223 protein-coding genes, 5 tRNA genes, 7 pseudogenes and 1 riboswitch (1 of these 236 cut by a window edge) are annotated in these 222,293 nt (G+C 65.2%); of the genes and pseudogenes, 155 read left to right on the forward strand and 80 right to left on the reverse strand.

The features are described from left to right. The first annotated feature begins 228 nt into the window (after positions 1-228). Positions 229-1,551: a serine hydroxymethyltransferase gene (glyA, locus tag RMR04_RS10590; RefSeq protein WP_311914626.1), complete on the forward strand. Its 1,323-nt coding sequence runs from the start codon at positions 229-231 to the stop codon at positions 1,549-1,551. An 83-nt stretch (positions 1,552-1,634) separates the two neighbouring features. On the opposite strand, the gene RMR04_RS10595 is transcribed toward glyA, so the two are convergent. Next, the gene (locus RMR04_RS10595; RefSeq protein ID WP_311914627.1) at positions 1,635-2,147 is read right to left on the reverse strand and encodes a hypothetical protein; all 513 of its coding nucleotides are present in this window, start codon (positions 2,145-2,147) and stop codon (positions 1,635-1,637) included. A 579-nt stretch (positions 2,148-2,726) separates the two neighbouring features. Beyond that, positions 2,727-2,906 (reverse strand): hypothetical protein, encoded by a 180-nt coding sequence (locus RMR04_RS10600; RefSeq protein WP_311914628.1) that lies wholly within the window; start codon positions 2,904-2,906, stop codon positions 2,727-2,729. A gap of 94 nt (positions 2,907-3,000) precedes the next feature. Then, a riboswitch (TPP riboswitch) is annotated at positions 3,001-3,132 on the forward strand. A 59-nt stretch (positions 3,133-3,191) separates the two neighbouring features. On the opposite strand from RMR04_RS10600, the gene thiO reads away from it, so the two are divergent. The 3 genes from thiO to RMR04_RS10615 are packed head-to-tail and all read left to right on the forward strand — an operon-like array spanning position 3,192 to position 5,363. Further along, positions 3,192-4,376 (forward strand): glycine oxidase ThiO, encoded by a 1,185-nt coding sequence (gene thiO / locus RMR04_RS10605; RefSeq protein WP_311914629.1) that lies wholly within the window; start codon positions 3,192-3,194, stop codon positions 4,374-4,376. Then, positions 4,373-4,585, forward strand: coding sequence for a sulfur carrier protein ThiS (gene thiS / locus RMR04_RS10610; protein ID WP_103717318.1), 213 nt, complete (start codon positions 4,373-4,375; stop codon positions 4,583-4,585). Before thiO ends, thiS begins: the two co-directional genes overlap by 4 nt. A gap of 1 nt (position 4,586) precedes the next feature. After that, entirely contained in the window at positions 4,587-5,363 is a 777-nt protein-coding gene (locus RMR04_RS10615; protein ID WP_311914630.1) for a thiazole synthase, read from the forward strand. A 40-nt stretch (positions 5,364-5,403) separates the two neighbouring features. On the opposite strand, the gene RMR04_RS10620 is transcribed toward RMR04_RS10615, so the two are convergent. Continuing rightward, a complete protein-coding gene (locus tag RMR04_RS10620; protein WP_311914631.1) occupies positions 5,404-6,777 on the reverse strand; it encodes a serine hydrolase domain-containing protein in 1,374 nt (457 codons plus the stop codon). Positions 6,778-6,990: 213 nt separating this feature from the next. Here RMR04_RS10620 and RMR04_RS10625 point away from each other — a divergent pair, with 213 nt between their 5' ends. Further along, positions 6,991-7,203 carry a DUF3126 family protein gene (locus RMR04_RS10625; protein ID WP_069692221.1) on the forward strand — a complete coding sequence of 71 codons (213 nt, stop codon included), beginning with the start codon at positions 6,991-6,993 and terminating at the stop codon, positions 7,201-7,203. 162 nt (positions 7,204-7,365) lie between these two features. Here the strand turns inward: RMR04_RS10625 and RMR04_RS10630 are convergent, their stop codons facing one another. After that, positions 7,366-8,097, reverse strand: coding sequence for a hypothetical protein (locus RMR04_RS10630; RefSeq protein WP_311914632.1), 732 nt, complete (start codon positions 8,095-8,097; stop codon positions 7,366-7,368). Between the two features lie 267 nt (positions 8,098-8,364). Here RMR04_RS10630 and RMR04_RS10635 point away from each other — a divergent pair, with 267 nt between their 5' ends. Together RMR04_RS10635 and RMR04_RS10640 are read left to right on the forward strand one after the other, a co-directional pair. Beyond that, positions 8,365-8,694, forward strand: coding sequence for a DUF6949 family protein (locus tag RMR04_RS10635; RefSeq protein WP_311914633.1), 330 nt, complete (start codon positions 8,365-8,367; stop codon positions 8,692-8,694). A 108-nt stretch (positions 8,695-8,802) separates the two neighbouring features. Further along, on the forward strand, positions 8,803-9,333 hold the full coding sequence (locus RMR04_RS10640) for a gamma carbonic anhydrase family protein (RefSeq protein WP_311914634.1): 531 nt from the start codon (positions 8,803-8,805) through the stop codon (positions 9,331-9,333). A 296-nt stretch (positions 9,334-9,629) separates the two neighbouring features. Here RMR04_RS10640 and RMR04_RS10645 read toward each other — a convergent pair whose 3' ends face one another. The 4 genes from RMR04_RS10645 to RMR04_RS10660 form a co-directional block, all read right to left on the reverse strand. Beyond that, positions 9,630-10,262 (reverse strand): transglutaminase-like cysteine peptidase, encoded by a 633-nt coding sequence (locus RMR04_RS10645; protein WP_311914635.1) that lies wholly within the window; start codon positions 10,260-10,262, stop codon positions 9,630-9,632. A gap of 286 nt (positions 10,263-10,548) precedes the next feature. Further along, on the reverse strand, positions 10,549-11,205 hold the full coding sequence (locus tag RMR04_RS10650) for an HAD hydrolase-like protein (protein ID WP_311914636.1): 657 nt from the start codon (positions 11,203-11,205) through the stop codon (positions 10,549-10,551). Between the two features lie 190 nt (positions 11,206-11,395). Continuing rightward, positions 11,396-12,010 carry a PilZ domain-containing protein gene (locus RMR04_RS10655; protein WP_410492227.1) on the reverse strand — a complete coding sequence of 205 codons (615 nt, stop codon included), beginning with the start codon at positions 12,008-12,010 and terminating at the stop codon, positions 11,396-11,398. A 61-nt stretch (positions 12,011-12,071) separates the two neighbouring features. Further along, positions 12,072-12,644: a PAS domain-containing protein gene (locus RMR04_RS10660; protein WP_311914638.1), complete on the reverse strand. Its 573-nt coding sequence runs from the start codon at positions 12,642-12,644 to the stop codon at positions 12,072-12,074. 392 nt (positions 12,645-13,036) lie between these two features. Between RMR04_RS10660 and RMR04_RS10665 the strand changes: the two genes are divergently transcribed. Next, positions 13,037-13,858, forward strand: a complete 822-nt coding sequence (locus RMR04_RS10665) for a rhomboid family intramembrane serine protease (RefSeq protein ID WP_311914639.1) — start codon at positions 13,037-13,039, stop codon at positions 13,856-13,858. Positions 13,859-14,092: 234 nt separating this feature from the next. Further along, on the forward strand, positions 14,093-14,524 hold the full coding sequence (locus RMR04_RS10670; protein WP_311914640.1) for a CBS domain-containing protein: 432 nt from the start codon (positions 14,093-14,095) through the stop codon (positions 14,522-14,524). Between the two features lie 144 nt (positions 14,525-14,668). Here the strand turns inward: RMR04_RS10670 and RMR04_RS10675 are convergent, their stop codons facing one another. The 3 genes from RMR04_RS10675 to folE form a co-directional block, all read right to left on the reverse strand. Then, complete coding sequence (locus RMR04_RS10675; RefSeq protein ID WP_311914641.1) at positions 14,669-15,637, reverse strand: patatin-like phospholipase family protein; 969 nt, start codon at positions 15,635-15,637, stop codon at positions 14,669-14,671. Between the two features lie 301 nt (positions 15,638-15,938). Then, positions 15,939-16,364: a phosphoribosyl-AMP cyclohydrolase gene (hisI, locus tag RMR04_RS10680; RefSeq protein ID WP_311914642.1), complete on the reverse strand. Its 426-nt coding sequence runs from the start codon at positions 16,362-16,364 to the stop codon at positions 15,939-15,941. 89 nt (positions 16,365-16,453) lie between these two features. Beyond that, positions 16,454-17,095: a GTP cyclohydrolase I FolE gene (folE, locus tag RMR04_RS10685; RefSeq protein WP_311914643.1), complete on the reverse strand. Its 642-nt coding sequence runs from the start codon at positions 17,093-17,095 to the stop codon at positions 16,454-16,456. Between the two features lie 181 nt (positions 17,096-17,276). Between folE and RMR04_RS10690 the strand changes: the two genes are divergently transcribed. Further along, positions 17,277-17,723, forward strand: coding sequence for an iron-sulfur cluster assembly scaffold protein (locus tag RMR04_RS10690; protein ID WP_311914644.1), 447 nt, complete (start codon positions 17,277-17,279; stop codon positions 17,721-17,723). Between the two features lie 60 nt (positions 17,724-17,783). Here RMR04_RS10690 and RMR04_RS10695 read toward each other — a convergent pair whose 3' ends face one another. Next, entirely contained in the window at positions 17,784-18,515 is a 732-nt protein-coding gene (locus RMR04_RS10695) for a phosphatase PAP2 family protein (protein ID WP_311914645.1), read from the reverse strand. Between the two features lie 119 nt (positions 18,516-18,634). Between RMR04_RS10695 and yidD the strand changes: the two genes are divergently transcribed. Further along, on the forward strand, positions 18,635-18,937 hold the full coding sequence (gene yidD / locus RMR04_RS10700) for a membrane protein insertion efficiency factor YidD (RefSeq protein ID WP_311914646.1): 303 nt from the start codon (positions 18,635-18,637) through the stop codon (positions 18,935-18,937). Here yidD and RMR04_RS10705 read toward each other — a convergent pair. After that, positions 18,918-21,419 carry a hypothetical protein gene (locus tag RMR04_RS10705; protein WP_311914647.1) on the reverse strand — a complete coding sequence of 834 codons (2,502 nt, stop codon included), beginning with the start codon at positions 21,417-21,419 and terminating at the stop codon, positions 18,918-18,920. The two genes, yidD and RMR04_RS10705, sit on opposite strands and share 20 nt — an antisense overlap. Before the next feature lie 244 nt (positions 21,420-21,663). Here RMR04_RS10705 and thrS point away from each other — a divergent pair, with 244 nt between their 5' ends. The 5 genes from thrS to RMR04_RS10730 all read left to right on the forward strand — a co-directional run bounded on the left by thrS (position 21,664) and on the right by RMR04_RS10730 (position 27,854). Beyond that, positions 21,664-23,664: a threonine--tRNA ligase gene (gene thrS, locus RMR04_RS10710; protein WP_311914648.1), complete on the forward strand. Its 2,001-nt coding sequence runs from the start codon at positions 21,664-21,666 to the stop codon at positions 23,662-23,664. A 101-nt stretch (positions 23,665-23,765) separates the two neighbouring features. Next, positions 23,766-25,049, forward strand: a complete 1,284-nt coding sequence (locus RMR04_RS10715; RefSeq protein WP_311914649.1) for a DUF2157 domain-containing protein — start codon at positions 23,766-23,768, stop codon at positions 25,047-25,049. Then, positions 25,049-25,669, forward strand: a complete 621-nt coding sequence (locus RMR04_RS10720; protein WP_311914650.1) for a GDYXXLXY domain-containing protein — start codon at positions 25,049-25,051, stop codon at positions 25,667-25,669. Before RMR04_RS10715 ends, RMR04_RS10720 begins: the two co-directional genes overlap by 1 nt. A gap of 209 nt (positions 25,670-25,878) precedes the next feature. Continuing rightward, positions 25,879-27,087 (forward strand): OpgC family protein, encoded by a 1,209-nt coding sequence (locus RMR04_RS10725; protein WP_311914651.1) that lies wholly within the window; start codon positions 25,879-25,881, stop codon positions 27,085-27,087. Positions 27,088-27,092: 5 nt separating this feature from the next. After that, a complete protein-coding gene (locus tag RMR04_RS10730; protein WP_311914652.1) occupies positions 27,093-27,854 on the forward strand; it encodes an SGNH/GDSL hydrolase family protein in 762 nt (253 codons plus the stop codon). Between the two features lie 2 nt (positions 27,855-27,856). Here the strand turns inward: RMR04_RS10730 and RMR04_RS10735 are convergent, their stop codons facing one another. Beyond that, on the reverse strand, positions 27,857-28,711 hold the full coding sequence (locus tag RMR04_RS10735) for a hypothetical protein (RefSeq protein WP_311915795.1): 855 nt from the start codon (positions 28,709-28,711) through the stop codon (positions 27,857-27,859). Between the two features lie 183 nt (positions 28,712-28,894). On the opposite strand from RMR04_RS10735, the gene RMR04_RS10740 reads away from it, so the two are divergent. The 3 genes from RMR04_RS10740 to RMR04_RS10750 all read left to right on the forward strand — a co-directional run bounded on the left by RMR04_RS10740 (position 28,895) and on the right by RMR04_RS10750 (position 30,394). Beyond that, positions 28,895-29,464 (forward strand): nitroreductase family protein, encoded by a 570-nt coding sequence (locus RMR04_RS10740; protein WP_311914653.1) that lies wholly within the window; start codon positions 28,895-28,897, stop codon positions 29,462-29,464. Positions 29,465-29,470: 6 nt separating this feature from the next. Next, positions 29,471-30,076, forward strand: coding sequence for a flavin reductase family protein (locus RMR04_RS10745; RefSeq protein ID WP_311914654.1), 606 nt, complete (start codon positions 29,471-29,473; stop codon positions 30,074-30,076). A 135-nt stretch (positions 30,077-30,211) separates the two neighbouring features. Further along, the gene (locus RMR04_RS10750; RefSeq protein ID WP_069692200.1) at positions 30,212-30,394 is read left to right on the forward strand and encodes a hypothetical protein; all 183 of its coding nucleotides are present in this window, start codon (positions 30,212-30,214) and stop codon (positions 30,392-30,394) included. 58 nt (positions 30,395-30,452) lie between these two features. Here RMR04_RS10750 and RMR04_RS10755 read toward each other — a convergent pair whose 3' ends face one another. The 4 genes from RMR04_RS10755 to RMR04_RS10770 all read right to left on the reverse strand — a co-directional run bounded on the left by RMR04_RS10755 (position 30,453) and on the right by RMR04_RS10770 (position 32,586). Beyond that, complete coding sequence (locus RMR04_RS10755) at positions 30,453-30,854, reverse strand: type II toxin-antitoxin system VapC family toxin (protein WP_311914655.1); 402 nt, start codon at positions 30,852-30,854, stop codon at positions 30,453-30,455. Beyond that, the gene (locus RMR04_RS10760) at positions 30,851-31,102 is read right to left on the reverse strand and encodes an AbrB/MazE/SpoVT family DNA-binding domain-containing protein (RefSeq protein ID WP_311914656.1); all 252 of its coding nucleotides are present in this window, start codon (positions 31,100-31,102) and stop codon (positions 30,851-30,853) included. The genes RMR04_RS10755 and RMR04_RS10760 overlap by 4 nt, the downstream gene beginning before the upstream one ends. A gap of 103 nt (positions 31,103-31,205) precedes the next feature. Next, on the reverse strand, positions 31,206-32,084 hold the full coding sequence (locus tag RMR04_RS10765; protein WP_311914657.1) for an HpcH/HpaI aldolase/citrate lyase family protein: 879 nt from the start codon (positions 32,082-32,084) through the stop codon (positions 31,206-31,208). A gap of 4 nt (positions 32,085-32,088) precedes the next feature. Further along, entirely contained in the window at positions 32,089-32,586 is a 498-nt protein-coding gene (locus RMR04_RS10770; RefSeq protein WP_310156402.1) for a MaoC family dehydratase, read from the reverse strand. A 152-nt stretch (positions 32,587-32,738) separates the two neighbouring features. Here RMR04_RS10770 and RMR04_RS10775 point away from each other — a divergent pair, with 152 nt between their 5' ends. Together RMR04_RS10775 and RMR04_RS10780 are read left to right on the forward strand one after the other, a co-directional pair. Beyond that, positions 32,739-33,860, forward strand: a complete 1,122-nt coding sequence (locus RMR04_RS10775) for a transglycosylase SLT domain-containing protein (protein WP_311914658.1) — start codon at positions 32,739-32,741, stop codon at positions 33,858-33,860. Then, on the forward strand, positions 33,857-35,071 hold the full coding sequence (locus RMR04_RS10780; protein WP_311914659.1) for a DUF2336 domain-containing protein: 1,215 nt from the start codon (positions 33,857-33,859) through the stop codon (positions 35,069-35,071). The genes RMR04_RS10775 and RMR04_RS10780 overlap by 4 nt, the downstream gene beginning before the upstream one ends. A 36-nt stretch (positions 35,072-35,107) precedes the next feature. Here the strand turns inward: RMR04_RS10780 and RMR04_RS10785 are convergent, their stop codons facing one another. Next, entirely contained in the window at positions 35,108-36,034 is a 927-nt protein-coding gene (locus RMR04_RS10785; RefSeq protein ID WP_311914660.1) for a LysR family transcriptional regulator, read from the reverse strand. A gap of 171 nt (positions 36,035-36,205) precedes the next feature. Between RMR04_RS10785 and RMR04_RS10790 the strand changes: the two genes are divergently transcribed. Next, positions 36,206-37,756 (forward strand): MFS transporter, encoded by a 1,551-nt coding sequence (locus RMR04_RS10790; RefSeq protein WP_311914661.1) that lies wholly within the window; start codon positions 36,206-36,208, stop codon positions 37,754-37,756. A gap of 9 nt (positions 37,757-37,765) precedes the next feature. Here the strand turns inward: RMR04_RS10790 and RMR04_RS10795 are convergent, their stop codons facing one another. From RMR04_RS10795 to rlmB, 6 genes are all read right to left on the reverse strand, one after another. Beyond that, positions 37,766-38,539 (reverse strand): NAD kinase, encoded by a 774-nt coding sequence (locus tag RMR04_RS10795; protein ID WP_311914662.1) that lies wholly within the window; start codon positions 38,537-38,539, stop codon positions 37,766-37,768. Between the two features lie 259 nt (positions 38,540-38,798). Then, positions 38,799-39,785 (reverse strand): MBL fold metallo-hydrolase, encoded by a 987-nt coding sequence (locus RMR04_RS10800; protein ID WP_311914663.1) that lies wholly within the window; start codon positions 39,783-39,785, stop codon positions 38,799-38,801. A 244-nt stretch (positions 39,786-40,029) separates the two neighbouring features. Then, entirely contained in the window at positions 40,030-40,458 is a 429-nt protein-coding gene (locus RMR04_RS10805) for a hypothetical protein (protein ID WP_311914664.1), read from the reverse strand. A gap of 141 nt (positions 40,459-40,599) precedes the next feature. Continuing rightward, positions 40,600-40,674, reverse strand: a tRNA-Thr gene (locus tag RMR04_RS10810). A gap of 231 nt (positions 40,675-40,905) precedes the next feature. Continuing rightward, positions 40,906-42,564, reverse strand: coding sequence for an MFS transporter (locus RMR04_RS10815; protein WP_311914665.1), 1,659 nt, complete (start codon positions 42,562-42,564; stop codon positions 40,906-40,908). A gap of 311 nt (positions 42,565-42,875) precedes the next feature. Further along, positions 42,876-43,688: a 23S rRNA (guanosine(2251)-2'-O)-methyltransferase RlmB gene (gene rlmB, locus RMR04_RS10820; RefSeq protein ID WP_410492228.1), complete on the reverse strand. Its 813-nt coding sequence runs from the start codon at positions 43,686-43,688 to the stop codon at positions 42,876-42,878. 209 nt (positions 43,689-43,897) lie between these two features. Between rlmB and RMR04_RS10825 the strand changes: the two genes are divergently transcribed. The 3 genes from RMR04_RS10825 to RMR04_RS10835 all read left to right on the forward strand — a co-directional run bounded on the left by RMR04_RS10825 (position 43,898) and on the right by RMR04_RS10835 (position 44,460). Then, a complete protein-coding gene (locus RMR04_RS10825; protein WP_311915796.1) occupies positions 43,898-44,062 on the forward strand; it encodes a hypothetical protein in 165 nt (54 codons plus the stop codon). 106 nt (positions 44,063-44,168) lie between these two features. Beyond that, positions 44,169-44,253, forward strand: a tRNA-Tyr gene (locus RMR04_RS10830). 133 nt (positions 44,254-44,386) lie between these two features. Then, positions 44,387-44,460, forward strand: a tRNA-Gly gene (locus RMR04_RS10835). Positions 44,461-44,728: 268 nt separating this feature from the next. Here RMR04_RS10835 and RMR04_RS10840 read toward each other — a convergent pair. The 9 genes from RMR04_RS10840 to RMR04_RS10880 form a co-directional block, all read right to left on the reverse strand. Further along, positions 44,729-45,853, reverse strand: a complete 1,125-nt coding sequence (locus tag RMR04_RS10840; protein ID WP_311914667.1) for an alpha/beta hydrolase — start codon at positions 45,851-45,853, stop codon at positions 44,729-44,731. Further along, positions 45,840-46,541 carry an ABC transporter ATP-binding protein gene (locus RMR04_RS10845; RefSeq protein WP_311914668.1) on the reverse strand — a complete coding sequence of 234 codons (702 nt, stop codon included), beginning with the start codon at positions 46,539-46,541 and terminating at the stop codon, positions 45,840-45,842. The genes RMR04_RS10840 and RMR04_RS10845 overlap by 14 nt, the downstream gene beginning before the upstream one ends. Beyond that, the gene (locus tag RMR04_RS10850) at positions 46,541-47,293 is read right to left on the reverse strand and encodes an ABC transporter ATP-binding protein (RefSeq protein ID WP_311914669.1); all 753 of its coding nucleotides are present in this window, start codon (positions 47,291-47,293) and stop codon (positions 46,541-46,543) included. The genes RMR04_RS10845 and RMR04_RS10850 overlap by 1 nt, the downstream gene beginning before the upstream one ends. Next, a complete protein-coding gene (locus RMR04_RS10855; protein ID WP_311915797.1) occupies positions 47,290-48,273 on the reverse strand; it encodes a branched-chain amino acid ABC transporter permease in 984 nt (327 codons plus the stop codon). The genes RMR04_RS10850 and RMR04_RS10855 overlap by 4 nt, the downstream gene beginning before the upstream one ends. Before the next feature lie 25 nt (positions 48,274-48,298). Further along, on the reverse strand, positions 48,299-49,213 hold the full coding sequence (locus RMR04_RS10860) for a branched-chain amino acid ABC transporter permease (RefSeq protein ID WP_311914670.1): 915 nt from the start codon (positions 49,211-49,213) through the stop codon (positions 48,299-48,301). Positions 49,214-49,229: 16 nt separating this feature from the next. Continuing rightward, positions 49,230-50,396 (reverse strand): ABC transporter substrate-binding protein, encoded by a 1,167-nt coding sequence (locus RMR04_RS10865; protein WP_311914671.1) that lies wholly within the window; start codon positions 50,394-50,396, stop codon positions 49,230-49,232. Between the two features lie 117 nt (positions 50,397-50,513). Continuing rightward, positions 50,514-51,065 (reverse strand): 3-hydroxyanthranilate 3,4-dioxygenase, encoded by a 552-nt coding sequence (locus RMR04_RS10870; protein WP_311914672.1) that lies wholly within the window; start codon positions 51,063-51,065, stop codon positions 50,514-50,516. Between the two features lie 33 nt (positions 51,066-51,098). After that, a complete protein-coding gene (locus RMR04_RS10875; protein ID WP_311914673.1) occupies positions 51,099-52,085 on the reverse strand; it encodes a dihydrodipicolinate synthase family protein in 987 nt (328 codons plus the stop codon). A gap of 41 nt (positions 52,086-52,126) precedes the next feature. Further along, positions 52,127-53,560 carry an NAD-dependent succinate-semialdehyde dehydrogenase gene (locus tag RMR04_RS10880; RefSeq protein ID WP_311914674.1) on the reverse strand — a complete coding sequence of 478 codons (1,434 nt, stop codon included), beginning with the start codon at positions 53,558-53,560 and terminating at the stop codon, positions 52,127-52,129. 312 nt (positions 53,561-53,872) lie between these two features. Between RMR04_RS10880 and RMR04_RS10885 the strand changes: the two genes are divergently transcribed. The 5 genes and pseudogenes from RMR04_RS10885 to RMR04_RS10905 all read left to right on the forward strand — a co-directional run bounded on the left by RMR04_RS10885 (position 53,873) and on the right by RMR04_RS10905 (position 60,289). Next, on the forward strand, positions 53,873-54,817 hold the full coding sequence (locus tag RMR04_RS10885) for a LysR family transcriptional regulator (RefSeq protein WP_311914675.1): 945 nt from the start codon (positions 53,873-53,875) through the stop codon (positions 54,815-54,817). Positions 54,818-54,958: 141 nt separating this feature from the next. Further along, positions 54,959-55,072, forward strand: a pseudogene (locus tag RMR04_RS10890) (IS5/IS1182 family transposase); the annotation flags it as partial. 664 nt (positions 55,073-55,736) lie between these two features. Beyond that, positions 55,737-56,963 (forward strand): dipeptidase, encoded by a 1,227-nt coding sequence (locus RMR04_RS10895; RefSeq protein ID WP_311914676.1) that lies wholly within the window; start codon positions 55,737-55,739, stop codon positions 56,961-56,963. Between the two features lie 471 nt (positions 56,964-57,434). Next, complete coding sequence (locus RMR04_RS10900; protein ID WP_311914677.1) at positions 57,435-59,303, forward strand: TRAP transporter large permease; 1,869 nt, start codon at positions 57,435-57,437, stop codon at positions 59,301-59,303. Continuing rightward, positions 59,303-60,289 (forward strand): TRAP transporter substrate-binding protein, encoded by a 987-nt coding sequence (locus RMR04_RS10905; protein WP_311914678.1) that lies wholly within the window; start codon positions 59,303-59,305, stop codon positions 60,287-60,289. Before RMR04_RS10900 ends, RMR04_RS10905 begins: the two co-directional genes overlap by 1 nt. A 72-nt stretch (positions 60,290-60,361) precedes the next feature. Here the strand turns inward: RMR04_RS10905 and RMR04_RS10910 are convergent, their stop codons facing one another. Then, positions 60,362-60,655 carry an Rdx family protein gene (locus RMR04_RS10910; RefSeq protein WP_310156362.1) on the reverse strand — a complete coding sequence of 98 codons (294 nt, stop codon included), beginning with the start codon at positions 60,653-60,655 and terminating at the stop codon, positions 60,362-60,364. A gap of 227 nt (positions 60,656-60,882) precedes the next feature. Here RMR04_RS10910 and RMR04_RS10915 point away from each other — a divergent pair, with 227 nt between their 5' ends. From RMR04_RS10915 to RMR04_RS10930, 4 genes are all read left to right on the forward strand, one after another. After that, positions 60,883-62,025 (forward strand): alpha-D-ribose 1-methylphosphonate 5-triphosphate diphosphatase, encoded by a 1,143-nt coding sequence (locus RMR04_RS10915; RefSeq protein ID WP_311914679.1) that lies wholly within the window; start codon positions 60,883-60,885, stop codon positions 62,023-62,025. A 106-nt stretch (positions 62,026-62,131) separates the two neighbouring features. After that, a complete protein-coding gene (locus tag RMR04_RS10920; protein WP_069692178.1) occupies positions 62,132-62,449 on the forward strand; it encodes an ArsR/SmtB family transcription factor in 318 nt (105 codons plus the stop codon). Positions 62,450-62,496: 47 nt separating this feature from the next. Beyond that, a complete protein-coding gene (locus RMR04_RS10925; RefSeq protein ID WP_311914680.1) occupies positions 62,497-63,906 on the forward strand; it encodes an NAD(P)-binding domain-containing protein in 1,410 nt (469 codons plus the stop codon). Next, complete coding sequence (locus RMR04_RS10930; RefSeq protein WP_311914681.1) at positions 63,906-65,129, forward strand: MFS transporter; 1,224 nt, start codon at positions 63,906-63,908, stop codon at positions 65,127-65,129. Before RMR04_RS10925 ends, RMR04_RS10930 begins: the two co-directional genes overlap by 1 nt. A gap of 24 nt (positions 65,130-65,153) precedes the next feature. Here the strand turns inward: RMR04_RS10930 and glpD are convergent, their stop codons facing one another. From glpD to RMR04_RS10950, 4 genes are all read right to left on the reverse strand, one after another. After that, the gene (gene glpD, locus RMR04_RS10935; protein ID WP_311914682.1) at positions 65,154-66,680 is read right to left on the reverse strand and encodes a glycerol-3-phosphate dehydrogenase; all 1,527 of its coding nucleotides are present in this window, start codon (positions 66,678-66,680) and stop codon (positions 65,154-65,156) included. 7 nt (positions 66,681-66,687) lie between these two features. Further along, positions 66,688-68,034, reverse strand: a complete 1,347-nt coding sequence (locus RMR04_RS10940; RefSeq protein WP_410492229.1) for a nucleotide sugar dehydrogenase — start codon at positions 68,032-68,034, stop codon at positions 66,688-66,690. Between the two features lie 126 nt (positions 68,035-68,160). Then, positions 68,161-69,195 (reverse strand): transketolase family protein, encoded by a 1,035-nt coding sequence (locus RMR04_RS10945; RefSeq protein ID WP_311914683.1) that lies wholly within the window; start codon positions 69,193-69,195, stop codon positions 68,161-68,163. Beyond that, positions 69,192-70,058, reverse strand: a complete 867-nt coding sequence (locus RMR04_RS10950; protein WP_311914684.1) for a transketolase — start codon at positions 70,056-70,058, stop codon at positions 69,192-69,194. The genes RMR04_RS10945 and RMR04_RS10950 overlap by 4 nt, the downstream gene beginning before the upstream one ends. Positions 70,059-70,287: 229 nt before the next feature. On the opposite strand from RMR04_RS10950, the gene pncB reads away from it, so the two are divergent. The 50 genes and pseudogenes from pncB to RMR04_RS11200 all read left to right on the forward strand — a co-directional run bounded on the left by pncB (position 70,288) and on the right by RMR04_RS11200 (position 113,856). Further along, a complete protein-coding gene (pncB, locus tag RMR04_RS10955) occupies positions 70,288-71,562 on the forward strand; it encodes a nicotinate phosphoribosyltransferase (protein WP_311914685.1) in 1,275 nt (424 codons plus the stop codon). A gap of 162 nt (positions 71,563-71,724) precedes the next feature. Continuing rightward, positions 71,725-71,958: a hypothetical protein gene (locus RMR04_RS10960; protein WP_311914686.1), complete on the forward strand. Its 234-nt coding sequence runs from the start codon at positions 71,725-71,727 to the stop codon at positions 71,956-71,958. A 452-nt stretch (positions 71,959-72,410) separates the two neighbouring features. After that, the gene (locus RMR04_RS10965; RefSeq protein ID WP_311914687.1) at positions 72,411-74,399 is read left to right on the forward strand and encodes a M15 family metallopeptidase; all 1,989 of its coding nucleotides are present in this window, start codon (positions 72,411-72,413) and stop codon (positions 74,397-74,399) included. 417 nt (positions 74,400-74,816) lie between these two features. Continuing rightward, positions 74,817-76,007: an elongation factor Tu gene (gene tuf / locus RMR04_RS10970; protein WP_069692156.1), complete on the forward strand. Its 1,191-nt coding sequence runs from the start codon at positions 74,817-74,819 to the stop codon at positions 76,005-76,007. Positions 76,008-76,187: 180 nt separating this feature from the next. After that, entirely contained in the window at positions 76,188-77,090 is a 903-nt protein-coding gene (locus RMR04_RS10975; protein WP_311914688.1) for a dihydrodipicolinate synthase family protein, read from the forward strand. A gap of 61 nt (positions 77,091-77,151) precedes the next feature. After that, a tRNA-Trp gene (locus RMR04_RS10980) sits at positions 77,152-77,227 on the forward strand. Between the two features lie 49 nt (positions 77,228-77,276). After that, positions 77,277-78,008 (forward strand): class I SAM-dependent methyltransferase, encoded by a 732-nt coding sequence (locus tag RMR04_RS10985; RefSeq protein ID WP_311914689.1) that lies wholly within the window; start codon positions 77,277-77,279, stop codon positions 78,006-78,008. Positions 78,009-78,188: 180 nt separating this feature from the next. After that, the gene (gene secE, locus RMR04_RS10990; protein ID WP_069692168.1) at positions 78,189-78,383 is read left to right on the forward strand and encodes a preprotein translocase subunit SecE; all 195 of its coding nucleotides are present in this window, start codon (positions 78,189-78,191) and stop codon (positions 78,381-78,383) included. A 14-nt stretch (positions 78,384-78,397) separates the two neighbouring features. Continuing rightward, positions 78,398-78,931 (forward strand): transcription termination/antitermination protein NusG, encoded by a 534-nt coding sequence (gene nusG / locus RMR04_RS10995; protein WP_069692167.1) that lies wholly within the window; start codon positions 78,398-78,400, stop codon positions 78,929-78,931. A 110-nt stretch (positions 78,932-79,041) separates the two neighbouring features. Next, positions 79,042-80,652, forward strand: a complete 1,611-nt coding sequence (locus RMR04_RS11000; RefSeq protein WP_311914690.1) for a methyl-accepting chemotaxis protein — start codon at positions 79,042-79,044, stop codon at positions 80,650-80,652. Next, complete coding sequence (locus RMR04_RS11005) at positions 80,649-81,266, forward strand: cytochrome b (RefSeq protein WP_311914691.1); 618 nt, start codon at positions 80,649-80,651, stop codon at positions 81,264-81,266. Before RMR04_RS11000 ends, RMR04_RS11005 begins: the two co-directional genes overlap by 4 nt. Positions 81,267-81,423: 157 nt before the next feature. After that, complete coding sequence (gene rplK, locus RMR04_RS11010; RefSeq protein WP_311914692.1) at positions 81,424-81,855, forward strand: 50S ribosomal protein L11; 432 nt, start codon at positions 81,424-81,426, stop codon at positions 81,853-81,855. A 13-nt stretch (positions 81,856-81,868) separates the two neighbouring features. Further along, complete coding sequence (rplA, locus tag RMR04_RS11015) at positions 81,869-82,567, forward strand: 50S ribosomal protein L1 (protein ID WP_069692165.1); 699 nt, start codon at positions 81,869-81,871, stop codon at positions 82,565-82,567. Between the two features lie 505 nt (positions 82,568-83,072). Beyond that, complete coding sequence (rplJ, locus tag RMR04_RS11020) at positions 83,073-83,588, forward strand: 50S ribosomal protein L10 (RefSeq protein WP_311914693.1); 516 nt, start codon at positions 83,073-83,075, stop codon at positions 83,586-83,588. A 54-nt stretch (positions 83,589-83,642) separates the two neighbouring features. Continuing rightward, positions 83,643-84,017 (forward strand): 50S ribosomal protein L7/L12, encoded by a 375-nt coding sequence (rplL, locus tag RMR04_RS11025; RefSeq protein ID WP_069692163.1) that lies wholly within the window; start codon positions 83,643-83,645, stop codon positions 84,015-84,017. A 258-nt stretch (positions 84,018-84,275) separates the two neighbouring features. Continuing rightward, positions 84,276-88,397, forward strand: a complete 4,122-nt coding sequence (rpoB, locus tag RMR04_RS11030; protein WP_311914694.1) for a DNA-directed RNA polymerase subunit beta — start codon at positions 84,276-84,278, stop codon at positions 88,395-88,397. 127 nt (positions 88,398-88,524) lie between these two features. Then, positions 88,525-92,742, forward strand: a complete 4,218-nt coding sequence (gene rpoC, locus RMR04_RS11035) for a DNA-directed RNA polymerase subunit beta' (protein ID WP_311914695.1) — start codon at positions 88,525-88,527, stop codon at positions 92,740-92,742. Between the two features lie 436 nt (positions 92,743-93,178). Then, complete coding sequence (rpsL, locus tag RMR04_RS11040) at positions 93,179-93,550, forward strand: 30S ribosomal protein S12 (protein ID WP_038358286.1); 372 nt, start codon at positions 93,179-93,181, stop codon at positions 93,548-93,550. Positions 93,551-93,622: 72 nt separating this feature from the next. After that, positions 93,623-94,093 (forward strand): 30S ribosomal protein S7, encoded by a 471-nt coding sequence (rpsG, locus tag RMR04_RS11045; protein WP_069692158.1) that lies wholly within the window; start codon positions 93,623-93,625, stop codon positions 94,091-94,093. Positions 94,094-94,127: 34 nt separating this feature from the next. Beyond that, positions 94,128-96,203, forward strand: coding sequence for an elongation factor G (gene fusA, locus RMR04_RS11050; RefSeq protein WP_311914696.1), 2,076 nt, complete (start codon positions 94,128-94,130; stop codon positions 96,201-96,203). Positions 96,204-96,257: 54 nt separating this feature from the next. Then, positions 96,258-97,448, forward strand: coding sequence for an elongation factor Tu (tuf, locus tag RMR04_RS11055; protein WP_069692156.1), 1,191 nt, complete (start codon positions 96,258-96,260; stop codon positions 97,446-97,448). Positions 97,449-97,515: 67 nt separating this feature from the next. After that, positions 97,516-97,824, forward strand: a complete 309-nt coding sequence (gene rpsJ / locus RMR04_RS11060) for a 30S ribosomal protein S10 (protein ID WP_043237115.1) — start codon at positions 97,516-97,518, stop codon at positions 97,822-97,824. A gap of 125 nt (positions 97,825-97,949) precedes the next feature. Beyond that, positions 97,950-98,675 (forward strand): 50S ribosomal protein L3, encoded by a 726-nt coding sequence (gene rplC / locus RMR04_RS11065; RefSeq protein ID WP_311914697.1) that lies wholly within the window; start codon positions 97,950-97,952, stop codon positions 98,673-98,675. Continuing rightward, positions 98,675-99,295 carry a 50S ribosomal protein L4 gene (gene rplD, locus RMR04_RS11070; RefSeq protein WP_092177816.1) on the forward strand — a complete coding sequence of 207 codons (621 nt, stop codon included), beginning with the start codon at positions 98,675-98,677 and terminating at the stop codon, positions 99,293-99,295. Before rplC ends, rplD begins: the two co-directional genes overlap by 1 nt. Beyond that, a complete protein-coding gene (locus RMR04_RS11075; protein WP_092177814.1) occupies positions 99,292-99,603 on the forward strand; it encodes a 50S ribosomal protein L23 in 312 nt (103 codons plus the stop codon). The genes rplD and RMR04_RS11075 overlap by 4 nt, the downstream gene beginning before the upstream one ends. A gap of 16 nt (positions 99,604-99,619) precedes the next feature. Continuing rightward, positions 99,620-100,462, forward strand: coding sequence for a 50S ribosomal protein L2 (gene rplB / locus RMR04_RS11080; protein WP_069692152.1), 843 nt, complete (start codon positions 99,620-99,622; stop codon positions 100,460-100,462). Positions 100,463-100,470: 8 nt separating this feature from the next. Further along, on the forward strand, positions 100,471-100,749 hold the full coding sequence (gene rpsS / locus RMR04_RS11085) for a 30S ribosomal protein S19 (RefSeq protein ID WP_069692151.1): 279 nt from the start codon (positions 100,471-100,473) through the stop codon (positions 100,747-100,749). A gap of 3 nt (positions 100,750-100,752) precedes the next feature. After that, a complete protein-coding gene (gene rplV / locus RMR04_RS11090) occupies positions 100,753-101,136 on the forward strand; it encodes a 50S ribosomal protein L22 (RefSeq protein WP_069692150.1) in 384 nt (127 codons plus the stop codon). 10 nt (positions 101,137-101,146) lie between these two features. Then, the gene (gene rpsC, locus RMR04_RS11095; protein WP_092177810.1) at positions 101,147-101,857 is read left to right on the forward strand and encodes a 30S ribosomal protein S3; all 711 of its coding nucleotides are present in this window, start codon (positions 101,147-101,149) and stop codon (positions 101,855-101,857) included. 18 nt (positions 101,858-101,875) lie between these two features. Then, on the forward strand, positions 101,876-102,289 hold the full coding sequence (gene rplP, locus RMR04_RS11100; protein WP_069692148.1) for a 50S ribosomal protein L16: 414 nt from the start codon (positions 101,876-101,878) through the stop codon (positions 102,287-102,289). A gap of 11 nt (positions 102,290-102,300) precedes the next feature. Continuing rightward, entirely contained in the window at positions 102,301-102,513 is a 213-nt protein-coding gene (rpmC, locus tag RMR04_RS11105) for a 50S ribosomal protein L29 (protein WP_311914698.1), read from the forward strand. A gap of 12 nt (positions 102,514-102,525) precedes the next feature. Next, positions 102,526-102,768, forward strand: coding sequence for a 30S ribosomal protein S17 (gene rpsQ, locus RMR04_RS11110; RefSeq protein ID WP_092177808.1), 243 nt, complete (start codon positions 102,526-102,528; stop codon positions 102,766-102,768). A gap of 106 nt (positions 102,769-102,874) precedes the next feature. Next, on the forward strand, positions 102,875-103,243 hold the full coding sequence (gene rplN / locus RMR04_RS11115; RefSeq protein WP_054144259.1) for a 50S ribosomal protein L14: 369 nt from the start codon (positions 102,875-102,877) through the stop codon (positions 103,241-103,243). Beyond that, positions 103,243-103,560: a 50S ribosomal protein L24 gene (gene rplX / locus RMR04_RS11120; RefSeq protein WP_069692144.1), complete on the forward strand. Its 318-nt coding sequence runs from the start codon at positions 103,243-103,245 to the stop codon at positions 103,558-103,560. The genes rplN and rplX overlap by 1 nt, the downstream gene beginning before the upstream one ends. Continuing rightward, on the forward strand, positions 103,553-104,119 hold the full coding sequence (rplE, locus tag RMR04_RS11125) for a 50S ribosomal protein L5 (RefSeq protein ID WP_069692143.1): 567 nt from the start codon (positions 103,553-103,555) through the stop codon (positions 104,117-104,119). Before rplX ends, rplE begins: the two co-directional genes overlap by 8 nt. A 36-nt stretch (positions 104,120-104,155) precedes the next feature. After that, a complete protein-coding gene (gene rpsN / locus RMR04_RS11130; protein ID WP_066612317.1) occupies positions 104,156-104,461 on the forward strand; it encodes a 30S ribosomal protein S14 in 306 nt (101 codons plus the stop codon). Between the two features lie 12 nt (positions 104,462-104,473). Then, the gene (rpsH, locus tag RMR04_RS11135; RefSeq protein ID WP_083269633.1) at positions 104,474-104,869 is read left to right on the forward strand and encodes a 30S ribosomal protein S8; all 396 of its coding nucleotides are present in this window, start codon (positions 104,474-104,476) and stop codon (positions 104,867-104,869) included. Between the two features lie 33 nt (positions 104,870-104,902). Further along, positions 104,903-105,436, forward strand: a complete 534-nt coding sequence (gene rplF, locus RMR04_RS11140) for a 50S ribosomal protein L6 (protein ID WP_311914699.1) — start codon at positions 104,903-104,905, stop codon at positions 105,434-105,436. A gap of 5 nt (positions 105,437-105,441) precedes the next feature. Next, positions 105,442-105,807: a 50S ribosomal protein L18 gene (gene rplR, locus RMR04_RS11145; RefSeq protein WP_311914700.1), complete on the forward strand. Its 366-nt coding sequence runs from the start codon at positions 105,442-105,444 to the stop codon at positions 105,805-105,807. A 172-nt stretch (positions 105,808-105,979) separates the two neighbouring features. Then, positions 105,980-106,540, forward strand: a complete 561-nt coding sequence (gene rpsE / locus RMR04_RS11150; protein WP_069692139.1) for a 30S ribosomal protein S5 — start codon at positions 105,980-105,982, stop codon at positions 106,538-106,540. Between the two features lie 10 nt (positions 106,541-106,550). Further along, the gene (gene rpmD, locus RMR04_RS11155; RefSeq protein WP_311914701.1) at positions 106,551-106,745 is read left to right on the forward strand and encodes a 50S ribosomal protein L30; all 195 of its coding nucleotides are present in this window, start codon (positions 106,551-106,553) and stop codon (positions 106,743-106,745) included. A 13-nt stretch (positions 106,746-106,758) separates the two neighbouring features. Then, the gene (gene rplO, locus RMR04_RS11160) at positions 106,759-107,256 is read left to right on the forward strand and encodes a 50S ribosomal protein L15 (protein WP_311914702.1); all 498 of its coding nucleotides are present in this window, start codon (positions 106,759-106,761) and stop codon (positions 107,254-107,256) included. 94 nt (positions 107,257-107,350) lie between these two features. Continuing rightward, complete coding sequence (gene secY / locus RMR04_RS11165) at positions 107,351-108,688, forward strand: preprotein translocase subunit SecY (protein ID WP_311914703.1); 1,338 nt, start codon at positions 107,351-107,353, stop codon at positions 108,686-108,688. Continuing rightward, positions 108,688-109,266 (forward strand): adenylate kinase, encoded by a 579-nt coding sequence (locus tag RMR04_RS11170; RefSeq protein ID WP_311914704.1) that lies wholly within the window; start codon positions 108,688-108,690, stop codon positions 109,264-109,266. Before secY ends, RMR04_RS11170 begins: the two co-directional genes overlap by 1 nt. A gap of 240 nt (positions 109,267-109,506) precedes the next feature. Then, positions 109,507-109,874: pseudogene (gene rpsM, locus RMR04_RS11175) on the forward strand (30S ribosomal protein S13). A 121-nt stretch (positions 109,875-109,995) separates the two neighbouring features. Then, positions 109,996-110,385: a 30S ribosomal protein S11 gene (rpsK, locus tag RMR04_RS11180; protein WP_043237079.1), complete on the forward strand. Its 390-nt coding sequence runs from the start codon at positions 109,996-109,998 to the stop codon at positions 110,383-110,385. A 146-nt stretch (positions 110,386-110,531) separates the two neighbouring features. Beyond that, positions 110,532-111,548, forward strand: a complete 1,017-nt coding sequence (locus RMR04_RS11185) for a DNA-directed RNA polymerase subunit alpha (protein WP_311914705.1) — start codon at positions 110,532-110,534, stop codon at positions 111,546-111,548. A gap of 144 nt (positions 111,549-111,692) precedes the next feature. Then, on the forward strand, positions 111,693-112,109 hold the full coding sequence (rplQ, locus tag RMR04_RS11190; protein WP_056714466.1) for a 50S ribosomal protein L17: 417 nt from the start codon (positions 111,693-111,695) through the stop codon (positions 112,107-112,109). A gap of 114 nt (positions 112,110-112,223) precedes the next feature. Continuing rightward, the gene (locus RMR04_RS11195) at positions 112,224-112,775 is read left to right on the forward strand and encodes a sugar O-acetyltransferase (RefSeq protein WP_311914706.1); all 552 of its coding nucleotides are present in this window, start codon (positions 112,224-112,226) and stop codon (positions 112,773-112,775) included. 115 nt (positions 112,776-112,890) lie between these two features. Beyond that, positions 112,891-113,856: a tripartite tricarboxylate transporter substrate-binding protein gene (locus RMR04_RS11200; protein WP_311914707.1), complete on the forward strand. Its 966-nt coding sequence runs from the start codon at positions 112,891-112,893 to the stop codon at positions 113,854-113,856. Positions 113,857-113,877: 21 nt separating this feature from the next. Here RMR04_RS11200 and RMR04_RS11205 read toward each other — a convergent pair whose 3' ends face one another. Beyond that, the gene (locus RMR04_RS11205; RefSeq protein WP_311914708.1) at positions 113,878-114,696 is read right to left on the reverse strand and encodes a LysR substrate-binding domain-containing protein; all 819 of its coding nucleotides are present in this window, start codon (positions 114,694-114,696) and stop codon (positions 113,878-113,880) included. 287 nt (positions 114,697-114,983) lie between these two features. Between RMR04_RS11205 and RMR04_RS11210 the strand changes: the two genes are divergently transcribed. The 13 genes and pseudogenes from RMR04_RS11210 to RMR04_RS11270 all read left to right on the forward strand — a co-directional run bounded on the left by RMR04_RS11210 (position 114,984) and on the right by RMR04_RS11270 (position 128,475). Next, on the forward strand, positions 114,984-115,757 hold the full coding sequence (locus tag RMR04_RS11210) for a class I SAM-dependent methyltransferase (RefSeq protein ID WP_311914709.1): 774 nt from the start codon (positions 114,984-114,986) through the stop codon (positions 115,755-115,757). A gap of 80 nt (positions 115,758-115,837) precedes the next feature. Next, positions 115,838-117,253: a Do family serine endopeptidase gene (locus RMR04_RS11215; protein ID WP_311914710.1), complete on the forward strand. Its 1,416-nt coding sequence runs from the start codon at positions 115,838-115,840 to the stop codon at positions 117,251-117,253. After that, positions 117,250-118,551 (forward strand): annotated as a pseudogene (locus RMR04_RS11220) (replication-associated recombination protein A); the annotation flags it as partial. The gene RMR04_RS11215 and the pseudogene RMR04_RS11220, both read left to right, overlap by 4 nt. Before the next feature lie 218 nt (positions 118,552-118,769). Beyond that, the gene (gene crcB / locus RMR04_RS11225) at positions 118,770-119,153 is read left to right on the forward strand and encodes a fluoride efflux transporter CrcB (RefSeq protein WP_311914711.1); all 384 of its coding nucleotides are present in this window, start codon (positions 118,770-118,772) and stop codon (positions 119,151-119,153) included. Continuing rightward, on the forward strand, positions 119,150-120,490 hold the full coding sequence (locus tag RMR04_RS11230) for an RluA family pseudouridine synthase (protein WP_311914712.1): 1,341 nt from the start codon (positions 119,150-119,152) through the stop codon (positions 120,488-120,490). The genes crcB and RMR04_RS11230 overlap by 4 nt, the downstream gene beginning before the upstream one ends. Before the next feature lie 113 nt (positions 120,491-120,603). Beyond that, entirely contained in the window at positions 120,604-121,134 is a 531-nt protein-coding gene (locus tag RMR04_RS11235; protein WP_311914713.1) for a hypothetical protein, read from the forward strand. 351 nt (positions 121,135-121,485) lie between these two features. Then, positions 121,486-122,166 (forward strand): HAD-IA family hydrolase, encoded by a 681-nt coding sequence (locus RMR04_RS11240; protein WP_311914714.1) that lies wholly within the window; start codon positions 121,486-121,488, stop codon positions 122,164-122,166. A 59-nt stretch (positions 122,167-122,225) separates the two neighbouring features. After that, positions 122,226-123,365 (forward strand): Tle-like phospholipase domain-containing protein, encoded by a 1,140-nt coding sequence (locus RMR04_RS11245; RefSeq protein ID WP_311914715.1) that lies wholly within the window; start codon positions 122,226-122,228, stop codon positions 123,363-123,365. 165 nt (positions 123,366-123,530) lie between these two features. Further along, on the forward strand, positions 123,531-123,968 hold the full coding sequence (locus RMR04_RS11250; protein ID WP_311914716.1) for a hypothetical protein: 438 nt from the start codon (positions 123,531-123,533) through the stop codon (positions 123,966-123,968). A gap of 119 nt (positions 123,969-124,087) precedes the next feature. After that, the gene (locus RMR04_RS11255) at positions 124,088-126,118 is read left to right on the forward strand and encodes an acetyl-CoA carboxylase biotin carboxylase subunit (RefSeq protein WP_311914717.1); all 2,031 of its coding nucleotides are present in this window, start codon (positions 124,088-124,090) and stop codon (positions 126,116-126,118) included. Positions 126,119-126,204: 86 nt separating this feature from the next. Continuing rightward, positions 126,205-126,825, forward strand: coding sequence for a glutathione S-transferase family protein (locus RMR04_RS11260; RefSeq protein WP_311914718.1), 621 nt, complete (start codon positions 126,205-126,207; stop codon positions 126,823-126,825). A 259-nt stretch (positions 126,826-127,084) separates the two neighbouring features. Further along, positions 127,085-127,609 (forward strand): hypothetical protein, encoded by a 525-nt coding sequence (locus RMR04_RS11265; protein ID WP_311914719.1) that lies wholly within the window; start codon positions 127,085-127,087, stop codon positions 127,607-127,609. A 77-nt stretch (positions 127,610-127,686) separates the two neighbouring features. Next, positions 127,687-128,475, forward strand: a complete 789-nt coding sequence (locus RMR04_RS11270; RefSeq protein ID WP_311914720.1) for a YdcF family protein — start codon at positions 127,687-127,689, stop codon at positions 128,473-128,475. A gap of 54 nt (positions 128,476-128,529) precedes the next feature. Here the strand turns inward: RMR04_RS11270 and RMR04_RS11275 are convergent, their stop codons facing one another. Beyond that, positions 128,530-128,805, reverse strand: a complete 276-nt coding sequence (locus tag RMR04_RS11275; protein ID WP_311914721.1) for a DUF3253 domain-containing protein — start codon at positions 128,803-128,805, stop codon at positions 128,530-128,532. Continuing rightward, on the reverse strand, positions 128,798-129,526 hold the full coding sequence (locus RMR04_RS11280) for a DUF599 domain-containing protein (RefSeq protein ID WP_311914722.1): 729 nt from the start codon (positions 129,524-129,526) through the stop codon (positions 128,798-128,800). The genes RMR04_RS11275 and RMR04_RS11280 overlap by 8 nt, the downstream gene beginning before the upstream one ends. Positions 129,527-129,762: 236 nt before the next feature. On the opposite strand from RMR04_RS11280, the gene RMR04_RS11285 reads away from it, so the two are divergent. From RMR04_RS11285 to RMR04_RS11305, 5 genes are all read left to right on the forward strand, one after another. After that, positions 129,763-130,185 carry a rhodanese-like domain-containing protein gene (locus RMR04_RS11285; RefSeq protein ID WP_311914723.1) on the forward strand — a complete coding sequence of 141 codons (423 nt, stop codon included), beginning with the start codon at positions 129,763-129,765 and terminating at the stop codon, positions 130,183-130,185. Between the two features lie 9 nt (positions 130,186-130,194). After that, positions 130,195-130,368, forward strand: a complete 174-nt coding sequence (locus RMR04_RS11290; protein ID WP_311914724.1) for a hypothetical protein — start codon at positions 130,195-130,197, stop codon at positions 130,366-130,368. Positions 130,369-130,398: 30 nt separating this feature from the next. Next, positions 130,399-131,049 (forward strand): hypothetical protein, encoded by a 651-nt coding sequence (locus RMR04_RS11295; RefSeq protein WP_311914725.1) that lies wholly within the window; start codon positions 130,399-130,401, stop codon positions 131,047-131,049. Between the two features lie 15 nt (positions 131,050-131,064). Further along, a complete protein-coding gene (locus RMR04_RS11300) occupies positions 131,065-131,406 on the forward strand; it encodes a hypothetical protein (RefSeq protein WP_311914726.1) in 342 nt (113 codons plus the stop codon). A 387-nt stretch (positions 131,407-131,793) separates the two neighbouring features. Further along, positions 131,794-133,590: an ABC transporter ATP-binding protein gene (locus RMR04_RS11305; protein ID WP_311914727.1), complete on the forward strand. Its 1,797-nt coding sequence runs from the start codon at positions 131,794-131,796 to the stop codon at positions 133,588-133,590. A 162-nt stretch (positions 133,591-133,752) separates the two neighbouring features. Here RMR04_RS11305 and RMR04_RS11310 read toward each other — a convergent pair whose 3' ends face one another. The 3 genes from RMR04_RS11310 to RMR04_RS11320 form a co-directional block, all read right to left on the reverse strand. Continuing rightward, positions 133,753-134,271 (reverse strand): gamma-glutamylcyclotransferase family protein, encoded by a 519-nt coding sequence (locus RMR04_RS11310; protein ID WP_410492230.1) that lies wholly within the window; start codon positions 134,269-134,271, stop codon positions 133,753-133,755. 257 nt (positions 134,272-134,528) lie between these two features. Then, complete coding sequence (locus tag RMR04_RS11315; protein ID WP_311914728.1) at positions 134,529-135,701, reverse strand: isovaleryl-CoA dehydrogenase; 1,173 nt, start codon at positions 135,699-135,701, stop codon at positions 134,529-134,531. 239 nt (positions 135,702-135,940) lie between these two features. Next, the gene (locus RMR04_RS11320; RefSeq protein WP_311914729.1) at positions 135,941-136,753 is read right to left on the reverse strand and encodes an enoyl-CoA hydratase; all 813 of its coding nucleotides are present in this window, start codon (positions 136,751-136,753) and stop codon (positions 135,941-135,943) included. Positions 136,754-136,815: 62 nt separating this feature from the next. On the opposite strand from RMR04_RS11320, the gene RMR04_RS11325 reads away from it, so the two are divergent. Continuing rightward, positions 136,816-137,274, forward strand: coding sequence for a PaaI family thioesterase (locus RMR04_RS11325; protein ID WP_410492231.1), 459 nt, complete (start codon positions 136,816-136,818; stop codon positions 137,272-137,274). 213 nt (positions 137,275-137,487) lie between these two features. Here RMR04_RS11325 and RMR04_RS11330 read toward each other — a convergent pair whose 3' ends face one another. The 3 genes from RMR04_RS11330 to RMR04_RS11340 all read right to left on the reverse strand — a co-directional run bounded on the left by RMR04_RS11330 (position 137,488) and on the right by RMR04_RS11340 (position 139,328). Beyond that, positions 137,488-137,904, reverse strand: coding sequence for a carboxymuconolactone decarboxylase family protein (locus RMR04_RS11330; RefSeq protein WP_311914730.1), 417 nt, complete (start codon positions 137,902-137,904; stop codon positions 137,488-137,490). Beyond that, the gene (locus tag RMR04_RS11335; RefSeq protein ID WP_311914731.1) at positions 137,837-138,268 is read right to left on the reverse strand and encodes a MerR family transcriptional regulator; all 432 of its coding nucleotides are present in this window, start codon (positions 138,266-138,268) and stop codon (positions 137,837-137,839) included. The genes RMR04_RS11330 and RMR04_RS11335 overlap by 68 nt, the downstream gene beginning before the upstream one ends. Before the next feature lie 271 nt (positions 138,269-138,539). Next, a complete protein-coding gene (locus RMR04_RS11340) occupies positions 138,540-139,328 on the reverse strand; it encodes a substrate-binding domain-containing protein (protein ID WP_311914732.1) in 789 nt (262 codons plus the stop codon). A gap of 241 nt (positions 139,329-139,569) precedes the next feature. Between RMR04_RS11340 and rplM the strand changes: the two are divergent. The 3 genes and pseudogenes from rplM (at position 139,570) to RMR04_RS11355 (ending at position 141,512) form a co-directional block, all read left to right on the forward strand. Then, positions 139,570-140,030: pseudogene (rplM, locus tag RMR04_RS11345) on the forward strand (50S ribosomal protein L13). A gap of 2 nt (positions 140,031-140,032) precedes the next feature. Then, positions 140,033-140,512, forward strand: coding sequence for a 30S ribosomal protein S9 (gene rpsI / locus RMR04_RS11350; RefSeq protein ID WP_069692103.1), 480 nt, complete (start codon positions 140,033-140,035; stop codon positions 140,510-140,512). A 247-nt stretch (positions 140,513-140,759) separates the two neighbouring features. Further along, a complete protein-coding gene (locus RMR04_RS11355; protein ID WP_311914733.1) occupies positions 140,760-141,512 on the forward strand; it encodes an SDR family oxidoreductase in 753 nt (250 codons plus the stop codon). Between the two features lie 12 nt (positions 141,513-141,524). Here RMR04_RS11355 and RMR04_RS11360 read toward each other — a convergent pair whose 3' ends face one another. The 3 genes from RMR04_RS11360 to RMR04_RS11370 all read right to left on the reverse strand — a co-directional run bounded on the left by RMR04_RS11360 (position 141,525) and on the right by RMR04_RS11370 (position 145,306). Continuing rightward, positions 141,525-142,538, reverse strand: a complete 1,014-nt coding sequence (locus tag RMR04_RS11360; RefSeq protein ID WP_311914734.1) for a CorA family divalent cation transporter — start codon at positions 142,536-142,538, stop codon at positions 141,525-141,527. 83 nt (positions 142,539-142,621) lie between these two features. Continuing rightward, entirely contained in the window at positions 142,622-144,250 is a 1,629-nt protein-coding gene (locus RMR04_RS11365) for an inorganic phosphate transporter (protein WP_410492232.1), read from the reverse strand. A gap of 90 nt (positions 144,251-144,340) precedes the next feature. Continuing rightward, the gene (locus tag RMR04_RS11370; protein ID WP_311914735.1) at positions 144,341-145,306 is read right to left on the reverse strand and encodes a glycoside hydrolase family 25 protein; all 966 of its coding nucleotides are present in this window, start codon (positions 145,304-145,306) and stop codon (positions 144,341-144,343) included. A gap of 221 nt (positions 145,307-145,527) precedes the next feature. Between RMR04_RS11370 and RMR04_RS11375 the strand changes: the two genes are divergently transcribed. Next, the gene (locus RMR04_RS11375; protein WP_311914736.1) at positions 145,528-146,262 is read left to right on the forward strand and encodes a CDP-alcohol phosphatidyltransferase family protein; all 735 of its coding nucleotides are present in this window, start codon (positions 145,528-145,530) and stop codon (positions 146,260-146,262) included. Positions 146,263-146,496: 234 nt separating this feature from the next. Here RMR04_RS11375 and RMR04_RS11380 read toward each other — a convergent pair. Continuing rightward, a pseudogene (locus tag RMR04_RS11380) lies at positions 146,497-147,273 on the reverse strand (GH25 family lysozyme); the annotation flags it as partial. Positions 147,274-147,547: 274 nt separating this feature from the next. After that, positions 147,548-148,273, reverse strand: a complete 726-nt coding sequence (locus RMR04_RS11385; RefSeq protein WP_311914737.1) for a helix-turn-helix transcriptional regulator — start codon at positions 148,271-148,273, stop codon at positions 147,548-147,550. Between the two features lie 73 nt (positions 148,274-148,346). On the opposite strand from RMR04_RS11385, the gene RMR04_RS11390 reads away from it, so the two are divergent. Continuing rightward, positions 148,347-148,715, forward strand: a complete 369-nt coding sequence (locus RMR04_RS11390; protein WP_311914738.1) for a VOC family protein — start codon at positions 148,347-148,349, stop codon at positions 148,713-148,715. A gap of 64 nt (positions 148,716-148,779) precedes the next feature. On the opposite strand, the gene RMR04_RS11395 is transcribed toward RMR04_RS11390, so the two are convergent. The 4 genes from RMR04_RS11395 to RMR04_RS11410 form a co-directional block, all read right to left on the reverse strand. After that, positions 148,780-149,531 (reverse strand): IS5 family transposase gene (locus RMR04_RS11395; RefSeq protein ID WP_311912176.1). Its coding sequence is split into 2 segments (ribosomal slippage): positions 148,780-149,201 and positions 149,201-149,531, totalling 753 coding nucleotides; the frame shifts between segments, so codons are not numbered across the junction. A 47-nt stretch (positions 149,532-149,578) separates the two neighbouring features. Further along, positions 149,579-150,985 (reverse strand): magnesium transporter, encoded by a 1,407-nt coding sequence (gene mgtE / locus RMR04_RS11400; protein ID WP_311914739.1) that lies wholly within the window; start codon positions 150,983-150,985, stop codon positions 149,579-149,581. A 180-nt stretch (positions 150,986-151,165) separates the two neighbouring features. Next, positions 151,166-151,250, reverse strand: a tRNA-Leu gene (locus tag RMR04_RS11405). Positions 151,251-151,516: 266 nt separating this feature from the next. Then, on the reverse strand, positions 151,517-151,786 hold the full coding sequence (locus RMR04_RS11410; protein ID WP_311914740.1) for a FliM/FliN family flagellar motor switch protein: 270 nt from the start codon (positions 151,784-151,786) through the stop codon (positions 151,517-151,519). Between the two features lie 137 nt (positions 151,787-151,923). On the opposite strand from RMR04_RS11410, the gene lipB reads away from it, so the two are divergent. Then, complete coding sequence (lipB, locus tag RMR04_RS11415; protein ID WP_311914741.1) at positions 151,924-152,625, forward strand: lipoyl(octanoyl) transferase LipB; 702 nt, start codon at positions 151,924-151,926, stop codon at positions 152,623-152,625. A 68-nt stretch (positions 152,626-152,693) separates the two neighbouring features. Continuing rightward, positions 152,694-154,301, forward strand: a complete 1,608-nt coding sequence (locus RMR04_RS11420) for a carboxyl transferase domain-containing protein (RefSeq protein WP_311914742.1) — start codon at positions 152,694-152,696, stop codon at positions 154,299-154,301. A 414-nt stretch (positions 154,302-154,715) separates the two neighbouring features. Here the strand turns inward: RMR04_RS11420 and RMR04_RS11425 are convergent, their stop codons facing one another. The 3 genes from RMR04_RS11425 to RMR04_RS11435 all read right to left on the reverse strand — a co-directional run bounded on the left by RMR04_RS11425 (position 154,716) and on the right by RMR04_RS11435 (position 157,087). Continuing rightward, positions 154,716-155,639 (reverse strand): IS5 family transposase, encoded by a 924-nt coding sequence (locus RMR04_RS11425; RefSeq protein ID WP_311909523.1) that lies wholly within the window; start codon positions 155,637-155,639, stop codon positions 154,716-154,718. 303 nt (positions 155,640-155,942) lie between these two features. Next, on the reverse strand, positions 155,943-156,563 hold the full coding sequence (locus RMR04_RS11430) for an LbetaH domain-containing protein (protein ID WP_311914743.1): 621 nt from the start codon (positions 156,561-156,563) through the stop codon (positions 155,943-155,945). A gap of 131 nt (positions 156,564-156,694) precedes the next feature. Continuing rightward, entirely contained in the window at positions 156,695-157,087 is a 393-nt protein-coding gene (locus RMR04_RS11435) for a hypothetical protein (RefSeq protein ID WP_311914744.1), read from the reverse strand. Between the two features lie 433 nt (positions 157,088-157,520). On the opposite strand from RMR04_RS11435, the gene RMR04_RS11440 reads away from it, so the two are divergent. The 3 genes from RMR04_RS11440 to RMR04_RS11450 all read left to right on the forward strand — a co-directional run bounded on the left by RMR04_RS11440 (position 157,521) and on the right by RMR04_RS11450 (position 161,144). After that, positions 157,521-158,282, forward strand: coding sequence for an SDR family oxidoreductase (locus RMR04_RS11440; RefSeq protein WP_311914745.1), 762 nt, complete (start codon positions 157,521-157,523; stop codon positions 158,280-158,282). A 215-nt stretch (positions 158,283-158,497) separates the two neighbouring features. Further along, the gene (locus RMR04_RS11445; protein ID WP_311914746.1) at positions 158,498-159,130 is read left to right on the forward strand and encodes a cation efflux transmembrane domain-containing protein; all 633 of its coding nucleotides are present in this window, start codon (positions 158,498-158,500) and stop codon (positions 159,128-159,130) included. 28 nt (positions 159,131-159,158) lie between these two features. Continuing rightward, positions 159,159-161,144, forward strand: a complete 1,986-nt coding sequence (locus tag RMR04_RS11450; RefSeq protein WP_311914747.1) for an acetyl/propionyl/methylcrotonyl-CoA carboxylase subunit alpha — start codon at positions 159,159-159,161, stop codon at positions 161,142-161,144. Between the two features lie 31 nt (positions 161,145-161,175). Here the strand turns inward: RMR04_RS11450 and RMR04_RS11455 are convergent, their stop codons facing one another. Continuing rightward, positions 161,176-162,144: an SDR family oxidoreductase gene (locus tag RMR04_RS11455; protein WP_311914748.1), complete on the reverse strand. Its 969-nt coding sequence runs from the start codon at positions 162,142-162,144 to the stop codon at positions 161,176-161,178. Positions 162,145-162,271: 127 nt separating this feature from the next. Beyond that, complete coding sequence (locus RMR04_RS11460) at positions 162,272-162,853, reverse strand: helix-turn-helix domain-containing protein (RefSeq protein ID WP_311914749.1); 582 nt, start codon at positions 162,851-162,853, stop codon at positions 162,272-162,274. A gap of 108 nt (positions 162,854-162,961) precedes the next feature. On the opposite strand from RMR04_RS11460, the pseudogene RMR04_RS11465 reads away from it, so the two are divergent. Continuing rightward, positions 162,962-163,971: pseudogene (locus tag RMR04_RS11465) on the forward strand (threonine/serine dehydratase). Positions 163,972-164,352: 381 nt separating this feature from the next. Here RMR04_RS11465 and RMR04_RS11470 read toward each other — a convergent pair. From RMR04_RS11470 to RMR04_RS11480, 3 genes are all read right to left on the reverse strand, one after another. Further along, a complete protein-coding gene (locus RMR04_RS11470; protein WP_311914750.1) occupies positions 164,353-165,369 on the reverse strand; it encodes a chemotaxis protein CheB in 1,017 nt (338 codons plus the stop codon). Positions 165,370-165,814: 445 nt separating this feature from the next. Then, on the reverse strand, positions 165,815-166,462 hold the full coding sequence (locus RMR04_RS11475; protein ID WP_311914751.1) for a LysE family translocator: 648 nt from the start codon (positions 166,460-166,462) through the stop codon (positions 165,815-165,817). A gap of 63 nt (positions 166,463-166,525) precedes the next feature. Then, on the reverse strand, positions 166,526-167,149 hold the full coding sequence (locus RMR04_RS11480) for an FMN-binding negative transcriptional regulator (protein ID WP_311914752.1): 624 nt from the start codon (positions 167,147-167,149) through the stop codon (positions 166,526-166,528). A 76-nt stretch (positions 167,150-167,225) separates the two neighbouring features. Here RMR04_RS11480 and RMR04_RS11485 point away from each other — a divergent pair, with 76 nt between their 5' ends. Continuing rightward, positions 167,226-168,647 carry a MocR-like pyridoxine biosynthesis transcription factor PdxR gene (locus tag RMR04_RS11485; RefSeq protein ID WP_311914753.1) on the forward strand — a complete coding sequence of 474 codons (1,422 nt, stop codon included), beginning with the start codon at positions 167,226-167,228 and terminating at the stop codon, positions 168,645-168,647. 185 nt (positions 168,648-168,832) lie between these two features. Continuing rightward, entirely contained in the window at positions 168,833-169,735 is a 903-nt protein-coding gene (gene pyrF, locus RMR04_RS11490; protein ID WP_311914754.1) for an orotidine-5'-phosphate decarboxylase, read from the forward strand. A gap of 118 nt (positions 169,736-169,853) precedes the next feature. Here the strand turns inward: pyrF and RMR04_RS11495 are convergent, their stop codons facing one another. The 4 genes from RMR04_RS11495 to RMR04_RS11510 form a co-directional block, all read right to left on the reverse strand. Then, complete coding sequence (locus RMR04_RS11495) at positions 169,854-170,408, reverse strand: GNAT family N-acetyltransferase (RefSeq protein WP_311914755.1); 555 nt, start codon at positions 170,406-170,408, stop codon at positions 169,854-169,856. 222 nt (positions 170,409-170,630) lie between these two features. Beyond that, complete coding sequence (locus RMR04_RS11500) at positions 170,631-171,035, reverse strand: hypothetical protein (RefSeq protein ID WP_311914756.1); 405 nt, start codon at positions 171,033-171,035, stop codon at positions 170,631-170,633. A 283-nt stretch (positions 171,036-171,318) separates the two neighbouring features. Next, positions 171,319-172,164, reverse strand: coding sequence for an aminoglycoside phosphotransferase family protein (locus tag RMR04_RS11505; protein WP_311914757.1), 846 nt, complete (start codon positions 172,162-172,164; stop codon positions 171,319-171,321). 3 nt (positions 172,165-172,167) lie between these two features. Next, the gene (locus RMR04_RS11510) at positions 172,168-172,935 is read right to left on the reverse strand and encodes an SDR family NAD(P)-dependent oxidoreductase (protein ID WP_311914758.1); all 768 of its coding nucleotides are present in this window, start codon (positions 172,933-172,935) and stop codon (positions 172,168-172,170) included. Positions 172,936-173,096: 161 nt separating this feature from the next. Here RMR04_RS11510 and RMR04_RS11515 point away from each other — a divergent pair, with 161 nt between their 5' ends. From RMR04_RS11515 to RMR04_RS11525, 3 genes are read left to right on the forward strand one after another with little or no spacing between them, the layout of a single operon-like run. Continuing rightward, a complete protein-coding gene (locus RMR04_RS11515) occupies positions 173,097-173,480 on the forward strand; it encodes a peptidoglycan-binding domain-containing protein (protein ID WP_311914759.1) in 384 nt (127 codons plus the stop codon). 5 nt (positions 173,481-173,485) lie between these two features. Further along, complete coding sequence (locus RMR04_RS11520) at positions 173,486-174,388, forward strand: hypothetical protein (protein ID WP_311914760.1); 903 nt, start codon at positions 173,486-173,488, stop codon at positions 174,386-174,388. 47 nt (positions 174,389-174,435) lie between these two features. Continuing rightward, entirely contained in the window at positions 174,436-174,873 is a 438-nt protein-coding gene (locus RMR04_RS11525) for a DUF1489 family protein (protein WP_311915800.1), read from the forward strand. Positions 174,874-175,152: 279 nt separating this feature from the next. Here RMR04_RS11525 and panC read toward each other — a convergent pair whose 3' ends face one another. Continuing rightward, positions 175,153-175,965 (reverse strand): pantoate--beta-alanine ligase, encoded by an 813-nt coding sequence (gene panC, locus RMR04_RS11530; RefSeq protein WP_311915801.1) that lies wholly within the window; start codon positions 175,963-175,965, stop codon positions 175,153-175,155. Between the two features lie 135 nt (positions 175,966-176,100). Here panC and RMR04_RS11535 point away from each other — a divergent pair, with 135 nt between their 5' ends. Both RMR04_RS11535 and RMR04_RS11540 read left to right on the forward strand, forming a co-directional pair. Further along, complete coding sequence (locus RMR04_RS11535; protein WP_311914761.1) at positions 176,101-176,847, forward strand: VWA domain-containing protein; 747 nt, start codon at positions 176,101-176,103, stop codon at positions 176,845-176,847. Next, a complete protein-coding gene (locus RMR04_RS11540) occupies positions 176,844-177,563 on the forward strand; it encodes a DnaJ domain-containing protein (RefSeq protein WP_311914762.1) in 720 nt (239 codons plus the stop codon). The genes RMR04_RS11535 and RMR04_RS11540 overlap by 4 nt, the downstream gene beginning before the upstream one ends. A 60-nt stretch (positions 177,564-177,623) precedes the next feature. Here RMR04_RS11540 and RMR04_RS11545 read toward each other — a convergent pair whose 3' ends face one another. Next, complete coding sequence (locus RMR04_RS11545) at positions 177,624-179,267, reverse strand: serine hydrolase (protein WP_311914763.1); 1,644 nt, start codon at positions 179,265-179,267, stop codon at positions 177,624-177,626. 386 nt (positions 179,268-179,653) lie between these two features. Between RMR04_RS11545 and RMR04_RS11550 the strand changes: the two genes are divergently transcribed. Further along, the gene (locus RMR04_RS11550; RefSeq protein ID WP_069692005.1) at positions 179,654-179,995 is read left to right on the forward strand and encodes a phasin family protein; all 342 of its coding nucleotides are present in this window, start codon (positions 179,654-179,656) and stop codon (positions 179,993-179,995) included. A gap of 96 nt (positions 179,996-180,091) precedes the next feature. Here RMR04_RS11550 and RMR04_RS11555 read toward each other — a convergent pair whose 3' ends face one another. Beyond that, positions 180,092-180,973: an aldo/keto reductase family oxidoreductase gene (locus RMR04_RS11555; protein ID WP_311914764.1), complete on the reverse strand. Its 882-nt coding sequence runs from the start codon at positions 180,971-180,973 to the stop codon at positions 180,092-180,094. Between the two features lie 94 nt (positions 180,974-181,067). Here RMR04_RS11555 and RMR04_RS11560 point away from each other — a divergent pair, with 94 nt between their 5' ends. From RMR04_RS11560 to RMR04_RS11570, 3 genes are all read left to right on the forward strand, one after another. After that, positions 181,068-181,973, forward strand: a complete 906-nt coding sequence (locus RMR04_RS11560; protein ID WP_311914765.1) for a LysR family transcriptional regulator — start codon at positions 181,068-181,070, stop codon at positions 181,971-181,973. 114 nt (positions 181,974-182,087) lie between these two features. Further along, positions 182,088-183,617 (forward strand): UxaA family hydrolase, encoded by a 1,530-nt coding sequence (locus RMR04_RS11565; protein WP_311914766.1) that lies wholly within the window; start codon positions 182,088-182,090, stop codon positions 183,615-183,617. Between the two features lie 246 nt (positions 183,618-183,863). After that, positions 183,864-184,256, forward strand: coding sequence for a hypothetical protein (locus RMR04_RS11570; protein WP_311914767.1), 393 nt, complete (start codon positions 183,864-183,866; stop codon positions 184,254-184,256). A 149-nt stretch (positions 184,257-184,405) separates the two neighbouring features. On the opposite strand, the gene RMR04_RS11575 is transcribed toward RMR04_RS11570, so the two are convergent. After that, the gene (locus tag RMR04_RS11575; RefSeq protein ID WP_311914768.1) at positions 184,406-185,590 is read right to left on the reverse strand and encodes an aminotransferase; all 1,185 of its coding nucleotides are present in this window, start codon (positions 185,588-185,590) and stop codon (positions 184,406-184,408) included. 96 nt (positions 185,591-185,686) lie between these two features. On the opposite strand from RMR04_RS11575, the gene RMR04_RS11580 reads away from it, so the two are divergent. The 6 genes from RMR04_RS11580 to RMR04_RS11605 all read left to right on the forward strand — a co-directional run bounded on the left by RMR04_RS11580 (position 185,687) and on the right by RMR04_RS11605 (position 190,344). Next, positions 185,687-186,442: an SIR2 family NAD-dependent protein deacylase gene (locus RMR04_RS11580; RefSeq protein WP_311914769.1), complete on the forward strand. Its 756-nt coding sequence runs from the start codon at positions 185,687-185,689 to the stop codon at positions 186,440-186,442. A gap of 71 nt (positions 186,443-186,513) precedes the next feature. After that, the gene (locus tag RMR04_RS11585; RefSeq protein ID WP_311914770.1) at positions 186,514-187,224 is read left to right on the forward strand and encodes a methyltransferase family protein; all 711 of its coding nucleotides are present in this window, start codon (positions 186,514-186,516) and stop codon (positions 187,222-187,224) included. 185 nt (positions 187,225-187,409) lie between these two features. Further along, positions 187,410-188,675, forward strand: coding sequence for an alkyl sulfatase dimerization domain-containing protein (locus tag RMR04_RS11590; RefSeq protein ID WP_311914771.1), 1,266 nt, complete (start codon positions 187,410-187,412; stop codon positions 188,673-188,675). Between the two features lie 96 nt (positions 188,676-188,771). Continuing rightward, positions 188,772-189,164 carry a GFA family protein gene (locus RMR04_RS11595; protein ID WP_311914772.1) on the forward strand — a complete coding sequence of 131 codons (393 nt, stop codon included), beginning with the start codon at positions 188,772-188,774 and terminating at the stop codon, positions 189,162-189,164. Positions 189,165-189,272: 108 nt separating this feature from the next. Further along, positions 189,273-189,899 (forward strand): hypothetical protein, encoded by a 627-nt coding sequence (locus RMR04_RS11600; protein ID WP_311914773.1) that lies wholly within the window; start codon positions 189,273-189,275, stop codon positions 189,897-189,899. A 97-nt stretch (positions 189,900-189,996) separates the two neighbouring features. Continuing rightward, positions 189,997-190,344 (forward strand): hypothetical protein, encoded by a 348-nt coding sequence (locus tag RMR04_RS11605; protein ID WP_311914774.1) that lies wholly within the window; start codon positions 189,997-189,999, stop codon positions 190,342-190,344. A 151-nt stretch (positions 190,345-190,495) separates the two neighbouring features. Here RMR04_RS11605 and RMR04_RS11610 read toward each other — a convergent pair. Then, positions 190,496-191,378 (reverse strand): annotated as a pseudogene (locus RMR04_RS11610) (SDR family oxidoreductase). A 102-nt stretch (positions 191,379-191,480) separates the two neighbouring features. Between RMR04_RS11610 and RMR04_RS11615 the strand changes: the two are divergent. Then, positions 191,481-192,311, forward strand: a complete 831-nt coding sequence (locus tag RMR04_RS11615) for a helix-turn-helix transcriptional regulator (protein WP_311914775.1) — start codon at positions 191,481-191,483, stop codon at positions 192,309-192,311. A gap of 16 nt (positions 192,312-192,327) precedes the next feature. Here the strand turns inward: RMR04_RS11615 and RMR04_RS11620 are convergent, their stop codons facing one another. Next, entirely contained in the window at positions 192,328-192,960 is a 633-nt protein-coding gene (locus RMR04_RS11620; protein ID WP_311914776.1) for a LysE family translocator, read from the reverse strand. 187 nt (positions 192,961-193,147) lie between these two features. Here RMR04_RS11620 and RMR04_RS11625 point away from each other — a divergent pair, with 187 nt between their 5' ends. Both RMR04_RS11625 and RMR04_RS11630 read left to right on the forward strand, forming a co-directional pair. After that, positions 193,148-193,762 (forward strand): cold-shock protein, encoded by a 615-nt coding sequence (locus tag RMR04_RS11625; protein ID WP_410492233.1) that lies wholly within the window; start codon positions 193,148-193,150, stop codon positions 193,760-193,762. Between the two features lie 22 nt (positions 193,763-193,784). Further along, positions 193,785-194,258, forward strand: coding sequence for a hypothetical protein (locus tag RMR04_RS11630; protein WP_311914777.1), 474 nt, complete (start codon positions 193,785-193,787; stop codon positions 194,256-194,258). Between the two features lie 16 nt (positions 194,259-194,274). Here the strand turns inward: RMR04_RS11630 and RMR04_RS11635 are convergent, their stop codons facing one another. Continuing rightward, a complete protein-coding gene (locus tag RMR04_RS11635) occupies positions 194,275-194,625 on the reverse strand; it encodes a HesB/IscA family protein (RefSeq protein WP_311914778.1) in 351 nt (116 codons plus the stop codon). Positions 194,626-194,723: 98 nt separating this feature from the next. Here RMR04_RS11635 and RMR04_RS11640 point away from each other — a divergent pair, with 98 nt between their 5' ends. The 15 genes from RMR04_RS11640 (at position 194,724) to RMR04_RS11710 (ending at position 212,056) form a co-directional block, all read left to right on the forward strand. Further along, on the forward strand, positions 194,724-195,953 hold the full coding sequence (locus tag RMR04_RS11640) for a deoxyguanosinetriphosphate triphosphohydrolase (RefSeq protein WP_311914779.1): 1,230 nt from the start codon (positions 194,724-194,726) through the stop codon (positions 195,951-195,953). 62 nt (positions 195,954-196,015) lie between these two features. Continuing rightward, positions 196,016-197,782, forward strand: a complete 1,767-nt coding sequence (gene argS, locus RMR04_RS11645; RefSeq protein ID WP_311914780.1) for an arginine--tRNA ligase — start codon at positions 196,016-196,018, stop codon at positions 197,780-197,782. A gap of 96 nt (positions 197,783-197,878) precedes the next feature. After that, a complete protein-coding gene (locus tag RMR04_RS11650; RefSeq protein ID WP_311914781.1) occupies positions 197,879-199,546 on the forward strand; it encodes an SPOR domain-containing protein in 1,668 nt (555 codons plus the stop codon). Between the two features lie 248 nt (positions 199,547-199,794). Continuing rightward, entirely contained in the window at positions 199,795-200,892 is a 1,098-nt protein-coding gene (locus tag RMR04_RS11655) for a TRAP transporter substrate-binding protein (protein WP_311914782.1), read from the forward strand. A gap of 175 nt (positions 200,893-201,067) precedes the next feature. Then, entirely contained in the window at positions 201,068-202,078 is a 1,011-nt protein-coding gene (gene nagZ, locus RMR04_RS11660) for a beta-N-acetylhexosaminidase (RefSeq protein WP_311914783.1), read from the forward strand. A gap of 140 nt (positions 202,079-202,218) precedes the next feature. Continuing rightward, positions 202,219-203,031: a segregation and condensation protein A gene (locus RMR04_RS11665; protein ID WP_311915804.1), complete on the forward strand. Its 813-nt coding sequence runs from the start codon at positions 202,219-202,221 to the stop codon at positions 203,029-203,031. A 19-nt stretch (positions 203,032-203,050) separates the two neighbouring features. Then, on the forward strand, positions 203,051-203,746 hold the full coding sequence (gene scpB / locus RMR04_RS11670; protein ID WP_311914784.1) for an SMC-Scp complex subunit ScpB: 696 nt from the start codon (positions 203,051-203,053) through the stop codon (positions 203,744-203,746). Between the two features lie 212 nt (positions 203,747-203,958). Beyond that, positions 203,959-205,071: an ABC transporter ATP-binding protein gene (locus RMR04_RS11675; RefSeq protein WP_311914785.1), complete on the forward strand. Its 1,113-nt coding sequence runs from the start codon at positions 203,959-203,961 to the stop codon at positions 205,069-205,071. Positions 205,072-205,136: 65 nt separating this feature from the next. Beyond that, positions 205,137-205,379 carry a twin-arginine translocase TatA/TatE family subunit gene (locus RMR04_RS11680; RefSeq protein WP_092177643.1) on the forward strand — a complete coding sequence of 81 codons (243 nt, stop codon included), beginning with the start codon at positions 205,137-205,139 and terminating at the stop codon, positions 205,377-205,379. Positions 205,380-205,427: 48 nt separating this feature from the next. Next, entirely contained in the window at positions 205,428-205,955 is a 528-nt protein-coding gene (tatB, locus tag RMR04_RS11685; RefSeq protein ID WP_311914786.1) for a Sec-independent protein translocase protein TatB, read from the forward strand. After that, entirely contained in the window at positions 205,952-206,767 is an 816-nt protein-coding gene (tatC, locus tag RMR04_RS11690) for a twin-arginine translocase subunit TatC (RefSeq protein WP_311914787.1), read from the forward strand. Before tatB ends, tatC begins: the two co-directional genes overlap by 4 nt. Before the next feature lie 270 nt (positions 206,768-207,037). After that, positions 207,038-208,456 carry a serine--tRNA ligase gene (gene serS, locus RMR04_RS11695; protein ID WP_311914788.1) on the forward strand — a complete coding sequence of 473 codons (1,419 nt, stop codon included), beginning with the start codon at positions 207,038-207,040 and terminating at the stop codon, positions 208,454-208,456. 341 nt (positions 208,457-208,797) lie between these two features. Beyond that, a complete protein-coding gene (surE, locus tag RMR04_RS11700; protein ID WP_311914789.1) occupies positions 208,798-209,559 on the forward strand; it encodes a 5'/3'-nucleotidase SurE in 762 nt (253 codons plus the stop codon). Between the two features lie 145 nt (positions 209,560-209,704). Next, the gene (locus RMR04_RS11705; protein WP_311914790.1) at positions 209,705-210,382 is read left to right on the forward strand and encodes a protein-L-isoaspartate O-methyltransferase family protein; all 678 of its coding nucleotides are present in this window, start codon (positions 209,705-209,707) and stop codon (positions 210,380-210,382) included. 429 nt (positions 210,383-210,811) lie between these two features. Then, positions 210,812-212,056: a peptidoglycan DD-metalloendopeptidase family protein gene (locus tag RMR04_RS11710; protein WP_311914791.1), complete on the forward strand. Its 1,245-nt coding sequence runs from the start codon at positions 210,812-210,814 to the stop codon at positions 212,054-212,056. A gap of 257 nt (positions 212,057-212,313) precedes the next feature. On the opposite strand, the gene RMR04_RS11715 is transcribed toward RMR04_RS11710, so the two are convergent. Further along, positions 212,314-213,192 (reverse strand): ATP-binding protein, encoded by an 879-nt coding sequence (locus RMR04_RS11715; protein WP_311914792.1) that lies wholly within the window; start codon positions 213,190-213,192, stop codon positions 212,314-212,316. A 332-nt stretch (positions 213,193-213,524) separates the two neighbouring features. Between RMR04_RS11715 and yajC the strand changes: the two genes are divergently transcribed. The 5 genes from yajC to RMR04_RS11740 all read left to right on the forward strand — a co-directional run bounded on the left by yajC (position 213,525) and on the right by RMR04_RS11740 (position 217,945). Next, complete coding sequence (gene yajC / locus RMR04_RS11720; protein ID WP_311915805.1) at positions 213,525-213,794, forward strand: preprotein translocase subunit YajC; 270 nt, start codon at positions 213,525-213,527, stop codon at positions 213,792-213,794. A gap of 55 nt (positions 213,795-213,849) precedes the next feature. Next, complete coding sequence (secD, locus tag RMR04_RS11725; RefSeq protein WP_311914793.1) at positions 213,850-215,457, forward strand: protein translocase subunit SecD; 1,608 nt, start codon at positions 213,850-213,852, stop codon at positions 215,455-215,457. Between the two features lie 29 nt (positions 215,458-215,486). After that, positions 215,487-216,440 carry a protein translocase subunit SecF gene (gene secF, locus RMR04_RS11730; protein WP_311914794.1) on the forward strand — a complete coding sequence of 318 codons (954 nt, stop codon included), beginning with the start codon at positions 215,487-215,489 and terminating at the stop codon, positions 216,438-216,440. A gap of 86 nt (positions 216,441-216,526) precedes the next feature. Continuing rightward, positions 216,527-216,904, forward strand: a complete 378-nt coding sequence (locus tag RMR04_RS11735; RefSeq protein ID WP_311914795.1) for an Mth938-like domain-containing protein — start codon at positions 216,527-216,529, stop codon at positions 216,902-216,904. Positions 216,905-217,006: 102 nt separating this feature from the next. Beyond that, a complete protein-coding gene (locus RMR04_RS11740; RefSeq protein WP_311914796.1) occupies positions 217,007-217,945 on the forward strand; it encodes a phytoene/squalene synthase family protein in 939 nt (312 codons plus the stop codon). A gap of 71 nt (positions 217,946-218,016) precedes the next feature. On the opposite strand, the gene RMR04_RS11745 is transcribed toward RMR04_RS11740, so the two are convergent. The 3 genes from RMR04_RS11745 to RMR04_RS11755 form a co-directional block, all read right to left on the reverse strand. Next, positions 218,017-219,330: an MFS transporter gene (locus RMR04_RS11745; RefSeq protein ID WP_311914797.1), complete on the reverse strand. Its 1,314-nt coding sequence runs from the start codon at positions 219,328-219,330 to the stop codon at positions 218,017-218,019. Positions 219,331-219,583: 253 nt separating this feature from the next. Then, positions 219,584-220,993 (reverse strand): methylenetetrahydrofolate--tRNA-(uracil(54)-C(5))-methyltransferase (FADH(2)-oxidizing) TrmFO, encoded by a 1,410-nt coding sequence (trmFO, locus tag RMR04_RS11750; RefSeq protein ID WP_311914798.1) that lies wholly within the window; start codon positions 220,991-220,993, stop codon positions 219,584-219,586. 224 nt (positions 220,994-221,217) lie between these two features. After that, entirely contained in the window at positions 221,218-221,373 is a 156-nt protein-coding gene (locus RMR04_RS11755; RefSeq protein ID WP_082358930.1) for a DUF1127 domain-containing protein, read from the reverse strand. A 504-nt stretch (positions 221,374-221,877) separates the two neighbouring features. On the opposite strand from RMR04_RS11755, the gene RMR04_RS11760 reads away from it, so the two are divergent. Further along, positions 221,878-222,293 carry the 5' end (the start) of a dienelactone hydrolase family protein gene (locus tag RMR04_RS11760; RefSeq protein ID WP_311914799.1) on the forward strand. 496 nt of this gene lie beyond the right edge of the window, so only the first 416 of its 912 coding nucleotides appear in the window; the start codon lies at positions 221,878-221,880; its stop codon lies off the right edge, out of view.

A 222,293-nucleotide genomic window follows, 5' to 3' on the forward strand; every position in this document is an offset into this window, starting at 1 on the left:
GCGTCTCGAAGGATGCTCCAGATGGTTCCAGAGCCTCCTGGACCATCCTTCGAGACGCCGCTTCGCGGCTCCTCAGGATGAGGGCTGATTGATGGATCGGAGCAACGGCTGAGGATTCGAACTCTTGCCTTCTAGGCTGAGATTTTCTCTGCCTGAGAGCGAGGATTACTCGTTTGCGCAGCGCGGCGCAAACCGGTCATATCCTTTGCATTCTGGGAGGATCGATCGATGACGGCTCTGGGCAGGCGCGACTGGGTTCCGCAAGCGAGCGAGGATTATGTGCTCGGCATCGCCGCTGAGACGGCCGGCCAGTCGCTCGACGCGGTCGAGGCGCGGATCGCGGCGCTGACGGTCGAGAACCGCAACATCCATGAGCGCGACTGCATCAACCTCAATCCCGCGACCAATGTGATGAACCCCAAGGCCGAGGCCGTGCTTGCGGCGGGGCTTGGTGCTCGGCCCTCGCTCGGCTATCCCGGCGACAAATACGAGATGGGGCTGGAGGCGATCGAAAAGATCGAGATCATCGCCGCCGAACTCGCCGCCGAGGTCTTTGGCGCGACATACGCCGAGATCCGCGTGCCCTCGGGCGCCATCGCCAATCTCTATGCCTTCATGGTCGCGGCCAAGCCCGGCGATTGCATCATCGCGCCGCCGGGCGCGATCGGCGGCCATGTCACCCATCATGGCGCGGGCGCGGCCGGCCTCTACGGCATCGTTACCCATCCCGCTCCGGTCGATCCGGTGAACTACACCGTCGACCTTGCGCGCCTGCGCGAGGATGCCTTGCGGTTGAAGCCCAAGCTGATCTCGATCGGCGGCAGCCTCAACCTCTTCGCCCATCCGATCCGCGAGATCCGCGCCATTGCCGACGAAATCGGCGCGATCGTGCTGTTCGACGCCGCGCATATGTCGGGCATGATCGCCGGCCATGGCTGGCAGCAGCCGCTGGAGGAGGGTGCTCATCTGATGACGATGAGCACCTATAAGAGCCTGGGCGGGCCGCCCTCTGGCCTGATCGTCACCAACGACGCCGAGATCGCCAAACGCCTCGACGCGATTGCCTATCCCGGCCTGACCGCGAATTTCGATGCGGCGAAATCGGCCTCGCTGGCGATCACCCTGCTCGACTGGAAGGCGCATGGCCGTGCTTACGCGCAGATGATGGCTGAGACGGCGAAGGCGCTGGGCGAGGCGCTGGTCGAGCGGCAGGTGCCGGTTTTCGCGCGCGATCGCGGCCTGACGACCTCGCATCAATTCGCCATCGAGGCTCACGGCTATGGCGGCGGCCAGGCGGCGGCCAAGACTTTGCGCGCCATCAACATCCTGAGCTGCGGCATCGGCTTGCCCCTGCCGGAGGTCGCAGGCGACGTGAACGGGCTCAGGCTCGGCACGCCCGAGATCGTGCGCTTCGGCATGACGCCCGCCGACATGCCGGAACTCGCCGGCTATATCGCCGAGGGGCTGAACGGTTCGCGGCCAGCCGAGGCCGTGGCCAGGGATGTGACGGCGTTCCGTGGGCGCTTCCGCGAGTTGCACTTCATGCGGTGAGGAGGCGGAGGCTTCCGTTCCGTCTCGAATAGAAGTGCTCATGATTCTGCTCTATTCTAGTATCGGTGTTGTGGGCGCCTATTTTATTTTGTTTCCTTAACCGCCCACCGGGCGAGAAGCTCTAGCGTTGCGTGATAAATTGGCATCGTATTGGTGATTCTTTCGCGTAAAAAATTGATCGTGAATGAGAGTTTCTTTTCAGGTAGATCAATTTTAAGATCGCATCCATAAATAAGATGTGACGATATCGTATATTTTGGTTTGACCGTTGGTTTATTGCAATACATGTATATCATTTTGTTTTCTTCGATCAAAAACCATTGCTCTGAATCGTTTTCTTCTTTTTGATTGCTCTCCTCTGGAAAGCGATGCAATCCAGTTGCTGTATCGAAAATTGCAGAAGTATTGAATCTTTTTTCGTCTCTTTTTATGTTTTGAATGAGCTGCTCTCGCGTTATCGAGATGTCGCCGACGTTGACACGGACCAGATACTCGTCCGAACCTCCTTCTGGCCGGCCTGGCTCTCGGCGACGAAATTTATCGATTCTCGGCCAGTCGATGTAAATTCCTGGATGTGATGGGTCCAGATTTGGCATCCAATAAATCAACAAAAATCCTGTTGAATCGGGAGGGCAATTGACGCGAGATATAACGTCTCTCGTATATTGCCATGGTATTTTGTATTCATTCTCACCATATTTCCTCAAAACTCTGTAGTCTGTCGAGGATTGATTTATTACTCGTTCAATTTCGTCAGGTTTCGGTTGATTGTCACTACAAATAAAATTCTCAATTGTATCTTTTGTCTGCGCGATCGACGATTTAGGAAAACACATCGATATGGTGAACGCGACGATCGCCAGTAGAAAGGCGCGATTTCGACACGACATCGACTGTCTATAGCCAATTGCGGTCGAATGAGTATCGATCGAATTTGTAGACACCATTGCTCCTCGTTTTACATGCGATCTTAGATCGCACGGCCTATCTGACGAGTTTCGACAGTTGCGTTACCGTCGTATAAAAATGCGAGCCACCTCCAGATAGATGTCCACTCCCTAATAATCGCTCCCTTTTCGGGCGAAATTTGCGCTTAAGCATCATCCTCGTTCTCCGTGCCGGCCGGCCATCTCTGCCTTCAGTGAGCCTTCCGAGACGACATGCGCTCCGCTGAGTCAGACCGACTCGAAGTGGCCCGCGTCGTCGCGCACCAGCCGCGCGGTCTCGCCGGGGCTGTTGAAGGAGGAGGACTTGACGATGCGGCCGCGATCGGGAGCCTCTATCGCGATCTTGCTGGCGTCGAGTAAGGGCTCGAACGGCTTGCGGCCGGCAGACGCGATTGCGAAGGACGTCACGGCCTTCCGAGAGCTGCATTTCATGCGCTGAGGGGCAGGGAGCTTGGCTGCGCTCGGGCCCACTTGACCATCGGCCGCCGAGCTTTCACAGTCTCGTCATTCCAGGGAGATCCCCGGCAAGGGGCTGAGACACCGCTGGCAGACCGGGGCAACCCGGACAAGCGCGCGGAAATCCTTCGAACCTGATCCGGTTCATACCGGCGGAGGGATGGATTTCCCGGCTTAAAGCCGGCGGCCCGCAAGGCCGCAGATATCCTCGCCCCCCGTCGCGGCGAGGAGTTTGCGATGAGAGGCCCGCCCGACACGAGTTTGCGCCGCCAACAGGCCGGCCCGCCCGATGCTCCGGCACCGCCGGCTTTGACGGATGTCGCCATCATCGGCGGCGGGGTGATCGGCCTGATGACCGGCTGGCGGCTTCTGCGCGCCGGCCTGCGGGTCGCCCTCTTCGAGCGTGGCACGGTCGGCCAAGGGGCGAGCCTCGCCGCCACCGGGATGCTGGCGGCGGCCGCCGAGTTCGAGCCCGGCGGCGAGGAGCATGTCGCGCTCGCCCTGGAGAGCCAGCGCCTCTGGCCCGGCTTTGCTGCCGAATTATCGGCCGATGGCGGGTTCGATATCGACTATCGCAGGGATGGCGTGCTCCTCGTCGCCACGACGCGCGACGAGGTGGCGCGGCTGCGCTTCCGCCACGAGATGCAGCGGCAGGCCGGGCTCGCGACGCAGTGGCTGGATGGGGCTGCGTGCCGAGGCTTTGAGCCCGGCCTGCGGCCTTCCGTCGTGGCCGGCATCCATTGTCCCGATGATCATCAGGTCGACCCGGCCAGGGTGATAGCGGCCCTGCGGCAGGCCTTCATCGAACGCGGCGGCATCCTGCTCGAAGGCCTGGCGGCAACGCCCTGGCTGCAAGCCGGGCGCGCCGTGGGCGTCACGACGCCGCGGGGGGCGGTGAAGGCCGGAATCGTCGTCGCGGCCGGTGGAGCCTGGACCGAGATTGGGGGGCTCTCCCTGCCATTGCGGCCGCTCAAGGGGCAGTCGCTGGCGCTGACATGCCCGTCGCACCGGCCGGTTCTCTCGCGCATGGTCTGGACCGACCAGGTCCATCTCGCGCCCAAGAGTGACGGCACGCTGATCGTCGGCGCGACCATGGAGGAGTGCGGCTTCGACGATGCCGTGACCGCCGGCGGCGTCTATGCGCTGCTCGAAGGCGCGCGGCGCGTCCTGCCCGGCATCGAGGACCTGCCGATCGCGGCGATCTGGTCGGGCTTCCGTCCCACCACTGCCGATGACGCGCCGATTCTCGGCGAGACCCGGATTCCAGGCCTGCTCCTCGCCACCGGACATCATCGCAACGGCTATCTGCTGGCCCCCGTCACCGCTGTGGCGATCACGCAACTCGCCACCGAGGGGCGGATTACAGGGCCGGCCTCATCCTTTGGGCCGGAGCGCTTTGCAGCACAGGAGGCAGTGGCATGAAGCTCATCGTCAATGGACGCGATCACGACAGCGCGGCCGAGGATCTGCTGGCGCTATGGCGGGAGCGTACGGCCGAGCTCGATCTGCCGGGCCCCCAGGGCTTCGCCATCGCGCTGAACGGGATGGTTGTGAAGCAGTCGCAATGGCAGGTCACGCGTCTGGCGTCTGGTGACCGCGTCGAAATCATTCGCGCCTTTCAAGGAGGTTGAGATGAGTGTCGCGGAACAGAGTTTCACGATCGCCGGAACCCCGCTTGCCTCCCGCCTGCTGATCGGGACGGCCGGCTATCCGAACCAGCGCATCATGGTGGAAGCGGTCGCCGCCAGCGGCGCGGAGATCGTGACCCTGTCGCTGCGCCGGATCTCGCTGGCGGGCCATGGCTCCGATACGGCGCAGCTCTTGTCCGGCTACCGCTTCCTGCCCAACACCGCCGGCTGCGAGACGGCGCGCGACGCCATCCTGACGGCGGAGCTCGCTCGCGAGGCGCTTGGGACCAACTGGATCAAGCTCGAGGTCTTCGGCGATCGCGAGACGCTCTATCCCGATGTCGGGGAGCTGCTCGAGGCGACGCGCCAGCTCGTCGAGATGGGCTTCGTCGTGCTGCCCTATTGCAATGACGATCCGGTCGTCTGCGCGCGCCTCGCCGATCTCGGAGCCGCTGCCGTGATGCCAATGGGCTCGCTGATCGGCTCCGGCATGGGCGTCGCCAACCCGGCCAATCTCGAATTGATCTGCGCGCGCTCGTCCGTTCCCGTGATCGTCGATGCCGGGCTTGGCACGGCGTCGGACGCCACTATTGCGATGGAATGCGGCGCGAGCGCCGTGCTGCTCAACACCGCGATCGCCAAGGCGAACGATCCGGTCCGGATGGCGCGCGCCATGCGCCACGCCGTCGAGGCCGGTTGGGATGCACGCGGGGCTGGGCGCATTCCGCGCCGTGGCCGTGCCGAAGCGTCGAGCCCCCAGCTCGGGCTCGTCGGTTCGTGACTTCTCTGGAGGCCGGCCCGAGCCAAGGTGGCAAAAAGCGCTAGGCGTTGCCGCTCTGATAGCGCGCAAGCAGCTCCGCCTTCAGCGCTGCCTCCGAGACGACATGCGCGCCGCCGAGCCAGACCGACTCGACGCGGCCTGCATCGTCGCGCACCAGCCGCGCCGTTTCGCCGGGGCTGTTGAAGGAGGAGGCCTTGACGATGCGGCCGCGATCTTGCGCTTCGATCGCGATCTCGCCGGCATCGAGGAACGGGCTGAACAGGGTCGGGTTGGCAACCAGCACCTTGTCGGCGAAGGGCACGAGGTCGCCAGGGTTCCAGATCGTCCACCAGCGCCCGGCCCAATCCTTGGTCGCGGCCGAGGGGGCGCCCAGCTCCTGGAAGCGCTTGAGGATCTGGACGACGCCGTCGAGCCAGGGATGGGCGAGGCCGTCGATGGCGTTGGTCAGCACCGAGATCGTCAGATCCTGCTCCGGCAGGACGGCAGTGCGGGTGATGAAGCCCTGGAAACCGCCGGAATGGCCGAACCAGGCCCAGTCGCCCTCGCCGCCGGAGATGGTGCCGAGGCCGTAATGGCGGCCTAGGCTGCTTTCCTCGTCGGTCCAGAGCCGGCGGCTCATCTCGCGGCGATTGAGGGGCGAGAGGATGCTGCGCTCTGCCTTCGGCGAGAGCTGCGCGAAATAGCGCGCGACATCGGCGGCCGTGGCGACGAAGCCGGCGGCAGATATCATCGCCTGGCAAGGATTGTCGCCGGGCACGACGACGCGATGTCCGAGCGGCCATTTCGGGCTGTGGCCCCGAGCCATCGGGCCGGTCCAGAGGCCGATATCGGGTTTGGTTTCGGCAAGTCCGACTGCGCTCACGACCTCCCTGGCGATCCACTCCGCATAGGGCTCGCCCGTCACCGCCTCGATCACCAGGCCGAGCAGGCCGAAGCCGTGATTGGAGTATTTGAGGCGCTGCGAGGCGGGCAGGACGGGCGGTGAGGCCAGGTCGGCGAGCAGTTCGGCCTTGTCGCAATAGGGCTTGCGGTCGAAGAACTGGCCGTTGTCGGGGCCGTCGCGCGTCAGGCCGGCGCTGTTGGAGAGGAGCTGCGCCAGCGTCACGGTCGCGACCTCGGGATGGAGGCCAGGCACGAAGCTGCCCGCCTTGTCGTCGAGACGAAGGCGGCCGGCCTCGACCAGGCGCAGGATGCCGGCTGAGGTGAAGCTCTTCGAATGCGAGGCGATGCGGAAGCCATGGCGCGGCGTCAGCGCCTCGCCGGTCGCGATGTCGGCCTTGCCGAAGGCGGCTTCCAGAACGATTTCCCGCCCGCTCGCGATTGCGATGGAGCATCCCGGCTGGTCGTGATGGCGGAGCTGGAACGCGAGCCAGTTGGAGACATAGGCGAGGGCGGCAGGCAGCCACGGCGTCATGGGGCGATCCATCATGAGCGAAGGGAGCGCCCACTATTGCAGATCGCGCCGGCGCATGCAGGCGCGCCAGGCGGCTACCGCCATGCGGGAATGGGAGGGCGGCGCTCGCGATGACGAGCATGGGAACCGTCGATTGGCGGCGCGACAGCCTTCCGGCTTGCCCTTCCGGCCCCGCCATGGCATCCGTCCCGGCAACCGATAAGGACCGATACCGTGGACAAGACAGAACTCGCCAAGCTCGAAGGCTACCTGCGCCGCACCTTCGCCAACCATGCGATCAGCGTGCGGGCGCGCATGAAGAAGAACGATTCGGCCGAGGTTTATCTGGCCGACGAGTTCATCGGCATCATCCATGTCGATGACGAGGACGGCGACCGCTCGTTCAACTTCACCATGGCGATCCTCGACGTCGATCTCGAGGACTGAGCCGCCGGCCTCGAAGCGCTACTCCGGAGGCCGTCTGACGCGGCTTTCTGCGCTTCCGGTGCTCACGGACGAAAAGTCCGCTCCGCTCCGGTTCTCGAAAGCCGCGCCAGCCGACCCACCGGAGCGCACCTCGGGACCGGCTTGCGGCGTGGCTGAAAATGCTCAGCGCAGCATGCCGTCGATGGTGCGGCGGACACCGCCGATCATCAGCTCCCAATCGGCGATGATCCGGCGCGGGAAGCGGATGTTGACGTCGATGCCGCGGTGGCGAAACGTCACCCGGCAGAGCTCGTCGAGCGCGGCGCCTGCCGCGGTGTCGAGCGGGCAGCGTGCCGCGAAGCCGCGCCCGTCGGGCACGGAGACATAGAGCTCGTCGCCCTCATAGGGCGAGCCTTTGCGGAAGCCGCGCACCACCAGACCGCCGGGATTGGACCAGACCGTCGGCGTCAGGAAACGGGCATAGACGGCAAGCTGCGTCGCCGGCTCGTTGACCTTGTCGGGCGGGCTCAGCGTCACCAGCAGGCGGTTGCGGTTCTGGGCCGGGCCGAGATCCGGCCAGCCCAGCCTGAGGCGCACCATGCCGACGAGGCGGCTCGAATCGTCGGCCTCGGCACCGGTCAGGTCCTGCGGCACCATCAGCACGTTGTTGCCGATGCGGGCGGGCTGGAGCGTCGTCTCCGTCTCGCGGCCCTTATGCGTGGCGTAGAGGCCAAGGCCGGTCGCGGCCGCACCAAGCAGCATGATCGCGAAGGCCGCCTTCACAAGAGCAGAGTCGGCGCGCGGCAGCGGTGGCGGTGGCCGCCTCAGGCGCGAGCGGACCAAAGTCGCGAGGTCGGAGGCCAATTGGGCGGAATGCTCTTGCGACAGGGAGTTTTGGGACAAGGACGCGGTCACGTGCGGGGGCCTCTGAGCCTGACGCCGAAAAGCAAAGACAGGTTTCCGGACGACATCGTGCTCTCCATGACGGGAGACGGATGGATCGATGACATCCAGTGAAGCAGAGGCCGCTTAAGGGAGCGTAAACCATGATCGCGCGGGCTGTGGCGCGTTGCCGGGGCGTGGGCGAAGCGCTGGCGGCCGGTTAACCATTGCTTATGAGTTTTCTTCACAGTTCGTAAACCATGCGGCAAGGTGGAAAGGTCCGGTTTGGAGTGCCCGCCCTTGTCGATCGAGCCCGCTGCCTATGATGCGCTGCAGGCGCTGTTCATCGGCTTCGCCTTTGCCGGTTTGCTTGCCAGCGCGTTCGAGTTGTTCACGACGCAGCGCGCCGATTTCCGCTTGCTGCAGGCTGGCGGGCTGGCGGCGGTGGCGAGCGTTCCCGTCGTCGTCTTCAGCGCGCCCTTCCTGATCCTGCGCAACACCGTGCGCGGCCGGCGCATCGAGGGGCGGCCCTTCGTCTTCGTCATGCTGGCGAGCATGATCGCCTCGCTCTGGAGCATGGCCTCGGGGCGGGTGGTGCTCGATCTGCTGCATCTCCTCGGCAGCGCTTGACGGAAGACCGGCCGGGCCTGCAATCCTGCATTCAGATCCTGCCTGCATGCAGATCCTGCCTGCATGCAGATCCTGCCTGCATGACAGATCCTGGAAGGATATTGGCCTATGCCGCTCTACTCGCTTGACGGAACCGCCCCGGAAACCCCGCCCGAAGGCAGCTGGTGGCTTGCGCCCGAGGCGCATCTGATCGGCCGGGTCAGGATCGGCGCCGAGGTCGGCATCTGGTTCGGCGCGGTTCTGCGCGGTGACAATGAATGGATCGAGATCGGCGCGGGCAGCAACATCCAGGAAGGCTGCGTGCTGCACACCGATATGGGCTTTCCGCTGCGCGTCGGCGCAGGCTGCACGATTGGCCACCGCGCCATCCTGCATGGCTGCATCATCGGCGAGAACAGCCTGGTGGGCATGGGCGCGACGGTGCTGAACGGCGCCAGGATCGGTGCCAACTGCCTCGTCGGCGCCAATGCGCTGGTGACGGAAGGCAAGGAGTTTCCCGACAATTCGCTGATCGTCGGCTCGCCGGCGCGGGCCGTGCGCACGCTCGATGCGGCGGCCGCGGCCGGCATCACCGCCTCGGCGCGGGGCTATGTTGCGCGCTGGAAGCAGTTTGCCACTGGGCTGCAGCGCCTTGGGTAGTGCCGGATGATTCCATCAGACATCTGAAGCCGTCTCTCATCCAGGAGTGAGAGCAGGATCAGTGCGAAAAACCGGTGCCCGCTTTTTCGCATCCTGCTCTGGCCCAAAAATGGATCGGGCCGGTTCCTCGGGGAAGAGGAACCGGCCCTATGGCGAAACCCAGTCTTGGGGGACGGGTGGGGACGTGACCGAGCCTCGCCGTCAGATGGGAGACCAACTGCGGTGTAAAGCCGCGAGCGGGTCTCCAAGAGGATGTCGGAGCGCCCGCAACGGGGCGCTCGCGCAATGAGCGGGCGTCAGCGCACCGAGGCGACGGTCGGCGTCTGAGCGCCGCCGAGCGAAGTCCAGCCCGTCTGGTACTGGGATTCGCGCTTCACATAGACATAGCCCGTCTGGTTCCAGGGCAGGATCGCGTTGCGCTTGTTGTCGAGGATGAAGTCGCCGCGATCGGTGCGGATCATCAGCACGGCATGGCCGGCGTTCTCCTCGTCGATCACGACCGTCATCAGCATGGCGCGGCGCGGAATGCCGGCCTCTGCCAGACGCTTGCGCTTCAGCAGCGCATAATCCTCGCAGTCGCCCTTGCCGTCATCGGGAATGTCCCAATGGTCGACGACGCCCCAATGTTCCATGTCGGTCACCGGCTCGATCTCGCGATTGATCTTGCCGTTGACCGCAACGACGGTCTTCCACAGCTTCGCGGTCATCTCGACGCGCTCTGGCTCGCTGATATTGACCCGGCATTCCGACGGCATGCGCTTGCAGAAGTCGCTCCAGGCATAGGGCGCACGCGCCTCGCCCGAGGCGGTGATCGGCAAACTCGCGACAGGAACGCCGCCGGGCGACTGGGCCTGAACCTGCGTTGCGCCGGTTCCGATGATCAAAGCGACCAGCGCGGATCCGATAAAATTGCGGTGAATTGAAAGCATGGTGTCCCCTTTCCTTGTCCCGGGGATGACCATGCTCAGTGCGGATGGATTTCGATTGAAATGAATACAAGCAAATTTATGTATTTTGCCATTCCGGCTCTGGTATGAAAGTCAGTATAAATCAACGCGGAACGAGAAGGTAAGAAATATGAGCGCTAGCTTTAGTGCGCATTAACTATGAGATGCCGGCTAGCGCGTCCAGGTTTGATTAACTTTAGCGAAGTGTGTCGAAGATGCGTCGTTCCGCCATGGCGCTTGCCTGCTGAGCTGGAACGGATGTCGCGGATCAGCGCGCTTCTGCACCCGGAGCGATGCAGAGACCGGCGACGATCTCGTCGAGGTGCCTGAACAGGGAGGCCGGCCGCTGCGCCTGCAGCGCGTCGGGGTTGGTGAAGCCCCAGGCGACTGCGCCGAAGGCCATGCCGGCCTCGCGGGCGGCCTCGGCATCCCTGATTTCATCGCCGATGCAGATGCATTGCCGATGCGGGATGTGAGCCTCCTTCGCCAGCCGCCTGAACTTCGTCGCCTTGCCGTACAAACCCGCCCCGCAGGCATAATGCGCGATCAAGGCCGCGGTCTCGGGTCCCAGCGTGCGCCGGATATTGCGCTCGGAGTTGGAGCTCGCGATGGCGAGGACGTAGCCCTCCTGCTTCAGCCTGAGCAGCATGGCGTGAATGCCGTCGAAGAGTGGGATCTGCTCGCTGTCGCGGGCGGCGAGGCCGCGGATGTGGCGGGCGATGAAGGGCAGCTTCCAGCTCGCCACGCCGAGATGGGCAATGACCTGCCGCGCGCTCTGGCCTCTCAGCGTATCGACCTCATGCTCCGCGACGCGGCGAAAGCGGTAGCGGTCGGCGACGCCGTTCATCACCCCCACGAACCAGGGGTAGGTGTCGGCGAGGGTTCCGTCGAAGTCGAAGATGACGAGTCGATAGGCGGTGACCAAGGCGTCGCGGCGTCCCAGTGATACGGGCCACTGCTTTGGTCGTAGTCTGCGCGTCGCGCAAGAGCCGGCTATGCAGTTTGCCGCCGCGTGGCCCTGGATCACGTCGCATTCGGACGGAATCGTCCGAATGCGAAAATGTGATCGATTCCTGGAGTTGAGAGCATTGCTCTTCGGGCAGGAAGCCGCGCGTCTAGAGCTCGAGATTCTCGTCGAGCAGGTCCGCCGAGAGCGGGAAGCGGAATTCGGCGGCAAAACCGCCGTCGAAGCGGCGCACGATCTTGGCGGGCGTCGAGCCGATCTTCACCGGCATGCCCATGGGCAAATCGAGATCGGTCGAGAATGCGGTGCCCGATAGCGAGATGTCGATGATGCGCACGACATGCTCGATGCCATCCTCCATCGTCAGGACCGAGCGCGGATTGCGCGGCACGATGCGCTCGTGGCGGCGATCTTCGGGCAGGCCCAATTCGTCGCGGTTGGCGAGCCAGGTGAGCTGGGCGGTGAATTTCTCGCGTTTGCGGCTGGTCGCGGTGATGGTCATCGCGAAGCCCTCCATCGTGGTGCGTACGGCGACGCCTTCGATGCGACCGAGATGTTCCAGATAGACGATGACGCGATCACCCGGCGCTGCCTTGGCAGGCGCGGCGAGATGCAGGCCTCCGGGCGAGATGTCGACGGATTGGCAGGGGTATTCCATGCGGTTGGGCAGCATGTAGCGGCCCAGCAGAACGACCTTCATACGATAGTGCCGCCTGCGCTCAGCAGCACGGGAGACCGTACGGGGCGTTTGCAATGCGCTCAACATCAATGACCAGCCTGATTTCAGCTGATCCTAGTCGCGCTTGGGTTAACGCTTGGTTAGGCTTTCAGAGTCTTCCGCCGGGAAGGACCATCAATTTTGGCGGCCCGGCGCGCATCGGCGGCTCCGGGGCACGCTGGGACGAAACGGGCGGCCAGAGCATGCGCAGCGAGATCATGCGCATCGCGGCCAATGTGTCGAGGCCGAGCCAGGTCGGCGTGACCGCCGGCGACAGCGCGCCGAGCACGCGCGCATGAGTCCGGCCGCGATAGCGCAGTGGCAGCAGCAAAAGTTCAAGATAGACCGGCGCGCCGGTCTTCGTCTCGCCGGAGAGTCCGGCGACGGCGCCTGCCGTCTCGTCCATCACGGTCTGGACGAGGCGGCGCATCTCGCCTTGCGATTCGACATCGGGCCACAGCGCGGTGAAGGCGCGACCGCGCAGTTCATTGCCGATGAGGGCGCAGAGCCGCGTCCCCGCCAGCCGGAAAACCGGGCCGATCGGCTCGTTTTCCAGCACGAAGGTATCAGCCAGCGCATGTCGCAGCGCGCCGGGTTCGATCTCGCCACGTTCGGGGGCGGCGCGGTCGCCGCGCAACGCGTCCCAATATTCGTGGACCAGTCGGGTGCTCGTATTCTTCATTGCGCGTCCAATGCTGCCTGTCGTCCCTCTCCGGCACGGCTTGCGTGCCGCGATGGGCCACAAGCGTCAGGAGGAAGGACAATCGGGTCCTCACGGGAATCGAGGACGCAGTCGGCATGCCGTCTTGCCATGCCGGGGGCGGGGCGGCCTGCGCAGGGGTCGGTTAAGGTTAATGAAAGCTTAGGATTGTGGATAACTCGTTAGAATGTATCATAAATTTTAGAGGTTCCGCGGGGGCGGAGGGGAAGTGACCCCGGCGCAGGTCTTAACGGCCCGCGCCGGTCGCAGCCTGGAGGAGGGAGAGCCGCGAGGCTCTCCCTTTTTTCTGTCTCCGGGCGTTCGCGTTTGAGCAGGCTTGCGTCGGCCTGTTCCATCGGCAAGGGTTGGCCTGCATGTCGGACACATCCTCCGGTCCTGGCGCTCCTTCCGGGCGCGAGCCGATCCTGAACCTTCCCGCCGTCATTATCTGGCTGGTGGCGCTGCTGGCGCTGATCCAGGCCGGGCGCGGCCTGCTGTCCGACTATGACGACTACATGGTGATGTCCTGGTTCGCCTTCGTGCCGGCGCGATTGACCATCTGGTTTGCGCCCGAGCGGCTGGAGGAGGTGCTGAGCGCGCTGGCGCAGTCGCTGCAGGGGCAGGATCTCGCCGACCGGCTCGGCCTCGCCCGGCTGCTCCTGGCCGATGGCGGCCCCAGGCTCTGGACGCTGCTCAGCTATGGTCTGCTGCACGGCTCCTGGGTGCATCTGATCTCGAACGTCGTCTGGCTCGCGGCTTTCGGCAGCCCGGTCGCGCGCCGACTCGGTACGGGGCGCTTCCTCAATCTGATGGGCCTGTCGACCATCGGCGGCGCGCTGCTGCATTGGTGGTCGCGCGATCTCGACGTGCTGCCGCTGGTGGGCGCCTCGGCCGGCGTCGCGGGCGCTACCGCGGCGGCCGCGCGCTTCGTCTTCGCGCCTGGCTTGCGCTTTGGTGCGCTCGGAGATGATGCGGTCGTCAAGGCAATTCCCGCTGAGCGCATCGGCCAGATCTGGCGCAATTCGCGGGCGCTCCTGTTCATCGGGATCTGGTTCGTCACCAACATCCTGTTCGGTTCCGGGCTCGTACCGATCTTCGGCGAGGAGACCAGCATCGCCTGGGAGGCCCATATCGGCGGCTTCCTCGTCGGCCTGTTGCTATTTCCGCTTCTGGACAAGGGCGCGGTCAAAACCTAACGCGGCAGGGCTTTGGTTCTGCATCGGCTTGTCCCGAAAACCGGTTCCCACTTTTCGGGCCGATGCTTGAAGGCCAGAGGAGCCTTGCCTGCGCCCCGGTCTTCCCTCACACTCACGTCATTGCGAAGGACCTGGAACTGCCTTCTTGGCGAGTCGATCCGTCAGCGGCCGGACTCCAGTCCCGCTGAACGCGTGCCGGTCAACGGCGCCACCTGAAAAAGGAGGATCGTTTCCATGAACGTCGCTCAACTTCTCGGTGACAAGGGCCATGATGTGATCTCGGTGCTACCGCACCGCACATTGGCCGAAGCCGTGCGTACCCTCAGCGAAAAGCGCATCGGCGCAGTGGTGGTGACGGGCGCGGACGGCGCACTCGTCGGCATCCTGTCGGAGCGCGACATCATCCGCGCGCTCGGCGCGAACGGTGCGGCGGCGCTGGATATGCCGGTCTCGCGGGCGATGACCGCCAAGGTCGTGACCTGCCGGCCACAGACCAGCATGGACGAATTGATGGAGATGATGACGTCGGGCCGGTTCCGGCATGTCCCGATCGTCGACAACGGCAGGATTGCCGGCATCGTCTCGATTGGCGACGTCGTGAAGCACCGCGTCGCCGAGATCGAGGCGGAGAGCCGGGCGATGCGCGACTATATCGCGATGGCCTGAAGGCTAGAGCCGGATGATTTCAGGCGGGGTCACAAAGTGACTCCGTCTGAAATCTGAATCCGTCTCTCATCAAGGAGTTAGAGCAGGATTAGTGCGAAAAACCGGTTCCCACTTTTTCGCATCCTGCTCTAGGCTTCGGCCAGCTCAGTCGACGCTGACTGTACGGCTGCCGACCATGGCCTCGATCTCGTCCATGACGCGCTGGGTGGCCTGGCGGCCGAGTTCGAAGGCCTCGTCGGCGCGGTGGAAATCGAACAGCCCGATGCGGCCGAGCTTTGGGCCGATCATCACATCGGGCGGATCGCCGGCGAGGCGTGAGCGCGAGATCCGGTCCTGCGTGATATTGAAGGCGTCGATCATGACGCCGGCGAGCCCCGGCCGGTCGCTGCTGGGGCGGCCGACCATGCCGCGCACGCGCTTGGCCGCACCGGTGATGCCGCCGAACCAGCGCGATGTCGGCGGTGCATCGAGCTCAGGCTCGGGATCGGGTTCGGCCGCGTGGCTCTGGATGGTAGTGCCGCGCCCGGTAAGATCGCTGTTGAGATTGACGCAGATGACGACGTCGGCGCCCATCGCGCGCGCGGCCGAAACCGGCACCGGGTTGACCAGCGCGCCGTCCATCAGCCAGCGCCCGCCGAGCTTCACGGGGTCGAAGACACCGGGCAGGGCGTAGGAGGCGCGTAGCGCCTCGACCAGCGGGCCATGCGTCAGCCAGATCTCGTGGCCGGAGCCGAGTTCGGTCGCAATCGCGACGAAACGCACCGGCAGTGCCTCGATGCGGGTGTTGGTGAGGTCGCGCTCCAGGAGTCGCTTGAGCCGCCCGCCGGCGATGAGACCGGCTCCGCCGATATGGAAATCCATCAGCCCGACGACGCGGCGCTTGGTCAGGCTGATCGCGAAATCCGACAGCTCCGTGAGCTTGCCGGCGGCAAAACAGCCGCCGACGACGGCGCCGATCGAGGTTCCCGCGATCACGTCGGGACGATAGCCGGCTTCCGTCAGCGCCTGAATCACGCCGATATGGGCCCAGCCGCGCGCCGCTCCGCCACCGAGCGCAAGCCCGATCCGGGGCCTGCCGCGTCGCGGCGGCGCCTCGATGGTCATGTCGTTCATCGTGGCTCCACCTCCGCCTAACCCAAAGGCATGCTTGGCGATGTCATCCCACAACATGGACCCGATCCTCCGCGGGAGGAGCAGAGTCGCAGGCGAGGGTGAGGGAATCGTGAATCAGGCAGGCCGATCCTTGCGAATACCGGTGGCTTTTGTCGAAAACATGAAGGTTTGGTGAAAGGATCGCCAACGCCGTGGCGCATCCTGCGGGCCCCCGTTCAGGCGAATGCGAGAGCAGGATGCGAAGAGCGGGAACCGGTTTTTTCGCAGTCATCCTGCTCTCATTCTTAGATCAAAGCAGGATTCAGATGTCAGATGGCTCCAGCGGCCGGAAGCCGGTATTCGGCTCGGCGTCGCGACCCAGTGGCTGGCGCCTGTAGAAACAGGAATGCCGCCCGGTATGGCAGCAGCCGCCATCGCCGGCGACGTTGACCTTGAGCCAGACCGCGTCCTGGTCGCAATCGACGCGCATCTCGACGATCGTCTGAATCTGCCCCGAAGTCGCGCCTTTATGCCAGAGTTCCTTGCGCGAGCGCGACCAATACCAGGCCTCGCCGGTCTCGATGCTGCGCTGCAAGGCCTCGGCGTTCATATGCGCGACCATCAGCAACTCGCCCGTCGCCGCGTCTGTCGTGACGCAGGTGACGAGGCCGTTTGCGTCGAAGCGGGGGCTGAGCGCATCGCCCTCCTCGAGGGCTTGCTTGTCCGTGGCTACCGGGAAGAGGCTCATGGGGGCTCCGGAAGGGCAAAGGGCGCGTCGACTTGACGCGCCCTTGTAGGGATGCAGGCAACCGCTGCCAATCGGCCTTCTGCCCGGGGCTATAGACCGGGCGACTTGACCATGGTGAAGAAGCGGACCTGCTCGGCGGGGTCCTTGAAGACGCCGCTATATTGCGTCGTCATGGTCGAGGAGCCCTGCTTCTGCACGCCGCGCATCGACATGCACATGTGCTCGGCCTCGATCAGCACGGCCACGCCGCGGGGCTTCAGCACCTTGTCGATGACCTGAGCGATCTGCGCTGTCATCGTCTCCTGCGTCTGCAGGCGGCGCGCATAGACGTCGACGATACGGGCGAGCTTGGACAGCCCGACCACGCCCTTGGACGGGTAGTAGCCGATATGCGCCTTGCCGACGAAGGGCACCATGTGGTGCTCGCAATGCGAATAAAACGGGATGTCGCGCACCAGGACCATGTCCTTATAGCCCTCGACCTCCTCGAAGACGCGTTCGAGAACCTCGTGCGCATCCTCGTGATAGCCCTTGTAGAATTCCCTATAGGCCTTGGTGACGCGGCGCGGCGTATCGGTGAGGCCTTCGCGCGAGGGATCGTCACCGGCCCAGAGGATCAGCGTGCGCACCGCTTCCTCGGCCTGTTCCTGCGTCGGCTTCTTGATCAGAAACTTGTCTGCAGAGGGGCTGAGCACCCGCTCGACGGACAAGGACTTAACCACAGGGTTCATGTGGTGCCTCCCGTTTACGATGACATGTCCCGCGGCGGGGCCGGCCAAAGACCGGTGCACGGGGCTGCGACAAGTTTCACTCCTGTGACAGGGTGCGCTTGCACGCACTCCCGCCCGCTGACGATCCACCCTATATTGGGTGGGCGCCCCGGTCACTCCAGACCCCGGTGGAGACCGAGATATGCTGAGCGACGTCTATAACAAGCGGATCCTCGAACTTGCCGGCAATATTCCGCTGCTGGAAAGGCTGCCGGCTCCCGATGCCACCGCCAAGGCGCATTCCAAGCTATGCGGCTCGACGGTGACAGTCGATGTCAGCATGGAGGGCGATGTCGTCACAGCCTTCGGCCATGAGGTGAAGGCCTGTGCGCTCGGACAGGCCTCGTCCTCGATCATGGCGCGTCATGTCGTGGGCTCGACGGCCGACGAACTGCGCCGCGTCCGCGAGCAGGCGCGGGCCATCCTGAAGGAGAATGCCGAGCCGCCGGACGGGAAATGGAGTGATCTGTCCGTGCTCGTGCCGGTGCGTGACTACAAGGCGCGCCACGCCTCGACCATGCTGACCTTCGATGCGGTGGTGGACGCGATCGGCCAGATCGAAGCGCGGCGGCAGCAGGCAGCCGAATAAGCTTTCATGTCCGGCGCGTTTTCTTCACGCGAACCGGTCCCCACTTCGCATGAAGGCGCTTCAAGTCAGGCCGAACGCCTTCCTGATCTCGGGGCGCGTCTCGTCGAAGCGGGTGCGGAAGGCACGCTCGGCCAGGAGCGCCTTGGCGATGGCGCGCCCGGCCTTGTCGCCAGCGGTGAGATCGGAGGGATAATGGAAGCCGCAGACGAGGCGGCTCTCGTCATAGCTCTTGACCCGCTCCTCGAATTTCGCGGCGAGCTCGGGCGCGGCCTCGGACAGCAATTCGGCGTAGAGCGCCGCGGTGGCGGCATGGCCGGAAGGAAAGGAAGTGCCGTCGGGACGGCCGCCGGGGCAGGGCTTGATCCTGACCTTGTTCCAGACGGTGAAGGGCCTTTGCCGGCTGGTCAGGCGACGGACGCTGAGGAGCACGATGCTGGCCTCGACCTGCGCCTCCTTGAACAGGAGCCGCATCTCGCGATGCGTCGCGTCGACATAGCTCTGGTCGATGCCGTCGAGGAAGCGGTTGAGGGTCTGGTACTGATCGGCGATCGCGGCCTTCTCGCGCTCGGGTGTCCGGGTCGAGGAGATTTGCAACACGCGGTCGAACTCGGCCTTGTTCTCGGGCGAGTTCTGGGCCGGCGGCAGGCCAATGATCTTGGCGAGGTCGATCTTTCCCGGTTCGAGCCAGATCAGATAGGAACGCTGCTGGGCGGCAGCGGGCATGGCAAGACCAAGCCCCAGGGACAGGCCGAGGCCGGCGATGGCGTAACGAAAGCGCTGAGCGTGATTCATGTGTCGTCGTTTTGAGAAAAGCGGACCAAGTGACGGACTACCGGAAACAGTCGACGGAGCCAAATTCGCACGAGCCTACTGAACAAAGGCTTTCAGCCGGCCGGTCGTCCGCCGCCCGGATGGTCGCGCGCGCGCCGCGCCGTGTCGCGCATGGGCTGATCCGGGGCTACCAGCTTAGCCTGTCCTTGCTGGTCGGGCGGCATTGCCGGCACTGGCCAAGCTGTTCGGCCTATACCGACGAGGCGATCCAGCGCCACGGGCTGTGGTGTGGTGGCTGGATCGGCTTTGCCCGGATCTGCCGCTGCAATCCTTACGGTACCAGCGGCATCGATCTCGTCTGCGAGGAATTGCCGCCCGACGCGGCCTGGTACCGGCCATGGCGCTATGGCCGCTGGCGCGGCGTCAACGATCCGGGGCCTTGATGGGAGCGGCAGTGGGAGCCGTCTTGGCGGCGGCGGGATCTGCGACCATCTTCTCTTCGAGCCAGTGCCGCACCCGCAGCAGGCCATCGCAATTGCGCCGGACATAGGTCTGCCGGTCGAGATATTCCTGAACCGGCTTCGACAGCCACCAGCTCATCGAGACCTGCTTGAGCGCCGATGTCGCTCCGCTCACATCCTTGGCGGCGCGCTCGAAGCATTCGTGCTTGAGCGGGCTCTGCGAGATGGAGCGGAAGCCGCTCACGCCCTCGACCTGCGGCATCGCGCCCTTGGCATCGACCTTCGGCTCGCCATAGACGAGGAAATCGACGAAATTCTCGGCGCGAACCGTGCCTCGCAGCGCCGCGAGCGCATAGGCGCCTCGCGCCTCGCGGGTGGCAAGCACGGTGTCGAGCGGCGTGGTGAGGAGCGCCAACCATGAATCCTTGCGCAGTAAGGGATGCTTGTCGCGTTCCGGATCGGCGATCTGGTCGATCGGCTCGTTGGCGATATGGAGCACGACGGGGGTGAGGCCGGCATTGCGTAGCGCGATCGCGATCTCATTGGCGGTCGTTGCGCCGTCATTCTCGAAATAACCGCCATCGACGACGCGCAGGCCCGTCAGGCAATCCGGCGAGAAGTGCCCGGCGGGAGAGACGATCGGGAAGCGGGCGCTGAGCAGCGCCGCGCTCGCGACGGTCAGGTCATGTCCGTTGAAACGTGCGACGGGGCAGGCCGGCGCAGGGTCGGCAGGTTGGGATCGGAGGAATTGATCGACCTCGAAGGCATCGACAAAGAGGTGTCCGGTGCCGAGCTCCCCGTTGAGCTGACTGGCGAGAACGCGCTTGCCGCTGTCCTGCGAGGTGGCGTTGAGCAGCAAGAGCGGCAGCCAGGATTTGCCGTCTCGTTTGGCTCGGCCGAGTTCGCTGAAGGGGCCGCCGAGCCCGGCATCCGTTGCGGCTGCTCCCTGCGGATCGTTCAGGGCCGCCCGATAGGCGTCGATCCAAGTTTGTTCGAGGATCGCGGCACGGTCGAGGAAATAGCCGCGGCGCCATAGCCGACCGATCAATGGTTCCAGCGCCAGGAAGGGCTCGCTCGTCACCAAGGCGAGGACGGTCTTGGACAGGAAGTCGCCGCTCGCCAGGGTTTGCAGGCAGTCGCGCCAGCTCTCGGGGTTGGGCGTCTTGAAATATTGATACGGTTCCTTGACGCGGCAGGGCGGGGCGGGGCGTTGCTGCGGGCCGGTGATAGCGTCGTTCATCGCCGCCAGTGCCTGCACGGCGCCGAGCGAGCCTCCCGACACCCCCGAGATCGCGAAGATGCGCTGGCCGAGAAGCGGGGTGGTCGCGCCCGGCGGCTCGCAGTCGCGTCCAGGTTCGAGGCAAGGATTGTCGATGAGCTCACCGAGCACGGTGGCGGCGAAGAATGCGGCGCGCGAGGCTCCGCCGGCGATCGTCACCAGGATGGGGCGCGGGCAGGCATCCGGGCCGCGGCAGTTTGCGTTCTTCCAGGCCGCGACCGCGGTATCGAAGCCCATCCCGGCACGCGGTTCGGCCTCGGCGCGCATCACCCGGTTCGAATGACCCCAATGGTTTGCCGCGAAGAGCCACAGCGCGAGGATTAGCAGCGTGAAGGGGAAGCGCGTGCGCTGGCTGAGCGTGCCGATCTTGGAGAACAGCGGAATCCAGGCGCCGAGCAGGATCGGGACGAGATAGACGCCGGAAACGGCCTGTACGACGCTGCCGCCCCAGATCGCCGCGAGTGCGAGAAAGAGGAGGCCCAGCCCGAGCCAGGCATTGGCATGGAGATGGACAGCGCGCCGTTCCAAGGCGTCGCTGGGCGGGTGCCCGGCGACGCGAAACCCCGGATGCATCTCGCCCTGCTGGATCTCGCCGAGATTGCGCCGCCACAGAAGGGCGTGCATGGCGATGCCGCAAGCCAGAGCCAGATAGAAGCCGAGCGAGCCGCTGCGAATGATAGCGGCCGATTTGGAGAGCGAGCCGCCTGTCGCGCTCGGCAGGTCGGTCAAGGCGAGGTGATAACCCCAGGCGACGAGCACGAAGGTGGACAAAGCGAGCAGATAGGGCAGGGCGATGACGATCCAGCGGAAGCGCCGATCATAGATCTCCATATCGAGGGCGGTGAGCTTGCGCGCCGGGCCGATCAGCCAGGCGTTGCTGCCGAGCAGATCCTCGGCGGAGGCCTGTACCATCGCGCTCCAGGCTAGGACGTGGATGATGAAATAGAAGAACCAGCGCAGGAACATCTCGAAATTGCGGGAATAATCCGCACCTTCGGCGATGGCCGAGCCGCTGAAGACGAGGAACAGATCGCGCGCCTGCGGCACCCGTGTCAGCAGCAGGAAGCCGAGCGCGACGCCGATCACGGCCACCCGGCAGGCATAGATGACGCGCAGCAGATCACCGACCCAGGTGAAGGGCCACGGGCCGACATCGCGTAGGATCGGGGCTTGAGGCTCGACCATGATGGGGACCGTGATCGCGGCAGGCGAGTGACGCTAGGTTAACATCTGCAGGGTTGCAAGGGGCGGTTGCAAGAGGGGCTCGCCAATGGCGCGTCGCGTGCATTGCGGACGCCGGGTTCATTGTATAGGCAGGCGGCGCGATGGTCCGGCTTGGAACGGCATCGCGCGGCCGTCCCCTCCGGCGGGTCCGCAGCCCATCTTCGCTTACGGGGTTCGTATCCCCGAGTGAGCAGGAGTCCGATCGATGACGATTTCCCTGACATTTCCTGATGGCGCCAAGCGCGAATTTCCTTCCGGCATCACCGGAAAGGCGATCGCCGGTGGCATTTCTCCCTCCCTGCTGAAGCGCACTGTCGCGATGGCGCTCGATGGCGTGGTCGTCGATCTCGGCGACCCGATCGAGAAGGACTCGAAGATCGAGTTCCTGACCCGCGAGGATCCGCGCGCGCTCGAGCTCATCCGCCATGACTGCGCCCACGTCCTGGCAGAGGCCGTGCAGGCGCTCTATCCCGGCACGCAGGTGACGATCGGCCCGGTGATCGAGGGCGGCTTCTTCTACGATTTCGCCCGCAACGAACCCTTCACGCCGGAGGATTTCGAACCGATCGAGAAGAAGATGCGCGAGATCATCGCGCGCGACGCTTCCTTCACCAAGGAAGAGTGGAGCCGCGACAAGGCCAAGGCCTTCTTCAAGGAGAAGGGCGAGGCCTACAAGGTCGAGCTGGTCGATGCGATTCCGGCTGACCAGACGCTGAAGATGTACGCGCAAGGCGACTGGATCGACCTCTGCCGCGGCCCGCACATGACCTCGGTCGGCAAGGTCGGCAATGCCTTCAAGCTGATGAAGGTCGCCGGCGCCTATTGGCGCGGCGACAGCAACAACGCCATGCTGACGCGCATCTACGGCACCGCCTTCGCCAAGCAGGAGGAGCTCGACGCCCATCTCAAGCAGATCGAGGAGGCGGAGAAGCGCGACCACCGCAAGCTCGGCCGCGAGATGAACCTGTTCCACTTCCAGGAGGAGGGGCCGGGCGTCGTCTTCTGGCACTCCAAGGGCTGGCGGCTGTTCCAGGAAATCCTGACCTATATGCGCCGGCGGCTTGCTGCCGACTATGAAGAGGTCAACGCGCCGCAGATCCTCGACAAGTCGCTCTGGGAGACGTCTGGCCATTGGGGCTGGTACCAGGACAACATGTTCGCGGTGAAATCGGCGAGCGCGTTCGAGAACCCCAACGACCCGACGCGCGACCAGAAGGTCTTCGCGCTGAAGCCGATGAACTGCCCGGGCCATGTCCAGATCTTCAAGCATGGGCTGAAGAGCTATCGCGATCTGCCGATCCGGCTTGCCGAATTCGGGGCGGTGCATCGCTATGAGCCGTCGGGCGCCTTGCACGGGCTGATGCGCGTGCGCGGCTTCACCCAGGACGACGCGCATATCTTCTGCTCGGAAGACCACCTCGCGGCGGAGTGCCTGAAAATCAACGAGCTGATCCTCTCGGTTTATGCCGATTTCGGCTTCACCGACGATCTCGTCATCAAGCTCTCGACGCGGCCCGACAAGCGCGTCGGGACGGATGCGATGTGGGACCATGCCGAGGACGTGATGAACCGCGTTCTGGTGGAGATCGCGGCGCAGTCCGGCAACCGGATCAAGACCGAGATCAATCCTGGCGAGGGCGCTTTCTACGGGCCGAAATTCGAATATGTCCTGCGCGACGCCATCGGCCGCGACTGGCAATGCGGCACCACGCAGGTCGACTTCAACCTGCCGGAGCGCTTCGGGGCCTTCTATATCGGCTCCGATGGCGAGAAGAAGACGCCGAGCATGGTCCACCGCGCCATTTGCGGCTCGCTGGAGCGCTTCGCCGGTATCCTGATCGAGCATCATGCCGGGCATTTCCCGCTCTGGCTCGCGCCCGAGCAGATTCTCGTCTGCCCGATCACCTCGGAGGCCGATGCCTATGCCGAGCAGGTCACGATCGCCTGCATGAATGCGGGCCTCAGGGCGCGCGCCGATCTTCGCAACGAGAAGATCAGCTACAAGGTGCGCGAGCATTCGCTGGCCAAGGTCCCGGTGATCCTGGCAGTCGGCAAGCGTGAGGCGGAGGAGAAGACCGTGACGATCCGCCGTCTCGGCAGCCAGGCGCAAAACGTGATGACGCTCGACGCGATGCTGGAGGCGCTGACCGACGAGGCGACGCCGCCGGACCTGAAGCGGCTCAAGGCTCAGAGGGCCGCCGCCTAATCAAGGAAGCCGCCTCTCAGCCCTCAGGATGAGGGCTGAGAGGCGGGATGACGGTTGGTCGGCTCTCGCCAAGGTGAAAACCGCATGCCAGATTGCCGGCCATGTTGACTGGCTCCTATCGCAAACGACTCGATGCCGATCTGATCCGTTGGGTCGGAGAGGGACTTCTCCCGGCCGAGAGCGCGACCTCCATCCGCCAATCGCTTGCCCGCGAGGGTGGCTTCAAGCTGCCGGCGCTGCTTGGCATGTTCGGCGGGCTCCTGATCGCTTCCAGCGTCGTGGCCTTTGTGGCGGCGAACTGGGAGGAGATGCCGCGGCTGGTGAAGCTCGGCATGATCCTGGTCAGCCTCGCGGCCGCGCTCGGCATTAGTGCAAGGCTGCAGGCGGGCGGCTCGACGCTGGGCGCCGATGCGGCCTCGACCTGCGGCACGCTGATCTTCGGCGCCGGCATCGCGCTGATCGGCCAGATGTACCATCTTCCGGCCGATTGGCCCGCGGGTGCATCCCTGGTCGCGATCGGGGCGCTGCTCGTCGCGCTGCTGCTGCGTTCCAACGGCGCGCTGATCATCGCCTTCGTCGCGATGGCGGCGTGGAGTTGCGGACGTTGGGAGGAGAGTCGCGGCGCGCTGCACCTGCCCTTCTTCCTGCTCTATCTGCCGGCGCTCTGGCTTGCCTTCGGCCGTACAAATCGCTTCGTCCACCATGCTGCCGTGCTGGCGCTGGCGCTGTGGCTCGCGCTGTTGCCGGGCGACTGGCTCTATGGCCGCTTCGACTATGGCCTGCTCGCCTATGCGCTCGGGCTCGCGGCCGTCTATGTCGTGCTCGGGGCAGTCGCGCTCGATCGCGGCGGGCCGGCGCTGCTGACCTGCTGCCTGCCCTGGGGGCTGCTCGCCTTGATGGCCGTGCTCAGCGTCGAGCTGATCCGCATTCTCGACGCGTCTGAGTCGCGGGCCGGCAGCGCGGTCTGGTTGAACTATCTCGCCTATGGTCTTGCCGTTCCGGCGATCGCGGCGCTTCTGGCGCTGGCGCGCGAGAGGCGCTTTGCCCTGCCGCTGGCAACCGCGCTGCTGACCGCGCTGATCGTGCCGCTGGTGTTCTGGAGCGGGCGCGTCGTCGGGCTGCCGGGCAAGGCCGTCGTCGCGGGGCTGATCCTCGTCGCCGCGATCGGCTTCGTGGTCGCCGGCGTCTCGGGTGGGGTCCGGCGGATCATGCTGGCAGGCTCGGCCCTGTTCGGCCTCGCCATCCTGATCCTGCTCGGCCAGACCATCGGCACGCTGCTCGACCAGTCCGTGTTCTTCCTGGTCGCGGGCGGCTTGCTGCTCGCCCTGGCGGGCGGCGCACGCAAGCTGTTCGCGCGGCTGAGTCCCCCGGCGGAGGCGCGCTGATGCGTATCGCAAGCGCCGACCGCCTCATTGCCCGCGTGCCGCTGCTCTGGCGCGCGCTTCTGGCCATTCTCGCTCTGTGCGGCGTGCTGCTTGCGCTCGTCGAGAGCCGCGCCACCATCCTGCGCTCTGGAACCGAGGTTCGGCTGCGGACGGTGCCGGTCGATCCGCGCGACCTGTTCCGCGGCGACTATGTCGTGCTCGGCTACGAGATCAGCACGCTCGACCCGGCAAAGCTCGGCGGCGAGAGCGACTTCCGGCGCGGCGAGACCGTCCATGTCCGGCTTGCGCCGGGGCCGGACGGTTTTGCGCGCGCCGTCGCCCTCTCCAGAAGCCGGCCGGCGAGCACGGCGGCGGAGCCGGTGATTGCAGGGCGCGTCGTCGGCACCAATGCCTGCGGGACCAATGACAGCGGCGCTACTGATTGCTCGCAGGAGCGGCGCGGTTTGCGCGTTGCCTATGGGCTCGAAAGCTATTTCGTGCCGCAAGGCTCGGGTCTGGCGATCGAACGCACCGAGCGCCAGCGCATCGAGGTCGTGGCGGCGGTGTCGCCCTCCGGCGAAGCCGCGATCAAGCGCCTGCTGATCGACGGCAAGCTCGTCCACGCCGAGCCGCCTTACTGAGCCGACTGCTGCGCTCAGCCTGCGGCGAGCGCTCGTAATCCTCCAGTCCCGTTCCGGCCACACCGCTGACACGCGGATGTGATCTCGTGTTTGGTGACCCGTGGAGGCTTTGTCTTTATATGAACACGAGATGAACACCATGAGCAGGTAACGTTCATGTTGCGGCGGGGGAGCCAACCTCTGCCGTCAATGGCCTGGAGGAGCATCAGGTGTCGCAAGCGTTGATCTTCGGGCGCTTTCTGGCCTTTGGGCGGCACGCCGCGACCGCAGGGCTGCAGCCTGGGCGCGATGCGCGCATCGACATCATCCGCGGCCTGGCGCTGCTGGTCATCTTCATCAACCACATGCCCGGTAACGTCCTTGCGGGCTACACGCCGCATAATTTCGGCTTCTCGGATGCGGCCGACGCCTTCGTGCTGTTGGCAGGCGTCTCGGCCGCCCTGGCCTATGGGCCGTTGATCGACCGGCATGGGCTAACCTTCGGCACCCGCAGGATCGCGCGGCGGCTGCGGACGCTCTACATCGCCCATATCGCGGTTTTCCTGATCGTCTGCGGCGTCGTCGCGGCGGCGGTCACGCGCACGCAAAACCCGCTCTATATCGAGACGATCAACATCCAGCCCTTTTTCAGCGACACGCCGACGGCCTTGCTCCACGCGCTGACGCTGCAATATCAGCCGAACTATCTCGATATCCTGCCGCTCTATATCGCGCTCTTGGCGCTGTTCCCGCTGATCCATCTCGGCGTCCGCCTCAGCCCGGCCCTGACGCTCATTCTTTCGGCCGGGCTCTGGCAGGGTGCGGTCTTCCTCGAGCTGAACCTGCCCAATACGGGCTCCGCCGGCTGGTTCTTCAACCCCTTTGCCTGGCAGTTCCTCTTCACCATGGGCGTGGTGATCGGCCGGAGCCGGCAGCTCGGCTTGGTGGCCCCGCATCTGAGGCCGCTGGATGTCGCGGCGGCGGGCTATCTCGTCTTCGCCGTGATCGTCAAAACCGCTTCGGGCAACCCGTTCGGTATCGCCGCGATGAATGATTGGATCGATACCGTGCAGCTCGGAATGGACAAGACCAATCTCGGCTGGGAGCGCGTGCTCCATGTCGCGGCGCTGGCCTGGCTGGTGATCCGCTTCGTGCCGGTCGGCTCCGCCATGCTGAGCTCGTCTGCTGCCCGCCTTCTCGCCGGGCTCGGCCGGCACTCGCTCGAAGTCTTCTGCGCCGGCATCGTGCTCGCAATCATCGGCCAGGTCATCCTGGCGGAAACCGCCTTCGCTCTGGGCGTTCAGTTGCTGGTTTGCGCCATCGGCGTTACGATGTTGATCGGATTAGGGGTTTTCCTCTCTTGGCATCATTCGGCATCGTCTCGCAATGCGCCCGCCAAACCGTCCCTCACGCTCGGCGCGTCGGGGCCGCAACGCTGATAGCGTTGCTGTTCGCCGGTCCGACCCTCGCCGGGCCGATGCCGGCGGGCACGATCACCGATTTGCGTTGCCGGCACGGCGCGGCGCAGCAGTCGTTCCTGCCGGAGCTGCCGGCGGCCAGGAAGGTGCTGCAGGAGACCGGCTCGGTGACGATCGTCGCGCTCGGCTCGTCGGCGACGGCGGGTTCCGGCGCCAGCGCCACCGATAAGAGCTACCCCGCGGTGCTGGAAGCGGAGCTGAAGCGGCGCCTTCCCAATGCCGAGGTCAAGGTCATCAACAAGGGCGTCGGCGGCCAGTCGGCCTACGACATGCTGTTGCGCATGGATGCCGACGTGATCGAGGAGAAGCCCTCGATCGTCATCTGGCAGACGGTGGTCAACGACGTGGTCCGCGATGTCGGCGAGGAGAAGCTCGCCAAGATCCTGCGCAAGGGCATCAGGAAGGTCCACGAGGCCGGCATCGACATGGTCGTGATGGACCTGCAATGGCTGCCGCGCGAGGACCGCTATCCGAAATATGAGGATTACCGCGCCGTCCTGGCCAAGACCGCGCTGGAACACGCGGTCTCGATCTTTCCGCGCTATGCAATGATGCGGAATTGGGCGAGGTCGAAGCAGTTCTCCTCGGAGGAGCTGGTCGGCATGGACGGCCTGCACATGGTCGATTCCAGCTATCGCTGCCTGGCGATCCGCATGGCCGACGGCCTCGTCAGCGGATTGACCGGGGAGAAGTCCGACTTCCCGGACAAGCCTCGTTCGACCAATTGATCTTAGCGCGAGAGCACTTCGATATCGCGGTCGAGGCCCGTCTCCACCTTGAAGTCGCGCGAATGGACCTGGCCTTCCTGCCTGGCGATCAGCACATAATCGCCTTCCGCCAGGACGACCTGCGGAAAGGCGCCGATCGCTTCGCGGATGACGTCGCCGCCGGGTGTCAGCACGCTGAAGGCGGTGCCGGCGAAAGCCTCGCCGCCGGGCGATGCGACCAGCTTCAGCGTCACCCGAGCGGCGCGGTGGTGCAAGGTGGCGTCCGTGACTTTACCCGACTCGACCTTCACGTCGGCGCGCTGGATCGCGTTCGAATCGCCATAGGTCGAAACGACGTGATAGGTGCCCTCCGGCAAGCGGATGAGTTCGCCGGCTTTGGCGTTGGAGACGACGAGGCGCCCTTCCGAATTACCCTGGAGCGGGACGAAGACCGAGAAGTTGAGCTGGTTTGCGGCAATCGGATTGTCGCCGATCGAGCCCGCCAGCGACAATCCGCCGGCACTGATCGAGACCTGGTCGCGCAGGCCCTGTGGGCCGAGCGTGATGCGCTTGGTGCCGCTGGCGAAACCATAGGCGGCGTGCAGCAGATAGGTGCCGGGTTCGAGCATGAAGACGGGCTGGGCATCGTTCGAGCGCGCGACGATGCGCGGCGGCGAACCGTCGGCAGTCTCGCTCAGGACGCGCCAGACCAGGCCGGAGCGGATCGGCTTGCGGTCGCCGGAGAATTGCGCGCCGAGCGTCAGCGAAGCAGGGGCCGTGGCGACGCCGACACCGGTATCGCCGGGCGCGAACGGAGCGATCTGCGGCGATTGCGCGAAGGCAGGGTTCGCGGACAAGGCCAACGTCAGAGCGAGCATGCGCCCGGCCAGCCGCGCGCTTGTCTGGAACCCCTCGAATTGAAACATGCTCATGGCCCTCGGCACCCCTGCATGCGTGTCTGAGCAGGTTTGCTTGTCCTCATCATGGCGAACCACTAGTTCAGGAGACCTCGCGCTGCCGGCTCTCCGTTCCGGTGGCCTCAACTCGCGCCCGGATGCTTCATGACCGATACGCTCGCCCTGCTCAAGCTGCGCCGCTCGGTGCCGCCGCAATTCCTGACCGCGCCCGGGCCCGACGAGAGCCAGCTTGGCGATATCCTGACCATCGGCGCGCGCGTGCCCGACCATGGCAAACTCGCGCCGTGGCGCTTCATCGTCTTTTCCGGCGCGGGGCGCGACAAGGCGGCCGAGATCGTGGCGCAGGCCTTCAAGGCGAAGTATCCGGAGGCCGATGCCGATAAGGTCGCCTTCGAGCGCAACCGCCTGCTGCAGGCGCCGGTGATTGTCGCCGTCGTCTCCACCGCCAAGCCGCATGTGAAGATTCCGGAATGGGAGCAGGAGCTCTCGGCCGGCGCTGTCTGCATGAACATGCTGGTCGCTGCCCATGCGATGGGATTCGGCGCATCCTGGCTGACCAACTGGTTCTCGTTCGACCGCGCCGTGCTGACCGCGCTCGGGCTCGGCACTGACGAGCGCATCGCCGGCTTCATCCATATCGGCACGCCAACCGCAGCGCCGGCCGATCGCGAGCGGCCGGTACTCACCGACATCGTCAGCCATTATGGGGCATGATGCGTCATGATCTATTCGACCGCGTTGCAGGATCACGGGCTGCCGCATGATCCGTTCAAGGCGATCGTCACTCCGCGGCCGATCGGCTGGATCACGGCGCTGAACGCCAAGGGCGAGGTCAATCTCTCGCCCTACAGCTTCTTCAACGCGGTCTCGTCACGACCGCACATCGTGATGTTCGGCTCCGAAGACAAGAAGGACGCCGTTTCCTTCGTCGAGGAGACCGGCGAATTCACCTGCTCGCTCGTCACCAAGGCGTTGGCGCAGCAGATGAACCTGACCTCGGCGCCGCTGCCGGCGGGCCAGAGCGAATACGCCCATGCCGGGCTGGAGATGGCCACTTCCAGATTCGTCAAACCGCCGCGTGTGGCCGGCAGCCCGGCAGCACTGGAATGCAAGCTGCTTTCGGTGCAGCAGCTCGTCGACCTCGATGGCAAGCTGGTCCCGCGCTGGATGGTGCTGGGGCAGGTCGTCGGCATCTTCATGGACGACGCCTATGTCCGCGATGGCCGCTTCGACACGGCTGCCGCCAACCCGATCGCGCGTTGCGGCTATGCCGATTATGCTGAGGTCGACCACCTGTTCTCGATCATCCGCCCGGCTGGCGGTTAGAGCAGGATACGAAAGAGCATTGTGCAAAAAAACTGGGCGCCAGTTTTTCGCGTAAGCAATGCTCTCAGTTTTTAGAATCGATTACGTCGCGTTCGGACGGAATCATCCGGAACCGACGTGATCCAAGGAGGGGCCTTGCCGCAGCCGAGCGAACCGGATGACGACTGGAAGACCACGGTGAACCTGCTCGGGATCATCGTTATCCTGCTCGTGCTCGGCGCCGGGGTCTGGCTGATCTTCGAGCTCGACCGCGCGCGCAAGGCGCAGGATTGCCTGTCCTCGACGATGCGGGCCTGCCGGCGCATCGAGACGCAGTGAGCGGAAGCGATCCCGGAATAAACTGAGTCATTGGAATCGCCTGTGGCGATTTATTCGATCAGTTCGAGAGCAGGCGGGCGGCTTCTCCTTGCGCCTGCATCCGCTTCACCGCCTTCTTGTCGAAGGAGACGAAGCTGTCGGCGCCGAGCCAACGCCCTTCATAGGCGATGACGCCATCAGCAAAGTCGCCGCCGGCCATCAACTGGCTCAAGCCGGCCTCCGCGGCTGGGCGGTTCACAATAACATTTGCGCTATCCAGCAGGCGCCCGATTGCTTCCGCGATATCGGCAGCCGGAATCTTGTAGCCTTGCGACAATACCCAAACCAGTTCGCACAGGGCCGGCAAGGCCAGCGCCACCAACTCCGCCTGAGCCAGCTCGCTCTGGGCGATCTTGCTTTGCAGCGCATCGTCGCCTGTCAGCGCCCGGACGAGAACATTGGTGTCGGCTGTGATCTTCATCTCTTGCTGGCCCAGCCCTGCGCGGCGATCTCATGCATCTCCTCGATCGACAGCGAAGGACCATTCTCACGCTTCAAAAGATCGAAGACATCCGAGATTGCGCCGGCGGGCCTGGCGGCTTTCACTGCGACCCGCCCATCGGGCAGCTTGTCCACGGTGAGCTTGTCGCCGGGATGCACGCCAAGATGCTGAAGCAGGTCCTTGCGCAAGGTAACCTGGCCTTTGGCGGTGACGGTGAGCGTGGCCATGGGGTACTCTCGCATTGATGGCTCTAATGTAAGGCCGAAATGCCTTACCGGCAAGGCCGCGCGCAACGCGTGGCGCCGCCTTCCTGGCCGCGACATTCCCGCGTCAGGCGGTGAGCCTGTCAGCGCGCGCCTTCAATCGCTGGGCTCTGACGAGATGGGGTCGGTCGAGCATTTCGCCGTCGAGCCCGATCACGCCGAGGCCGGGATTGGCGGCGAACAGCGCGATGATCGCCTCTGCCTTGGCGAGTTCAGCGGGGGCGGGCGAGAAGACCTCGTTGGCGGCGGCGACCTGCGCCGGGTGGATCGCCATCTTGCCGGTGAAACCGTCGCGCCGCGCCGCGATGCACTCGGCGCGGAAGCCGGCATCGTCGCGGAAATTGGTAAAGACGGTGTCGATCGCATCGACCTGCGCGGCGGCGGCTGCAAACAAGGTGAGCGAACGGGCGAGGCGATACGGGTCGGCATAGGAGCCGTCGCTCAGGCGATTGGCTTCGGCCCCGAGATCGGCCGAGAGATCCTCCGCTCCCCAGGTCAGGCCGTTGAGGCGGTGGCTCGCGCCGGCATAGCTGCCCAGGCCGAAGATACCCTTGCCGGTCTCGGTGGCGATCGGGATGATCTTGGTCGCGCCGTCGGGCAGGTCGTTTTCTGCCTCGCGCACCGCGATGCGGGCAGCGAGATGGCCGACATCGATGCCACCCTCGGATTTGGGCAGCATGATCGCGTCGGGCGCGCCTTGCATCACGACGTCGAGATCGGCCTGGGTCAGCCCGGTCGACAGCGCGTTGACCCGCACGATCAGGCGCGGGCGCCTGGGCAAAGCGTGGGCGGCTTTCAGGAAGGCCAGTGTGATCTCGCGGGCCTGCGGCTTGGCTTCGAGCGCGACGGAATCCTCAAGGTCGAGGATCAGCGCGTCCGCGCCGCTCTCCAGACCCTTCTGCTGCTTCTTCGGGCTGTCGCCCGGCACGAACAGGAGTGAGCGCATAAGCTCAGACCGCGATCGTGGCGGGCGCGGGCCGCCGGCGCATGAAGGCCTGGCGGCGGCATTGCGCGACCAGCGTGCCGTCCTGCTTGTAGGCCTTGTGCTGGAACTCGACGATGCCGGCATCGGGCCGCGAGCGCGACTCGCGCTTGGCCACGATCTCCGTGGTGCAGTTGATGGTGTCACCCTCGAAGAGCGGGGCGGGGAAGGTCACGTCGGTCATGCCGAGATTGCCGATCGTGGTGCCGACCGTGGTGTCGTTGACCGAGATGCCGATCATCAGCCCGAGCGTGAAGAGCGAGTTCATCAGCGGCTTGCCCCATTCGGTCTCGGTCGCGCAGAAATGTGCATCGATATGAAGCGGTTGCGGGTTCAACGTCATGTTGGAGAACAGCATGTTGTCCATTTGCGTCACGGTCCGGGTCAGGCCGTGCTCGATGACCGAGCCGACATGGAAGTCCTCGAAATAGATCCCGCCGCGCTTGTGACGTTTGACCTCGGTCATCGACGCTTCTCCACGAGCTCGAATCGCACCGGTGAGCCGGCTCCGCGATTCCTCACTTTAACGGTTCGCTTACCATAATCGGTCCAGTCTCCACAGGCGCTCGGCGATATCGCGAGGGCACCTTGGCGGCAGGCTCGCGCCCGAGATACCCAATGTTCCTGTTCAGCACGCCGCAGACCAGCGAAGCTCCAGCCGCCAACCCGGTCGTCAACGCCATTCGCGAGGGCGCGCAGAAGACGGGTGCAGGCTTCGACTACCTCCTCAAGACGGCCCAGCGCGAATCGTCGCTGGAGCCCGACGCCAAGGCCAAGACCTCGAGCGCGACCGGGCTGTTCCAGTTCATCGAGCAGACCTGGTTGTCCATGGTCAAGCAGGAGGGGCCAAAGCAGGGGCTCTCGGGCTATGCCAGCGCCATCAGCGAAGGCAGCGACGGCCGCCTGACGGTGGCGGACCCCGCAGCGCGCGAAAAGATCTTGCAGCTCCGCAACGACCCCCAGGTCGCCGCCGTGATGGCCGGCGCGTTGACGCAGAAGAACAGCGACCAGCTCGCTTCGGTGCTCGGCCGGCAGCCGCAGGCCGGGGAGCTCTACATCGCCCATGTGCTCGGCGCGCGCGGTGCCTCCGACCTGATCAAGGCCGCCGCCAGCGACCCGACGCGCACTGCCGCCAAGGATTTCCCCGATGCCGCCGCGGCCAATCGCGGCCTGTTCTACGACAAGACCGGGCGGGCACGCTCGGTGCAGGAGGTTTATGGCGTGCTCTCGGCGAGCCATGCCAGCACGCAGCTCGCCGCCTCGACGGCTGCTGCCGCTGCGGCCTCTGGCACTGCGGCGGGGGCTGCGGGGCAGGGCGTCGACCAGCCCGCGCCGATCGCGGCTGCACTCGCGCCCGGGCGCGCCAAGGGACTGATCGGGCTGTTCTCGACTGAAGGCTCACGCGAGCCGGTCTCGAAAGCCGTCGCCAATCTCTGGACCACGCCCAGGATGGACGCCACGACGCGCCTGGCTTCGCTCGATCCGGCCGATCGTTATTTCCCGCGCCAGACCCAGACCCAGACGCAGACGCAGAGCGATACCGCGTCTGCTCCGGCAGCCGCGGCACAGGCTACGACCAATGCGCCGTCCGCGCCGGTGCGAGCGGTCAATGCTCCCTTGCCACCGTCGCGACCTGTCGAGCTGACGCAACCGGCGGCCGCCCAGGCCAAGCCCGTCTCCAGGCAAAGGCGCGCGCCGCTCGACCTGTCCTCCTTCATGCTTCCGCGAGCGCGCTCGTGATCGTCCGTCGCTTCCTGCTCTGGGCCCGCACGGCCAATGCCGAGGCGCGGGCTTCCGGCGCGGCGGCACTGGCTGGCGCCTATCTGCGCTCAGGCATGGCCGATGAGGACCGGCGCGAGGCTGAGACGGCGCTGATTTCGCTGGTCGACGATCCGTCGCCGCTGGTGCGGCGCGCCATCGCCGAGGAGATGGCTGCTTCGCCGCAGGCGCCGCGCACGCTGGTGCTGAGCCTGATCGCCGACCAGAGTGATGTCGCGGCCCTGATGCTCGCCCATTCGCCGGTGCTGACGGAGGCCGATCTGGTCGATGCGGCGGCGGTCGGCGACGATCTGGCCCAGCGTGCCATCGCGCTCAGACCCAATCTCGCAGCCTCCGTCGCTGCGGCGCTCGCCGAGGTCGGCGGAGATGAGGCGCTGGTGACGCTTGCCGGAAATCCGACGGCCGACATTCCCGATTTCTCGCTGGAACGCATGGTCGAGCGCGCTGGCGCCTGCGGGCCGTTGCGCGAGGCGCTGCTCGCCCGCGGCGACTTGCCGGGGGGCCTCAGGCAGGTCATCGCGACGATGGTGTCCGACACCTTGATGAGTTTCGTGACCGGTTGCGGCTGGCTGACGCCTGAGCGCAGCGCACGGCTCACCCGCGAGGCGACGGAGCGCGTTGCGGTTGCGCTTGCGGCGGGCGGTGAAGCCAGCGATGCGCCGGCGATCGCCGAGGTGCTGCGCGCCGATGGCAGGTTGACGCCGGGACTGATGCTGCGCTCGCTCCTGAGCGGCGAGCCGGCGCTGGCCGAGGCCGCTTTCGTCATGCTCTCGGAGTTGCCGCAGCCGCGTGTGGCGGCATTGCTGCGCGACCGGCGCGGCACGGGCCTCAAGGCGCTTTATCGCAAGGCCGGCTTGCCGCGCGCGCTGCAGCCTGCCTTCACCGCCGCGATCACCGCACTGAACCTGCGCGGCTTCGATGCGGGCGGCAATGGGCGCGGCATCGACCGGGTGATCCTGCGCGAGGTGCTGATCGCCTGCGAGACGCTGGAGGGGCCTGACACCGACGCGCTGATGGGGCTGCTGCGGCGGATGGATTCCGAAGCGGCGCGCGAGGAAGCCCGCACCATGGCCGATGCGCTTGCCGACGATGCGGCGCTGGCGCTGTTCGTCGAGGCAGATCCTGCGCTGCTGGTCGAACTCGAAATCGGCGATCTGCGCGACGCGGCTTGAGAGCTTGATCCGTGCGAGCTCTCGATCGATCCGGCGCTAGAATTCGCGATAAGCCTCTGTCGGGGTCTCGCAACGTGTCGCGAAAAGCCTGTCGCCGACGAAGTCGACGAAGACCCGGACCTTCGGCGAAAGGTTGCGGTTCGAAGGCCAGATCAGGCTGAACTGGCCGGGACCGTCGATCCGGTCGTCGAGCAGGGTCCGCAACGTGCCGTTCGCCAGCGGCTCGCGCGCCAGAAAATCCGGCATGCAGCCGATGCCGAGGCCGGCGATGGTGGCGCCGCGCAGCGCCTCCATATTGTTGCAGGTCAGGACCGTGCGCGTGCGCAGTTCCGGCTCTCCGGCAGGCAGGGTCAGCGGCCAGGGCTGAACCTTGCCGCTGTTGGGATAGCGGAAGCGGACACCGAGATGCCGGTCGAGATCGTGTGGGCATTCCGGTGTGCCGTGGCGTTCCAGATAGGCCGGCGCGGCGCAGAGCAGCATCTGGAAGGGGCGCAAGCTGCGCGCCATCAGGCGCGAATCCGGCAGGACGCCACTGCGGATCGCGACATCGACGCCCTCATCGATCAGCTCGACGATGCGGTCGTTGAAATCGAGATCGACCTCGATCTCGGGATAGCGCGTCATGAACTCAGGCAGCACCGGCAGCAGCAGATGATAGCTGACGATCGGCGTGCTGACGCGCAGCCGACCGCGCGGCGCCTCGATCGTGCGGGCGAGCATCGCGCGGGCGTCGTCGAGATCGTCGAGAATGCGCCGGCAGCGCTCGTGGAAGGCGCGTCCTTCCTCGGTCAGCCGCAGGCTGCGCGTCGAGCGCTGGAACAGCCGGATTGCGAGCTGCTGCTCGAGCTTGGTCACGGCCTTGCCGACAGCCGAAGCCGAAAGCCCGAGCACGCGGCCAGCCGCGACGAAGCTGCCAAGATCGGCCGTGCGGACGAAGGCCATCAGGCCGGTCAATGAATCCATGCTTGGCCCTCTTGGAACGTATGGTCATTCGAGCGTTCTGTTCCGCTGATATCGGATCAGATGGCTCTTTGGCTGCCATTACCTCGAGATTATCCTGTTTCGACCGGAAAGCGAGCCTCGGCCGCTGCAAGCCGGCCATCCCGCCGGACGCCGAACAGGACAATCATAGCCATGACGCAAACCAACCCACGGCCGAACATGGCCCAACCAGCGCTCGTGCTTTTCTCCGTCTGCCTTGCCGCCGCGGCGATGCCGCTGACCTTCACCGGGCCGGCTGTGGCGCTGCCTGCCATCGGTCGGGCGCTCGGCGGCAGCCCGATAGCGCTCAACTGGGTCACCAATGCCTTCATGCTGACCTTCGGATCGAGCCTGATGGTGGCAGGCGCGCTCGCCGATGCCTATGGCCGCAAGCGCCTCTTCCTCATCGGCGTGGGCGCATTCGCCGTGCTCTCGATGGCGCTCGCCGCTGCGCCCGATATCCTCTGGTTCGATCTGGGGCGCGCGGCTCAGGGCCTGGCGGCGGCAGCCGCATTTTCGAGCGGCATGGCGGCACTTGCCCAGGAATTCGACGGGTCGGCACGCATCCGCGCCTTCAGCATCGTCGGCACCAGTTTTGGCGTCGGCCTCGCCTTCGGGCCGATTGCGTCGGGCCTGATGATCGAGGCCTTCGGCTGGCGCAGCATCTTTGGGCTCGTCGTCGCGCTGGCGGTGCTGGCCTTCGCGCTCGGCATGCGCGCTCTGCGGGAATCGCGTGATCCGCAAGCCGGCGGACTGGATTGGCCGGGCGCAATCAGCTTCACCCTGGGGCTCGCGCTCTTCACCTATGGCGTGCTGCTGGCGCCCGAGCGCGGCTGGACCGAGCCGACCGTGATGGGCCTGCTGGCCGGTGCCGTTGCGCTGTTCGTCGCCTTCGGCGTGATCGAGCGGAGCGTCGCCCGACCGATGCTGGACCTGGCCCTGTTCCGCTATCCGCGCTTCGTCGGCGTGCAGTTGCTGGCGGCGGCACCAGCCTATGCCTTCGTGGTGCTGTTGATCCTGCTGCCGGTGCGCTTCATCGGCATCGAGGGCCTGAGCGAGATCGCTGCCGGCCGCCTGATGATCGCCTTGTCGGCGCCGCTGCTCGTGCTTCCGATCGCAGCTGGCCTGCTGACGCGCTGGTTCTCACCGGCGACTATTTGCGGCGTCGGGCTTCTGATCGCGGCTCTCGGCTTGTTCTGGCTGAGCCGGATCTCGGTCGGTGGCGAGATCATGGGCGTCGTCCTGCCGATGGCGCTGATCGGCATCGGCATCAGCCTGCCCTGGGGGCTGATGGACGGGCTTGCCGTCAGCGTCGTGCCCAAGGAGCGCGCGGGCATGGCGACCGGCATCTTCAGCACCACCCGCGTCGCTGGCGAGGGCGTGGCGCTCGCTGTGGTCAGCGCCGTGCTCTCGGCCCTGACAGCGGGGCATCTGGGGGCGGGCGGTGCGGCTGCGAATGCCGGCCCGGCCGCGCAACGTCTCGTCACCGGCGATCTGGTGGGCGCAACGGCCGCTTTGCCGCAGATTGGTCATGCGATGTTGCTTCAGGGCTATGGCGCCGCCTTCGCCACGCTCCTCCTGATGCTCTGCGCCATCACCGTCGTCACCGCTATCGTCGTCTTCGTCTTTCTCGGGCGTGGGACTGAGCAGGTTACCGAGCCGGCGGACAAGACCGAAGCGCGCCTCTGCACCTCGCAAGCCTGAGCTCGCTCCTCAATACCCGAACTGCTCGCGCAGGATCCGCTCGTCCAGACTGTGGCCGGGGTCATGCAGCATGACGAGGTCGACGCTGCGGTCGATCTCGATCTCGACCAGGACGACGTTCTCGATCTGGGTATGGTCGGCGACGGCACTGACCGGCCGCTTGGCGGCCTCCAGCACCTCGATCGTGACCTTGGCATGGTCGGGCAAAAGCGCGCCGCGCCAGCGCCTGGGCCGGAAGGCCGAGATCGGGGTCAAGGCGAGCAGCGGCGCGTCGAGCGGCAGGATCGGGCCGTTGGCCGAGAGATTATAGGCGGTCGAGCCCGCCGGTGTCGCCAGCAGCACGCCGTCGGCGACAAGCTCGCTCAGCCGGACCTGGCCATCGACCGAAAGGCGCAGCTTCGCCGCCTGATAGGAGCGGCGCAGCAGCGAGACCTCGTTGATCGCCTTGGCCTGGACCACATCGCCGTTCTGGTCGACGGCGCGCATCGAGAGCGGGTGGACGACGCTGCGCTGCGCGGCCTCCAGTTTCTTGGTCAGCCCCCGTTCCCGGAACTCGTTCATCAGGAAGCCGACGGAGCCGCGATTCATGCCGTAGATCGGCTTGCCGGTGCCGAGGAAGCGATGCAGCGTCTGCAGCATCAGCCCGTCGCCGCCGAGCGCGACGATGACATCGGCCGTCGCCGGATCGGCATTGCCGTAGCGATCGGCGAGCTTGAGCAAGGCGGCTTCCGCCTCCGGCGTCTCGCTGGCGACGAAGGAGATGGTTCCGAAGTGCTCGGTCATCACGGATCCTGAAAAGCGACGCGCGCCTGGGAGCGGTGTCGTGGCCTGGATCACGTTTTTCGTATTCGGACATGTCCGCCCGAATACGAAAAACGTGATCGATGCTAAAAGTTTAGAGCATTGCCTATGCGAAAAATCGGTACCCACTTTTGCGCGCAATGCTCTAGCACGGCCCGGGCGAAAGCCGCGAGATGCCGCCGCGACAAAAAAAGGCCGGGGTTGCCCCCGGCCTCGCAGCGCCTTCGAGCGGCGCGAACGGTCAGATCGCCGCGCTCCACTGCACCGGCACCATCTCGAAGCCGTTGCCGGCCTTGGCGATGTAGCCCGTGGCGGGGAAGGGGGCGTGGTAGAACGCGACCTGCATCTTGTCGGCCGAGACCATGTCGAGCAGCTTGCGGCGCGTCGCTGCGGCCTGCGGCCCGTCCATGTCGAACACGGCCGACCAGTCCGGATTACGCACGAACAGCGCCGGGTGATTGGTGGTGTCGGACATGATCATCATCCTGCCCGAGCCGGAGCTCAGCGCGAAGGTGGTGTGTCCCGGCGTATGGCCAGGCGCGGCGATCGCGGTCAGGCCCGGCAGGATCTCCTTGCCGCTCTCGAATTGCTTCACATCCTTGGCGATGGGCGAAAAGACGCGGCGGACGCCGGCGAAGGCGCCCTTCAGGCCATCGGGCGCGGCGCTCATCTTGGCGTCGTCCATCCAGAAGGCCCATTCGGCGGCCGGCACCATCACCTCGGCATTCGGGAAGACGGTGCTGCCGTCCTTCAGGCGGAAGCCGTTGATGTGGTCGCCGTGGAAATGGCTGAAGACCACGGTCGAGACGTTCTTGGGATCGAAGCCGGCGGCCTTGAAATTGGCCATCCAGGTGCCCGATGTGGGTGCGCCGGAATCACCGTTGCCAGTGTCGATCAGGGTCAGCTTGCCGGCGTTCTCGATGGCGAGCGTGGTGAAGGTGATGTTCAGCGCGTCGGCGGGCAGGAAGGCCTGCTCCATCGCCTTCTTGACGTCGGCGAGTTCGGCGTTCTTGACGAAGCCTTCGAGCGGCCGCTTGCCGAAGCCGTCATTGATGGCGGTCAGCGTGACGTCGCCGATCTTGTAACGATAGAATCCGGGGGCCTGGTTCACGGGGGCTCCTTGCGCCTGGGCCGGGCTGGGGCCGGCGGGCAGGTTGAAAGTCGTGGCGGCGGCGAGGGCGCCTGCGCTGGCGAGAACGGCGCGGCGCGATGGCTCGAATTTCATCATGGATGTTTCTCCCCCGAGATCACGTCGCATTCGGACGGCATCGTCCGAATGCGACGTGATCTGTGCTAAAAGTTGAGAGCATTGCTCATGCGAAAAACCGGTACCCATTTTTTCGCGCAATGCTCTTGGCTCGGTTCAGCCTCGCTGGACCCTAAAGACCGGCGTGGCAGGTTCAACAGCGCCGTGGCTGCGCGGGGTCAAGTTTCCGTGAGCGCAACGCGTCGCCCGAAGGTACGGCTTGCGTTCAGGGCTTCGAGGCGGGGCGCGGCCGGGGCGCGTGGTCGTCCTGCCGCGCGAAGGCGCGCAGCATCGCCGCGCACAGCGCCAGCGACCCGATCACGCCGTTGCCGGCGCATTCGGCGACCAGCGCCTGGAAGGCTGCTGTGTTCTCGCCGGTCATGCATTGCAGGCTCCAGCCCCATTCCGGGGCCTTCTGGCGCAACAATCCGACTGCGACCTCGATGTCGCCGGAGACGGTGCCCAGCGTCTTCCACAGCGAGCCCTGCTGGTAGATGCCGCCCGCAGGCGCGCGCCGGCTGACCAGATTGGTGGGCTTGCGCCGGACGGTATAGCCCAGCGCCTCGTAGATCTCGGCGTCGAGCATGCGGTCGGGCTTGCTCGCCTCCTCGCAGCGTTCGGCCAGCGCCAGCAGATGTTCCGGTCGAGTGTCCATCATCCTCGTCCAGGCGGTTCCTTACGATGCGTGCCGCCGGCAGCAGCCTTGCTTCGGCTCCCGGCATCGGCTTCCTGTGTCGTCTTCTTGCGCCGTCACCAGCAAAATGCAGGCCGCCTGCATCGAGGCCCCGATTGTGACTGGTGCCGGTTGAGGGGATTGAACCCCCGACCTTCGGTTTACAAAACCGCTGCTCTACCGCTGAGCTAAACCGGCGTCCGATCACAGGGCATGCGGTTACCAGTCGATCGCTCCGAGAGCAAGATCGGGCGGTCCGCGCCAAAAGAAAAGCCCCGCCACATGGGCGGGGCTTCGCGTCAGAGCATTGCGCGAAAAAGTGGGTACCGGTTTTTCGCAAGAGCAATGCTCTTAACTTTAGACTCGATCACGTCGCATTCGGACGCTTCGGTCCGAATGCGACGTGATCTATGGCCGTTGCAGGCGATTTTACGACTTGTAGATGTCGCGATCCTTGGTCTCCGGCAGCAGCAGGAGGCCAATCACGAAGGTCATCATCGCGACGATGATCGGATACCACAGGCCTGAGAAGATGTTGCCGCTGGCCGCCACGATGGCGAAGGCCGTCGGAGGCAGGAAGCCGCCGAACCAGCCATTGCCGATATGGTAGGGCAGCGACATGCCGGTGTAGCGGATGCGGGTCGGGAACAGCTCGACCAGCAGGGCTGCGATCGGCCCGTAGACCATCGTCACGAAGATGACGAGGATGAACAGGATACCGGCGGCCTGCATTGCGCGGGCGCTGCTGAACATCTCGCCGATCGACGGCGTCTTCAGGATCGTCGGATCGCCGGGCTTGGGATAACCCGCCGCTTGCGCCGCCGTGACCAGATCAGCGGCTGCCGACGGCGCCGCCGTACCGTTGATCGTCGTCGCCAAAGCCGAGCCGGCGGGACCGTTGACGAGGTCGTAGTGGATCGAGTTGGTCGCAAGCGTCCGGCGCACGGTGTCGCAGGGCTCGGTGAAGGTGCGCACGCCGACCGGGTCGAACAGCGAGCCGCACTTGGCCGGATCGGCGGTGATCACGAGCTTCACCGTCTCGGTCGCGTTGATCAGCTTGGGATTTGCGGTCTTGGCCAGCATCGTGAACAGCGGGAAGTAGCTGATCGCGGCGATCAGGCAGCCCGCCAGCAGGATCGGCTTGCGGCCGATCTTGTCCGAGAGCCAGCCGAAGAAGATGAAGAACGGCGTGCCCAAGAGCAGCGAGAGTGCGATCAGGAGGTTGGCGGTGGTGCCGTCGATCTTCAGCGTCTGGGTCATGAAGAACAGGGCGTAGAACTGTCCCGTGTACCAGACAACGGCCTGGCCGGCGGTGCCGCCAAAGAGCGCGATCAGACCGATCTTGGCGTTGGACCAGGTGCCGAAAGCCTCGCTGAGGGGGGCCTTCGAGCCGGTGCCCTCTTCCTTCATCTTCACGAAGGCCGGTGATTCGGCGAGCTGGAGGCGAATCCAGATCGAGACGCCCAGCAGCAGGATCGAGACCAGGAACGGAACGCGCCAGCCCCAGGCCGCGAAGGCCTCAGGCGACATGCTGAGTCGCAGGACCAGGATGACGATCAGCGACAGCATCAGGCCGACGGTCGCGGTCGTCTGGATCCAGGAGGTGTAGAAGCCGCGCCGGCCTTGCGGGGCGTGCTCGGCGACATAGGTCGCGGCGCCGCCATATTCGCCGCCGAGCGCCAGGCCCTGGAGCAGGCGGCAGACGATGAAGGCGGCTGGCGCGAGATAGCCAATCGATTCGTAGCTTGGCAGCAGGCCGACGACGAAGGTCGCCAGACCCATGACGGTCATGGTGACGAGGAAGGTGTATTTGCGGCCGATCAGATCGCCGAGACGACCGAAGAACAGCGCACCGAAGGGACGCACGGCGAAGCCGGCGGCGAAACCGAAGAGGACGAAGATGAACTTCGCCGTGTCGTTGGTGCCGGGAACGAAAGTCTGCGCGATGTTGGCGGCGAGCGAGCCGGCCAGATAGAAATCATACCATTCGAAGACCGTGCCGGCCGACGAGGCGATGATGACCTTGCGTTCTTCCTTGGTCATCGGGCGCGGCGTCGCGGCCCCCGATGTCTGTGCTGCCATGCTCATGGCGTTCTCCCCTGCTCGTTGCCCGACAGTCGGAAAATCCGGACTGCCCGATTGCACGCGGCTCGTTTTCTTGCGAAGCGTAGCCCCATGTCGCCGGACCGAGGCCAAAGGCCCCCCATTTCCGGTCTGACCGAAGCAATGCGCGCACGAATTACGCAGTGCAATCAGGCAGATGGTCTTGCATCTTTAGGCTTAAGACCTTTGGCTGGGGGGGGCTCCAGTTGGCCATCGGCACGATCATGTCCATGCCGAGACGGGCGCGCTGCTGCTGACGCTTCAGGCTCTCGCGTGCCGGTCGAGCTGGGGCCGCCTCAGCGCCGCCGGCTGGCGGCGTAGAGCGCGATCGCGGTCGCGTTCGAGACGTTGAGGCTGGTGATCGTGCCCGGCACCTCGAGCCGCGCGACATGATCGCAGAGATCGCGGCTGCGTTGGCGCAGGCCCTTGCCCTCTGCGCCCATCACCATGACGAGCGGGCGACGGAGTTCGACATCGTCGAAGGCGACTTCGCCATCCGAATCAAAACCGATGCGCAGGAAACCGCGCTTGCCGAGTTCGTCGAGCGCATCGCCGAGATTGCGCACGGCGATCAGCGGCACATGTTCGAGCGCGCCCGAGGCCGATTTCGCCAGCACGCCGGTCGCGGCCGGGGAATGGCGGATGGTGACGATCACCGCGGCTGCCGCGAAGGCGGCGGCCGAGCGCAGGATCGCGCCGACATTGTGCGGGTCGGTGATCTGGTCGAGCGCCAGCACGACCGCATCGTCGGGCAGGCTGTCGAGATCGGGCGAGGGCAGGGGATCGCAGACGAGATAAAGCCCCTGATGCACCGAATCGGGCGTCAGCAGCCGGTCGATCTCGGACGGCCGGACGAGCTCGGCCTGCAGCGGCAACTCGCCGATCTCCTCGGTCAACCGCTTCAGCGCGTTCTCGGTGGCGAGCAGGCGGCGATGGCGGCGCTTGGGATTGCGCAAGGCCTCGATGACGGGATGGACGCCATAGAGCACGGCCTCGTCGATATCGCCGGGGCGATGCGGCGGTGGCCCGTCGGCGTGGTGCGGCCGGCGGCCGCCGGCATGGTGGCCAGCGGGTCTTCCCGGCTTGGGGCGGAACGGCGCAGGCATCATCGGTCTCCAGGGGGCGGATCTGTGCCGTGCCATGACACGCGCCGCTTGACCAGTGCCGAGGAGCCACGGCGGCGCGATCCGAACGAAACTCGCTGCAAGAAGGAGGCGCTATCGATGATGGATGCAAGATCGATGATGGAAGCGAGCGCCTGATCATCGTCACCGGCGGCCCGGGTTCAGGCAAGACGACGCTGCTGGCGGCACGCGGCATCGCGACCTCGCCCGAGGCCGGGCGCGCGATCTCCGCCACCAGGTCGCGATCGATGGCGCCGGCCTGCCCTGGGCTGACGGCGCTTCCCTTGGGGAGCGTCGAGGAGCGCGCGGACATGGTCGCTGCACGGATCGGTGCAATGCGACATTCGGTGTGCGACTGAGGGTTGACACGCCGAAGCCCGGTCACCATAAGTCCGGCCGCGCCTGTCGCCCGTCACGCAAGTGACACAGGCGGTCGCCTGCGGTTCAGCCGCAACAGGCGCGGGCGGGGGAATGTCCCGAGCGGCAAAGGGGGCGGACTGTAAATCCGCTGGCTATGCCTTCGCAGGTTCGAGTCCTGCTTCCCCCACCATCCTTTCCTGCCCGGCAGCGGCGAGACGAAGCGGTTACGGCTCGCCTTGGGCCGCCGGGAGCCGGCCGGTTTCCGACACCGCGCCCCGGCATCTTGACATCGCTTCATTCATCGTCGATTCCGGTCCGGCGATGCGGGTGTAGCTCAATGGTAGAGCAGCAGCCTTCCAAGCTGAATACGAGGGTTCGATTCCCTCCACCCGCTCCATCGCCTCAGCCAAATATTTCAGCGACTTGAATCTGGCTTTTGCAGCAGATTTTTGCCCTGTCTTGGAAGCGATGCCGCCGCCGCGGGATACTCCCTCCGAGGTGGACTCGGTTCGCATCAAAAACTTGGGGACGATTCTGCTGCGGTTATTCCGGGAACGACCAGCCGAGAAATGGGTGCTGGATGAGCAGTTCGGCAACATGGCGGCTGATCGCGCCCCAGTCGATCAGGCCGACGCGAAGTGGCTTGCTGCTCGAAGATGACATGATCAGGCGGCCGCGGTCCTGAGGGCGAGATCGAGCAGGGGACCTCCGTTCAGCCCGTCGAGCAGGCTGAAATGATGGCCTGGGCAGATCAGGGGCGAGGATGCCAACCAGGCCGAGGCCAGAGCCACTGACTGGGCCTTGAATGCGTCGCTCTCGGCGTCGCCGACGGCCAGGGCCAACCGCGTTCTGGCCGGACGGGGAAGGCGGAGGGGGCTGAGCCTTTCGGCGCGGGCCGTGTCGTCGAGGCCGAGCAGGCGGCCGAGCGGCAGATGGCCGAGCGGCTTCAGGTCGTAGAGCCCCGACAGCAGCAGGGCGGAAGCGATCGGCGGCGCGTCGGAATCCACCAGCGCCATCGCGGCAAGATGGCCGCCGGCGGAGTGCCCGGACAGGTGCAGTCGCGAGGCGTCGATGCCGAGCGCTTCGGCCTCGCCAACCAGGAAATTCAGCACTGCTACGATCTGTGCCGTACTCTGCTCCAGCGCGACCTGTGGGGAGAGGCCATAATTCGGCATGGCGACGGCGAAGCCGGCATCGAGCATGCCTTGCGCGAATTGGGCGTGCTGAACCTTGTCGGAGGCCTGCCAGTAGCCGCCATGGACGAAGACCCAGACCGGCGGGCGCGGCACGCCTTGCGGGATATAGAGATCGAGCGTCTCGAAGCGCGCCGGGCCATAGGCGAGATCGGTTCCGCGATGCAGCGCGCGGAACGCCTCGCCGTCGCGGCTCCATTGCCGGAACAGCGCCTTCATGTCGGCCTGAAGCCGCGGGCTGTACTGGCGGCCGAGCTCGCGCAGCGTGTAGCCATCGACGCGAAGATCCGGCGGCGGCGCTGGCGCGGCGTGGTGAGCCCGGATCGTCAGTCCAGGCGCTGATCCCGGCAGCAGGCGGATCGGCGGCCGGAAGCCCGCGAAGACCTCGCGATAGGCGAGCTCGACCGCGTGGCGCGAGAGATGGAAGGCCGCAGGCTCGCCGGCTTCCCATGTCATCGAGAGCAGATGGTGGGGACCGCAGCCGGCCGCTATCAGCCCGTCGAGGATAGCCGATAACGCATCGCGCAACGCCTCGACCGGATCGGTCTGGGATGTCGTGGCGACGATCTCCGTCGCAGCTGTTTCAGACGCCGACATAACGATGCACCAACTCTGCGTTTGCGGCCAGATCGGCGCTGTCGCCCGACCAGACGGTACGGCCCTTTTCGAGGATGTAGTGCCGGTCGGCGATACGCTTGAGGACATTGATGTTCTTGTCGATCAGCAGGATCGATTGTCCCTGCGATTTCAACGTCTCGATGCAGGACCAGATCTCGGCGCGGATCACGGGGGCAAGCCCTTCCGTCGCCTCGTCGAGAATGAGGAGCCTGGGATTGGTCATCAGCGCCCGGCCCACGGCCAGCATCTGCTGCTCGCCGCCGGACAGGGTGCGGGCCGATTGGCCGGCGCGCTCCTGAAGCCGTGGGAACAGGCCGTAGACCCGCTCAAGCGTCCATGGCGACGAACGCTTGAGCCGGTTCGACGCTGTGGCAACGAGGTTCTCGCGCACGGTCAGAGTGGGGAAGACCAGACGGCCTTCCGGCACAAGGCCGATGCCGCAGCGGGCGATCTTCTCCGGGGCGATGCCTTGCACCATGCGGCCGTCGAAGCGCACTTCACCGGCTTTCGGCGAGAGCAGGCCCATGATCGAGCGGATCGTCGTAGTCTTGCCCATGCCGTTGCGGCCGAGCAGCGTCACGACCTCGCCCTCTTCGATGTCGAGCGCGACGTCGAAGAGAACCTGGCTCGCACCATAGGCCGATTGCAGGTTGCGGACGCTGAGCATCAGGCGTCTCCCTCGCCGAGATAGGCGACGCGGACATCCGGGTTGTCGCGGATCTCGTCGGCCGTGCCGGTGGCGATAATGCGGCCATAGACCAGGACCGAAATCCGGTCCGCGAGCGCGAAGACGGCATCCATGTCGTGCTCGACCAAGAGCATGGTGACGTGCCCCTTCAGGCTCGACAGCATCGCGACCATCTCCTCGCTTTCGGCGTGACCGAGACCGGCCATCGGCTCGTCGAGCAGGAGCAGGCGCGGCTCACGGGCGAGGGCTACTGCCAATTCGAGCTGCTTCTGCTCGCCATGGGAGAGATCGGCGACCTTGACCTCGGCGCGGGCCGCCAGACCTGCTGCCGCCAGATGCTCCCGGGCACGGGCGCGCAGGCCCTCGTCTCCTCGGGCATCGGCGAAGAACCGGAAGCTGTGCCCTTCATGTGTCTGCACGGCGAGCGCAACATTCTCGAGCATCGAGAAGTCCGGCAGCAACTGGGTGATCTGGAAGGTGCGCGCAAGACCGCGACGGACGCGCTGTGGTGTCGTCAGGCGGCCTATATCCTCGCCGTCGAGCCGGATTTCGCCCTCGTCCTGGGAGAGTTCGCCGAAGAGCTGCGTGATCAGCGTGGTCTTGCCGGCGCCATTGGGGCCGATCAGCGCGTGAATCTCGCCTTCGACGACGTCGAGATCGACCGCGTCGGTCGCGACCAGTCCACCGAAGCGTTTGCGCAGGTTGCGGATGGAGAGCAGGACCCGCGTCATCGTCCCGGCCTCCGCAGGCGGCCGATCAGCGCGTTGAGTCCGCCTTGGGTGAACAGCACGATCATCAGCAAGATCGGGCCAAGGACAAGCTGCCAATGCTCGGTCCAGGCGGTGAGTACGGTTTCCAGGACGACGAGCGCGGCGGCCCCAAGCAGCGGCCCCAGCAGCGTGCCGACTCCGCCGAGGATGACCATGATCATCAGTTCGCCGGACTTGGTCCAATGCAGCATGTCGGGGCTGACGAAGCGCAGGTAGTTCGCCATCAACGCGCCGGCAAGCCCGGAGCCCATCCCGGACATGACGAAGGCCATGAGCTTGTGGGAGTAGGGCGCGATGCCGATCGCCGCCATACGCCGCTCGTTCTGGCGGATACCGGCGAGAACCATACCGAAGCGCGAGCCGACGATGCGCCACAGCAGCCCAAAGGTGGCTGCCGTCGCCACGAGGCAGATGTAATAGAAGGTCGTGTCGTTGCGGGTGTCGAGGTCGAACAGGACATTGCGGCGGCGGATGATCAGGCCGTCATCGCCGCCATAGGCCTTCAGCGAGACGAAGAAGAAGAACAGCATCTGCGCAAAGGCGAGCGTGATCATGATGAACTGCACGCCACTGGTGCGCAGCGAGAGCGCGCCGATGATGAGCGCCAGCAGCCCAGCCACCAGCATGGCCGCCGGGATCGTGACAAGGAGCTGGTTGGTGCCGGGGATCAGCCCGAAGAGCATGGTGTCGCCGACGAAGCTCTGATTGAGGATGCCGACGACGTAACCGCCTATGCCGAAGAAGGCTGCGTGGCCGAAGCTGACCATCCCGCCGAAGCCCAGCGCCAGATTGAGGCTGGCTGCGGCGATGGCATAGATCAGCACGCGCGTCGCCAGCGGCACCAGCGAGGGCTGGCCGATGGCCTGCATGACGAAGGGCAGGGCGGCCAGCACGAGGCCGATCGCGGCGACGGCCAGAAGCCAGCCATAGGCCGGTGTCATCGGGGCTGGTCGGGGCACGGTCTGGTCAGACATTGGCGGGGAACAGCCCCCTGGGACGGACGAGCAGCACCAGGGCCATGAGCAGATAGATTCCCATCGAGGAGAGGCCGGCGCCGAGCGCGTCGGCTTCCGGGCCGGTCATGATCTGGCGCAGCAGGCCGGGCAGGAAGGCGCGCAGGCTGGTATCGACCAGGCCCACGATCAGCGCGCCGAAGAAGGCGCCGCGGATCGATCCGACGCCGCCGATCACCACGACGACGAACGTCATGATCAGGATCTGCTCCCCCATGCCGACCTGGACGGCGAGGATCGGCCCGGCCATCAGCCCGGCCAGTCCCGCGAGCAGCGCGCCAAGCCCGAAAACGGCGGTGTAGAGCAGGCGGATATCGACGCCGAGCGCCCGCACCATCTCGCGATGCGTCGCGCCCGCCCGCACCAGCATGCCGACCCGCGTGCGGTTGATCAGGAGATAAAGCCCGAGCGCGACAGCAAGGCCGACCGCGATGACCATGAGGCGGTAAAGCGGATAGATCAGGCCCGGCAGAAGCTCGACAGAGCCGTTCAGCGCCGGTGGCATCGCCACGAAGAGCGGCTGCCTGCCGAACAGGATCGTCACCGACTGGTTGAAGATCAGGATGAGCGCGAAGGTCGCGAGCACCTGGTCGAGGTGATCGCGGCCGTAGAGCCGTCGCAGGATCAGAAATTCGATCGTCATGCCCGCCAGCGCTGCGGCCGCAAGCCCGGCCGGTACAGCAAGCAGCAGCGAGCCGGTCTTGTCCGCGACGAAGGCCCCGGCATAGGCGCCCACCATGTAGAGCGACCCATGCGCGAGGTTGATCACGCCCATGATGCCGAAGATGAGCGTCAACCCTGCGGCGAGCAGGAACAGCATCACGCCGAACTGCAGGCCGTTGAGCAGTTGTTCGAGGATCAGCGTCATGGGCGCCTGGACCCGATCAGAGCTTGCACAGCGCCGAATAGGCGTCGCCATGGTTCGTCAGGATCTTGCTGACGGTCTTGAGCGCCAGCTTGCCATCGGCGTCCTTCTCGACCCGCAGCCCGTACCAATCCTGAACGGGATGCTGGTTGGGGCCGAATTTGAAGGCTCCGCGCACGGATGCGAAATCGGCCTTGACGAGGGCCTTGCGCAGGGCCGGCACATCGACCTTGCCGCTCGTGGCCTTGAGCGCGGAGGCGATGGCTAGCGCCGTGTCGTAGCCTTGGCTGGCGTAGTAAGTCGCGGGGCGGTTATACGCCTTGGTCCAGGCGGCCATGAAAGCCCTGTTCGCCGGATTGTCGAAGTCCGCATTCCAGTGGCTCGAGACGTTCAGGCCGAGCGCTGCGTCGCCGACCGCGGCGAGCGTGACGGCATCGAGCGAGGGCGCCGCCACGACCATGGGGATCTTGGCCGTCAGCCCCGCCTGCTGGTATTGGCGCAGGAAGGCGATGCCGAGACCGCCGGGGTTGAACTGGTAGACGACATCGGGATTGGCGGCACGGATCTGCGCCATCTCGGCGGCGAAATCGGTCTGGTCGAGACGGGTGTAGACCTCTCCGACGACCTCGCCTTTGAACAGCCGCTTGAAGCCCGCGACGGCGTCCTTGCCGGCCTGGTAGTTGGCGGCCAGGACGAAGGCTTTCTTGTAGCCGAGGTTGGTGGCGTTCTGGCCGGCACTCTCGTGCAGGCTGTCGTTCTGCCAGGACACGACGAAATAGTTCTCGTGGCACTCCTTGCCGGCGAGGTTGGACGGGCCGGCATTGGGGCTGACATAGAGCGCGCCGGAATCGACAATGTCGGGCACGGTGGCGCCGGCCACGTTCGAGAAGACGATGCCGGTGAGGATCTTGATCCCGTCGCTCTTGAGCATGCGCTCCGCGATCTGCTTGCCCTGACCGGGCTTCAGGCCATCGTCTTCGACGACGAGTTCGACGGGGACGCCGCCGAGCTTTCCGCCTGCCATGTCGATGGCGAGCTTGAAGCCGTCGCGGATGTCCTGGCCGAGATAGCCGCCTGGACCCGACAGCGTGGTGACCATGCCGATCTTGACAGGCTGCTGGGCGTGGCCGCCCCCGGCCAGCAAGGCCGAGGCCGCGAGGCCCAATAGCAGTGTGCGACGTTTCATGATGAGCTCCAGTTGCGTGCGTTCATGCCTCTGAGAATTGAGGGGCGCCTGTTATGTCCCGGCGCTTCCCGAGCGAAATCCTACGGGGCGATCGTGCGACGACCGCCCCGCAAGCCTCTAAAGGCAGACCCACCCGGCGGGCGGTTCTTTGCCGGGGTGCACAGTCCCGCAATGCGAACAGGTGCGAGCCTTCTCATTGCCGTAGAATGCCCTGTACAGCGGCGGCAGGTCGTCAACGATGCTGACGAGATCGAGCTCGACGCGATGCACCAGCTTCTTGCAGTCGAAGCAGTACCATTCGAAAGCATCGAGCCAGCCATCGGGCCGCTTCGGCTCGATGACGAGGCCGATCGATCCCTCCTGCGGGCGCTGCGGCGAATGCCGCACATGCGGCGGCAGCAGGAAGATCTCACCCTCCCGGATCGTCACCTCATAGTGCTCTCCGTCGTCGACGACCTTGAGCATCATGTCGCCCTTGATCTGGTAGAAGAACTCCTCGACGGGGTCGTCGTGATAGTCGGTCCGCTGATTGGGGCCCCCCACCACGGTCACCATCAAGTCCGAGTCCGTCCAGATCTGCTGATTGCCGACCGGCGGCTTGAGCAGATGCTGATGCTCCTCGATCCATTTCGCAAAATTGAAGGCCTTCAGCCGTCCTTCCGTCGCCATGGTTCCACCTTTCCCCTGTTGTCAGCCGTCGGCTCAGCCGACTTTGGCCAATGGTGCATCGTCTGCCTTGAGTGTCAGGCCGCAGGCCTCGAAAGCCGCGCGCGTGGCGGCCTTCTCGCCATCCGTCAGCTCCAGCATCGGCGGCCTGACGCGGCCTCCGACCTGTCCGAGCAGCTCCTGCCAGTACTTCTGGTGGGCGTGAGGCTTCTCGGCCGGCCGCGTGCCGCGCAGCGCCTCCCTCACCGGGTTCAGGCTGTCGCGGACGGCGCGCGCCTTCGCGGCCTCGCCGCGGAAGGCGAGGTCGGTGTATTCGCGCATCCTGCGATCCTGCGCGGTCTGGAGCAGATAGGGTGGTGAGGAGCAGAGATAGAGCTGCCAGCCGAGCTCAAGGATGTTGTCGAGCCATTCCTCTTCGGACGCCGTGCTCACCAGGATGCGGTCGCCGGCGAGCTTGGTGAGCTCGGCATACATCTGGCGCGGCACGGAGTACTTGATCGCGACGACGTTCTCGATGTCCGCCAGGCGGTTGCAGAGCTGCGGCGACAGCAGATAGCCGCTGTCGGGATGGCTCCAGAGCGCGATGCCGATATCGACCTTCTCCGCGATCGTCCGGTAGTATTCGTAGATGGTCTCGTCCTGCGCCTTGAAGAAATGCAGGATCGGCGCATGTACGACGATGTAGTCGGCGCCGATCTTCTGCGCATGCCGGGCGAGATCGATGACGACATCCATGTTCTGGTCGGAACAGGACATGATCGTCGCGCCCCGGCCTTCCGTTGCCGCGACAGCGAGTTCGAAGCTGCGCTTGCGCTCCTCGATCGACATGGAGAAGAACTCGCCCTGCTTGCCGGCGATGAACAGGCCGTCGATCCCGAGGTCCTCCGTCCAGTGCCGGAGGTTCGCTCGGAAGCCGTCCTCGTCGATCGCGAGATCCGGATTGAACGGCGTCAGCGCGGCAGCCCAGATGCCCCTCATATGGGCGCGGGCGTAGGCCTTGGCGTCCTTCTTCGCGTATTTCATGCCGATGCTCCTCCTGAAGCTGAGCCGGTCGGGCACCGCAGCTAGATGCTCATGCGGTGAGAGACGTTCTTGATGACCGTGTAGTGCGAAAGCCCTTCGGCCCCGCCCTCGCGGCCATAGCCGCTGTCCTTGACGCCGCCGAAGGGCGTCTCTGCGACCGACGCCTCCAGGGTGTTGATCGACAGGTTGCCGGCCTCGATGCCCTCCGCCAGCCGGTCCGCATTGCTTGCCGAATGCGTGAAGGCATAGGCGGCGAGCCCGAAGGGGAGGGAGTTGGCTTTCTCGATGGCCTCGTCGAGGGACGACACCGGGTTGATCAGCGCCATCGGCCCGAAAGGCTCTTCGCGCATGGCGCGTGCGTCGTCCGGGAGATCGGCGATGACGGTGACCGGGAAGAAATAGCCGCGGCTTCCGAGGCGCTCTCCGCCCGCCAGAACGCGCGCTCCCTTAGCTCTGGCATCGGCGACGAGCATTTCCAGCGCATCGATGCGGCGGGAGTTCGCCAGAGGCCCCATCTCCGTCGACGGGTCGAGGCCGTTGCCGATCGCCACCGAGCGCGCCTTCTCGGCGAAGGTCCTGGCGAAGGTCTCGTAGATGCTGTCATGAACGAAGAAGCGTGTCGGCGAGGTGCAGACCTGGCCTGCATTGCGCGATTTCCGGACAGCGGACGAAATGGCGGCCGCCACCGGATCGACATCGTCGCAGACGATGACGGGGGCATGGCCGCCAAGCTCCATCAGCACGGGCTTCATATGCTGCGCGGCCAGGCCGGTCAGGTGCTTGCCGACGGCCGTGGAGCCGGTGAAGGCGATGAGGCGTGTCTGCTCCTGGGGGATCAGGTAGTCCGATATCTCCGACGGGATGCCGAAGACGAGGTTCAACACGCCAGGCGGCAGGCCGGCATCGTGGAAGGCCCGGGCGATATGGATCGCGCCGGCGGGCGTCTCCTCGGCGGCCTTGATGATGATCGAGCAGCCGGCAGCGAGAGCGCCCGCGATCTTGCGCGAGGGCTGGCTCATCGGAAAATTCCACGGCGAGAACGCCGCCACCATCCCGATCGGCTGGTGCATCACGATGTATTTGATGCCGGGCTCGCTTGGAATGAGGCGCCCATAGGTGCGCTGGCCCTCGGCGGCATCCCACTCGAAGAACTCGCAGCCCCTGATGACTTCCAGCCGGGCCTGGCCGATTGGCTTTCCATGTTCGAGGGTAATCGAATAGGCGATCTCCTCGATCCGCTCGCGCATGAGGGCGGCTGCTTTGAGGATGATGTCGGAGCGCTGGCGCGGCGATGTCCGGCTCCAGACCTTGAACCCATCGGCGGAGGCGGCGAGCGCTGCGTCCAGATCCGACCGCGAAGCGGTCGGAACCTCGCCGATCACGCTTTCATCCGCCGGGTTCAGAACCGGCTGCCCGTTCGATGCGCTCTTCCAGGCGCCGCCGATATACATGAGGAGATCTGGGTAGCGGTTCATGAGTTACCTTGAATGGACGGAGCGAGCGCGGGGGCGGCATTTGCAGCCGGCGAGGTGGTGGTGCCGCTCCGCGTCAACTTCGAAATCTGTGACGCGCAGCGCAATTGACCTGCGGCAGGGCCTGCTCCGGGCATGGGAAGCTGGCGTTGTCGGCGCCGTTTGCCGTTGGGTTATGCAAGCCCGGCCGTCTCCCGGGTTCGTCTCGCCGGATGCGCGACCTCTGCCCTTGAGCTGGATCATCGCATTGACCGGGGGGTATAGGGCAATTCTACATATTTGTATTAATTCAGATGGTTTGATTATAAATCGGCGATGGCCATTTCACTTCGCCAGATTCAGTCTTTTCTCTCCGTGGCCGAGTGCGGCACCTTCACCAAGGCTGCCGAGCGGCTCCACATGGCGCAGCCCGCCCTCTCGCAGCTGGTCCGCGAACTGGAGCGCGAGCTCGGCATCCGGCTGTTCGACCGGACGACGCGGCGTGTCGAATTGACCGAGGGAGGGCGCGAATTTCAGGGCGCGTCGGCTAAGATCATGCATGATCTCGATCTTGCCGTGCGCAACGCCAACAACCTTGCGGAGAGGCGGCGCGGCCGGATCGTCGTCGCAGCCCCGCCTTTGCTCGCGGCCATCCTGCTGCCTTCGGCCATCGTGGAACTCCGCCAGCGCCATCCGGGCATCGAAGTCGCAATCATAGATGCCCGGACCGACAAGATCGTCGAAGAGGTGAGGCTTGGGCGGGCGGATTGCGGCCTGGGGACCTTCTCCGCCATTGAGGATGGCATTGAACGGATGCCGCTCACGCGGGACAGCCTCATGCTTTTCTGCGCCAGTGCGCATCCTTTCGCCGCTCGCACCTCGCTGCCATGGGCTGACCTGGCCGAGCAGCCGCTCATCACCTTGACCAGGGACAGTGGCATCAGGCTGCTGGTGGAGGTCGGCTACGAGACTGCGGAGGTTCCACTTCGCCCGCTCTACGAGGTCTCGCAGATCACGACGGCCTTGGCGTTGGTCGAGGCGGATCTCGGTGTTGCAGTTCTACCGACTTATGCGCTGGCCATGACCTCGGGCCGACCGATTGCCACGCGCCCGTTGGTCGAGCCGACGATCGCGCGCGATGTCGTCATGATCCGTCCCAGCGGTCGTTCGCCTTCGCCAGCCGTACTCGCATTCGAGGCCATCTTGCGCAGCTGTATCCGCCGAGTTGGCGATTTGGACTGGGGCACGTCTGGCGAGCCGGGTGTTCAGCAGACTCGATAGACATCAAGACAGTCTCGGAACAACCCGGCCTTATCAAGAGCAGGTTTGGGAGAGCTGAACGGGTCAGCCAAATGGATTTTTGGCTGAACGCGGCACATGCATAAGACGTAGCCAAATGCGATACAGCCGGTATCGCTGCCGGCTGTCGAGTTTCTATGCGGCAAGCTCAAGACATGGAAGCGCATCGCAACACGATACGACAGACTCGCTGTCAATGTCCTCGCAGCCATCGCTCTTGCCGCTCTAGCGACGTAAATGGGCAAATCGCAGCCTTCCAAGCTGAATACGAGGGTTCGATTCTCTCCGCCCGCTCCACTCTCTCCTTCGAATTTCGCCTTACGTGCAATACGATACGCATGTCGGGGTGGTATCTGCGGCGCCTGCTCCAAGCGCCAGATACAACTCGGATACCACCTGAACGCCCCGCCTAGAGGCCCCGAGGGGTGGCTACGGACAAGCAGAACTCATCCTCCTGGGCAGCCGGCATTCGCGGACCTGGGATAACCACAGTTTCGCCATCGACCTGCTGCACCACCCCGTCGTGACGTGGGTGCAGTACGGTCTGCTCTCGGTTTAGGCCAGCGCACTCCTAAAGGGGACGATCACCTTCACAGTTGCGATCGTCGCGAGTTGGGCCATCGCCTGCCTGTTGCGTCGCCTTCCTTTGTTCGAACAGGTCCTCTGAGCCATGTCGATGCTTGACCCTTCTGCATGTGGCTCAGGCGCGCACCTGCCCTGGACAGCGCTCCTCGACGGATCGGCCGACCGATACGATGGAACCCCCGTTACTGTCGCCGGCTGGCCCGTAACGGCAATGGAGGCATTCGAGGCGCCGTACTGCCTGCTCACGCCCGAACCAGTCTGTTGTCGCGGATGTCTGCCGAGCGATCCCACGACCTGCATTGAGGTGGTCGCGGTCATGCCGGTTCCCCTCAATGGCCGGGAGGTCGTGCTGCGGGGCGTGCTTCATCGCCTGCGTGATGATCCCTGCGGCTGGCACTACAGGCTCGATGAGGCTGCCGTTGTTCCCAGCCCGGCGCAGAGGCCGCGCTTCGGCCTGTCCCGTCGTGGGCTCGTCGCGGCTGCCTCGCTCCTCTGTCTGCCGGTCGCGGCGAGTGCGCAGGCACCACCGTCTGACGGGGTGAGCGCGGCTCGGCGCACGGAGGCCGCCGCCTTCCTCGCCGTGCGCCCGACGATTGACTGCCACAGCCACGCCGGCGGCATCCTCCGCATGCGCCAACAGGGGGGGCACGCGCCCTTCACGCCTCTCGCAGAGCCGATGCGCCTCGGGGGGCTCGCCGTTACCTGCCTAGCAATCGTCTCCGATTCCCCCACGCACCGGGTTACGCCCGAGGGACGGATCAAAGCTTTCCGCGAGCCCGAACCCGGCGAGCTTGCGGCATATGCCGAGCGCGGCTTCGCACGCCTCCACGCTCTGATACGCGACCAGGGTTTGCGCATCGTCCGGACCGGCGCCGATCTCGCCATGGCCCGCGCCGATACCCCGGCGGTCCTCGTTGCGGCGGAGGGCGCGGACTTCCTGGAAGGCGATCTCGGCCCTCTGGACGAGGCTTACCGCCGCGCCGCCCTGCGCCATCTGCAACTTACGCACTACCGGGTGAACGCCCTCGGGGACATCCAGACCGAGCCACCCGTGCATGGCGGCCTCACGGCCTTCGGAGCCGAGGTGATCCGACGCTGCGAGGCGCTCGGCGTCATCGTGGACGTCGCGCACGGGACTGAGGCTCTCGTGCGCCGAGCGGCGGAAGTGGCGCGCAAGCCCCTCATCCTCTCCCACACCTCGCTCACGACGAAGCCTGCGATCCGCACCCGTCGCATCACTCCCGACCATGCCCGGATCGTGGCAGGAACAGGCGGCGTCATCTGCATCTGGCCGCCGGCGAGCGTGTTTCCAGACTTGGCGGCGTTGTCGGACGGCATCGCGCGCATGGCGGACGTCGTTGGTCCGGCGCATGTCGGGTTGGGGTCGGACATGATGGGCTTGGTCGGTCCGAGTGCCCTGCCGGACTACACAGCACTACCAGATTTAGCCGCCCATCTGCTCATGCGGTTCACGCCCGAAGAGACCGCCGACATCCTCGGCGGGAACTATCTACGCGTGGCTCAGATGTGTCTCAAAACCTGAGGCGCCGCGCTCACTGTGTCTATAAAGGTATGGCCTTACGGGCATGCGCACTGGTAGCCATATTCCAAAGCATCGTTCGGGTGAACCTGGACAAGGCCGCCCCGGGATTCGCTCGCGCGAGAACTCCCGGCATGTCCGAGCCGTGGCAAGGCGGCAAGAGAATTGACCGCCATTCCCGCTCTGCTTTCGGATCGATTTTCTCGAAATGGTCGATTCTCCAGAGATTTATCGTTTTTGAGCCGCGCCTCTGGACCCGCCTGGCTTTCTCCCTAAGGTGCCTCCAGTTTTTGATATGGGGCGGCCTTCGCAAGCTCCCGGGCGCGCGGTGTGACAATGCTGGTGAACATCTCTGCCGCACGATTGATGCGGCGCTGCGCGGGCCAGGATTTTGCGCCGCAGCTCCACCCGGTTTTCTAGGAATGCGCGGCCGCCTCTTGCGTCCGCACGCATTCTCGCCACTGCGTTAGCACCATGACGAGCCTTGCTTCTTCATCATTGCCGCTGAAGCCGTCGCTGCGCCGCCAGGCCGAGCGCGGGCTGTCTTGCCTTGTGACCGGGCTGGAATGGCTGGGAGCCATCATCCTCGCGGTGCTCTTCGCCGTGGTGATGGCAGCCGTGCTGCGCCGCTATGTGTTTGGCGGTGGATTCGTCTGGTCCGACGAATTGGCGATCTGGCTGAACGTGGCGCTGGTTGCCGTTGGCGCGCCATTGGCCGCGACGAGCGCGCTGGCGATGCGGCTCGACGTGATCGTGCGCCTGCTGCCCGTCGGAGCGCAGCGCCTGGCTTCGGTTTTTGCCGATGCGGTCGCGGTCCATGGCTCGCTCGTGCTCGCCTTCGGCGGGGCCAGCGTCGTGGCGCTCGTCGGCGGCAGCTCGACTGTTCTCGGCCTGCCGGAAAGCTTGCGCTTCGCCGCCTTTGCGCTCGGTGGCGGGCTGACCGTTGTCGTCGTGCTGTGGCGAGCCGCGCTGGACAGTTCCTGGCCGGCGGCCCTGGCCTCGCTGCTTCTCGGCATCGGCTTTTATCTGGCGGCGCAGAGCGTCACGGGATTTTTCGTGGAAACGCCGAGTCTGGTCGCGGCCTCGCTCGCCGGGCTCGGTTTAATCCTGGGCGCGCCGCTGCCCTATGCGCTGCTTGCCGGCGTTTCGCTCAGCGGCGCCTTCGGCGGGCTGTTGCCCGAGCCGGCCATCGTCCAGAACACGGTCTCGGGCGTCTCGAAATTCCTGCTGCTGGCGATTCCGTTCTTCCTGCTCGCCGGCGAGTTGCTGACGGCGGGAGGATTGGCCGAGCGGCTGGTGCGCTTCGCCGCCTCGCTGGTCGGGCATTGGCGGGCGGGGCTTGCGCAGACGACGCTGATGTCCAGCGTGCTGTTTTCAGGCGCGTCAGGCTCCTCGGTGGCCAACGCCGCCTTCGGCGCCAAGGTGATGGCGCCGGCCCTCATCGCGCGCGGTTACCCGCCGGCCCATGCGGCGGCGATCGTGGCCGGCGTCTCGATGCTCGACAACATCATCCCGCCCTCGATCGCCTTCCTGATCCTGGCGACCGCGACCAATCTGTCGGTCGGCTCGCTTCTGGTCGGCGGCTTCATCGCCGGCGGGGTCCTGGCGCTGGCGTTGGCGATCGGCATCCATCTCAGCGTGCGCGAGGTGGTCGATGCTGCGCCCAAGGCCAGCGGGCAGGAGAGGGCGAAGAGCTTCATCGGCGCGCTGCCGGCGATCGGGCTCGGCGTCGTCGTCGTGGTCGGTATCCGCTTCGGTGTCGTCACCGTCACCGAGGCCTCGGCGCTGGCGGTGGCCTATGCGCTCGTCGCCTGTCTGGCGCTGCGCAGCTTGAATATCGGCACGGTCTTCGGCGCCTTGCGCAAATCGGCGACGGAAGCAGCGGCCGTGGGCATGCTGATCGGTGCGTCGGCGCCCTTCGCCTTCCTGCTCGCGGTCGATCGGGTTTCAGACCAGATGGCGGGGCTGGTGACGGCGCTTGGCGGCGGCCCCTATGCGGTGATGCTGCTCGCCAATCTCGTCTTGCTGGTGGCCGGGCTTTTCCTCGATATCGGCGCGGCGATCCTGCTGCTGGCGCCGCTGCTCCTGCCCGTTGCGATCTCGGCCGGGCTCGATCCGATCCAGTTCGGCGTCATCCTCGTGGTCAACCTGATGATCCATGGCCTGACCCCGCCGCTGGGCATCCTGGTCTATGTCGTCAGCGGCATCACTCGGGTTCCGGCAGGTGCCGTCTTCCGGGCGGTCTTGCCGCTGCTGGCGACGCTTCTGGTCGCGCTTGCCGTGCTGTGCCTGGGGGCGGCCGCCTGGCCCTCGCTTCCACCATCCTTCAAGGAGTTGTTCTGATGTCGCCGACCCGCCGCGAGATCACGGCTAGCCTGTTGGCCGCGCCCGCGCTGCTGTCCACCCGCACGGCCCATGCCGCCGGCCGGCCCGTGACGGTCGCCTCGCTCTTCGGCGAGGACAAGCCTGAGACCAGGGTCTGGCGGAAGATCGCCGAGATCCTGAACCGGACCGCACCCGGCCGCTTCGATCTGCGCATCGTCGGCAATGCTGCGCTGGGCGGCGAGAAGGAGGTCGCCGAGGGCGTCCGGCTTGGTTCGGTCCAGGCCTCGCTCTCGACGATCTCGGCCTTGTCGGGCTGGGTTCCCGACAGCCAGATCCTCGATCTACCCTTCCTGTTCCGCGACCGGGGCCATCTCAAGCGTGTGCTGGCGGGACCGCTTGGCGACGAGCTCAAGGGCAAGTTCGAGGGGCAGGGCTTCGTCGTGCTCGGCTTCATCAATTACGGCGCACGCCATCTCCTGGCCAAGGAGCCGATCACTACGCCCGCAGGCATCAAGGGCAAGCGCATCCGCGTGATCCAGAGCCCGCTGCACACGGAGCTCTGGTCGGGGCTCGGCGCCTACCCGACGCCGATCCCGATCCCCGAGACCTACAACGCGCTGAAGACCGGCGTGGTCGATTGCATGGACCTGACCAAATCGGCCTATGTCGGCTTCAAGCTGCACGAGGTCGTGCCCTATCTGATCGAGACCGGCCATATCTGGGCCTCGGGCGTGATCTATGTCTCGGCCGCGTTCTGGAAGGGACTTTCAGCCGAAGACAAGGCGGCGCTGTCGGCCGCCGCCACTGAGGGCGTTGGCTATTTCGACGATCTGATCATTGCCGACGAGGAGGCCTCGATGGCGAAGGCTGCGGCGGAAGGCGGCAAGGTCGTGCAGCCGCAGGACCGGCCAGCCTGGGAGGAGGGCGCGCGCAAGGTCTGGATCTCGTTTGCGCCCAAGCTCGGCGGCATCGACAAGATCGAGGCGGTAGCGAAGAGCGCGTGAGGCGTGATCGCTTCTAAAAATTGAGAGCATTGCTCCCGCGAAAAACCGGTACCCAGCTTTTCGCGCAACGCTTTACTGCGCCGCCCGGTCGAGATGGCCGAGGTCGCGGCTGGGGTCGAGCCGGTCGCGGACGCGCTGCTTCAGCGCCTTGACGTCGGGAAAGCCGTCATCGGCGACGCGGTCCCAGATCAGCGTGTCGTCGTAATGGATCTGGAAGCTGCCGCCTGAGCCCGGTCGCAAGGCGACCTCGCCGAGATCAGGGCCGAAGGTGTGAAGCAGCTCCTGCGCCATCCAGGCCGAGCGCAGCAGCCAGTTGCACTGCGTGCAATAGGTGATGGCGATGCGGGGCGGTTTCACGTCGGTCATTGGCTTTCGCTCCGTAGCGGTCAGGCGGTGAACCGTTAAGCCGACCGGGGCGCGCGGTTCTTGCGCAAGCCTCTCGCCGACACAAGCCTCTTGCCGGCATATGAGACGCGGGGCAAGCCGGCACGGTGCCGTTCTGCCGGCCGGGGCTCGTCGTCATCGCATCGTCATGCACCGCTTTCATCGGCAGGTGTTCACGCCGATTCGTCGCGCTGGCTGAGAGGAATGAGATGTCGATCGTGATCACGGGTGGCAGGGCGCTGCTGGAGGAGCTGGTCGAGGCCGATATCGTCGTCGCGGGCGGCAGGATCGCGGAGCCGGGCGCGCCTGCTCCTGCCGGTGCTTTACGGCTCGATGCCTCCGGCCTGCTCGTGCTGCCGGGGCTCGTCGATTGCCACGGTGACGCTTTCGAGCGCCACATCATGCCGCGTCCCGGCGTGTCCTTCGACATCGATCTTGCCTTGCGCGATGCTGATCGCGCCATGCTGGCGAGCGGCATCACGACAGCCTTCCATGGCGTAACCTGGTCCTGGGAGCCGGGCCTGCGCGGTGCCGACAATGCGCGCTCGCTGATCGAGGCGATGGCGCGTCTTGCGCCCGAGCTTGGCGCGGATACGCGCTTCCATCTGCGCCACGAGACCTTCAATCTCGACGCCGAGGCCGAGATTCTCGACTGGATCGCCAAGGGCAAGGTCGGCGTGCTCGCCTTCAACGACCATACCGAAGGCCTGCTGAAGGAGGGCGTCCGCGCGTCCAAGGTCGCCAAGATGGTCGAACGTACCGGGCTGTCTTCGGCCGATTTCATGAGGCTGGCGGAGGCGGTCTATTCCCGCCGCAACGAGGTCGCGGGCTCGGTCTCGCGGCTGGCGCAGGCGGCGCTCGAGGCTGGCGTGCCGACCTTGTCGCACGACGACATGACGCCGCAGATGCGGGCCTGGTATCGCTCGCTCGGCGTGCGCGTCGCGGAATTCCCGATCGATGTGGCAACGGCGCGCGAGGCTGCCGCCCATGGCGAGGCGATCGTCTTCGGCGCGCCCAATGTCGTGCGCGGCGGCTCGCATCTCGGCTGCCCCGGGGCCGAGGACATGGTGCGCCAGGGGCTCTGCACGATCCTGGCCTCGGACTATTATTACCCGGCGCTGGCGCTGGCGCCGTTCATTCTGGCGCGCAAGGGGGCGGCGGTGTTCACGGAAGCCTGGAAGCTGGTCTCGCAAGCGCCGGCGCAGGCGCTGGGGCTGCATGATCGCGGCGTGATCGCGCCCGGCAAACGCGCCGATCTTATCCTGGTCGCGGAGGGGCCGCAGCCGCGCGTTGTCGCGACGATCGCCGGCGGCAGGCTCGTCCATCTCGCGGATCAGAGCGTGCTGGCATAGCGCTGTCGGTCGCGCGGCCCCGGGGCCATCTGCGCGGAAATCGTATTATTCCATAATTCCGGAAATACGGATTGACCGCCGGCCGAGCCTGGAGCATCGTGGTTGCATGAACACGCAAGACGCCGCCGCCAGACTCGAGGCCCTGGGCAATCCGACCCGGCTCTCGCTCTTCCGCCTGCTGGTCCGCGCCGGCCATGACGGGCTCTCAGTCGGCCAGTGCCAGCAACGGCTCGAGATCGCGGCATCGACCCTGTCGCATCACCTCAAGACGCTGATCATCGTGGGACTCGTCAGCCAAGAGCGCGACGGCACCACGCTGATCTGCCGGGCCAATTTCGACCTGATGAACGCGTTGCTGCAGTTCCTCGTGGCCGAGTGCTGCGTCGAGAGCCGCTGTGGCCCAAACGAGCAGGACGCGGCCTGATGTCTCCGCCTGCTATTTCGATTATTCCAGAATTTGAGGATCATGAGATGGCGGAGATCAAGACCATTGCGATCATCGGGGCAGGGCCGGTTGGGCTGGCGGCGGCGGCCCATGCCACCGAACGCGGCCTGAGACCGGTCGTGCTGGAGCAGGGCAGTGCGGTTGGGCATGCCGTGCGGCATTGGGCGCATGTGCCGATGTTCTCGCCCTGGGCTTTCAACATCGATGGCGCGGCGGAGCGGCTGCTGGTCGCGTCCGGCTGGAGCCGTCCAGATCCGGGCGGATACCCGACCGGCGGCGAGCTGATCGATCGCTATCTTGCACCCTTGGCGCAACACACGGCGCTGCGCGGTGCGATCCATTTCGAGGCGCGCGTGCTCTCCGTGACCCGGTCCGGTTTCGACAAGGTCCGGACGGCCGGGCGTGATTCCGCGCCCTTTGCTCTGCGTTATGGCAGTGGAACCGGCGAGAAAACCCTGCTGGCGGACGCCGTGATCGACGCCTCCGGCACCTGGTTCTCGCCCAACCCGGCTGGCTCGGGTGGGCTGACGGCGCTCGGGGAGCGCGAGGCCGCTGCTGCGATCAGCTACGGTATGCCCGATGTGCTCGGCGAAGCGCGGGCGCGCCATGCCGGCAAGCGGATTGCGGTTTTGGGCAGCGGACATTCCGCCATCGGCACGCTGATCGCGCTCGCCGATCTGCAGGCGAGTGCGCCCGAAACCCGGATCGTCTGGCTTTATCGCGGCGCCATGCTGTCCAAGGCCTTTGGGGGTGGGGCGGCCGATCAGTTGACCGCGCGCGGCGAACTGGGCACGCGCATCGCAAAGCTCGTCGAGCGCGGCCTGATCGCAGTCGAGACGGACTTCCAGCTCGAACGGGCCGAACGGGGGGAGGCCAGTCTGCATCTTGTGGCGGTCAATGGTGGCGGACGCGATGTGACGGTCGACGAGTTGATCGTCGCGACCGGGTTCCGGCCCGATCTCGCTTGGCTGCGTGAACTCAGGGTCGAGCTCGATCCGGCGCTGGAATGCCCACCCGCCCTTGCGCCCCTGATCGATCCCAACGCACATTCCTGCGGCACGGTGCGTCCACATGGTGCGGTCGAACTCGCCCATCCCGAGCCCGACTTCTACATAGCGGGCATGAAGGCTTATGGCCGGGCGCCGACTTTCCTGCTGGCCACCGGCCATGAACAGGTCCGCTCGATCGTGGCCGAGATCGCGGGCGATCACGCGGCGGCGCGGCGAGTCGAGCTCATGCTGCCCGAAACCGGCGTCTGCAGCACGAGGCCCGGCGGCCCTGCCGTGGCCGACTCCGGCTGCTGTGGCGGCCCGGCTCCCGCGGCGGTCGATGCCTGCTGCGCGGATGATGCCCGGGCGAAAGCTTCCGGCGAAGCTGGTTGCGGCTGTGGAGGCACGCCGGTTCGCAGTGCCGCTCATGAGGTGGCCGAGGTCTGATGCTGGGCTCGTTGCTGCCGTCACCCGCTCCGTCCGGAGGGAGAGAGCTGTCCCTCATCCTCGCCCTCGGCATTACCCAGGTCGTCGGCTATGGCTGCCTGTACTATGCCTTCGCCGTGCTCGCGCCGGGCGTGACGGCGAGCTTCGGCTGGGCTCCGGAATGGACCTATGGCGGCTTTGCTGCCGGCTTGCTGGCCGGCGGGCTGATCGCGCCGCTCGTGGGTCGTCTGATCGACCAGCATGGCACCCGCATGATCATGAGCCTGGGTTCGGCCCTGGCCGGTCTTTCGCTGCTGGCGCTGGCGGAGGCACGCGGGCCGGTTGGCTATTTCGCCGCCATGATCGCGCTCGAGGTCGTCTCGACCATGGTGCTGTACGACGCCGCCTTCACCGCCCTGACGCAGGCCAAGGGCGGTGGCGCGCGGCGCGCCATCAGCCAGCTCACCTTGATCGGTGGCTTTGCCTCGACCCTGTTCTGGCCGCTGACGACGGCCCTGCTGAACGGGCTCGACTGGCGCGAGATCTACCGGCTCTATGCCGTGCTGCAGTTCGTGCTCTGCGCGCCCCTGCATCTGTTCCTGCTGCCCGGGCGCCCGCATCGCCCGCCGGTTGTGACGCCCATAGCCACTGCGGTGACGGCGCCGCAGGATGGCTATCTCGAAGGCGCGGCGCGGCGACGCGCTTTCATGCTGCTTGCGCTGGCCTTCTCGCTGCAGGGCTTCGTCGTCTCGGCCATGTCGGTGCATATGCTGACGATGCTGCAGGGGCTGGGCCTGAGCGCCGGGCTCGCTGTCGGCATCGGCGCCATGGTCGGCCCTTCGCAGGTCGCGGGACGCCTGGCCGAGATGCTCTTCGGCACCACGCTCGACCCTGTCACCACGGCCTGGGTTTCGGCTGCGCTGATGCCGTTCGGCTTCCTCACGCTTATGATCGGCAATACGACTGCGACGCTCGCCGGGCTCTTCGCCATCGCTTATGGCGTCAGCATGGGCCTGAGCTCGATCGTACGTGGAACCGTGCCGTTGCAGCTCTTCGGCCCGGCCGGATATGGCGCGATGCTGGGTAAGCTTTCAGCACCGGGGCTCGCGGTGAAAGCCGCCGCTCCGCTGGCCTTCGCCATCCTGATCGAGCGGGCGGGGTTGATGCCGAGCAGCTTGCTTCTCATCGCCTTGTCGGCGCTTGCCGCCGTTGCGCTCTTCCTGCTGGCGCGCAAGGTGGGCTGAGCCGCCAGCCAACCTCGATTGCCTTCAGACAGCCGGCTCAGTCGTCGTCTTCGCCTCAGCCAGCATGAAGGCGTCCAGCCCTTCGCGCTCATCCACTGAGAGGCGCAAGCCCAGCTTGCCGCGCCGCCAGAGCACGTCCGCGCCGCGCTTCGCCCATTCCGCGCGGATCAGATAGCGCAGCTCGCGTTCATAGAGATCGGCGCCGAAATGGCGGCCGAGATCGATCATGCCTTGCGCGCCGGCGAGGATCTCGCGCGCCTTCGTGCCATAGGCGCGTACCAACCGCGTCACGGTCGATCGCGCCAGCCAGGGACGGGCGGCGGCGATCTCGTTGACCAGCGCCTCGAAGCCGGTCACCGGGAAATCGCCGCCAGGCAATGTGCCGTTGACGGTCCAGGTAGGCCTGCTGGCCCAGTCGGCATGCGGCGCGAGCTTGTCCAGAGCCGCTTCGGCGAGGCGGCGATAGGTCGTGATCTTGCCGCCGAAGACCGAGAGCAGCGGGGCTTCGCCCTCGGGCGCGTCGAGCGTCAGCACATAGTCGCGCGTCGCTTCCTGGGCCTTGGAGGCGCCGTCGTCATAGAGCGGGCGCACGCCGGAATAGGTCCAGACGACCTGCTCGGGCGTGACGGGTGCACGAAAATACTCGCTCGCGGCGGCGCAGAGATAATCGATCTCCTCGGGCGTCGCTTTCGCCTGGGCAGGATCGCCCTTGTAGTCGCGGTCGGTGGTGCCGATCAGGGTGAAGTCGCGCTCATAGGGGATCGCGAAGATGATGCGGCCATCGGCGTTCTGGAAGATGTAGCAGCGGTCGTGCTCGTAGAGTTTGGGCACGACGATATGGCTGCCCTGGACCATGCGGACGGCGGCCTTGGTGTTCGAGCGCACGACGCCGCCCAAAACCTCGCCGACCCAGGGGCCGGCGGCGTTGACCAGCGCCTTGGCGGTCACGGTGATACGGCCGGCTTCGTCTTCCCCGACGATTCGCCAGAGGTCGCCGTCGCGATCGGCCGAGACGACCTTTGTTCGTGTGTGGATCGCGGCTCCCTTAGTGGCTGCATCAGCCGCGTTCAGCACGACGAGGCGGGAATCCTCGACCCAGCAATCGGAATATTCGAAAGCCCGCGCATGGTCGTCCTTGAGCGGCCGGCCGGCAAGGTCATGAGCAAGATCGAGTGTCTTCGTCGCCGGCAGGAGCTTTCGTCCGCCGATATGGTCGTAGAGGAAAAGCCCGAGCCGGAGCAGCCAGGCAGGGCGCAGGCCGGCATGGTGCGGCAGCACGAAGCGCAGCGGCCGGATGATGTGCGGCGCGAGCCGCCAGAGGCGCTCGCGCTCCATCAGCGCTTCGCGCACCAGCCGGAATTCGTAATGCTCGAGATAGCGCAGGCCGCCATGGATCAGCTTGGTCGAGGCCGAGGAGGTGGCGCTGGCGAGGTCGTCCTTCTCGAACAGGATGACCGAGGCGCCGCGCCCGGTAGCGTCACGGGCGATGCCGCAACCATTGATGCCACCGCCGATGACGGCGAGATCGTAAGTTGGCTCAGTGCTCTTCATCGTCGCATCAGGCCTTGAAGATGGTCTTGGCCGCAAGCCCATGCCGGGCGCAGGCGTTGCGGGTATCCACCACGAGTTTGGCATGGGCGACGACGAGGCCGTAATCGACATCGTCATGGTCGGTCGCGATCAGCACGGCGTCGAAGGCGGTAAGCGTCTCGGCGCTCAGCGCCTGGCTCTTGCGGGCGGTCAGGCCGCCATGCTTTCGCGTCGGCCGGATCTCGGGGATATGCGGGTCATGATAGGCAGCGCTCGCGCCGCGGGCCTCGATCAACTCGATCAGCTTGAGAGCAGGGCTTTCGCGCATGTCCTCGATGTTCTTCTTGTAGGCGATGCCGAGGACGAGGATACGCGCGCCGCTGAAGCCGCGGCCGAGCTGTGTGTCCACAAGCTCCGCCAGCCGGTCGACGACGCGGTAGGGCATGTCGGTGTTGATCTGGCCGGCGAGCTCGATGAAGCGCGTCGTGACGTCGAATTCGCGTGCCTTCCAGGTCAGGTAGAACGGGTCGATCGGGATGCAGTGTCCGCCTAAGCCCGGCCCCGGATAGAACGGCATGTAGCCGAAGGGTTTCGTCTTGGCGGCGTCGATCACCTCCCAGATGTCGATGCCCATCGCGGCGTAGACCTGCTTCAACTCGTTGACGAGCGCGATGTTGACGGCGCGGAAGATGTTCTCGGTCAGCTTCACCGCCTCGGCGGTTGCGGTCGAGGAAACCGGAACGGTCTTGACCACGAGCGCGGCGTAGAGCGCGTCGGCCATGGCGAGCGCATCGGGGCCGTCGCCGCCGACGACCTTGGGGATGTCGGAGGTGCCGAATTCCCCGTTGCCGGGATCCTCGCGCTCGGGCGAATAGGCGAGGAAGAAATCCCGCCCGCTCTTGAGGCCGGAGGCGGTCTCCAGGATCGGGCGCATCAATTCATCGGTCGTGCCTGGATAGGTGGTCGATTCCAGCACGATCAACTGACCCGGCCGCAGGCGCCGGGCGATCGCTTCCGTGGTCTGGCGGACATAGGAGAGATCGGGTTCGCGATGGCGCGAGAGTGGCGTCGGCACGCAGATCAGCAGGGCATCGGGCTCGGCCAACCGGTCGAAATCTGTCGTGGCATTGAAGCGCCCCGTCTTCAGGCCCTCGACGATCAGCTCCATCGGGATGTGCTTGATCGTCTCCTTGCCCACATTGATCTGATCGACCCGCGGCTGGTCGATATCGAAACCCACGACCTTGATGCCTCGGCGCAGCGCTGCCAGCGCCAGCGGGATGCCGACATAGCCGAGGCCGACGATGCCGAGCACGACCTCCCGGCCGTGGACACGGTCGATGAAACTCTGCGCTGCTTGTGATGTCGCGCTCAATCCAGGCTCCCGACAACGCGGCGCATGCGAGCGCGCCGACGAGGCTTGCTCCTTGCCGAGTTGGTCGAGGCTGTCAACGCAGCTCCCGTCAAAGCGTGTGAAGCGAAGCCATGAGGGATTGGTTCGTCAGAGCCAGCTCTTGATGCTCGCGACCATCGCGTCGGTCGAGATGCCGTAGCGGTCGTGCAGTGTCGGCAAGGCGCCCGCATCGAGGAAAGCGTCGGGCAGGGCGATCTGGCGGAAGGCGGGTGGGTGGATACCGGCACGCATCAGCACACCCGCCACCGCCTCGCCGAGCCCGCCGACGACCGAGTGGTTCTCGGCCACGATCACCATGCGGCCGGTGCGGGCGGCCTCGCGCTCGATCGTCTCGCCATCGAGCGGCTTGATCGTGGGCACGTGCAGCACCGCGACATCGATGCGGTCAGCCTCGAGCCGCTTAGCGGTCTCCAGGGCCCGCATCGTCATCAAGCCCGAGGAGATGATCAGCACGTCGCGGCCGTCGCGGATCGTCTTGGCTTTGCCGAGTTCGAAACGGTAGCCGTACTCGTCGAGCACGAGCGGGACATTGCCGCGCAAGAGCCGCATATAGACCGGTCCCCGATGCGCCGCGATCGCGGGGACCGCCTGCTCGATCTCATGGGCGTCGCAAGGGTCGATGATGGTCAGGTTCGGCATGCCGCGGAAGATCGCGATGTCCTCGGTCGCCTGGTGGCTCGGGCCGTAGCCCGTGGTCAGGCCGGGCAGGGCGCAGACGATCTTGACGTTGAGGTTCTCCTCCGCGATCGCCATGAAGATGAAGTCGTAGGCGCGCCGCGCCGCGAAGACCGCATAGGTCGTGGCAAAAGGCGTGAAACCTTCGCGCGCCAGCCCCGCCGCCGTCGAAATCATCACCTGCTCGGCCATGCCCATCTGGTAGAAGCGGTCGGGATAGGCCTTCGCGAAGAGATGCAGGTCGGTGTATTTGCTCAGATCGGCGGTGACGCCGACGATGTCGGGCCGTGTCCTGGCGAGTTCGACCAAGGCGTAGCCGAATGGTGCTGCCTTGGTGCGCTGGTCCGGCCCTGCGATCGAGGCGATCATCGCCGAGGTGGTGAGCCGCGTGCCGCCGAGCGCCGGATTGTCGAGATGGGCGGGGCGTTCGTATTTCGAGGGCCTCATGCCGGCCTCCCTGCATCGAGAATGGCCAGAGCTTCGACCCATTCCTCCGGTTCGACGCGCAGGAAATGATTGCGCTCGCGTTCCTCGAGGAAGGGCACGCCCTTGGCCATCCTGGTGTCGCAGATGATGATGCGGGGCTTCCTCGCCTCGCTATGGCGCGCCGCGTCGAAGGCCTCGACCAGCGCCGCGAGGTCGTTGCCGTCGACGCGCTGGACATGCCAGCCGAAAGCCTCGAATTTCGGAACCAGCGGCTCGAAATTCATCACCTGTGTCGAGGGGCCGTCGGCCTGCATGTTGTTGACGTCAACGATGCCGATCAGGTTGTCGAGCTTATGGGAGCCTGCCGCCATGGCCGCCTCCCAGGTCGAGCCCTCATCGAGTTCGCCATCGGAGAACAGGTTGTAGACGAAGCTCTTTGACGCCTTGCGCTTCAGGCCCAGCGCCATGCCGACGGCGATGCCGAGCCCATGGCCGAGCGAGCCGCCGGTGATCTCCATGCCCGGCGTATAGGCCGCCATAGCCGACATCGGCAGCCGGCTGTCGTCGCCACCATAGGTTTCAAGCTCATCCTCGGGAATGATCCCGGCCTCGATCAGTGCGGCATAGAGCGCAATCGCATAATGCCCGATCGAGAGCAGGAAACGGTCGCGTCCCTCCCATTCCGGCTCGTGCGGGCGATAGCTCAAAGCGTGGAAATACGAGACCGCGAGCACGTCGGCGACACCGAGCGCCTGGGCGATATAGCCCTGGCCCTGGACCTCGCCCATGCGCAAGGCGTTGCGGCGAATGCGCCAGGCCCGTTCGGCGAGGCTGACATTGGGCAAGTTGATATGGGGAAACGTGTGGCCGGTGCTCTCAGCCATGGGACCGCCAGCCGGCGATGCTGCCGTTCGATTTCATCGTCTCTCCCTGAGGGCCGTTTTTTGATTTGCCGCGACTGTTCCCGCTTCGCGGTGTCGAGACAAGCGCCTGATCTGCCGAAGGGGCATGCGCGCCCGTCGATGCATCCCGATGCAAGACGATTGTCAAAAAGGCGCGACCTCGCCTAGTCATGTGCTGCCCTTCGAGCATCACGGACCCTGCGGCCCCGCCATGACCGTCACCGATATCGCGTCGCGCACCTATAATCATGGCTGGCGGCTTGATCCGATCATCCGCAGTCTGCTCGACACCGATTTCTACAAGCTCCTGATGCTGCAGATGATCCGGGCCTTCCATCCGGAGGTGCAGGTCACGTTCTCGCTGATCAACCGCTCGCGCCACATCCGGCTTGCCGATATCGTCGACGAGGCCGAGTTGCGCGCCCAGCTCGACCATGCGCGCGAGGTCCGCTTCTCGAAGAAGGAACTGATCTGGCTGGCGGGCAACAGCTTCTACGGCAAGACGCAGATGTTCTCGCCGGATTTCATCACCTGGCTCGCGGATTTCCGCCTGCCCGAATACGATCTGCGCAAGGTCGACGGGCAGTTCGAACTGCATTTCGAAGGGCCCTGGACGCATACCACGATGTGGGAGGTTCCGGCTCTCGCCATCATCAACGAATTGCGTGCCCGCCGCGTCATGGTTGGCCAGAAGCGTTTCTCGCTCGACGTGCTCTATGCCCGCGCCAAGGCGAAGATGTGGGACAAGGTCGACCGGCTGCAGAAGCTGCCGAATCTGCGGCTCTCCGATTTCGGCACGCGCCGGCGCCATGGCCATCTCTGGCAGCGCTGGTGCGTCGAGGCACTGAAGGAGGGGCTGGGGCCGGCCTTCAGCGGCACCTCCAACGTGCTGCTGGCGATGGACAACGACCTGGAGGCGATCGGCACCAACGCGCATGAACTGCCGATGGTGCTGGCTGCGCTGGCCGAAAACGATGAGGAGCTGCTGCGCGCGCCCTATCGCGTGCTCGACGAATGGCGCCAGGTCTATGGTGGCAATCTGCTGGTCGCCTTGCCCGACGCCTTCGGCACCACGAGCTTCCTGCGGCACGCGCCCGATTGGGTCGCCGACTGGACCGGTTTCCGGCCCGATTCCGCCCCGCCGATCCCGGCCGGCGAGGAGATCATGGCGTGGTGGCGCACCAGGGGCCGCGATCCCAGGGAGAAACTGCTGGTCTTCTCCGATGGGCTCGATGTCTCCGCGATCGAGCGCGTCTACCATCATTTCGACGGCAAGGTCCGCATGGCCTTTGGCTGGGGCACTGATCTCACCAACGATCTCGTCGGCTGCTCGCCCGACGGTTCGCGCGAACTCGACCCGATGTCGCTGGTCTGCAAGGTGAGCAAGGCCAATGGCCGTCCGGCGGTGAAGCTCTCGGACAATCCCGAGAAGGTCTCGGGCGCGGCGGATGTGGTGGCGCGATATCGGCGGGTGTTCGGCGGCTAGAGCATTTCCGCGTTTCTCCGAAGCGCGGAAATGCTCTAGCTCCTTGTTTTATCGCATTTTCTTCACGCGAACCGGTGTCCACTTCGCTCGAAAATGCTCTAGGCGCCCCATCGCGCGGACGGCGGGATTCCTAGCCACGGCGAATTGGGCACCTTTTTGAGGGTGCCGCCGAAATCGGAGCCATGCCTTAGCGCCGATCCGCGCCAGGCCGGGATCGATTTCACGCTGCTGCAAGGCATGGACGCCATCATCAGCATGGCCGGTGGTCTCGGGGCCGGCTGGGTGGCGCAGCATCTGGGCATTGCCGGCTATTTCCTGATCGCAGCTGTCCTGGCCGTTCTCGCGGTGCCGGTCGTGGCCTGGCTGGCGTTGCGGGCCGCAAGCACAGCGCAATGAGCCCTATCTGAGCGTTACCGCGCTAATGCTGCGGCATGCGTCGGATAAATCCGAGATGGTTTTGGGCGCGGCGGATGTGGTGAGACACCGGCGGCGTTCGGTTGAAGCTTATGCTCGCGCGGGGAATCGGCATTATTTCCGGTAAAATTGCCATTGCAAACAAGTAATGCTATTTTTATTCTGTAATTTATCAAAATTTACTTCAATAAATTGGTGTATCATTATCGTTGTGTTTAAATTTAGCGAACAGGATTCGTAATTATCATGCAAAATTTTATGAGATTACTTCGACATTTTGATGCGATGATGAATTAACGTTTTTGCCGATTCGATTTCGGCTTGTTGCGCTAGGTATGTTACGTAATCTCAAGCATTCCAGGGGTGGAAGCTCTCTTCCGTCTCCGTCCCAAGGTAGCGCATTTGCGTCAGCGTCAGGTCTCGTGGAGAAAATGATGAGTGAAGCGGCGCAGCGTCTGGCTTGGAAAAGCTATGACAGCAACGAAGCGGCCATGGTGGAGATCAGCTTCGGTCCTGATCGCATGCGCGTGGCTCGCCCCACTGTCGAGGCCTGGCGCGCGCTCGAAACGGTCCTTGAAGTCCATGACTATGTCGTCAGCGCTGGCGACAGCCATGGATACTTTCCCCGCAATGTCGAAGGATCAGATGCTCGCAGTCTTCACGCATTCGGACTTGCGATCGACATCAATGCTTCGACCAATCCGGTGCGAAAGACGCCCAACGGGCGCAAGGTCAGATTCTCGGACAAGGCGACCCAACGTGAGCGCGCCCGGGATGTGAAGCAGAACATCGCCGACACCGACATGACGCGCGAGATGATCGCCGATGTCCGGGCGATCCGGACGCTCGGCGGCAAGACACTGTTCGGCTGGGGCGGCGACTGGAATTCCAAGAAGGATGCGATGCACTTCCATATCGATGTCTCGCCCACCGAGATGGGCTTCGGGATCGATTGGTCGAGCGTGTCAGGACATCAAGACTTTGTCGGCGGGGATCATGACGCTGGCGTCTCCTCTTCGGAGGAGGAGGAACAGGATCACGTGCATTCGCATGACGACGATATGTCCGCTTTCCCTTTATTCGAGGAGACGCAGATGGCCGAAATGAGCAGCGTGCAGCGCTTTCGTCCGCTGCTGGATTTCATCGCGGAATGTGAGGGCACGGCAAACCGGCCCGGCGGAGGTTACGATACCTCGCTCGGCTACGGCATCTTCACAGGGGGAGAGCAGTCGCTGACCAGCATGACGCTCGATGAGATTGACAGCCTGCAAAGGAGGATGCTTCAGCACCCGAGGAACAAGCTCAATTCGTCGGCGCTCGGCCGCTACCAGATCGTCGGGAAAACCTTGCGCGGCCTGCGGCAGAAGCTCGGCTTGTCGGGGTCGCAGATCTTCTCGGCTGATTTGCAGGACCGGCTGGGCGTGGTGCTGATCCAGGGGCGCGGGAGAGATGCGCACGCGCTCGGTCTCGAATGGGCCAGCTTGCAAAGGCAGCCATCGGCAACGATTCTCGCAAAGTACGATGAACGCGACGGCCCGGTCACGGTCATCCCCCCCAACGGTCGCCCGATGCCCTATTCCGCCGACATTCTGGTCGAGTTGCTCCAGCGACTCTTGCAGAAAGACGTTCCTAGCCCGGGAGACGGGTACACCGTCTTGAAGCAGGGGGACCGTGGTCCGCAAGTCAAGGCGCTGCAGCAAGCCTTGCATGAGCGACAATACGAGGTCGGCAAGATCGATGGAATTTTCGGAACGCTGACAACGGCGGCGGTTTCCGCTTTTCAGATCGACTACAACGTCTCGGCGAATGCGATCGGGCAGGTCGATGACACGACCTGGACAGCGCTGAACGATGCGCCGAGCCGGCCGCTCTCGAAAGAGCGCCGTGACACGACGGCCGACGATTTGCGCCGTTCCGGCTCCGTCATCGTCGCCAATGCCGACCGCACGCGTTTCATGGGCTGGGCTTCGTCAATTCTCGGAACGCTCGGCCTTGGCAATAGCGCCTACAATAATCTCGGCACGGGCACTCGCGCGGCGTCACAGGTGACATCGACAGTCACGGCTGATGCGGCGATGTCGGCAGAGGCCTTTGCGCGCCTGATCAAGGACGTGCCAGCGGCGATTCTTCAGCAGTTTTTCCCAGTCAACCCGCAACAGATGAATGCTGCAATCGCCAAGGCGCACGATATTGCTATTGCTGCGGCGCAGAAGGCTGGAGCCGCGGTCGTTTCGTCCCCGTCTGCTTCAGGGCTGGTGGAGACTTTGCTGCCAACGGTGATCAACAGCGTGCTGCCGGGCTTTGGCGGATCGCTGGCCGTGCTTGGCCTTGGGATCGCGACGCATCTGTTCGGATCGCGGATTATCGAACGGCGCGTCCAGAACCAGCGCGATGGCTCCAATATTGGTCCGGGTTCGAATTGACGTAAAAAGGCTGGGCGCGACGCCGCGACGACTTGGCTTCGTCTGAACTTGGCTTCGTCTGATCACATGGCCCAACCCGAGGGTTTGCGCGTGCTTTGGCTATGATCACCTGCTTGCTGTGCGACATACGGTCCAAGCAAGGGGTCGAAGCAAGCAAATGCAGACAACTCCAACTGTCGGTCGCGAAGGCCAAGGCCGTGTCAGGCGATCGTCAGGCGCCAGGTGGTTGGAGACTGAGCGAGATGGCCTGTGGACGTGAGAGAATTCCCTGATCGCTGCCGTGGCATACCGGTAACCGCGTGGCGCTGGCAAAAACGAGCGGCGTACACGTGCGTCAACCTTGCATCCTCTCCCAAAACCCCTTAATGCGACCGCGCTTTTCAGGCCTCGTAGGGCCGTTGTCAGGAAACAGGTGTCATGGCCAAAGAGAAATTCGCGCGCACGAAGCCGCATTGCAACATTGGAACGATTGGTCACGTTGACCATGGCAAGACGTCTTTGACGGCCGCGATCACGAAGGTTCTGGCCGAGTCGGGCGGTGCCACGTTCACGGCGTATGACCAGATTGACAAGGCTCCGGAAGAGAAGGCTCGCGGCATCACGATCTCGACCGCTCACGTCGAGTACGAGACGGTTGCGCGCCACTATGCCCACGTCGACTGCCCCGGCCACGCCGACTATGTGAAGAACATGATCACGGGCGCGGCGCAGATGGACGGCGCGATCCTGGTTGTGTCGGCTGCCGACGGCCCGATGCCGCAGACCCGCGAGCACATCCTGCTGGCGCGCCAGGTCGGCGTTCCCGCGCTGGTTGTGTTCATGAACAAGGTCGACCTGGTCGACGACGCCGAGCTGCTCGAGCTGGTCGAGATGGAGATCCGCGAGCTTCTGTCGAAGTACGACTTCCCGGGCGACGACATCCCGATCACCAAGGGTTCGGCGAAGGTTGCGCTGGACAATGGCGACAAGACGATCGGCCATGACGCGGTGCTCGCGCTGATGAAGACGGTCGACGAGTACATCCCGCAGCCGGCGCGTCCGCTGGACCTGCCGTTCCTGATGCCGGTCGAGGACGTGTTCTCGATTTCGGGTCGCGGCACGGTTGTGACGGGTCGCGTCGAGCGCGGCATCGTCAAGGTCGGCGAGGAAATCGAGATCGTCGGCCTGAAGGACACGGTCAAGACGACGGTGACGGGCGTCGAGATGTTCCGCAAGCTGCTCGACCAGGGCCAGGCGGGCGACAACATCGGCGCGCTGCTGCGCGGCACGAAGCGCGAGGACGTCGAGCGCGGGCAGATCCTGTGCAAGCCGGGTTCGGTGAAGCCGCACACCAAGTTCAAGGCCGAGGCCTACATCCTGACGAAGGAGGAGGGCGGTCGTCATACCCCGTTCTTCACCAACTACCGCCCGCAGTTCTACTTCCGCACGACGGACGTGACCGGCGTGGTGCACCTGCCTGAGGGCACCGAGATGGTGATGCCTGGCGACAACATCGCCATGGAAGTGCACCTGATCGTGCCGATCGCGATGGAGGAGAAGCTGCGCTTCGCCATCCGCGAAGGCGGCCGCACCGTCGGTGCAGGCGTCGTCGCAAGCATCATCGCTTGATTCAAGCATCGGCTGCAAAGCTTTGAAAGGGCGGCGGAAACGCCGCCCTTTTCTGTTTTAATCCATGCCCTTGCCGCGCAGCCGGCCCGCCGAAGCGTTATGCGCCGCCTGCGAATTCCATGCTCTAGATTTGCCTGAGAGAGCGGGCCCAGCCGCTCCGATCATGGAGGAGCATGCCCGATGCCTTTCAAGCCACCCTTTCCCGGCATCCATTCGATCGTCTTCGCCCTGTTTGACGCGCAAGAGCGGCTGGATCGGGAGGCGATGCGCCGGCAGACCCAGATCAGCCTCGATCTCGATGTGCAGGGTATGGCGGCGCTTGGCCTCGCCACCGAAGTCTCGAAGCTCACCGTCGCCGAGCGCTGCACGGTCATGGAATGGATGGCGGAGGACGTTGCCGGCCGCAAGCCGCTCGCCTTCACCATCTTCGGCTCATCGGTGGCGGAGCAGATCGATCTCGTCCGCGTCGCGGAGCGGAATGGCGCGGATTGGGTGATTCTCCAGCCGCCCATGGTCGGCAGCTTCGGCGCCGCCGAGTATATCCGCTTCTTCGGGCGCGTCGCCGAGGCAACCTCGTTACCGGTCGCGATCCAGAACGCCCCTGCCTATATGGGCCGTGGCCTATCGGCGGAGGACATCCGCGAACTGGTACGGCAGCATCCCAACATCTGCCTCATCAAGGGAGAGGGCTCCGTCGTCGAGATCGAGCGGCTGATCGCGATCACCGAAGGGCATCTGCCGATCCTGAATGGTCGAGGCGGGCTCGAATTGATCGACAATTTCCGCGCCGGCTGTGTCGGCATGATCCTGGCGCCAGACACGATCGACTATGCGCTGCGCGCCTATAATCGCTATGTTGCGGGGGACGAGGCGGAGGCCGAGGCCGTCTATCGGCAGGTGCTGCCGGCCATTATCTTCATCATGCAGTCGATCGAGACCCTGCTCTGCTATGGCAAGCGGATATTCGGGGCGCGGGCGGGGATCGCCATCCATGATCGCGGCCCGGCGCTGCGGCCGACGGAATTCGGCCTGAAGCTGGTCGAGCGTTATGCCAGGGAACTCGGACCCTATCGCACGGGATGATGATCGGCTGCGTTTTCGACTTGAAAACCTCCGCGCCTTGAGGCAAAGCATCGCCGACTACAGGGGTGTAGCTCAGTTGGTAGAGTACCGGTCTCCAAAACCGGTTGTCGTAGGTTCGAGCCCTACCGCCCCTGCCAGTCCCGCACGCAGCCGCTTTCCGGCGCCGGTTGGTTCTGTAGATCGCCGATGACGCAGAACATCTACGATACGCCGGCTTTCTTCAGCGCCTACAGCCAGCTGCCACGTTCGGTTCACGGCCTCGACGGCGCGCCCGAATGGCCGGTGCTGCAGAGCTTCCTTCCCGATCTGCGCGACCTCAGGGTTCTCGATCTCGGCTGCGGTTTTGGCTGGTTTTGCCGCTGGGTGCGGGAGAACGGCGCGGCGAGCGTGCTCGGTGTCGATGTCTCCGAGCGCATGCTGGCAAGGGCGCGGGAAGAGACCGGCGACAGGGCCGTCAGCTATGAGCGCGCCGATCTGGAGCGCTTCGCGCCCGCGCCCGGCAGCTTCGATTTCGTCTATAGCTCGCTTGCCTTTCACTATCTGACGGATCTGGGCGGGTTGCTCGAGAGGGTCGGCCAGGCGCTGCCACTTGGCGGCATGCTGGTCTGCTCGGTCGAACATCCCTTGATGACGGCTCCCGCCCATCAGGGCTGGTCGCTCGACCGCGACGGGCAGCCGGCCTGGCCGGTGAACGGCTATCTGGCGGAAGGGCCGCGCACCACGGACTGGCTGGCGAAGGGCGTGATCAAGCAGCACCGCACGATCGCGACCTATCTCGACCTCATGCTCCGAGCCGGCTTTGCCCTGACGCATTGCATGGAATGGGCTCCCAGCGAAGATCAGGTCGCGGCCCATCCGGAATGGGCGAAGGAGCGGGAGCGACCATCCTTCCTGCTGCTGGGCTGCAAACGCCTTTAGCTCCCGTCCAGGGCTGCTCGCAGGCCTTTGAAAAGGCGCTTGGCTAACGCTGCGGCCCGTTGTAAGAGGCACGTCATGACGGCGCGCGGCTCCACGAGCCCCGCGCCGCGAATGTTTCAGGACGGCCGATTCGGCCTTCGGCGAGGGCCGGAGCGCGGTTTTGGAACCCGAGGTGATACGATGGCTAAGACCAACCCCTTCAGCTTCCTGCAGGACGTTCGCACCGAAGCGACGAAGGTTACCTGGCCGTCGCGGCGCGAGACGCTGATCACGACGGGTCTCGTGCTTGCCATGGTGGTCGTCTCGAGCCTGTTCTTCCTTTTCACCGATACGATCATTCGTTGGTCGCTCGGCATCATCCTCGGCGCACGCTGAACGGAATCAGACACGTGACAACTCGCTGGTACATCGTCCACGCCTATTCCAACTTCGAGAACAAGGTCGCGCAGTCGATCCGCGATCAGGCGGCGCAGCGCAATCTCGCCGACAAGTTCGACGAGGTCCTAGTGCCGACCGAGAAGGTCGTCGAGGTTCGGCGCGGCCGCAAGGTCGATGCCGAGCGCAAGTTCTTCCCCGGTTATGTGCTGGTGAAGTGTGAGATGACCGATGAGGTCTACCACCTGATCAAGAACACGCCGAAGGTCACCGGCTTCCTGGGCGCCGACAAGGCCAAGCCCATGCCGATCCCCGAGGTCGAGGCGATGCGGATCAAGGGCCAGGTCGCCGAGGGCATCGAGCGGCCGAAGCCGACGGTCGTCTTCGAGATCGGCGAGCAGGTGAAGGTCTCCGACGGGCCCTTCGCCTCGTTCAACGGCGTGGTCGAGGATGTCGATCACGGCCGCGCCCGGCTCAAGGTCGCGGTCTCGATTTTCGGCCGCGCGACCCCGGTCGAGCTCGAATACGGCCAGGTCGAGAAGCTCTGAGCATTGCCCGACAAGGTTCGGCGGGCCGCGTGCCCACCGAGCCGTCGTGGTTAACGGCTCCTTCACCCACTTGCCGCAAGGTCCGCGCCTGACGATCTGGCGCGGGTGGCATGTTTCCAAAGTCCTTCAGGGCGACTGTCGATCAGCGTCTGGCGCTCTGGGGCGCCATGCTCGGCTTGCTTGCCTGCCTGTTTGCTGCGACCGAATTCGTCGGCGCCAGCCGGCTATCCGAGTTCTCGCGCGAACTCGTCGCGCGGACGGCCGCCGCCGATGCGATGGCGACGACGAGCCCCGCCTATCAGCGCGTGATCAACGCCCTGTTGCCCGATAATGGCGCCGTGCCGGAGCGGGTCGATATCGAATCGGTCGAGGGCGTTACGGCTGGCGTCGCCGCTTCGCTCGACGGCGAGGTTCGGATGCGTGCCGAGGAGGCTGTCGCGCTGCTGCGCGAACTGGCCCGGTTTGCCGCTACAGATCGCGAGGCGGCGCGCGGCGCGCTCCGCCAATCCACAATCAAGCGCAACGAGCTGCGCATGGCCCTGAACGAGGGCGTCGGCACGGTCGCCGGCCGGCTCGCCTACCACATCGACAATGCGCGCCAGAACAAGATCCTGCTGTCGCTGCTGGCCGTGTTCACCGTCGTGATGATCGTGACGCTCGAATATCGCTGGCTGGTCAAGCCGATCCTCGGCATGGCCCGCGCGCTCGGCACGCGTGAGCGGGACCAGGCCTGGCTCGACAAGGTCGCGATGCGCCGCGACGAGATCGGCATGCTCGGCCGTGCCTTGGCGACGCATCTCGGCGAGCAGCGCTCGCAGCAGGCCGTGGCGGCGGCGCGGCTCTCGTCCCTGGCGGAGGAGATCGCCAGACAGGAGCGGATTCAGGTCCACAGCGTCGCCTTCCAGGAGAGGATCGCCGCGATCGCGTCTGCGCTGGAGCAGCATGCTGCGCGGATGTCGGGGGCGTCGGGCGAGCTCGCCCGTCTGTCCGGCTCCGTCGATGCGCAAGCGACAGCAGCCGCGCAGTCGACGCAGCGCGCCTCGTCCCATGTCGACGATGTCGCCCGTTCCATCGCGGAGGTGTCGACGCTCCTGGCCAACACGACCGGCGAGGCGCAGGCGACTTCGGCAGTGGCCGAAGCGGCCAAATCCCTGGTTTCGGCAGCAGCCGACGACAATGTCGAGCTGGCGGAGGCGGTACGCAGCATCGACCAGGTCATCGGCATCATCGAGCAGGTGGCGAGCAAGACCAATCTGCTCGCTCTCAACGCGACGATCGAGGCTGCGCATGCCGGCGAGGCCGGGCGAGGCTTCGCCGTGGTCGCCGCCGAGGTCAAGCAGCTCGCCAACCGGACGGCGCAAGCGACGGAGGAGGTCCGGCGCGGACTAGCGGCGATCCGTGTGGCGGCCGGTGGCATGTCGGAGCGTGTCGGCGCGCTTGTCGCCTCGGTCGATCAGGTCGACCGCGCGGCTGCGGCGATTTCGGCGCTGGCGCAGCGCCAGGAGGCGAGCTCGCGCTCGATCAGCAATAGCACTGCCAAGACGGCGGGCGATGTCCGGCTCGCGGCGGAACAGGTCGGGCAGGTCGCTGGCATGGTCGAGAGCTGGCGGCGGACCGGCGAGGTCGCGACGCTGGCCTCGGCGGATCTCGACCGCAAGGCCTCCGAGCTGCGGGAGGCGGTCGATGCCTTCATCGTCGAGACGCACAGGGTGAGTGCATGAACGCGCCGGTCGCAGGCGGGGGCGCGGAAGCTTTCGAGTCGATCCATATCGTCGCGGGGCAGGGGCCGCGAACCTTCCCGGCCATCTCGAAGTCGCTGCATTGGCTGACGGCCGGGCTCGTGCTCGTCATGTTCGCGACCGGCGTCTTGATGAAGCAGATCGGCGACGGACCGCTGGCGGACGCATTCTACACCTTCCACAAGATGGCTGGGGCGAGTTTGCTGGCGCTGGTCCTGCTGCGGCTCTGCTATCGCGTCTTTACGCAACTGACGGGGCGTTGGCGCCGCGGCGCGGGGAGCCATGTCATCCATGGCATTCTCTATGCGGGGCTGATCCTGACGCCGCTATTGGGCTTGGCCGGCATATCCGACTATGGCGCGCGCGATGTCTATTTCGGTCTTTCGCTGCCGCTGATCTGGCCTGAAGGAGCCGGCTATTCGGATCTGCTGTTCAGGAGCCATGCCTGGCTCGCTTTCGGCTTGATCGCGCTGGTCGTGGCGCATGTCGGCATCGCGCTCGGGGACTTCATTCAGCGCGGTGGTGCGCGCGCGGCTTTGCTGCCGGGCAAGATGACGCAGCCGGAAAGTGCTTCCCCTTCCGCTTCGAATATGTAATAGCCCGCGCCTCACTTGCGTGGGAGGCCGGCCGGTCGCCAACCGGAATTCCCTGCCGCACCACGCTCTGCAACCACCCTGACCCCGAGCGAAGCAGTTCGCGGGCAGGGCGTCGTCGTTCCGATAGGCGTCGGAGCGGACGGCAGGAGCAGCCATCATGGCAAAGAAGATCACGGGTTACGTGAAGCTTCAGGTTCCGGCGGGCGCGGCCAATCCGTCGCCGCCGATCGGTCCGGCGCTGGGTCAGCGCGGCCTCAACATCATGGAATTCTGCAAGGCCTTCAACGCGAAGACCGCGCAGATGGAAAAGGGCATGCCGATCCCGGTGATCATCACCGCGTATCAGGATCGCTCCTTCACCTTCGAGATGAAGCAGCCGCCGGTCTCGTACTGGCTGAAGAAGGCCGCTGGCCTGACCGCCGGCTCGAAGACGCCTGGTCGCGGCGGCAATGTCGGCAAGGTCACCGTCGCTCAGATCAATGAGATCGCCGAGAAGAAGATGGCCGATCTCAACTGCGATTCGATCGAATCCGCCTCGTCCATGATCAAGGGCTCCGCCCGGTCCATGGGCCTGGAAGTCGTGGGCTGAGGGGAAACAGACGATGGCACATGTCGCAAAGCGCGTCGTGAAGGCCCGTGAGGGCATTGACCGCACCAAGCTCTACCCGCTCGATCTCGCAGTCGCGATGGTCAAGGAGCGCGCCAACGCCAAGTTCGACGAGACCGTTGAGGTCGCGATGAACCTGGGCGTCGATCCGCGCCACGCCGACCAGATGGTCCGCGGCGTCTGCAATCTGCCCAACGGCTCGGGCCGCGTCCTGCGCGTCGCCGTGTTTGCTCGCGGCGCCAAGGCGGAAGAGGCCAAGAAGGCCGGGGCTGACATCGTCGGCGCCGAAGAGCTGGTCGATCTCGTCTCCAAGGGCACGATCGAGTTCGATCGCTGCATCGCGACCCCGGACATGATGCCGCTGGTTGGCCGTCTCGGTAAGGTGCTGGGCCCGCGCGGCCTGATGCCGAACCCGAAGGTCGGCACCGTCACCATGGACATCACCACCGCGGTTGCGGCGTCCAAGGGCGGCTCGGTCGAGTTCCGCGTCGAGAAGGCCGGCATCGTGCATGCCGCCGTCGGCAAGGTCTCGTTCACGGCCGACAAGCTCGCCGAGAACATCAAGGCGTTCGCCGATTCCGTCGCCAAGGCCAAGCCTGCCGGCGCCAAGGGCACCTATATCCAGCGCGTCGCGATTTCCTCGACCATGGGTCCGGGCGTCAAGATCGAGCCCAACACGGTGATGGGCGGCTGAGAGGCCTGACGGCCGGCTTTGCGCCGGCCGTTGCCCGGGCTTGATCCGACGGGGTCAAGTCCCCACTTGGCAGAAGCAGGCGAAAGCGTTAAGACGCAGGCCTGTTTCCATAAGTGATGTGGGCTCCAACGTGCTTCGCACGAGGGGGTCCGTTTCGCGTTTTTCGGCGGTTTGCCGCCGAAGAATGGATGTTTGGGGCGCGGAGAGCGATCTTTGGGCCCGAATCATCCAGTCCTGTCTGAGACTGCAGGTGCTCCTCGGCTTCGGCTGGGGGCATAATTTCGCCAAGAGGCCTGCATAGACGGTGCAAGAGCTCAAGCGGGATCGCAAGGTCCCGAAGACGGTTCGAACCATCTCGCCCGATCGCGGCCGGCAACGGTCAAGAGCGGGGACAGGGCACTGAGCGTCGCTCTTATCCAGCGCCGGTGTCAACCGGGGTTTCTTGAGAGCGACACGTGCAACCGGCGGCAAGCCCTCAAGCCTGCCGCCTACCGGAGAGAGCCCAGTGGATAGAACGGCAAAGAATGATGCCGTCGCGACGCTGAACGGTGTGTTTGCGAACACGTCGGTCGTTGTCGTGGCCCACTATGCGGGTTTGACGGTGGCCCAGTTCCAGAAGCTTCGTCGCGAGATGAAGGCCAATGGCGCCACCGTGAAGGTCGCAAAGAACCGGCTGGCCAAGATCGCTCTTGAAGGCACCGACGTCGCGTCCATCAGCAACCTGCTGACGGGTCCCACCCTGATCGCTTATTCCAACGATCCGGTCGCGGCGCCGAAGGTCGCCACCGCTTTCGCCAAGGACAATGACAAGCTCGTCATCCTCGGCGGCGCGATGGGCAAGACCGCCCTGAACCCCGACGGCGTCAAGGCCCTGGCCACGATGCCCTCGCTCGACGAACTGCGCGCCAAGTTGCTCGGCCTGCTTCAGGCTCCTGCAACCAAGCTTGCCCAGCTCTCGACCGCGCCTGCTGCGAAGCTCGCGCGCGTGTTTCAGGCATATGCCGACAAGGATGCGGCCTGAACGGCCAGTTACCCCTGATCAACGTTCGAACCTCTTTTACGTAGGAACTTAACCATGGCTGATCTTGCTAAGCTCGTTGACGAGCTGTCGTCCCTCACGGTCCTCGAGGCCGCCGACCTCGCCAAGCTTCTCGAAGAGAAGTGGGGCGTCTCCGCCGCTGCCGCCGTTGCGGTTGCCGGCCCCGCCGCTGGCCCCGCTGCGGCTGCTGTCGAAGAGCAGACCGAGTTCAACGTCATTCTTGCCGCCGTCGGCGACAAGAAGATTGAAGTCATCAAGGAAGTCCGCGCCATCACTGGCCTGGGCCTCAAGGAAGCCAAGGACCTGGTCGAGGCCGCTCCGAAGGCTGTCAAGGAGTCGGTGACCAAGGACGAGGCCGAGAAGCTCAAGAAGCAGCTCGAGGCCGTCGGCGCCAAGGTCGAGCTCAAGTGAGCTGGGCCGGCGTAATGCCGGTCCGACCCTAGTCAACACAGACAGTCCCGGGGCGGTTTTCCGCCTCCGGGGCTGTTGCGTCGTTTCCGTACTTGCGTGCGGACAGGTTGAGAAAGCTCCCGGCGCAACCTTGCGTTGTGAAGCTCCAGTTCAGATGATGTCGGCGCGATGATGCGCCGAACGGCTCACCCGGCGGCCAAGCCGCCTCTACCGCGGCAGACTGCCGGGTGAGCCGTCCGAGAGATTGCGAGGAACAAAATGGTCAATTCGCTCCAGGGCCGCAGGCGCGTCCGCAAGTTCTTCGGAAAACTCAAGGAAGTGGCGCAGATGCCGAACCTCATCGAGGTTCAGAAGGCGTCCTACGACCAGTTCCTGATGGTCGACGAGCCCAAGGGCGGCCGCGGCGACGAAGGCCTGCAATCCGTCTTCAAGTCGGTCTTCCCGATCGGCGATTTCTCGGGCGCTTCGCTGCTCGAATTCGTCAAGTACACCTTCGAGCCGCCGAAATACGACGTCGACGAGTGCCGCCAGCGCGGCATGACCTTCTCTGCGCCGCTCAAGGTAACGCTGCGCCTGATCGTGTTCGATATCGATCCCGACACCCAGGCGAAGTCGGTCAAGGACATCAAGGAGCAGGATGTCTACATGGGCGACATGCCGCTCATGACCGATAACGGCACCTTCATCGTCAACGGCACCGAGCGCGTCATCGTCTCGCAGATGCATCGTTCGCCGGGCGTGTTCTTCGACCACGACAAGGGCAAGACCCATTCCTCGGGCAAGCTGCTCTTCGCCGCGCGCATCATCCCCTATCGCGGCTCCTGGCTCGACATCGAATTCGACGCCAAGGACATCGTCTACGCCCGCATCGACCGGAAGCGTAAGATCCCGGTCACGTCGCTGCTGTTCGCGCTCGGCATGGACGGCGAGGAGATCCTCAGCCGCTTCTACGCCCACATCAACTATGTCCGCGACGCCAAGGGCTGGCGCGTTCCCTATGACGCGGAGCGCATGAAGGGCTTCAAGGCCACCGCCGACATGATCGACGCCGACACCGGCGAGGTCGTGGTCGAGGCCGGCAAGAAGCTTGTCGCGCGCACCGCGCGGCAGCTCGCCGAGAAGGGCCTCAAGTTCCTGCGCGCCACGGACGAGGACCTCTACACCCAGTACATCGCCGAGGACCTGGTCAACCCCGCGACCGGCGAAGTCTTCGCCGAGGCCGGCGAGGAGATCACCGAGAAGTCGCTGAAGCTGCTCACCGATGCGGGCTTCGACGAGATCCCGGTGCTCGACATCGATCACATCACGGTCGGCCCCTATATCCGCAACACGCTCAACGTGGACAAGAACTCGCGCCGTGAAGAGGCGCTGTTCGACATCTACCGCGTGATGCGTCCCGGCGAGCCGCCGACGCTTGAGACCGCCGAGAACATGTTCCAGTCGCTGTTCTTCGACTCGGAGCGCTACGACCTGTCGGCCGTCGGTCGCGTCAAGATGAACATGCGCCTCGACCTCGATGCCGAGGACACCGTGCGCATCCTGCGCAAGGAGGACATCTTCGCGGTCGTCAAGGCGCTGGTCGACCTGCGCGACGGCAAGGGCGAGATCGACGACATCGACCATCTCGGCAACCGCCGCGTCCGCTCGGTCGGCGAGCTGATGGAGAACCAGTATCGCCTGGGTCTGCTGCGCATGGAGCGCGCCATCAAGGAGCGCATGTCCTCGGTCGACATCGACACGGTGATGCCGCAGGACCTGATCAACGCCAAGCCGGCGGCTGCCGCCGTGCGCGAGTTCTTCGGCTCGTCGCAGCTCTCGCAGTTCATGGACCAGACCAACCCGCTCTCGGAAGTCACGCATAAGCGTCGTCTTTCGGCGCTTGGACCGGGCGGCCTGACCCGCGAGCGCGCCGGCTTCGAGGTGCGCGACGTGCACCCGACCCATTACGGCCGCATCTGCCCGATCGAGACGCCGGAAGGCCCGAATATCGGCCTGATCAACTCGCTCGCCACCTTCGCGCGGGTGAACAAGTACGGCTTCATCGAGAGCCCCTATCGCCGCATCCGCGACGGCAAGCAGACCGAGGAGATCATCTACCTCTCGGCCATGGAGGAGGCGAAGTACAACGTCGCCCAGGCCAATGCCGCCGTCGACAAGGAAGGCCGTCTCACCGACGACCTGATCGTCTGCCGCCGCGCCGGTGAAGTCATCGTCACGCCGGTCGACAAGGTCGATTTCCAGGACGTGTCGCCCAAGCAGCTCGTTTCGGTCGCTGCGGCGCTGATCCCGTTCCTCGAGAACGACGACGCGAACCGCGCGCTGATGGGTTCGAACATGCAGCGCCAGGCGGTGCCGTTGGTTCGCGCCGACGCGCCGTTCGTCGGCACCGGCATGGAAGCTGTCGTCGCCCGCGATTCGGGCGCTGCGATCGCTGCCCGCCGTGGCGGCATCGTCGACCAGGTCGATGCGACGCGTATCGTTATTCGCGCGTCCGACGAGATGGATCCGACCAAGCCCGGCGTCGACATCTATCGCCTGCAGAAGTTCCAGCGCTCCAACCAGTCGACCTGCATCACGCAGCGTCCGCTGGTGCGCGTCGGCGACGTCATCAAGAAGGGTGACATCGTCGCCGACGGCCCGTCGACCGAGTTCGGCGAGCTCGCGCTCGGCCGCAACGTGCTCGTCGCGTTCATGCCGTGGAACGGCTACAACTTCGAGGACTCGATCCTGCTCTCGGAGAAGATCGTCTCGGAAGACATCTTCACCTCGATCCATATCGAGGAATTCGAAGTCATGGCCCGCGACACCAAGCTGGGTCCGGAGGAAATCACGCGCGACATCCCGAACGTTTCGGAAGAAGCGCTGAAGAACCTGGACGAAGCCGGCATCGTCTATATCGGCGCCGAAGTGGCGGCTGGCGACATCCTCGTCGGCAAGATCACGCCCAAGGGCGAAAGCCCGATGACGCCGGAAGAGAAGCTGCTGCGCGCCATCTTCGGCGAAAAGGCCTCGGACGTGCGCGACACCTCGCTGCGAGTGCCGCCGGGCGTGCAGGGCACGATCGTCGAAGTGCGCGTGTTCAACCGCCATGGCGTCGACAAGGATGAGCGCGCCCAGGCGATCGAGCGCGAGGAGATCGAGCGTCTCGCCAAGGACCGCGACGACGAGCAGGCGATCCTCGACCGCAACACCTTCGCCCGTCTCGCCGACATCCTGAACGGCAAGACCGGTCTTGCCGGGCCCAAGGGCTTCAAGAAGGACACGGTCATCACCCGCGAGGGCATGAGCGAGTTCCCGCGTTCGCAGTGGTGGCTGTTTGCGGTCGGCGACGATCCGCTGATGACCGAGATCGAAGCGATGCGGAAGCAGTACGACGAGTCGAAGAAGCGCCTCGAGCAGCGCTTCCTCGACAAGGTCGAGAAGCTGCAGCGCGGCGACGAACTGCCTCCGGGCGTGATGAAGATGGTCAAGGTCTTCGTCGCGGTGAAGCGCAAGATCCAGCCGGGCGACAAGATGGCCGGCCGTCACGGCAACAAGGGCGTGGTCTCGCGCATCGTTGCGGCCGAGGACATGCCGTTCCTTGAGGACGGCACCCATGCCGACATCGTGCTGAACCCGCTGGGCGTGCCTTCGCGCATGAACGTCGGCCAGATCCTGGAGACCCATCTTGGATGGGCCGCCGCGGGTCTGGGCAAGCAGATCGGCGCCGCGCTCGACGCCTATAAGAAGGGCCATGACGTCAAGGCGCTGCGGGCTTCGTTCGACGCTGTCTACGACGATAACGAGATCATCGCGTCGATGGACGAGAATGAGCTCGTCGAGATGGGCCAGAACCTGCGTCGCGGCGTGCCGATGGCGACGCCTGTGTTCAACGGCGCCAAGGAGGCCGATATCGAACGGCTGCTGGAGCAGGCGGGGCTTCACTCGTCTGGTCAGTCGACGCTCTATGACGGCCGTACCGGCGAGCCCTTCGACCGCAAGGTCACGGTGGGCTACATCTACATGCTGAAGCTGCACCATCTGGTCGACGACAAGATCCATGCCCGTTCGATCGGCCCGTACTCGCTCGTCACCCAGCAGCCGCTGGGCGGCAAGGCGCAGTTCGGCGGTCAGCGCTTCGGCGAGATGGAGGTCTGGGCGCTCGAGGCTTACGGCGCCGCCTACACGCTGCAGGAAATGCTGACGGTGAAGTCGGACGACGTCGCGGGCCGCACCAAGGTCTACGAGTCGATCGTGCGCGGCGAGGACAACTTCGAAGCCGGTATCCCCGAGAGCTTCAACGTGCTCGTCAAGGAAATGCGCTCGCTCGGCCTCAACGTCGAGTTGATCAGCAACAAGGTGAAGCCGGGCGAGTTGCCGCCGGCTGAAGCGGCCGAGTAAGCCGCACGGCGCGTCGCTCAAGACGCGCCGGGAATGAGACAATGCCTGCGGCACTCACGCCGCAGGCCGATGGTTATGATAGCCGGGCAGGGCGGTCTTATCCCCCGCCGGCGGTAGGAGACAGGCGATGAAGCAAGAGGTCATGAACCTTTTCGGCCAGCAGCCGGTGCAGCAGGCCTTCGACGCGATCAAGATCTCGATCGCGAGCCCGGAGAAGATCCTGTCCTGGTCCTATGGCGAGATCAAAAAGCCGGAGACCATCAACTACCGGACCTTCAAGCCCGAGCGCGACGGCCTGTTCTGCGCCCGCATCTTCGGGCCGATCAAGGACTACGAGTGCCTGTGCGGCAAGTACAAGCGCATGAAGTTCAAGGGCGTCATCTGCGAGAAGTGCGGCGTGGAAGTCACGCTTGCGCGCGTCCGGCGCGAGCGCATGGGCCATATCGAGCTCGCCGCTCCCGTCGCGCATATCTGGTTCCTGAAGTCGCTGCCCTCGCGCATCGGCCTCCTGATGGACATGCCGCTCAAGGATCTCGAGCGCATTCTCTATTTCGAGTCCTATGTCGTCATCGAGCCGGGCCTGACGCCTCTCAAGGACCGTCAGATCCTGTCCGAGGAAGAGTATGTCCGCTGCCAGGAAGAGTATGGCGCTGACACCTTCACGGCGATGATCGGCGCGGAAGCCATCCGCGAGATGCTGCGCGCGCTCGACCTTGACCAGATCAACGCCGATCTCAAGCATGAGATCGCGACGACGACGTCGGAGCTGAAGCCCAAGAAGCTGATGAAGCGCCTCAAGATCATCGAGGCGTTCCAGCAGTCCGGCAACAAGCCGGAATGGATGGTCATGACCATCATTCCGGTGATCCCGCCCGATCTGCGCCCGCTGGTGCCGCTCGATGGCGGCCGCTTCGCGACCTCCGACCTGAACGACCTCTATCGCCGCGTCATCAACCGCAACAACCGCCTGAAGCGGCTGATCGAATTGCGCGCACCCGACATCATCATCCGCAACGAGAAGCGGATGCTGCAGGAATCGGTCGATGCGCTGTTCGATAACGGTCGCCGTGGCCGCGTCATCACGGGCGCCAACAAGCGCCCGCTGAAGTCGCTCGCCGACATGCTGAAGGGCAAGCAGGGCCGCTTCCGCCAGAACCTGCTCGGCAAGCGCGTCGACTACTCGGGCCGTTCGGTCATCGTGGTCGGCCCGGAGATGAAGCTGCACCAGTGCGGGCTGCCCAAGAAGATGGCGCTCGAGCTGTTCAAGCCGTTCATCTATGCGCGCCTCGACGCCAAGGGCTACTCGACCACGGTCAAGCAGGCCAAGAAGCTGGTCGAGAAGGAGAAGCCCGAGGTCTGGGACATCCTGGACGAGGTCATCCGCGAGCATCCGGTGCTGCTGAACCGCGCCCCGACGCTGCACAGGCTCGGCATCCAGGCCTTCGAGCCGGTGCTGATCGAAGGCAAGGCGATCCAGCTTCACCCGCTGGTCTGCGCTGCCTTCAACGCCGACTTCGACGGCGACCAGATGGCCGTGCACGTTCCGCTGTCGCTGGAAGCGCAGCTGGAAGCGCGCGTCCTGATGATGTCGACCAACAACATCCTGCACCCGGCCAACGGTCTTCCGATCATCGTGCCGTCGCAGGACATCGTGCTCGGCCTCTACTACCTCTCGATCGTCTCTGACGGCGAGCCGGGCCAGGGCAAGATCTTCGGCGACTTCGGCGAGCTCGAATACGCGCTGCACGAGAAGGTCGTGACGCTGCATTCGAAGATCAAATACCGCTGGACCGGCGTCAATCAGGACGGCAAGTCCTACACCAAGATCTACGACACCACGCCTGGCCGCGTCATTCTCTCGACCGCGCTGCCCAAGCACCCGAACATGACCTTCGACGTCAGCAACCGCCTGATGACGAAGAAGGAAATCTCGGGGATGATCGACGCCGTCTATCGCGGCTGCGGTCAGAAGGAATCGGTGATCTTCTGCGACCGCATCATGTCGCTGGGCTTCACCCACGCCTTCAAGGCCGGCATCTCCTTCGGCAAGGACGACATGGTCGTGCCGGAGAACAAGTGGGAGATCGTCGACACCACCCGCGCGCTCGCCAAGGATTACGAGCAGCAGTACCAGGACGGCCTGATCACTCAGGGCGAGAAGTACAACAAGGTCGTCGACGCCTGGGCGAAGTGCTCCGACAAGCTCGCCCAGGAGATGATGGCCCGCATCTCGACCGTGAAGAAGGACGAGAACGGTCGCGATAAGCCGATCAACTCGATCTACATGATGAGCCACTCCGGAGCGCGTGGTTCGCCAGCCCAGATGAAGCAGCTCGCGGCGATGCGCGGCCTGATGGCCAAGCCCTCGGGCGAGATCATCGAGTCGCCGATCATCTCGAACTTCAAGGAAGGCCTCGACGTTCTCGAGTACTTCAACTCGACCCACGGCGCCCGCAAGGGCCTCGCCGATACCGCGCTCAAGACGGCCAACTCCGGCTATCTCACGCGCCGTCTCGTCGACGTGGCGCAGGACGCCATCATCTCCGAGGTCGATTGCGGCTCGGAGAGCGGCATCAAGATGCGCGCCATCATCGACGCGGGTCAGGTCGTCGCTTCGCTCGGCATCCGCATCCTCGGCCGCTCGGCGGCAGAAGATGTCACCGACATCGACGGCAAGGTCCTGGTGCCGAAGGGCACGATGATCGACGAGCACCACATCGAGGCGATCAACGCCGCCGGTGTGCAGGAGGTGAAGATCCGTTCGGTGCTGACCTGCGCCACAAAGAACGGCGTCTGCGCCACCTGCTATGGACGCGATCTTGCTCGCGGCACGCCCGTCAACATGGGCGAGGCCGTCGGTGTCATCGCGGCGCAGTCGATCGGCGAGCCGGGTACGCAGCTCACCATGCGCACCTTCCACATCGGTGGTGCGGCGACGATCGCCGACCAGTCCTTCGTCGAGTCGAACTTCGAAGGCGTGGTCAAGATCCGCAACCGCAACCTCGCCCGGAATTCGGACGGCGACCTGATCGCAATGGCGCGCAACATCGCCGTCGTGATCGTGGGGCCGGACGGCGCCGAGCGCGCGGTTCACCGCGTCCAGTTCGGCTCGAAGCTGCGCATCGACGAAGGCGACAAGGTCAAGCGCGGCCAGCGCCTGATCGAGTGGGATCCCTATTCCCGCCCGATCCTGGCCGAGGTCGACGGCTCCGTCGGCTTCGAGGACCTGGTCGACGGCATGTCGATCACCGAGACGACCGACGAAGCGACGGGCATCAACAAGCGCGTCGTCATCGACTGGCGCGGCTCGGCCCGTACGTCCGATCTGCGCCCGGCTCTGACGGTGCATGGCCCGGACGGCAAGATCGCCAAGCTCGCGCGTGGCGGTGAAGCCCGCTACATCCTGCCTGTCGACGGCATCATCTCGGTCGAGCCCGGCTCCCATATCAAGGCGGGTGACGTGCTGGCCCGTGTTTCGACGGACTCCGCCAAGACCCGCGACATCACCGGCGGTCTGCCGCGGGTGGCGGAGCTGTTCGAGGCGCGTCGTCCCAAGGATGCGGCGATCATCGCCGAGAAGGCCGGCGTCATCGGCTTCGGCAAGGACTACAAGAACAAGCGCCGGGTCACGCTGACCCCGCATGACGGTTCCGAGGGGCTCGAGTACCTGATCCCCAAGGGCAAGCACATCCATCTCCAGGACGGCGACGTCGTGGAGACGGGCGACTACATCCTCGATGGCAACCCGGCCCCGCACGACATCCTGGCGATCAAGGGCGTCGAGGAGCTGGCGGCTTATCTGGTGAACGAGATCCAGGAGGTCTATCGCCTCCAGGGCGTGGGCATCAACGACAAGCACATCGAGGTCATCGTCCGGCAGATGCTGCAGAAGATCGAGATCACCGAGTCGGGTGACACCGACATCCTGACCGGTGACCAGGTCGACCGCATCGAGCTGCAGGAGATCAATGCGAAGATGAAGGAGGAGGGCAAGAAGCCCGCTTCCGGCGTCCCCGTGCTGCTCGGCATCACCAAGGCGAGCTTGCAGACCCGCTCCTTCATCTCGGCGGCGTCGTTCCAGGAGACCACCCGCGTCCTCACCGAGGCGGCGGTCAACGGCAAGTACGACACGCTGGAAGGCCTCAAGGAGAACGTCATCGTCGGCTCGCTGATCCCGGCTGGCACCGGCGCGCAGGTCGCCCGTATCAAGCAGGTGGCGACGCGTCGCGACGATCTCATCGTCGGTCAGAAGGCCGATGCGGCGGCGAAGGCGGCGGCCTCAGCGGCCAAGGCGGCAGCTGCAACAGCGGCCGCAGTGGCGGCGGCACTGCCCGCGGCCGAATGACGGCGCACTGACGCTTGATCGTTACGAAATGGCCGCCTCCGGGCGGCCATTTTGCTGTGTGGGGGAGGGCGCTCGACCCGTTGCTGCGGCTGAACACGCTGTTTGGGCCGTGTGCAGGGCGAAGTCGCCAGAATTGGGGTTGACGCGACTCGGGTTGCGAGTCATAAGCGCGCCACTGTCGAAGGTTGTCGGACACGTTTGTCGCTTGCCTCGTTGCGAGCGAATGTCGCGACCGAAACGCCTTCGGAATTCCAGCGTCGATTGACGACATGGTGAGAAGCATGAATGCGGAGCGATCCGTGTTCCTCTGCTGGCGAATGCGCCTGAGGTTTCCCTGCCGGGAGCCGATGGCGCAGTTTCGTTTGTGCCATGGCTTCGCTTGATCTGGGCCGTCGATTTAGAGATTTCCAAACGCTCAGTGGAGCGAGAGGCCAGAATGCCGACAATCAGCCAGCTCATTCGCAAGCCGCGTTCGCCCGTCAAGGCGCGCAACACCGCTCCGGCGCTTGAATCCTGCCCGCAGAAGCGCGGCGTCTGCACGCGCGTTTATACGACGACGCCGAAGAAGCCGAACTCCGCGTTGCGTAAGGTCGCCAAGGTGCGCCTGACCAACGGCTTCGAAGTGATCGGCTATATTCCTGGTGAGGGTCACAACCTCCAGGAGCACTCGGTCGTCATGATCCGCGGCGGCCGCGTCAAGGATTTGCCCGGCGTGCGTTATCACATCCTTCGCGGTGTGCTCGACACGCAGGGCGTGAAGAACCGTAAGCAACGCCGTTCGAAGTACGGCGCCAAGCGTCCGAAGTGAGTTCTGCCAGACTGGCGGGGCGATGAGCCCAAGCCTGTTCGCAGCTTTTAAGATTTGACCGGAGACTAGACGATGTCCCGCCGCCATAGCGCTGAAAAGCGCGAGATCATTCCCGATCCGAAGTTCCACGATATCATCGTGACGAAGTTCATGAATTCGGTGATGTACGAAGGCAAGAAGTCGACCGCCGAGCGGATCGTCTATGGTGCTTTCGAGATCATCGAAGGCAAGCTGAAGAGCGACCCGCTCGCCGTCTTCAAGACTGCGCTCGAGAATGTCGCTCCGGCGATCGAGGTTCGTTCGCGTCGCGTCGGCGGCGCCACCTATCAGGTCCCGGTCGAGGTTCGCACCGAGCGCCGTCAGGCGCTGGCGATCCGCTGGCTGATCACGGCTGCTCGCGGCCGCAACGACAAGACGATGGTCGAGCGGCTCTCCTCGGAGCTGATGGATGCCGCCAACAACCGCGGAAATGCCGTGAAGAAGCGTGAAGACACGCACCGGATGGCGGAAGCCAACCGCGCCTTCTCGCATTATCGCTGGTAACCGTTCGTCAGACTAGGAAAGACAGAGCGCTCCTATGGCACGCACTCATCCCATCGACCGATACCGCAATTTCGGCATCATGGCGCATATCGACGCCGGCAAGACGACGACGACCGAGCGCGTGCTGTATTACACCGGCAAGTCGCACAAGATCGGCGAAGTCCATGACGGCGCCGCCACCATGGACTGGATGGAGCAGGAGCAGGAGCGTGGCATCACGATCACCTCGGCTGCGACCACCTGTCTGTGGCGCGAACATCGCCTGAACATCATCGACACCCCCGGCCACGTCGACTTCACCATTGAAGTCGAGCGTTCGCTGCGCGTGCTCGACGGTGCCGTCTGCGTGCTCGATGGCAACCAGGGCGTTGAGCCCCAGACCGAGACCGTCTGGCGCCAGGCCGACAAATACGACGTGCCGCGCATCGTCTTCGTCAACAAGATGGACAAGATCGGCGCCGATTTCTATCGCTGCGTCCAGGACATCATTGACCGCGTCGCCGGCAAGCCGGTCTGCCTGCAGATCCCGATCGGTGCCGAGTCCGATTTCGTCGGCGTCGTCGACCTGATCAAGATGAAGGCGATCGTCTGGAACGGCGAGGCGCTCGGCGCTTCCTTCGAAGAGAAGGAGATCCCCGCCGATCTCGCCGACAAGGCCGCCGAGTATCGCAACAAGCTCGTTGAAGCCGCCGTCGACATGGACGATGCGGCAATGGAAGCCTATCTCGACGGCACCGAGCCGGATGCGGAGACGCTGCGCAAGCTGATCCGTACCGCGGTGCAGCGTCGCGCCTTCCATCCCGTGCTCTGCGGTTCCGCCTTCAAGAACAAGGGCGTCCAGCCGCTGCTCGACGCCGTCGTCGACTTCCTGCCGTCGCCGGTCGATCGTGGCGAGATCAAGGGCATCGACTTCAAGACCGAGGAAGAGACCGTTCGTCACCCGACGGATGAGGATCCCTTCTCCATGCTCGCCTTCAAGATCATGGACGACCCCTTCGTCGGCACCATCACCTTCTGCCGCGTCTATTCGGGCAAGGTCGAGACCGGCGCGGGCGTCATCAACTCGACCCGCGACAAGAAAGAGCGTGTCGGCCGCATGCTGCTGATGCATGCGAACAACCGCGAAGACATCAAGGAGGCTTTCGCTGGCGACATCGTCGCCCTGGCCGGCCTCAAGGATGTCCGCACCGGTGACACGCTGTGCGACCCCATCAAGGCGGTCATCCTGGAGCGCATGGAATTCCCCGAGCCGGTCATCACGATCGCGATCGAGCCGAAGTCCAAGGCCGACCAGGAGAAGCTTGGCCTGGCGCTGGCGAAGCTTGCCAACGAGGATCCCTCGTTCCGCGTTTCGACCGACCAGGAGAGCGGCCAGACCATTCTCAAGGGCATGGGCGAGCTGCATCTCGACATCAAGGTCGACATCTTGCGCCGGACCTACAAGGTGGACGCCAATATCGGCGCTCCCCAGGTGGCCTATCGCGAGACGATCACCAAGAAGGCCGAGATCGACTACACCCACAAGAAGCAGACCGGCGGTACCGGCCAGTTCGCCCGCGTCAAGCTGGTGATCGAGCCCAACGAAGTCGGCAAGGGCTTCGCCTTCGAGTCGAAGGTCGTCGGTGGTACGGTTCCTAAGGAATACATCCCCGGCGTCGAAAAGGGCCTGAACTCGGTCATCGGCTCTGGCGTGATCGCCGGCTTCCCGGTCGTTGACGTCAAGGTCACGCTGGTCGACGGCGCCTTCCACGAGGTCGACTCCTCGGCTCTGGCCTTCGAAATCGCCTCGCGCGCCGCTTTGCGTGAAGGTCTGCAGAAGGGCGGCTCCGTGCTGCTCGAGCCGATCATGAAGGTCGAGGTGGTGACCCCGGAAGACTATACCGGTTCGGTCATCGGCGATCTGAATTCGCGTCGCGGCCAGATCCAGGGCCAGGACATGCGCGGCAACGCGGTCGTCGTCAACGCGATGGTCCCGCTCGCCAACATGTTCGGCTACGTCAACCAGCTGCGTTCGTTCAGCCAGGGACGCGCCAACTACACGATGCAGTTCGACCACTACGAGCAAGTGCCTTCGGCGGTCGCCGCCGAGGTCCAGGCCAAGTACGCCTGAACCGACAAAACTATTCGCTGAACATTGAAAACGACCTGACGGACGGAGGCTACGATGGCCAAAGAGAAATTCGCGCGCACGAAGCCGCATTGCAACATTGGAACGATTGGTCACGTTGACCATGGCAAGACGTCTTTGACGGCCGCGATCACGAAGGTTCTGGCCGAGTCGGGCGGAGCCACGTTCACGGCGTATGACCAGATTGACAAGGCTCCGGAAGAGAAGGCTCGCGGCATCACGATCTCGACCGCTCACGTCGAGTACGAGACGGTTGCGCGCCACTATGCCCACGTCGACTGCCCCGGCCACGCCGACTATGTGAAGAACATGATCACGGGCGCGGCGCAGATGGACGGCGCGATCCTGGTTGTGTCGGCTGCCGACGGCCCGATGCCGCAGACCCGCGAGCACATCCTGCTGGCGCGCCAGGTCGGCGTTCCCGCGCTGGTTGTGTTCATGAACAAGGTCGACCTGGTCGACGACGCCGAGCTGCTCGAGCTGGTCGAGATGGAGATCCGCGAGCTTCTGTCGAAGTACGACTTCCCGGGCGACGACATCCCGATCACCAAGGGTTCGGCGAAGGTTGCGCTGGACAATGGCGACAAGACGATCGGCCATGACGCGGTGCTCGCGCTGATGAAGACGGTCGACGAGTACATCCCGCAGCCGGCGCGTCCGCTGGACCTGCCGTTCCTGATGCCGGTCGAGGACGTGTTCTCGATTTCGGGTCGCGGCACGGTTGTGACGGGTCGCGTCGAGCGCGGCATCGTCAAGGTCGGCGAGGAAATCGAGATCGTCGGCCTGAAGGACACGGTCAAGACGACGGTGACGGGCGTCGAGATGTTCCGCAAGCTGCTCGACCAGGGCCAGGCGGGCGACAACATCGGCGCGCTGCTGCGCGGCACGAAGCGCGAGGACGTCGAGCGCGGGCAGATCCTGTGCAAGCCGGGTTCGGTGAAGCCGCACACCAAGTTCAAGGCCGAGGCCTACATCCTGACGAAGGAGGAGGGCGGTCGTCATACCCCGTTCTTCACCAACTACCGCCCGCAGTTCTACTTCCGCACGACGGACGTGACCGGCGTGGTGCACCTGCCTGAGGGCACCGAGATGGTGATGCCTGGCGACAACATCGCCATGGAAGTGCACCTGATCGTGCCGATCGCGATGGAGGAGAAGCTGCGCTTCGCCATCCGCGAAGGCGGCCGCACCGTCGGTGCAGGCGTCGTCGCAAGCATCATCGCGTAACGCGTTTTCGTGAGGGCGAAGGCCCTACCGGGCCTTTGCCTTTTCACGTCACGGAGAACACAAGACCATGAACGGTCAGAACATCCGGATCCGCCTCAAGGCGTTCGACCATCGCATTCTCGACGCTTCGACGCGCGAGATCGTGTCGACGGCCAAGAGGACGGGCGCCCAGGTCCGCGGGCCCATCCCGCTGCCCACGCTCATTGAGAAGTTCACGGTCAACCGCTCGCCGCACATCGACAAGAAGTCGCGCGAGCAGTTTGAGATGCGGACCCACAAGCGGGTTCTCGATATCGTCGACCCGACCCCGCAGACGGTCGACGCCCTGATGAAGCTTGATCTCGCCGCCGGCGTCGACGTCGAAATCAAGTTGTAAGTTGACCATGGTCCAGACGACGATCCGATACTCCCGTCGTCTGGCCATGTTCTGATCTTTAGCCGGGTCCTCTGTCTCCTGCGTTTTGGCAGGATGAACATGACCCCAAGGGAAGGTATGCACCGATGCGTTCCGGTGTGATTGCACAGAAAGTCGGGATGACCCGCATCTTCACGGATGCCGGCGAACATATCCCGGTCACCGTGCTGAAGCTCGATAACTGTCAGGTTGTCGCGCATCGTACGGTTGAGAAGAACGGCTATGTCGCCGTTCAGCTTGGGTCGGGCTTGGCCAAGGTCAAGAACGTCTCGAAGGCTGAGCGTGGCCATTTCGCCGTCGCCAAGGTCGAGCCCAAGCGCAAGATCGTCGAGTTCCGCGTCAGCGACGACGCGTTGATCCCGGTCGGCGCCGAGCTGACGGCTGACCACTTCGTCGTCGGCCAGTTCGTCGATGTCAGCGGCACGACCATCGGCAAGGGTTTCGCCGGCGGCATGAAGCGCTGGAACTTCGGCGGCCTTCGCGCCACGCACGGTGTTTCGGTCTCGCATCGCTCGATCGGTTCGACCGGTGGCCGTCAGGACCCGGGCAAGACCTTCAAGAACAAGAAGATGCCGGGCCATCTCGGCGCCGAGCGCGTCACCACGCAGAACCTGCGCGTCGTCCAGACGGATGTCGCGCGCGGCCTGATCCTGGTCGAGGGTGCGGTTCCCGGTCATGCCGGTGGCTGGATCCACGTCCGCGACGCCGTCAAGCGTGCGCTGCCCAAGGATGCGCCCCTGCCGGGCAAGTTCAAGGTTGCCGGCGGCGAAACGCAGGCTCCCGCGACTGAGACCGTTGAGGAGAACGCGTGATGAAGCTCGATATCACCACCCTCGAAGGCGGCTCTGCCGGCTCCGTCGAATTGTCGGATGCGATCTTCGGCCTTGAGCCGCGCGCCGACATCCTCGCCCGTATGGTGCGCTATCAGCTCGCCAAGCGCCGCGCTGGGACGCACAAGTCCAAGGGCCGCTCGGAAGTCGATCGCACCCGCAAGAAGATCTATAAGCAGAAGGGCACTGGCGGCGCTCGCCACGGCGCGGCTTCGGCCCCGCAGTTCCGCGGCGGCGGCAAGGCCTTCGGCCCGATCGTGCGCGACCATGCGCATGATCTGCCCAAGAAGGTGCGCGCTCTGGCTCTTCGTCATGCGCTCTCGGCCAAGGCCAAGGGTTCCGAGATCATCATCATCGATGATGCCAAGCTCTCGGAGCCCAAGACCAAGCTTCTGCTCGGCCATTTCAGCAAGCTGGACCTGTCCAGCGTGCTGGTGATCGGCGGCGCCGAGATCGACGTGAACTTCGGCCTGGCCGCGCGTTCGATCCCGAATGTCGACGTCCTGCCGATCCAGGGCATCAACGTTTATGACATCCTGCGTCGCGACAAGCTCGTCTTGACCCGCGCGGCTGTCGATGCGCTGGAGGCGCGCTTCAAATGAGCCAGGCTGCAAAGAATCTGGATCCGCGCCACTACGACGTCATTCGTAGCCCGGTGATCACCGAGAAGGCGACGATGCTCTCTGAGCATAACAAGGTCGTCTTCGAGGTCTCCAAGACTGCGACCAAGCCGCAGATCAAGGCCGCGATCGAAAAGCTGTTCGACGTCAAGGTGAAGAGCGTGAACACGCTCGTCACCGAAGGGAAGATCAAGGTCTTCCGTGGCCGCCTCGGCCAGCGTTCGGACGTCAAGAAGGCAATCGTGACGCTCGAAGATGGTCATTCCATCGACGTGACCACGGGTCTGTGAAGGGAGGATCTGCATCATGGCTTTGAAGAGTTTCAAGCCGACCACGCCGAGCCTTCGCCAGCTCGTGATCGTCGACCGCAGCGAGCTCTATAAGGGCAAGCCGCTCAAGGTGCTGACCGAGGGCAAGTCGTCCTCGGGCGGCCGCAACAACCTCGGCCGCATCACCGTCCGCTTCCGCGGCGGTGGTCACAAGCGCACGCTGCGCCTGATCGACTTCAAGCGTCGTGGCAAGGACGGCATTCCGGCCGTGGTGGAACGGATCGAATACGATCCCAACCGCACCGCCTTCATCGCGCTGATCAAGTACAGCGACGGCGAGCAGGCGTATATCCTGGCCCCGCAGCGCCTCGCCGTCGGTGACAGCGTGATCTCGGGTCCGTCGGTCGACGTCAAGCCCGGCAACGCTGCCCCGATGGGTACGCTGCCGATCGGCACCATCGTCCACAATGTCGAGCTCAAGATCGGCAAGGGCGGGGCGCTGGCGCGGTCTGCGGGCAACTACGCCCAGATCGTCGGTCGCGACCAAGGCTACGTCATCGTCCGTCTGAACTCGGGCGAGCAGCGCCTGATCAGCGGCCTGTGCTATGCGACTGTGGGCGCGGTTTCGAACCCCGACCACATGAACCGGAATGATGGCAAGGCAGGGCGCTCGCGCTGGCTCGGTCGTCGTCCGCATAACCGCGGCGTCTCGATGAACCCTGTCGACCATCCCCATGGCGGCGGCGAAGGCCGCACCTCCGGTGGTCGTCACCCGGTCACCCCCTGGGGCAAGCCGACCAAGGGTAAGAAGACCCGCTCGAACAAGCGGACCGATACGTTCATCGTGTCGAGCCGTCACGCCCGCAAGAAGAAGAACTGAGGTCCGTCATGGCGCGTTCGCTTTGGAAAGGTCCGTTTGTCGACGGATACCTTCTGAAAAAGGCCGAGGTTGCCCGTTCGGCGGCCCGGTCTGAGGTCATCAAGATCTGGAGCCGTCGCTCCACGATCCTTCCGCAGTTCGTCGGTCTGACGTTCGGCGTCTACAACGGCCACAAGCATGTGCCGGTGTCCGTGTCCGAGGAGATGGTGGGCCACAAGTTCGGCGAGTTCTCGCCGACGCGCACCTTCCACGGCCACGCTGCCGACAAGAAGGCGAAGAGGAAGTAAGCCATGGGAAAAGCATCCTTCCCCCGTGCGCTGCCTGACAACGAAGCCGTTGCGATTGCTCGCAACCTTCGCGTCAGCCCGCAGAAGCTCAACCTCCTCGCCCAGCTGATCCGTGGCAAGAAGGTCTCGACCGCGCTCGCCGACCTCGAATTCTCGCGCAAGCGGATTTCGCTGGACGTGCGCAAGTGCCTCCAGAGCGCGATTGCGAACGCCGAGAACAACCATGATCTCGACGTCGATGATCTCGTCGTGGCGCAGGCCTTCGTCGGCAAGGCGCTGGTCATGAAGCGTTTCCACGCTCGCGCCCGCGGCCGTGGCGCCCGCATCCTGAAGCCCTTCGCCAACATCACGATCGTGGTGCGCGAAGTCGCGGCGGCCAAGGCCTGAGGAGAGAACGATGGGTCAGAAAATCAATCCGATCGGGCTTCGCCTCGGCATCAACCGCACCTGGGATTCGCGCTGGTTCGCGCAGAAGGGCGAGTACGGCAAGCTTCTGCATGAGGACATGGCGATCCGCGCCGCCCTCATGAAGCTGCTGAAGCAGGCTGCGATCTCCAAGATCATCATCGAGCGTCCGCACAAGAAGTGCCGCGTCACCATTCACTCGGCGCGTCCGGGCGTGGTGATCGGCAAAAAGGGCGCCGATATCGAGAAGCTGCGCAAGACGGTGATGACGCTCACCAAGGCCGATGTTGCCATCAACATCGTCGAGGTGCGCAAGCCCGAGATCGACGCGACCCTGGTCGCCGATTCGATCGCGCAGCAGCTCGAGCGCCGCGTCGCGTTCCGTCGTGCCATGAAGCGGGCCGTTCAGTCGGCCATGCGTCTGGGCGCCGAGGGCATCCGCATCAACTGCTCGGGCCGTCTCGGCGGCGCCGAAATCGCGCGTCTGGAATGGTATCGCGAAGGTCGCGTGCCGCTGCACACGCTGCGCGCCGATGTGGATTATGGTGTGGCGACTGCCTTCACCACCTACGGCACGTGCGGCATCAAGGTCTGGATCTTCAAGGGCGAGATCCTCGAACACGACCCGATGGCCCAGGACAAGCGCATGGCCGATGAGGGCAGCCGTTCCGGCGGTGGCCATCGTCGTGACCACGCCGCGTAAGGCTGATCGAGAAGAGCCATGTTGCAACCAAAGAAGACTAAGTTCCGCAAGCAGTTCAAGGGGCGCATTTCCGGCGTCGCCAAGGGCGGCACGGATCTGAATTTCGGCCAGTTCGGCCTCAAGGCACTGATGCCGGAACGCGTCACCGCACGCCAGATCGAGGCGGCTCGCCGCGCGATTACGCGTGCCATGAAGCGCGCCGGCCGTGTCTGGATCCGGATTTTCCCGGACGTGCCGGTTTCGAAGAAGCCGACCGAAGTCCGCATGGGCAAGGGCAAGGGCGCGCCTGAATTCTGGGCAGCCAAGGTCAAGCCGGGCCGGATCATGTTCGAGATCGACGGCGTGCCGGAAGAGACCGCGCGCGAGGCCATGCGCCTCGGCGCAGCCAAGCTGCCGATCAAGACCCGCTTCATCCAACGCATCGCCGAGTAAGGGAGGACGACATGAAGACCGCAAAACGCCTGTCCGACCTGAAGGTCATGAGCGTGGACCTGCTGCAGGACGAGCTCCTGAAGCTGAAGAAGGAGCAGTTCAACCTGCGTTTCCAACGCGCCACCGGCCAGCTCGAGAACACCGCTCGGGTCACCGAAGTGCGCAAGGACATCGCCCGCATCAAAACACTGCAGCGGTCCAAGACCGCCGCAGTGAGCGCCTGAGGAGTTTGAGACATGCCGAAGCGCGTGCTGCAGGGCGTCGTCGTCAGCGACAAGCAAAATAAAACAGTTGTGGTGAAGGTCGAGCGGCGCTATACGCACCCGCTCCTCAAGAAGACCGTTCGCCGCACGAAAAACTATCATGCCCACGACGAGGCTCAGGTCTCGAAGGTTGGCGACCAGGTCTGGATCGAGGAGTCCAAGCCCATTTCCAAGCTGAAAAGCTGGGTTGTGCTCGACAACGCTCCCAAGGCGTAAGTCAAATTTGAGGCCAGGGGGCGATCGACCCCCGTCAGTCGTAGTCCCGGCGGCGCTAATGCCTGCCGGGAAACCGCGCTGATATGCATATGGAAGGATCAAGGCCATGATCCAGGTGCAGACTAATCTCGAGGTCGCGGATAACTCCGGCGCCCGTCGTGTGATGTGCATCAAGGTTCTCGGCGGGTCGAAGCGGCGTTACGCCCGCATTGGCGACATCATTGTCGTTTCGATCAAGGAAGCCATTCCCCGCGGCCGCGTGAAGAAGGGCGACGTCATGAAGGCGGTCGTCGTTCGCACCGCCAAGGACGTCAAGCGCGCCGATGGTTCGGTGATTCGGTTCGACCGCAATGCGGCCGTTCTGATCAACAACCAGAAGGAGCCTGTCGGCACCCGTATCTTCGGACCGGTTCCGCGCGAACTTCGCGCCAAGAACCACATGAAGATCATCTCGCTTGCGCCAGAGGTGCTGTAATGGCTGCAAAGATCAAGAAGGGCGACAAGGTCGTCGTGCTGGCCGGCCGCGATAAGGGCAAGGCTGGCGAAGTGCTCCAGGTTATCCCGAAGGATGCCCGCGCCGTGGTGCGTGGCGTCATGATGGTCAAGAAGCACACCAAGGCTTCTGCCCAGTCGGAAGGCGGCATCATCTCCAAGGAAGCCACCATCGACCTGTCGAACCTCGCCGTGGCCGATCCCAAGGATGGCAAGCCGACCCGCGTCGGTTTCAAAGTTCTGGACGACGGTCGCAAGGTCCGTTTCGCCAAGCGTTCGGGGGATCTGATCGATGGCTGAGAATCAGCAGGCGGCTCTCACGCCGCGTATGAAGCAGCATTATGAGGACGTGGTCCGTCCGGCGATGATCGCCGAGTTCGGCTACAAGAACGCCATGGAAGTGCCGACCATCGAGAAGGTCGTCATCAACATGGGCGTCGGTGAAGCGACGGCCGACCGCAAGAAGGTCGACAATGCTGCCGGCGATCTCGCCCTCATCGCCGGCCAGCGGCCGGTCATCACCAAGTCCCGCCTCGCCATCGCTGGCTTCAAGCTGCGCGAGAACATGGCGGTCGGCTGCAAGGTCACGCTGCGCAAGACCAAGATGTTCGAGTTCGTCGACCGGCTCGTCACCATCGCCTTGCCCCGCGTGCGCGACTTCCGGGGCCTCAACCCCAAGTCGTTCGACGGGCGCGGCAATTTCGCGCTCGGGATCAAGGAGCACATCGTGTTTCCTGAGATCAACTACGACAAGGTCGACGCCGTGTGGGGCATGGACGTGATCGTCTGCACGACTGCGAAGTCGGACGACGAGGCACGCGCCTTGCTCAAGCACTTCAACTTCCCGTTCCGGCAGTGAGCCTTACCGCTCATACGCGGAAACCAGGAGAGATCGATGGCTAAGAAAAGCTCCGTCGAGAACAACAACCACCGCAAGGCTCTCGTGAAGAAATTCGCGGGCAAGCGCGCGCGGCTTCTCGCGATCGCCAATGACGACAGCCAGTCCATGGACGAGCGTTTTCTCGCTCGCCTCAAGCTGGCTGAACTGCCGCGCAATTCGGCTCCGACCCGGGTGCGTAACCGCTGCGAAGTCACGGGGCGTCCGCGCGCCGTGTACCGCAAGCTGAAGATGTCGCGCATTGCCTTGCGCGAGCTCGGCAACAAGGGGCTGGTTCCCGGCCTCGTCAAGTCGAGCTGGTGAGGAGGACGCATCGTGATCATTGATCCGCTTGGAGATATGCTGACCCGCATCCGCAATGCGCAGATGCGGCGCAAGTCGCGCGTTTCGACGCCTGGTTCGAAGCTCAGGGCCCGTGTGCTCGACGTGCTTCAGACCGAGGGCTACATCCGTGGCTACACCCAGACCGAGTTCGGCAATGGCCGGACCGAGTTCGATATCGAGCTGAAGTACCATGAGGGACAGCCGGTCATCCGGTCGATCTCGCGTGTGTCGAAGCCCGGCCGCCGCGTCTATTCTTCGGTGGAGACGATGCCGCGCGTGGCCGATGGCCTTGGCGTGACCATCATCTCGACGCCGAAGGGTGTGATGCCCGATCATCTTGCCCGCGAGCAGAACGTGGGCGGCGAAGTGCTTTGCAAGGTCTTCTGACCTTCCGCGCCGCTCATTTTCAGGAGAAATCCAATGTCTCGTATCGGTAAGAAGCCTGTTCCGGTTCCCGCTGGCGTCACCGCCAACGTCGCCGGCCAGCTCGTCAAGATCAAGGGCTCGAAGGGGGAACTCTCCTTCGAGGTGCCCGATGACGTCTCGGTCGCCATGGACAACGGCGCCATCGCCGTCCAGCCGCGCTCCCAGACCAAGCGGGCTCGCTCGCTCTGGGGCACGTCACGCGCTCGCGTCGCCAATCTGGTGCTGGGCGTCACCACGGGCTTCGAGAAGAAGCTCGAGATCAACGGCGTCGGCTACAAGGCCGCCGTCAATGGCAAGGTGCTCAAGCTGTCGCTCGGCTACAGCCACGACATCGATTATCCGATCCCGGAAGGTGTCGCGATCGTCACGCCGAAGCCGACCGAAATCGTGATCACCGGCATCGATAAGCAGGTGGTCGGCCAGACCGCCGCCGAGATCCGCGATTATCGCGGCCCCGAGCCCTATAAGGGCAAGGGCGTCAAGTACGCCGGCGAATTCATCTTCCGCAAGGAAGGGAAGAAGAAGTAAGCGCCATGAGCAGCAAGCAGACAGAAAACACTGCGCGCCGTCGGGCTCGCGTCCGTCGCGCCATCAAGGCGGTCGCCAATGGCCGCGCTCGCCTGTCGGTGCACCGCACCGGCAAGCAGATTTATGCCCAGGTCATCGACGACGCGAAGGGGGTCACCCTCGCTTCGGCTTCGTCGCTGGACAAGGACATCCGCGCCGACATCAAGTCGGGCGCGAATGTCGAGGCCGCGACCGCGATCGGCAAGCTGATCGCCGAGCGCGCCGTCAAGGCGGGCGTGAAGGACGTGGTCTTCGATCGCGGCTCCTACATGTATCACGGCCGCGTCAAGGCGCTGGCCGAGGCGGCCCGCGAGGGCGGCCTGAACTTCTGACGCGCATTCCGTTCGGCCGGACACGGCCGGACGAAAGCTGAAGAACTGAGCGTGCTCCTGTCGAGATGTGGAATCCACTCTCGCAGGGCACGCTTCAACGTCGTTCCATCCGGAACGCTCGAGCGAGCGGCGAACGCCTTGGAGCGTCGTCCGCGCAAGTAAGAGGACTGAAATGGCGAGAGAACCTCGTGACCGCGATCGCGAAGAGCGCGATTCGGAATTCGTGGACAAGCTGGTCCACATCAACCGCGTCGCCAAGGTGGTGAAGGGTGGGCGTCGCTTCGGCTTCGCCGCGCTCGTCGTCGTCGGCGACCAGAAGGGCCGCGTCGGCTTCGGCCATGGCAAGGCCCGCGAAGTGCCGGAAGCGATCCGCAAGGCGACTGAAGCCGCCAAGCGTGGTCTCGTCCGCATTCCGCTGCGCGAAGGCCGCACGCTCCATCACGATGTCCAGGGCCGTCACGGCGCCGGCAAGGTCGTGCTGCGCGCTGCCCCGGCCGGTACCGGCATCATCGCCGGCGGTCCGATGCGCGCCGTCTTCGAGGCGGTCGGCATGCAGGACGTGGTGTCGAAGTCACTCGGCTCCTCGAACCCCTACAACCTCGTCCGCGCGACTTTCGACGCGCTGAAGAACGAGGACAGCCCGCGCGGCGTCGCCGCGCGTCGGTCCCTGAAGGTTTCGGCCCTGCAGACGCGTCGTCGCGATGCTGGCACCGATGCCGCGGCCGAAGTCTGAGGGTGGGATCATGGCAAAAGCTGAAACCACCGTCGTCGTCGAGCAGATCGGTAGCCCGATCCGCCGCGAGGCTTCGCAGCGCCAGACCCTGATCGGTCTCGGCCTGAACAAGATCCGCCGGCGCTCGACCCTGGTCGACACGCCCTCCGTGCGTGGCATGATCGACAAGGTCAGGCACCTCGTCCGCGTCATTGACGCGAAGTGAGGGGAATCGTTCGATGAAACTCACAGACATTCGTGACAACGATGGCGCGCACAAGTCGCGCATCCGTGTCGGCCGCGGTATCGGCTCCGGCAAGGGCAAGACCGGCGGGCGCGGCGTCAAGGGCCAGAAGGCTCGTTCCGGCGTGGCGGTCAAGGGCTTTGAAGGCGGCCAGATGCCGCTCTATCGCCGCCTGCCCAAGCGTGGCTTCCACAACCTGTTCTCCAAGGATCTGAACGAGGTCAATCTCGGCCGGATCCAGCAGGCGGTCGAAGCCGGCAAGCTCGACGCCAAGGGCGCGGTCACGATCGAGGCGCTCGTCGCCGCCGGCGTGATCACCCGTCAGGCGACCGACGGCGTCAAGATCCTGGGCGTCGGCGAACTCAAGGCGAAGCTCGCCTTCGAGGTGGCCGGTGCGTCGAAGTCGGCGGTTGCCGCTATCGAGAAGGCCGGCGGTTCGGTGAAGATCCTGGCGCCTGCGAAGATCCTGGCGCCTGCCGCTTCACAGGCGTGAGCCAAGCTCTTACATGAGCGTTTGCGAACGGCGGCCGGGCCCGAAGCCCAGGCCGCCGTTTGACTGTTTATGATACCATCCAAGGACCGGACGCATGGCATCGGCGGCTGAACAGCTTGCTTCAAACCTGAATTTCGGCGCGTTCGCCAAGGCGGATGAGCTGAAGAAACGCATCTGGTTCACGCTCGGCGCGCTGATCATCTACCGGCTCGGCACCTATATCCCGCTGCCCGGCATGAATCCCGACGCCGTCTCGGACCTGTTCAAGCAGTCGCAGTCCGGCGTGCTTGGCCTGTTCAACATGTTTTCCGGCGGCGCGGTCGGCCGGCTTGCGATCTTCGCGCTTGCGATCATGCCGTACATCTCGGCCTCGATCATCGTGCAGCTGCTCTCCAGCGTGATCCCGACCTTCGAGGCGCTGAAGAAGGAAGGCGAGCAGGGCCGCAAGGTCCTGAACCAGTACACCCGCTACCTGACGCTGGTTCTCGCGGTCTTCCAGGCTTATGGCATCGGCGTCGGCCTGCAGGGCTCGGGCAATCTCGTGCTGGAGCCGGGCCCGTTCTTCCTGCTCTCGACCACGATCACGCTGGTCGGCGGCACGATGTTCCTGCTCTGGCTCGGCGAGCAGATCACCAGCCGCGGCATCGGCAACGGCACCTCGATGATCATCTTCTCGGGCATCATCGCCGAATTCCCGTCGCAGCTCGCCCAGACCCTCGAACTCGGCCGTCAGGGCGCGATCTCGACCGGCCTACTGCTGTTGATCCTGGTGATGGCGATCTGCGTCATCGCCTTCTGCGTCTTCATGGAGCGCGCCCAGCGCCGGCTCCTGATCAACTATCCCAAGCGCCAGGTCGGCAACCGCATGTATGAGGGCCAGACCTCGTTCCTGCCGCTGAAGCTCAACACGGCCGGCGTGATTCCGCCGATCTTCGCCTCCTCGCTGCTGCTGCTGCCGACCACGATCGCGAGCTTCTCGCAGGCTTCGGGCGGCACGGGCTTTCTGTCGGTGATCGCGACCTATCTGGCCCATGGCCGGCCGCTGTTCATGTTCCTCTATGCGGCGCTGATCATCTTCTTCTGCTTCTTCTACACCGCGATCGTGTTCAATCCGGTGGAGACAGCCGACAATCTCAAGAAGCATGGCGGCTTCATGCCCGGCATCCGCCCGGGCGAGCGCACCGCCGAGCATATCGACCGCGTGCTGACTCGCATCACGGTGCTCGGAGCCGGCTATTTGACTATCGTCTGCCTTATCCCCGAGATCATGATCACCTATGCCCAGATACCGATCATTCTCCTGGGCGGCACGTCGCTGCTGATCGTGGTGACGACGACGATGGATACCGTGGCGCAGGTTCACGGACATTTGCTGGCCCATCAGTATGAAGGGCTGGTCAAGAAGGCCAAGCTGCGAGGGGCGAAGCGCTGATGCGATTGATTTTCTTGGGGCCGCCGGGGGCGGGTAAGGGCACTCAAGCGGCGCGTATCGTCGAAGCGCACGGCATTCCTCAGCTTTCCACGGGCGACATGCTGCGTGCGGCGGTCACTGCGGGCACGCCGATCGGCATCAAGGCGAAGTCGGTGATGGATTCCGGCGCGCTGGTTTCGGACGATATCGTCATCGGCATCGTCGCCGAGCGAATCGAGCATGCGGATGCCAAGAAGGGATTCATCCTCGATGGCTTCCCGCGCACCCTGGCGCAGGCCGAGGCGCTCGACGCGATGCTGGCGTCCAAAGGGCTCAAGCTCGACAAGGTGCTGGAGCTCAAGGTCGACCAGACCAAGCTCGTCGACCGCATCGTCAAGCGCGCCGAGGAGGCGAGGGCGGCCGGGCAGCCGGTGCGCAAGGACGACGATCCGGAGGTCTTCAAGACCAGGCTCGAGGCCTATAATCGCGATACCGCGGTGGTTGCGCCCTATTACGCCAAGCGCGGGCAACTGACCGATATCGACGGCATGCAACCGATCGACGCCGTGACAGCGGCGATCGAGAAGGCGTTGGCCTGATACCGATTTTTGCTTTGGCACGATTCTTGGTCGCGGCGGGTTGACTCGTTGCGCCCAAGCGACTAACGACCCCACTTCCGGTTTCATGCAGCGATGCCGACACCTTCGCAAGAGGGGACGGCGTCGCGTTTATGCATGTGACCGTTTCAACGCCTCGCAGAGGCCGGCCTCCACCGGCGCGGGGTTATTTTTCACCGCCGGCGCGCCATCGGGCGTCTCGGCCGACATGGAGAAGAGACCATGGCTCGTATCGCGGGCGTTAACATTCCTACTGGCAAGCGCGTCGTCATCGGCTTGCAGTACATCCACGGCATCGGCGCCCAGAAGGCCAAGGAGATCTGCTCCAAGGTCGGCATCGCCGACGAGCGCCGGGTCAACCAGCTGACCGATGCCGAAGTCCTGCAGATCCGCGAGACGATCGACCGCGACTACCTCGTCGAGGGCGATCTGCGCCGTGAAGTCTCGATGAACATCAAGCGCCTGATGGATCTCGGCTGCTATCGCGGCCTGCGCCATCGCCGCTCGTTGCCGGTTCGCGGCCAGCGCCACACACCAACGCCCGTACCCGCAAGGGCAAGGCGAAGCCGATCGCCGGCAAGAAGAAGTGATTTCGGGGCAGTAGGCTTTGGGCAGTAGGCAGTCGTGATCGATTGCCGACTGCCGATTGCCTACTGCCTTTCTACTCCCCAGCGCCTGGCATGACGGGCGCGCTCGAAGGATGAAAGACCTATGGCCAAGGAAGCCCAACGCGTTCGTCGCCGCGAACGTAAGAACATCGTCTCCGGCGTCGCCCATGTGAACGCCTCGTTCAACAACACCATGATCACCATCACCGACGCGCAGGGCAACACGATCTCGTGGTCGTCCGCCGGCACGATGGGCTTCAAGGGCTCGCGCAAGTCGACCCCCTATGCCGCCCAGGTTGCCGCTGAGGACGCCGCCCGCAAGGCAGCCGAGCACGGCATGCGTACGCTGGAAGTCGAAGTCACCGGTCCGGGTTCGGGTCGTGAATCGGCGCTGCGCGCCCTGCAGGCCGCGGGCTTCACCGTGACCTCGATCCGCGACGTGACGCCGATCCCGCATAACGGTTGCCGTCCGCGCAAGCGCCGTCGCGTCTGACGTCTGACCCAAAGCATGATGCCGAAAAACGGGGACCGGTTTTCGGCATCATGTTCTAGCTTTCGGTTCTCTGGCGCCCGCACCGGCGGGCGCCTGTCCGGGGCGGCCCGCCGCCGCCATTGAATTCAAGCACCAGGAGTGCGGTCGTGATCAGCAAGAACTGGCAGGATCTGTCAAAGCCCAACAAGCTCGAAATCAAGGTCGGCGACGACCCGAAGCGTCACGCCACCGTGATCGCCCGCCCGCTGGAGCGCGGCTTCGGCATGACGCTCGGCAATGCGCTGCGTCGCGTGCTGCTGTCCTCGCTCCAGGGCGCGGCCGTCACCGCCGTCCAGATCGACGGCGTGCTGCATGAATTCTCCTCGATCCCCGGCGTGCGCGAGGACGTCACCGACATCGTCCTCAACATCAAGGCGATCGCGGTCAAGATGCAGGGCGAAGGCCCCAAGCGCATGACCCTGCGCAAGACGGGCCCTGGCACCGTCACCGCCGGCGACATCAACACCATCGGCGACGTTTCGATCCTGAACCCCGACCTCGTGCTCTGCACGCTGGACGAGGGCTCCGAGATCCGCATGGAGTTCACCGTCAACACCGGCAAGGGCTATGTCCCCTCCGAGCAGAACCGTCCGGAAGACGCGCCGATCGGCCTGATCCCGGTCGACAGCCTGTATTCGCCGGTCAAGAAGGTCTCCTATCGCGTCGAGAACACCCGCGAGGGCCAGAACCTCGACCGCGACATGCTGACCCTGCAGATCGAGACCAACGGCTCGGTCACCCCTGAGGACGCGCTGGCGCTGGCCGCCCGCATCCTGCAGGACCAGCTCGCCGTCTTCATCACCTTCGAGGAGCCGCGCAAGGAAGAGGCCGTCTCGACCGCGCCGCAGCTGCCCTTCAACCCGGCGCTGCTCAAGAAGGTCGACGAGCTCGAACTGTCCGTGCGTTCGGCGAACTGCCTGAAGAACGACAACATCGTCTATATCGGCGACCTGATCCAGAAGTCGGAGGGCGAGATGCTGCGCACCCCGAACTTCGGCCGCAAGTCGCTGAACGAGATCAAGGAAGTGCTCGCCACCATGGGCCTCCATCTCGGCATGGACGTCACCGGCTGGCCGCCGGAGAACATCGAAGAGCTCGCGAAGCGCTTCGAGGAGCATTACTGAGATTTGGGCAGTCGGCAGTAGGCAATAGGCAGCCGGTCTCCGGCGCCTTTTCCGACTGCCGACTGCCCATTGCCTACTGCCTAAAAACAACCAGACGCTCCGTACCGTGGCACGGCGGGGCGTAATCAACGAAGGAGCCAAACAATGCGTCACGGTTTTCGCGGTCGTCGTTTCAACCGCTCGGTCGAGCATCGCAAGGCGATGTTCGCCAACATGTCCCAGGCCCTGATCAAGCACGAGCAGATCACCACCACGCTGCCGAAGGCCAAGGATCTGCGTCCGGTCGTCGAAAAGCTGATCACGCTCGCCAAGCGCGGCGATCTGCATGCCCGCCGTCAGGCGATCGCGCAGATCAAGGACGTCGCTCTGGTCGGCAAGCTCTTCGCGGTGCTGGGCCCGCGCTACAAGGAGCGCAATGGCGGCTATCTGCGCATCATGAAGGCGGGCTTCCGCTTCGGCGACAACGCTCCGCTCGCCGTGATCGAGTTCGTCGATCGCGATGTCGACGCCAAGGGCAAGGATTCCGGCCCGGTCTTCACGGCGGAAGACGAGGCGGCCTGAGCCGTCTCTCTATCGCAGGCAATTTCGAAAGGGCGGTCTTCGGGCCGCCTTTTTTCGTTTCCATAGGCTGCGTCCGATCCCGTAGCGCGGCGCAATGAGAAGGACAGCGAGGCCATGGCACGAAGCGAGAAAGACAAGATGCTGGCGGGCGAGCTCTACGACGCCGGTGACGCCGAGCTGCAGGCAGCGCTTGCTGCCACCCGGGACTGGTTGGTGCGCTACAATGCGGCGCTCGCGACACCGACGCGAGAGCGCCGTATGCTGCTGGCGGAGCGTTTGGCTGCCGTGGGCGAGGGCAGCACCATCCGCCCGCCTTTTCATTGCGATTATGGCTTCAACATCAGCGTGGGCGCAGGCGTCTTCCTGAACTTCAACTGCGTGATTCTCGATGTCGTCGCTGTGACGATCGGTGACCGGACGCAGATCGGGCCCGGCGTCCAGATCCTGACCGCCGATCATCCGCGCGATCCCGCCCAGCGGGAGGCGGGGCTGGAGTTCGGGCGCCCCGTCACGATCGGCCGCAATGTTTGGATCGGAGGCGGCGCGCTGATCCTGCCCGGCATCACGATCGGCGACGACGCGATCATCGGCGCGGGCAGTGTGGTCACACGCGACGTTGCGGCCGGCGCGACCGTGGTGGGCAATCCGGCGCGGCCACTGCGTTGAGAGGCTGGCTCGCTAAGGACTTGGTGGGGGAACGGCAAACGCGTTTCGTTCCATTGAGGGGTGCGCTAGCCTGCACGAAGGCCTGCCTTACGAGGCTGTATGCTGGGAGTGAAACATGCTGAAGTCGATCGCCTCCATCTCTGCCCTGGCTGCCGTGCTGTCGGTGTCGGCGCCGGCCTTGGCTCAGGACACCTACCCTTCCAAGGCGATCACCATGATCGTGCCCTTCGCGGCGGGCGGCTCGTCGGACGTCATCGCGCGCCTTGTCGGTGACGAGATGGGCCGTGCGCTCGGGCAGCGCATCGTGATGGAGAACATGGGCGGGGCAGGCGGGGCGACCGCCCTGGCGCGTGCCTCCCGCGCCGAGCCGGATGGCTATACGATCGTGATCGGCAATAGCGGCACCAATGCCGCCTCCTATACGATCTATCCCGACCTCAAATACACCAATGCGGATTTCGCACCGATCGGCCTCGTCGCCAAGACCTCGCCGATGATCGCGCTGAAGCTCGATTTCCCGGCCAAGGACCTGATGGAGTTCGTCGCCTATGCCAAGCAGAACCCGGGCAAGGTCAGCCTCGGCCATGCCGGCGTCGGCTCGTCGAATTATCTGATCTGCCGCAATTTCGTGAAGGCGGCTGGTGTCGATGTGGCACTGGTCAGCTATCGCGGCGCGGGGCCGGCGCTGAACGACCTGATGGGCGGGCAGATCGACGGTGTCTGCGATGCGGCGACATCGTTGTACGGCGCGGTCGAAAGCAAGAAGGTGAAGGCCCTGGCGGTGGCGACGCCGGGACGGCTTGCAAGCCTGCCCGATGTTCCGACCTCGAAGGAGGCCGGCCTGCCGGCCTTCGAGGCGCAGGGCTGGAACGCGCTGTTTGCCCCGAAGAACACGCCGCAGCCGATCATCGCCAAGCTGAATGAGGCTTTGAAAACAGCGCTTTCGAGCCAGACGCTGCAAGCTCGATTCAAGGAGCTCTCCTCGGTTCCGCCCACGGCTGATGAGGTGACGCCTGCCTTCGTCGCAGGCTTCGTGCCCGGCGAGATCGAGCGCTACCGGTTGCTGTTGCAGGACAAGTAGCGGGTTCGCTAGCCTGCGCCCTCAGACGCGCTGGGCTGCAAGCTCCGTGGTGATCCAGGCCAGGAAGGCCTGAGCGGCGCGGGACATTGCTCGCTCCGAGGCCGGCACCACGGCAAGGCCGTCCTCGAATGGCAGGAAGCCGCAGGGCGCAACCAGCCTCGCGGTTGCGAGGTCGTCGCGCACCATGCGCTGCTCGACCAGGGCAACGCCGAGCCCGGCCAATGCGGCTTCGATACACAGATGGGTGTGGGGAAAGCGCAGCTCTGCCTCATGCGCCACAGTGAGACCACTCTCCTGCTCCCAGTCCGTCCAGGCCCGGGTGGTGAAGTCGTGTGCGATCCGCGTGGCGTAGGTCAGGCGGCTGCCATCGCGGGCGACGGGGTATCCCGGCGCGCAGACCGGGCCGAAGGCGATGCTGCCGATGCGGATCGCCCGCGCCTGGTCGCGAGCGGGATAGGAGAGGCGATCCCAGGCCAGGACGAGGTCAGCGCCTTGATGGCGGATGTCCCGAGCCGAGGTCATCGACAGACGCACCCGCACCTCCGGATGCAGGCGATAGAAGCCGGCCAGATGCGGCACCAGCCAACGCATCGCGAAGGTCGCGCTGCAGGCGACATGCAGGCTTGGTCCGTGTGCTTCGTGGAGGACACGCAGCCAGCCCTGTTCCAGGTCATCGAGCGCGCCTGCGACCACCTCCTGCAACGCCGCGCCATGCTGGTTGAGGGCAAGCCCCGTGCCCGCCTTGTCGAACAACGGCAAGCCGGCCTGTTCCTGGAGCGACCGCAGTTGCCGGCTCACTGCGCCATGCGTGCGGCCGAGTTCCTCCGCTGCGCGCGTCACCGATCCCAGGCGGGCCGTGGCCTCGAAGGCGCGGAGGGCTGACAGGGGCGGGAGGCGGCGGAGCAATGGCAATCCGTGAGTTTGGCTCACAAATAAGGGAGAACTACTGCATATCCGCACTGTCATCGAGACGCTAGATCATGCGGGAGAGCGGCACTTCCTTTGCCGCTTGGCGCAACGGGCGTGAGACGGTTCCGGGGGAACTCCGGATCCCTCCGTGCTCATGCCTCACAAATGGCTGCTACTCGGCCGGCCTCTGCCGGTTGGTGTGTGAGTGAGGAGGTTTCATGATCGAAAGACAACAGGACGGTAGCGCCGGGGATGCCAATTATGGCGTCATCGGCATGGGCTATGCCGGCTACCGTCAGCCTGAACCCGCCATCGCCGCTCTGCTCGAGCGGGCGCTCGGCACGGCGCGCAGCGTGCTCAATGTCGGGGCAGGGGCGGGCTCCTACGAGCCGCGCGACCGCGAGGTCACCGCGGTCGAGCCTTCGGCCTCGATGCGGGCGCAGCGGCCGCCGGAGCTCACTGCGGCGATCGACGCCGTGGCGGAAAGGCTGCCTTTTCCTGATCGGCATTTCGATGCGGCGATGGCGACCTTCACGGTGCATCAATGGGCGGATCTGGAGGCTGGCTTGCGCGAGATGCGGCGGGTGACGCGCGGGCCGGTCGTGATTTTGTCCTGCGCCCCCGAATTGGTGCAGCGCTTCTGGCTGAACGACTATGCGCCGCTCGTCCTGGCGGCGGAGGCGCGTCGCTATCCGCCTTTGGACCGGATCGCCCTTGCGCTCGGCGGCGGCAGCGTTCACCCCGTAGCGATCCCTTTGATGTGCCGGGACGGTTTCGGCGAGGCCTATTACGGGCGGCCGGAGCGCCTGCTCGAGGATGGCGCGCGCCTGGCGAATTCGGCCTGGAGTTTCGTCGATGCCGCCACCATAGCGCATTATGTCGCGCATCTCGCGCGCGATCTCGGCGACGGCGCGTGGGACAGGCGTCGCGGCCATCTGCGGCGGCAAGAGAGCTATGACGGCTCGCTGCGGATGATCGTCTCGACGCCCTAGCCCGAGCCGAGGCTGCATGGGCGCTGGAAAAACCCGTCGGTGCGGCCTATGTCTCGGCCTGATCGTCAAGGAGAATCCGCATGCCCGCTCGCCGCAGCCTGACCGCCGTCGCCATCGTGACCGCGCTGGCCTGGCCGCAATTCGCTTTGGCGCAGGCCCAGCCGAAACAGGCCCCCGAGACCCGCCAGCAGATCACGCTCTCCTTTGCGCCGATCGTGCGCCAGAGCGTGGCGAGCGTCGTCAACGTCTATGGCGCGCGCGTCGAGAAGCAGCCGCGCAACCCCTTCATGGACGATCCGTTCTTCCGCCGCTTCTTCGGCGATCGCGGTTTTGGCGTGCCGCAGGAGCGCGTGCAGCGCTCGCTCGGCTCCGGCGTCGTGGTCGATGCCTCGGGCCTCGTCGTCACCAACAACCACGTCATCGAGGGCATGAGCGAGGTCAAGGTCGCCTTTGCCGACAAGCGCGAGGTCGAGGCGACGATCCTGCTGCGCGATCCGCGCACCGATCTCGCCGTGCTGAAGCTCAAGGGCGTCAAGGATCTCGCCGCGATCGAGCTCGCCGATTCCGACAAGGTCGAGATCGGCGATATCGTGCTGGCGATCGGCAACCCCTTCGGCGTCGGCCAGACGGTGACTCAAGGCATCATCTCGGCGCTGGCGCGCACGCAGATCGGCGTCGGCGACGCGCAGTCGTTCATCCAGACAGACGCGGCGATCAATCCCGGCAATTCCGGTGGCGCATTGGTCGACATGCAGGGCCGCGTCGTCGGCATCAACACCGCGATCTTCTCGCGCTCGGGCGGCAGCATCGGCATCGGTTTCGCCATCCCCTCCGCCATGGTGCGTGTCGTGGTCGAGAGCGCGCGAGCCGGCGCGACGACGGTGCGCAGGCCCTGGTTCGGAGCCCGCCTCCAGGCCTTGACGGCCGATGTCGCCGACGGGCTTGGTCTTGACCGGCCGGCAGGTTCCGTCGTCGCCAGCGTGGTCGAGAAGGGGCCGGCCGCTGAAGCCGGCCTGCGCCGCTCCGACGTGATCCTGGCGGTCGACGGGGTCGGGGTCGATGATCCCGAGGCCTTCGGCTATCGCTTCGCCACCCGCCCGCTCAACGGCACGACCGGACTGACCGTGCTGCGCGGCGGCAAGCGATTGACGCTCCCGGTCAAGCTGATCCCGGCGCCGGAAACCCGCCCGCGCGACGCCGTCGTGCTGGCGGGGCGCTCGCCCTTGACGGGGCTCACCGTGATGAACCTGTCGCCGGCCGTCTCCGAGGAGCTTTCGATCGACGCCGCGACAGAGGGCGTCGCCGTCAGCGAGATCGAGGAGGGCAGCGTGGCGGCGCGCGTCGGCTTCCAGAAGGGCGACATCATCCAGGCACTCAACGGCGAGCGCATGGCGACGTCGCGGGATATCGAGAACGCCACCAAGGAGCGCAAGCGCGCCTGGGAAGTGACGATCTCGCGCGGCGGCCAGACCGTGACCTCGGTCTTCCCGGGGTGAGCGATCTCTTCGCCGCCTCCGGGCTGGATAAGTCGGGACCGCGCCCGCTCGCCGACCGCCTGCGCCCGACGACGCTGGCGGAGGTCGCAGGGCAGGAGCATCTGACCGGTCATGACGGGGCGCTGACGCGGCTCGTCGCCTCCGGCTCGCTCGGCAGCCTGATCTTCTGGGGCCCGCCCGGCACCGGCAAGACCACCGTCGCGCGCCTGCTCGCCGGGCAGGTCGATCTCGGCTTCGAGCAGATCAGCGCGATCTTCTCCGGCATCGCCGATCTGAAGAAGGTGTTCGAGCTGGCGCGCGGACGCCGGTTCGGCGGCAAGGGCACCTTGCTCTTCGTCGACGAGATCCATCGCTTCAACCGCGCCCAGCTCGATGCTTTCCTGCCCGTGATGGAGGACGGCACGATCACGCTGGTCGGAGCGACCACAGAGAACCCCTCCTTCGCGCTCAACGCCGCGCTTTTGTCGCGCGCCAGGGTTCTGACCTTCAAGTCGCTGGACGAGGGCTCGCTGCTCTTCCTGCTCGGCCGGGCCGAGCTTCTGGAAAATCGGTCCTTGCCGCTGACGCCGGAGGCGCGCCTGGCGCTTGCCCGCTTCGCCGATGGCGACGGGCGCGCGGTGCTGACGCTGGCCGAGGAGCTGTGGCGCGCCGCCAAGCCCGACGAGATCTTCGACGAGGCGGGGCTGGCCGAAGTCATCCAGCGCCGCGCGCCGATCTATGACAAGGCGCAGGACGGTCACTACAATCTGATCTCGGCCCTGCACAAGACGATCCGGGGCTCCGATCCCGACGCGGCATTGTACTATTTCGCCCGCATGCTCGATGCAGGCGAGGATCCGCGCTTCCTGGCGCGGCGGCTGGTCAGGATGGCGGTCGAGGATATCGGCATGGCCGATCCGCAGGCGCTGCTGCATGCGCGTGCCGCCGCGCAGACCTATGAGCAGCTTGGCTCGCCCGAGGGCGAACTCGCGCTCGCCAATACGGTGATCTATCTCGCGACCGCGCCGAAATCGAACGCCGCCTACAAGGCCTATGGCGCGGCTGTGCGGGCAGCCAAGCAGGGCGGCTCGCTGATGCCGCCCAAGACGATCCTCAACGCGCCGACCAAGCTGATGAAGGAAGAAGGCTACGGCGCGGATTATTCCTACGACCACGACGCGCCCGACGCCTTCTCCGGCCAGAACTACTGGCCCGACGCGCTTGGCCGGCAGCGCTTCTACGATCCGCCCGAGCGCGGCTTCGAGCGCGAGATCCGCAAGCGGCTGGAGTATTGGGAGAAGCTGCGGCGGGAGCGGGGGAGTAGGGTGTCATCCCGTGCGCGCTGCGGCACGAAAGTGCTGCTGCGCAGACACGGGACCGCGCGACAAGAGAGCTCCTGTCCTCCCAGTGCGGCCGGCTGCCTTGCCCTGATTGCGATCCCGCATCTGCGCAGCAGCACTGCGTGCCGCAGCGCGTGCGGGATGACACCGCTGCGATTTCGTTTGTGCGCTGCCGCCTCGCGCTCTATGCGAAACGGATGATCTCCACCTTCCTCGTCTTTCTCGGCGCCGGCATCGGCGGCGTGCTGCGGCACGGCGTCAATCTCGCTTCGCTCAAATGGGTCGGCCCCGGCTTTCCCTATGGCACGCTCGCAATCAACATCGTCGGCTCCGGCCTGATGGGCCTGGTCGCGGGCTGGTTCGCCTTCAAGGCTGGCGAGGGCACGCCGCAGGATCTGCGGCTGTTCCTGACCACCGGCATCCTGGGCGGCTTCACCACCTTTTCCGCCTTCTCGCTCGACGCGATCCTGCTCTGGGAGCGGGGCGAAGCGACGCTGGCTGCGGCCTATGTCCTTGGCTCTGTCGTGGTGTCGCTTGCGGCTCTGGTCGGCGGTCTTGCGATCATGCGGGGACTGACATGAGAACCGGAAACAAGGGGCCCGGCGGCCCCAAGAATGGCGGCCCCAAGGGCAGCGGACCGAAGCGCGGCGGCAGGCCACCGGCCTCGGGCGCGCCCAGGGGGCCAGCAGCAAAGGGCAAGCGCCCGAGCCATGATGCGCGCCGCTCGGCGCGGGCTTCGGCCAGGCCTCGGCCGGAGCAGGAGGAGGGCGTCGTGCGCACCGAGCCGACGCGCAACCCGGCTCCTCATCATCCTGTGCCGCGCGCGGCCGGCCCGCGCAAGCCTGCGGCGCCACGCAAAGCGCCGGTGACGGATGCGCCGACGCGCGCCGAGGTCAAGGCCGAGACGGCGCAGGTGCTCGCCACCGGCGTGCAGCAGCTCGTGGTGACGGCGGACGAGAACGAGATGCGGATCGACCGCTTTCTGGAAAACCGGTTTCCGCAGCTCTCCTTCAGCCATATCCAGCGCATCGTTCGGAAGGGCGAATTGCGCGTCAACGGCAAGCGCGCCGACAGCAAGGACCGGCTCGAAGAGGGCCAGACCGTGCGCATCCCGCCGCTCAAGCTCGAGCCGCAGGAGCAGCGGCCGCGCTCGCTCAAGGCCGATGACGACACGCTCGGCTTCCTGCGCTCGATCACGCTTTACGAGGATGACGACGTCATCGTGCTGAACAAGCCGGCTGGGCTCGCCGTGCAAGGCGGCTCGGGCACCACGCGCCATGTCGACCAGATGCTCGACGCGATGATGGGCAAGGACGGCCAGAAGCCGCGCCTGGTGCACCGGCTCGACAAGGACACCGCCGGCTGCCTCGTCATCGCCAAATCGCGCTTTGCCGCGGCGACTTTGGCCAAGACCTTCCGGTCGCGTTCGGCACGCAAAGTCTATTGGGCGCTGGTCGCCGGCGTGCCGCGCGTACGCCAGGGCCGGATCTCGACCTATCTCGCCCGCGAGGAGGCTTATGACGGCGATCAGCGCATGGCGGTCGCCAAGCATGGCGACGACGGCGCGATGCATGCCGTGACCTATTACGCCGTGGTCGAGACCGCGGCGCAGAAGCTCGGCTGGCTCTCGCTGAAACCGGTGACGGGCCGCACCCACCAATTGCGCGCCCATGCCGCCCATATCGGCCACCCGATCGTCGGCGACCCGAAATACTTCAACATCAAGAACTGGGAACTGCCCGGCGGCATCCAGAACAAGCTGCATCTGCTGGCGCGGCGCATCGTGCTGCCGCATCCGCGCGGCAAGGGCACGATCGATGTCAGCGCGCCGCTACCACCGCATATGCGCCAGTCCTGGAACCTGCTCGGCTTCGAGGATGAGCGCTACGATCCGATCGTCGACGCGCCCGACGAGTAGGGGGCAGGCCATGTTTCGTTCGAGGCGCTGACGGAGCGTAAGAGAACAGTTGCAGAACAAACGGGGTTGTGTTCTAGTTCTGTTCCCATCACTCTTACGCAGGTGCTCCGATGATGCGTTTCGCCGTTCTCTTCACTGGCCTGTCTCTGTCCCTTTGCGTCGCGGCTCCGGCCGGTGCGCAGACACCCGCGCCGCGCCAGGCGGCTTCGGCCGCGTCCACCCCTGATGATCCCGTGCCGCGCGAAGCCCGCGCCAAGGCGCGCCGGGAATGCCTTGCCGACAATGTCGCGCTCTCGGGCGATGATTTGCGCGCGGCGATGCGCGACTGCCTCCAGGCCAAATTTCCCGGCGTGCAGCTTTATGCTCGCGACGGGGTGACGCGCGACGGCAAACCGACCGCGGCTTCAGCCCGCGCCGCCTGCAAGGAGGAGGTCGACGGCCGCAAGCTCGAAGGCTCAACCCGCACGGCCGCGCTCGTCGCCTGCTTCAATGACAAACGTCCCGATCTCGCCCAGCGTGCGGCCTGCCGCAAGGATGCGCGCGGGAAGGGGCTCGACGGCGATGATCTGCGCAAGGCGGTCGACAGCTGCGCCCGCGAGGCCAAGTCCGGCGCGCCGCAGACCCCGGCTGCGACGCGATCCTGAAGCGGCGGCGTTGCCCGCTCACAACACGGCATGACGCCGGCTGAAACTGGTTGGCAGTCTTAGGCGTCATGCTCTTAGAGGTTGTTATGAGCCATGGGGTCGATTTGACGCTGGCGATTTTGCGCGAATGCCAGGAGTTCGAGGACGCAAGCCTTCCGGCTTGCTACGAAGAACGACGCCGCAGTCGCGCAAAAGCGCCGCGCCCTGCGGGTGAGGTGAAAACGGCGGAGCTGCAGCGTCGCATCGCTTGCCGATACCGAGGGTATCGCCTGCGCAATGCTCCTCCCATCTCCGCCGTTTTGACCTCATCAAATCCTTCCCATGGTCCATAACAACCTCTAAACCCGCGCCATGGATCTCGTTATTTTCGACCTCGACGGCACGCTGATCGATTCCGAGAAGATCATTCTGGAATCGCAGTTTGAAACCTTCGCACGCTGCGGTTTCACGCATCCGGGCCGGGAGGCCGGGTTGGGCGTGATCGGGCTGACGCTCGATATTGCGCTGATGCGCCTTGCCGGCCTGACTGAGCCCGATGATGCGCTGACCGCGACCTATCGGGAGGTGTTCGGACGGATGCGGCGTGAGGCCGAAAGCGGCGATCCGGCGCTGGACGAGCCGCTCTTTCCCGGTGTCGCCGCGATGCTGGTGGATCTGGCGGCGAGGCCCGGCCTCAAACTCGGCATCGCCACCGGCAAGTCGCGGCGCGGCGCCGACTACATCGTCGCCCGGCATGGCTGGGAAGGGCTCTTCGCCACGATCCAGACGGCCGATGACGCGCCTTCCAAGCCGCATCCCGGCATGATCCTGCGGGCGTTGACCGAGACGGGCGCGCGCGCCGAACGCAGCGCCATGGTGGGCGATTCGTCTTTCGACATGGAAATGGCCCTGGCGGCCGGCGTCGCACCGGTCGCGGTGTCCTGGGGGTTCCAGCCGGTGGCGGGCCTCATGGCGCTGGGGGTGCGTCACAGCCTCACCCATGCCGGCGAGCTACCTGGCCTGCTTGATGCCTTGGTGAACGAGTCGGCCTGAGCCACGCGCCGCTCTTGCCTGCCGTTGCGTTGACGCTACGGTAGCCTTCGGGGGCGAGCATGGTCGAATCTGTGTTTCGTGGGGCGGCTTGTGCCGCGATGTTCGCGCTGACGTTCGGGCTCGGCGGCTGCGGTACGATTGAGCTCATCCAGGATCCCGCTGTCGCGCGCATTCGCGTCGGCATCGACGATGCCAAGGCGCTGCCCGCCAAGAAGGTCGCGCCTTATGTCGTCGGCTATGCGCTGCTCTCGCTCGCAGCTTATGACGATGCGCTCTATGGCGTTGGGGACAGGCCGGCGGGCAAGACCAGCCCGCGGACGGTGACGGCGCTCGAATCCGAGGATGGCGACTTCCAGCGTCGCGCCCAGCCCTGGGTCGAGCCCTGGGTTCTGGCGGGGAAGCTGATCAACCAGTGCGACGATCATGCCGGAGCCCGGCGCGATTTCGGCTATGGCGGTCGCAAGGGCTCCTGCCTCGAAAGCGATTCACCGCGAGGACGCATCCTCGACGGGCTCGGCCTGCAGATCTGGACGCATGGCCGCCCGGATTCGTCCTTCTGTCGTGCCGTGGTGCTGGCCTTTCGCGGCACGGACCGCAAGCAGAGGGATGACTGGTATTCGAATTTCCGCTGGGTGACACGTGGCCTGCAGCTCTACGACCAGTATGAGCAGGTGCAGGATCATATTGGCCCGATCATCGAGCGGCTGAAGCGCTTTCCCTGTTATCGCCCCGGCCGCACCGAGATCCTCGCCGTCGGCCATTCGCTCGGTGGCGGGCTGGCGCAGCAGGCTGCCTATCGCGACGGCCGTGTCCGGCGCGTCTTTGCCTTCGATCCCAGTTTCGTCACCGGTTATTACGATCTCGATCCGAAGGAGCGGGACAACAACGCCAAGGGCCTGAAGATCGAGCGCGTCTACGAGCATGGCGAAATTCTGGCCTATCCGCGCCTGCTGCTGCGCAACATCTATCCGCCTTCGGCCTGTGATCCTCAGATCAGGCATATCCGCTTCAATCTGATCGAGGGCGGCTCGATCGTCGCGCAGCATTCGCTCCAGACGCTGACCGACCGTCTCCTGACCCTGGCCGAGGGCAAGGCGGGACGCCCCGACGATGACAGCTTCCTGCCGGTCTCGCCGCTTGCACGCGGTCATAGCGGCAACTGCCTGCCGGCCGACGCGATTGCTCGTGCCGGGTCGTGAGCCGGCGCTGATCGTAACGTCTGCGCAACCACGTCGGATTAGCTCTGTTTAACCTGAATAATCGTTCAGATTTGGGCGTTAACCACCTGCTGGGGGGTGGGGATCCATGGTGTTCCTGCAACAGGAACATACCGGCGCAAAACAAAGCCGGACGAGGATTGAACAATGATTGGTCATGAGCTTCGTGAATTCGTCGATCGCGTGATGGATCATCACGCGATCGACGATGAAGACGTCAAGATGCTTCAGCGCGAGATCTTGATCGATGTCGTGATGACACGCGATATCATCGATGTGCTGGTCGCGCTCGATCGGGCGGTGCCTGAGGCCTGCGCGGCTTTCGCCGATTACCTGGTCACGCTGACCGTCGACTACGCCGTCTGGGAAAGCCGCCCGACGGGGATCATCGACCGTGACAAGGCGCATTGGCTGGTGACGACGCTTAGCGCCGGCGACGGTCCGAGCGCTACGGCCCAGCGCATCGCTTTCGAGATCGTGCGCGAGGCACAACGCTGCGACGAGGCGCTGATCGGCTTTGCGCTGCGCAAGGGCTCGGAGAAGCTTCGCGGCCTCGGCGCCGAGCGCGTGCTGCTGGCGAGCTGAGCCGATCTGCGCACAACCGCTTGCCAGCGGCTGAACTTTTGCATCAATGGACGCCGGCTGCGGCGTTCACTAAACCCCGGCGGCCACTGATTTGGTGAGACGGCCGGGAGACGCCATCGATGTTCACGAAGATCCTGATCGCGAACCGTGGCGAGATCGCCTGCCGTGTCATCAAGACGGCGCGCCGCATGGGCATCAAGACGGTCGCGGTCTATTCCGATGCCGACCGCGACGCGCTCCATGTCGAGATGGCCGACGAGGCCGTGCATATCGGCCCGCCCGCAGCCGCCCAATCCTATCTGCTGATCGACAAGATCGTCGCCGCCTGCAAGGCGACCGGCGCGCAGGCCGTCCATCCCGGCTACGGTTTCCTCTCCGAGCGCGAGGCCTTTGCCCAGGCGCTGAAGGATAACGGCATCGTCTTCATCGGCCCCAATCCCGGCGCCATCGCCGCGATGGGCGACAAGATCGAATCGAAGAAGGCGGCGGCCGCCGCCAAGGTCTCGACCGTTCCGGGCCATCTCGGCATCATCGAGGATCCCGCGCACGCGGTGATCATCGCTGACGAGATCGGCTATCCCGTCATGATCAAGGCCTCGGCCGGCGGCGGCGGCAAGGGCATGCGCATCGCCTATTCAGCCGGCGAGGTGGCGGAGGGCTTCGCCCGCGCCAAGTCAGAGGCCGCGTCCTCCTTCGGCGACGACCGCGTCTTCGTCGAGAAATTCATCGTCGATCCCCGCCATATCGAAATCCAGGTGCTTGGCGATAAGCACGGCAACGTCATCTATCTCGGCGAGCGCGAATGCTCGATCCAGCGCCGCAACCAGAAGGTCGTCGAGGAGGCGCCGTCGCCGCTGCTCGACGAGGCGACGCGCCGCAAGATGGGCGAGCAGGCGGTCGCGCTGGCCAAGGCGGTGAACTACGACAGCGCCGGCACGGTCGAGTTCGTCGCCGGCCAGGACAAATCCTTCTACTTCCTCGAGATGAATACGCGCCTCCAGGTCGAGCATCCCGTCACCGAGATGATTACCGGCGTCGATCTCGTCGAGGAGATGATCCGCGTCGCCTTCGGCGAAAAGCTGCGCCTGACTCAAGACCAGGTGAAGCTGAACGGCTGGGCGGTGGAATCCAGGGTCTATGCCGAGGATCCGACCCGCAACTTCCTGCCTTCGACCGGCCGGCTCGTGACCTATCGCCCGCCGGCGGAAGGGCGGGATGGCGATGCCACGGTGCGCAACGACACCGGCGTCTTCGAGGGCGGCGAGATCTCGATCTATTACGACCCGATGATCGCCAAGCTCGTCACCCATGCGCCGACGCGGCTGGCCGCGATCGAGGCGCAAGGCCGCGCGCTCGACGCCTTTGCCATCGAGGGCATCCGCCACAACATCCCCTTCGTCTCGGCCTTGATGCACCACCCGCGCTGGATCGCAGGCAATCTCTCGACCGGCTTCATTGCCGAGGAGTTCCCGGAAGGCTTCGCGCTACCGCAGCCCAAGGGCGAGGTTGCGTCGCGGATGGCGGCGATCGCGATCGCCTGCGACCATCGCCTGAACCAGCGCAAGCGCAATGTCTCGGCGCAGATGGAAGGCTGGCGCAAGGTCTCCTTCGACCGCACGCGCATCGTCCAGCTCGGGGCGGAACGCTTCGAGGGTCAGATCTTGGAGGGCCAGATCTTGGAGGGTGAGGTCTCGGAGCAGGCCGGCGCGGTCGTCATCGCCTTCGGCGAGCGCAGCATCACGGTCGTCAGCGATTGGCGGCCCGGCGAGCCGGTCTGGCGCGGCACGCTCGACGGGGTGAGCGTGGCGGCCCAGGTGAGGGCGATCCTCAACGGCGTCGCGCTCGGCCATGCCGGCGCCTATGCGAACGCCCATGTCTACACGGTGCGCGAGGCAGAGCTCGCGGCCTTGATGCCGGGGAAGGTCGCGGCCGACACCGGCAAGTTCCTGCTCTGCCCGATGCCGGGGCTGGTCAAGGCGGTCTCCGTCACCGTCGGCCAGGAGGTCAAGGCGGGCGAGGCGCTCTGCATGGTCGAAGCCATGAAGATGGAGAACGTGCTGCGCGCCGAGAAGGACGTCACCATCGCCAAGATCCTGGCGAAGGAGGGTGATTCACTCGCGGTCGATGCCGTCATCATGGAATTCGCCTGAGGACAGGGGCAGGCTTTCGCCTCTTCCTTGCCAATTGCGGCCGCGGGCCCGAGAGTTGCCGCTAAGGCTAGATAGGACGAATAGATATGCTGACGATCTGGGGGCGCATCAGCTCCATCAATGTGCAGAAGGTGGTCTGGGCTGCAGGCGAGGTTGGTCAAACCTTCGAGCGCATCGACCTTGGCGGCACATTCGGCGGTACGCGCGAGCCGACCTTTCTCGCCAAGAACCCCAACGCTCAGATTCCCGTTCTGGAAGACGGCGATGTCTGCATCTGGGAATCCAACAGCATCGTGCGTTATCTGGCAGCGCGCTATGGCGCCGGCTGGATCTGGGAGGAGGATGCGGCGCTGCGCACGGAGGCCGACCGCTGGATGGATTGGATGATCTCCGAATTGCAGCCCTCGATGACGCCGGCCTTCTGGGGGCTGGTGCGGAAAATGCCAGGGCATACCGACCCAGAGGTGATCGCGGCTTCCATCGCCAAGACCGAGGCCAAGATGGATATCCTGGAGGCGCATCTGGCGACGCGGAGCTTTCTCGCGGGCGAGCGTTTCGGCATGGCCGACATCACGGTCGGCTGCGGCGCGCATCGCTGGCTGAACATGCCGGTCGAGCGCCCAGTGCGGCCGCATATGCAGCGCTGGTACGAGACCCTCTTCGCGCGCCCGGCCGCCAAGCCGGCCTTGCCGTTGCCGATTTCGTGAGATGACGCCCAGAGCCGGATGATTTCAGATGGAATCACGGAGTGATCTCATCTGAAATCATCCGGCTCTCATCAAGGAGTTAGAGCAGGATCAATGCGAAAACCGGTTCCCGCTTTTTCGCATCCTGCTCCAGCTCCTTGTTTTATCGCGTTTTCTCCGCGCAAACGCTTCGCGTTTGTCGCGAGGGAACCGGTGTCCACTTCGCTCGAAAACGCTCCCGTGGCCTTGATCTGGCCGTCTCGGCGCGGATGATGAACCGATGATCCCGCTGAACGTGCTCCCGGTCTTTCTGTTGATGGTCAGCGCCACGCCGCTGTGGGCGCAGGCACCCGCGCCGCCGCCGGGCAGCGCGGTGCTCGCGAGCGACCGGGCGCAATTGGCGACCTGCCTGCGCGAGGGCCGCATCGCCGCGCCATCCTGCATCGGCATGATCGCGGTCGCTTGCGTGCGTGCGGTCGGCGTCGATCAGCGCGCGGCCGAGGCTGGTTGCGCACGCCGGGAGGAGGCGGTCTGGCGCGAGCGGCTGCTGCTGGCGCTGCGCTTGAAGGGGCGCTCGCTCGACGCAGGCCAGCGCAACCGGGTTGTCGCCCTGCAGGTCGCCTGGGAGAGTTTCGTCGCGCAGAAATGCGCCTTTTACGGAACGACGCAGCGGGAAGGCTGGCAGCTCGGCCGGCAAGCGGGCTGCGAACTGCGCGAGGTCGCCAACCGCGCGATCGAGCTCGAATGGTCGCTGCCGCAGGCCCAGCCGCGACAGCCGCAAGAGCCGCCGCGCATCATCCGCTGAGGCGGCGGGACGCTCCGCGTTAGCATGCCGTCAGCATGAAGGCTCTATACTTGGCTGAGTTGTGCCGGGGGCCGTCGATGTTCTTCACTCTCTCCAAGCTCGTCTGGTTCGTCTTCTCTCCGGTGAACCTGGCGATCCTGCTGGCCGGGCTTGCCGCTTTGCTGGCCTTCACGCGCTTCGCCCGGTTCGGGCGCTGGCTCGGTGTTCTCGCCTTGCTCGCCCTGTCATTGATGGCGTTCAGCCCGCTGCCGCGCATCGTGATCCGCCCGCTCGAGAACCGCTTCCCGCAGCAGGATGCCGCGAAGCGGCCGGTCACGGGCATCGTCGTGCTGGGCGGCGCCATCGGGATTGCGCGCGGCGATGTGGTGTTGACCTCCGCTGCCGCGCGCATGACCAAGGCGGTCGAGCTCGCGCGGCTTCATCCCGAGGCCAAGATCGTCTTCACCGGCGGCGCCGCCAATTTGGTCACACCGGTCACCGAGACCGAAGCCGATGGCGCGCGATTGCTGTTCGAGGGGCTCGGCCTGTCACCGGAGCGGCTCGTACTGGAGGACAGGTCGCGCAACACCCGCGAGAACGCCGTCTTTACCCGCCGATTGGTCGAGCCCAAGCCCGGCGAGCGCTGGCTGCTGGTGACCTCGGCCTGGCATATGCCGCGTGCGATGGGCGTGTTCCGCAAGGCGGGCTTTGCGGTCGAGGCCTTTCCCGTCGACTACTGGTCCGAGAATGAGCCGGCCGATTTCATCAGGCCCTATGGCCGGGCGCCGCGCGGCCTGAGCATCGCCGATGACGGCTTCAAGGAATGGGTCGGGCTCTTGGCCTACCGGCTGGCGGGATACACCGACGCGCTGTTTCCAGGGCCTTGAGGCGGCAGTCGGCAATAGGCAGTCGTTGTCCGGTACTTTTCGACTGCCTACTGCCTACTGGCCACTGCCGCCCTCAGGCAGTCGCAAGCGATACACCCCGCGAAAATCATCCGGGTCCACCGGCTTGCCCTTGCGGGTGATGACGAGGCGGCCTTCCTTCATCAACCTGACCGCGATCTTGCGCGCCGGCTGCATCAACGGCCCCCAGCCATCGGGGTGATCGCCGCCAACGGCGCGGGCGGCGTCGGTCGGGCTGATCGTGCCGCCCGGACCACGCTCAGTGACGAGGCGCAGCATTGCCGCCTCGAGGGCGTCCAGCGGGTCAGTCATCACTAGCCTTGCGTGCTGCGGCCTGGTCGATCAGGGCGTTGGCATAGCTGAAGACGCGGGCGGCGTCCGAGGCGAACTGGCGGCGATACATCGCGATTAGGACCGCGGCGGTGAAGATCATGAAGGTCGCGGGTCCGAGGAACCAGCCCATATAGGCGAGCGCGAAGAAGAAGGCGCGCTGGCCGCGGTTGAAGTGCCGGCCGGCGGCGATATTCATCTCGGTCATTTCATGGACGGCACGGGCGGCGTCGCGCTCGTCATGGCTCTTGGCCGGGGGCAGGGCGCCGATCAGGATGACGCAGTAGTTGAACAGCCGGTAGGCCCAGGCGAATTTGAAGAAGGCGTAGCCGAAGATCACCGCGAGCCCGATCACCTTCATCTCCCAGGCCGCGCGAGTGGTCGGCGTGCCGAAGGGCAGGTCGGCAAAGAGGGCAACGACGCGGTCGGTCGATTGCAGCAGGGAGAGCGAACCGCCGATCGCGATCAGCGAGGTCGAGGCGAAGAAGGCGGTGCCGTTCTGCAGCCCGTTCATCACCTGCGTGTCGACGATGCGGTTATCGCGGCCCAGGGCTTCGCGCACCCAGCGCGCGCGGCGCAGGTTCATCCGCATGTTCAGGCTCTTCGCTGCGTGCGGGCCGAGCTCCACCGCGAAATGATAGCCGATCCACGATGCCACGAAGAAGGCGAAGCCGATGATGTCGAAGGTGCTGAATCCGATCATTCCATCTCCTAGAGCAGTTCCGCGTTTTTCCGAATCGCGGAAACGCTCTAGCTCCTTGTTTTATCACATTTTCTTCATGCGAACCGGTGCCCACTTCGCTCGAAAATGCTCTAGAATCCCACACTGCTCGGTGCGGGCCGGCTTGCCAAGGTCGCGCTCGCAGGGCAGGGCGCAAGGCAGGACGATTGACCGCGACGCCCCGAGCCGACACGGTGCCGCGACAATGGAGACCTGCCATGCCGCAGATTATCACCAAGGGCTACAAGGCGCTGCTGGCGGAGGCCGAGGCAGCTGTGGAAACGCTCTCGGTCGATGAGGCCAGGGCGCTGTATGGCAGCGACGACATCGTCTTCATCGACCTGCGCGATCCGCGCGAATTGGAGCGGGAAGGGCGCATGCCCGATGCCTTCCACTGCCCGCGCGGCATGCTGGAGTTCTGGATCGATCCCGAGAGCCCCTATGCCAAGCCGGTCTTCAGCCAGGACAAGCGCTTCGTCTTCTTCTGCGCCGGCGGCTGGCGTTCGGCGCTGGCGGCCTTGACCGCCCAGGAGATGGGGCTGAAGCCGGTTGCCCATATCGCCGGCGGTTTCGGCGCCTGGAAGAAGGCCGGCGCGCCTTTTGAGGCGGCGGAGCCGAGAGAGACCGGCGGCAAGAATTGAGACCCTGACTTGTCCCATATCCTGATCGTTCTGGCGGTTATCGCCTTCCTGTTCCGCAAGCCGCTGGGGCGGATTCTTGGCCGCCAGTTCCCGAACCGGGCCAAGCGCCAGCAGGTTCTGGGAACCATCATCACCGCCTTCGTGTTGGTGATCGTCTTGAGGGTGGTCGTGCTGTTCTGGTGACGGCGGCTCGCAGAAGGAAACAATGAAGGCATGACGAGAGCTCGGCGCTTCGCCCTGCTGCTGGTTGCGGGCATTCTCCTTTCAGCTTCGGTCGATAGCTGGATGGCATGGGCCGCAGGGCCCGCCGAAGGCGGTGGCGGGCCAGGGCAGGACATTGCGGCCGAGCGTGAGCTGCCTCGTCTCGACGTTCCCGCCGGGTTTTGCCCGGTCGAGCCGCAACGTGGCGGCAATCATGCCAAGCTCTGGGAGAGCTTCACCCCGCCGCCGCAGCGCAACAGCAAGCTCCTTGCACTTGAAATCGATTGCGCGACCCTGCGAGAGATCGAGACGGGACCGCTGCGCCGCCCGCGAAGCCTGTTCAGCGTCCTCACTTCGCCTCCCGACCCTCGCCTGCCCAATTCATTGGAAGGCGCCCTCGGCGCTCTGGAGACGCGCTTCAGCCGAGCTGAGATCGCGTCCAAGGCGCCGGTGCTCGGGCGAGATGGCTATGCGGTCTATGTGGAGCAGAGGCAAATGGGGAGGGATGGGCGGCCCGGCCTTGCCGGCGTCTCGGCTTTCACCTTGTGGCAGGGCAAGCCGTTCATCCTCAACGTCATCCAGTTCGATGGTGAAGCGCAGGTGCCTGAGATCCGGACGCGACTTGCGGCGACTGTGCGAAGCCTGCATGACCTTTCTCGCTGAGTGGGAAGCCATGAGATGAATCGCTGGACCAGGCTGATCGCGGCCCTGCTGGCCGCCTCTCTCGCGAGCGGGGCCACGCTTGCCCTCGCGCAGGACGGCCAGCCCCAGAGTTGGTCCGAGGTGAAATGCGCCCGCTACAAGAAGGCCTGGTCCGAGGCCCTGACGCGCCGGGGGACGCAAGGCTTAGGGCCGGAGTTCCTCGACAATCATGACGCCTTCCTCGCATCGGGCTGCATGGCGCAGGCCAATGTCTGCCCGAAATCCACGGAGGAGCTCGAACTCGCGAACATCATGGTCATCCTGGCGATGAATGCGGGAACGGCGAGCACCTTCCTGCCCTTCTCCTGTCGCAAGTGAGGCTTGGGGCGAGTGAGGCTCGGGGTGGTTGAGGCTCGGGGTGGTTGAGGCCTGGGGCAAGCGGGGCTTGGGGTGAGCAAAGCGCGAAGCCTGCTCGCCCGGCGCTTGCCGCAAACACCCCATGCGAAAATTGCGACTTGCGCGATTCGCGCCTGCCCGCTTATCGTGCATCTCTTGGCTCCAACACCAGAAAGGGAGGGCTGAATGAAATTCATCATCATCACCGCTCCCCGAATGCCGTCGTCCCGTTAAGTCGGACGACCGCGCGGCCCGCCTGACTTAAGGCGGCCTGAGCCCAGCAATCCCATCGCGTTTTCGGAAGACCGGGGCAGTGCCCGGGCTTCGCTTGAATTGGAGTCGGCTGCCGTCGCGGCGCCGAATGAATCGATGTCCCGTCAGACCCAGACCAGGCGGCCTGAGCCGTTCCGGGCCGTTCTCGGCTTCACTTTCCGCCATTGGGCGCGCGCGCCGAGCCGCGTCGCCTTCGTCGTCGCGACCGTCATGGTCGCCACGGCGGCCGACCTGTTCATGCCGCTCTATGCCGGCCGCCTCGTCGATGCGGTCGCTGGCGAGCGTGCGGCCGGGCTCGGCATCGCCTTGCACGCGCTTGGCGTGATGATCGCGCTCGGCGCGGTGACGGTGATCGCTCGCCATTTCAGCTTCATCGGCATCACCGGCATGACGCTGCGGACGATGAGCGATGTCGCGCAGGAGGCCTTTGCGCGGCTGCAGCGCTTCTCAACCGACTGGCACGCCAACAACTTCGCCGGCTCGACCGTGCGCAAGATCACGCGCGGCATGTGGGCGCTCGACCTCTTGACCGATACGGTCCTGATCGCGCTCCTGCCTTCGCTGATCGTGCTTGTCGGCACGACGATGCTGCTGGCTTGGCACTGGCCGGTGATGGGCGCGGTCGTGCTGACTGGGGCGCTGCTCTATGTCGGCGTCACCGTCGCGCTTTCGCTGAACTATGTCGCGCCGGCGGCCCGGCTCGCCAACAGCTGGGACACGCGCATCGGCGGGGCGCTGGCCGACGCGATCTCGTGCAATCCCGTGGTCAAGGCCTATGGCGCGGAGCTGCGCGAGGATTCGCGCCTTTCAGGCGTGCTGGCGAAATGGTCGCTGCGCACGCGGCGGAACTGGGTGCGCGGCACGATCTCGGGCACAGCGCAGCAGCTCGTGCTGCTGGTCATGCGCGGCTCGGTCGTGGGCCTGGCGATCTGGCTCTGGGCGAGCGGGCAGGCGAGCCCGGGCGATATCGCTTTTGTGCTGACCTCCTATTCGGTCGTGCACGGCTATCTGCGCGATGTCGGCCAGCATGTGCACAACCTGCAGCGTTCGGTGAACGACATGGAGGAACTCGTCGCCATGCATGGCCAGCCCTATGGCGTGCCAGACCGCAAGGGCGCGACCGAGATGGCGGTGACGGCGGGCGAGATCGCCTTCGAGGATGTGACCTTCCACTATGGCGGCCATGTCGAGCCGCTCTATCGCGATTTCTCGCTGACGATCAGTGCGGGCGAGAAGGTCGGCCTCGTCGGGCGCTCCGGCTCCGGCAAGACGACCTTCGTCAAGCTGGTGCAGCGGCTCTACGACGTCACGCAGGGGCGCATCGCGATCGACGGCGTCGATATCGCCTCGGCGACGCAGGCGAGCCTGCGCGGGCAGATCGCGATCGTGCAGCAGGAGCCGGTGCTGTTCCACCGCTCGCTGGCCGAGAACATCGCCTATGGTAGGCCCGGGGCCTCGCTCGCCCAGATCGAGCAGGCGGCGGAACTCGCCAACGCGCATGAGTTCATCATGCGCCTGCCCAAGGGCTATGCCACGCTGGTCGGCGAGCGCGGCGTCAAGCTTTCGGGTGGCGAGCGCCAGCGTGTCGCGCTGGCGCGCGCCTTCCTGGCGGATGCGCCGATCCTGATCCTGGACGAGGCGACCTCGAGCCTCGATTCGGAATCGGAGGCGCTGATCCAGCAGGCGATGGAGCGGCTGATGGAAGGCCGCACCACCATCGTCATCGCGCACCGGCTCTCAACCGTGCGCGCGATGGACCGCATCCTGGTCTTCGATCGCGGCCGCGTGGTCGAGGAAGGCCCGCATGAGGCGCTGCTCCAGCGCGAGAACGGCGCCTATCGTGCGCTGTTCGAGAAGCAGGTCAGCGAGATGGCGAAGGGGTTGGCGGTGTGAAGCTGCCAGCCCCTGACGCCTGCGTCATTCTCGGGCCGCGCATCGTGCGGACCCGAGAACCTCGTGCCGAGAAGGGTTCCGTTTCCACCGAGAGCCATCTTGTCGGGAGATGCTCGGGTCAAGTGTTTAGCCCGGGACATGCCCGAGCATGACGGGACTATCCTATTTCGGTGCCAGCGCCCTGGGCCGCACGCCGGCGACCGGCCCGGGTGGCAAGGCTTCCTTCAGATCCTGATTCAACGTCTTCACATCCAGATTCGGCTTGCTCAGGAAACGATTCATTCCCGCGATGTAAGCCTCTGGCAACGCCCAGTGTTTCGCGCTGGCGATGACGTCCTCGAGATAGCCTGGTTTGGGCCGTCCGACCTCTCCGGAGCGCCCGATATAGACCAGCGCGCGCTTGGCTCCGCCCGGCACGATCACCGGTTGGTTGATCTTCACATAGAGACCGCTGGCGATGTCCTCAAACTTGTCGAGGGTGCGGATATCGCTGAGCGCGCAATCCCAGAGCACGCCATGGACCTCTTCGCGCGGGTCGCGGATGACGGAGGCATAGCCGTCGCGCGTCACGATGAAGCGATGGCGCGGCAGGCGCGCGAGCCCGAGCGGCTTCGAGCGCGGGCAGCGCGTCGCCATCGCGGCGATATCCATATTGGCGCCATAGGCGAAGTAGAGGGGCATGCCGGTTCGGTGTTTCCAGAGAGCGCGGGGAACCCCTCTCCCGCATCGAAGTCGGGTATACCCGACTTCGATACTCTAAGTGCTGAACCTGGGTATACCCGGGTTCAGTGAGAGGGGCAGGGGTGAGGGTGTGCCGCCGATCGTCAAAGTGCGACGGAGCCGTTGTGCCTTCTGCTGAGAGGGCAGGCCCTCATCCGGCGCTCCGCGCCACCTTCTCCCATCCGGGAGAAGGGAAGAGGCGTCGCGGCTCCTCTGTCCTATTTCGTCTTCTGGAACAATTCCCGCCCGATCAGCATGCGCCGGATCTCGCTGGTGCCGGCGCCGATCTCGTAGAGCTTTGCGTCGCGCAGCAAACGCCCGGTCGGGTAGTCGTTGATGTAGCCGTTGCCGCCCAGAAGCTGGATCGCGTCGAGCGCGATCTGCGTCGCCTTCTCGGCCGAGATCAGGATCGCGCCGGCCGCGTCCTCGCGGGTGGTCTCGCCGCGGTCGCAGGCTTTCGCGACGGCGTACACATAGGCCTTGCAGGCGTTCATCATCACATACATGTCGGCGAGCTTGCCCTGGACGAGCTGGAACTCGCCGATCGCCTGGCCGAACTGCTTGCGCTCATGGACATAGGGCATGACCACGTCGAGCGCCGCCTGCATGATGCCGAGCGGCCCGGCCGAGAGCACGACGCGCTCATAATCGAGGCCCGACATCAGCACATTGACGCCGCGCCCCACTGAGCCGAGCACGTTCTCCTCGGGAACCTCGCACTCCTCGAAGACGAGCTCGCAAGTGTCCGAGCCGCGCATGCCGAGCTTGTCGAGCTTCTGGGCGGTCGAGAAACCCTTCATGCCCTTCTCGATCAGGAAGGCCGAGATGCCGCGCGAGCCGGCTTCCGGGTCGGTCTTGGCGTAGACGACGAGCGTCTCGGCGATCGGGCCGTTGGTGATCCACATCTTGTTGCCGGTGAGCACATAGCGGTCGCCCTTCTTCACCGCCTTCGTCTTCATCGAGACGACGTCGGAGCCTGCTCCCGGCTCGGACATGGCGAGCGCGCCGACATGCTCGCCGGAGATCAGTTTTGGCAGGTATTTCGCCTTCTGCGCCGCGTTGCCGTTGCGGGCGATCTGGTTGATGCAGAGATTTGAATGGGCGCCATAGCTGAGGCCGACAGAGGCAGAGGCACGCGAAACCTCCTCGATCGCCACGACATGCTCGAGATAGCCGAGCCCCGCGCCGCCATCCTCTTCCTTCACCGTGATGCCGTGCAGGCCGAGCGCGCCCATTTGTGGCCAGACATCGCGCGGGAAGGTGTTGGTCTTGTCTATCTCTTCGGCGTGCGGCGCGATCTTCTCCTGAGCGAAGGCATGGACCGTGTCGCGGATCGCGTCGGCGGTTTCGCCGAGGTCGAAATTGAAGGGGCGCGGTGCGTTGGCGAGCATGGTCTGATCTCCCGGATTGGCTGGCGCGCTGTGATCGCTCTTGCTCTGCGTTATAGCCCGGAAACGGAGCCTGTCAGCGCGCAGAACCGTGCGGAACCGCCCAGGAGCGGAGTGCTTTGATGCCGCATCGGCTTGTCTCGAAAACCGGTTCTCGGTTTTCGGGGCCGATACTCTAGCCCCTTGTTTTAACGCGTTTTCTTCACGCGAACCGGTGTCCACTTCGCTCGAAAACGCTCCAGCTAGCTCTCCCACACCGGGGCGCGCTTCTCCATGAAGGCGCCGATGCCTTCCTCGGCATCGCGCGCCAGCATGTTCTCGACCATCACCGCCGAGGCGTGGTCATAGGCGGCGCTCAAGCCCATCTCGCGCTGCTCGTAGAAGGCGCGCTTGCCGATCTTGACGGTCGCCGGGGATTTCGAGGCGATCACGCCGGCAAGGCGCTGCGTCTCCGCCAGGGCCTCGCCCGCCGGGACGACACGGTTCACCAGCCCCATCCGCGCGGCCTCAGGCGCCGGCACCATCTCGCCGAGCAGCAGCATCTCCAGCGCGTGCTTGGCCGCGAGATTGCGCGAGAGCGCCACCATAGGCGTCGAGCAGAACAGGCCGATATGGACGCCCGGCGTGCAGAATTTTGCCTGCGCGCCCGCGACCGCGAGATCGCAGCTTGCCACGAGCTGGCAGCCGGCGGCGGTCGCGGTGCCTTCGACGGCCGCGATCACGGGCTGGGGCAGGCTGGTGATCTGCTGCATCATCGCCGAGCAGCGCCCGAGAATATCCGCGAAATAGGCGCGGCCGCGATCCGGGTCGGCGCGATGCGCGCTCATCTCCTTCAGATCATGTCCGGCGCAGAACACCGGTCCCGCAGCGTTGAGCACGACGGCGCGCACGCTGCGGTCGCCTGCGATCGCGGCGAAGGCCTCGCTCAGCGCCGCCAGCATCGCTTCGCTCAGCGGGTTGCGCGATTGCGGGCGGTTCAGCGTCAGCGTCGCGACGCCGTCCGCATCGCTGCGCAACAGCGCTGGCGCGGCTTCGGGTCCGGTATGGGCATTCATGGCATGGCCTTTCGCGATCCCACCTATTGTCGGAGCGGGATCGCCATGCTGCAAGGGGAGGGATGTCCGATCCGCTTCCGGTTTCCCGCACCATGACGACACGCATGACCGTCTCCGAACTGGAGGCTTTTCTCGACCAGGTGTTCCCGCAGCTGCATTATGGCGGGCGCACCTATTTCATCGAGGATGTCGGACCGATGAGCGCGCGCATGCGCTGCGACTATCATGAGCGCCATTTGCGCCCCGGCGGCACGATCTCGGGGCCGACCATGATGGCATTGGCGGATCTGGCGCTCTATGCCGCGATCCTGGCCCAGATCGGCCCGGTCGCGCTCGCGGTGACGACGAGCCTCAACTACAATTTCCTGCGCAAGCCCGGGCAGGCGGCGCTGATCGCGGAGGCCAGGCTGCTCAAGCTCGGCAGGCGGCTGGCAGTCGGCGAAGTCTCCCTGTTCTCGCAAGGCGAGAGCGAGATGGTCTGCCATGCAACGGGGACTTATTCCATTCCGGCCGAGCGGTAACGGGTCGATCGGAACCACCATGTCATCCCGGGGCTTCGCGCTAGCGAAGAACCCGGAATGACAGATAGGCACTTCGCTTCCAGCAGCGTCTTCTTCAGCGCTTCGACCGTCGAGATATCGGGCTTGGCGCGCCGGCCTTGACCGAGAGCCCGATCGCCGTTCGCACGAGGGCCACGATGCTGCTCGCGAAGGCAGCGCGGAGGTTGGACATCATCATGCCGCGCGCTCCCGCCCAGTGTCGCCTCTGGCCGCAAAGACCTCCTTCGCGGCGAAGAGCCCGTTCACCGCGGCGGGAAAGCCGGCATAGACGGCCATCTGCATCAGGACCTCGACGATCTCCTCTCGGCTGACCCCGACATTCAGGCACGCCTCGATATGGACCTTCAATTGCGGTGCGGCATTCCCGAGTGCGGCCAGTGCCGCAATGGTTGCAATCTCGCGGCTTCGGAGATCGAGGCCCGGGCGGGAATAGATGTCGCCGAAGGGGAACTCGATCACGTAGCGCGCGAAATCCGGAGCGATATCGGCGAGCTGATTGACAACGTTCTCGCCGGCATGCCCGTCAATCTCGGAGAGGGCGCGCAAGCCCCTCTCGAACCGCTCGTTTGCGCCGTTCTGTTGCAGCATCATCATTCTTCTCCACCATGTCGGAGCCGGCATAGCCGGCGATTTTGGTGTCGAGGACGGCAAGGCAGGCCTGAAGCTCGGCGATATGGGTCCGGACCTTGGTCCGGTGCTTCTCCAGCAGGATGCGGCGATCCTCCTGCGTCTCCGGGCCGCGCTCGCGCAAACGCGCATAACGCAGCTTGTCGCGGATCGGCATGCCGGTCGTCTTGAGACGGCCGAGAAACTCGATCCAGACCAGGATGGAGGCATCATATTCGCGCTGCTGCGAGGAGGCGCGCGATGCGTAGGGCAGCAACCCGATCCGCTCGTAATAGCGGATCGTGTGCGTCGATAATCCCGTGCGCCTCGCGAGGTCCCCGATCTTCATGGTTTGCCTTGTTCGTCGTGACGCTGATCTGGATACAAGTTCGAGCGCACTCTAAGTCAAGGGCCCATTGCGCAAGCGGATTCGGCGCTCGGTGCGGCTTTCGCAACCGGCTGGGCGCTGATCTTGGGCCTATTCCATTCCGGCGCGAGCGCTGAACTCGCCGTCATGGTCGGGCTTGTCCCGACCATCCACGTCTTCTCTCGGGCGGGCGTTCAAGACGTAGATGCTCGCCACAAGGGCGAGCATGACGGAGAGGGATCGCCATGGCCGCTCACTTCTGCGGCAGCGGCTCCAGCCCGGTCTTCTTGATCACCGGCGCGGCCTCCGGCGAGCCCAGGCAGGCGATCAGCTGCTTTGCCGCTTCCGGCTCCTTCGACCCGGCCGCCAGCCCCGCCGAGAAGATCGTCACGCGCTGGACCTCCTCGGGCAGCGTGCCGACGAAATCCAGCCCGTCGATCGTGACCAGCTCGCTGACCTGCTGGAAGCCGAGCTCGGCCTCGCCGCGCACCACCACCGTGCCGACGCGTTCGCTGAAGATCTTCTTCGACTTGGCCATGACCTGGCCGCTGGGATCGAGCTTGGGGAACAGCTCCTCGGAGAGATAGGTTCCGCTGGCGCTGGCGGAATAGGCGATCGACTTCGCCTCCAGCAGCGTCTTCTTCAACGCCTCGACCGTCGAGATGTCGGGCTTGGGCGCGCCGGCCTTGACCGAGAGGCCGATCACTGAGCGCACCAGATCGACCCGGCTGCCGGGCATGCCCTTGCCGTCCTTGACCAGCTTGTCGAAGGCGTCGCTGGCCAGGATGACGATATCGGCGGGTTCGCCGCGCGCCAGCCGGTTGGGAATGGCGTCGGGCGCGGCCCCCATCGAGGCGCCGTAAGCGCTGACGACCTTCTTGCCGATTTTCACCTCACAGCCGGCGACGAGTTCCTTATATGCCGCGGTGAAGCCGCCGGAGCTGATGACATGGACTTCTGCCAAGGCCGGCGAGGCGAGAACGAAGGGCGATGCGGTGAGTCCGAGGGCAAGCAGGGCGCAGGCAAGCGGTTTCTTGTTCATGGATGTTCCTCCTGCCGCATGATTGCGAAAGCTCGGCGCGATGCAACAGGGATGAATTGCAGCCTTATGCGGTATCTGAATACCTTTTACTGCATGTCGTTTGAAAACATGGGTTTTCTTGGCTGTTCGCGTCGACGGATTGCCTTGACATAGCCGCGGCAGCCCCTTAACCACCGCCTCACATCGCCGCCGGATTCCCGGCGGCTTGTCCTTTTTTCAAGCTAACCGAAGGGGTGCTGCGATGAAGACCATGTCGCTGAAGCCCGCCGACGTCGAAAAAAGTGGGTTGTGATCGATGCCTCCGGGCTGGTCGTCGGCCGTCTCGCCACCATCGTGGCGATGCGCCTGCGCGGCAAGCACAAGGCCAATTACACCCCGCATGTCGACTGCGGCGACAATATCGTGATCGTCAACGCCGATAAGGTGGTTCTGACCGGGCGCAAGCTCGACCAGAAGGTCTATTACCACCACACCGGCTTTGCCGGCGGCATCAAGGAGCGTTCGGCCAAGTTCATTCTTGAGGGCCGCTTCCCTGAGCGTATCGTCGAGAAGGCCGTCGAGCGCATGCTCCCGCGCGGCCCGCTCTTCCGCCAGATCCTCGGCAACCTGCGCGTCTACAAGGGCGCTGAGCATCCTCACGCCGCCCAGTCGCCGGAGACGCTCGACGTCGCTGCGCTCAACCGCAAGAATGCGAGGGTCTGATCATGGCCGAGGTTCTTCAGTCTCTCGAGCAGCTCGGCCAGGTCGCGAAGTCGACCCAGCCCGACGCTCCCGTCCACGTCAAGAAGATCGACGCCCAGGGCCGCGCCTATGCCACCGGCAAGCGCAAGAACGCCATTGCCCGTGTCTGGATCAAGCCCGGCTCGGGCAAGATCACGGTCAACACGCGTGACCAGGAGGTCTACTTCGCCCGCCCGGTGCTGCGCATGGTCCTGCAGCAGCCGCTGCAGCATGTCGATCGCCTGACCCAGTACGACGTCGTCGTCACGGTCAAGGGCGGTGGCCTCTCCGGCCAGGCCGGCGCGGTGCGCCACGGCATCTCCAAGGCCCTGACCTTCTATGAGCCCGAGCTTCGCGGCCCGCTCAAGAAGGAAGGCTTCCTGACCCGCGATTCGCGTGTCGTCGAGCGTAAGAAGTTCGGCAAGGCCAAGGCCCGCCGCAGCTTCCAGTTCTCGAAGCGCTGATCGTTTTACGACGGTCCGGTATGTGGAAGGGCGGCTCGCAAGAGCCGCCCTTTTCGTATTGTCTGTCTGCACTGTTCCTGCGCGCCGTCATTCCGGACAAGCCGCGCAGCGGCGCTGATCCGGAATCCATCATAGAGCCAGGCCTGTCAAAGGATTGGCCCTTCGATGGATTCCGGGTCTCCGCTGCGCTGTGCCCGGAATGACGACCGCGCGGGAGTGCTGCAACCGAACTGTGTAGGAGCCTCCCATGACCCGCCCCGTCCTTCTCGTCACCGGCGGCAGCCGTGGCATTGGCGCTGCGACCGCGATCATGGCGGCCAAGCGCGGCTATGATGTCGCGGTGAACTATCAGAGCAACGCCGATGCCGCCGCCGAGGTCGTCGCGGCCTGCAAGGCCAACGGGGCCAAGGCCGTGGCGCTCCAGGGCGACATGGCGAGCGCGACCGACATCATCCGCGTCTTTGCTCAAGCCGGGGCGGCGCTGGGGCCGCTCAGCCATGTCGTCAACAATGCCGGCATCACCGGCAAGGCGAGCTCGCTCGCCGAGGCCGACACCGCCGTGATCCGCGCCTGCATCGACATCAACGTCACCGGTGCGATCCTGGTCGCGCGCGAGGCGGCCCGCGCGCTGAGTGCCAATGCCGAGGCGAAGGGAAGGGCGATCGTCAACATCTCCTCGGCGGCGGTCACGCTTGGCTCGCCCGGCGAATTCGTCTGGTACGCTGCCTCCAAGGGCGCGATCGACTCCCTCACCATCGGGCTCGCCAAAGAGCTGGCTCCGGCCGGCATCCGGGTCAACGCGGTCGCGCCGGGCATGACGGAGACCGATATCCACGCAATGTCCTCCGGCGAGCCCGGCCGCGTCGCGCGCATCGCGCCGACGATCCCGCTCAAGCGCGTCGCGACGCCCCACGAGATCGCCGAATCGATCCTGTTCCTGCTCTCGGAGGCCTCGGCTTATACGACAGGCGTGATCCTGCGCGTGGCGGGCGGGCGCTGAGGCGAACGGGCCTCAGCCGATCATGCCCCGGCGCTTCAGGAACAGCATCACCGCCCAGGCAGCCACGAGGCACATCAGGGTGACATAGGTGAAGCCCGCGGCGTCTTCGGCCCAGGGCACGCCCTTGGCGTTGATGCCGAAGAGCCCGGTGATGAAGGTCGCGGGCAGGAAGACGGCGGTCAGGATCGAGAGCACATAGAGCTGCTCATTCGTGCGGTTCGCCGAGCGGGCGGCGATCTCGTCCTGCAGCAGGCGGGCGCGCTCCTGCACGGAATGGACGTCGTGGTGCAAGGTGTCGACCCGCTGCAGCAGGCGCCCGGCGCAGGCCTTCACGGTTTCCGGCGCGGCGCGGCCCGAGCCGGTCTCGGCGAAGCGCCGGAACAGCAGATGCAGGCCGTTGAGCTGCCGGTGCAAGCGAACGGAGGTGCGCCGCACCGCGCCGACGCGCTGCGGGCCGTCGCGGAGGCGGTCGCTCAGGACATGGTCCTCGACGCTGTCGATCTCATCGGTGAGGCGGATGACGGCGTCGGTCACGTCGTCGATGATGTATTCGATGATGTGCTCGAACAGGGAGACGGGCGAGGCGATGGTCTCGCCCTGCTCCAGGGCCTCGACCGTCATGCGGATCGATTGCAGGGCGCCGCGCCGGCCGGTCAGCAGGAAACGCTCGCCAATGATCCAGTGCAACGCGCCGACGCTCTCGGATTTGTCGGTCATGTCGCGGATCAGGTCGTGCGAGATGCCCCAGGCGAGCTCGGGCGAATGGTCGAGGCGCTGATGATTGTCATGCGACAGGAACATCGCCTGCGCCGGCACTGGCAAGGCGGGCTGCTCGGCGAGCCAGGCCGCTATGCGGGTGTGGACGAGATCGAGATGGATCCAGACGAAGCCGGTGGCCGGCGAGGCGAGGCCGGGGAGTTCGTCGCGCGGGATCAGGCCGGGCTTTCCAGCCTCGTCGAAGCGATAGGCCCAGACGATGCCGGAGCCGGATTGAAGGTCGGCATGGGTGGCCAATGCGATGTTCATGCGGGCCTGCCCCATCCAATTGCTCTTGAAATACACCGGCGCCGCAGGCGTTGCCGCCGCGGCGCCGGCCTTACGCTTGGCCTTCAGAACACCTGACGCAACACCACGAACAACGTGCCGGAGATCAGGATGGCGCAGGGCAGGGTCAGCACCCAGGCCATCAGCATGTTGCGCACGGTCGACATCTGCAGGCCGGACTTGTTGGCCGCCATCGTGCCGGCGACGCCCGAGGACAGGATGTGCGTGGTCGAGACCGGCAGGCCGTAGACGTCGGCGGCCGCGATCGTGGCGGCGGCGACGAGCTCGGCGGAGGCTCCCTGGGCATAGGTCAGGTGCTGCTTACCGATTTTCTCGCCGACGGTGACGACGATGCGCTTCCAGCCGACCATGGTGCCGAGCCCGAGAGCCAGCGCCACCACGACCTTGACCCAGAACGGAATGAACCGGGTCGCGTCGTCGAGCGAGGCCTTGTAGGCGGTCATGACCTTGAGGTCCTCGGCCGTGAAGATCTTCTCTTCCTTCTTGTCGGCCTTGAAGATGTGCTTCATCGCCTCGGAGGCGAGATACATGTCGTTGCGGGCGTTGCCGACGATCGCGGCCGGGTATTTGGAGGGGTGGCCATAGGTCTCGATCTGCTTGACGATCTCCTTGTTCAGCGCCGAGAGCGCCGGGAAGGTCGAGTCGTCGATCGTCCGATCAGAGACATAGCGCGTCACGTTCTGGCGCGGATCGCCGATGATCGAATAGCCCAGCGCCTTCTGGTCGATGACGGCGCTGGCGGCGATGGCGGTCTTGCGGAAGGTGTCGATATCTCCGGCCGGGATGGCGCGGTTCAGCGCATAGGCCGTGGGCGCGCAGCCGATCAGGATCAGCATGATCAGGCCCATGCCCTTCTGGCCGTCATTTGAGCCATGGGCGAAGGAGACGCCGGTGCAGGTCGCGATCAGAACGGCGCGGATCCAGAGCGGCGGCGGCTTGTTGCCCTTCGGCTCGGCATAGAGCTCGGGGCTTTTCACCAGGATCTTCAGCGTCAGGAAAACGAGCGCCGCGGCGATGAAGCCGAAAACCGGCGAGATCAGCAGCGACTGGCCGATCTCGATCGCCTTGGACCAGTCGACGCCTGAGGTGCCGCTGTTCGAATTGTAGAGCTGGTTGGCGAGGCCGACGCCGATGATCGAGCCGATCAGCGTATGCGAGGACGAAGCCGGCAGGCCGAGCGCCCAGGTGCCGAGATTCCAGATGATCGCCGCGATCAGCAGGGCGAAGACCATGGCGAAGCCCGCCCCGGAGCCGACATTGAGGATGAGCTCGACCGGCAGCAGCGAGATGATGCCGAAGGCGACCGCGCCGCTAGCCATCATCACGCCGAGGAAGTTGAAGAAGCCGGACCAGACGACGGCGACATTGGCCGGCATCGCATGGGTGTAGATCACGGTCGCGACCGCGTTGGCGGTGTCGTGGAAACCGTTGACGAACTCGAAGCCGAGCGCGATCAGCATGGCCACGCCGAGCAGGATGAAGGGCAGCCAGGTCGTGGCCGGCGTGCCGGCCGACGAGATGTCCTGGTAGAGCGAATACGCCATATAGGCGAGGCCGGCGGTCATGATGCCGGCGAAGAAGGCGAGGGCGCTGAGGCTCTTGGGAGCTTCCAGCTTCGGTTTTCCGGCATCGGGAGCGTGGCCCGTGCCGTTGTCCAGCGTCATACTCGTCATCGTACTGCTCCCCGGAGCCCTGTTAAGGTTCGGGTAACCTGTTCGATTTCGCTGACGGTCTGATGACGGCCTCTCGCGGCTGCGAGAGGCTCAATCGCGCATGATCGCGCCCGTGCTGCCCACGTCGCGCGTCACGGCCGTGCGTTGCGGCACGCGCGCAGGCGGGAGCAGCCTGAACGGCGCCGCGCCTGCCGCCTTGGGCGCATTCGCGCCGGCAGGGCGCGCGGGCTGCTTGGAGCTGGCGACCTTCGGCTCGCCGCCATGCCATTTGCGCGCGCCGATGTCATAGCGCCCCTGGCGCCAGGCGGCGAATTCCTGCTCGGTGCCGAAGAAGGCGTTGCGATCGACATCGCCGGAGATGCCGGGGACCTGGCCCGTGGTGGTGAATTGCCAGAACTCCCATTTCTCGCGGTTGTAGCGATGCTTCAGCGGCGCGGCGGTCGAGCGCAGCCAATAGGGGTAGTCGTTGAACTCGCCCTCGAGCACGTCCTCATGGAAGTTGATGTCGGTGTAGATGATCGGCTTCTTGCCGGTATGGGCCTGCAGCGCCACCAGCATCTCGCGGATCTTGGCAAGGGCCTGGTCGCGCGAGATCTTGCGGGTGCATTGCGAGCCGTTCTGCCATTCGACATCGAGCACGGGCGGCAGCGCATCGGCATCGCGCGGGATGTGTTTTTTCAACCAGCGCACCTGGTCCTTCGCCGCGCGGCACCACCAGACGAAATGATAGGCGCCGCGCGGGATGCCGTGCTTCTTCGCCTCGGCCCAGTTGCGCTTGAAGCTGGGGTCGAGATGGTCGCCCCCCTCGGTCGCCTTGATGAAGGCGAAGCGGGTGTCGGCATCCTTGACCTTGGCCCAGTCGATCTCGCCCTGCCAGCGCGAGATGTCGATGCCCTGGATCGCCTTGCGCCGCGCGTCACGCACGCCAAGATGGGGATCGCTGTCGCCCTTCTTCGGATAGAGCGCGGCGGCGGGCACGGTCTCGCAGGTGAGCAGGCCGAGCAGGCTGAGCACACTGAAGAGGGTTCGTCCGAAAATCGTCGCTCGCGCGGGCATCCACTTCTCCATTAGAGCCTTGCGCGAAAAAGCGGGTACCGGTTTTTCGCAAGAGCAATGCTCTCAACTTTTAGAAGCGATCACGTCGCATTCGGACGGTTCCGTCCGAATGCGACGTGATCTAGCCTTTCCAGATGAGAGCGACGTGGTTAAGGCCCGGTTAGAACTTGCTCGCATCCGAATGGCTTGTTTCAGCTTTGGTTAACCGGGGAGGAGCGGCGGTGGAGCCGGAGCCAGGCAAGCAGGCGACGACGGGGTTGCGCAGGGCGTTGGCCTATGGCGTCCACGTCTTCACGGCGCTGGGCGCGGCGCTCGGGCTGCTCTCGCTGCAGGCCGTGATCGCGGGCGATCTGGCCCAGGCCTTCGGCTGGTTGGCGGTGGCGCTGCTGGTCGATGCGCTCGACGGGCCGCTGGCGCGCAGGCTCAAGGTCAAGGAGCTGGCCCGGCGCTATGACGGCGCGCAGCTCGACCTCGTCGTCGATTTCATCACCTATGTTTTCGTCCCAGCCGCGATGCTGCTGCGCGCCGATGTGATGACGCAGCCCTGGGGGCTGCTCTGCGGCATCGTCGTCACGCTGACGAGCGCGCTCTATTTCGCCGATACCGGCATGAAGACCGATGATTGGTGGTTCCGCGGCTTTCCGGCGGTGTGGAACATCGTGGTGTTCTACATCGTCGCCTTCGCGCCGCCGGCCTGGCTCGCGCTTGCGGTGGTCCTGGTCGCGACGGTGCTGATGTTTGCGCCGGTCGTCTTCGTCCATCCGGTCAGGGTGCGGCGCTGGCGCGGGCTGACGCTCTCGATCCTGGCTCTCTGGGCCGGGGCTGCCTTATGGACGCTCTGGCGGGAGATGCGCCCGGACCTGCCGGCGAAAGGCGTCCTCTTGGTCGCGGTCGCCTATTTCGTCCTGCTCGGCCTGGGCCGCGCCTGGGAAAGACGTTTCCGCTCCCGAGTCTGACGGCGCGGCGAAAACGCCCCGTCAGCTGCGCTTGCCGGCGCTCCGGCCGATGTGAAGCGAGGAGGGCACCGGCTCGATCGCGCCAGGCACGGTCGCGACGGGCGCGTCTTCAGGCTCGACCGGTTCCGGCACTGGCGGCTGGAGCGAGCGAGCAGGTGCGGGCGGCTCGTTGACGATGCTCGGGCTCGGCTGCGCCGGCGACTGGCGGCGCTTGGCCCAGGTGCGCGTGCCGATATCGAACTCGCCGTTGATCCAGCCGATGAACTGCTCTTCGCTGCCGAAGAAGGCGTTGCGGTCGACATCGCCCCTGATGCCCGGCACGCGGCCCGTGGTGGTGAACTGCCAGAATGCCCAGGGCCGGTTGGCATAGCGCGTCTCGGGCAGGGCGGCCGTCGAGCGGATCCAGTAGGGGTAGTCGTTGAACTCACCTTCCAGCACGTCCTTGTGGAAGGTGATGTCGGTGTAGATCACCGGCTTCTTGCCGGTGAGCTGCTCCAGCTCGGTCAGCATGAGCTGGATCTTCTCCAGCGCCAGCGAGCGGTCGATCTTCTGCGGGCAGGTCTTGGAATGGCCGTTCCATTCGACATCGAGCACCGGCGGCAGCGCGTCGGGGTCGTTGGGAATCTGCTGCTTGAACCAGATCGCCTGCTCATGGGCCGGGCGGCACCAATAGACGAAATGATAGGCGCCGCGGCGCACACCGGCCCGGCGCGCCGCATCCCAGTTGCGCTGGAAGGCCGGGTCGACATGGTCGCCGCCTTCGGTCGCCTTCATGTAGACGAAGCGGGTCCCGGCGCCCTTCACCGCAGCCCAGTCGATCTCGCCCTGCCAGCGCGAGATGTCGATGCCCTGCACGGCATAGCGATGCGCGGCGGCGACGCCCGGATGAGGCCGGTTGTCGCCCTTGAGCGGGTAGTTGCCCTCCATCGCGACGCAGCCGCCCAGCACCGCGAGTGCGGCTGCGACGAGCAGGGAGATGGGTTTGCGGCTGAGCATGCGGTGCGGGATCATCTCTCTGAAAATTGAGGAGAAAGCTTGACGCCCGGTTTACGTTACCGGTTTTTCTGCACTTTCGCCTAGAGCCGGATGATTTCAGACGGGGTCACTTCGTGATCCCGTCTGAAATCTGAATCCGTCTCTCATCAAGGAGTTAGAGTAGGATCAATGCGAAAAACCGGTGCCCACTTTTTCGCATCCTGCTCTAGGCTTGTGGGGGCATTCCGAATTGATCATGGCCGCAGCCAGTCACAACGCTGACGACGGGCTGGTTTGACCATCGGCCGGATCATTGGTGTCGCTGGCCAGAGCTGAAGGAACCTGGCTGGCCGCGAGCGTCAGCCTGTGTTGCGCGCCATTCTCTAAGCATAACCGCGCGCCTGCGCGGGTAGCGCTCGTCCAACTCCGTCAGGTCCAGCAATCGATCTGTCCGGAAATGCCTGAAGTCGTCTCTGCTTTCACACCAGGCGACCAAAATTCTCGACTCCTGGAAGTAGCCCAATGCGAACGGCCATATCGTCCGCTCGGAGGCGTTCCCATCTCCATCAAGATAGGAAATCCGGACCTTGTGCTCCCGGCGGATCGCGGCGCGCACGGTCTCAAGATCAACGACCTCGTCGTCGCTGATCACTCTTGGGCCAACAAGCAGTGTCGTGTTCTCAAGCTCATCCCTCAGGTCATCGGGCAAGACCGCTGAGATTTTGGCAAGCGCATTGGCCGCCAACTGCGTCATGGGCTCATCGGCCAGCTTGGCCACCCAGCGGAAGCCCAACATCAGTGCTTCCAGCTCGCCTTGGGAGAACATCAGGGGTGGCAGCATGAAGCCGGGACGCAGGACATAGCCGACGCCGGGCTCTCCCTCGATATCCGCCCCCTGCGCCTGCAACGTGACGATGTCCCGATAGAGCGTGCGAATGCTGATGCCGAGTTCCTGAGCCAGCACGGCGCCGCTGACCGGACGGCGGTGACGCCGAAGAACTTGCAGGAGAGACAGCAGTCGTTCGGATCGGGCCATGATTCAACACTGCCGTTTTTTGGCAGCGTTGTCTCGTATGGTCGTTTCACAACCAAATGAAGGACGATCTCTCATGACGACGCCAAACCTCCTCCTCCTCTACGTCGCGGACCCTATCCGTAGCGGCAGCTTCTATGAAAAGCTGCTCGGACAGCCGCCCGTGGCGTCGTTCCCGACCTATGTGGCGTTCCGGTTCGACAGCGGCCTCAATCTCGGCCTGTGGTCAACCAGTGCGGCAAATTTCGTATCGTCTGGAACCGGTCATCGCTCGGAGTTGGCCGTCACGGTCGATGACGACGAGGCTGTAGACAGGCTTTGCGAGACTTGGCGCACTGCCGGCATCGCTATCGAGCAGGAACCGATGACATCTGTCTTCGGGCGCACTTTCGTTGCTCTGGATCCCGACGGTCACCGCCTGCGCGTCTGCACACCGGACAAATAAGGACAGCCGCTGACCGCGACAGGGTGTCGGGGATCGGCTGGCTTAGCCTAGGGCTTGTGGGGATTCATCGAGAATTGATGACGGCAGCAGAGAGGTAGATCATTGCTGAGAAGCTTTGGTCGGTTTTGTCGGCGCGCATGGCGACGCGCTTGAACTCCTTGAGCTTGCAAAAGAAGTTTTCGATGAGATGGCGCCATTTGTAGAGTTCGCGGTCGAGCGGCAGCGGCTTGGTGCGGCGCGGGTGCTGCGAGATGACAACCTTGGCGCCGCGCTTATTGAGATCGGCGACGATGACGTTGCTGTCGAACGCCTTGTCGGCGATCAGGCCGCCAAAATCGATACCCTCGATCAGTGGCTCGACGCCCACCGTATCGAAGCGATGGCCAGGCAGGAGTTGGAAGCGCACAAGGTTGCCGAGCGCATCGGTGAGCGCGAGGATCTTGGTGGTCATGCCGCCTTTGGAGCGGCCGATGGCCTGGCTTTGAGTCCCCCTTTTGCGCCCTGTCCGTGGCGGTGGACCTTCACGATCGTGGCGTCGACCATGGCATATTCCATATCGGGCTCTTCCGAGCAGGCGTCGAAGAGGCGTTTGAAGACATCGGCGGCGCGCCAGTCGCGGAACCGTCGAAACGCCGTGCTCCAATTCCCAAAATGGGCCGGCAGATCACGCCACGGACTGCCCGTGCGCGCGATCCACAGCACCGCCTCGACGAAACGCCGGTTATCACCTCCGCTACGCCCAGGATCAGTCGGCTTACCCAGGCAATGCGGTTCCATCTTCGCCCATTGGGCGTCCGTCAAAACAGAGCGATCCATCCAAAGCTTGAATCACATGCAAACCGTCTTGTGAATCCCCACGAGCCCTAGCCCAGGCCGAGCCATAATGTCGCGATCCCGAGGAATGCGAAGAAGCCGACGACATCCGTCACGGTGGTGACGAAGGTTCCCGATGCGATCGCGGGATCGATATCGAACCGGTCGAGCAGGACGGGAATCGCGACGCCCGCTCCTGCCGCGGCGATCAGGTTGACGATCATCGCGACGCCGATGACGAGGCCCAGCCCCGTGCTCGAGAACCAGATCGCGGCGATGACGCCGGTGATCAGCGCGAAGCCGACGCCGTTCAGCAGGCCCACGATCATTTCGCGTGTGAAGAAACGGCGCAGGTTCCAGGCGCCGAGTTCCTGCGTCGCCAGCGCGCGCACCGCCACCGTCATCGTCTGGGTCGCTGCGTTGCCGCCCTGGCTCGCGACGATCGGGGCCAGGATCGCCAGTGCCACGAGCTTGGTCATCTGCGCCTCGAACAGGCTCATTACGGCGGCTGCGAGGAAGGAGGTCAGCAGGTTGATGAAGAGCCAGCGGAAGCGGCTCTTGGCGATCTGCCGGACGGGGTCGGACAACTCCTCGTCGGCGTCGACGCCACCGAGTTGCTTGACGTCGTCATCGGCCGCCTCCTCGATGACGTCGACGATGTCGTCGATCGTCATCACGCCGACGAGGCGGCCGGCATCGTCGATCACGGGTGCGGCGACGAGGTTGTAGCGCTGGAACATCCGCGCGACATCCTCGACGTCGTCGGTCGCCTTGACGACGCGGTTCTCCTCCCCGACCAGCTCGGCGACCGGCACCGGCCGCTTGGTCCGCAGCAGGCGGTCGAGCTGGACGGTTCCGACGAAATGATGCGCCGGGTCGGCGATGAAGATCTCGAAGAAGCGCTCCGGCACATCCTCCGTCTCGCGCAGATAGTCGATGGTCTGGCCGACGGTCCAGAAGGGTGGCACCGCCACGACCTCGCTCTGCATGCGCCGGCCGGCGCTGCCCTCGGGATAGTCGAGGCCCTGCTGCAGCGCGATGCGCTCGGAGGGCGTCAGCTTGTCGAGAACCTCCTGCTTGTCGGCCTCGTTGAGGTCCTCGAGGATGTAGACCGCGTCGTCGGTGTCGAGATCGCGCACGCCCTCGGCGACGGTCTGCGCCGACAGCTCCTCGAGAATCTCCTCGCGGATGGCGTCGTCGACCTCGGTCAGGGCGGTGAAGTCGAAATCGGCGCCAAGCAGTGAGATCAGGCGCGGGCGCTCCTCGGGGTCGAGCGCTTCCAGCACGGCGCCGAGATCGGCCTCGTGCATGTCGGCGACGATGGCGCGCAGCGTCGTCAGGTCCGAGAGTAGGACAGCTTGCGAGAACTGCTCGATCAGCCCTGCGTCGATCGCGCCGTCCTCGTCGCGAATCGGGCGCTCCAGCACCGCGTCCTGAGCCGTTTGCGTGTCCGCCATCGGTCCGGCTCCATGGTCTGAGGGATGGTTTGGATTCGAGGGAAGGGTGGCTGCTCTTGTGTCAGTGCGCTTGCGCTCTTGCAACGCAGCATGACCGTTTCACGGCACATTCCCAAAACGCGCCCGAAACACGAACGGCGACCCGCTAGGGTCGCCGTTTATGGGGCTCTCGCCCAAATCTGGTGCGGTCAAGAGGACTCGAACCTCCACGGGTCTCCCCGCTACCACCTCAAGGTAGTGCGTCTACCAATTCCGCCATGACCGCAGCGGCTCGAAAACTGCCGTGTGAACGCGGCAACTCAGGAACGGCGCGGGTCTAGCAAATCGAATCCGCCGCCACAAGAGTGTTTCGTCAAGAATGCGTCATGGTTCGGTTTATCCCCTACAGCCCTCATCCTGAGGAGCCGCGAAGCGGCGTCTCGAAGGATGCTCCAGAAGGCTTCAGAGATAGCTGAAACATCCTTCGAGACGCGCTCCCAGGAGCGCTCCTCAGGATGAAGGCTATGGCGACGAGGAGAGGCGTGCGGCCGCTCAGGCCGCCTCGGCCACACTCTGGAGCGAGTAGACCGTCGGGCGCTTCAGCATCTGGGTGATCTCGACCGAGATCTTGGAACCGCTGACCACGACATTGCCCTTGGCGAAGGGGTGGTTGTTGGCGAGAATCTGGACTTCCTCGGTCTCGGTCGCGTTGAGCTCGATGATGGCGCCGCGGCCCATGCGCAGCAATTTGTAGATCGGCATCTGGGTCTGGCCCAGCACGACGGTGAGAATGACAGGAACGAGATCGAGATCAGCCTTCAAGTCCTGCCTCCGAAACCCTACTTCAGAATTCTACCAACGAAACTTGCCTGCAGAGCTTGCCTGAGGGCCATTTTCGAGCGCAAGAGGCGCCTGCCGCTTCCGGTGAATGAACGTTGAACAAACAGGGTTAAGGCGAAGTGAAGACGCGCGAGGCGCTGGCGGTTTTGTTTGGGACAGAGGGCGAGGCCGGCCCTGTCGAATGGGTCGTGGCTGAGGGCCTGACCGGCTATGAGGCCGCCGTCGCCGAGATGGAGGCGCGTGTCGCGCTGATTGCCGACGGGCTTGCGCCCGAGCGCGTCTGGCTGGTCGAGCATCCGCCACTCTACACTGCCGGCACCTCGGCCAAGGATGAGGATCTGATCGCGCCCGAGCGCTTTCCGGTGCATCGCAGCGGCCGGGGCGGGCAGTTCACCTATCACGGCCCGGGCCAGCGCGTGGCCTATGTGATGCTCGACCTGAAGCGCCGCGACCCCGATCTCAGGCGTTTTGTGGCGGCGCTGGAGGCCTGGCTGATCGGCACGCTCGACGCCTTCAATGTCAGGGGCGAGCGGCGCGAGGACCGCGTCGGCGTCTGGGTGCGCCGGCCCGAGAAGCGGACAGGGGCCGAGGACAAGATCGCCGCGATCGGCATCCGGGTCCGGCGCTGGGTCTCGTTCCACGGCATCTCGCTGAATGTCGAGCCGGAGCTGGCGCATTTCGACGGCATCGTGCCCTGCGGGGTCAGCGACCAGGGCGTAACCTCGCTGGTCGATCTCGGCCTGCCCGTGACGATGCCGGAGGTCGATTCGACCTTGCGCGCACAATTCGAGCGCATCTTTGGGCCGACCATCTTGGCATGACGCCCCGTTGGCAGCACCCGCGTAGCCGTTCATAAGGCTGATCCCAAGAACTGACGAGGGAGCGCGACGTGCCGGTCATCGAGAGCAAGGTCGATCTGGATTCGGCCGAGACGCGCGCCAATGCCGAGAACTGGGCCGCCCTGTGCAGCGAATTGCACGAGCGCCGCATGACGGCAGCACTCGGCGGCAACGCCAAATCGCGCGAGCGCCATACGGCGCGGGGAAAACTCCTGCCGCGTGAGCGTGTGCTGCGCCTGCTCGATCCCGGTTCCGCCTTCCTCGAGATCGGGGCGCTCGCCGCCTTCGATATGTACGACAAGGAGATCCATGGCGCCGGCATGATCGCCGGCATCGGGCGCGTTTCCGGCCGCGAATGCATGATCGTCTGCAACGACGCGACGATCAAAGGCGGCACCTATTATCCGATGACGGTGAAGAAGCATCTGCGCGCCCAGGAGATCGCGCGCGAGAACCGGCTTCCTTGCATCTATCTGGTCGATTCCGGCGGCGCCAACCTGCCGCACCAGACCGAGGTCTTTCCTGACCGCGAGCATTTCGGCCGGATCTTCTACAATCAGGCCAATCTCTCGGCCGAAGGCATTCCACAGGTCGCGGTGGTGATGGGCTCCTGCACCGCCGGCGGCGCCTATGTGCCGGCGATGTCGGACGAGACGATCATCGTCAAGAACCAGGGCACGATCTTCCTCGGCGGCCCGCCTTTGGTGAAAGCCGCGACCGGTGAGGTCGTCTCGGCGGAGGATCTCGGCGGCGCCGATGTCCATGCCCGCCTCTCCGGCGTCGCCGACCATTATGCCGGCGACGACACCCATGCGCTCGCCATCGCGCGCCGCATCGCCAGCAACCTCAACAGCGTCAAGCGGCCCGATATCGATATCGCCGAGTCGGTCGAACCGCTCTATCCGGTCGAGGAGCTGGAAGCCGTCGTCCCGACCGATCTCAAGAAGCAATACGACATCCGCGAGGTCATCGCCCGGCTCGTCGATGGCTCGGAATTTGACGAGTTCAAGAAGCTCTACGGCACGACGCTGATCACCGGCTTTGCCCGCATCCACGGCATCCCGGTCGGCATCATCGCCAATAACGGCATCCTGTTCTCCGAGAGCGCGTTGAAGGGCGCGCATTTCATCGAGCTTTGCTGCCAGCGCCGGATTCCGCTGCTCTTCCTGCAAAACATCACCGGCTTCATGGTCGGCCGCGATTTCGAGACGCGCGGCATCGCCAAGGACGGGGCCAAGCTCGTGACGGCGGTGGCCTCGGCTCGCGTGCCGAAAATCACCGTGCTGGTCGGCGGCTCCTTCGGGGCCGGCAATTACGGCATGTGCGGGCGCGCTTATTCGCCGCGCTTCCTCTTCACCTGGCCGAATTCGCGCATCTCGGTGATGGGCGGCGAGCAGGCGGCGAGCGTGCTCGCGACCGTGCGCCGCGACAATATCGAGGCCGAGGGCAAGAGCTGGACGGCGGACGAGGAAGAGGCCTTCAAGGCGCCGATCCGCTCGAAATATGAGGAGGAGGGCTCGCCCTATCACGCCACCGCCCGGCTCTGGGACGACGGCATCATCCTGCCCTCCGAGACGCGGCGCGTGCTGGCGCTGGCTTTCTCGGCCTGCCTCAACGCCGAAGTGCCGGAGACGAAGTTCGGCGTGTTCAGGATGTGAGGGCCGGTTTGGAACCGCCACTGGCATTCCGGGGCTTCGCGTCAGCGAAGAGCCCGGAACCCAGAGCCGATGCCGGTTCTCCATAATGCGCTCGCATGGTGAGCTTCACTGATCGAGCGCATCGGTTTTGGGTTCCGGGCTCAGGCCTGCGGCCTGCCCCGGAATGACGGGATGGTTTGGAGGAAAGACGATCAGCGCTACTCCGTCTTTCCCTTCTCCGTCAGCGCTGTGCGCTGCCATCTTGTTCCGCGAGGGGAGAAGTGCGCGTTTCCGAAGGGCCGCGACGCCTCTTCCCTTCTCCCGGATGGATTCCTCTGCGAAACGCGGCTGAGGACTGATATTTTGACGGCGGATTGTTCGCCTGTGACGGGCGGTCTTCAGCGGTTGGCTTGGAGAGCTCGCAGTCGACCTGGTTCAGCCGCCTGCGATGATGGTGGCGCGCCGGAGATTGTAGACGGTTGCGAAGGCAATCAGGTCTGCGGTGTTGGCGACGAACGAGTGGCATCGCGTCCGGGCTTTGCCATAGAGGCGCTTCATGGCGCTGAAGACAGCTTCGACGGGAGCGCGGCGGCGCGCGATCAGGGCGTTGCGGCGCTGCAGCCAGCGCGGCAGGACAGCGATGTGCTTGTGCCGGCGATGCATGATCCGGTCCTTGATGCCCAAGGCCTTCAGGGCGGCGCGCTGGGCCTTGCTCTCATAGCCGCGATCGGCATAGACGGCGGCCTCGTCGCCGCTGACGAGCCCTGGGGCCATCTCGACGTCCTGTATCCGCGCCGAGGTCACGAGCGCCGTGCGGATCAGGCCCGAGCCCTCGTCGACGCCGACATGCAGCTTGTAGCCGAAATGGGCCTTGCCGTTCTTCTTGCCCCAGTCGGCGCCGGGTTCACGGGGGTGGCCCTTGCCCAGCCCGGCTTCGCGTGACGGGGCAGCATGCGTCGCCTGAACGATTGTGGCGTCGAGCAATGTGCCCTTCTTCAGGATCAGACCCTTGGCCGAGAGCTGCGCGCCGATCTCGGCAAAGCAGGCCTCGAGCACGCCCGCCTGCGCTGCCGCCAGCCGAAAGCGGCACAAGGTCGTCTCGTCGGGCGTGCCGCCATCGAGCGCAAACCCGCAGAAACGTCGAAACGACAGCCGGTCCAGCAGCGCCTCCTCCAGGCCGGGATCCGACAAATCGTAAAGCGCCTGCAGATAGAGCGCCTTGAGCATCGCAAGCGGCGCGTAAGGCGGCCTGCCCGTCTCAGCCTGGCGCAGCTTGCCGGCCAAGGGCGCCAGCCGATCCCACGCGATCAGCCCATCGATCTTCGCAAGCTTCGCGTTCGCACCCAGGCGTGGGTCCAAAAACGCCTCAGCCAAAGACATCTGATCCGACATGCCGATCACCCCGCCGCACCCGAGCGAAGTGAATCAGCAATCAAACCTCAACGCCAGGGCCCTTTCGCAGAGAAATCCGGATGGGAGAAGGTGGCGCGGAGCGCCGGATGAGGGTGTGCCCTCTCAGTAGGAGGCGCTGCGGCTCCGTCGCGCCTCAATGACTACCGGCACACCCTCATCCCTGCCCTTCTCCCATCCGGGAGAAGGGTTCCCCGCGCCCTTTCCGTCCTGCTCGCCCTTATCTCGAGCATCCACGTCTTGAACGCACACCTAGACGATATCGACCGGCGCTTGGTCGACCAGCGACAAGCGCCCCACGATCGTTCCAGGTGTGAGAATTGCGCCTGGTGCGATCACGGCATTGGCTCCGATTTTCACTCTGTCGCCGACCACAGCACCGAATTTGCCGACGCCCGTATCGATCCGCCCTTCCTTATACAGGAACGATATCGCGCTATCGGGCCACTCGTTTCGGTGATTTGCGATGACGGCGCCTGCTTCCAGATTCACATCGCTCCCCAGCAGGCTGTCGCCGACAAAGTTGAAATGGGCGAGCCTTGAGCCTGCGAACACAAAGGACGATTTCAGCTCGGTACCCGGCCCGAGGATGCAATCCGCTTCGAGCCAGCAGCCACCACGCAGCAAGGCTCCCGCTCCCACGAAGCAGCCCGGTCCGATAATAGCGGGTCCTTTGATCGCCGCTGCCGGGTCGACGATCGCAGAGGCGTGAAGGGCGATGCCGGCCGTCACCGAATAATCATCGCCGAGCTGACCCAGCAGTCGCTCGATAAACTGGGGCGAGCCAGCCGTCAGCTCCCACGGCTTGAGGTCACGGAATTGCCCAAGTGGAGACGAGCTGAACCGGCCAATCTGGTCGACGATGAGCGGCATGTGGATTCCCGACGAGGCCCTGCATCGTGATCGAGGTCGAACGGAGCCGCAATCCGCCCATGGCGGTCCCTCAGCCCGATTGCCCTCAACCGCTCCATATTCGAGCCGCGCTGTCATTCCGGGCCGAGCGCCTATTTTGGCTTGAGCAGGTAAGTGGCGATGGCAACAAGCTGTGGCGGCTGAGGATTATTCGCAGCAACAAATGCATTTAAATTGATGTTCAAGCTTCCCAGGCGACAATCCGCATTGTTGAATCTCTCTGAGAGTACCGAGCATTCCCGCTGTGCCTGCGTATAAAGGGACTTTCTTGCCGCTTCCAGCATGGCGATATCGGATTCGCTATCGTTCGATACGGGCTGAATCGCGGACCGAAAACTGACTTGGATGCGGATTTGTTTTTCCGCCCCATACGCCTGGGTAAATTCCTGCCCTGCCTGTGGCAAGGTATACTGAAAGGTTTGTGCAATTGAGTTTGAGGCAGAGAGCATCAGCGAAATGACCACAGGAATACTGGTCCGCAGCATGGCGAATTTCCCCCTCGGCATAAGCGCCTGATCAGTATGATTGGCTGCTGCGATTTCGATCCAGGAATTTGGCCGTTTTCGTGAAGCTTTTGCGGCTTTTCGCGTATGGGCTCCCACCCAACGCTGATCTGCCCTCGACGTTCTGGAAGGCGCTGCCAAGGTGCCACTTGTTCCAACCGCCCCACCTTCAGTCGTGATTGCGAGCGTGAGCCGAAGCAATCCAGGAGGTTCGCGCCACGGCCCTGGATTGCTTCGCTGCGCTCGCAATGACCCTCGAGGCCAGCCTTCACCCCGCTACAAAGGCCTCATGTACGCCGGCCAATAGCGGAATGCGCGTCTGCCCTGCATCGCTCCCTCTTCCGTATGCTGCATCCTGCTCTATGGTCGCGGCCGCCTTCAAACGGTTGAACTGAGAAAAAACGCGAGGATACGCATGTCTGGGCATAACAAGGTCGCCATCATCACCGGAGCGGGTTCGGGCGTCGGTCGCGCGGTCGCGCTGGCCTTCCTGAAGGACGGCTATCGCACGGTCCTGGCCGGGCGCAGGGCGGACGCACTGGCGGAGACGATCAAGCTCTCGGGCGTGTCCGCCGAGCAGGCGCTTGCCGTGCCCACCGACGTCACCGACCAGGCTTCGGTGCAGAACCTGTTCGCCCAGACCAAGGCGGCTTTCGGGCGGCTCGACGTGCTGTTCAACAATGCCGGCGTCAATGCGCCCGGCGGCATCCTGCTGGAAGACCTCTCGCTCGAGCAGTGGCAGGCGGTGGTCGACACCAACCTGACCGGGCCGTTCCTGTGCACGCAGGAGGCCTTCAAGCTGATGAAGGCACAGGAGCCCAAGGGCGGGCGCATCATCAACAATGGCTCGATTTCGGCCTATGCGCCGCGGCCGAACTCGATCGCCTATACCGCGACCAAGCACGCCATCACCGGCCTGACCAAGACCTCCTCGCTCGACGGGCGCAAATACGACATCGCGGTGGGCCAGGTCGATATCGGCAATGCGCTGACCGAGATGGCGCAGCGCATGACGCAAGGCGTGCCGCAGGCGGATGGCTCGATCAAGATCGAGCAGGTCATGGACGTGAACCATGTCGCGACCTCGGTGCTGCACATGGCGAGCCTGCCGATCGAGGCGAATGTGCAGTTCATGACGGTGATGGCGTCGAAGATGCCTTTCGTCGGGCGCGGGTGAGGACACGCTGCGGAGCGGGGCGCGGAGCGGAGCCTTAACCGTCATGGTCGGGCTTGTCCCGACCATCCACGTCTTGCGACGCAGGCCGGATGCGTGACAGGTGAGGTGTTTGCTCCGGAGTGCTCAGCTTGCCATCCGTCGGTTCACCTCAGACGTCGGAAGACGTGGATGGTCGGGACAAGCCCGACCATGACGAGGAGGGGGGCGCCGGGGCCGTGAGCGCCGCCATCGCCCGCGCCTATACCCGCACCATCTGGGGCATCGCGCTCGGCATCCTGGTGTTCGCGTCGGGCGTCGTCGCCTGGGCGCTTGCCGCAGGTAATGCGCAATTGTTCAAGGACGGCGTCGACTGGGTTTATGACGTCGCGCTTTACGGTATCGCGGCGCTGGTCTTCGGCCGCGACGGGCGGGCGGAAAAGCTCGCCGCGCTCGCTATCGGCGCGGTAATGGCGGTGGCGGGCTTTCACACGCTCTACGACCTCTGGGACAAGATCGCGCGCCCGCGCCCGATCGATCTCTGGGCGCTGGAATTCTCCGCCGCGAGCGCGGTCATCGTCGCCGTCTTGATCGTCGGCCTGCTCTGGCGCTTCCGGGGCGAGGACAACCCGGTGATCAAGGCGACCTGGCTATCCTCCCGCAACGATGTGATCTCGACCACGGGCTTTGCCGTGATGGGGCTGTTCGCGCGATTGGCGCCCGTGCGCTGGCCGGAATATCTGTTCGATCTCTTCGTCGCAGGCCTGTGCTTCCAGGCGACATGGGCGATCTGGCGCTCGGTGCGCCGGCTCGAAGCCGCGAAGCCGGATTTGCAGAACAAGGCGGCGACAGGGGCGATCTCCCGGCTATAAAGGCGGCACCTGTTCGAGGATGTCGCTCATGTCGATCGCCGCCAGACTGCCCTCCATCCTGATCGCCAATCGCGGCGAAATCGCCTGCCGCGTCATCCGCACCGCCCGGCGATTGGGCCTGCGCACCATCGCGGTCTATTCCGATGCGGATGCCGAGGCGCTGTTCGTCGAGATGGCCGACGAGGCCTGGCATATCGGGCCCTCGCCGGCGCGCGAAAGCTATCTCGACGCCGAGACAATCCTGGCTGTGGCGAAACAGGCGAATGCGGCCTGCATCCACCCGGGCTATGGCTTTCTCTCCGAGAACGCCGATTTCGCCGAGGCTTGCGCCAAGGCCGGCATTGTTTTTGTCGGACCGCCGGCCTCGGCCATCCGGGCCATGGGCCTGAAGGATGCCGCCAAGGCATTGGTCGAGAAGGCCAATGTGCCGGTGGTGCCGGGCTATCACGGCGCCGAGCAGGGCGCCGATTTCCTGCGCGCGGAAGCACGGCGCATCGGCTACCCCGTCTTGATCAAGGCGGTCGCGGGCGGCGGCGGCAAGGGCATGAAGAAGGTCGATCGGCCCGAGGATTTCGACGAAGCGCTCGCCAGCGCCCAGCGCGAAGGCAAGAACGCCTTTGGCGATGCGCGCGTGCTGGTCGAGAAATATGTGCTCTCACCGCGCCATGTCGAAATCCAGGTCTTTGGCGACAGCCATGGCAATGTCGTCCACCTCTATGAGCGCGACTGCTCGCTGCAGCGCCGCCACCAGAAGGTGATCGAGGAGGCGCCGGCGCCGGGCATGAGCGCGGAGGTCCGCGCCGCCATGGGCAAGGCCGCGACCGAGGCCGCCAAGGCCGTCGGCTATGTCGGGGCCGGCACGGTCGAGTTCATCGCCGATGGCCGCGAAGGCCTGCGCGCCGACCGCTTCTATTTCATGGAGATGAATACGCGCCTCCAGGTCGAGCATCCCGTGACCGAGGCGATCACCGGGCTTGATCTGGTCGAGCTCCAGCTCAAGGTCGCGGCCGGCGAGCCGCTCGGTTTCAGCCAAGCCGATGTCACTGCCACCGGCCATGCGGTCGAGGCCAGGCTTTATGCCGAGGATCCCGAAAAGGGCTTCTTGCCCTCGACCGGTAAGCTCTGGGCACTGCGCTTTCCCGAAGGCGAGGGCATCCGCATCGATACCGGCGTCGAGGCCGGCGATACGGTGACGCCGTTCTACGATCCCATGATTGCCAAGGTGATCGCCCATGGCGCGACGCGCGATGAGGCTCTGGACAGGCTTGGCGCGGCGCTGGGCGAGACGATCGTCGCGGGACCGCGCACTAATCTCGCCTTCCTGAAGGCGCTGACCGAGGCGCAAGGGTTTCGCGAAGGCCCGTTCGACACCGGCTTCATCGAGCGCAACATCTCAGGCCTCGGAGCAGAGCCGCAGCCGCTCGATGCCGCGGCCGTGGCCGCCGCCGCGCTGCAATTGGAGGAAGAGCGGCAGGCGGACGGGCTGCTGGCCGCCGCGGGGCGTTCCGATAGCGAGGCGCGCTCGCCCTGGCTCGTCGCGGATGGCTTCTCATTGATGCCGCAGCCGGCGCTGGGCCTGGCCCTGCTGGTCGATGGCGAGCGCATCGAGGCGCGGATCGAATGGCATGAGGAGGGCGCGCGCGTCAGCCTGCCCGCCCATGAGATCGGGGAGGGCGAGCACGAGATCGTGCTGGCCCAGGCTGAGCGCGGAACCTATCTCGCGCTGCATCGCGGCCGCCAGACGGCGGTTGCGCTGTTTGACCCCTTCAGCGTCGATCTCGATGCGGCGGCGGGCACTGGCGGCGTCATCAAGGCGCCGATGCATGGCAAGCTGATCGCGCTCTTCGTCACGGCTGGCGAGGCGGTGGTGAAGGGCCAGAGGCTCGCCATCGTCGAGGCGATGAAGATGGAGCATGTGCTGGTGGCCCCGCGCGCCGGCACCGTCACCGAGGTTGCGGGCGAGGCGGGGGCGCAGGTGGCCGAGGGCGCGAAGGTCGTGGTGCTGGGGGAGTAGGGCGGGTGTTCAGGGAGGGGCGCGTTTGCTCCTAAGCCGGCATGAGCTGATCAGCGAACGTTTCAGCCTGCGCCGTCGAAATGCGCCAGTCGAGTTCTCCACCAAAGAGGTTAGCTGCGAGGCTGCAATCGAGGGCGCTGTAATGGGGACGCTGAACGGCGGAGCCCAAGTCGAGCATCGAGACCCGCAACAGCTTGGGCGTGCGCCTTCCTGCGAGCTGAAGCGCTTGGAATGCTGTATCAACCCAGTCGGCTCGTGATACCGCAGGCGATCCCGCCAAGTGCAGTATGCGAGGAATAGCGTCTCGCTCTTTCATGCGCTGGGCCAACTCCAGCAATCTCTTGGCAAGCAGGAAAATGGGAGTTGGCGAGCCGATTTGATCGCTCGCGACCTTAGCAATACCATCCTGACCTCGCAGAAGGTGGGTGATGAAGTCTTTGCCGTCGCCAAACAGCCAAGCGACCCTGGCTACACAGACTCCTTCACTGACGGCGAGGACGTTTTGCTCGGCTTCGACTTTCAAACGACCATAATTGTTGATGGGTGACACAGGATCCGATTCTCGCCAGGGTCGACTGGTCGCGTCGCCAAAAACGTAATCCGTGGAAATGTGAATAAACGGCGCGCCGATCTGTGCACACGCATGTGCCATGCGACCAGGTGCGAGCGCGTTGATCGCGCGTGCATGATCTGGTGCAATCTCCGAAGCCTCGACGCTGCTAATGGCGGCTGCATTGATTACAACGTCCGGGCGCAGCCGCGTGAGTGCAGTCTCAAAGGCAACCGCATCCGTAACATCCAATTCTGCGTGCGATAGCGCGTGCACGCGGGTCCCGCCAACAATCGACAGTGCGCGCGCAAGTCGGCCATTCCCGCCACTAACGAGAACTTGGATACACACCTGTCGCCCCCTCGATAGGTCGCCTGATCTCCAAGGAATGTGAGCGAGTTTGCCGGAGATGGATAGCGGCTTTCCGCCTGCCGCCGTCGTTCCGCCCACGACTTCATGCCCTTAGCGCGCAACGGCCTCTTTGCGAGCCCTGACCAGGCGTGCGCCATTGTCCTGACTGCCTGCCCGTGGGCCGAGCCCGGTGCGAAGATGGTGATGCTTGGGGAGTGAGCCGGCTTCAGCGCTGGGAGCTCGGTGCGAACCGGTAGTGAATCAGGTCCATGACGACGGCGTCATCGCGCGTCCGGTTTCGATAACCGTGCCGACGATCGGCGGGGAACCTCAGCGATTGCCCCTGCTTGAGCGGCCTCCACTCCTCCTCCACCAGCAATTCAACTTCGCCGTGCAGGACGGTGACATGCTCCACGACGCCAATCTCGTGCGGCTCGGAGATGCTCTCGAAAGCGGGCGCGAAGGTGAGCTCGTAGAGTTCGAAACCAAATCGCGCCTCGTATGGAAACAGGAGCGCGCGTTGCATGCCTTCCTGCGCCGGGCGCACGCGAAGTTCGCTGGCGTCGCGAAACAGCAGGACATCACCGTCCTCGCGATTGGCCTCCAGCAGTGCGGTCATGGGCACCCCTAGACCCGTGGCGATCTTCCAAAGCGTTGCGACGGTCGGCGTGGATTCGCCGCGCTCGATCTGGCCCAGCATCGCCTTGCTGACGCCGGTCCGCGCTGCCGTCTGATCGAGGCTCCAGCCAAGATCGCGCCGGATCGACCTGAGCAGGTTCGGCGTGTCGACGGGGCTGATGGCCTTCATTCCGGGGCAATCTCCAGAGCGTGCGTTATTGCGCACAAATGGGGCGTGCGCTAAAGCGCACGAATGCGCGCAACTGTGGTTGGTAGCATCAGGCCGGAGGATTGTCCCATGCAGCCCGTCAGCGGAAGTCTCGCACCAGATTTCGGCGCCACGCAGCCGAGCACCAGGCTCGATCTTCACCGCATCCGGCAAGCGCGGCAGGAGATTTCGCGGGTTTTCCGCGACACGCCGCAGTTCCTGTCTGCCACGCTCGGCGATTTGCTGGGCTGCGAACTCGTCATCAAGCTCGAGACCGCAAACCCGATCGGCTGCTTCAAGGGGCGTGGGACAGAGGTCGCGATGTCACGTCTTGCAAGTAGCTCGGGTCCCATGGCCGCTGTCTGCGCCAGCGCCGGCAACCTCGGACAAGCGCTTGCCTATAGCGGCCGGGCACGCGGTATCGCCGTCAGTGTGATTGCGGGCAAAGGCGCCAATGCCGCGAAGATCGAGCGAATCCGCCGGCTCGGCGGGACAGTCGAATTGGTCGATGGCGATATCGAGAACGCTCGCGAGCGTGCCCGGGAGATTGCAGCTCGCGGCGATGCGTTCCTCGTGGAGGACAGCGAAAATCTCGACACTTGCGAAGGCGCGGGCACGATCGGCCTTGAACTCGTCGAAGGGTTCGATCGAATCGATACGGTTCTGCTCGCGCTCGGCGGGGGGCTCTGGCCACCGGCGTGGGGCATGTCTTCAAGACCTTGTCGCCGGCGACGGATGTCGTCTGCATCCAGCCAAGAGGCGCGCCGGCCCTGGCGAAGTCCTGGCGGGCGCGATCGATTGTGACCACTGACCGGACCGATACGATCGCCGACGGTGTCGCCGGCCGATTTCCGATCGCTGCGGTTCTCGACGACCTGCTCGCCACCGCAGACCACGTCCCGCTGGTCGAGGAAGAGAGCATCATCGAGGGCATGCGGATGCTCTACCGGCACGCTGCCCTCGTCGCCGAACCTTCGGCCGCGCTTGGTATTGCTGCAGTCCTGGAAGACCCCGCGCGTTATCGCGGCAAGCGCGTGGCCGCAGTGATATGCGGTTCGAATGTCCTGCCCGACTCATTCAGGGCATGGATGCAGGCATAGGTGCGAGCACGCTTATGTCTCCGCTTTGCAATTCGCATGCGGCGCTCGAGTCGATAGCGACGAGCCGGCCTCTCAGACTGGGATCAGGTGGCGGGCCGCTTGGCTAGAGCAAGGCCGATGCCTGGCGCAATCATTTCGCCGCCAGAGCCTTCACGCGAACCGGTGGTCACTTCGCTCGAAAGCACGCCAGAGCCGGATGATTTCAGGTCGGATTGCTAAGTGACCCGACCTGAAATCTGAATCCGTCTCTCATCAAAGAGTTAGAGCAGGATCGGTTCGAAAAACCGGTTCCCACTTTTTCGCATCCTGCTCTAGAGACCGCAGTTAAATCGTCGGCCTGTCCACAGAACCGACAGACGGTCGCGTTGAGCCCGTGCCGGATCACCCTGCCGCAGGGGCGCCAGAGCTTTCGACGACGCCAATCCCGTCGGGGAGCGTCCACTCGCGTTCCAGCAGCTGCCGCACCGTATCCGCCTGATCGAAGGCTTCCTGCATCGCGCGCTCCCAGGCCGATGCGGCCGGAGTATTCTCAAGTTCCGTCCTGCTTACCATCTGACGACAGAGTTCGCCGCGCTCCCGCAACGTCCGCATCGCCGCGCCGAGCGATTGCTCCGAGGCGAGGAACTGCGCCGCCAGCATGATTTCGGCTGTGTAGACATGGCCGATATGGCAGCGGAACTGGGTGAACGGACCCAGGTGCTGACGACGCAGGGCGCCGCCGCAATCCGGGCAAGTCACCGCGATGGGTTGGTCGCTGGTATAGGCCGTCATCACCTCCTCCTGTCTCGACCCAACGGGGAGATGCGGCGTCGCGACGTTCGTGGTGTCCATCGCTGCGACGAGCTCGACGAGCAGGCGCGGCATCTCTGCCGCAGGCAGACAATGGTCGATCGTGACATTGGCGATAGCGCTGCGTGGCATGCTGGGGTTGATGGCGTCGGCGGGGTCCTGCACGAGCGTGACGCCGCCGCTGTCCTTGATCTGATAGAGGCCGGCGCAACCATCGTTCAGGCCGCCGCTCAGGATGACGCCGACGACGCCGGCGCCGTAGCTCTCCGCCGCGCTGCGAAACAACGGGTCGATGGCCGGACGCGCCCAATTTTCGCGCGGGCCCTTCGTCAGCCGTATCCGTCCGTGCCTTACGATCATGTGATGATCGGGAGGCGCAACGAAGATCATGCCACCTTGAACGTCATCGCCATCTTGGGGATGAACCACAGGCAAAGGCCCAATCTGACTCAGGAGCCAGGGGAGCTCGCTCTTGTGCGCGCCCAGATGCACGACCACGAAAACCGCGGCCGGAAAATCGCTTGGCAGACCGCCGACGATAGCGCGCAGGGCCTCGATGCCCCCGGCCGAGGCGCCGATGACGACGATGGTGGGCGGCCGGTCACTCATAAAGGCACATGGTGCGGTTATCCCGTCTTTTCGGCTCGCATCTCGATCGATTGCATCGCGCTCTATCGACGGGGCGTATTGCGAAAGCGCGCAATCTCTTCCCCAGCGGTCCACTAGAAATTACGGAGAAGTCGGCACCGAATTGAAGTTCCCCTGCGAGGGAGGTTTTCGAATCGATTTATTTGGGCCGATTTTCAGTTCGATCATCCAAGTGAAGAAAAACTAACATTGCCGACTTCGATGCGTATTCAAGCGAATTTGCACTCAAGGACACATGCTGAATAAAGAACAAGACCAGGGATAATATGTTCCATTTTCTGTAACAGGGATCGTCGTCCGTAGAAAATTGCTTGCATCAGGCTGATGGGGCGGTGAGTGCCCGGGGAGGGGCGTTCGAGCCATGGCGGACGGTGCCGGGCCTCTCAGGCGCGGCCAGTCCCCGGGATCAGCTGGCGGGCCGCTTGGCGAGGGCAAGGCCGATGCCCAGCGCAATCATCGCGCCGCCCGAGGCTTCCCGCAGGCGCTTGATGAGCTCGGGCCGTGCCGCCGCGCCGTCCCGGATACCGCTGGCCGCAAAGGCCACCACGACGTCGGCCAGGGTGTTGAGCACGACGGAGATGAAGCCCAGCACCATGAACTGCAACGCCACGCTGCCCGTCATGTCCACGAACTGCGGAATGAAGGCCAGGAAGAACGCCGCCGTCTTCGGGTTCAGCGCCTCGACGAGCACGCCCTCGCGAAAAGCCCGGCGGGGGCCGATCGGAGGCTCGACAATGCCGCCGGCCAGGACATTCGCCGCGTCGCGCCGGGCGGCCTGGAAGGTGCGCAAGCCGAGCCAGACGAGATAAACCGCTCCTACAAGCTTGAGCACTGTGAAGAGTTCGGCGCTCGCCAGCACGAGCGCGGAGACGCCCAGGCTGCCGGCGAGGACATGGACCATTCCACCCAGGCCGGTGCCGAGGCTGGACGCGATGCCTTCAGCGCGACCGCCTGCGAGCGTGCGAGCCGCGACGTAGAAGATGCCGGGACCGGGCGTGATCGCCAGCAGGAAGGCCGCGGCGAGATAGAGGGCAAGCTGCGAGAAGTCAGGCATGGATCGGCCCCGTCGAGAGAGGAGGTAACTGGATGAGGGCTGAGGGGAACCTCGAACCCTCTCTCAGGACGGGATCAGGGTGGCGGCCGTGCGCTCCACCGGGCGATCGCTCGCGGCAAGGCCGGCCGCGACATTGGCTCTGTCGGCCTCCGGACGATTCTGGCTCATCTTGCGCTTTCCCTCCAGCCTCGTGATCGGCATGCGGATGCCGACGATCCCGCGCAGCTGCGCCTGGATGAAATCGGGAGGGGCATCGGAGACGGCCCAGGGCGCCGCGCGCTCGCCCTCATGGATATTGGTCAATCGGGTCACGGCCGCCAGCAGCCTGGTGGGGTCATCGAAGAACTCGACCGGGCCATAGGCGTGAACCGCAACGTAGTTCCAGGTCGGGACAACCTTCCCGGTCTCCTGCTTGGTCGCGTACCAGGACGGCGTGATGTAGGCGTCCGGCCCCATGAAGATCGCAAGCCCGTCGCCGGTGACGGGAGTTCGCCATTGCGGGTTGGCCTTGGCGAGATGGCCGTAGAGCACGCCGTGCTCGCCCTCGTTCTCGTCGAGATAGAGCGGCAGCGGCGTGGCCAGCACGCCGTCGGGTGAGGCGGTGACGAAATTGGCGAGCCGCGCGGCCCGGATCGTCGCCCGGATGCTGTCCCTGTCGTCGTCGCGGAAGGCTGGAGGCGTGTACATCTGCGAACTCCTTGCGTTGCCGGGACAGATGCCGCCAATCTGGCTTGCTGGGAATAGCCAGTTGCGAGGGATTGATGTGGGCCAGTTAGACGGTGTCGGCCGCAGGATCATCGCGGCGATCAAGGAGCAGATTCATAGCGGCGCCTATCGGCCCGGTGATCGCCTACCGTCGTCGCGCGCCTTCGCGATGGAGTGGGGAGCATCCCGCACGACGGTGACGGCGGCGTATGGTCAATTGATCGCGGAGGGCTATCTGGTCACGCGGGCCGGCGCACGTCCGATCGTGGCGCAGGGCCTCGCGGCCAAGACGACGCCGACGCCCGCACTGACGGCGGCGGTGCGGCATCTTTCGGGCTTCGCGCAGCGCCTGCTCAGCTTGCCGCCGCCGACGCCGTCTCAGGCGGTCAACGTCGCGGATTTCCGCTATGGGGACCTGGCCGGCGACGATTTTCCCGTGCTGGCCTGGAGGCGCGCGCTGACCAAGGTCAGCCTTCGGCGAAAGGCGCGGCTGCGCTATGCCGACCCCCAGGGCGCCACCGATCTGCGCTCGGTGCTGCAAGGCTATCTCTGGCGCGCGCGCGGCATCAATTGCTCGCCGGACGACATCGTCATCGTCAACGGCTCGCAGCAGGGGCTCGATCTCTGCGCCCGGCTGCTGCTCGACCCCGGCGATGCCTTTCTCATCGAGAATCCCGGATACATGCTCGCCCGTCACGCCTTCATCGCAGCGGGTGGCATTGCGGTTCCGATTCCCGTCGATGGCGAGGGCCTATGCGTTGATGGGCTGCCGCCGGGGCGTCTCGTCTACGTTACACCCTCGCACCAGTTTCCTCTTGGCGGGGTCCTCTCCGCGACGCGCCGACGCTCGCTCCTGGCCTGGGCTGCAGCCTCGGGCGCCTATGTCATCGAGGATGACTATGATGGCGAGTACAGGCACGACATCTCCCCGATCCCGCCCTTGCAGACGCTTGACCCACAGTCGGTGATCTATGTCGGCACATTCTCCAAGACGCTCTCGCCGACCTTGCGACTGGGCTATCTCGTTCTCCCCGCCGGGCTGGCTCGGGCGTTCAGCGAGGCCAAGCGCCTCACCGATCGGCACAGCCCGCTCCTGGAGCAGGAGGCGCTGGCCGAGCTGCTGGCGAGTGGCGCCTATGAGCGCCACGTCCGCAGCATTCGCCGGAAGAACGCCGAGCGACGCGCCGTGCTGCTCCAGGCCCTGTCAGCCGAATGCGGGCCGGCCGTATCGATCGAGGGAGCCGATACGGGCCTGCATGTCGTCATCTGGATCAACGGCGTTGGCGCGGATCGCGAGGCTGGGATTGTCGAGGCCGCGCGGTCAATCGGGCTCGGCATTCATCCTGTCTCGCCATTATACGATCCGAAGCTATCCAAGCCCCAGACGGCAGGGTTCATTCTCGGCTACGCCGCGCTCGACACCGAGATGGTGCGGCGTGGTATCTCGATGCTGGCGACCGTGCTGACGAAGCGCCGATGAGGCCTTGCCGGTATTTCGACTGAGGTCGGCCCATCACCCATAATCGCCGTTCTGTCCGCGACCTCGTGGTCTTGGCGAGCCTTTTGACGCGGACCTTCAGATCGTTGCGAAATAGTGGTCAGGCGGCGTTGCAAAACCTGGACGCCGCACTCTAACCTTGAGTGGCGAGATTACAGGGGGAGTCCATGAACGCTCGAACATGGATTGAAATCGTCGAAGACAATGTCGGCCGATATGGCGAACTTGTCGCCGGTATCGACCCATCTCTCGCCGATCTGCCTCGGTTTTTTGAACGCGACGATGTCGGGGGCTGGGTCGACCGTTTCGTGAATTTCGCCCTCGACGCGGTCGAGGGTCGCGTTGGCTTTGTGAAGTTTCAGTCGGCCTATTTTGAAGCCTGCGGCCTGGCGGGACTTGCGGCCCTTGCCTCCGGAATGAAACGGGCAAAAGCGGCGGGCATGGGCGTCATTCTCGACGCCAAGCGGGGGGATATCGGGGCTACGGCTGCCGCCTATGCCCGCGCATATCTGACGCCAGCCTCGGAGGGCGGAAGCGGCGATTTCGAAGCCGACTGCCTGACCGTCAACCCGCTGATGGGCCCAGATACGCTGGAGCCCTTCGTTGAATGCGCCAACCGCTTCGGGAAAGGTCTGTTCGTCCTCTGCCGGACATCAAATCCGGGAGCAAGCTGGCTCCAGGACAAGATGGCGGGCAACCGGCTGGTTTCCGATCGCGTGGCCGACTTGATCGGAAGCTTCGCAACTGCGGACTTGCGCTCCTTAAGTCCAATCGGCGCTGTGGTCGGGGCGACAGTTCCCAATGAAGGCGCGCGTCTGCGGCAGCTCTTGCCCAACTCCATCATCTTGGCGCCTGGTCTGGGGGCTCAAGGCGGCGATATCGCCAGCATTCACTCCCTGCGAGGCAGCCGCCCCGGCGATTTGCTCGTCCCCGTGTCGCGAGGACTGACCCGGGTCGAAGATCGCGATATTCCAGCCGAACTCTATCGCCACATGATCATCGAGAGGATTGGCAGCTTCAAAGCCGCGATCGCCTATGACCATGCCCATGGTCACATCAAGTCGGCGTGATATCGAGTTGGCCGTGACGTTCCCGACCGGGCAGGGAGCGGCGAACAGGAGCCAAAGCCATCGTCGGGGCGATGAAGGTGGAGCAGGGGCTGCCGCCCCGCAGGATGTGAAGTCAGCCCTAGCGTCGCCAGTCCTTCGCCAGCAGCGCGTAGAGCACATCGTCGCGCCAGACCTCGCCGACGCGCAGATTGTCGCGCAACAGGCCTTCGCGGCTGAAGCCGAGTTTGTCGATCAGTGCGATCGAAGCGGTATTGTCGGGATGGATGAAGGCCTGGAGGCGATGCAGGCCGAGTTCGGCGAAGCAGAAGTCGAGCATCGCTGATACGGCTTCCCTGGCAAAGCCCTGCCGGTGGCGCGCCGGGGTGATGATATAGCCGATGCTCGCGCGCCTGCTGCGGATATGGCCGTCATGGTAGTTGACCAGCCCGAGGCAGCGATCATCGCCTGCCTCAGTCACCGCCCAGAAGCGATAATAGGATGGCGTGCAGTCGATGAAATTGCGCACGGCCCGCTCGGTTTCGAGGGGCTTCGTATAGACCGGCTGGTTCCAGAAGCGCATCGCCTCGGGGTCGGCGAAGCATTCATGCATCGCCTCCGCGTCATCGGCGCGAAACTGGCGCAGGCGCAGGCGTGGGGTCGAGAGGACCGGGTGCGGTATGGGTTGCTTTGCCATCGGGGCCTGCCAGGAGACGCAAACCCTGCCACCGAACGGTCGAGCCGGCCAGTCCCCGGCGATCATGGGATCCGCTTTGCGGCCCAACTCGGTCCGTCGCGGGCGGGGGGGCAAATACGGCTCCACCGCCCTCGTAGATTCGACTGGATCTGGCTGTTGCGGCTCCCGGAGCCAAGGCTGAGATTCGGCTCCAGGCAGCGGTTGTCAGCCCGCGACCACGTCTTACTGCTTGAAGCCGATCAGCACGCCATCGGCGCCAAGAGAGAGCTGAAGCCCCTGCCGGCGCGTAGCCAGTCGCAAGGTCACTCCCTTGTCGTTCTTCAGCCAGACACTGCCGCGTCCCTGATTGCCGACAGCCCAGCCTTCCTTCAGCTGGACATAGGCGCCGGCAAGGTCGGACCTGTTCTTAAGTCCGTAGACCGTTCCGGAGGCGACGGTGCGCGATGCGCCGATCGACCCCAGGCCGATGCCGCCGACCGTGATCGGATAAGTGCGGCCGTGATAACGCAGCGTACCGCCGCCAACCTCGCCGGAGGCGACAAAGCCCGCCTGGACCTGCTCGATGCTGACGGTACCGGTCGCCGGACCGAGTGAGCGCGACTGCGCCATGGCCGGCGAAGCCAGCATGAGAAAAGCGGCTAAGGAAACGGCCGTTTGCCTGATCGTTGTCATGTTCTGCTCCTCGCGCCTGATTGGCGGTGTGACTGATCAACGCGCGAAACGCGATTTCGATCCCGACGAGAGCGGCGTTGGGTCGAATCTCCGGCTCCAGACAATGTTCCGATGGCTGCAGTTGGCGCGAACTGGCCGACTGGAGCGAGCCGGGAAGTTCCGGGATGCCCCGGCTCTAGAGCCTTGTTTTAACGCGTTTTCTTCACGCGGACCGGTGTCCACTTCGCTCGAAAACGCTCTAACCGTCGAGCGCGGCGATCGCCTTTGCCATGATCGCCAGGTTGATCTCGGCCAGCGGGTCGTCGTCACCGAGGAACCAGGCGGCCGAGAGGCCGCACCAGGCGATGAGCCATTGCAGCAAACGGGGGCGCTCCAGCCCCGATCGCGCGACGACGATGTCAAGCCGGCGCTCGAAACGGCCCAGCGCGACCGGGGGCTCGGGATCGGAGAGAGCGGGGTCGCAGAACAGGATGGTGTATTCGAAGGCGCGGTCGCCGATGACGCATTTCGGGTCGATGGCGCGCCAGCCGCGCCCCTCGAAATCCAGCACATTCTCGTGGTGGAGATCGGCATGGAGCGGCAGGATCTCTCGCTGCGCCGCCAGCAGTTCGCGCGCCGTCGCGGCCGAGCGGGCGAGGAGGCCGCCGCGCTGCTGCGCCATCGCAAACAGGTCCTTGAACCAGGTTTCGAGCGGGATCAGTCCGGTTGGAGCCGGGCCGCGCGGCTGCTGCAGGCGGGCGATCGCCTCGCAGAGGATGAGTGTCGCTTCATCGTCCCTGCCGTTGCGTGCCATGGCCGCAAGCGAGCGCTTGCCGATGGCGCGTTCAATCAGCATGGCGACCTCGTCGCGGGCAAGCAAGCGTGCGGCCCCGTCGCCGTCCCAGTATTCGAGTAGGCGGTAGCCGAGGCGCTCATCCTCGGTCTCGGGCAGCTTCAGCATGGCGGGCTCGCCCTGACGGCGCACCGGCAACAGGCGGCTGCCATGGGTGATGATGGCGTCGCCATCGGGCGTGAGCGCCCAGCGTGACAGCCAGGGCTCAAAATATTGCCAAGACTCGAAATCGGCAGGCGTAGCGGAATCCACGGATCAGACGCGTCCGATCAGCGGATATTGCTCGGCCTCGTAGAGCTGGCCCGAGACCGGGGCGCTCTCGTCGGAGAGCCAGAAGGCGGTGTGGGCCGCGATCTCCTCGGGCTGCATGATCCGACCGGTCGGGGCGAGCTTGAGCGGGACATGGTCCTGCCAGCCGGGCTTCTGGCCCTCGCGCTGCTGTGTCACATCCTCATTGGCGGTGAAGGTCCAGCCGACATTGAGCTGGTTCACCCGGATATGCTCAGGTCCCAGCGCATTGGCGAGGTTGCGCGTCATCGTCATCAGCGCGCCCTTCGACATCGAATAGACGGTCAGGTTGGAGAGCCCGCAATAGGCGTTGATCGAGCCGACGGTGACGATCGCGCCGCCGGATTTCTGCAGGCGGAAGGCTCGGATCGCGGCCTCGGCGCAAAGCAGCGGCGCGCGGGTGTTGATCGCGAAGATATGGTCGAAGAAGGTCGCCGTGGTCTCAGTCAGCACGCCGCGCGGATAGATGCCGGCATTGTTGACCAGCCCGTCGATGCGCCCGAAGGCCTTCACCGTGGCATCGACCAGCGTTTGCGCGGTGGCGGGGTCGGCGAGGTCGCCGGTGGTCCCTTGCGCTGAGGCGCCGAGATGCCGGCAGGCGGCCTCGACCTCGGCCTCGTCGCGGCCATGGACGAGCACTTTCGCGCCATCCGCCACCAATCGCTGCGCCATGGCGTAGCCGATGCCGGTCGAGGAGCCGGTGACGAGGATGGCCTTGCCTGCAAGTCCGCGCATGGTGGGTCTCCTGTGTGCGGGTCTGAATAGCCTGTTCGGTCGCGGCGGTCACGCCGCCGCGCCGTGTGGATTTACAAGCCTGGCTGTTTCGGTGTCTGATTGTTTTTGGTCATATTCTGGATGGCTATTGGTCTGACGCTGACAATCACGGAGACGCTGCGATGTTTCGGTCCCGTCGCCTTTCAGCCTGCCTGCCTTTGCTCAAGGTGACGTCGTCTGCGCCACTCGCCCGTGGCGCCGCCGGACCCGCTGTCGCGACGATGCAGGATCTGCTCAACGACCTCGGCTTCAGCTTCGTCAAATCGTTCAAGAATGGCCAGTGGGACGGGATTTTCGGCAGCGAGACCGACGCTAATGTGCGCAAGTTCCAGCTGCAGAAAGGGCTTGCCTCCGATGGGATGATCGGCCCCAAGACGCTGGGACTGTTCGATCAGTTGATCCTCGCGGACCCGTTGCTCGAATTGCCCGATTTCGGGAAATACAAGACAGGCCAGGCGTTCGACCGGGTTCTCCCGGCCGAGCAGCGCGGCAACATGTACTGGTAGGCGACATGTCCGATCATACGATTTCGCCGGGCTTCACCATTTCCGGCGTCACCTTCGAGAATATTTTCAATTCCGACGCGGCGAGGGGTCGCCCGGTCGATTTCGAAAAGCCCGACCCGTTCGACTGGCGGCTGATGGTCGGGCGCTTCGCCCCCAACAGCGGCGTGCAGGCGTTCAAAACGACCTGCAGCTTCACGCCCAAGGGCGCACCGGCAGGAACGGGCTACGGTCTCAAACAGATCGCGTTCCACAAATTCCTCTCGATGTCCTATGCCGGGCTCGAGCCGGAGCACGGCTCGCAGACCATTGGCACGACCTCGATCAACTTCACCTGGAACCTCGACTGTGTCGGCGCGAACGTGGGCAACAATTTTTCGGCGCCGTCGCTGCCGTTTTTTTCGGCGCTGGCAAAGCCGGTCGCCAACAACAGCCAGGGCTCGATCACGATCACCGATTCGCCTGGCGGAACCGCCCGTCTCGTGCGCGCCAACATGCTGACAGCAAAACGGAATTTCCTGCAGAAGCACGCCAGCGAAACGAATTTCATCACCGCCCTCGTCGTCGAGCGCCCCGATGGTGCGCATGTCCCGGTGCGCGCGGTCCAGTGGACCTTCTCGACTTCGACGACCGTGGTCTGGACAGATGGAAAGCCGAAACTGCAATCGGTCGGCGGCTGTTCGTTCATAACCCTACTCGATCCCGATGACCTCCAGGACGTACGCAAGCGGCTCTTGGCCGAGAATGCGTTCCTGGTCTCCGACACCATCCTGCACAAGGTCAATCAGGGGCTTTCGACCGCCGAAATGCTCGACGCGGCAGCCGCACCCACTCCCAATTCGCCGGACACGGTGCGCAAATTCGACGGCGGCACCTACGCCATCGAGCATTCGAGAAAAGCTTTGGATTGAGCGCGGCGGCGCTGGCGCGAGCGGCGATCGACGCTACTATCCCGGCCATGCCACTTCACCTGCTCAAACTCTGCGTCGGCGCCGAATCGATCAGCGATCTCGAGGAATGGATCGAGGAGCAGTCGCTGCTGCGCCGGCGGATGGGCCGACCCGACGAGCAGACGCATACCACCCGCATGGTGCCCAAGCGCGTTGGCGAGATCGTCGATGGCGGCTCGCTCTATTGGGTGATCAAGGGCCAGATCTCGGCCCGCCAGCGCCTGATGGAGATCAGGCCCTTCACCGACGCGGACGGCATCGGCCGCTGCCATCTGGTGATGGAGCCGGTGGTGGTGCCGGTCGAGCCGCGGCCCTGCCGGCCCTTCCAGGGCTGGCGCTATCTCGCCGACAAGGACAAGCCGCGCGACATTGATGGCCGCAGCGGCGATCTCGGCGTGATGCCGGAGGCGATGCGGCGGGAGTTGGCGGAATTGGGGTTGCTGTAGGCTCCGCCGGTCGGTCGTTCAGCCCAATCGGCCCAGGACGTGTTCCGCCCAAGGCGAGCCTTCAATCGCAGTCCAATCGGGATCCGATGTCTCGTAGTCCAGGGCGAGCGTCAGAAAGCCGCTCCCGGCATCCCGGTCAGCCGGCTCGGCATAGCCTTGCTCGCATTCCTCGCAATGAGCGTAGATCGTCCCCGACGCGTCGTTCCGCTGGAGGATGATGCGGCCTTGCCGGCAGAGGGGACAGCTTCCGACCCAGTACAGAGGCGTCATCGCCAGGGCTCAAACGGCAATATTGTCGATCAATCGCGTTCCGCCGATCCGCGCCGCGACCAGGATCCGGATCGGCCCGTCGGCGAGCGAGGTCACTGGCGCCAGTGACTCTGCGTGGCGTGCCTCCAGATAGTCGAGCTCGAAGCCGGCCGAGATGATCTCGCCCTGCGCCTCGGTCACCGCCCTGAACAAATCGTCGCGGTTGCGCAGGCGCGCGGCGAGCGCTTGCATGACCTTGTGCAGCAGCGGCGCGAGCGCGCGATGCTCGGCCGAGAGGTAGCGGTTGCGCGAGGACATGGCGAGGCCGTCGGGCTCGCGGAAGGTCGCCAGCGGGACGATCTCGATGCCGAGGTCGAGATCGGAAGCCATCCGCGTCACCACCTTGAGCTGCTGATAGTCCTTCTCGCCGAAAACGGCGCAATCAGCCTGACTCTGGGTAAAGAGTTTGCAGCAAACCGTTGCAACGCCTTCGAAATGTGTCGGCCGGAAGCGGTCGTCGAGGCCGACCGCGGCGGGGCCGAGCAGCAGGATGCGGGTGGCGAAGCCGGGCGGATACATCTCCTCGACCTGGGGGAAGAAGACCGCGTCGGCCTGCGCCTCGGCCAGCATCGCGCAGTCCGTGTCGAAGGTGCGCGGATACTTCTTGAAGTCCTCATGCGGAGCGAACTGCGTCGGGTTGACGAAGATCGAGGTGATGACGCGCCGCGCATGGCGCTGGGCTTCCTTCACCAGCGCGATATGGCCTTGATGCAGCGCGCCCATGGTCGGCACCAGCGCGACCTTCTCGCCCGCTTCATGCCAGGCCGCGACCTTGGCCCGCATGGCGGCGACCGTCTCGAAAACCGCTATCTGCGTCACTGCACCTGTCCTCCCATTTTGCGGACGGGTAGCAAATGCGCGGGCGATGGCCAATATCAGGTCGGGTATGATTTGCAGCGTCGTGCGACCGGGAGCCTCATGAGCGACAAGACCGACCGTGCCCTGGGCAAGGCCGAAACCACCGCGCCACAGGCTGCGGGGGCTTCGACGCCGGGTGCGATCGACCGTTTCCTGGGAGCCGCCAAGCAACTCGCGCCGCTGGCGACGGGGCAGGCGGGCCGGCTCGTCTTCGCGCTCGACGCCACGATGAGCCGCCAGCCGACATGGGATCTTGCCTGCTCCTTGCAGGCGCGGATGTTCGAGGTCGCGGGCAAGAGCGGCGGGCTTGCGGTCCAGCTCGTCTATTTCCGCGGGCTGATGGAGTGCCGCTCCTCGGGCTGGGTCGGCGAGCCGCAGCGCCTCAACGGGCTGATGAGCCGGATCGCCTGCGAGGGCGGCCAGACGCAGATCCATCGCGTGCTCAAGCATGTCCGCAATGAGGCGAAGACCGTGCCGATCCGCGCCTTCGTCTTCGTCGGCGATGCGATGGAGGAGGATGTCGATGCGCTCGCCGCGCTTGGCGGAGAGCTCGGCTTGCGTGGGATTCGCGGTTTCATGTTCCAGGAAGGCCATGACCCCGCCGCCAGCGCCGCCTTCGCGACGATCGCGCGCCTGACCGGCGGTGCGCATGCGCGCTTCGACGTGAATGCGCCGGGCTCGCTGCTCGATCTGCTGCGCGGCGCCGCCGCCTATGCCAGCGGCGGGCGCGAGGCGCTGCTGCGGCTCGCCGGCGACAACGCCGCGGTCAAGCGGCTCTTGAGTGCCATGGATGGAGGCCGAGCTTGAGCCTGTTTTACGGCGTCGCCGTGCTGATCCTGCTCTGGTGGGTGTCGAAACTGTTCGCTGGTGCCAATCCGAAGCTCCTGGCCAAGGCGGTGAAGACCGGGGGCGGCGTGCTGTCGCTCGGCGTCGCGGCCCTGCTGATGCTGCGCGGGCGGCTCGACATGGCGATCTTCGTCGGCGGGCTCGGCGCCTGGCTGCTCGGCTGGAGCGCCTATGGGCCGGGCGGAATGCGCTTTCCCTGGGGCGGAGGGGCCGGGACGAGCACGACGCCGGGCGCGCGCTCCAAGGTCGAATCCAGGCTGCTGCAGATGGAACTCGACCATGACAGCGGCGGCATGACCGGCAAGGTCCGGGCCGGGGCCTTTGCGGGGCGCGATCTCGATGGCTTGAGCCTGCCGGAGATCAGCGCCTTGATGCGCGAATGCCTCGCGGGCGATCCGGACGGCGCCCGCCTGCTAGAGGCATATCTCGACCGCCGGACGCCCGGCTGGCGTGAAGACGCTGATCGTCACCGCGACACGGGGCAAGGTGGCGCGGCGGGCCCGGGCGCGATGTCGCAGCAGGAGGCCTACGAGATCCTGGGGCTTCAGCCGGGGGCGGGTGAGCAGGCGATCCGCGAGGCCCATCGGAGCCTGATGAAGCGGATTCATCCGGATGCCGGCGGCAGCAGCGGCCTTGCCGCCCGCGTCAACCAGGCCAAGGACGTCCTTCTGAAGTGAGCCGAACGGCGGCAGGGTGTGGGGCTGGAACGTCATCGGTTTCAGATCCTTTCCTGTCCGTCAGCCGCGGGTCGCGAAGCAGGCGAAACCGTCGCGCTTCAGCTTCGTGCAGGCGTTCTGGGCGTCCTTGGGGTCCTCGAAACCGGCGAAGCGGGCGCGGAACAAGGTGGCGCCGCCCTTCTCGACCTTCTCGGTGAAGCCGGAGGCATCGGCCAGGGGGCCGGCCGCCTTGGAGCGGGCGCGGGCGAGGATGTCCTTGGCCTTGGCCTCGTCATCGGTGGCGCCGAGCTGGATAATCCATTTTCCGCTGGCGAGGCTCGCCACCGGGCGGGCGTCGTTCGCCTTGGTGTCGGCTGCAGCCTTGGCGACAAGGGTGGTGGTGGCAGGCTCGGACTTCTTATCCGCGACGGCCACGGCGACGGGCTGGCGCAGTTCGATCTTGCGCTCGGCCTGTTTCGTCTCTTGCTGCTTGACCTCCTGCGGCTTGCCCTGGGCGAGCTTGGCGAGGGCCTCTTCGTCGGGCTCGGAGACCTTGGCGATCGAGGAGGTGACGTCGACATTCGCCGGCGGGCGCAGGACCTTGGCGTCGGCCGGCTGGGAGCCGATCGACCAGCGCATCGCCGAGGGCGTCGTCGTGGCGGTCACGGTGCGCATGCCCGAAAGCTGCAGCGGCTGGGCGCCGACATTGAGCGGACGCGGCGGCGCGATCGGCGTCGTGGTGGTGGCGGTGTAGGCGCGGGCGGCGGCGGGAAGCGGTGCTTCCTGCTGGATGCGCGGGCGCGGCACCGGCATGGGCTCGACGGCGGCGACGGCGACAGGCTGCGGCGGTGCGGCGGCAACCGGCGCGGCGCGGCGCGGCGCCTCCTCCGGCTCGGGCGCTTCGGCGACCATGGTCGAGGCGCGGCCGCTGGTGGCGGCGCGAGGCAGGTTGGCGACCACGAGATCGGCCATGATCTTGTCGCGGGAGGCGCCGGAGCGGCCGCCGAGCACGACCGAGACGATCTGGCGGCCTTCCGATTTGGCCGAGGTCATCAGGTTGAAACCCGAGGCGCGGGTGTAGCCGGTCTTGATGCCGTCGACGCCCTCGATGCGGCCGAGCAGGCGGTTGTGGCCGCGGATCGTGCGCTCGCCATATTGGAAGGAGCGCGTCTGGAAGAGCGGGAAATAGCGCGGGAACCGCTCCTGGATGGCACGGGCGAGGATGGTGAGGTCGCGTGCCGTGGTCAGGTTCGGCGGGGAATGCGGCAGGCCGTGCGGGTTGTGGAAGCGCGTGGAGCTCATGCCGAGCGAGCGCGCCTTGCGCGTCATCAACTCGGCGAAGGCGTCCTCCGAGCCGGCGATGCTCTCGGCGACCACAACCGAGGCGTCGTTGGCCGAGAGTGTGATCATGCCCTTGATGGCGTCCTCGACCGCGATGGTGGAGCCCGGGCGCAGGCCGAGCTTGGTCGGCGGTTGGGCCGCGGCATAAGCCGAGACCTTGAGCTCGGAATCCATGCTGAAGCGGCCGCGCTCCATCTGCTCGAACAGCATATAGAGCGTCATGACCTTGGTCAGGGAGGCGGGGATGCGCGGCGCATCCTCATTGACGGCGTGGAGGGTACGGCCGCTCTTCACGTCCACGACCATGGCCGCGTAAGGCGGCGTATAGCCGCCGCCGGCGCCATGGTGGCGACGCTTGCGGGCTTCGGCCGGAGACGCGGCCATGCTGACCGCAATCGTGACGACACCGATCAGTCCGACGACCGCGCGAAGACGCGCGCGTCGGGTACCAACGCAACAAAAAGCCATGCAACCCGCCTCAACACAGAACTCACGTCCCGATCCCGCACCACGTCAACAAACGTGGCGATAAGGACACAGTGAGGGAGGTTAGGCGGATGCGGTTACGGAGCCGTTAAAAAGCGACGCATCTGCTTCAGTGAGGCTTGCGCCTGGTGCAATGCGGTGCGTCCTTGACATTCATGTTGCACTGCACAATATGAGGACTGTCCCCGGTGGTGAACCTTTTCATCTGACCTTGGGGCGCAGAACCTGGGCCCGCATGGGCTCGTCAGCAGAGGCGGCACTCTAAAGTGCCGGAGGGAAGAAACATGATCCAGCAGTTCGAGACGATCCAGAAGGCTTCGAAAGAGAACGTCGATGCGGCCCTGAAGGCTTTCGGCGCCACCTCCAAGGGCGTGCAGACCATCGCCGTCGAGGCTTCCGACTACGCCAAGAAGTCCTTCGAGGCCGGCACCGCGACGATCGAGAAGCTCGCCGCCGTGAAGACCCTGGACAAGGCGATCGAGATCCAGACCGACTACGTCAAGACCGCTTTCGAGGGCGCCGTCGCCCAGCTCACCAAGATGGGCGAGCTCTACACCGCCCTTGCCAAGGACGCCTACAAGCCGTTCGAAGGCATCGTCGCCAAGGCCGTTCCGGCCGCCAAGTGAGCTGACGCCACGCCGCCGCTGGCGGCGCAGGCTCGCTGACACGATAATAAAGCCCGGCCGTGAGGCCGGGCTTTTTCTTTGGCTTGGATCGAGGTTTCAGCCGTGAGCTGCCGGCGCCGCGATTCCGTCCAGGGCCGTGAGTGCATCGTCGGGCAAGACGATATCCGCCGCAGCCAGATTGTCGTGCAGATGCGCGACGGACGAGGTCCCAGGGATCAGGAGGATGTTGGGCGCCCGGTGAAGCAGCCAGGCGAGCGCGACCTGCATCGGCGTGGCGCCGAGCTGCGCGGCGACGTCCGACAGGATGGACGACTGCAGGGGGTTGAAACCGCCGAGCGGGAAGAACGGCACATAGGCGAGGCCGTCGCGGGCGAGATCGTCGATCAGGGCGTCGTCGGTCCTGTGCGCCAGATTGTACTGGTTCTGGACGCAGACGACCTCGACCATCTTGCGCGCTTCCGCGACCTGCGTCGGCGTGACATTGCTCAGCCCGATATGCCGGATGAGGCCCTTGCGCTGGAGTTCGGCCAGTGTGGCGAGCGGCGCCTCGAGCGATCCTTCCGCCGGGCCGTGGACATCGAACATGGCGCGGAGATTGACGACGTCCAATATGTCGAGACCGAGATTGCCGAGGTTGTCGTGGACCGCCTGCGTCAGCTCGTCGGCCGAGAAGGCTGGAATCCAGGATTTGTCCTCGCCGCGCCGGGCACCGACCTTCGTCACGATGACGAGGTCGTCGGGATAGGGATGCAGGGCCTCGCGGATAATCCGGTTGGTGACGTGGGGCCCATAGAAATCCGAGGTGTCGATGTGGTTCACGCTCGCCGCCACCGCCTCGCGCAGGACGGCTAGCGCGGCGTCGCGATCCTTGGGCGGGCCGAAGACGCCGGGCCCTGCGAGTTGCATGGCGCCGTAGCCGAGGCGCTTCACGGGACGGTCGCCTAGGACGAATGCGCCGGATGGTTCGATCGTGGACATGGGTGATCTCCTTTGGGAACCTCCTTGAGCTAGTCATTGCCGGCCCGCACGATAACCGGTCATAATCGGCACGGGCTGTGCGGGATTCAAAACAATGAAAGTCGATCTGGGCGATCTCAACGCCTTCGTGGCGGTCGCGCGCGCCAAGGGCTTTCGCGATGGCGCACGGGCCAGCGGCGGTAGCGCGTCGGGATTGAGCGAGGCGGTCCGCCGGCTCGAGGCGCAGCTCGGTGTCAGGCTGTTCAACCGCACCACACGCAGCGTGGCAGTGACGGAGGCTGGCCAACGCCTGCTCGATCGCCTCGGGCCGGCTCTCACGGAAGTGGAAACGGCGCTCGACGTCGTAAACAGCTTTCGCGACAGGCCCGCGGGAACGCTGCGCCTCAACGTGCCGGCCAGCGCGTCGCGGCTCATCCTGCCCGCCATCGTGCCGCCGTTCCTGGCCGCCTATCCGGAGATTCGGTTGGAAGTGGTCGCCGAGGAAAGCTTCGTCGATGTCCTCGCCGCCGGCTGCGACGCCGGCATCCGCTATGACGAGCGCCTGGAGCAGGACATGATCGCAGTGCCGATCGGCCCCCGGGTCCAGCGTTTTGCGGCTGCGGCGGCCAAGAGCTATCTCGATCGCGCCGGCCGTCCGGCGCATCCCCGCGACCTGCTCGGCCATGCCTGCCTTCGTGGCCGCTTTGCGAGCGGCGGCATGGCCCCCTGGGAGTTCGAGCGCGACGGAGAGGTGGTGCGGGTCGATCCCACAGGACCGCTTCTGGTGACGATCGGTGCGGTCGACCTCAAGGTCGATGCTGCAATCGCGGGCTCCGGCATCGTCTATCTCTTCGAGGGCTGGCTGCGCCCGTATCTCGAGAGCGGCGCGCTCGAACCGGTGCTCGAATCCTGGTGGCAGAGCTTTCCGGGGCCGTTCCTGTATTATCCCGGCAGGCGCCTGGTTCCCGCTCCACTGCGAGCCTTCCTCGATTTCGTCAAGGCAGCGGGCGGCGGGGCCTGACATGCGCCGCCGGACGGCCGTCATCTTCAAACGATTGAAAACTGAGCCGCGCAGGTGCATGTGTTGCGTATGTCGCCGCGCCGGTCGCGGCGCACCCCAGCCAGCGGTTCGCACATGCTCGACAAAGCGCTTCCTCCCCGCACGCTCACGCTCAACGCCGCCGACAATGTCGCGGTCGCGGTCGATCCGGTCGATGTCGGCGTCACTGCCGCGGGCGTCACCGCGCTGAAGCGGATTCCGCGCGGGCACAAGCTGGCGCTGGCGAAGATCGCGACCGGCGAGCCGATCCGCAAATTCGGCCAGATCATCGGTTTCGCCACGGTCGATATTCCACCTGGCGAATGGGTGCATGAGCACAATACCGGCTTCCACGCCTTCGAGCGTGACTATGCCTTCTGCGCCGAGGCCAAGCCCGAATTCGTGCTGCCGGTCGAGCAGCAGGCGACCTTCGAGGGCTTCCGCCGCGCCAATGGCAAGGCCGGCACGCGCAACTATGTCGGCATCCTCACTTCGGTGAACTGCTCGGCCTCGGCGGCGCGCTTTATGGCCGAGGAGGTCAAGCGCTCGGGCTTGCTCGCCGATTATCCCAATGTCGACGGCGTCATCGCGCTGACCCACGGCACCGGCTGCGGCATCGATTATAATGGCGAGAGCTTCGAGGTGCTGAAGCGCACGACCTGGGGCTATGCCTGCAATCCGAACATGGCCGCCGTCCTCGTCGTCGGGCTCGGCTGCGAAGGCTTCCAGATCAAGCGGATGAAGGATGCCTATGGCGTCGAGGAGAGCGACGTCTTCCGCACGCTGACGATCCAGGAGACGGGCGGGACGAAAAAGGCGGTCGCCGCCGGCATCGAGGCGCTGAAGGTGATGCTGCCGATCGCCAACCGCGCCGTGCGCGAGACTGTGCCGGCCTCGGAATTGATGCTGGCGCTGCAATGCGGCGGCTCGGACGGCTATTCCGGCATCACCGCCAACCCGGCATTGGGCAAGGCCGTCGACCTCCTGGTCGAGCATGGCGGCACCGCGATCCTCTCGGAGACGCCGGAGATCTACGGCGCCGAGCATTTGCTGACCCGCCGGGCCGCCACCCGCGAGGTGGGAGAGAAGCTCGTCGGCATCATCAAGTGGTGGGAGGACTATACCGCCCGCGCCCGGATGGACATGAACAACAATCCGTCGCCCGGTAACAAGGCCGGCGGCCTCACCACCATCCTGGAGAAGTCGCTCGGCGCTGCCGCCAAGGGCGGCACCAAGACGCTGGCCGCCGTCTATCATTATGCCGAGCAGGTGAAGTCCAAGGGCTTCGTCTACATGGACACGCCCGGCTACGACCCGGTCTCCGCCACGGGGCAGGTCGCCGGCGGCGCCAATATCCTCGCCTTCACCACCGGCCGCGGCTCGGCCTATGGCTGCAAGCCGACGCCCTCGGTGAAGCTCGCTACCAACACGCCGATGTATCTGAAGCAGACCGACGACATGGACATCAATTGCGGCGATGTGCTCGACGGCGTGACGCTGGAAGAGAAGGGCAAGGAGATCTTCGACTACCTGCTGCGCATCGCGTCGGGCGAGCATTCGAAGTCCGAAGAGATGGGCTATGGCGACGCCGAGTTCGTGCCCTGGCAGATCGGGGCGACGATGTAGCGCTTTCCTTCTCCCCTGGCGGGAGAAGGTGGCGCGAAGCGCCGGATGAGGGGGCGCCGTGACCGTTCCGGTTGGCGTCATCTTCGTCCATTTCAAACGAGAAAGTGCACGGCGCCCCCTCATCCGTCACGGCTTCGCCGTGCCACCTTCTCCCGCCAGGGGAGAAGGGTAAGGGGCGCATTGACACCCGTCCGGCCTTGACTGATAGGCCTTTCCGTATCGTAAAGCGGTGCTGGGGGCACGGTCATGCGACAGATTCTTCTGGTTACGGTTCCGCGCATCCTGCTCGGATTGCTCTTCCTCGTCAGCGCGGTCGACGGCTTCTGGTGGCTCGCGACCGGGGCGCATCTGATCCATCCGCCGACCAGCGAGCGCGGCGTCGCCTTCGAGACCGCGCTGCAGAATGCCGGCTTCTTCTGGCCGCTGTTGAAGGTGGTCAATCTGGTGGGCGCGCTCAGCCTGCTCCTGAACATCGTGCCGGCCTTTGGCCTCGCATTGCTCGCGCCGGTGATGACGGTGATCGTGCTGTTCCACCTGGTGATCAACCCGCAGGGCATCCCTGTGGCGATCATCCTCGTGGTGCTCGGGAGCCTGTTGGTCTGGGCCTATCGCGAGCGCTACGCGGCGCTGTTCCGGTAGGTTTCTCAATCTACGAGCCACGCCCGTCATCCCGGGCAAGCGAAGCGCAGACCCGGGATCCATCGTAGAACGCGGCGGCCTCCGATGGATCCCGGATCTGCGCCGCTTCGCGGCTTGTCCGGGATGACGGGGCGGTTCGGCTGCACTCCTTAAACCGAAAACCCGGCCAGCCTCTGGCCAAGCCCGCCGATCCGGTCGGCGGCGACATTGGCAATGGCGATGCGCAGATGCTGCTCCTGTTCCGGGCCGAAATAGGGGCCGGGCAGGGCCAGCACGCCGCGTTCCTGCACGAGCGCACGTGCGACATCGGCGGCCGGCACGCCCGCGAAGGGATGCGCGAGATAGGCGAAATAGGCGCCCGCCGCGAGCACGGACCAGCCGTTCAGCGGGGCCATCGCGGCGTGGAACAAGGCGGCGCGGGCATTGATCTCGACGCGGTTGGCCTCGCGCCAGTCGCGGATGCCCTCGATGCCCCAGGTGATCGCGGCCTGGCCGGCGCGCACGGGGCTGATCTGGACGCAGTCGAGCACCTTGCCGATCTGCGCGACGACCTTCTCGCCCGCGGTGATCGCGCCCAGGCGCCAGCCCGGCACGGCATAGGCCTTGGAGAAGCTGTAGAGCCCGATGACGGAGTCTTGCCAAGCGCTTGCAGCAAAGACCTCATGCGGTCTCGCAATGCCTTCAGGCAGGAAATCGCGATAGGTTTCGTCGAGCACGAGCCAGAGCCCGCGCCGTGCGCAGAGCTCGGCGAAGGCGGCGATGGTCGCGGCCGGATAGACCGCGCCGGTCGGGTTGTTCGGCGTCACCAGCACGATGGCGCGGGTGCGCGCGTCGATCAGCTTCTCGGCGTCCGCGACATCCGGCACGAAGCCGGCGGCGGGATCGCAGGGCAGAGGCCTCGGCTCGACGCCGAGCATGGTCAGCGTCATCTCGTGGTTGAAATACCAGGGTGTCGGCAAGAGCACATTGTCGCCGGCCCGGGCCAGCGCCATCATCGTGATGACATAAGCCTGGTTGCAGCCCGAGGTGATCGCGATCTCGCTGGGCGAAAAGCGCGCGCCGTAGATGCTCCCCATCTCCTTCGCATAGGCCTCGCGCAGAGCGAGATCGCCGGTGATCGCGCCATAGCGGGCGCTGTCGGTCGCGCCGGCGGCCTCACCGAGGCGCTGCAGCAGTTCCTGTGGCGGCGGCGAGCCCGGCACGGCCTGAGACAGGTCGATCAGCGGCCCGTTGCGGCCGTCATAGGCACGCGCCCAGCCTTGGGCCTCCGGGATCGGAGGCGTACCGGTGTCGAGCAGGTCGGGGTTCAAGGTGGCTTGCGGCGTCTTCAACATGGCAGGCAGCTTTGGGATGTGGCGGCGCCCTCGTCAATCAGCCATCCCTATCAATCAACTTGGACGTGGGCGGGTTATCACCCCATATCATTGCGCATGCAGGACGAGACCAACGACGCGATCGACGAACTCCATGCCATGCTCGACCGGGCAGCCGTGATCGTCGGCTTTACCGGAGCCGGCATCTCGACTGAATCCGGCGTGCCGGATTTCCGCACGCCGGGTTCGCCCTGGATGGTCCACAAGCCGATCCCGTTTGCTGCCTTCACCGCCAGCCGCGAGGCGCGTGTCGAGGCCTGGCGGCGCAAATTCGCAATGGACGACCATTTCGCCGGCGCCGGCCCCAATCGTGGCCACCGCGCTTTGGCGCGGTTGGTGAGCGAGGGCCGCTCGCCCGGCATCGTCACCCAGAACATTGACGGCCTGCATCAGGCCTCGGGTATTCCCGATGAACGCATCGTCGAACTGCACGGCAACGGCACCTACGCCACCTGCCTGACCTGCGGCTGGCGCCATGAGCTCGCCGCGATCAGGCCGGCTTTTGAGGCGACTGGCGAGCCGCCGAGCTGCATCATGTGCGGCGGCAACGTCAAATCGGCGACGATCTCGTTTGGCCAGGCGATGCCGCAGCTGCAGATGCAGCGAGCCCATGCTCTGACGCTGCAGGCCGATCTCTTCCTTGTGGTCGGCTCCTCGCTCGTCGTCTTTCCCGCCGCGACGATCCCCGTCATCGCCAAGCGCAATGGCGCGAAACTTGTCATCGTCAACCGCGAGCCGACTGAGCTCGACGCCATCGCCGATCTCGTGGTGCGGGCCGAGATCGGTCCGGCGCTGGGGCGATTGGCGGGGTAGGCGATCGATCGGCGTTTCCCCGCATGCGCCAAAGCCAGTCTGGAGACAATTTCGCCGAAGGAGGGAGGGACATGGAACAGACCGAAACGCCCCGGGAGCCGAGCGCGATGTCGCGCAGCACGGCCATTGCCTATGCGATCGGCCTCCCGCTCTCGCTGCTCGGATTGATCTTCTGGCCTGCCGGCACGATCGCCTGGCGGCCCGGATGGGTCTTCCTCGCGGTTCTGATTTTGGGCTTCGGCGCGTCGGCCCTCGTGCTCGCCTGGGTCAATCCGATCATCTACCGCGCGCGCAGCCGGTTTCAGGCGGGCACGAAAAACTGGGACAAGGCGCTGCTTGCGGTCATCCTGCCGGCGATGGTGGCGGTCCTGCCGGTCGCGGCGCTTGATGCCGGGCGGTTCCACTGGTCGACTGTGCCGGCCTGGGCGGTGCTGTCGGGCTATGTCGCCGTGCTGGCGGGCATTGCGGTGACGGCCTGGGCGCAGGCGATGAATCCGTATTTCGAGCCGGGCGTCCGGATCCAGTCCGAGCGGCATCAGCGCGTGATCGATAGCGGTCCCTACCGTTTCGTGCGTCACCCCGGCTATGTCGCCGCACTATTCCTGTTCTTCGGCATGGCGCTTGCGCTGGGCTCGCTCTGGGCGCTCGTTCCCGCCGCGCTGGCGGCTGCGGTCCTCGTCCTGCGCACATCATGGGAAGACCAGCTGCTGCGGGCCGAGCTCCCTGGATATGATGATTATTCCCGCCGGGTGCGGTGGCGATTGATCCCCGGCCTCTGGTGACAGCCGGGGTTGCTATCGGTTGTCGAGCAAGAGGCGACATTCCCGGGCTGCCCGAGCACTCGCCGCTCTCCACCGTCATGCGCACCATAGCTGACGCGGCCTGTCAGCATCTCTCCTGCCCGGGCTTCACTCCTCCGTCGGCGGTGCTAAGCAAGGAGTTCGGCCCCGTTCAGAGGGATTTCGGGATGGCTCACGACGCATTGTTCGAGCGGCTCTGGAGCGGCGCTGCTCCGATGGAGGAGTGGACGGCGGCGGTGTCTGAGGGGGCGATCACGCAGGTCGCCGACAACATTATCACCGTCCATACGACGTATTTCTGCGGCAGCGTCACGGCTATCCGCACCGATGCCGGGCTCGTCGTGATCGACACGGCCAAGCCCGATACCGCAGCCCAGACGCTGGGCGTGGTGCGAAGCTGGGACGACAGCCCGGTTCACACCGTGATCTACACCCATGGCCATATCGACCACACCAGCGGTATCACGCTCATCGACGAGGAGGCCGATGCGAGGGGCCGCCCCAGGCCGCGCGTCATTGCCCACCGGAATGTTCGGCGCCGCATGGAGCGATACGAAGCGTCGCACGGCTTCAACAGCCTGGTTCAGGGCCAGCAATTCAACAAGCCCGACTATGTCTACCCGATCGGCCAGCGGCGGCCTGACGAGGTCTATGACGAGACCTTGTCGCTCACGATTGGCGGCGAGGAGATCGCGCTCTTCCACGGGCGTGGCGAAACCGACGACGCCAGCTTCGTCTGGTTGCCGAAGCGTCGCGTTCTGGCGAGCGGGGACTTCGTGATCTGGGTGTTCCCGAATGCCGGCAACCCGCGCAAGGTCCAGCGTTATGCGGCGGATTGGGCGGTCGCGTTGCGGCGCATGGAAGAGCTCAAGCCGGAGATCCTGATCCCGGGCCATGGGCCGGTGATTTTCGGCGCGGAGCGGGCGACGCAGGTGCTGCGGGACGGCGCTGAGGCGCTCGAATATCTGACGGGCGAGACGCTCCGATTGATCAACCGGGGCGCTACGCTCGATGAGGTGCTGCACGCGGTCAAGGTTCCGCCCCGCTATCTGGGGAAGCCCTATCTGCTGCCGAAATACGACGATCCCGAATTCCTCGTCCGGGCGATCTACCATTTCTACGCCGGCTGGTTCGATGGCGATCCGGCGCATCTGAAGCCGGCGCGGACTGTCGAACTGGCATCGGAGCTGGCGCGGCTCGCGGGCGGCGCGGACAAGCTTGCCGAGCGGGCCGCTATCCTGTCCGGGGAAGGCCAGACGCGGCTTGCGGCTCAGCTTGCCGAATTCGCCGGCGCTGCGGCTCCGGAGGACGCGCGGATTCAAGCGATCCGCGCGGCCGTTCTCCAGACATGCATCGACGGCGAGACCACGCTGATGGGCAAGGCCTTCTTCGCCGTCTACCAGCGCGATGCGGAGGAGAAATCGAAAGCCTGATTGAGGGGCGGCCGAAAGGGCAGGTGCCCCCGTCATGGACGCTCGACGGGCGGCGCTGTAAGCATTTCGACCGCTGGATGTCGGAGGAGATGCAGCATGGACCGGTTCACGGGCGGTTGCCGGTGCGGCGACGTCCGGATTGTGGCGTCGGGGCGCCCATACCGGGTCGGCCTCTGTCACTGTCTCGACTGCCGAAAGCATCATGGGGCGCTTTTCCACGCTTCCGCGGTGTTCCCTCAGGATGCGGTGACGATCGATGGCGAAACACGCGACTATGCCGGGCGGTTTTTCTGTCCCCGCTGCGGCTCGCCTGTTTTCGCACGCAGCGCCGACGAAATCGAAGTGAACCTGGGATCGCTGGATGCCCCCGACCAACTGATGCCGACCTATGAGCTCTGGACCATCCGCCGAGAGGCCTGGTTGCCACCGTTTCCACTCAAGAGACGATACGAGCGCGATCGCGACGCCACGAGCCGCTTCGAGGATTAGGTCGCGTGAACGGCGCGAGGGCGCCGTGCCGATATTCCGACGGGCGAGGGCGGTAGCCATGCTAGCGACGGCCGCCCATAGGCGCATCGTTCGCTCCAAGGAAAGCCTATGAGCTTCGCCAACTTCCTGCGCGCCTATGAGGCCACGCCGCCCGAGCGACTCGACGGCTATGTTCCGTCCGATTTCGAAGGGCTGTCGGCGGAGGAGCTGGGCCGGGCGCGCGCCATGTTGCTGGAGCGCGCCTTGCGTGGCGACACGATAGATCTCGATGGCTTGCGCTTGGCCGGAGATGCCGGGACGGTCTCGCGGCTCATCGCGGCGGAGGGCCTGCCGACGAGCTTCGGGTCCCGGTTCGATGTGGTGCGGCGCGAGACGGTTTTCGCGCTGACGGGCGACCATCGCCATCTGGCGGGGTTGTTTGCGTGGATCGACGATGGCGCGCCCGAGACCCGGCTTTTTGCCGCCGAGGCGCTGGCGCGACACGCCTTGCCTGCGGAATTGGCCGCGCCGATCGTCGCGCGCCTGGCGGGTGGGCTGCATGAGGCGGTGGCGATTCCGCTGGTCAAGGCGTGGCTCGCAACGGAAGGCGAGCCGGTCATCGGCCTCGCGGCATTCCAGCGGCGCCTGCCGCTGGTGCGGGCGATCGTTTCGGCCACGCCCTCCGCGCGGCCGGGACTCATGGCCGAGCTGGTAAGCCGCAGCCCTTCAGCCGTGCGCCAGAGCTTGCGACCTTAGCCCGGAATGACGGTGCGATTCCGGGGGCAACATCCAGCGAACTTCCCCGGCGTCATGATTGCAGCTTTGGGGGCAGCGCAATCTTGGATGTCCCCCGATGACACAGAACGCCCCGAAAGCGAACGCGGATGCCGCTGCGGCGTCCTCCCGTCCGGTCTTGAAACGGCTCGCGAATGCCCTTGCCGGCGGAGCTTGCGCCTTCGCGCTGTCGGCTCCGCTGGTCAGCGAAAAGGTCCTCGCTCAGGGCTGGCAGGAAACCACGCAATATTACCGCGGCGGCTGGACCACGACGCATCGCAAGCTCGGTCCCGGCAGCGGCGGCATCAAAGAGATGACGCAGGCTGCGCCCGGGAACAACTGCCCCGTCTCCGCCTTCGAGGTGATGAACCCGAAGCGCGGAGAGCTGCGCTGCGTCGGTTACGTCGCCCCATCCTGGCTGCGCTAGAGCCGGATGCGAAAAAGTGGGAACCGGTTTTTCGCATTGAGCCCGCTCTCAATCTTAGATCAGATGTGGATTCAGGTTTCAGGTGGATCACTTTGTTATTCCATCTGAAATCATCCGTCTCTAGAGGCCGGCGGTCGGGGCCGCGCCTACCTCATCGAGCAGCATAATAGCCGGGTTGATCGATGTCGCTGAGCAGATCCGGACCGGTCGGCTGCCAACCGAGCAGCGACCGCGTGCGCTCGCTCGACGCCGCCATATCCGCGCCTGCGAAGTCGGCGAACCAGCCGAAATGCTCGCGGCCACGTGATTCGACGGGCAAGCCGAGCCCGCGACCGATCACCTCGGCGATATCCTTGAAGAGCATGCCTTCGTCGGCGACCGCGTGATAGGCGGGCTCGGTGACGCCTTGTTCGAGTGCGAGCCGGTAGAGGCGCCCAGCGTCCAGCCGGTGCACGCCGGCCCAGCGGTTCAGCCCCGCGCCGATATAGGCCGACACGCCTTTCTCGCGCGCCATCGCAATCAGGATCGGGATGAAGCCGTGGTCGCCAAGGCCGTGGACCGACGGCGCGAGCCGGATCGTTGCCGCGCGCACGCCACGCTCCGCCAGCGCGCGCGCTGCCGCCTCGGATCGACGTGGGAAGGATGGATCGGAGGAGGGCACGTCCTTCTCGGTCGCGACCCGGCCCGGAGCGAGGCGCGCGAAACCCGAAGTGACGAGCAGGGGACGGTCCGATCCCTCCAGCGCGCTTCCCAGCGTTTCGATGGCGCGCCAGTCCTGCTGGGCATTCTCGGCGAGATCTCGAAAAATCATGGTTGAACGCGGTGTGGATCACAGCGTCCGCTGCCGAGGCTGCGCTGCGCAAGGCGTCGAGATCGTCGAGCGTGCCGCGCAGCACATCGGCCCCACTGACTGCGAGCACGGCAGCCTTTTCGTCGGAGCGGGCCAGGCCCGTCACTTTATGGCCAGCCCCGACCAGCTCCTCGACCACCGCCGAGCCGACCCAGCCGGTGGCTCCCGTCACGAATACACGCATGCGTTCAGCCTCCAAAACTCCACTCTGGCGATTGTGAGCGGGCTGAGTATTCAGGTAAAGTAGTGAGATTATCCCGGTATAATTACTAACAGGATGGGCCCGATGTCCGATGGCAATCCGCTCGGCGTCTATCTCAAGAACCGCCGCACGAAGCTCGATCCTGCTTCCTTCGGCCTCGCCGGCGGCCGGCGGCGAACCGCGGGGCTGCGTCGCGAGGAGGTGGCGCAGCGCGCCAATATCAGTGCGACCTGGTACACCTGGCTGGAGCAGGGGCGCGGCGGAAGCCCTTCGGCGGACGTGCTCGAGCGGATCGCACGGGCGCTGACGCTGACGGATGTCGAGCGCGAGCATCTGTTCCTTGTCGGCCTCGGTCGTCCGCCCGAGGTCCGTTATCGCGGCAGCGACGCTATCACGCCTCGATTGCAGCGCCTGCTCGACGTGCTGACCTACAGCCCCGCGATCGTCAGGACGGCGACCTGGGACGTCGTTGCCTGGAACCGCGCGGCGGCGGCCGTGCTGACCGACTATGGCGCTCTTCCGCCCGATCAACGCAACGTCCTGCGCTTGATCTTCTGTGACCCCCGCGTCCGCGCCGCGCAGTCGGAATGGGAAGCCGTGGCCCGCTTCGTCGTGGCTACGTTCCGGATCGATGCCGCACGCGCGGGTGCCGACGCGGAAGTTGCGAAGCTGGTCGACGAGTTGAGCCAGGCGAGCCCCGAATTCGCATCGATGTGGCGCGACAACAATGTCCAGACACATGGCGACGGCGTGAAGCGCCTGCGTCATCCCCGGCTGGGGCCGATCACCCTGGAGTACTCTGCCTTTGCGGTCGATGCCCGGCCGGATCTGAGCCTGATCGTCTACAATCCGGCCACGCCGGCAGACAGGAGGCTCATCGAGACCCTGGTTGAAGGACTGCCGAGAACTGACTAAGTGGCGTGCCGGGGCCTCACTCGCGCGCCGAGACCGCCAGCCTGATCGCCAATGCGCCGAAGACCGCGCCCATCAGCTTCTGCGGCAGGCGCGCGAGATGCGGGCGGCTGGCGATGGCGTGGCCGAGCCGGCTCGCGGTCAGAATCACGACGCCATTCGTGATCAACCCCATCAGGTTGAGGATCGTCGCCAGCACCATGACCTGGAGTGCGACCGAGCCGGCTTCCGGCTTCAGGAATTGCGGCAGCAAGGCGAGCATGAACAGCGCCATCTTGGGGTTGAGCAGGTTGGTCAGCAGGCCCTGCATGAAGATGCGGCGCATCGAGACGGGGCTTGCCGTGGCGTCCGGCGCGAAGAGCGGGGTTTTCGAACGCAGCGTCGTCCAGGCGAGCCAGGCGAGATAGGCCGCGCCGACCCAGCGCAGGATGTCGTAGGCGGCCGGGACCAGGATGAAGAGCTGCGACAGCCCGAATGCGGCGGCGAAGGCCTGCAGATAGCTACCCGCCGCGATGCCGAGATAGGTCAGGAAACCGGCGACGCGGCCCTGGCTCAGGCTGCGCGAGGCGATCAGCAGCATGTCGGGCCCCGGCGTCGCGGTCAGCACCGCGCAAGCTGCCGTAAAGAGAAGCAGGGTCTGCAGGTCTTGCACCGGTTTCTCCGGAATCAAATGGTGGCGTGCGTGATCATGGCGACAGAGTTTGGAGCGGCCAAGCTGGTTACAACTGAATATTTCCCTCTCGTAGATGTGGATGAAGCTCTGCGGGCTGTATCGCACCTTGGCAGCAATGGTATCGTGACACCACGAATCAAGCCAATCGCGCGGGGGTGAGCGGCACATGTCCGACGAGTACGGTGAGAGCGGGCGTCCACCAGTAGGACCGATCCAGTCGCTCAATCGCGTGATGCGGCTCGATGGGCCCGATGGGCTGTCTCATGAGGCCGGTGTCGAGCTCGCCGGCTATGTCAAATGGTTCGACGTCAGCAAGGGCTATGGCTTCGTCGTCCCCGAGGATGGCGGCGCCGATGTTCTCGTGCACGTCACCATCCTGAAGCGCGACGGCTTCAACGCCATTGCCGAGGGCGCGCGCATCGTGCTCGAGGCGATCGAGAAGACACGCGGCCGGCAGGCGGTGCGGGTTCTGTCGATCGACACCAGCGCCGGGCGCCATCCCGCCGAATTGCCGATGGCGCGCACCAATGTCTCGGTCACGCCGACCAGCGGCCTCGAGCGCATGGTGGTGAAGTGGTTCAACCGCCTGCGCGGCTTCGGCTTCGTCTCGGCGGGCGAGGGCGCGCCTGACATTTTCGTCCATATGGAGACGCTGCGGCGCTACGGCCTGGTGGAGCTGATCCCGGGCCAGACCGTGCTGGTGCGCTACGGCCCCGGACCGAAGGGCCTGATGGCTGCCGAGATCCGGCTGGAGCAGGGCGGCGCGATCAGTTCGCATTGAGCTGAAGACCGAGGGTTTTTCGGTGGAGCTTCGCCGCTCGGTAGCGTTGGGCGCGGTGATCGTGCTGTTTTGCGTAGAGCCAATCTTCGCACAAGCTGTGAAGACTGATCCGTTATACGGTAAACTCATCCAGCTTGAGAAAATGACGCTTGAAGCGTTCGCTTCACCCTCAAGCCGGCAGCTTCTCGACATTCACAACGAGATTATGGATGACATCGTCCATGAGCGACGGGCATCGTCCGTAGGCGCTTGCTCGCAAGCGTATACGCAGTTGTCGATCACCGTTCTGTTCCACGCTTCAATCATCCAGCCCAATCTCAACCAGGCTGAGAAGACCTCCGCGACCCATGACATTGAAAGGGCGAATAGCGCCTGGTCAGACTATCTGAGGGCGGCGACAGACTGCGAGAGACGTCTAGGTATCGAGACGCCTCCAAGCAGGCCCGAGCGGCCGAGCTCGGCGCTTCGGCGGCTATTGCCGATTCTGCCAAAGTGACCGAATTGGCTGAGGGTTAAACCGCAAACGACGTCCCGCAGCCGCAGGAGCTGGTCGCGTTCGGATTGGTGATGCGAAATGACTGCCCCACCAGATCGTCGACGAAATCGATCGTGCAGCCTTCGAGCAGATCGAGCGAGGTCTCGTCGATCAGCACGGTTGCGCCATCGCGCTCGATCACGAGGTCCCCCGGCGCTTTTTCCCGGTCGACGTCGAAGATGTACTGGAAGCCGGAACAGCCACCGCCGGCGACGCTGACGCGCAGCATCGAGCCGGGCGGCTCCTTTTCCATCACGGAGAGAATGCGGCTCGCGGCCTTGCCGGTGACGGCAACGCCGCGCGGATTGACCTCGATATCGATCGACATGGCGAGCTCCTTGGGCAGATGCTCCTTGCACCCGGGTTACCCACAAAGGTAATTGCCGGCACGCGCCTCTACAAGCAGGGGGCGATGACGGGTCCGCCATGCCGCACCAACACAGCCTCGAACCCGAACCCGGCGACCGCTGGCGGGCGATTTATGCCTGCCGCTCAAGCCTGAGTCGCGGCCGCCTAGTCGATGAGCCGAGCTCGCCGACGCGCAGCCAATTCCAGCGCGACCGCGACCGCATCATCCATTCCACGGCCTTCCGGCGCTTGAAGCACAAGACGCAAGTCTTTGTTTCGCATGAGGGAGACCATTATCGCACGCGACTGACGCATACGATCGAGGTGGCGCAGATCGCACGTGCGCTCGCCCGGGCCCTGGGGCTCGACGAGGATCTCGCCGAGGCGCTGGCGCTGGCGCATGACCTTGGCCACACGCCGTTCGGCCATACCGGCGAGGATGCGCTCGACGAATGCATGCAGGAGTTCGGCGGCTTCGACCACAACGCGCAGACGCTGCGAATCGTGACGCGATTGGAGCATCGCTATGCCGGCTTCGACGGGCTCAATCTGAGCTGGGAGACGCTGGAGGGGCTGGTCAAGCATAATGGCCCGCTGCTCGATGCCGATGGCCAGCCGACCGCGCGCTACGCGGATACCGGCATTCCCGCCGCGATCCTCGAATACCAATCAGTGCAGGATCTCTGGCTCGCCAGCCATGCCTCGGCGGAGGCGCAGGCCGCTGCGCTCGCTGACGACATCGCCTATAACGCCCATGATCTCGATGACGGCCTGCGCGCCGGGCTGTTCGAGCTTACGGATCTGCGCAAGCTGCCGTTCCTGGCGGAGTTGCTCGACGAGATCGACGGGCTGCATCCAGGCCTCGCCAAGCCGCGCGCCACCAATGAGCTCGTCCGGCGCGTCATCACCCGCTTCGTCGAGGATGTGATCGCGGAGTCGCAGGTTCGGATTGCGGCGCTGCAGCCGCAGGACGCCGATGCGGTCCGCCGGGCGGGCGCGCCCATCATCGCCTTCTCCGAGACGATCGTGGCAGCCGACAGCGAGATCAAGGCCTTCCTCTATCCCAATATGTATCGGCATCCCCGCATCGCCGAGATCCGGCGCAGGGCGGCCGATGTGGTGCGCGACCTGTTCTCGCGCTTCCTGGCCGAGCCTGGCGCGATGCCGGCGGAGTGGGGCGAGGGCTGCGACACGCTCGATCCGCAGCGCCGGGCGCGGCGGATTTCGGACTATATCGCCGGCATGACCGACTGGTACGCGCTCGACGAACACCGCCGCCTGTTTGACGCCACCCCCTCGCTGCGATAGGGCCGGGCGCTTCCCTGCAAGCACGAACCTGCAAGCACGAACCACCGCCAAGAATGACCGCGATGAACCTGTTCGAGACCTATTCCGCCTGCGTCAACGCTGCGCTGGCGCGCTTGTCCGAGCGTGGTGCGCTGCCCGCCGGGCTCAATCTCGGCCGGGTCGTGGTCGAGCCGACCAGGGATGCAGCCCATGGCGACCTCGCGACCAATGCCGCAATGGTGCTGGCCAAGGAGGCGGGGACCAATCCGCGCGCGCTGGCGCAATTGATCTGCGAGGAGCTCGCCAGCGACGAAACGATCGTCAAGACCGAGATCGCGGGGCCAGGCTTCATCAACCTGACGCTGCAGCCGGCGATCTTCACCGCGATCCTGAAGAGCGCGGTCGAAGCCGGCCTTGACTACGGCCGGGGCGCATTCAAGCCCGAGCCGAAGATCAATGTCGAATATGTCTCGGCCAATCCGACCGGGCCGATGCATGTCGGCCATGGTCGCGGTGCGGTGTTCGGCGATTCGCTCGCCAATGTGCTGGTTTTCGCCGGCCACAACGTGGCGCGGGAATATTACATCAACGACGCCGGCGCGCAGGTCGACGTGCTCGCGCGCTCCGCCTTCCTGCGCTACCGCGAGGCGCTGGGCGAGACGATCGGCGAGATCCCCGAGGGCTTGTATCCCGGCGACTATCTCGTCTCCGTCGGCCAGACGCTGGCCAAGGCGCATGGCGACGCCCTGCTGGCGAAGCCTGAATCTGAATGGCTGCCGCTCGTCCGCGCGGTCGCGATCGACGGCATGATGGCGATGATCCGCGACGATCTCGCGGCGCTTGGCGTCGTCCACGACGTCTTCTTCTCCGAGCGCTCGCTGCAGAAGGTCGACGGCAATCTCGACGCGGTGGCCGAGACGATCGCGGATCTGCGCGCCCGCGACCTGATCTATGAGGGCCGCTTGCCGCCGCCCAAGGGCCAGAAGGACGAGGATTGGGAGGATCGCGAACAGACCCTGTTCCGCGCCACCCAGTTCGGCGACGATGTCGACCGGCCGATTTTGAAGTCGGATGGCAGCTACACCTATTTCGCCAACGATATCGCCTATCACCGCTCGAAGTTCACGCGCGGCTTCACCGAGATGATCGACGTCTGGGGCGCCGATCATGGCGGCTATGTCAAGCGCATGCAGGCGGCTGTGAAGGCCGTGACCGGCGGGGCAGGGGCGCTCGACGTCAAGCTCTGCCAGCTCGTCCGGCTGCTGCGCAATGGCGAGCAGGTGCGTATGTCGAAGCGCTCGGGCGATTTCGTCACGCTGCGCGAGGTGATCGACGAGGTCGGCCGCGACGCGGTGCGCTTCATGATGATCTTCCGCAAGAACGACGCGACGCTCGACTTCGATCTCGCCAAGGTCGTCGAGCAGTCGAAGGACAATCCGGTCTTCTATGTCCAGTATGCGCATGCGCGCTGTGCTTCGATCTTCCGGCAGGCGCGCGAGGCGTTTCCCGATCTCGATCTGTCGCCCGCCAAGCTGGCTCAAGCGGACCTCGCTATGCTCACCGACGAGGCCGAAATCGGCATCGTCAAGATGATCGCGGCCTATCCCAGGATGATCGAGGGCGCAGCCCTGGCGCATGAGCCGCATCGGGTGGCCTTTTTCGTGCATGAGCTGGCGAGCGCCTTCCACTCGCTTTGGAACAAGGGCAAAGACTCGCCGCAATTACGGTTCGTTAATCAAACTGATCGAAAGTCGACGGAAGCGAGATTGGCGTTCGTGCATGCGGTGCGCAGCGTTCTTGCTTCCGGTCTGGCAGTCGCGGGTGTAGCGGCGCCGGAAGAGATGCGCTGACGGAACCTTCCGGCAGCGCGCACAAGGTCAATTTGACCGCGCGTGAGGTTCGGCGTTCCATTCGTCGCCTCGGCCCGCGCTGGAATGGATCATGCCATGAGTGAGCCCGCTAGAAACCGTTTCGCCCTCGACCTCGAAGATCTCGAGCGTCAGCTTCGCGGTGCGGCCCAGGCGCCCAAGCCCGGCCAAGCCACGGATCCGCTCGCGGAACTGACGCGCATCGTCGGGCAGGACGATCCGCTGAAGGATATCTTCGCCCATCGCGGCCAGCCGGCACCGGTGCCGCAGCCGGTACAGTCCTGGCAACAGCCGGCGCAGTCCTGGCAGCCGCCGCGGCAGGAGCCCTCCTTCGCGCCCGTTCCGGTTCCGCCGAAGCCCGAAAGCTCTGCTCCGCCGGCGGAGCTGCGCGGTGCGCTCGACGAATTCGAGGCGCTGCTGCGGCGCAATGACGTCGCTCGGCCGGCGACACCCCCGGTCCCCGCGCCCGTCGCTGACGAGTATTATGACGAGCCCGAGGAGCATGGCTTCCACCTGCCGGAGCCGCAGAGCTATCAGCGGCCCGCTTCGGTGCAAGGCGTGGCTGATGCGCCGCGCGACCTCGATCAGGCGGCCGGCGGCTATTCCTATGCCTATGAGCAGTCCGGCGGCTACAGCCAGCCAGGCATGTCCGAGCCGGCTGAGCGGCCGATGATGGCGGAGGACGATGCGCCCGATCTCGAGCCGCGCCGTTCGCGCAAGGGCCTATGGCTGCTGGCCACGGTTGCCGTCATCGGTATCGTTGGCGTCGCCGGCGCGTCGTTCTTCCGTTCGTCCGGCCCGGTGAGCAAGGACGGATCGCCGCTTGTGATCAACGCCGATCGCGGTCCGACCAAGGTCGAGCCGACCAATCCGGGCGGCACCGAGATTCCAAACCAGAACAAGCAGATCTACGAAAAGGTCGGACAGGCTCCCTCGACCCAGACCCAGGTGGTCAGCCGCGAGGAACAGCCGGTCGATGTCCAGCAGGCGGCGCGGTCCTTGCCGGCACGGGTCGTCCTGCCTGGCCCCGGTTCTTCGGTTGTCACTGGCGGCACTGACACCTCCGGTACGACCAATCCGCTGGCGAACGCTCCCGCCGTGCCCGAGCGTAGCGCGACGCCGGCGGAACCCGCCTTGATGCCAGGACCCGCCGTTCCCGGGCTGGGCGAGCCGCGCCGCGTGCGCACCGTCGCGATCCGGCCCGACGGCACGCCCGCGCCGCCTCCCGGCGCGAACGGCAACGGCAATATCAACGCCGTATCGCCGTCGGTTACGGGGTCGGCGCCCGCCAAGCTCACCGCCTCTGCTGCGAGCAATCCGAATGCGACGGCGGCCGGAAGCCTGCCGCGCCCGCGCCCGGCCACGACGCCGGAAGCCGCGAAAGTGCAGGAACGTGTCGCGACGCCGGCGCCCGCGACGACGCCGCCGCTGCGCATCGCCAGCGCCGCTCCGGCTACGACGACTGCCGCTCCGGCCACGGCCGCGATCCGTGCCGGCACCGGCGATTTCGCGGTGCAGCTCGGCGCGCCCGGCAGCGAGGCGGAAGCGCGCGCCACCTTCTCGGCGCTGCAGCGCAAATATCCCGATCAGCTGGGCGGCCAGGCGCCGATCGTGCGCAAGACCGAACTCGCTGGGGGCAAGACCGTCTACCGCCTGCGCGTCGGCCCCTATTCGCGCGACGACGCCACGGCCATGTGCACGCAGCTGCAGACGGCCGGCGGCCAGTGCTTCATCGCCAAAAACTGAGCGAACAAGAACTAAGCGGGCTTCAGCCGTCGCATAACGCCTGACCTCATAAAAAGCCGCCGGCAGCGCCCAGTCGCTGCCGGCGGCTTTTCCGTTCGGCCTGCGGCGCATGACGCTACCGCATGGTTGGGGTTCAAGCGCGGGCCCAGTGCGGGTAGCGTCGCCGCCCAGCTTGCGCATGTTCTTGCCGGGGCGAGGGCAGGGCGCGAGACAAGAATTCCAAGCGACACAAGAAACCGAGGAAACCCATGGATCGTCGTACATTCGTCAAGGCTGCAGGCACGGGCGCTGCAGTTGGCGGCACAGCCATTGCCGCTCCCGCCATTGCCCAGTCGCAGCCCAAGGTCAGCTGGCGCCTGACCTCGAGCTATCCCAAGAGCCTGGACACGCTCTATGGCCTCAGCACGCAGGTCGCCAAGCGCGTCGCCGAGCTCACCGACAACCAGTTCCAGATCCAGGTCTTCGCACCCGGCGAGATCGTGCCCGGCCTGCAGGCGCTCGATGCCGTCCAGAACGGCACGGTCGAGTGCAGCCATACATTGTCGAGCTTTTATATCGGCAAGGACCCGGCCTTCGCTTTCGAGACCTCGCTGCCCTTCGGCTTCAACACGCGCCAGCAGAATGCCTGGCTCTATCAGGGCGGCGGGCTCGAACTGTGCCGCGCCTTCATGAAGGGCTATAACTGCTACACGATCCCCTCCGGCAACACCGGCGCCCAGATGGGCGGCTGGTTCCGCAAGGAGATCAAGACGCTCGAAGACCTGAAGGGGCTGAAGTTCCGTATCGCGGGCCTCGGCGGGCGCATCATGGCACGGCTCGGCGTCGTGCCGCAGCAGATCGCCGGCGGCGACATCTACCCGGCTCTGGAGCGTGGTACGCTCGACGCTGTCGAGTTTTCCGGCCCGCTCGACGACGAAAAGCTCGGTTTCCAGCGCGTCGCGAAATATTACTACTATCCGGGGTTCTGGGAGGGCTGCGCCAATGTCAGCTTCATCGCCAACCTCGACAAGTGGAACGATCTGCCGCCGTCCTACAAGGCCGCGCTCGAAGCCGCCTGCTCGGAGGCCAACGCCTTGTGCGTGGCCAAATACGATCACGGCAATCCAGACGCCATGTTGCGGCTGGCCGCTGCCGGCGCCGAATTGCGCCCCTTCCCGCAGGAGGTGATGCTGGCGGCGTTCAAGGAGGCCTTCGCGCTCTATGGTGAGCTCGCCGCGAGCAACCCGGCCTTCAAGACCTTCTATGATTCGTTCCTGCCCTACTGGAAGAAGGAGCAGCTCTGGTTCCGCATCGCCGAGCTGCCTTTCGACGCATTCAACGCCCAGATGTCGGCACAGATGCGCTGAGGCGCGAGGGTTATCCCGTCCTCCGCCGTCATCCTGGCCGAAGCGAAGCGGAGCGCCGGGATCCATCGTAGAGCGCATCGCCCTATGATGGATCCCGGATCTGCGCCGCTACGCGGCTTGTCCAGGATGACGGCGGAGGGTTGACCGTCGGCCTGCCCCTTTCTAGGCCTCACACATGACCTCACGCGCCTTCATCGCCGGTTGCCTCGGCACGAGCCTGACCCAGGACGAGCGCGCCTTCTTCAGGGAGGCGCGGCCCTGGGGCTTCATCCTGTTCAAGCGCAACACGCAAAGCCCTGAGCAGGTCGCGGCCCTGACGGCTGAGATGCGCGAGACCGTCGGCTGGCATGCGCCGATCCTGATCGACCAGGAGGGCGGGCGGGTTCAGCGCATGGGGCCGCCGCATTGGCCGGCCTACCCACCGGCGCGCGCCTTCCTGGGTATCAACGATCCCGTGCAACAGCGCGAAATCGTACGGCTTTCGGCGCGGTTGATGGCGCATGACCTGAAATCCGTCGGCATCGATGTCGATTGCCTGCCGGTGCTCGACGTTCCCGTCGCCGGCAGCCACGATGTCATCGGCAACCGCGCCTATGCGCATGAGCCCGACATGATCGCGCGGCTCGGCCGGGCGGCGGCCGAGGGGCTGATCGCGGGCGGCGTGCTGCCGGTGATCAAGCACATGCCCGGCCATGGCCGCGCCAAGGCCGACAGCCATCACGACCTGCCGGTGGTCGAGGCCTCGCTGGCGGAATTGCGGGCGAGCGATTTCCGCCCGTTCCGGCATCTCGCCGACATGCCCATGGCGATGACGGCCCATGTCGTCTTCACCGCGCTGGACCCGAAGCACCCGGCGACGGTGTCGAAGACGATCGTTCGCGAGATCATGCGCGGCGAACTCGGCTTCGACGGTTTGATCATGACCGACGATATTTCGATGAAGGCGCTCGCGGGCGGCTTCACGCAGAAGGCCAGGGCTGCGATCCGCGCCGGCGTCGATGTCGTGCTGCATTGCCACGGCACCATGGCGGAGATGGTGGCGATCGCCGGTGCCGTGCCGGAGATGAAAGGCGCGCGCGGCCGCCGCGCCGCCATGGCGCTGGCCCGCATCCGGCACGCGCCCGAACCCCTGGATGTGGATGAAGCGAGGGCGCAGCTTGCAAGCGCGCTTGCCTTGAGCGCCTGAACAGCCGAACCTGCGGCCTTCGTGGGGGTTGGGGCCTGTCGAGCACCGCCGCCCTCATCCTGAGGAGCGGACGGAAGTCCGCGTCTCCTCAGGATGAGGGCGGCGTGTGGGCAGGCGCGATCAAGAAGGGGCGGCCGGCCATGGCGGCGCAACTGCCATTCGAGGATGACGGCCCGCGCCGTGAGGACGAGCCCGCGCTCCTCGTCGATGTCGATGGCTATGAAGGTCCGCTCGACCTGCTGCTCGATCTGGCGCGGCGCCAAAAGGTGGATCTGCACCGCATCTCGATCCTGGCCCTGGCCGAGCAATATCTTGTCTTCGTCGAGCAGGCGCGGGCGCTCCGGCTCGAACTGGCGGCCGATTATCTCGTGATGGCGGCCTGGCTGGCCTATCTCAAATCACGCCTGCTCTTGCCCGAGCCGCCCAAGGGCGAGGAGCCGAGCGCGGCCGATCTCGCCACCGCGCTTGCCTTGCGTCTGCGCCGGCTGGAGGCGATCCGCGAGGCGTCGCGCCGGCTCGCCTCGCGTGAATTGCTGGGGCAGGATGTTTTTGCGCGCGGCGCGCCCGAGCCGATCGTGGCAGGCGCGCGCCCGATCTGGGAGGCGGAGCTCTACGATCTGCTCTCGGCCTATGCGCAGCAGCGCCAGAGGCGCGTCCAGGGCCATATCTCCGTCGGCCACCGCATCGTCTGGTCGCTGGTCGAGGCGCGCGAGGCCTTGCAGCGTCTCGTCGGCGAGGCGGGCGACTGGACCGCGATCGACCCCTATCTCGCGCGCTACATGACCTCGCATGGCCTGCCGGAGCGCGAGATGACGGCGACCGTCAGGGCTTCGGCGCTTTCGGCGATGCTGGAGATGGTGAAGGAGGGCGCGCTCGATCTGCGCCAGGACGAAGCCTTCGCTCCGCTCTATCTGCGCCGCCGCTCGGCGCGGCCACCGGCCCTGCCGTTGTGAGTGGGCGATGACAGTGGCGATGACCGAGCGTTTCGACGAGGAGGACGATGGCGGCGAGGCCGAGGTGCTGGCCCTGGCCACGCGCATCGTCGAGGCGCTGCTCTTCGCCTCGGCCATGCCGCTGAGCGCCGAGGAACTGGCGCGCTCGGTGCCGGCCGGCGTCGATGTCGCGCAGGTGCTGGAGCATCTGATCGCGCTTTATGCGCCGCGCGGGGTGAATCTGCGCCTGGTCGCCGGCGGCTTCGCCTTCCGCACCGCGCCCGATCTCGGCTATCTGCTGGCGGCCGAGGCCGAGCCGCCGCGCAAATTGTCACGGGCGGCGCTCGAGGTGCTCTCTATCATCGCCTATCACCAGCCGGTGACGCGGGCCGAGATCGAGGAGATTCGCGGCGTCGCCACCGCCAAGGGCACGCTCGACATCCTGCTGGAGGCGGGCTGGGTGCGCTTGCGCGGCCGCCGGCGCTCGCCCGGCCGGCCGGTGACCTATGGTACGACGCCGGGCTTCCTCGACCATTTCGGTCTCGACCGCATCGACGACCTGCCCGGCCTCGACGAGCTCAAGGGCTCGGGCTTCATCGAGGGGCGGTTGACCAAGGACCTCACCGTGCCGATTCCCGACGATGATCCGGATCTGCGCGCCGATGAGGATCCGCTCGGCGACCTGTTCACGCCGCTTGACGACGGCGAAGGGCCGCCGCACAGGGCGGATGAGTAGGGCAGGCTTTCTTTCCCACTCGCGCCGTCATTCCGGACAAGCCGCGACAGCGGCGCCGATCCGGAATCCATCGGAGGGCCAATCCTTTGACGGGCCTGGCTCTACGATGGATTCCGGGTCTTCGCGGAGTTTACCCTTGGGCCGATCGAAGATCGGACCCGGGGGCTACGCCCGGAATGACGCTGCGGTTGGTGGATAGGGTGGAGCATCTTTTGGCGTCGAGTGAGACCAAGGCGCGCTGGCTGAGCTGGGGCAGGCGGGGGACGGCCGGCGCCGCGATCCCGATGGCGCTGGGGTTCGATCGGGTGACGCAGCGCTTCGGCGATGTGACGGCCTTGAGCGAGGTCAGCCTGTCCATCGAGCCCGGTGAGGTCGTGGCCCTGCTTGGCCAATCGGGCTGCGGCAAGACGACGCTGCTCAGGCTTGCGGCCGGCGTCGAGCGGCCGAGTTCCGGGCGCGTGCTGCTGGAGGGCAGGGATGTGTCCTCACCGCAAGGCTTCGTCGAGCCGGAGCAGCGCGGCGTCGGGCTGGTCTTCCAGGACTATGCGCTGTTTCCGCATCTGAGCGTGCGCGAGAATGTTCGCTTCGGCCTGCGCGGCTATGACGAGACATCGGCCGAGGCCACCGCGCTGCGCGCCATCGCTCGCGTTGGACTTGCGGATCTCAGCGAGGCTTATCCACATATGTTGTCGGGCGGCGAGCAGCAGCGCGTCGCGCTGGCCCGCGCCATAGCGCCGCGCCCCGGCGTGCTCTTGATGGACGAACCCTTCTCCAATCTCGACCGGCGCCTGCGCGATGTGGTGCGCGACGAGACGGCGGCGCTGCTCAAGGAAACCGGCGCGACCTCGATCATCGTGACGCATGATCCAGAGGATGCAATGCGCATCGCCGACCGCATCGTGCTGATGCGCGCAGGCAGGATCGTCCAGGTCGGCACGGGCGAACAGCTCTACCGTCAGCCCAACAGCCTCTTTGCTGCCCGATTCTTCTGCGATTTTACCGAGATAGAAGGCCGTGTCCTGCGCGGCGCGGTCGATACGCCGGTGGGGCGGTTTCCGGCGGGCGAGCTCGGCGAAGGCGCGCAAGCCGTGGTCTGCATCCGGCCACAAGCGATCCGATTGACGCCGAAGGGGTTCTGCTTGCCGGGCCGTGTCGTGACGCGGCGCTTCCTCGGCGAGGTTGATCACGTCCTGCTCGCGGTCTCGGGCTTCGACCGGCCGCTGCTGGCGCGGATCTCGCTCACCGGGAGCGTTCGCGAGGGCGACGATGTCGGCATCGATATTCCGACGGATGAAGTTCTTGTGTTCCCTGCGGGGGACACATAGGTTCCGCCACAAGAAGTTGGCCGAGGCTCAACGCCCGGCCGCACTGTAATTCGGAGGAGTTCGCCATGGGTGGCGTCAGTATCTGGCACTGGATCGTCGTTGGCGTCATCGTGATGCTGCTGTTCGGGCGCGGCAAGGTTTCCGAGCTGATGGGCGACGTTGCCAAGGGCATCAAATCCTTCAAGAAGGGCATGGCCGACGATGACGAGCCGGCCACGCCGCCGAGCGCTGCCCCGGCCGATCCCCGGGTCATCGACCAGGCGACCACGAGCAATCCCGCTGCGGCCAAGGCCGAGCACAAGGCCTGATGGCGCGCCGCTTGCCTCAAGGCGAGCGGTTGAGAGGACGAGCCATCGATGTTCGACATCGCCTGGAGCGAATTGATGCTGATCGGGGCGGTTGCGCTCGTCGTGATCGGCCCGAAGGATCTGCCCAAAGCCATGCGCACAGTCGGCCAGGTGGTCGGCAAGGTGCGCCGCATGGCCACCGAGTTCCAGGGCCAGTTCAATGACGCGATGCGCGAGGCCGAACTGCACGACCTGAAGAAGCAGGTCGAGGATGTCGGCGGCTCGGTGTCTTCGGCCATGAACTCCGACTACAAGCCGATCGATATGCCCAGCGAGCCCACCTCGACAGGCCTCGACGACGCGCAGCTCAAAGAGGCCGAGGCCAAGCTCGCGGCGCTGCCGGCGCCTGAGCCCTTGCCGCCCGTCGAGATCGCGCCCGCGCCGATCGCGGACGCTGCCCCCGAAGAGAAGCCGAAGCGCAAGCGTGCGCCCAAGGTGGAGCCTGAGGTCGTGGCGGTGGCGGCCGAGCCTGCCAAGGCCGCCCCGCGCAAGCGCAAGGCCAAGGTCAGCGAACCCGAAGACGGGAGCGCAGCATGAGCGTCGTCAATGCGAAGGATGGCGAGGACGAGATCGAGGCCTCGCGCGCGCCGCTGATCGACCATCTGATCGAGCTCAGGGCGCGGCTGATCAAGTCGCTGATCGCCTTCATGCTGATGTTCTTCATCTGCTTTGCGGTCTCGACGCAGATCTACAACATCCTGGTGCAGCCCTATGTCTGGGCCGCCGGGAGCACCGCGAACGCGCAGCTCATCTATACCGGCCCGCTCGAACTGCTCTTCACCCATATCAAGGTGGCGGCGTTCGGGGCTGGCTTCTTCGCCTTTCCGGTGATCGCGACGCAGGTCTACAAATTCGTCGCGCCGGGCCTCTATAAGAACGAGAAGGCGGCGTTCGCGCCCTATCTCGTGGCGACGCCGGTGTTCTTCACGCTTGGCGCCGCGCTGGTCTTCTTCTTCGCCATGCCGGTGCTGATGAAGTTCTCGCTCGGCATGCAGCAGGCCGCAACCGAGACCCAGGCCGGCATCGCGCTCTTGCCCAAAGTCAGCGAATATCTCTCGCTGATCATGACGCTGATCTTCGCCTTCGGCGTCGCCTTCCAATTGCCGGTGGTGCTGACGCTGCTCGGGCAGGCGGGGATCATCGATTCGCAGTTCCTGAAGGACAAGCGCCGCTACGCCATCGTCTTCGTCTTCGTCATCGCCGCCGTGCTGACGCCGCCGGACGTGATCTCCCAGCTGATGCTCGCCGTGCCGATGCTGCTGCTCTACGAGCTCTCGGTATTCTCGGTGCGCTATGTCGAGAAGAAGCGGGCGGCCAAGAAGGCTGAGGAAGAGAAGGCGGAGAGCTGAGTCTCCGCTGTCTCGCTTGCCCTGACCTTTCGGTTCCCCGCACCGTCATCCTGGACAAGCCGCGTTAGCGGCGCAGCTCCGGGATCCATCATAGGGAACGACGGAGCCCTATGATGGATCCCGGAGCTGCGCGGCTGCGCCGCTTGTCCAGGATGACGTCGCGGATGTTGCCGGCGCCGGTACAACACGACGTTGGTGGTTCCATCGCTCGTCATCCCGGTCTAGAGCATTTCTCGCTGCATTCCGCAGCGACGGCATGGCCTGAGACCGATGTACGACATCAAATGGATTCGCGAGAACGCCGAGGCGTTCGATACCGGCTTGAAGCGGCGGGGGCTCGAGCCGTTGTCGTCGTCGCTGCTCGCACTCGACGATACCCGCCGCTCGGCCATCGCCAAGGCGCAAAGCGCGCAGGAACGCCGCAACGCGCTCTCCAAGGAGATCGGCAAGGCGATGGGCGCCAAGGATGTCGCGCTTGCCGACAGCCTTAAGGCCGAGGTCGCCAGCTTGAAGGAATTGCAGCCGGCGCTGGAGGTGCAGGAGAAGGCGGCGGTCGAGGCGCTGAACGAGCAACTCGCCGCGATCCCGAATCTGCCCCATGACGAGGTGCCCGAGGGCGCCGACGAGCATGGCAATGTCGTCAAGTCGGTGCATGGCGAGGCGCCGGAGAAAACCGGCGGCCGGCTCTTCGGCTTCAATCAGCTCAAGGAGCATTACGAGCTCGGCGAAGCGCTCGGCCAGATGGATTTCGAGACGGCGGCGAAGCTGTCGGGCTCGCGTTTCGTCGTGCTCAATTCCGGTGTGGCGCGCCTGAGTCGGGCGATCGGGCAGTTCATGCTCGACACGCATACGGAGGAGCACGGCTATACCGAAGTGAACCCGCCGCTGCTGGTGCGGGACGATGCGATGTTCGGCACAGCGCAGTTGCCAAAGTTTCGTGACGATCAGTTTTCTGTAATCGATGGGCTCACGTCTTATCAGGCGCGCGATTTCCTTGAACAGTTCGGGACCGCCGACAAGCTGGCTCAAGACATTCGAGCAGATGATGCGATGCGCACTCGGCAATGGATGGGTGCACAGGCGCATTGGCTCATACCCACAGCCGAAGTCCCGCTCACCAACCTCGTGCGCGAATCGATCCTCTCCGAGGAAGAGCTGCCGCGCCGCTACACCGCGCTGACGCCCTGCTTCCGGGCCGAGGCCGGCTCGGCGGGGCGCGATACGCGCGGCATGCTGCGCCAGCACCAGTTCGAGAAGGTCGAACTGGTCTCGATCACCACGCCCGAAAAGTCGCGCGAGGAGCATGAGCGCATGCTGGCCTGCGCCGAGGCTGTGCTGAAAAAGCTGGATCTGCATTATCGCGTGATGACGCTGTGCACCGGCGACATGGGCTTTGCCTCGCAGAAGACCTACGACATCGAGGCCTGGCTGCCGGGACAGAAGACCTATCGCGAGATTTCGTCCTGCTCGGTTTGCGGCGATTTCCAGGCGCGGAGGATGAACGCGCGCTACCGTGCGGGCGAGGGTGGTGCGCCGCGCTTCGTCCACACGCTGAACGGCTCGGGCACGGCGGTCGGCCGGGCGCTGATCGCGGTGATGGAGAACTACCAGAACGCCGACGGCTCGATCACGGTGCCGGAAGCGCTGGTACCTTATATGCGCGGCGTGACGCGGATCGAGAAGGCGTGATGCTGCGGCATCACGGCGCGACGCCTCTTCCCTTCTCCCCTGGCGGGAGAAGGTGGCCGCGCAGCGGCCGGATGAGGGGGCGCCGTGACGTTCTCCGTCATGGTCGGGCAGGTTTCGACGGAGACCGACATATGTCGGTCATCCGTCATGGTCGGGCTTGTCCCGACCATCCACGTCTTCCTTGGGCGAGTGCTATGTTCCAGATGTGGATGCTCGCCACAAGGGCGAGCATGACGGAGAAGGTCGCGCTCCCCCTCACCCCAACCCTCTCCCGCGAGGGGAGAGGGGGCGTGTCGCGATTCGCCGCCTCATCCTGTCTGACGATGAAAGAGTCCTGACCCATGCGCATTCTCGTCACCAATGATGACGGCATCCATGCCGAGGGGCTGGCCGTGCTGGAGGCGATCGCCGCCCAGCTTTCCGATGATGTCTGGGTCGTCGCGCCCGAGACCGACCAGTCGGGCGTGGCGCATTCGCTGTCGCTCAGCAACCCGCTGCGCCTGCGCCAGATCGACAAGCGCCGCTTTGCGGTCGCCGGCACGCCGACGGATTGCGTGATCATGGCGGCGCGCTCGATCATGATCGATGAGCGGCCCGATCTCGTGCTGTCTGGCGTCAATCGCGGCCAGAACGTCGCCGAGGACGTGACCTATTCCGGCACGATCGCGGCCGCGATGGAGGGCACGCTGCTCGGCATTCCCTCGATCGCCGTCAGCCAGGCCTATGGGCCGGCGGGCCGCGACCAGATCCATTGGGACTGCGCCAAGCACCATGCGCCCGGCATCATCCGGCGGCTGCTGGACGAAGGCATTCCCAGGGATGTGCTGTTCAACCTTAACTTCCCCAATGTTCCCCCGAGCGAGGTCGCCGGTGTCGCGGTCACGGTGCAGGGCCGGCGCGACCAGGAATTGATGAAGCTGGAGCCGCGCCAGGACGGGCGCGGCAACCCGTATTTTTGGATTGCCTTCCAGCGCAGCAAATCCGAGCCCGCCAATGGCACCGATCTGCGCGCGCTGTTCGAGAAAAAGATATCGGTGACGCCGCTCGAGCTCGACCTGACCCATGAGCCGACGCTGACGCGTTTCGCGCAGGTGTTCGCTTGAGCCTCTTGGCGTGATGTTCTCAGCCCTTATCCTGAGGAGCCGTACAGCGGCGTCTCGAAGGATGTTCCAGCGCGCTCTGGAGCATCCTTCGAGACGCGGGCTGACGCCCGCTCCTCAGGATGAGGGCTGAGGTGGATTGCCGGCGATGAGAGAAGACGTTCCGAGCGAGGAGGTGGCCGCCAGCGAGGGCGAGCGCACCGTCGCCTTCCTTTTGTCGCTGCGGGCGCAGGGCGTGCGCGATCTCACCGTGCTGCGCGCCATGGAGCGGGTGCCGCGCGAGCGTTTCGCGCCGTCGCGCTTTGCCGATCTGGCGCGCCAGGACGTCTCGGTGCCGCTGCCTTGCGGACAGACCATGACGGCGCCGCACACGGTCGCCGCGCTCCTGACCGCGCTCGAGATGCAGCCCTCGGCCCGCGTGCTCGAGGTCGGCACCGGCTCGGGCTATGTCTCGGCGCTGCTCGCCGCGATGGGCGGCGAGGTTGTTTCGCTGGAGCGCTACCGCACGCTGGCGCTGGCCGCGCATGAGCGCCTCAGCGGCAATGGCTATGGCCAGTCGGTCGATCTGCGCCACGCCGACGGATTTCAGCCGGACCGGACCCTGGGCCGTTTCGACCGCATCCTGGTCAATGGCGTCGCGCAGGCCGTGCCCGAGGCGCTTTTGATGCGGCTTTCTCCGGGCGGGCGGCTCGTCGGGGCCCTGCGCGTCGAGGGCGTCGCACGCCGGGTCGTGGTGACGAAGGCTGCCGATGGCAGCTTCGACCATGCCATGGGGCCGGTGGTGCGCCTGCCGCCGCTCGCGCCGGGCCTGGCGCGGGCGCTCTAGCCTTTTGTTCTCGAGCAGTTTCCGATCCAATTGGATCGTTCAACAGCTCTAGCTCTTTGGTTTAACGCGTTTTCTTCACGCGAACCGGTATCCACTTCGCTCGAAAACGCTCCAGCGTGCTTTCTTCACGCGAGCCGATATCGGCTTCGCGCGAAAACGTTCAGGAGTCGCACAGAAAATGAAGAGGGCGGGAGAGGGCGAAACGCTTTCGTAACCTGAACGGGGCTTTAATGCTCCCCATCGAGTTGCGTTGTTCACGAGTGCCAGTCCATGCGTATTCAAGTCGGATCGGTCCAGCCCAGCGTCGTCCTTCGTGTGTCGACGGTCTGCCTGCTTGCCCTGGGCGTCAGCGCCTGTTCCTCGGAGACGATGCGCTTCTCTGACGCGCCCTTCTCCAGTCCCTTCAAGAGCGCTCAGGCGGCCCCGCCCATGCGCGATCCTGCAACCACGGGCTCGATTGGCCGCGTCGCCAGCACGCCGCTCAACCCGCCATCTGCCCCGGTCATGGCCTCGGTCCGCTCGCAGCCGCTGCCGCCGCCGCAATCGGCCGTGGCGCTGCGCAATACGGCTCCGCTTGCGGCTGGCGGCAACGCCTCGGGCTGGTCCGCGCAGGGTGGCACGCCGATCGTCGTCGCCCAGGGCGAGACGCTCGACATGATCTCCTCGCGTTATGGCGTGCCGCGTGCCGCGCTGATCTCCGCGAACGGGCTTTCCAGCCCCACTATCGCGCCGGGCTCGCGTCTGACCATTCCCGTCTATAACGCCAATGCAGGCTCAGTCCCGGCCGCGCGGCAGCAATTCGCCCAGAGCGCGCAGGTTCAAAGCGACGCCCGACCGGAACCCGCCCGCACCCTCGCGCCGCCGACCGCGGCGCCGACAGCTCCTGCGGCCCGCATCGCGGCTCCCGCCATGCCGGCGAGCGCTACCGCCCGGGCCAAGGCTGTCGCCGAAGCCAAGGCGAGCGCTGCCGCCGAGTCCAGGGCGACCGAGGCTGCCCAGGCCAAGACCAAAGCCGCAACTGACGCGCAGGCGATGCGCGAATCGCGCGCCAAATTTGCTGCCGAAGCCAAGGCGAAGGCCGAGGCGCGCAAGACGACCGTCGCGGCGGCGCCGGTCGCCAACGTGCCTGTGGCCAAGCCTGTCGTCGCCGAGGTGAAGAAGCCTGCGGCGGAGAAGGCGAAGCCGGTGGTGGTCGCCAGCGCGCCTGCCGCCGAGCCTAAGGTCACGGCCGTGCCGAAGGCCGCGCCGGAGCCCGTCGTCACCGCGAGCCTGCCCAAGCCGGCGGCCGAGGCGGATGCCTCCGACAAGGCCGATTTCCGCTGGCCGGCGCGTGGCCGTGTCATCAGCGGCTATAGCGGCAAGGGCGGTAATGAGGGCATCAACATCGCCGTGCCGGAAGGCACGCCGGTGAAGGCGGCCGAGGGCGGCACCGTCGCCTATGCCGGCAGCGAGCTGAAGGGCTACGGCAATCTGGTGCTGATCCGCCACCCCAACGGCTATGTCTCGGCCTATGCCCATAACGGCGATCTGAAGGTCAAGCGCGGCGACACGGTCAAGCGCGGCCAGGTCGTGGCCAACTCCGGCCAGTCCGGCAACGTCTCCTCGCCGCAGCTGCATTTCGAGCTGCGCAAGGGTTCCTCGCCGGTCGATCCGACGCCTTACCTGAACAACTGAGCGATCCCGGAATTCGAGATCCCAGCATTCGAGATCCTGGCATTCGAGATCTTGGCATTCGAGATCCCGGAATTCGATCGGTACCCGCGAGACCCCACCGATCGGAACAAGGCGGGGCGGTCCCAGGAAAGGCCGCCCCGCTATTGCTTTGAGCACAGACGTCATGGCCGGGCTTGATCCGGCCATCTCGTATTCGCGCCTCATTCTGGCTGGGATTCTCGGGGCGCAGCCTCGAGAATGACGCTGTCAACCGCGCCTCACCCCTCCAGCCGCTTGCCCAGCCGCCCGGCCAGATCCTGGATGTATTGCCAGGCGGTGCGGCCCGAGCGCGAGCCGCGCGTCGTCGCCCATTCCAGCGCCTCGCGACGCAAGTCCTCGGGCGCGACCTTAAGGCCGAAATGGCCGACATAGCCGTCGATCATCGCCAGATATTCGTCCTGGCTGCATTTGTGGAAGCCGAGCCAGAGGCCGAATCGGTCCGACAGCGAGACCTTTTCCTCGATCGCCTCGCCTGGATTGATCGCGGTCGAGCGCTCATTATCCATCATGTCGCGGGGCATCAGATGCCGGCGATTCGATGTGGCGTAGAACACGACGTTTTCGGGCCGCCCTTCGACGCCGCCGTCGAGTGCCGCCTTCAGCGATTTGTACGAGGTGTCGTCGCCGTCGAAGGAGAGATCGTCGCAGAACACGATGGCGCGGTGCCTGTCCGCCCGCAGCAGCGCCATCAGCACGGGCAGGCTCTCGATGTCCTCGCGATGGATCTCGATCAGCTTCAGCGGTAGCGCCTCGCTCTTGAGCCGCGTGTTGGTGTCGGCATGGACCGATTTGACCAGCGAGGACTTGCCCATGCCGCGCGCGCCCCAGAGCAGGACGTTGTTGGCGGGCAGGCCGCGCGCGAAGCGCTCGGTGTTCTCGGCCAAAGTGTCGCGCACGCGGTCGACGCCGCGCAGCAGCGAGAGCGCCACCCGGTTGACCCTGGCGACGGGCGCAAGCTCCGCCCCGGACGGATGCCAGACGAAGGCGTCGGCCACTGTCAGATCAGCCGGTTTGCGGGCAGCAGGAGCGATGCGCTCCAGGGCGGAGGCGATGCGCAGGAGCGTTGCGAGCGTCTGGTCGGTAGCGATGTCGGTCATCTGGAAAGCGCCTTGAAACAGGTGAGCCGCGGCAGCCGTACCCGACGGTACGGTTCAACAATCCGGTAAACTGCACCTCGATGCAAAGCGCAAGGCCATTGCGCGAATGATGGCGAGCCCATAGGTGGGGGGCGCGGCTGGATGTCCGGCCGCTCTCAGATTGATTTACCGGCGTCCGTGGCTATAGTCCGCGCGATTTTGACAAGCCTGACGATGCTTTTGCCGCGCCCCGCGGCCGGTGGCCTTTTGCGCCGCCGCGATGAAGGAGCCTATTCGTGATCACCCCTGCTTTCGCTCAAGGCCTCAACCTGGGCGGTTCCGACAGCGTATTGATGTCGCTCGTGCCCTTCGTGCTGATTTTCGTCATCATGTGGTTCCTGATCATCCGCCCGCAGCAGAAGCGGGTGAAGTCGCATCAGGAGATGATCAAGAACGTCCGCCGCGGTGACACGGTGGTCACCTCCGGCGGCATCGTCGCCAAGGTGTCGAAGGTCATCGACGACGGCGAGATCGAGGCCGAGATCGCCGAGGGTGTGCGCATCCGGCTGGTCAAGGGCATGATCCAGGAAGTTCGCGCCAAGGGCGAGCCGGTCAAGGGCTGAACGACGCTCCGGCTCCAAAGCGAGCCGGCGCGCGACAACAAGGCTGTTCAAGCAGATGCTTCGTTTCCAGGCCCGCAAGGTCATCGCCGTCCTTCTCGTGCTGTTCTTCGGTTGTGGTCTTGCGCTGCCGAACCTGTTCTCACCTGAGACGCGCAAGGCGATAGAGCAGGGCGCTCCGTCCTGGATTCCGAAGTTCTTGCTGCCGATCCACGCGGTCGTGCTTGGGCTCGACCTGCAAGGCGGCGCTCACTTCCTGCTTGAGATCGACCGCGCCGACCTGATCCGTACGAAGATCACGACGCTGCGCGACGACACTCGCGCGAAGCTCCGCGAAGCGGGCGTTTCGGCCCAGGGCGGCATCACTTTGACGTCGCGTGGCGTGCAGTTGCGCGTCGCAGACGCCGGTGACCGAGCGAAGTTGCTACCGAAACTGCGCGAACTGGCCCAGCCTTTGGGCGCGCTCGGAGCCTTCGGCGCGTCCTCCCAATCCACTATCGATTTCACCGAGCAGCCGGATGGCCTGATCCAGGCAACGTTCTCGGAAGCCGCGATCAATGATTTGATCCGCGATACTGCCGCCAAGGCGATCGAGGTCTTGCGCCGGCGTATCGACCCCGACGGCACCAAGGAGCCGAATATCCAACGTCAGGGGCTCGACCGCATCCTCGTCCAAGTGCCCGGCGCCGATCCAGAAGAGATCAAGAAGCGCATCGGCGAGACGGCAAAGCTCGAATTTCGTTTCATCGCCGAGCCGGGCGCGACCGATGTCGACATGTTGCCGTCGAACGATAGTGGCGGCGCACTTGTGCCGGTCAATCGGCAAGTCATCGTCGGCGGCGCCGATCTGACCGACGCGCAGGCGGCCTTCGATTCCCGTACCAGCCAGCCGATCGTCAATTTCCGCTTCAATGTGCGTGGCGCGCAGCGCTTCGGACAGGCAACGACCGAGAATCTCGGCCGTGCGCTTGCGATCGTGCTCGACAACAAGGTGATCTCGTCGCCGGTCGTCCAGTCGCCGATCACCGGCGGCTCGGGCCAGATCTCCGGTAACTTCACCGTCGAGAGCGTCAACAATCTCGCCATCCTGCTGCGCGCCGGCGCGTTGCCGGCGAAGATGACGATCGTTGAGGAGCGCACTGTCGGCCCCGGCCTCGGTGCCGATTCGATCCATGCCGGCAAGCTCGCGACATTGATCGCAACCGCGCTGGTGATCCTCTACATGCTGAGCACCTATGGCGTGTTCGGGCTGATCGCCTCGATCGCGCTGCTCGTCCATGTCTGCCTGATCTTCGGGCTGATGTCGCTGCTGGGCGCGACCATGACGCTGCCCGGCATTGCCGGCATCGTGCTCACCATCGGCACGGCGGTCGATTCCAACGTGCTGATCTATGAGCGCATGCGCGAGGAGGAGCATCAGGGCCGCAACCTCGTCTCGGCGCTGGAGGCGGGCTTCCAGCGCGCCTTTGCCACCATCATCGATTCCAACGTCACCATGCTGATCGCGGCCGTGGCGCTATTCTCGCTTGGCTCCGGCCCGGTGCGCGGCTTTGCGGTCGTCTTCATCCTCGGCATCCTGACGACCGTGATCACGGCCGTGACGCTGACGCGGATGCTGATCGCGCTGTGGTATCGCTGGGCCCGGCCCAAGCATCTGCCGTTCTGACGCTGCCAACCCTTTTCAGGAGATAGCGCATGCGTCTGCTTCGCATCGTCCCCGACAATACCCGCTTCAAATTCGTCCGCTTCCGGCGCTTCAGCTATCCGTTCTCGGCCGCCTATTCTGTGCTGGTGATCGCCCTGTTCCTGACGGTGGGGCTGAATTTCGGCATCGACTTCAAGGGCGGCACCCTGATCGAGATGCAGGCCAAGGATGGCAAGGCCGAGATCGCCCAGGTGCGCTCGACCGCGCATGGACTTGGCTTTGGCGAAGCTGAGATCCAGGAATTCGGCAGCGGCAGCGAGCTCTCGATGCGTTTTGCTCTGCAGCCAGGCGGGGATGCAGCACAGCAGGTCGTCGTCACGAAGGCGCGCGAGGCTTTCGCTGGCACATATGATTTCCGCCGTGTCGAGACGGTTGGCCCGCGCGTCTCCGGCGAGCTGGTTCAGGCCGGCACGCTCGGCATCGTGCTCGCGATCGTCGGCGTGCTGATCTATCTCTGGTTCCGCTTCGAGATGCCCTTGGCGATCGGCGCGATCCTGGGCACGCTGCACGACATCGTCCTGACGATCGGCTTCTTCCTGATCACGCAGCTCGAGTTCAACCTGACCTCGATCGCGGCGATCCTGACCATCGTCGGCTATTCCTTGAACGAGACGGTGGTGGTGTTCGACCGTACGCGCGAATTGCTGCGCCGCTACAAGACGATGCCGATCGACGAACTGCTCGACCTTTCCGTGAATTCGACGCTTTCGCGCACGGCGATGACCGCGACGACGACCTTCCTGTCCTTGCTGGCACTGGTCTTCTTCGGCGGCTCGGCGATCGAGGGTTTCGCGCTCGTCATGCTGTTTGGCGTCGTGGTCTGCACCTATTCGGCGATGTTCGTCTCGACGCCGGTGCTGCTCTACATGGATGTGCGCTTCGGCCGCCCGGAAAGCGCCGAGGAAAAGGCTCCCGCTGCCACCAAGGCCAAGGCTAAAGCCTGATTTCACGCCTTAAGCCCTCGCCCTGAGGAGCCGCGGAGCGGCGCCTCGAAGGCTGAGGGCTGTGGTTGGATTGGAATGGATCGATCATGGCTCGCTTCGACGGTTTCGTTCCGGGCCGGCATCAGATCGATGCTTTTGGGGCCGGCGGCTTCCGCTTCGCCGATATGAGCCATCGCGGCTCGATCCTGGCGACGCCGGCGGGCATCCGGATCTGGCCGGTGACGGCCTTTGCGGGGATCACGCGCGAGAGCCTGCAGCAGGTCCTCGACGAAGCCGAGGGCATCGATTTCCTGCTGATCGGTACGGGGCACGACATCGCCTTCATCCCCGCATCCCTGCGCGACCCGTTCCGTGAGGCTGGAATCACCATCGAGGGCATGGCGACGGGGGCTGCAGCGCGCACCTACAACGTGCTGGTCGGCGAGGACCGGCGGGTCGCTGCGGCGCTGATCGCGGTTGATTGAGCGCCTGCCATGACGATGAACGCATAGCCACGCACCCCATCCTGGGCCTAGACTAAGCGTTGAGCGAGGCCTTCCCTCCGAGAGCTGGCCAAGGCGGAAACCATGCCGCAGACGACGCAGACCGACGATCGTTCCAAGACCGTGGTGCCGGCCTTGCCGGAGGCTTATGCGCATTGCGCCGCGCTGGTGCGCGAGCATGACCATGACCGCTATATCGCGGCCCTCTATGCGCCCGAGGCGCAACGGCCGGCGCTGTTTGCGCTCTATGCCTTCAGCCATGAGATCGCCCGCGTGCGGGCGCTGGTCAGCGAGCCGCTGCCGGGCGAGGTGCGCATGCAATGGTGGCGCGACCTGCTGGAGAACGAGGCCAATGAGCATGGTGGCCAGGATCTTGGCGGCAATGATCTTGGCGGCAAGCGCGAGGGTCAGGCGCACCCCGTAGCGGCGGCGTTGCTCGATGCGGTCGCGCGCTACCGTCTGCCGATCGCGCCGCTGACGGGGCTGATCGAGGCGCGCATCTTCGATCTCTATGACGATCCGATGCCGTCCTTGCGCGACCTTGAAGGCTATGCCGGGGAGACCTCGAGCGCCCTGATCCGGCTTGCCTCGATCGTCCTCGCCAATGGCACGGATCCCGGCGGCGCGGCGGCCTGCGGCCATGCCGGCGTGGCTTATGCGCTGTGCGGGCTGATGCGGGCCTTTCCCTGGCATTCGGCGGCGGGGCAGGTCTACATCCCGGCCGATATCCTCGCCCGCAACGGCGTGACCCGCGACGATATCGTGCGCGGGCGCGGCGGGCCGGGCGTGCTCTATTCGCTGAAGGAACTGCGCGAGATCGCGCGCAAGCATCTCAAGAAGCTGCGCGAGATGCGCGAGACGGTGCCCTCGGCGGTCACGCCCGCCTTCCTGCCCGTCGCGCTGGTCGAGCCCTATCTCAAGCGCATGGAGCGCGGCGGCTACGACCCCTATCGCACGATCATCGCGCTGCCGGCCTGGCAGCGGCAATGGACGATCTGGCGGGCGGCGCGGACGGCGGCTTGAACCAGAGAACGCGATCAATACGAAAAGCCCCCGGCTAGAACCGGGGGCTTTCGTGTCTGGGGTGCGGCGTCCTATGCGTGGATCGAGCGGTGCCTGACCAAAACGATCGCGACGATTGCCAGCGCGCAGCAGGTCATCAGATAGGCTGCGACATAAGTCGGCCTGCCATTCGCCGCCGCGACGAGAGACGCCGCGATGAAGGGCGTCGGTCCCGCGACGAGCACGCCGTTGAGCTCCCGCGACATGGCGAGGCCCGAGAAGCGGTAGCGCGTCGGGAACAGGTTCGAGAGGAAGGCGCCCTGCGCGCCCGCCGTCGCCCCGAAGCCGCCGGCATAGCAGATGCCGAGGCCGAGCGCCGCCAGGGGCAGGCTGCCCGTGTCCAGCAAGGCAAAGAGCGGATAGGCCATCAGCAGGATGAAGAGACAGCCGCCGATATAGACCTTGGCCGGCCCGATCCGATCGGCCAGGGTGCCGAGGAAGGGCACGCCGGCGATGCCGCACAGCGTGCCGATCGACACCGCGATCAACCCGTCAGTGCGGTTCATGCCGACCGTGTTGACCATGTAGCTCAGCGAAAACGTCGAAAGGATATAGGCGTTGGCATTGTGGCCGGTCACCGACAGGAAGCCGAAGAACACCTCGCGCGGGCTTTCGCGAAAGAGTTGGCCGATCGGCACCTTCTGCTCATGCTTGCTGGCGTCGGCTCGGGCCATGGCCGCGACATATTCCGGCGTCTCATCGAGATGCTTGCGGATATAGAGCGCGACGAGGAAGAGCACGCCCGACAGCAGGAACGGCACGCGCCAAGCCCAGCCGAGCAACACCTCTTCGGGCAGGTAGGAGATGGCGAGGAAGGAGAGCGTTGCCAGCAGGATGCCGACCAGCGTCGCGGCATTCGGCAGGCCGGTGTAGAAGGCGCGGCGATGCGGCGGCGCGTACTCGGCGACCAGAACGATCGCGCCGGCGAGTTCCGCGCCCGCGCCAAAACCCTGGATGAGCCGCAGCAGCACCAGCAGAACCGGCGCCATCAGGCCGACCGTCTCATAGGTCGGAAGCAGGCCCATCAGCACGGTGGCGAGGCCCATCAGTGCGATGGTCAGGATGAGGGCCGGCTTGCGGCCGAACTTGTCGCCGATATGGGAGATCACGACACCGCCGACCGGCCGGGCGAAGTAGCCGACGGCGAAGGTGGCGAAGGCGGCCAGCACGCCGGTGGTCGGCGACAGGTTCGGGAAGAAGAGCTTGTTGATGATCAGCCCGGAGGCGGCGCCATAGAGGGCGTAGTCATACCACTCGATCACGGTGCCGACGGTGGCGGCCATGACCGCCTTGCGGATATTCGCGTCTTTCGCAGCCGGGCGCGTGCCGGCTTGGGTATGTGTCATATCCTGGGCCATCCCTCGACGATCTTCTGATCGCCGATCGGTAGTCGACTGCGCCGCGCCCGGCCACGACTCCAGCCGCACCCCGCCATGCGAAAACGCGGTGACCTTGGGGAACTGAAGCTTGGTCGAGACGCCCCGACCCGAGAGGGATTCCAGCATTCGATCGATGCTGCGCCGATATTTCGCGCGCTTTTTGGTCGATCTCACCGCCGTCTGCCCGGAGCGGCGGCGGTCACGAGTCGGTGTGAAGCGGCTATTCCGCCGCTTGGGCCACGCCTCCCGCCCAGGCCTCCATCTCCGCCTTCGCCCGCGCGGTCAGCGCGTGCTTGCGCGCGACGCTCTTGGCCGGGCCTTTCAGTTTCTTGCCGTCGGGGCCATGCGTCGCCTGGCCTTCGATATGCGGGAACAGGCCGAAATTGATGTTCATCGGCTGGAAGGAGCGCGGGCCCTCGTCGATGGTGACGATATGGCCGCCGGTGATGTGGTTGACCAGCGCGCCCAGAGCCGTCGTCGCCGGCGGCAGCGTGAGCGATTGGCCAAGGCGCTCGGCGGCGGCCATGCGGCCCGCCAGCAGGCCGATCGCGGCGCTCTCGACATAGCCCTCGCAGCCGGTGATCTGGCCGGCGAAGCGCAGGCGCGGATCCGCCTTCAGGCGCAGCCGCTCGTCGAGCAGCTTTGGCGAGTTCAGATAGGTGTTGCGGTGGATGCCGCCGAGCCTGGCGAATTCGGCGTTCTGCAGCCCCGGGATCATCCGGAAGATCGCGGCCTGCTCGCCATATTTCAGCTTGGTCTGGAAGCCGGTCATGTTGAACAGCGTGCCGAGCGCATTGTCCTGGCGCAGTTGCACCACGGCATAGGCCTTGACCGTCGGGTTGTGCTTGTTGGTCAAGCCAACCGGCTTCATCGGTCCCCAGCGCAGGGTCTCGCGGCCGCGCTCGGCCATGACCTCGATCGGCAGGCAGCCGTCGAAATAGGGCGTGCCCTCCCATTCCTTGAACTCGGTCTTCTCGGCGGCGAGCAGCGCGTCGATGAAGGCCTCGTACTGGTCGCGGTCGAGCGGGCAGTTGATGTAATCGGCGCCGGTGCCGCCCGGGCCGACCTTGTCGTAGCGCGACTGGAACCAGGCCTGGTCCATGTCGACCGAATCGAAATGCACGATCGGCGCGATGGCGTCGAAGAAGGCGAGCGCATCCTCACCGGTGAGCGACTGGATGCCTTGCGCCAGCGCCGGCGAGGTGAGGGGGCCGGTGGCGATGATGACATTGTCCCAGTCTGCGGGCGGCAGGCCGGCGATCTCGGCGCGGTCGATCGTGATCAGCGGATGGGCTTCGAGCGCAGCCGTCACGGCTTGCGAGAAGCCGTCGCGGTCGACCGCGAGCGCGCCGCCGGCCGGGACCTGATGCGCGTCGCCCTTGGCTATGATCACCGAGCCGAGCCGGCGCATCTCCCAGTGGAGCTGCCCGACCGCATTGCTCAGCGAATCGTCGGAGCGGAAGGAATTGGAGCAGACGAGCTCGGCCAGACCTTCCGTCTTGTGCGCCTCAGTGCCGCGCACTGGCCGCATCTCGTGCAGAACGACCGGAACTCCGGCCTCTGCGACCTGCCAGGCGGCTTCGGAACCGGCCAAGCCGCCGCCGATGATGTGTATGGGTTTGACTGTCATGCCAGCGATGTGTCGCCACAGGCGCGCGCGGTCAAGGGATGGATCGGCCTTGCTCGAGCTTATCGGGTAATCGGCTGCCGCTTTTCGCCAGCGCGAAGCCGCGATCGGGGCGCATGCAGGGCCCAAAATGCAAAATGCCCGCTCGAAAGCGGGCATTCGCTCTTCGACCAGGTCCGAGGGGAGGACACGAACCCGGGAGAACTACTTGTAGAAGCCGTGAAGGCTCAGACGGCGGCGTGCGTCCGCGCGACGAAAGCGATTTCCGAACGCGACAGGCCGAGATCGTCCAGCTCGCGGTCGGTCAGGCGCGACAGCTCGCGAACGGTCTCACGGTAACGCAGATAAGAGCGGATCTTGGCAGCAATCATGGTGACGAACATGGTGAAAGTCCTCGGTTTTTTCGGGGCCTTTTGGCCCTGACAGCGATGAATTCGTTGTGCACTGCATATATGGGAGCAGCCTTGCCTGAAACAGAGGCGCCAGATCAGTTCCGTTATGCGCTTTGCGCATGTCGATTTAAGAAATGCTTCATAAATCGGGCGTCGTCCCGCGGTGGGGGTCTGGCAAGGCCATTAGAGTCGGTTCGATTCTGCCTATCTTAGCGCCATTCGAACCGTCGGCCGTTAATAAATCGCTGCCTTGCCTTCTTTCTAGGCATGTTGCGCCTGCTCAGTTCATGCGTGAAGGCCGGGTCCATATGCTGACGCAAGGAGAGAGTCAGCCAAGCAGATGGTCTTGCGCGATAAGATTCGCGTTTTCCGCGATCGTCGGCCTTGCGATCACGCAGCTGTGACCATTTGCGGCCGATTGCGCCGTCCCGGCCCCTTGGCAGTGCATCCACGCCGCCGCACTCTGCCGCCCCTTCCGATAAGCGAGTAACCGCCATGACAAGCAGCACCGTGACGAGCAGCACCATCGCGAAAGCCGCCAAACCCCTGCTGGAGGGCCTGGACGGCCTCGTGCGCGAGCCCTTCTCGCGCCGTGGCTTCGTCATGACCGGGCTGGTCACCGGCTTCACCGCCGCCACCACCGTGGTGCAGGGCCAGACCATTTCCACCGATGCGACGGGGCTGGAGGCCGGCGAGGTCAAGATCCCGACCAGCGACGGCATGATGCCGGGCTACCGGGCCATGCCGAGCGGGGCAGGGCCGTTCCCGGTCATCCTCGTGATCGAGGAGATATTCGGCGTCCACGAATATATCAAGGACACCTGCCGCCGCCTCGCCAAGCTCGGCTACTGTGCCGTCGCGCCCGAACTCTTCGCCCGGCAGGGCGATCTCACCAAGATGACCGACGTGCA

The organism is Bosea sp. 685 (assembly GCF_031884435.1).
Taxonomy (GTDB): Bacteria; Pseudomonadota; Alphaproteobacteria; order Rhizobiales; family Beijerinckiaceae; genus Allobosea.

Coding starts and splice junctions, on each gene's coding strand:
- glyA (WP_311914626.1), top strand. CDS start 229: ATGACGGCTCTGGGCAGGCGCGACTGGGTTCCGCAAGCGAGCGAGGAT.
- RMR04_RS10595 (WP_311914627.1), bottom strand. CDS start 2,147: ATGCCAAATCTGGACCCATCACATCCAGGAATTTACATCGACTGGCCG.
- thiO (WP_311914629.1), top strand. CDS start 3,192: ATGAGAGGCCCGCCCGACACGAGTTTGCGCCGCCAACAGGCCGGCCCG.
- thiS (WP_103717318.1), top strand. CDS start 4,373: ATGAAGCTCATCGTCAATGGACGCGATCACGACAGCGCGGCCGAGGAT.
- RMR04_RS10615 (WP_311914630.1), top strand. CDS start 4,587: ATGAGTGTCGCGGAACAGAGTTTCACGATCGCCGGAACCCCGCTTGCC.
- RMR04_RS10620 (WP_311914631.1), bottom strand. CDS start 6,777: ATGACGCCGTGGCTGCCTGCCGCCCTCGCCTATGTCTCCAACTGGCTC.
- RMR04_RS10640 (WP_311914634.1), top strand. CDS start 8,803: ATGCCGCTCTACTCGCTTGACGGAACCGCCCCGGAAACCCCGCCCGAA.
- RMR04_RS10645 (WP_311914635.1), bottom strand. CDS start 10,262: ATGCTTTCAATTCACCGCAATTTTATCGGATCCGCGCTGGTCGCTTTG.
- RMR04_RS10655 (WP_410492227.1), bottom strand. CDS start 12,010: ATGTTGAGCGCATTGCAAACGCCCCGTACGGTCTCCCGTGCTGCTGAG.
- RMR04_RS10660 (WP_311914638.1), bottom strand. CDS start 12,644: ATGAAGAATACGAGCACCCGACTGGTCCACGAATATTGGGACGCGTTG.
- RMR04_RS10665 (WP_311914639.1), top strand. CDS start 13,037: ATGTCGGACACATCCTCCGGTCCTGGCGCTCCTTCCGGGCGCGAGCCG.
- RMR04_RS10670 (WP_311914640.1), top strand. CDS start 14,093: ATGAACGTCGCTCAACTTCTCGGTGACAAGGGCCATGATGTGATCTCG.
- RMR04_RS10675 (WP_311914641.1), bottom strand. CDS start 15,637: ATGAACGACATGACCATCGAGGCGCCGCCGCGACGCGGCAGGCCCCGG.
- hisI (WP_311914642.1), bottom strand. CDS start 16,364: ATGAGCCTCTTCCCGGTAGCCACGGACAAGCAAGCCCTCGAGGAGGGC.
- folE (WP_311914643.1), bottom strand. CDS start 17,095: ATGAACCCTGTGGTTAAGTCCTTGTCCGTCGAGCGGGTGCTCAGCCCC.
- RMR04_RS10690 (WP_311914644.1), top strand. CDS start 17,277: ATGCTGAGCGACGTCTATAACAAGCGGATCCTCGAACTTGCCGGCAAT.
- RMR04_RS10695 (WP_311914645.1), bottom strand. CDS start 18,515: ATGAATCACGCTCAGCGCTTTCGTTACGCCATCGCCGGCCTCGGCCTG.
- yidD (WP_311914646.1), top strand. CDS start 18,635: ATGGTCGCGCGCGCGCCGCGCCGTGTCGCGCATGGGCTGATCCGGGGC.
- RMR04_RS10705 (WP_311914647.1), bottom strand. CDS start 21,419: ATGGTCGAGCCTCAAGCCCCGATCCTACGCGATGTCGGCCCGTGGCCC.
- thrS (WP_311914648.1), top strand. CDS start 21,664: ATGACGATTTCCCTGACATTTCCTGATGGCGCCAAGCGCGAATTTCCT.
- RMR04_RS10715 (WP_311914649.1), top strand. CDS start 23,766: ATGTTGACTGGCTCCTATCGCAAACGACTCGATGCCGATCTGATCCGT.
- RMR04_RS10720 (WP_311914650.1), top strand. CDS start 25,049: ATGCGTATCGCAAGCGCCGACCGCCTCATTGCCCGCGTGCCGCTGCTC.
- RMR04_RS10735 (WP_311915795.1), bottom strand. CDS start 28,711: ATGCTCGCTCTGACGTTGGCCTTGTCCGCGAACCCTGCCTTCGCGCAA.
- RMR04_RS10740 (WP_311914653.1), top strand. CDS start 28,895: ATGACCGATACGCTCGCCCTGCTCAAGCTGCGCCGCTCGGTGCCGCCG.
- RMR04_RS10745 (WP_311914654.1), top strand. CDS start 29,471: ATGATCTATTCGACCGCGTTGCAGGATCACGGGCTGCCGCATGATCCG.
- RMR04_RS10755 (WP_311914655.1), bottom strand. CDS start 30,854: ATGAAGATCACAGCCGACACCAATGTTCTCGTCCGGGCGCTGACAGGC.
- RMR04_RS10760 (WP_311914656.1), bottom strand. CDS start 31,102: ATGGCCACGCTCACCGTCACCGCCAAAGGCCAGGTTACCTTGCGCAAG.
- RMR04_RS10765 (WP_311914657.1), bottom strand. CDS start 32,084: ATGCGCTCACTCCTGTTCGTGCCGGGCGACAGCCCGAAGAAGCAGCAG.
- RMR04_RS10770 (WP_310156402.1), bottom strand. CDS start 32,586: ATGACCGAGGTCAAACGTCACAAGCGCGGCGGGATCTATTTCGAGGAC.
- RMR04_RS10775 (WP_311914658.1), top strand. CDS start 32,739: ATGTTCCTGTTCAGCACGCCGCAGACCAGCGAAGCTCCAGCCGCCAAC.
- RMR04_RS10785 (WP_311914660.1), bottom strand. CDS start 36,034: ATGGATTCATTGACCGGCCTGATGGCCTTCGTCCGCACGGCCGATCTT.
- RMR04_RS10790 (WP_311914661.1), top strand. CDS start 36,206: ATGACGCAAACCAACCCACGGCCGAACATGGCCCAACCAGCGCTCGTG.
- RMR04_RS10795 (WP_311914662.1), bottom strand. CDS start 38,539: ATGACCGAGCACTTCGGAACCATCTCCTTCGTCGCCAGCGAGACGCCG.
- RMR04_RS10800 (WP_311914663.1), bottom strand. CDS start 39,785: ATGATGAAATTCGAGCCATCGCGCCGCGCCGTTCTCGCCAGCGCAGGC.
- RMR04_RS10805 (WP_311914664.1), bottom strand. CDS start 40,458: ATGGACACTCGACCGGAACATCTGCTGGCGCTGGCCGAACGCTGCGAG.
- RMR04_RS10815 (WP_311914665.1), bottom strand. CDS start 42,564: ATGAGCATGGCAGCACAGACATCGGGGGCCGCGACGCCGCGCCCGATG.
- rlmB (WP_410492228.1), bottom strand. CDS start 43,688: ATGATGCCTGCGCCGTTCCGCCCCAAGCCGGGAAGACCCGCTGGCCAC.
- RMR04_RS10840 (WP_311914667.1), bottom strand. CDS start 45,853: ATGTCGGCGTCTGAAACAGCTGCGACGGAGATCGTCGCCACGACATCC.
- RMR04_RS10845 (WP_311914668.1), bottom strand. CDS start 46,541: ATGCTCAGCGTCCGCAACCTGCAATCGGCCTATGGTGCGAGCCAGGTT.
- RMR04_RS10850 (WP_311914669.1), bottom strand. CDS start 47,293: ATGACGCGGGTCCTGCTCTCCATCCGCAACCTGCGCAAACGCTTCGGT.
- RMR04_RS10855 (WP_311915797.1), bottom strand. CDS start 48,273: ATGACACCGGCCTATGGCTGGCTTCTGGCCGTCGCCGCGATCGGCCTC.
- RMR04_RS10860 (WP_311914670.1), bottom strand. CDS start 49,213: ATGACGCTGATCCTCGAACAACTGCTCAACGGCCTGCAGTTCGGCGTG.
- RMR04_RS10865 (WP_311914671.1), bottom strand. CDS start 50,396: ATGAAACGTCGCACACTGCTATTGGGCCTCGCGGCCTCGGCCTTGCTG.
- RMR04_RS10870 (WP_311914672.1), bottom strand. CDS start 51,065: ATGGCGACGGAAGGACGGCTGAAGGCCTTCAATTTTGCGAAATGGATC.
- RMR04_RS10875 (WP_311914673.1), bottom strand. CDS start 52,085: ATGAAATACGCGAAGAAGGACGCCAAGGCCTACGCCCGCGCCCATATG.
- RMR04_RS10880 (WP_311914674.1), bottom strand. CDS start 53,560: ATGAACCGCTACCCAGATCTCCTCATGTATATCGGCGGCGCCTGGAAG.
- RMR04_RS10885 (WP_311914675.1), top strand. CDS start 53,873: ATGGCCATTTCACTTCGCCAGATTCAGTCTTTTCTCTCCGTGGCCGAG.
- RMR04_RS10895 (WP_311914676.1), top strand. CDS start 55,737: ATGCCGGTTCCCCTCAATGGCCGGGAGGTCGTGCTGCGGGGCGTGCTT.
- RMR04_RS10900 (WP_311914677.1), top strand. CDS start 57,435: ATGACGAGCCTTGCTTCTTCATCATTGCCGCTGAAGCCGTCGCTGCGC.
- RMR04_RS10905 (WP_311914678.1), top strand. CDS start 59,303: ATGTCGCCGACCCGCCGCGAGATCACGGCTAGCCTGTTGGCCGCGCCC.
- RMR04_RS10910 (WP_310156362.1), bottom strand. CDS start 60,655: ATGACCGACGTGAAACCGCCCCGCATCGCCATCACCTATTGCACGCAG.
- RMR04_RS10915 (WP_311914679.1), top strand. CDS start 60,883: ATGTCGATCGTGATCACGGGTGGCAGGGCGCTGCTGGAGGAGCTGGTC.
- RMR04_RS10920 (WP_069692178.1), top strand. CDS start 62,132: ATGAACACGCAAGACGCCGCCGCCAGACTCGAGGCCCTGGGCAATCCG.
- RMR04_RS10925 (WP_311914680.1), top strand. CDS start 62,497: ATGGCGGAGATCAAGACCATTGCGATCATCGGGGCAGGGCCGGTTGGG.
- RMR04_RS10930 (WP_311914681.1), top strand. CDS start 63,906: ATGCTGGGCTCGTTGCTGCCGTCACCCGCTCCGTCCGGAGGGAGAGAG.
- glpD (WP_311914682.1), bottom strand. CDS start 66,680: ATGAAGAGCACTGAGCCAACTTACGATCTCGCCGTCATCGGCGGTGGC.
- RMR04_RS10945 (WP_311914683.1), bottom strand. CDS start 69,195: ATGAGGCCCTCGAAATACGAACGCCCCGCCCATCTCGACAATCCGGCG.
- RMR04_RS10950 (WP_311914684.1), bottom strand. CDS start 70,058: ATGGCTGAGAGCACCGGCCACACGTTTCCCCATATCAACTTGCCCAAT.
- pncB (WP_311914685.1), top strand. CDS start 70,288: ATGACCGTCACCGATATCGCGTCGCGCACCTATAATCATGGCTGGCGG.
- RMR04_RS10965 (WP_311914687.1), top strand. CDS start 72,411: ATGAGTGAAGCGGCGCAGCGTCTGGCTTGGAAAAGCTATGACAGCAAC.
- tuf (WP_069692156.1), top strand. CDS start 74,817: ATGGCCAAAGAGAAATTCGCGCGCACGAAGCCGCATTGCAACATTGGA.
- RMR04_RS10975 (WP_311914688.1), top strand. CDS start 76,188: ATGCCTTTCAAGCCACCCTTTCCCGGCATCCATTCGATCGTCTTCGCC.
- RMR04_RS10985 (WP_311914689.1), top strand. CDS start 77,277: ATGACGCAGAACATCTACGATACGCCGGCTTTCTTCAGCGCCTACAGC.
- secE (WP_069692168.1), top strand. CDS start 78,189: ATGGCTAAGACCAACCCCTTCAGCTTCCTGCAGGACGTTCGCACCGAA.
- RMR04_RS11000 (WP_311914690.1), top strand. CDS start 79,042: ATGTTTCCAAAGTCCTTCAGGGCGACTGTCGATCAGCGTCTGGCGCTC.
- RMR04_RS11005 (WP_311914691.1), top strand. CDS start 80,649: ATGAACGCGCCGGTCGCAGGCGGGGGCGCGGAAGCTTTCGAGTCGATC.
- rplK (WP_311914692.1), top strand. CDS start 81,424: ATGGCAAAGAAGATCACGGGTTACGTGAAGCTTCAGGTTCCGGCGGGC.
- rplA (WP_069692165.1), top strand. CDS start 81,869: ATGGCACATGTCGCAAAGCGCGTCGTGAAGGCCCGTGAGGGCATTGAC.
- rplL (WP_069692163.1), top strand. CDS start 83,643: ATGGCTGATCTTGCTAAGCTCGTTGACGAGCTGTCGTCCCTCACGGTC.
- rpoB (WP_311914694.1), top strand. CDS start 84,276: ATGGTCAATTCGCTCCAGGGCCGCAGGCGCGTCCGCAAGTTCTTCGGA.
- rpoC (WP_311914695.1), top strand. CDS start 88,525: ATGAAGCAAGAGGTCATGAACCTTTTCGGCCAGCAGCCGGTGCAGCAG.
- rpsL (WP_038358286.1), top strand. CDS start 93,179: ATGCCGACAATCAGCCAGCTCATTCGCAAGCCGCGTTCGCCCGTCAAG.
- rpsG (WP_069692158.1), top strand. CDS start 93,623: ATGTCCCGCCGCCATAGCGCTGAAAAGCGCGAGATCATTCCCGATCCG.
- fusA (WP_311914696.1), top strand. CDS start 94,128: ATGGCACGCACTCATCCCATCGACCGATACCGCAATTTCGGCATCATG.
- tuf (WP_069692156.1), top strand. CDS start 96,258: ATGGCCAAAGAGAAATTCGCGCGCACGAAGCCGCATTGCAACATTGGA.
- rpsJ (WP_043237115.1), top strand. CDS start 97,516: ATGAACGGTCAGAACATCCGGATCCGCCTCAAGGCGTTCGACCATCGC.
- rplC (WP_311914697.1), top strand. CDS start 97,950: ATGCGTTCCGGTGTGATTGCACAGAAAGTCGGGATGACCCGCATCTTC.
- rplD (WP_092177816.1), top strand. CDS start 98,675: ATGAAGCTCGATATCACCACCCTCGAAGGCGGCTCTGCCGGCTCCGTC.
- RMR04_RS11075 (WP_092177814.1), top strand. CDS start 99,292: ATGAGCCAGGCTGCAAAGAATCTGGATCCGCGCCACTACGACGTCATT.
- rplB (WP_069692152.1), top strand. CDS start 99,620: ATGGCTTTGAAGAGTTTCAAGCCGACCACGCCGAGCCTTCGCCAGCTC.
- rpsS (WP_069692151.1), top strand. CDS start 100,471: ATGGCGCGTTCGCTTTGGAAAGGTCCGTTTGTCGACGGATACCTTCTG.
- rplV (WP_069692150.1), top strand. CDS start 100,753: ATGGGAAAAGCATCCTTCCCCCGTGCGCTGCCTGACAACGAAGCCGTT.
- rpsC (WP_092177810.1), top strand. CDS start 101,147: ATGGGTCAGAAAATCAATCCGATCGGGCTTCGCCTCGGCATCAACCGC.
- rplP (WP_069692148.1), top strand. CDS start 101,876: ATGTTGCAACCAAAGAAGACTAAGTTCCGCAAGCAGTTCAAGGGGCGC.
- rpmC (WP_311914698.1), top strand. CDS start 102,301: ATGAAGACCGCAAAACGCCTGTCCGACCTGAAGGTCATGAGCGTGGAC.
- rpsQ (WP_092177808.1), top strand. CDS start 102,526: ATGCCGAAGCGCGTGCTGCAGGGCGTCGTCGTCAGCGACAAGCAAAAT.
- rplN (WP_054144259.1), top strand. CDS start 102,875: ATGATCCAGGTGCAGACTAATCTCGAGGTCGCGGATAACTCCGGCGCC.
- rplX (WP_069692144.1), top strand. CDS start 103,243: ATGGCTGCAAAGATCAAGAAGGGCGACAAGGTCGTCGTGCTGGCCGGC.
- rplE (WP_069692143.1), top strand. CDS start 103,553: ATGGCTGAGAATCAGCAGGCGGCTCTCACGCCGCGTATGAAGCAGCAT.
- rpsN (WP_066612317.1), top strand. CDS start 104,156: ATGGCTAAGAAAAGCTCCGTCGAGAACAACAACCACCGCAAGGCTCTC.
- rplF (WP_311914699.1), top strand. CDS start 104,903: ATGTCTCGTATCGGTAAGAAGCCTGTTCCGGTTCCCGCTGGCGTCACC.
- rplR (WP_311914700.1), top strand. CDS start 105,442: ATGAGCAGCAAGCAGACAGAAAACACTGCGCGCCGTCGGGCTCGCGTC.
- rpsE (WP_069692139.1), top strand. CDS start 105,980: ATGGCGAGAGAACCTCGTGACCGCGATCGCGAAGAGCGCGATTCGGAA.
- rpmD (WP_311914701.1), top strand. CDS start 106,551: ATGGCAAAAGCTGAAACCACCGTCGTCGTCGAGCAGATCGGTAGCCCG.
- rplO (WP_311914702.1), top strand. CDS start 106,759: ATGAAACTCACAGACATTCGTGACAACGATGGCGCGCACAAGTCGCGC.
- secY (WP_311914703.1), top strand. CDS start 107,351: ATGGCATCGGCGGCTGAACAGCTTGCTTCAAACCTGAATTTCGGCGCG.
- RMR04_RS11170 (WP_311914704.1), top strand. CDS start 108,688: ATGCGATTGATTTTCTTGGGGCCGCCGGGGGCGGGTAAGGGCACTCAA.
- rpsK (WP_043237079.1), top strand. CDS start 109,996: ATGGCCAAGGAAGCCCAACGCGTTCGTCGCCGCGAACGTAAGAACATC.
- rplQ (WP_056714466.1), top strand. CDS start 111,693: ATGCGTCACGGTTTTCGCGGTCGTCGTTTCAACCGCTCGGTCGAGCAT.
- RMR04_RS11195 (WP_311914706.1), top strand. CDS start 112,224: ATGGCACGAAGCGAGAAAGACAAGATGCTGGCGGGCGAGCTCTACGAC.
- RMR04_RS11200 (WP_311914707.1), top strand. CDS start 112,891: ATGCTGAAGTCGATCGCCTCCATCTCTGCCCTGGCTGCCGTGCTGTCG.
- RMR04_RS11210 (WP_311914709.1), top strand. CDS start 114,984: ATGATCGAAAGACAACAGGACGGTAGCGCCGGGGATGCCAATTATGGC.
- RMR04_RS11215 (WP_311914710.1), top strand. CDS start 115,838: ATGCCCGCTCGCCGCAGCCTGACCGCCGTCGCCATCGTGACCGCGCTG.
- crcB (WP_311914711.1), top strand. CDS start 118,770: ATGATCTCCACCTTCCTCGTCTTTCTCGGCGCCGGCATCGGCGGCGTG.
- RMR04_RS11230 (WP_311914712.1), top strand. CDS start 119,150: ATGAGAACCGGAAACAAGGGGCCCGGCGGCCCCAAGAATGGCGGCCCC.
- RMR04_RS11235 (WP_311914713.1), top strand. CDS start 120,604: ATGCGTTTCGCCGTTCTCTTCACTGGCCTGTCTCTGTCCCTTTGCGTC.
- RMR04_RS11240 (WP_311914714.1), top strand. CDS start 121,486: ATGGATCTCGTTATTTTCGACCTCGACGGCACGCTGATCGATTCCGAG.
- RMR04_RS11245 (WP_311914715.1), top strand. CDS start 122,226: ATGGTCGAATCTGTGTTTCGTGGGGCGGCTTGTGCCGCGATGTTCGCG.
- RMR04_RS11250 (WP_311914716.1), top strand. CDS start 123,531: ATGATTGGTCATGAGCTTCGTGAATTCGTCGATCGCGTGATGGATCAT.
- RMR04_RS11255 (WP_311914717.1), top strand. CDS start 124,088: ATGTTCACGAAGATCCTGATCGCGAACCGTGGCGAGATCGCCTGCCGT.
- RMR04_RS11260 (WP_311914718.1), top strand. CDS start 126,205: ATGCTGACGATCTGGGGGCGCATCAGCTCCATCAATGTGCAGAAGGTG.
- RMR04_RS11265 (WP_311914719.1), top strand. CDS start 127,085: ATGATCCCGCTGAACGTGCTCCCGGTCTTTCTGTTGATGGTCAGCGCC.
- RMR04_RS11270 (WP_311914720.1), top strand. CDS start 127,687: ATGTTCTTCACTCTCTCCAAGCTCGTCTGGTTCGTCTTCTCTCCGGTG.
- RMR04_RS11275 (WP_311914721.1), bottom strand. CDS start 128,805: ATGACTGACCCGCTGGACGCCCTCGAGGCGGCAATGCTGCGCCTCGTC.
- RMR04_RS11280 (WP_311914722.1), bottom strand. CDS start 129,526: ATGATCGGATTCAGCACCTTCGACATCATCGGCTTCGCCTTCTTCGTG.
- RMR04_RS11285 (WP_311914723.1), top strand. CDS start 129,763: ATGCCGCAGATTATCACCAAGGGCTACAAGGCGCTGCTGGCGGAGGCC.
- RMR04_RS11295 (WP_311914725.1), top strand. CDS start 130,399: ATGACGAGAGCTCGGCGCTTCGCCCTGCTGCTGGTTGCGGGCATTCTC.
- RMR04_RS11300 (WP_311914726.1), top strand. CDS start 131,065: ATGAATCGCTGGACCAGGCTGATCGCGGCCCTGCTGGCCGCCTCTCTC.
- RMR04_RS11305 (WP_311914727.1), top strand. CDS start 131,794: ATGTCCCGTCAGACCCAGACCAGGCGGCCTGAGCCGTTCCGGGCCGTT.
- RMR04_RS11310 (WP_410492230.1), bottom strand. CDS start 134,271: ATGCCCCTCTACTTCGCCTATGGCGCCAATATGGATATCGCCGCGATG.
- RMR04_RS11315 (WP_311914728.1), bottom strand. CDS start 135,701: ATGCTCGCCAACGCACCGCGCCCCTTCAATTTCGACCTCGGCGAAACC.
- RMR04_RS11320 (WP_311914729.1), bottom strand. CDS start 136,753: ATGAATGCCCATACCGGACCCGAAGCCGCGCCAGCGCTGTTGCGCAGC.
- RMR04_RS11325 (WP_410492231.1), top strand. CDS start 136,816: ATGTCCGATCCGCTTCCGGTTTCCCGCACCATGACGACACGCATGACC.
- RMR04_RS11330 (WP_311914730.1), bottom strand. CDS start 137,904: ATGATGCTGCAACAGAACGGCGCAAACGAGCGGTTCGAGAGGGGCTTG.
- RMR04_RS11335 (WP_311914731.1), bottom strand. CDS start 138,268: ATGAAGATCGGGGACCTCGCGAGGCGCACGGGATTATCGACGCACACG.
- RMR04_RS11340 (WP_311914732.1), bottom strand. CDS start 139,328: ATGAACAAGAAACCGCTTGCCTGCGCCCTGCTTGCCCTCGGACTCACC.
- rpsI (WP_069692103.1), top strand. CDS start 140,033: ATGGCCGAGGTTCTTCAGTCTCTCGAGCAGCTCGGCCAGGTCGCGAAG.
- RMR04_RS11355 (WP_311914733.1), top strand. CDS start 140,760: ATGACCCGCCCCGTCCTTCTCGTCACCGGCGGCAGCCGTGGCATTGGC.
- RMR04_RS11360 (WP_311914734.1), bottom strand. CDS start 142,538: ATGAACATCGCATTGGCCACCCATGCCGACCTTCAATCCGGCTCCGGC.
- RMR04_RS11365 (WP_410492232.1), bottom strand. CDS start 144,250: ATGACGAGTATGACGCTGGACAACGGCACGGGCCACGCTCCCGATGCC.
- RMR04_RS11370 (WP_311914735.1), bottom strand. CDS start 145,306: ATGCCCGCGCGAGCGACGATTTTCGGACGAACCCTCTTCAGTGTGCTC.
- RMR04_RS11385 (WP_311914737.1), bottom strand. CDS start 148,273: ATGGCCCGATCCGAACGACTGCTGTCTCTCCTGCAAGTTCTTCGGCGT.
- RMR04_RS11390 (WP_311914738.1), top strand. CDS start 148,347: ATGACGACGCCAAACCTCCTCCTCCTCTACGTCGCGGACCCTATCCGT.
- mgtE (WP_311914739.1), bottom strand. CDS start 150,985: ATGGCGGACACGCAAACGGCTCAGGACGCGGTGCTGGAGCGCCCGATT.
- RMR04_RS11430 (WP_311914743.1), bottom strand. CDS start 156,563: ATGCCGCTCATCGTCGACCAGATTGGCCGGTTCAGCTCGTCTCCACTT.
- RMR04_RS11435 (WP_311914744.1), bottom strand. CDS start 157,087: ATGCTGCGGACCAGTATTCCTGTGGTCATTTCGCTGATGCTCTCTGCC.
- RMR04_RS11440 (WP_311914745.1), top strand. CDS start 157,521: ATGTCTGGGCATAACAAGGTCGCCATCATCACCGGAGCGGGTTCGGGC.
- RMR04_RS11450 (WP_311914747.1), top strand. CDS start 159,159: ATGTCGATCGCCGCCAGACTGCCCTCCATCCTGATCGCCAATCGCGGC.
- RMR04_RS11460 (WP_311914749.1), bottom strand. CDS start 162,853: ATGAAGGCCATCAGCCCCGTCGACACGCCGAACCTGCTCAGGTCGATC.
- RMR04_RS11470 (WP_311914750.1), bottom strand. CDS start 165,369: ATGAGTGACCGGCCGCCCACCATCGTCGTCATCGGCGCCTCGGCCGGG.
- RMR04_RS11475 (WP_311914751.1), bottom strand. CDS start 166,462: ATGCCTGACTTCTCGCAGCTTGCCCTCTATCTCGCCGCGGCCTTCCTG.
- RMR04_RS11480 (WP_311914752.1), bottom strand. CDS start 167,149: ATGTACACGCCTCCAGCCTTCCGCGACGACGACAGGGACAGCATCCGG.
- pyrF (WP_311914754.1), top strand. CDS start 168,833: ATGAACGCTCGAACATGGATTGAAATCGTCGAAGACAATGTCGGCCGA.
- RMR04_RS11495 (WP_311914755.1), bottom strand. CDS start 170,408: ATGGCAAAGCAACCCATACCGCACCCGGTCCTCTCGACCCCACGCCTG.
- RMR04_RS11500 (WP_311914756.1), bottom strand. CDS start 171,035: ATGCTGGCTTCGCCGGCCATGGCGCAGTCGCGCTCACTCGGTCCGGCG.
- RMR04_RS11510 (WP_311914758.1), bottom strand. CDS start 172,935: ATGCGCGGACTTGCAGGCAAGGCCATCCTCGTCACCGGCTCCTCGACC.
- RMR04_RS11515 (WP_311914759.1), top strand. CDS start 173,097: ATGTTTCGGTCCCGTCGCCTTTCAGCCTGCCTGCCTTTGCTCAAGGTG.
- RMR04_RS11520 (WP_311914760.1), top strand. CDS start 173,486: ATGTCCGATCATACGATTTCGCCGGGCTTCACCATTTCCGGCGTCACC.
- RMR04_RS11525 (WP_311915800.1), top strand. CDS start 174,436: ATGCCACTTCACCTGCTCAAACTCTGCGTCGGCGCCGAATCGATCAGC.
- panC (WP_311915801.1), bottom strand. CDS start 175,965: ATGCGGGCCAAGGTCGCGGCCTGGCATGAAGCGGGCGAGAAGGTCGCG.
- RMR04_RS11535 (WP_311914761.1), top strand. CDS start 176,101: ATGAGCGACAAGACCGACCGTGCCCTGGGCAAGGCCGAAACCACCGCG.
- RMR04_RS11545 (WP_311914763.1), bottom strand. CDS start 179,267: ATGGCCGCGTCTCCGGCCGAAGCCCGCAAGCGTCGCCACCATGGCGCC.
- RMR04_RS11550 (WP_069692005.1), top strand. CDS start 179,654: ATGATCCAGCAGTTCGAGACGATCCAGAAGGCTTCGAAAGAGAACGTC.
- RMR04_RS11555 (WP_311914764.1), bottom strand. CDS start 180,973: ATGTCCACGATCGAACCATCCGGCGCATTCGTCCTAGGCGACCGTCCC.
- RMR04_RS11560 (WP_311914765.1), top strand. CDS start 181,068: ATGAAAGTCGATCTGGGCGATCTCAACGCCTTCGTGGCGGTCGCGCGC.
- RMR04_RS11565 (WP_311914766.1), top strand. CDS start 182,088: ATGCTCGACAAAGCGCTTCCTCCCCGCACGCTCACGCTCAACGCCGCC.
- RMR04_RS11570 (WP_311914767.1), top strand. CDS start 183,864: ATGCGACAGATTCTTCTGGTTACGGTTCCGCGCATCCTGCTCGGATTG.
- RMR04_RS11575 (WP_311914768.1), bottom strand. CDS start 185,590: ATGTTGAAGACGCCGCAAGCCACCTTGAACCCCGACCTGCTCGACACC.
- RMR04_RS11580 (WP_311914769.1), top strand. CDS start 185,687: ATGCAGGACGAGACCAACGACGCGATCGACGAACTCCATGCCATGCTC.
- RMR04_RS11585 (WP_311914770.1), top strand. CDS start 186,514: ATGGAACAGACCGAAACGCCCCGGGAGCCGAGCGCGATGTCGCGCAGC.
- RMR04_RS11590 (WP_311914771.1), top strand. CDS start 187,410: ATGGCTCACGACGCATTGTTCGAGCGGCTCTGGAGCGGCGCTGCTCCG.
- RMR04_RS11595 (WP_311914772.1), top strand. CDS start 188,772: ATGGACCGGTTCACGGGCGGTTGCCGGTGCGGCGACGTCCGGATTGTG.
- RMR04_RS11600 (WP_311914773.1), top strand. CDS start 189,273: ATGAGCTTCGCCAACTTCCTGCGCGCCTATGAGGCCACGCCGCCCGAG.
- RMR04_RS11605 (WP_311914774.1), top strand. CDS start 189,997: ATGACACAGAACGCCCCGAAAGCGAACGCGGATGCCGCTGCGGCGTCC.
- RMR04_RS11615 (WP_311914775.1), top strand. CDS start 191,481: ATGTCCGATGGCAATCCGCTCGGCGTCTATCTCAAGAACCGCCGCACG.
- RMR04_RS11625 (WP_410492233.1), top strand. CDS start 193,148: ATGTCCGACGAGTACGGTGAGAGCGGGCGTCCACCAGTAGGACCGATC.
- RMR04_RS11635 (WP_311914778.1), bottom strand. CDS start 194,625: ATGTCGATCGATATCGAGGTCAATCCGCGCGGCGTTGCCGTCACCGGC.
- RMR04_RS11640 (WP_311914779.1), top strand. CDS start 194,724: ATGCCGCACCAACACAGCCTCGAACCCGAACCCGGCGACCGCTGGCGG.
- argS (WP_311914780.1), top strand. CDS start 196,016: ATGAACCTGTTCGAGACCTATTCCGCCTGCGTCAACGCTGCGCTGGCG.
- RMR04_RS11650 (WP_311914781.1), top strand. CDS start 197,879: ATGAGTGAGCCCGCTAGAAACCGTTTCGCCCTCGACCTCGAAGATCTC.
- RMR04_RS11655 (WP_311914782.1), top strand. CDS start 199,795: ATGGATCGTCGTACATTCGTCAAGGCTGCAGGCACGGGCGCTGCAGTT.
- nagZ (WP_311914783.1), top strand. CDS start 201,068: ATGACCTCACGCGCCTTCATCGCCGGTTGCCTCGGCACGAGCCTGACC.
- RMR04_RS11665 (WP_311915804.1), top strand. CDS start 202,219: ATGGCGGCGCAACTGCCATTCGAGGATGACGGCCCGCGCCGTGAGGAC.
- scpB (WP_311914784.1), top strand. CDS start 203,051: ATGACCGAGCGTTTCGACGAGGAGGACGATGGCGGCGAGGCCGAGGTG.
- RMR04_RS11680 (WP_092177643.1), top strand. CDS start 205,137: ATGGGTGGCGTCAGTATCTGGCACTGGATCGTCGTTGGCGTCATCGTG.
- tatB (WP_311914786.1), top strand. CDS start 205,428: ATGTTCGACATCGCCTGGAGCGAATTGATGCTGATCGGGGCGGTTGCG.
- tatC (WP_311914787.1), top strand. CDS start 205,952: ATGAGCGTCGTCAATGCGAAGGATGGCGAGGACGAGATCGAGGCCTCG.
- serS (WP_311914788.1), top strand. CDS start 207,038: ATGTACGACATCAAATGGATTCGCGAGAACGCCGAGGCGTTCGATACC.
- surE (WP_311914789.1), top strand. CDS start 208,798: ATGCGCATTCTCGTCACCAATGATGACGGCATCCATGCCGAGGGGCTG.
- RMR04_RS11705 (WP_311914790.1), top strand. CDS start 209,705: ATGAGAGAAGACGTTCCGAGCGAGGAGGTGGCCGCCAGCGAGGGCGAG.
- RMR04_RS11710 (WP_311914791.1), top strand. CDS start 210,812: ATGCGCGATCCTGCAACCACGGGCTCGATTGGCCGCGTCGCCAGCACG.
- RMR04_RS11715 (WP_311914792.1), bottom strand. CDS start 213,192: ATGACCGACATCGCTACCGACCAGACGCTCGCAACGCTCCTGCGCATC.
- yajC (WP_311915805.1), top strand. CDS start 213,525: ATGTCGCTCGTGCCCTTCGTGCTGATTTTCGTCATCATGTGGTTCCTG.
- secD (WP_311914793.1), top strand. CDS start 213,850: ATGCTTCGTTTCCAGGCCCGCAAGGTCATCGCCGTCCTTCTCGTGCTG.
- secF (WP_311914794.1), top strand. CDS start 215,487: ATGCGTCTGCTTCGCATCGTCCCCGACAATACCCGCTTCAAATTCGTC.
- RMR04_RS11735 (WP_311914795.1), top strand. CDS start 216,527: ATGGCTCGCTTCGACGGTTTCGTTCCGGGCCGGCATCAGATCGATGCT.
- RMR04_RS11740 (WP_311914796.1), top strand. CDS start 217,007: ATGCCGCAGACGACGCAGACCGACGATCGTTCCAAGACCGTGGTGCCG.
- RMR04_RS11745 (WP_311914797.1), bottom strand. CDS start 219,330: ATGACACATACCCAAGCCGGCACGCGCCCGGCTGCGAAAGACGCGAAT.
- trmFO (WP_311914798.1), bottom strand. CDS start 220,993: ATGACAGTCAAACCCATACACATCATCGGCGGCGGCTTGGCCGGTTCC.
- RMR04_RS11755 (WP_082358930.1), bottom strand. CDS start 221,373: ATGTTCGTCACCATGATTGCTGCCAAGATCCGCTCTTATCTGCGTTAC.